Consider the following 220340-nt stretch of genomic DNA (forward strand, 5'->3'; position numbering starts at 1 on the left):
GAGGCGGCGTCGGAACCATGGGCGCACAGGCCGCAACAGAACCAATCAGGGCAAGACGATAGGCGATACGCATGACCACAGGCTAACGCCCCCGAATTCCACGACCAATCACAAGCGCGCGAAGCCGAAAGGGGTTTCCGTGAAAAGGGTTAAGTCCACGCTAACCATTTGCGACAGGTTGCTTTTAAGGAACGGCGTTTTACGTTCCGGCTCCCTTGGACACGGCCTGGTGGCGGAGGGGCGACGCGCCGGACGTGCATGTCCGGAGACCCTCCGTTCGACTCGGAGGCCAGGCCTCCAGCGGAATCCCTGCGCGGAATGTTGACGAAAGGCCGGGGCCTCTCTATACGCACCGCTCCGCCGCAAGGTCCTGTCCGCAGGCTCTTCGCGCATTTGTTTTTGACCGCCCTCACGGGCCTCCAATCTTCGGGACGTCCGACCATGAAGGTCCGCAGCTCGCTCAAGTCGCTCAAGGGTCGCCACCGCGACTGCAAGATCGTTCGCCGCAAGGGCGTGGTCTATGTGATCAACAAGACCGACCCGCGCTTCAAGGCCAAGCAAGGCTAAGAACCGCGTCGGCGCCGGTGTCGGCGCCGCGGTTACGATATTCAAAGGCTGCGGACGATGTCCGCGGCCTTTTTCGTGTCCGGCGTCAGGTCCCGGAATCGAACCCGATTCGTCCCCGAGGCGCATTGGGGCGATTCCCTTCTTGCCCTCTCGCCCCCCGGTCTGCTTGAGAGTGGGGTCACGGTCGCCCGCCGGCCAATTCAAGTTTCGGAGCTTTCCTCATGGCCGACGACGCCCCCGCCTTCGACGCCGCCTCGGACGTCCTGACCGCCACGGCCCAGGGCCGTCTGCGCTCGATCATCGAGCGCCTGGAGCGCCTCGAGGAGGACAAGCAGGCCGTCATGGTCGACATGAAGGAGGTCTTCGCCGAGGCCAAGGGCGAGGGCTATGACGTTAAGGTCCTGCGCAAGGTCCTGCGCCTGCGCAAGCAGGACAAGGCCAAGCGTCAGGAAGAAGAAGCGATCCTGGACCTCTACCTGTCGGCCCTCGGCGAGATCTGAGGGAGGCGGGCCTGAAGCGCACGCCCTTCAAGCCCCCCAGCGACCGCCCTTCACGCTCCGGCAGCCTGAAGGGCGGCGATGCATCCAAACTGCGCTCCAGCGGCTTCTCGCGCTCCAGCAGCCCGAAGGGTGATAGCGCCAGCAAGACTCGCTCAAGTAGCCCGAAGGGCGATAGCGCCCCCAAAAAGAAGCCTTCGCCGAGCCCTTGGGAGCAGCAGAAGGAAGCCGCCAAGCGGTCTGCGCTCAACGCCCTGAAACGCGCCCGCCGCTCGGCAGAGAAGGCGGGCGTTTCGCTGTCCGAGTGGGAGGGCGACTTCCTCGATTCGGTCGGCGAACGCATCCAGACCCACGGCCGCGCCTTCGCCGACCCCGACAAGGGCGCCCCCGGTCAGGCCCTGTCGGCCATGCAAGGCCGCAAGCTCAAGGAAATCACCGCCAAGGCCAAGGGCGAGGAAACCCGCCCCTGGATGCGCAAGGCGAAGCGCGAAGAGTGACCTTTCGGGCGCCGCTCCTGTATCGAGAAGGTCTGAACACCTGATTGCCGGTCTGACGCAATCAACGCCCGCGAGGGCGGACCTTCTTCTTTGAAGGTTCCGTGGCTGACGGCGGTCTCTCAGCTCGGCCGCCGCCTCATTCGAAACCGCTGCGCGGCGGCTCAGCCAGGCGGGGCATCCCTTCCATCGGCGTCAGATATTCCCGCCAGATGTAGTGGGTGCGTTCCCGGATCAGCTCCATCTCGCAACTGGCGGCCATGACTGTACGGATCGTGCCGGGCGACCAATAGCTGTCCACCGCTCCGCATGCCGCCTCCACATAGGCTCGCCACAGCCGTTCGCCCTCACGGATGTTCGCTATCAAGGGCTCGGAATCTCTTTCGCCGTTCTCCCGCAGGACCGCATAGGCGGTGTCCGTGTACAGGCGCAGGGTCTCCTCCAGAGCCCTGACATCGCGCCCGGCGCAAACGTTCTGCTCAAGCGTCGAGCCTGCATTGGCGCAGTCGACCTCTGGCCAATCGTCCTGAACCGTCGCCGAGCTGATCGAAAGCGCACCGAACAAAGCCAACAGCGCCGCCATCGCGATCTCCCTTGAATGAACTAGCCGCCAGATACTGGCATCCGCTGTGGAGGCAGACCATTCGAGAAAATGGGCGCTCCGCCAAGGGGCGACGCTCAGGGCCGCAAGCGACCCATTGCGGAGGTTCGCACCAAGCCTTTCCCAGAAGAAGCACCTCCAGTAGCCTTTGTTAATGAGCGATCCGCGTGCGAGCCAAAATCACTGGGCCCATTATCTTTGCCCTAATGGGCAAGGTCATCCGGTTGTCATGGCCCATTGGAGTCCTGCTCCTGGCGCTGAACCCCATCTTTGTGGCCGTTGAGAACGTTCTGACGTCGAAAGACTTATGGCTTGGGGTATTCCCCTCACTGGTGACTGCCGCAAAGCTCTGGGGGCTTTTCGTGAGCGTGATGATAGCCGCTTCTGGCATCATGTTCTGGCGGGGAGCCAACAAAGCTGGCCACTGATCGAACGTCCATCAGCCACCCCTAACGGACAGTCAGTCTGTCCGCTTTCGCTGCCAGGTCTACTTGCTGCTCCACGGCCGCGCGGAGCCGTTCCTGACCCGCGCCGCCTGTTCGCGCTGGAATCGGCCGCCGCGCGGGGGCTTGGGGCGGGCGGCGATGGCTTTCTGCTTTTCACGCAGGGCGCGCTGGATCGGGGTTTCCGGCGGCGCGGCTTCCGCCGGCGCGGGGGAGGGGGCGTCGTTCTGGTCGCTCATGACCGCAGACTAGCACATCTTCGCGGATGACCCGGGACGAAGGCCGACGTAACCCTGTGCCGCGAATGTGATTCTGCGGGGGCGGCGAATGTCGGCGGTATGGGACGGTTTCAGGCGTTTGGCGGATTTCCGCGGACGGGATCAGCGAGGGCGCTTCTGGCCCTATGCCCTGGTCGTGGCGGTCTTGCTCTATGTCGGCATGGCGGCGGCCATGATCCCGACGATGTCCGGCGTCTTTGAGGAGGCGGCGCGCTACGCCGCCGAGAACCCGGAGCAGGTGACGGTGACGGCGGGGCCCGGCCAGTACTCGGTCCAGATCCACGATCCCGACGCCGCACCGATGCCGGACATGAGCGGGCTGTTCTGGGTCGTGAGACTGGTGTTCGTCGCGGCGGGCATCCTGCTGGCGGCGGCGGTGACGCGGCGGCTGCATGACACAGGGCGCCCCGGCTGGTGGGGCCTGCCGCCTCTGGTGTTTGGCGGGGTCGCCTCCATCCTCTTTCCCTGGGTGATGGAGCGGTTCATGCAATCGGACGAGGCCGCGCTCGGCCCCTTCTTCCTGCTGTTCGCCAACAACCTGCTCTACATGATCAGCCTGATCGGGTTGATCGTCCTGCTGTGTCTGAGAGGAACGCCCGGACCCAACCGTTACGGTCCTGAGCCGGGCTGAGGACTCAGCCCGCTTCCTTCAACTGCTCTTCCAGCCCCTGTTCGCGGACCTTGCGGTACAGGGTCGAGCGGCCGATGCCGAGGCGTCGGGCGATCTCGCTCATGTGGCCGGAATAGACCTCGATGGCGTGCTGGATCAGGTCGCGTTCAATCTCTTCCAGGGTGCGGACGTGGCCGCGCGCGTCGATGATGCGGACCGGGCTGTCGGGCTGGGCCTCGGCACCCGCGTCGTTGACGGGCGTCTCGGCGCGTTCGTGAGAGACGACGGCGCCTGATGTCAGCGGCATGGCGACGCCCGAGATGGCCGGGAAGTCGTGCGGCTGAAGCAGAGGCGAGTCCGCCAGGACCAGGGCGCGATAGACGGCGTTCTCCAGTTGACGAACATTGCCGGGCCAGTCGTAGCCCTGCAGCAGGGCCAGGGTTTCCGACGAACAGCCGGCGACGCGTTTGCCTTCCTCGACGTTGAAGCGGGCGATGAAGTGCTCGACCAGGGCCGGAATGTCCTCGCGCCGCTCGCGCAGGGCCGGGGCTTCGATCGGGAAGACGTTCAGGCGATAGAAGAGGTCCTCGCGGAAAGCGCCTTCCTTGACCTGCTGGGCCGGGTCACGGTTGGTGGCCGAGACGATGCGGACGTCGACCTTGACCGGGCGCTTGCCGCCGACGGGATCGACCTCGCCTTCCTGAAGGGCGCGCAGCAGCTTGACCTGCATGTCCAGCGGCAGTTCGCCGATCTCGTCCAGGAACAGGGTGCCGCCGTTCGCCTCGACGAACTTGCCGGCGTGTTTCTCATGGGCGCCGGTGAAGGCGCCCTTCTCGTGGCCGAACAGGATGGACTCGACCAGATTGGCGGGCAGGGCGCCGCAGTTGACCGCCACGAAGGGCTTGCCCGCCCGATCCGAGGCGCCGTGCAGGGCGCGGGCGATCACCTCTTTACCCACGCCGCTCTCGCCGGTGATCAGCACCGGGATGCCGGACTTGGCGGCGCGCACGCCGAGCGCCTTGACCATGCGCATGGGCTCGCTGTCGCCGACCATGTCGTCGAAGGAGGTTCGACCCGAGACGTGTTTCTTCAGACGGCCGATCTCGGCCGACAGCTGGGTCAGTTGCAGGGCGTTGCGCACTCCGATCAGCAGGCGCTCCGGTCCGACCGGCTTGACGAAGAAATCCTGGGCCCCGGCCTGCATGGCCTTGACCACCGTCTCGATGCCGCCGTTGGCGGTCAGGACGATGACCGGCGTGGGCACGCCCGCCGTGCGGATCTCCGCCAGGGTTTCAAGACCCGACAGGCCCGGCATGACCAGATCCAGCAGCACCACGTCGGCGCCGCCGCCCTTGGTCAGGCGGTCGATCGCCTCGCCCCCGCTTTCGGCGTGGACGACGGCGTAGCCCTCGCGGTCGAGCACCGCCTGAATCAGGCGGCGCTGCGTGGGATCATCGTCGACGACCAGAACGGTTTTGGCCATATGAATACACCCTAAATCATCACCGTAGCGGCCGTCCTCATTGTGCGGGATCGGCTCGTCTCGAAACAAGCCTTAGCAGGCAGGGGGTGAAGATGGGGTTTCGGAGAACTGAGTCAGGGGTTAACGGCGACGGGGGGCGGACATTTCTCTTCCGGCTGGAATCGGGCGGCTCCGCGCGCGGTTGAAAGGTCCGGCCAGAAGGGGGCGCGCGGCATGGTCTGCGGGTCTTTCAGCAGGTCGCGGACGTTCTTGGGGCCCGTGCCGCAGTAGACGAAGCGATAGTCCCCCTGATGCGCCCACACGCCTTCGGCCCCCTGCGCGAACAGGGCGATGCGATAGTTGTCGGCCAGCAGGACTTCGGTCTTCCCGTCGCCGTTCAGGTCGCGGGCGGTCGCCAGGCACTCGGCGGTTTCCAGGCAGCCATAGCGGGGATCGCCGGGCCGTACCGGGGCCACGAAGCCGGCGGGCAGGGCGACGTCTGCAGGCCAGGCGGCGATGCGCGGCGTGCGGGGCGGGACCGTCGCCTGTTCCACGTCATAGCGGGAAGTGGTGGTCCGGGCCTGCCTGGCCAGCCGCGCGATCTCGGCGTCGGATGACCGGACCAGATCGGCCAGAGCCGCTTGTCCGGCCTTGCCCGCTTCGAAGCGCAGGAAGGCGTAGTCGAACGCGGCGGCGCTGACCTCGCCGCGCTTCAGCCGGGCGACCTGATCCGCCACCGACAGGCGTGCCGGATCGAGCAGGGGGCTGAACAGGGCCAGGATGACGCCGACCGTCAGGACGGCGGCGGCGACATTGGTGCGCTCCAGCGGCTTCATCCAGGCGGTCTGTTTCCAGAAGGGCGACAGCGCGGCCCAGCCGTAGCCTGCGGCGTAGACCACCCCGACTGCGGCGCAGGCCGAGGCGATGATCCGGTCCGGCGTCAGGCCGTGCTGGCCGACGCGCAAGGACAGGCCCCAGACAGCGATCAGGATCAGCGGCGTCAGCAGGACGGCGGCGACTCGCACGGCCACGCGCAGCACCACCGGCGGCAGATTGTCTTCGCGACCGTCCTGATAGGCGGTGTTGATCAGGATGATCAGGGCGGCGGCGGCCGACAGCACCAGGGCCGTGGCGCTGCCCGTCTTCCACAGGCCGTCCAGCCCGGTGAAGGGCAGGGCCGCAAGGAAGCCCGCCACCAGCACCGTGATGACCAGCAACAGCCAGGACAGCAGCATCAGGGCCACGGTCCGCACGCCCCGGATCAGTCCGCTGCGCACATCGGTCAGTTGCACCGCGACAGCGAAGACCAGGCAGGTGACGGGGATGGAGAACCACTCTTCGCCGACCAGATCGGACAGGAAGCTGAGGCCGATGACCCGGAAAAGGGCCGCGCCGAGAAACAGCAGCAGCCAGAAAGCCCCGGTGAAGCCCAGCGACAGGCCCAATTGCACCCCGGCCTTCCACGCCGTGTCGAAATAGTCGTCGAAGTCGGCGATCCATCGGCGGCTCGCGACGGCCGGAACGATCAGGTGGTGGGCGATGAACAGGGCGGCGGCGGCGAAGGCGATGACCGGGAATCGGAGATAGGGCGGGTAGAAATGCTCCCGCGTCTGTTGCGCCGCATCATGCCAGCCGAGGAGCATGAGGATCGCCGAGGCGATTACGCCCCACACGACCAGGGCCCTGATCGGCAACCGTCCCACGCCCGCCAGCAGCATGACGGGCGTGAAGGCGCAGGCGAGAATCAGGGCGCCGAACAGCGGCGGGTGGGTGGCCGGCCACATCAGGGCGTCGTGCGAGGACCCGCTGCGGTAGAGTGCATAGAGCAACAGGCCCTGGACCAGGCCGACGCCAAGACGAACGGCGGCCAGTCCCCGAGCCCCGTTCAGAGAGGCGCGGCCGCTGGCGCCGTCATGGCTGTGGTCCGGGGGCGATGCGGTCATGCCTGCTCCTTGGCTCAAGGTCGCATCAGACGACGGATCGCCCTCGATGGGAAGCGCGGCCTTTACAGCGCCTGGAAGCGGAAGTTGCGGAACCGGGCCTCGCCCGTCCCTGCCGCGTAGAGGCCGGGGCGCAGCATCATGAAGCCGCCGCGCACATTGTGGTGGTAGCCCGAGACCTCCATCTGGCGATCGAACTTGGTCCAGGTCTCGCCGTCCATGCTGTGATGGAAGGTGATGATGTGGCGGTCGTTGGTCAGGCGCAGCTTCATGCGGCGTCCGTGCGGATTGTCAGGGCGACCGCGTTCCAGCCCGAACTGGTGGGTGACGAAGCGCTCCTGGTCAAAACCCAACCCCGCGTAGAGGGCGTGGTCATAGAAGACCACCAGACCGGCCGTGCAGCCGGGGTCGATCTCGATGTCGCATTCGATCCTGTACGCCTGATCGCCCTGGATGAAGGTGAGGGGCGAGCAGTCTCGCGGCGATTGCCCCTTGGCCTTGAGGTGCAGGACGCCGTCGCGACGCTGGAACCGTTCGGCTTCTCCCGGCGCGGGATCGTAGAAGCTCCACTGGACCCCGAACTTGTCGCGGCTGAAGTCGTCGGATAGCGCCATGCCGTGCGCGGGCAGGGGCGTTGCCGGCGTCCTGGGAACGGGCAGGGGAAGAGGCTTCGACAGGTCGCCGCCCCGGGCGTGGAACCAGCCGTCGTCGTCCCACTCGACCGGATCAAGCAGGAGCTGGCGCCCCAGGGTCCAGAAGGCGTTTTCATAGCCGTGATAGACCATCCACCAGCGGCCGTCAGGCGCTTCGATCAGGGTGGCGTGGCCGCGCGACCACCACTTTTCGGCGGCCGAGAGGGTGCGGACCAGAGGGTTGCGAGGATGGTCTTCCCAGGGGCCGTGGATCGAGCGCGAGCGGGCAGCGATGACCATGTGGCCGGTCGGCGGCCCCGCAGTCCCCCCGACGGCGGTGATCATGTAGAACCAGTCGCCCCGGCGGATCAGCTTGGGCCCCTCTGGCGAGAAGCTCTCCACGGTCCAGTCGTCGGGATAGCGCCAGGGATCATAGACGTGACGGACCGGACCGGTGGTCGACAGGCCGTCATCGGCCAGTGGAACCATGTCGCCGCCGCTGAGGAAGAGATAGCGCTTGCCGTCCTCGCCGACGATGTGGCCGGGGTCGATATGGTCCGGCAGGTGCAGGTCGATCGGATCGCTCCACGGCCCTTCGATCCGGTCGGCCCATGAGACGTAGCTGGTGCGATAGGTCTCGGTGCGGGCGGGGATGTAGAGGAAGTAGCGGCCGTCATGCTTGCACAGCTCCGGCGCCCAGACCGAGCCGATGTTGCGCGTCAGGGCGGCTGTGATCGGTGTCCAGTTGATCAGGTCGGTTGATCGCCAGATCACCAGCCCCGGCACGGACTCGAACGACGAAAAGGTCATGTAGTAGACGTCGCCGTCCTTCAGGATCGTCGGGTCGGGGCGGTCCCCGGCGATAACCGGGTTCAGGAAGCTTCCGTCGCCGCGATCCGCGCGCCTCTGGCCCTCGACGCCCGGCGCCCAGGTCTGCTCGCTCCAGTCACGACCGAAGGGGGCGATCTGGTCGCGAGACTGGGACAGGGCTGGAGCCGGAAGGCTGGCCGCCGCCGCGCCCGCCGCCAGTCCGCCGAAGAGGCCGCGTCGATGGATGGACCTGGTCATGGCGCTGTTCCCCCGGTGCTTGAAATTCGTATTATGATACCGGTGACAATCCTCGTCCGAGCGGCAGGCGTCCAGAGAAATCTCTGTCGATTTCGGGCGTCCTGTCGCCGCACCCGTTGCGCTGGGGCGGCGGGGTCCCCAAAACCAAGGACATGAACGCGCCCGTCAAGACGACCGACTTTGCCGACGCCCCCTTGTGGGACCTGTCCGACCTCTACGCCTCTCGCGAGGATACGCGCATCAGCGCCGACCTGGATCGGGCCAAGGCCCTGGTGGATCAGATGAACGCCTTCCAGGGCCAGCTGGTCGGCCGACGCGGCGAGGCGGCGGCTCTGGGTCAGGCGCTGGATCAGACGATCGCCCTGTACGAACAGGCGGCGGACGTCATGGGCGGTCTCGGCGCCTACGCCTTCCTCGCGGCCTCGACGGCGCGCGACGATGCGGGCGCGCAAGGGTTCGAGGCCAATATCCGCGAGAAGATGACGGTCATCGCCACCCCGACCGTCTGGCTGACGCTGGAGATCAATCAACTGGACGAGGCCGAGATCGAGGCCGCGCTTTCCGCCCATCCGGCCGCCGCGCGCTGGTCGCCCTGGCTGCGCCGGGTGCGGGCGATGAAGCCGCACGAGCTTTCGACCGAGCTTGAGACCTTCGTCGCCGAGCGAGGCCCCATCCAGGCCCAGTGGCCGCGCCTGTTCGACGAGACCCTGGCCGCGCTGCGGGCCGAGGCTGACGGCGAGACCCTGACCCTGTCCGAAGCCCTGAACCGCCTCAGCGACGCCGACGGCGCCAGGCGCGCCTCCGCCGCCGAGGGTCTGTCGAAAGCCTTCGCCGACAAGGCGGGGACCATGGCCATGGTCATGAACACCGTCGCCGCCGACAAGGCGCTGGAAGACAGATGGCGCGGCTTCAAGCGCCCCGCCGACAGCCGTCACCTGGGCAATGAGGTCGACGGCGAGAGCGTCGACGCCATGGCCGAGGCCGTGGCCGAAGCCTATCCCCGCATCTCGCACCGCTATTACGCGCTCAAGGCCAAGGCCATGGGCAAGACGACGCTGGACCACTGGGACCGCAACGCCCCCATCGAGGCCACGCCGCCGCGCACCTATGACTGGGGGCAGGCCCGCGAGGTGGTGCTGGCTAGCTTCGCCGACCTGGGCGGCGACTTCGCCGAGCGCGCCGGCTGGTTCTTCGACCGACCGTGGATCGACGCGCGGGCGCGGCCGGGCAAGCAGTCGGGCGCCTACGCCCACCCGGTGACGGCGGACCGCCACCCCTATGTCTTCCTGAACTGGATGGGCGAGCGGCGCGACCTGCTGACCCTGGCCCACGAACTGGGTCACGGGGTGCACCAGACCCTGGCGGCGGCGCAGGGCTCGCTGCTGGCCGACACGCCTCTGACCCTGGCCGAGACCGCCTCCATCTTCGCCGAAGGCCTGACCTTCGACCGCCTGCTGGCTGACGCCACGCCCGAGGATCAGCGCGCGCTCCTGGCCGGCCGTATCGAGGACGGGCTGAACACGGTGGTGCGCCAGATCGCCTTCCACCGCTTCGAGACCCGCTTCCACGACGAGCGCGCCGCAGGCGAGGTGTCGGTCGATCGCATCGGCGAGATCTGGATGGAGGAGCTGGGCGCCAGCCTCGGCCCGGCGGTGACGCTGAACCCGGGCTACGAGAACTGGTGGGCCTATGTCAGTCACTTCGTCCACTCGCCCTTCTATGTCTACGCCTACGCCTTCGGCGACCTGCTGGTCGCGGCCCTGATGGAGACGCGCGCCAAGGATCCGGCGGCCTTCACGCCCCTGTATCGCGAGTTGCTGTCGGGCGGCGGAGCGCGGACCTATGTCGAGGCGCTGAAACCCTTTGGCCTGAATCCGCGCGATCCGGCCTTCTGGACCATCGGGACCAAGCGGCTGGAACGCCTGGTCGATCAGTTCGAGGCGCTGGCGGGCTAGGCGCAGAATGTCGTCATGAGCTGCGCGGGCTTGAGCGTCGCGCGCCGACCGCTATAAGAACCGTCGAAATCTCGACTCTTTTCCGGAAGACGCCATGGCCGACCCGCACGCAGACAACGCCGAACACGCCTATGTGCACGGCTCGATGGAAATCTCGGAGCAGGTTTCGACCTGGCATCTGTTCGTCTTCATGGCCAAGTGGGGCTCGCTGCTGACGGCCGCCATCCTGCTGCTGCTGACGGTCTGGTTCGCAGTCGGCGCTGGCTTCCTTGCGGGTCTTGTCAGCGGCGTGGCCCTGTTCGTGATCGGCTTCTTCGCTCTGCGCTCCAAGCCCGCCCACTGAGTTTCGCGCCGCGTTTGCGGCGCTACGACATCGGATCAGCCCGCCGAGCCTTGCAGCCGGCGGGCTTTTCTTTTGTTGCCGTGCGGCGTGACGGCAATATTTTGCCTCCCCTTGTCGGCCTGACGCGATCCTGAGCAAGGAAATTACGATACCGAGGCAATTCTGGCTTTGACGCGCCCTTCCGCTTCGTCCTAACGTCTCAAGGCTGAGGGATAAGGGAGGGATTCGCTTGGCTGTCGCCATCGCCGTGACCCGCGAACGCCGTGAAGGCGAGACGCGCTGCGCCATAACGCCGGAGACGGTGAAGAAGCTGATCGCCCTGGGGGCGACCGTGACGGTCGAGGCCGGGACGGGGCTCGGCTCGTCCATTCCCGACACCGATTACGTCGAGGCCGGGGCGACGGTGAAACCCGACACCCGTGCGGTGCTGGACGGCGCCGACATCCTGCTGAAGGTGCGCGGTCCGACCGCGCAGGAGACCAGCGCCCTGAAACCCGGCGCCATCGTCATCGCCATGCTGGACGCCTATCGCGAGAAGGCTGCGGTCGAGGCGCTGAAGGGTGCGAACGTCACCGCCTTCGCCATGGAATTCGTGCCGCGTATCACCCGCGCCCAGGTCATGGACGTGCTGTCGTCCCAGGCCAATCTGGCCGGCTATCGCGCGGTGATCGAGGCGGCCTACGCCTTCGGCAAGGGCTTCCCGATGATGATGACGGCGGCGGGCACGGTCGCCGCCGCCAAGGTCTTCGTCATGGGCGTGGGCGTGGCGGGGCTTCAGGCCATCGCCACGGCGCGGCGTCTTGGGGCGGTGGTGACCGCCACCGACGTGCGCCCGGCCACCAAGGAACAGGTCGAGTCGCTCGGCGCCAAGTTCTTGGCGGTCGAGGACGAAGAGTTCAAGAACGCCCAGACGGCGGGCGGCTACGCCAAGCCCATGTCGCCGGAATATCAGGCCAAGCAGGCCGTCCTGACCGGCGAACACATCAGGAAGCAGGACATCGTCATCACCACGGCCCTGATCCCCGGCCGCGCGGCGCCCGTGCTGGTCAGCGCCGAACAGGTGGCCTCGATGAAGCCGGGCTCGGTCCTGATCGATCTGGCGGTCGAGGCGGGCGGCAATGTCGAGGGCTCCAAGCCCGGCGAGGTCGTAACCACGGCCAACGGCGTGCAGATCGTCGGCTGGACCAACCTGCCGGGCCGGATCGCCGCCGACGCCAGCGCCCTCTATGCGCGCAACCTGGTCGCCTTCCTCGGGTTGATGATCAAGGACGGCGCCGTGGCGCTGGATCTGGACGACGAAATCCTCAAGGCCGCCGTCGTGACCCACGGCGGGGCCGTGGTGCATGAAGGAGTGAAGGGCTGATGGAACACGTCGATCCCACGGTCTTCCGACTGGCCATCTTCGTGCTGGCGATCTTCGTCGGCTATTACGTGGTGTGGAGCGTGACGCCCGCCCTTCACACGCCGCTGATGGCCGTGACCAACGCCATTTCCAGCGTCATCATCGTCGGCGGCCTGATCGCGGCGGCGGCCATGAGCGCCCAGGCGGGCGGGCCGAACGCCTGGATCGCCAAGGGCGCGGGCGTAGCGGCGGTGACCCTGGCCAGTGTCAACATCTTCGGCGGCTTCATGGTCACGCGACGGATGCTGGCCATGTACAAGAAGAAGGAAAGGCCCAAGGCCTCGTGATCTTCTCGCCTGTCCTGTTCGCCTTCTATGTCTCCTGGGCCGTCACCGGTCTGGGCGTGGCTCTGTGGATCTGGAGTTGGGTGCGGGTGAAGGACCCCATCGGCCGGCTGCGGTTTCAGGACTGCGGCGTGGTGCTGGTCTTCGCCGCCGTGCTGACCCGCATCGTCATCCAGAACCGCGAGATGACCGTCTTTGACTGGGCCATGATATTCCTGGGGCCGCTGTTCATCGCCGCCGCGCTGTGGCGGCTGACCCGCACCCAAGGCCTGACCAAACGTTGAGAGTAACCGTAATGAAGACCACCCTGATTTTCGCCGCCGTCCTGACCGCCGCCGTCGCCGTGTCGGGCGCCGCCTCGGCTCAGAAGACCGAAGAAGTCGGCCAGAATCCCTATAACGGCCTGCACTGGTCGGTGGCCGCGCCGCAGGGCGCCAGCTGGGCGCTGGAATGCCAGTTCGCGCCCGTCACCGTGCGCGGCATCCACTTCAACCGCATCAACCACACGGGCACGGGCCGTATGGCCGGCCGTCTGCCCAGCGATAACGGCAGCTGCCGCGTGACCAAGACGGGCGGCGAGGGCGGTGTCGGCGTCGCCCTGGTCAAGAACGGCGTAGCCACCGCCGCCGGCACCAATGATCCGGCCAAGCCGGCCGTCATCAACGTTTTCTGACACGCTGAAACAACCCTGGGGGAGGGGATCCGATGAACGCATCCATAGCCGCGCTGGCCTATCTGGCCGCGGGGGTCCTGTTCATCCTCTCCCTTCGGGGGCTTTCCAGCCCTGAGACCAGCCGTCGAGGCAATACCCTGGGCATGATCGGCATGGCCCTGGCCGTCGGCGTGACCCTGCTGACGCTGGGCACCACCGGCGCGCTGGACCTGCTGACCCTGGCCCTGATCGGGGGCGGGGTGGTGGTCGGCGGCGGGGCGGGGGCGCTGATCGCCCGGCGCGTGCCGATGACGGCCATGCCGCAACTGGTCGCGGCCTTCCACTCGCTCGTTGGTCTGGCCGCCTGTCTGGTGGCGGTCGGCGCCGTTTATGCGCCCGACGCCTTCGGCATCATGACGGCGGCGGGCGGCATCAAGACCCTGTCCATCGTCGAGCTGAGCCTCGGCGTGGCCATCGGGGCCATCACCTTCACCGGCTCGGTCATCGCCTTCCTGAAGCTTGATGGAAGGATGAGCGGTTCGCCGATCCTGTTGCCGGCGCGGCACCTGATCAACATCGGTTTGGCCCTGGCCCTGGTCTTCCTGATCGGGGTGTTGATCGGCACCGGCGGCACGGCGATCTGGGCTTTCTGGGGGATTTTCGCTCTCAGCCTGATCCTGGGCGCGACCCTGATCATCCCCATCGGCGGGGCGGACATGCCCGTGGTGGTGTCCATGCTGAACTCCTATTCCGGCTGGGCGGCGGCGGCGCTGGGCTTCACGCTGGAGAACATCGCCCTGATCATCACCGGCGCCCTGGTCGGCTCGTCCGGCGCCATCCTCAGCTACATCATGTGCAAGGGCATGAACCGCAGCTTCATCAGCGTCATCCTGGGCGGCTTCGGCGGCGGGGACGCGGCGGCGGCGGGCGGCGGCGTGGTCGAGACGCGTCCCGTCAAGCAGGGCTCTGCCGAGGACGCCGCCTTCATCATGAAGAACGCCTCCAAGGTCATCATCGTCCCCGGCTACGGCATGGCCGTGGCCCAGGCCCAGCACGCCCTGCGTGAAATGGCCGATGTCCTGAAGGAAGAGGGCGTCGAGGTGAAATACGCCATCCATCCCGTCGCGGGCCGGATGCCGGGTCACATGAACGTTCTGCTGGCCGAGGCCAACGTCCCCTATGACGAGGTGTTCGAACTGGAGGACATCAACAGCGAGTTCTCCTCCGCCGACGTGGCCTTCGTCATCGGCGCCAACGACGTCACCAACCCCGCCGCCAAGACCGACCCGCAATCGCCCATCTACGGCATGCCGGTGCTGGACGTGGAGAAGGCGGGCACCGTGCTCTTCATCAAGCGCGGCATGGCGGCGGGCTATGCCGGCGTCGAGAACGAGCTCTTCTTCCGTGACAACACCATGATGCTGTTCGCCGACGCCAAGAAGATGGTCGAGGGGATTGTGAAGGCGCTCTAGGCTGAGCGTGAGAACCCTTCGCGCGCCGGTGCGTTGGCTTGCGACGCTCAACCTGAGCCGTGGAGAGATGATGACCGTGTTCCAAGGACTGAAAACCGTCGCCGTGCTGGGCGCCATGGCCGGACTGGCCGCCTGTGGTCAGGCGGAGAAGGCGGAGGAGAAGGTCACGGCTCCGGCCGAGGCGACGGCGGCCGCGCCTGAGGCTGCTCCTGCGGCGGGCGGCGCAGCGACGATTGATCAGATGTTGGGTGTTCAGGTCGCCTATCTGGAATCCAAGCTGGGTCCCGCCCGCACGGTTCAGGACAAGGAACGGACCTATGAGGTCGGCGACTGCACGGTCCGGGTCAGCGCCGAGGGCGGCGAGGTCGTCGGCTACGCCGTGCCGATGACGCCCGCCTGTTCGACCCAGGCCCTGGCGGCGCTGAAGGATTATGACCTGCCGCAGAAGATCGACCTGACCATGGGCGAGTTCGCCGCCGCACGCGGCAACGCCGACTTCAAGGCCGACTGCCTGACGCTGTGCGGCAATGCGGCCAATCCCTGGATCTATCTGGAAAGCGCCGGTCCGCGCGTTTCGCCGGGCATCCGCGCCTCGGCCGTGATGGTCAGCGACGCCACCATCGACGCCGCCTTCCGCATTCGCGACGCCATCAAGGCGGCCAAGGGCGAGGACTATGTGATCGACACGACCTTCAACTGCAGCGCCGACTTCGACCAGATGGCGGTGCGCGAGCTGAAGAATGTCCGCATCGACGAGATCGAGGTCGGCTACGTCCCCTACGCCGGGTGCTGAGGCGCCGTGCGGCCTGGCGCGCCGGGCCGGCCCTGGCGGCGGCGGCCTCTCTGGCCGCCTGTTCGGCCATGATCCCGGTCAATATCAGCGGCGGTCTGCAGCGGCCGACGGCGAGCTTCGGCCCCGATCCGACGCATCCCCAGAAGGCCTGCCTCGGCGGTCTGGCCGTGCATGAGCTGTCCCACGCCATGATGCGGCCTGTGTGGTCGATCGAGGCGCGTGGTCGCGAGTGCCGGGGCTTGCGCCAGATCGTCTATGGCGAGGCGCCGGACGGGTTCGAGACGACAGTGGAGGCTCTGCCGCTGAAGCCCGGCGTGCGCTACGCCGTCGTCGGCTATGGCGTCTCTGGCGGACCGCTGAGCCGAGTCCCCTGGCGTGGCGGCGGCGACTTCGTCTTCGAGGATGGTCAGTGGCGCTCCGCAGAGGGCCCCGGGCTTGGCGTTGGGCAGGGCGCCTAAGCCTTCCTTTTATGGTTGGGACGCGGCGACGCGGCGTTGAGTCTCGCCGCGAACAGCGCCATCAAGTCCGCCAGATCAGCAGCGGGACGGCCATGACTGAGGAGGGGGAGATCGTGTTCAGTGCGGACGAGATCATCGCCAACCTGTCATTGAGCCCCCATCCCGAGGGCGGGCATTTCCGGCCCATGGCGCGCGATCCCGGGCTGGCGGCCTGCGGGTCGGAGGCGGCGACCGAGTATCGGTTGTTGACGGCGGAGGGCGCGGACGACTGGCGTCCGGTCGAGGCGACCGAAATCTGGGCCTTCTACATGGGGGCGCCGCTGGATTTCGAGATCGCAACGGATCGCGGGGTGAGGTCGTTGGTGCTGGGACCGGATCGGCGACAGGTGGCGGCCCCTGCCGGCGCATGGCGGCGGATGAGCAGTCAGGGCGACTGGACCCTGGCCGCCTGTTCGACGGTGCCGGGACTGGCGATCGATGCGGTGGAGGCGCCCCATGTCTGAACCCAAGACCCAGCCCACGGACGCCTCGGTCGAGGATTTCCTCTCCGCGGCCGAACCGGCCCGACGGCGCGAGGAAGGCCGCATCATTTGCGCCCTGATGCAGGAGGTGACCGGCGAGGCGCCGGTCCTGTGGGGTCCGTCCATCGTCGGTTTCGGGCGCTACGCCAACGTCACCGCCAACGGCAAGAGCGCCGACTGGCCGCGTATGGGCTTTTCCCCGCGCAAGGGCGCGCTGACCCTCTATCTGGCTTCGTCGCCGCAGACCGAGGCCCTGCTGGCGCGGCTGGGGCCGCACACCACCAGCGTCGCCTGTCTCTACATCAAGCGTCTGGACCAGGTGGACCTGGGCGTGTTGCGCGAACTGTGCGTCGCCAGCCGGGACGAGATGAACCGCCGCTATCCCTGAATCGCTTGTTCCGGGTGCGGAGCGGCGTATAGCGGATGCCCATGCGCACCTTCCTGATCGTCGCCGCCGCCGCCCTGTTGTCCGCCTGCGCCACGGCGCCGCTGACGGCCGTTGAAACCCCCGTCGAGACGGTCGACCTGCTGCTGACCTCGGCCACGGTGGTGGATGTCGAGAAGGGGACGACGACCCCCGATCAATTGGTGGCCGTACGCGGCGGCGACATCGTCGCCGTCCTGCCCGAGGGTCAGGCCGGCCGCTATCGCGCGACGCGGACGGCGGACCTGGGCGACCGCTATGTCATGCCGGGCCTGTGGGACATGCACGTCCACTTCGGCGGGGGCGAGGCCCTGATCGAGGAGAACGCCGAGCTGATGCCCCTCTATGTCGTCAACGGCGTGGTCGCGGTGCGCGATGCGGCGGGCGACCTGGCCCAGCAGGTGCTGGACTGGCGCGACGCCCCGCCGACGCCCGACAGCCCGCGCATCTTCACCTCCGGCCCCAAGATCGAGGGAATCGCCCCGGTCTGGAAGGGTGTGATCGAGACCGGCAGCGAGGCCGACGTGGACGCGGCCCTGGACCGGTTGCAGGCTCTGCGGGTCGACTTTGTCAAGATCACCGACAACACCCTGAAGCCCGAGCTCTTCCTCTACGCCGTGCGCGAGGCGAAGAAGCGGGGCATGAAGACCTCGGCCCATATCCCGGCCAGCATCACCGTGCTGGAGGCGGCCGAGGCGGGCCTGTCGTCGATCGAACATCTCGACTATGCCATGAAGGCGGGCTCGAAGGACGAGGCGGCCATCGCCGCCGACTATCTGGCGGGCAAGTACACCTACGCCCAGACCATGCGGCGCTACGCCGACACCTTCGACGTGGAGACGGCGCGGCGGGTCTATGCGCGGCTGCGGGAACTGGGCACGGCGGTGTCGCCGACCCTCTACGGCTCAACCACGCTCGCCAACCTGGATCTGGACGACCATTCGCACGATGATGGCCTGGCCTATGTCGGGCCGGGAATTCGGGCGACCTATGACTGGCGCGTGCAGCGCGCCGCCCAGGCCACGCCGCAGCAGGTGGCCGACCGGCACTTCGTCAAGGAGGTGACGTCCCGCACCCTGCCCATGCTTCGCGATGCGGGCGTGACCATCCTGACGGGCACGGACGCGGGCTTCCTCAACTCGTTCAACTATCCGGGCTTCTCGCTGCACGACGAGCTGGAGTTGTACGTCAAGCTCGGCCTGACGCCGCGCGAGGCGCTGATGGGCTCGGTCGTGGACGGGCCGCGCTTCCTGAACCAGGGCCAGCGTTACGGCGCGGTGGCGGCAGGCAAGTCGGCTGACTTGCTGGTGCTGGAGGCTAACCCACTTGCGGCCGTCAGCGCCACGCGCGACGCCGAGGCGGTGGTGCTGCGCGGCCGTCTGATCGAGGCGGATGAGCTGGAACGGATGCGGGCCGAGATCCGTGCCCGGGTCACGGCGCGCAACGCCCGTTTTACGCCTTCGCCAGCGTCCTGACCCGGAAGGCGACCCAGATCAGCAGCAGGCCGAACAGCACGGCCCAGGCCGCGATCAGCCACAGCAGGCCCAGGGCACCCGCGCCCGGTGCGAAGACCAGAATCAGGCCGAAGACGACCGACAGGGCGCCGGCGACGCCCAGGCTCCATTCGTTGGCTATTTCCTTTCGCAGGCGGATGGCCCCGACGATTTCCAGCACGCCGCGCATGATCGACCAGAAGCCGATCAGATAGACCAGGACCAGGGCCGTCAGGCCCGGCCAGACGAAGGCCAGTCCTCCGGCGACCAGGCTGGCGATCCCGCCGAGCGTCAGCCACCAGCGCGGGGCGATCCCGCCGCCGCGAACCGCCGCGATCAGGGCAAGAATCCCGTCGGCCACGGCGTAAATTCCATAGACCAGGATCAGGCTGACCAGGCTGATGCCCGGCCAGACGAAGGTGGCGACCCCGAAAGCCACCGCGATGATCCCGCGCAACAGCAGCAGCCACCACGAGCGATGCAGGGCGGACTTGACGAGGCCTTCCAGCGAAGGCGCGGCGGTGTGGGACGATGTCATCGGCAGCTCCCCTCGAGCATGACCGGAATGGTCATGCTTCGGCGAACGTTGGATGGGGAATCGGGTTCCCGGCGCGGCGCTTTGATCTGGCCAGGTTTCAGGCCGCCATGCGCCGGTCGTGCGCGGCGGTGGTCGGCGCGGCATGAAATTCGTCCCACAGGGCGTCCTCATCGGAGTAGCGGCTGCTGGCCGAGGCGGAGATGACGTCCACCACCTGTTCTTCCTGACGGTCCCAGATGACGGCCAGGTCGCCCTCGGCCTCGCACGGCACGATCATGTAGCGGTCGGCGAAGGTCTTGCGGGCGGGCTTCTGGACGGTGGGGGTGCGGGCGAAGGCCATGTCGTGATCTCCTGAAGCGATTGCCTCTTGCTGATGTTGGAAGGATGCGACAGCATTGCGTCAGTTTCGGACGTAGTTCTGTGGAGAAGTTTCTTGCGGCACGACAAGGCGGCGATGGTCATTGATCTGGCGCGCGGCATGGCGGCCAGCGCCGAGGGGCTGACGCTGAACGAGATGGCGGGCCAACTGCGGGTCGGGCGGCGCACCGCCGAGCGGATGCGCGACGCCGTCCTGATGCTGTTCCCTCAGGTCGAGGAGATCAGCGATCCGCCGACCAAGCGCTGGCGTATTCGCGGCGGCCTGTCGGCCTTCGAACAGGCCCCGACCGCGACCGAGATGCTGGAGCTGACCAAGGCGGCGGCGGCTTTGCGCGCGGCGGGCGAACCGGCGCGGGCGGCGGCGCTGGAAGGGCTGGAGCGCAAGGTCAAGGCGGCCATGCGCTCGACCACCCTGAACCGGATGGCGCCCGATCTGGAAGCTCTGGTGAGGGCCGAGACCATCGCCGTTCAGGCCGGGCCGCGTCCCACCGCCGACGAGACGGTGCTGGCTGAAATCCGAGGCGCGGTTCTGGCCGAGAGGCCTCTGAGCTTCATCTACGCCCGTCCCGGGGCCGAGGCGCGTAGCCGCGGCGTCGCGCCCTGCGGCCTGATGTTCGGGCGCGCCAACTATCTGGTGGCGGCGGACCGCGAAAGCGGACGCATCCAGACCTTCCGCCTGGACCGCATGAGTTCGGTTGAGGCGGGCGAGGGGACGGCGCGGCCGCCTGCCGACTTCGACCTGGCCGCCTTCGCCAGCCAGTCCTTCGGCATCTATCAGGACGAGATCGAGGAGGTGGTGCTGCGCATCGCCTCTGAGGGCGCGGCCGAGGCGAGGGGCTGGCGTTGGCACCCGACCCAGACCATCGAGGATCAGCCGGACGGTTCGGTCCTGGTGCGCTTCCGTGCCTCGGGGATGCGCGAACTGGCCTGGCACCTGTTCACCTGGGGCGAGCAGGCCACCATCGAGGGGCCGCAGCGGCTGAAGGCGGTCATGGCGGGCGAGCTGGCGGCGGCCGGGCGCGCCCTGTCGCGGGCGCAATCCTGAGCAATCCGTAAGCTGACGCCGCGCCGCTCGCGGCTATGTTCGAGCTGAACCGTATGGAGTCCGTCGTCTTGCGTTTGAAAGCCCTCGCCGCCTCGACCCTTCTGGCCGCCGCTCTTCTAGGGGCCTGCGCCGCCGCGTCCCTGCCGCCGGGGACCTGGGACGCGCGCGCCGCGCCGGTGGTCGAGGTCACGCGCGACGGCGACCGCTGGACCGCTGACTATGTCTTCAACCGTGACGCGTCCGTCTGGGCTTTTATGGATTCGGCCCTGATGACCGACGTGCGTCAGCCCTGGCGCCCGACCCAATGGACGGTCGAGACGCCAGGCGTCGTCATGGAGCGGCGCGGCCACTACGACGTGATCCGCAGCCTGGACGGCGGCCCTGTGCCGCGCCACGTCCGCTTTTCGCTCAAGCCCAAGGCCGTCTATCTGGAGGCGGAATACGGGACCCTGACCTTCTCGGACGGCGCCGTCGCCCTGCCGACGCGCCAGTTCGACGTCTTCGCCCTGCCGTCGGTCGAGGCGGCCGAGGCCATGCCGGCCGACCTGAACGGCGTCGATCTGGAAGGCGGGGCCTCGACCGTGAGCTGGCGGGATACGGCGGGGTCGGTGCTGTTCAACGGCAAGCGGCACGCCAGTCTGACCACGACCGGCGAGCGTTCCTACGTCCTGCTGGGCCAGGCGCGGGTGACGCCGGGCGAGGGGCTGACCACGGTCATCGATCCCAACCTGCCGCCGTGGATCGGCGAGGAGATCCGCAGCTTCGCGCCGCACGTCGGCGACTACTATCTGCGTCGTCTCGGCGCGCCGGGCGTGGGCAGCGAGACCTCGACCGTCATGGTCAGCTGGAACGGTCCGACCGAGCGTCTGTCCAGCATGGGCGGCAGCGTCCTGCCCGGTCTGATCGTCATGAAGTTCGAGGGCGTCGGCGTGCTGAACCCCAGCCGGGAAGTGCTGGAGCGTTCGCGCTGGTTCATCGGCCACGAGAGCGCGCACTTCTGGCTGGGGCAGGCGGTGCGCTATCAGTTCGCCCGCGACGCCTGGATCACCGAGGGCGGGGCCGACTTGATGGCGGTACGGGCGCTGAAGGCGCTGGACCCGGCCTATGACGCCCGCGCTGAACTGCAGACCGAGGTGGACGACTGCGTCGACCTGGCTCGCGGCAAGTCGGTGGCGGAGGCCGGGGACCGGGGCGAGCACCGGGCCTACTACGCCTGCGGCGCCGTCTTCGCCATGGCGGCCGAGGGCGCCCAGAAGCGGCGCGACGGCGGCGACTGGTTCGACTTCCTGCGTCCGGTTCTGGCGGCCAATCGCGAGGACGGCGTCCTCACCCGCGCCGAGTGGCTGGAAGCCCTGAGCCGGGCCTCGGGCGACCCGTCCCTGGCCGCGACCATCGGGCGGATGCTGGATCAGGGCGCGGCCGATCCGGCGGCCGAGATCGCCGACCTGTTCCGCAAGACGGGCGTTCCCCATCGGGTCGAGAACGGCAAGGTCGTGCTGCTCTGATCGCCGTTATTTGATCGGGATCAAGGACCGAAGCCCGCCCCGGGCGTTCTATCGTTCAGGAATGAGAGGAGGTCGCCATGACCTGGTCCAGCCTGATCGTCTATGTCGATGACGAGCCCGACAACACGCAGCGGATCGAGCAGGCCGTCGATCTGGCCAAGGCGCACGGTGCTCACCTGATCGGGGTTTCGGCCTGCGCGCCCGAGACGCCGGTCGCCGACGCCTATGGCGCGGGCATCCTGATGGGCGAGGTGCTGACCGCCCAGCACGAGCGGGCCGAAAGCGCGCTGAAGGGGGCCGAAACGCGCTTTCGCGACATCGCCACCCGCAGCGGCGTCTCTTGTGAATGGCGCGCCGACGTGGGCGACCCGACCGGTTTGCTGGTCAAGCACGCCCGCGCCGCCGACGTCCTGATCGTCGGGCGCGACGCGGCCAACGCCAGCGGCTGGCGGGCGCCGATTCCGTCCGATCTGGCCATGCGAGCGGGGCGCTCTATCCTGATCGCGCCGCCGAACCCGGCGCGCCCGGTCGCCGGTGCGCCGGTGCTGCTGGCCTGGACCGACAGCCGCGAGAGCCGCCTGGCTGCGATCGCCGCTATCCCCCTGCTGCGCGAGGCCGAGAGCGTGCGCGTGCTGGAGCTGTGTGATCCCGAGGACATGGACGGCGCCCGGCTGCGCACCGCCGACGTGGCGGCCTGGCTGCGGCGGCACGGCGTCAAGGCCGAGGCCGACGCCCGCGCCCACGATGACCGCTCGGCGGGGCGGCGTCTGCTGGACTGCGCCGCCGAGATGGAGGCCGGCGTCATCGTCAGCGGCGCCTGGGGTCATGCGCGGATGCGTCAGTGGATCTTCGGCGGCGTGACCCAGACCCTGATCACCGAAAGTCCGGTGGCCTTGCTGCTGGCGCACTGAGACGTCAGGCGAAGGGGTAGGGGCTGACGGACTTGGACCAGTCGTCGACCGTCAGGGCGCGGCCCACCGGCGGGGCGGCGCGTTCGGCGCAGGGGTGGCGCTCGCATAGGCGGCAGGCCGGGCCGATGGGGGTGACCTCGGGCTCTTGCAGGTCCAGACCGCGCGCATAGATCAGCCGGTGGGCGTGCTTCAGCTCGCAGCCCAGGCCGATGGCCAGGTCCTGACCCTCGGTGAAGGCGTCCTGGCCCTGGCGGTCGACGGTGCGGGCCAGGGTGAACCAGCGCGATCCGTCGGGCGTCTCGATGATCTGGGTGACGATGCGGCCCGGCGTGCGGAAGGCCGAGTGCAGTCGCCAGCGCGGGCAGGCGCCGCCGAAGCGCGAGAAGGGGAAGGCGCCGGACGCGTAGCGCTTGGACACGTTCCCTGCCTGATCCACCCGCATCAGGAAGAAGGGCACGCCCCGGGCCGTCGGGCGGGACAGGGTGGTCAGGCGATGCGCCGCCTGTTCGAAGCCGACGCCGAACCGGGCCTGAAGGCGGGCCAGGTCGTAGCCGGTCTCCTCGGCCGTGCGCTGGAAGGCAGCGTAGGGCATCAGCACGGCGGCGGCCAGGGTGTTGGCCAGCGAGGCCTTCAGCAGATTGCGCGTGGGGGCGTCCGGCGCGCCCGCCGCCTCGGTCAGGGCCTGAAGCTCCGGCCCATGCTCCATCAGAACCAACTGGTTGGCGACGGCGAAGGCGCGCGACGACGGCCCCAGGGCGTCGGACAGCAGCAGGCGACCCCGGTGCGGGTCGAAACGGCGGGTCCACTCGACCATGACCTCGGCGGGCAGGGTGCGGGCGGTAAGGCCGTGGCGGGCGAACAGCCGCCCTCGCGCTAGGGCCTCAAAGCCTTCGTCGGGGCCGGGAGCTTCGGCGCGCAGGGCGTCATGCAGGGCCTCGCCCAGCGTATCGAGGTCGGGGAAGTGGTTGTGGCGGGACTGGACGTATTCGCGCACCCATTCCGACGGGCTGTCGGTCGGGGCTGCGCCGCCGCCCGCCTCGACCTCGGCCCGGTCGCGCACGCGACGGTCGGTGAAGGCGCGATAGAGGCGCAGCACGGCGTCGGCGGCGGCGGGCTGATCCTCGGCCAGTTGCATGATCTCGTGACGCGGCACGGCCAGACCCTGAAACAGGGGATCGGCGAAGACCTCGGACAGTTCGGCCTCGGACGCCGGACCGCCGGACTGGCCGAGGTTGCGCAGGTCGACGTCGTAGGTCTCGGCCAGACGCAGCAGCAGCTGGGCCGAGACGGGGCGCTGGTTGCGCTCGATATGGTTCAGATAGGAGGGCGAGACGCCCAGATCTGCCGCCATCGCCGTCTGCGACAGGTCAAGCTCGCGCCGCAGCCGCTTGAGGCGGCCGCCCAGAAACAGCTTGCGGTCAGCGGCGGCGTTCATGGCGCGATCATGTCACATCATGACTTCATGGCAAGTGTCATGATGTGACTGTTTGACTTAAATGATGCGGCTGTCGCTGTGTCAATCATGACGGCGGCGTGTTCAGGTCTTCGGGACGGCGGCTGCGGCCGCGCCTTATCGAGACCGAGACGAACATGACGACCTTCGCCGATCTGGTTCCTTCGCCCGCCGGCCGTTTCGACGGCATTGAGCGCCCCTATTCGCCGGAAGACGTCCTGCGTCTGCGCGGCTCGGTGCCGGTCACCCATACGCTGGCCGAGCGGGGCGCCAACCGCCTGTGGGAGCTGCTGCACAGCGAGCCCTATATCAACGCCCTGGGCGCCGTGACCGGCAATCAGGCGATGCAGATGGTCCGCGCGGGTCTGAAGGCCATCTATCTGTCGGGCTGGCAGGTCGCCGCCGACGCCAATACGGCCAGCGCCATGTACCCGGACCAGTCGCTGTATCCGGCCAACGCCGCGCCGGAACTGTGCCGCCGCATCAACCGCACCCTGCAGCGCGCCGACCAGATCGAGCACGCCGAGGGCGGCGCCAAGCGCGACTGGTTCGCCCCCATCGTCGCCGACGCCGAGGCCGGTTTCGGCGGGCCGCTGAACAGCTTCGAGATCATGAAGGCCTTCATCGAGGCGGGCGCCGCGGGCGTCCACTTCGAAGACCAGCTGGCGTCCGAGAAGAAGTGCGGCCACCTGGGCGGCAAGGTGCTGATCCCGACCCAGGCGCATGAGCGCAACCTGATCGCGGCGCGTCTGGCCGCCGACGTCTGCGGCACGCCGACCCTGACGGTGGCGCGCACCGATGCGGAATCGGCCCAGCTGATCACCTCGGACATCGACGAGCGGGACCACCCCTTCATCGACCGCGAGAACCGCACGCCGGAGGGCTTCTATCGCCTGAAGCCGGGCACGGGTCTGGACCACTGCATCGCGCGCGGCCTGTCCTATGCGAAATACGCCGACCTGCTGTGGTGGGAGACGTCGCACCCCGATCTGGACGATGCGAAGAAGTTCGCCGAGGCCGTTCAGAAAGAGCACCCGGGCAAGCTGATGGCCTACAACTGCTCGCCCTCGTTCAACTGGGAAGCCAAGCTGGACAAGGAAACCATCGCCAAGTTCCAGCGCGAGCTGGGGGCCATGGGCTACAAGTTCCAGTTCGTCACCCTGGCGGGCTTCCACAGCCTGAACAACGGCATGTTCGAACTGGCCAGCGGCTATCGCGATCGCGGCATGGCGGCCTATTCCGAGCTGCAGCAGCGCGAGTTCGCCAATGAGGCCATCGGCTACACCGCCACGCGTCACCAGCGCGAGGTCGGCACCGGCTACTTCGACGACGTGGCCACGGTCATTTCCTCGGGCCAGTCCTCGACCACGGCGCTGAAGGACTCGACCGAAACCGCCCAGTTCCACGCCGCCTGAGTTCCACGCCTGTCAGGAAAGGAAATGACATGGAACCGATGACCCGTCCCCAGGCCATCATCGACTTCTGCCTGGCGCCTCTGGCGCTGGACGGATCGAGCGAGGCCGAACGCGAGGTGCGCCGCCGTCTGGAGCATGTGCTCAAGACCTTCGAGGCCAAGGCGGCCCGGCCGCTCAGCGTGGATTTCTCGTCCATGCCCAGCCAAGTCATCAACGAAGCCGCCCACGGCTACGAGTAGGAGAAGAAGACCCTCAGGCCGCCTGAACAGCGGCCTGAGGCGCGTCCGCCGTCAACTCGGCTACCATGGCCAGCAGGGCTTCGATGCTGAAGGGCTTGGCCAGGTGCCGGTCGGCGCCCGCCTCCATGCCCGCGGCGATATGTTCGGGCAGGGCGTTGGCGGTCAGCATGACGACCGGCGTGCGCGGCATGCCCATGGCCACCTCGTGCAGACGAATCTCGCGGGTGGCGGTCAGGCCGTCCATCACCGGCATCTGCATGTCCATCAGCACCAGATCGAAGGCCGAGGCGCGACAGGCTTCGACCGCCTGGGCGCCGTCCTCGACCGATACGAGCTCGACCGAGGCCTGATCCAGGATCAGCTCGACCACGCGCCGGTTGGTGGGGTGGTCGTCGGCGACGAGGATGCGCAGGCGACGCGCCGCCGAGTCGGACGGGACGTCGCTGGTCGCGACGACGGTCGGCGTCGGCACGACAGGGGCTTCAGCCAGGCGCAGGGGCAGGGTCAGGATAAAGGCGGCCCCGCCGCCCGGCTCGCTCTCGCAACCCAGGCCGCCGCCCATCATGGCGGCCAGCTCGCGGCTGATGGCCAGGCCCAGGCCCGAACCGCCGAAGCGTCGGGTGATGTCGCCGTCGGCCTGTTCGAAGCGGCTGAACAACCGGTCGCGCGTCTGGGCGTCGAAGCCGATGCCGGTGTCCTGAACCACGAAGCGCAGGCCGTGCTGTCCGGCGTCCACCGTCAGGCTGACGAAGCCGGCGGCGGTGAACTTGACGGCGTTGGACACCAGGTTGGTCAGGATCTGCTTCAGGCGTACGGCGTCGCCATGCACCCAGACGCGAGCCTCGGGCGGCACCTCGACGATGAACTGAAGCCCCTTGTCGCGGGCGGCGGCGGCGTAGAGCTGGGCGGCTTCCTCGGTGGCGCGGGCCAGGTCGAAGGGTTCGTCGCTCAGTTCCAGTCGACCGGATTCCACGCGCGCCAGGTCCAGGATGTCGCTGAGCAGGGTCTGCAGGGTGCGGCTGGACGAGTGGATCAGGTCCAGCATCTCGCGCTGCTGTTCGTCCAGATCGGTGCGGGCCAGGGCCTGGGCCACGCCGATGACGCCGTTCAGGGGCGTGCGGATCTCGTGGCTCATATTGGCCAGGAACTGGCTCTTGGCGCGGTTGGCGGAGTCGGCGGCGTCGCGGGCCTCGGCCAGGGCCTGGGCGTCGCGTTTCAGGTCGGTGATGTCGGAGCAGACCGTGACCGTGCCCTTTTCCGCCGTGCGGCGGTCCTGAACCCTCAGCCAGCGGTCTCCGATCTGCTGCTCCATGGCGCCCTGGGGGCGGCGACGGTTGGCCATGCGTTCGGCCATCCAGGCCTGTTCTCGGCCCTTGGCGCAGGGATAGAGGTCGGCCTTCAGCCCGGCCTCGAGGATTTCGCGGAAGGTGACGCCGACCTTGAGCGCGGCGGCCACCTCGGGGTTCACCTCGGCGTAGCGCTGGTTCCAGATCGCCAGGCGGTCGTCGGCGTCATAGAAGCCCAGGCCGTCGGGCATGGCTTCGATCGCCTCGCGGAGTTGACCCAGGGCGCTGTGGCGCGACCACCAGACCATGCCGGTCAGGAAGGCGGCGATGACGACCAGCAGACCGACGCTGGCGCCGATCCAGACGGTCAGGGCCGTCTCGGCGAAGGCGGCCACAGGCAGCAGCACGCCGGGGGTCGGAGTGATGACCACGGCGCTCATGGCCACGAAATGCAGCCAGCAGACGCTGAGCGCGCCCAGGGCCGTGGCGCCGAGCACCCGTTTGAGTCCGCCTCGCCAGGGCAGGAAGGCCATGGCGCCGACCAGGGTCAGGCCTCCAACCACGGCGACGACGACGAGGGGGACGTTCCACGACAGGACGGCGCCGGACAGGCTCAGCGCGGCCATGCCGAGGAAGTGCATGGCGGCGACGCCCAGGCCGCAGGTCAGGGCGGCGGTGATGCGGCCGATGCGGCTCGTTTCGGCCAGGGCCAGGTGCATGGCGATGTAGAAGGCGAAAACGACCACGAGCAGGGAGCCGCCCGTTTCCCAGGCTTCGTAACGCACGGGCACGCCGACGTCATAGGCCTTCATGGCGATGAAGTGGGTGCTCCATACGCCCAGGCCGGCCACCAGGGGGGCGGCGATCAGATAGACACGGCGCGAGCGGCGCGCCACGCCGCGGGCGCGATCGAACAGGGACAGTGCGATCAGAAGGCTGAAGACAGAGACCATGAGGGCGAATGGCAGGATGCGCCAATCGTGTTGCTGAACCAGACAGTTCAGGATCGTATTCACGTCAGAAACCCCTCGGTCTGTCGTCGTGACTGCCGCAAATCGGTGAACAAACTAAGCTAAGCGAAAGAATCCCGACCCCCGGCCGATGACCCCGTGTTTCTGACAGGTTAGGGGCTGTCGCTGAACAATGAGATAACGTCGATCCATATGCCGTACGAGCATTCGCCTTCTCCGGTCGCGCCCACCGCCTCGTCCCGGCTCTGGACCGCCGGCGCCAGCGGCGGGGTGGCCATCCTGGTCATGGCGGTGCTGGCGGTGATGAAGCCGGAACTGGCGGGCTGGCTGGCGGCGGGGGCGGCGGCGGTGGCGGCCGCGACCTGGCTGGTCAACCGCCGGCCGCAGCCCACGGTCAGCATCAGCGACCTGGACGGCGGTGCGACGGCTGACCTGGCGCCCGACGGCGCCCTGCTGGGGGATGTCTTCGAGGCCCTGGGGGATCCCATCCTGATCGTCAGCGGGGGAGAGGCGGACGACATCGCCGGACGACGAATCGCCCTGGCCAACGCCGCCGCGCGGGAGTTGTTTCGCCTGGACGGCGCGGGCGGCGGGCTGCTGGTTTCGGTGATCCGCGACCCCAAGGTTCTGGAGGCGGTGGACGAGGCTCTGTTCGGGGGATTCAGCAGCACGGTGGATTACGTCGGCGGCGGCGCCCAGGAGCGGCACTGGCGAGCCTTCGTACGACCTCTGCCCGAGCGGGACGCCCAACTTTGGGGGGCGGGCGCCCTGGCCCTACTGGCGCTGCGCGATGAAACGGACGCCCGTCGCATGGAGATGATGCGCGTCGACTTCCTGGCTAACGCCAGTCACGAACTGCGCACGCCCCTGGCCTCGCTGTCGGGCTTTATCGAGACGCTGAAGGGCCACGCCAAGGACGACCCCAAGGCGCGCGACAAGTTTCTAGACATCATGGCCATCCAGGCTGATCGCATGGGGCGCCTGGTCGCCGACCTGCTGTCGCTGAGCCGGATCGAGCTGAACGAGCATATCGCGCCCCTGGGGCGGGTTGATCTGGCGCGGGCGGCCTCGGACGTGGTGGACGCCGTCAGCGTCATCTCGCGCGAGCGCGGGGTCACCATCAAGGCCGACCTGGGGCAGGGGGGCGCGACCGTGACCGGCGACCGCGACGAGATCGTTCAGGTCATCCAGAACCTGGTGGACAACGCCCTGAAATACTCCAGCAACGGCGGGATGGTCGAGCTGTCGATTGATCGCGGCCGCACCCTGGACGAGGCCATGGCTGCGCGCATGCCCGAGGGAACCCGCCTGTCGCTGGAAACGCCTGACCGCGAGGCGGGGGTGAAGTACGCCGTCGTCACCGTGCGCGACCATGGCCCCGGCATGGCGCGCGAGCACCTGCCGCGTCTGACCGAACGCTTCTATCGCGTCGAGGGCCAGAAAAGCGGCGAGCGTCAGGGCACCGGCCTGGGTCTGGCCATCGTGCGCCACATCATCATCCGTCACCGCGGCGGGCTGAGCGTGGACAGCGCCCTGGGCCAGGGGGCGATCTTCACCGCCTGCTTCCCCCTGGCCCCCGCTCGAGAGATCGAACCTGTGGGAGGATCGGCTGCGTAACAGAACTGTCACGCAGCCGTCTTATTCCGCTCGCCAATCGCAGGCAGTTTCCCGGCCGAAACGCGCCGGACCCGGCACGTTAATGATTCACGCGTGCACGGACCCGGATGATCTGGATTTTCCTGTTACTGCTGATCGCCTTCTCCGGGCTGGCCTATCTGGGCGGGCGCCGGCTGGCGACGCGCCGCAGCGCGGGCGTTAGAGCCCATTCGCGTCCGGGCCAGCATGGCCTTTACGCCCTGATCTGGGTCGGCATGCCGGCCTTGGTGGTGCTGATCGCCGCCTCGATCTTCTCGGCCCCGCTGGAACGTCAGATGCTGGCCGCCGGCGCGCCTGACAGCGTCACCCAGCTGGAGCCCTTCCGGCGCGAGGCCTTCTTCTCGGACGCGCGCCGTATCGGCGACGGGCTTGAAGCCCAGCAGATCTGGCCCGCCCCCTATGCCGAAGAGCTGCCGGCCGAAGGCCGCCGCGCCCACCGTATTTCGTCGGCCCTGAGCTGGGGCGGCGGTGTCGCGGCCCTGATCGCGGCCGTTCTGGGTGGGGTCTTCGTCTTCATCCGCATCCGTCCCGATTTGCGGGCGCGCAATCGGGTGGAGAGCTGGATCAGCCTGGTCCTGTTCGCCTGTTCGGCGGTGGCGGTGCTGACGACGGTCGGCATCATCTTCTCCCTGGTGTGGGACAGCCTTCGCTTCTTCGCCTCCGTGCCGGTCACCGAGTTCCTGTTCGGGACCAAGTGGAGCCCGCAGATGGCCATCCGCGCCGACCAGATCGGCTCGTCGGGCGCCTTCGGGGCCGTGCCCCTGTTTGCGGGCACCTTCCTGATCATGCTGATCGCCATGCTGGTGGCGGGTCCTATCGGCCTGTTCTCGGCCATCTATCTGTCGGAATACGCCGGGCGTCGCACCCGCGCCGTGGTCAAGCCCATGCTCGAGGTCCTGGCCGGGGTGCCGACCGTGGTCTACGGCTTCTTCGCCGCGCTGACGGTGGGGCCGGCCTTCCGCGTCTTCTTCAACACCATAGGCGGCTGGCTGGCCGGCGGACCGCTGGACGGGGTGGGGCAATACCTGCTGCTGGTGCAGAACCAGATGGCTCTGGTGGCCGGCGCGGTCATGGGCATCATGCTGATCCCCTTCGTCAGCTCGCTGTCCGACGACATCATGAACGCCGTGCCGCAGTCCCTGCGCGACGGTTCCTACGCCATGGGCGCGACCAAGTCCGAGACGGTCAAGAAGGTGCTGCTGCCCGCCGCCCTGCCAGGCATCGCCGGGGCCTTCCTGCTGGCGGTTTCGCGCGCCATCGGCGAGACCATGATCGTGACCATGGCCGCCGGTCTGGCCGCCAAGCTGACGCTGAACCCGCTGGACACGGTCACGACCGTCACGGTGCAGATCGTCACCCTGCTGACCGGGGACCAGGAGTTCAACAGTCCCAAGACCCTGGCCGCCTTCGGTCTGGGCCTGACCCTGTTCGTGGTCACCCTGCTGCTCAACATCGTCGCCATGCGCATCGTGCAAGCCTATCGGGAACAGTATGACTGACGCCGCCCAAAACCCGAGCGCCGTCAGCCCGCGCACCCAGCGCCTGCAAGCGCGCCTGCGCGGCCGCTATGCGCGCGAGACCCGCTTCAAGTGGTATGGCCGCGCGGCCATCGGCTTCGCCCTGGTCTTCCTGGTGATCCTGCTGGGCAGCATCATCATGCAGGGCCGCACGGCCTTCTACAGCCACAGCGTGACCCTGCCGGTTCACATGGACGCGTCGCGCATCGACCGGTCCTATCCGCAGGGCGCCAATTTCGAGCAGATCGTCGCCGAACAGCAACTGCGTCGTCTGGGCGTTCAGGACGACGCCCAGGGCACGAAGGCGGTGGCCATGAAGGCCCTGTTCTCGTCCGAGTTGAAGTTCCAAGCGGCGGGCATGATCGCGCGTCAGCCCAGCCTGCTGGGTCAGACCGTGCCGGTGACCGCCCCTCTGTCCGACAACGCCGACCTCTACCTGAAGGGTGAGATCTCCAGAGCCGTGCCCGAGGATCAGCGCCGCGTCAGCAATGAGCAGATGGCCTGGCTGGACCGGATGAAGGAGTCGGGCGCTGTGCGGGCCCACTTCAACACGACCCTGTTCACCAAGGGCGACTCGACCCAGCCGGAGCTGGCGGGCTTGCTGGGCGCGGTGGTCGGCTCGGCCCTGATGCTGCTGGTCACGGCCCTGATCGCCATCCCGGTCGGCGTCTGCGCCGCCGTCTGGCTGGAGGAATACTCGCCGCGCAACCGCATCACGGCGATCATCGAGGTCAATATCAACAACCTGGCCGCCGTGCCGTCGATTGTTTACGGCCTGCTGGGTCTGGCCCTGTTCATCAACTTCATGCACCTGCCGCGCGCCAGCCCGCTGGTCGGCGGTCTGGTGCTGGCCCTGATGGCCCTGCCGACGGTGATCATCGCCACGCGCTCGTCGCTGAAGGCGGTGCCGCCCTCGATCCGCGAGGCCGCCCTGGCCATGGGCGCCAGCCGCACCCAGACGGTGTTCGGCCACGTCCTGCCCCTGGCCATGCCGGGCGTCATGACGGGTTCGATCATCGCCATGGCCCACGCCTTGGGCGAGACGGCGCCTTTGCTGCTGATCGGCATGATCAGCTTCGTCCCCGGCGTGCCCCACGCCATCGACGAACCGGTCGGCGCCCTGCCTTCGCTGATCTACATCTGGGAGAACGCCTCGGAGCGCGCGTTCCACGAGCGGACCGCCGCCGCCATTCTTGTGCTCCTCGCCTTCATGATCGTCATGAACGCCGCCGCGATCCTGCTGCGTCGGCGCTTCGAACGCCGGTGGTAGTCTTATGATGTCCAAAATCTTCCGCGCCCCCGAGGGTCTGGCCGACGGCGGTTCCGCCGGGGCCGCGACCCTGTCGACCGCCCCGGCCGTGGGCGCCCACGCCTCGGCGCCGTTGGGCCCGATCAAGATCGCCGCGCGCGATGTCAGCGTCTTCTACGGCGAGAAGCAGGCCCTGTTCGGCGTCTCGCTGGACATCCCGGACAAGACCGTCACGGCCTTGATCGGTCCGTCGGGCTGCGGCAAGTCGACCTTCCTGCGGACCATGAACCGCATGAACGACACCATCCCCGGCTGCCGCGTCACCGGCGAGATCGAGATGGACGGCGGCGACATCAACGACCGCAAGATCGACCCCGTGCTGCTGCGCGCCCAGGTCGGCATGGTGTTCCAGAAGCCCAACCCCTTCCCCAAGACGATCTATGAGAACGTCGCCTATGGGCCGAAGATTCACGGCCTGGCCTCGTCCAAGGGCGAGCTGGACGACATCGTCCAGAAGGCGCTGAAGCGGGCCGGCCTGTGGGACGAGGTGGCCGACCGCCTGCACTCGCCGGGCACGGGCCTGTCGGGCGGCCAGCAGCAGCGTCTGGTCATCGCCCGCGCCATCGCAGTCGAACCCGAAGTCATTTTGATGGACGAGCCCTGCTCGGCGCTGGACCCGATCGCCACGGCCAAGATCGAGGAGCTGATCGACGAACTGCGCGAGCGCTACTGCATCGTCATCGTCACCCACTCCATGGCCCAGGCGGCCCGTGTGTCGCAGCGCACGGCCTTCTTCCACATGGGCAAGCTGGTCGAGACCGGCGACACCGAAGAGATCTTCACCAACCCGCGCGAGCGCCGCACGCTCGACTACATCACCGGCCGCTTCGGCTAAGGGCGCGAGCATGAACCAGCATACGGTCAAGGCTTACGGCGACGAACTGAACCAGCTGACGGCGGAAGTCGTCCGCATGGGCGGTCTGGCCGAGGCCCAGGTGGCGGACGCCATCGAATCCGTCGCCCGCCGCGACGTGGCCTTGGCGAAGGCGGTGGTCGAGCGCGACAACCGCCTGGACGCCCTGCACCGCGACATCGAGAAGAAGTCGATCCGCCTGATCGCCCTGCGCCAGCCGGTGGCCTCGGACCTGCGCCGGACGCTGGGCGCCATGAAGCTGGCCTCGGATCTGGAGCGGACCGGCGATCTGGCCAAGAACATCGCCAAGCGGGCGCTGATCCTGGCCGAGGGCGAGCCGATGCAGCCCCTGACCCGTTCGATCGAGCGGATGGGCCGTCTGGTGTCGACCCGTCTGCGCGACGTTCTGGACGCCTATACGGCCTCGGAGGTCGAGCGCGCCCTGTCGGTGTGGAGCACCGACGACGAGGTGGACGAGCACTACAACGCCCTGTTCCGCGAGCTGCTGACCTACATGATGGGCGACCCGCGCACGATCACGGCCTGCACCCATCTGCTGTTCATGGCCAAGAATCTGGAGCGGATCGGCGACCACGCGACCAATATCGCCGAGACCGTCCACTATGAGATCACCGGCGAGGAAATGCTGGGCGAGCGGCCCAAGGCCGTGCCCGGTCCGGGCGAGGAACAGACGCCCACGCCCCATGTCTCGACCCCGCCGTCCGATCCGACGGACGCCTGACTTTACTTCCTGCTGACGACTTCGACCGACCGGAGAGCCTGACGTGCAACCCTATATCCTGGTGATGGAAGACGAGGACGCCCTGGCCACCCTGCTTCAGTACAATCTGGAGAAGGAAGGCTATGACGTGACCGTGGCCGCGGACGGGGAGGAGGGCCTGCTGCAGGTCGACGAGCGTCTGCCGGACCTGGTGCTGCTGGACTGGATGTTGCCCAAGCTGTCGGGCATCGAGGTCTGCCGTCGCCTGCGCGGCCGGGCCGAGACCCGCAACCTGCCGATCATCATGCTGACCGCGCGCGGCGAGGAGACGGACCGCGTGCGCGGCCTGGACACCGGCGCCGACGACTACATGACCAAGCCCTTTTCGATGACCGAGCTGACCGCGCGCATTCGCGCGGTTCTGCGCCGCATCCGTCCGGGTCTGGCCGACGACCGGGTCAACCACGCCGACATCGTCATCGACCGCGTCGCCCACCGCGTTCGTCGCGCGGGCAAGGAAATCCACCTGGGCCCGACCGAATTCCGCCTGCTGGATCACCTGATGAAGCATCCCGGCCGGGTCTTCAGCCGTGAACAGCTTCTGGACGCCGTCTGGGGGTCGGACGTCTATGTCGAGGCCCGCACCGTCGACGTCCACGTCGGCCGTCTGCGCAAGGCCCTGAACGTCGAGGGCACGGTCAACCCGATCCGCACCGTGCGTTCGGCGGGCTATTCGCTGGACCTGAACAACTAGGCTGGATCGTCGGTCGCGGTCGGCGCGTTAAATTTCAGTCATCTGCATCTGCTGCGGCGAGCGCTCGCCTCATGACGACAGGTCATGGGGAGGGGCGCGATGCCGGACGCGATCATTGCAATGCTGGCTTGGGTCGGCGCCGTCGCTGCGGGCGGAGGTCTGGCGGCGATTCTGATGAAGGGGCGCGTGCGGTGGGGATGGCTGATCGCCGCCCTGCTGCTGATGGCGGCCTATGACGCGCTGCTGACGCGCGGCTACGGCCATATTCCCCTGTCGTTCGGCGAATCGAACTGGAACTGGGAAGGCAAGGCGATGGCGGTGGTGCTGTCGCTCGCCGTGGCCAGCCTGCCGGTCATCGGCTGGCGGCGGGCGGGCCTGACGCTGAAACAGGATCGCCGGGGTCTGACGGGGGCTCTGGTCCTGTCGGGCCTGCTGGTCGCCCTGTTCCTGGGACTGGCCCTGTATTTCCCCGGGCAGGGGTTCGATCTCGACAGCCTGGCCTTCCAGTTGACCATGCCGGGTCTGGATGAGGAGCTGTTTTATCGCGGGGTTCTGCTGCTGATGCTGAACGAGGCCTTCGGCAGGCCGGTTCGCATTCTGGGCGCATGGATGGGGTGGGGCGCGGTGTTGTCGTCGCTGGCTTTCGGCCTGACCCATGCCCTGGGCTATTCAGGCGGCGGCTTCACCTTCGAGCCGCTGCTGATGGCCTCGACGGGAGGCGCGGCCCTGCTGCTGGTCTGGCTGCGCGAGAGGACCGGCAGCGTGCTGCTGCCGATCCTCCTGCACAACTACGGCAATGCGATCTTCATGCTGGTCTAGGCGACCGGCTGTTCGATCTCGGCGGGGTCGATCTTGTAGACGGTCGAGCAGTATTCGCAGGTGGCGTGGATCATGCCGTCGTCCTCGACCATGGCGGCGCGGTCCTCGGGCGGGAAGGACTGCATGACCGTGACCAGCCGTTCCTTGGAGCAGCGGCAGACGGCGGCCAGGGGCTGGGCGCCTTCCAGCCGCACGCCGTCCTCGTGGAACAGACGATACAGCAGGGTCTCGGCGCTGACCGTGGGGTCGATCAGTTCGTCGTCGCCCAGGGTGTTGAACAGGGCGCGGGTGCGTTCCCACACCTCCTCGGTCGAGCCGCGCGCCTCGTCGCCGGCGATGACCTGAATCATGGCCCCGCCCGCGCGCCAGCCGGTCCCGGCCTCGGTCGTCGCCTGACCCACGGCCAGACGGACCTTGGTCGGCACCTGTTCGGACTGGGTGAAGTAGTGCTCGGCGCACAGCGACAGGCTCTCGCCCTCGATCGGGGTGATGCCCTGGGTGCGCTCGAAGTCCTCGCCGCGGTCGATGGTCATGATGAAGACCCCCTTGCCCAGCAGGGTCTGGGCGCCGGGGCGAGCGAAGCCCTCGGAGGCCTTGGCCACTTCGTCCGGGTCAAAGCGGCAGAAGCCGCGAAGGGTCCCGGCCGTATCATAGTCGGCGACGACGTAGCGCACCGGACCGTCGCCCTGGGCCTGAACGATCAGGCGGCCTTCGAACTTCAGCGCCGAGCCGACGATGGCGGCCAGGACGCAGGCCTCGCCCAGCAGGGCGGCGACGGGTTCGGGGTAGTCGTGGGCCGACAGGATCTTGTCCACCACCTCGCTGAGCCGCACCAGGCGGCCGCGCACAGGCCAGCCTTCGATCTGGAAGGCGGCGGCGAAGTCGTCGGTCGGGGCGTTGACGGGCTGTGCGGCGGGCGCGTGATCGGTCACGGCGAAAATCCTGAATAGGCGAAACTGTCGGAAGCGGCGCAACATAGGGAGGCGATCCCCGCTTGGTAAGGGGCGGCGGGGCGGGGGCGAGGCTCTTGCAGCTTGGCCATTTACAGCGGAACCTCTTTCGACCCGGTTCGCTCCTGTCCTGACGACGGTTTTCGACAACAAGAGGTTTGAGTGCCCATGGTTCGACAGTTCAACGCCGTGGACGAGGTCCGCAAACACCCCGGCATCACGGCGGGCGTGGTCGCCGTCCTGGCAGGCGTGGGCATCGCCGCCCTGCTGCTGAACCAGCGAACAGGCCCGACGCGCTATGAGCGGCTGCGGGAGCGGGTCGATCCGCGCGGCTGGTTCGACGCCGAGGCCCTGCGTCACCGCTTTGACGACATCGCGCGCGGCGTGCGTCACGGCGCCGAGGACTTGGGCCATCGCGCCGCCGATCTGGGCGGCTATGCGGGCGAGCGGGCGGAGCGGTTCGGCCATGACGCCCGCGCGAAGGCCGAACACTGGCTGCATCGCTCGGGCAAGAAGACCCGCAAGCCGATGAAGCGCTACGCCAAACAGGCGCGCCGTTACGCGGAGGACGCCGGAGACTTTGCCCGTGATCACGCCAGGGAGGGCGGCGCCCTGCTGGCCGTGGCCACCATCGCCGCGGCCATCGGCGCGGCCGCGCTGGAAAGCCGTCGCAAGGGCGGCTTCGGCAAACTGTGACGCTTTTGGAAAATTCGTGCGGAAAAGGGGGCTTTGAGCCCCCTTTTTATTGCTGCAGGTGCGAAGGTGGGTTAGGTGCGGCGCATGACTTCGCCCGTCTTCATCTTCGACTTCGATTCCACCCTGGTGCGCATCGAGACGCTTGAAGCGCTCGCTGACATCGCCCTGTCCGATGCGCCCGACGCGGCGGCGAGGAAGGCCGAGATCGCGACCCTGACCGATCAGGCCATGTCGGGGCAGGTCGACTTCGGCACAGCCCTGCGTCGACGTCTGGATCTGCTGGCCCTCAACCGCGGCCATGTCGAGGCCCTGACGGACCGCATTCTGGATGAGGCCAGCGCCTCGATCCGCCGCAACGTCGACTTCTTCGAGCGCCACGCCGAGCGGGTCTACATCCTGTCAGGCGGCTTCCGCGAGGTGATCGCGCCTCTGGCCGTCCGCCTGGGGATTGCACCCGATCATGTCCTGGCCAACGACCTGATCTATGACGACGAAGGTCGGGTCACGGGCGTAGACGACGCCAACCCCCTGTCACGCGACAACGGCAAGCCCGAGGTCATCAGGGCGCTGAACCTGAGCGGGCCCGTGGTCATGGTCGGCGACGGCTGGACCGACGCCGAGGTCAAGCTGGCGGGCGCCGCCGACCGTTTCTACGCCTTCACCGAGGTGGTCAGCCGCCAGAAGGTGATCGAGGTCGCCGACGCGACCGCCGCCTCTCTGGATGAGGTCCTGTTCGCCGAGGGCGTGGCCGGGCGCTGGTCCTATCCGCGTAACCGCGTCCGCATGCTGTTGCTGGAGAACATCCACCCCGCCGCCGTCGAGCGGCTGGAGGAGGCGGGCTACACTGTCGAGACCATGAAGGGCGCGCTGGACGAAGATGACCTGATCGAGACGATCAAGGGCGTGCACGTCCTGGGCATCCGTTCCAAGACCAATGTCAGCAAGCGGGTGCTGGAGCACGCCGACCGCCTGCTGGCCGTCGCGGCCTTCTGCATCGGCACCAACCAGATCGATCTGGAAGCCGCCGCCGAACATGGCGTGGCCGTGTTCAACGCCCCCTATTCCAATACCCGTTCGGTGGTCGAACTGGCCATCGGCCTGACCATCGTCCTGATGCGCGACGTGGCCGACAAGTCGGCGGCCATGCACCAGGGCCAGTGGAACAAGTCGGCGACCGGTTCGCGCGAGCTGCGCGGCAAGACCCTGGGCATCGTCGGCTATGGCGCCATTGGTTCGCAGCTGTCGGTCCTGGCGGAAAATCTGGGGATGCGGGTCGTCTTCCACGACCTGTCGGAGCGTCTGGCCCTGGGCAACGCCCGGCGGATGCGCTCGCTGGACGCCCTGCTGGCCGAGGCCGACGTGGTCAGCCTCCATGTCGACGGGCGCAAGGACAACACCCTGATCATCGGTGCGGCCCAATTCGCCAAGATGAAGCCGGGCGCCCTGTTCCTGAACCTGTCGCGCGGTCACGTCGTCGACGTCGACGCCCTGGCCGAGGCGGTGAAGTCGGGCCGGATCGCCGGCGCGGCGGTGGACGTCTTCCCCGAGGAGCCGCGCACCAACGCCGACCCCTTCGCCAGCCCCCTGCAGGGGCTGAAGAACGTCATCCTGTCGCCCCATATCGGCGGCTCGACCGAAGAGGCCCAGGAGGCCATCGCCGAGTTCGCCGCCGAGCGCCTGCTGGGCTATCTGAACCGGGGCGACACCACCTTCTGCGTCAACCTGCCGAACGTGCAGCTGGCCGAGGTGTCGCGCGCCCACCGCCTGCTGCACATCCACAGGAACCAGCCGGGCGTTCTGGCCGAGCTGAACCGCGCCCTGTCGTCAGCGGGCCTCAACATCCTGGGGCAGCACCTGAAGACGGACGAGCGCACCGGCTATGTCATCACCGACGTGGATCGCGACTATGATCCCGAGGTGCTGAAGGTCCTGCGTGACCTGCCGGGCACAGTTCGCTTCCGAATGCTTCACTGAACGGCGTTCAGGTTCCCTTGGGGCATCTTGCGCTAACGGCGAAGCAGCGCATCCTCTCGATAACGACCGCATACTGACGGTCGAGGGAGGAACACCGATGTCTCGACTTCTTCGCGGAGCGGCTCTGGCCGCCCTGACTCTGGCCGCCGTCTCGACCGCAAGCGCCGCCGGGGCGCAGAGCTATGATCGACTGGTCGTCTTCGGCGACAGCCTGTCGGACAATGGCAACCTCTATGCCGCGACGGGCGGGATGACCCCGACCTCGCCGCCCTATTATCAGGGCCGGTTCTCCAACGGGCCGGTGTTCACGGAGCTTCTGGGCTTCAACGCGGGGCGCTACGCCGCCGGCGCGCCGGTGACGGGCAGCATCAACTACGCCTTCGGCGGGGCGCGCACCGACAGCGCGGCCTCGCCCCCCGGCATGCGCAACCAACTGCTGGCCTACACCGGCGCGGGCGGCAAGTTCGGTGCGGGGGATCTGGTCAGCATCCTGGGCGGCGCCAACAACATCTTCCAGGCCATTCCGACGGCGGGCGCATCCACAAACCCGCAGGGCGCCATCGCGCCCGTGGCCCAGAGCGCGGCGGCGGACATCAACTTCATCGTCAACAGCGTGGCCACGGCGGGGGCGGAGACGATCCTGGTGACCAACCTGCCGCGTCTCGGCACGACGCCGCAGTTCAATCAGGGGCCGGGCCTGCCGGCCAAGCCCCTGGCGGACTACGCCGGCACGACCTTCAACAGCGCCCTGCAGGCGGGGCTGATGACGGTGGCGGCGGGGCAGGCCAACAGCAACATCATCCTGATGGACCTCTACAAGATCAGCGACACCCTGACGGCCAGCCCGGATCGCTTCGGTCTGACCAACGCCAAGGACGCCTGCTTCAACGGCCTGACCGTCTGCGCCAGCCCTGACAGCTATCTCTATTGGGACGGCGTTCACCCGACAGCGGCGGGCCACCGTCTGATCGCCCGCCTGGCCAGCGACTACCTCTACTACGGCGATCTGAGCAGCCAGACGGCCGTGCTGGGCGAGACGGCCTGGCGTCACCGCGAAGACGCGCTGGACGGTTCGACCGCCAGCCTGTCGGGCCGTGACGCCTGGACGGCGGGCACAGCGATCTCGGTTTCGGCCCTGGCGGACCGGACCAAGACCGACGCGCGCGGCGCCATCGGCGAGGCGACCTCAGACGGCTATGGCGTTCGCATCGCGCTGGAGTCGGGCACCGAGACGATGAGGTTCGGCCTGGCCGGCAGCTATCGCAACGCCGACGTCGATGCGGGCAGCCTCAATGTCGACCTGGATAGCTTTGGTCTGGACATCTATGGCGGCTGGCGCTCTGGCGATCTGTTCGTCAATGCGGCGGCGGGCGTGGCCCAGGACGACTTCAACGACGTCAGCCGCCTGACCTCGCTGGCGCCGATCGTTCATACCGGGTCGACCCGCGGGGTTTCGACCGGGGCGCGTCTGCAAGGCGGAATGTGGTTCGACATGGGGGGGATCGCCCTGTCGCCGCGCGCCGCCGTGGCCTGGATCAACAGCGACGTGGACGGCTTCACCGAACAGGGCGTGGCGGCCCAGTACGCCTATCAGGACCGCTCGGTTCAGGGCGCGACCGCCGAGATCGCCCTGCGCGCCGAGGGCGGCGGCGACCGCTTCCGCTTCTTCGCCGAGGGCGGCTATCGCGACAGTCTCAGCGACGACGGCGACGCGGTCCGCACCGGCATCGCCGGCAATCCGGCGCAAGTCCTGGCGCGTGAGGTCGATGAGCCCTGGGGCGGTCAGTTCCTGGCTTCGGCGGGCATTGAAGGCACGATCATGGAACGTCTGAAGGTCTCCATCGGCTACAAGGGCCGTTTCGGCGATCAGGCCGACAGCCACATGGGCGGGGTGCAGCTGACCCTGCCGCTGTAAAACGTCCGGCAAGAACCGTGGAGGGGGCTGTGCGGCGCAGGTCGTGCGGCCCCTTTCTCGTTCCGGTTCCCGGCGTGCGACGCCTTGTCGCCGCGTGCGCGCCCCATTCGCGTCCCGGTGTGATGGCAAAAGGCGACCAACCCCGGCCGTCGGCGACTGCTTTTCCGCCACCTGCGCTGTCTGTTTCGCGTGACCATGACGGCCCTCCCGCTCGCAGTTCGAGCGCCTGGAGTGCAGTTTCAGTATGCGTTTTCTTCCCCCGGCCGTGAGGCCGTTTGCGATCCGTTTCGGCCAGACCAGCGTCGTCGCCGTCACCGCCGTTCTCGCCATGGCCGGCGCGCCTCTGGGCGCCGCCGGTCCTGCATCGGACAAGGTCGAAGACCTGTCCGCGCCCGCCGCCCCGCCGGTTCGGGCGGTGGCCAAGCCCGCCGGTCCCGTCACCCGCAAGCTTCTGTTCGAGGCCCCGGTGAAGGGCTATCGCATCAACTCGGCCTTCGGCTTGCGCAAGCTGACCATCGAGGCCAAGGCGCGCGCCCACAAGGGTGTGGACATCGCCGCCCCCAAGGGCACCAGCGTCTATACGACCGCCGAGGGGCGCGTGGTGCGCGCCGGCTTCCAGGCCGGGGGCTATGGCAACTTCATCGAGGTCAAGCACCCCAACGGCCTGAGCAGCGTCTATGGCCACCTCAGCCGCATCGACGTGCATACGGGGCAGGAGGTCGCCTCGGGCGAACGGATCGGCCTGGTCGGCTCGACCGGCTATTCCACCGGTCCGCACCTGCATTTCGAGGTGCGTCGCAACGGCGCGCAGGTGAACCCGACCAAGGTTGTCGGCCAGGCCTTCGACGTCAAGGTCAGCGCATGATGCAGGGCTGACCGATCATGACCAATCCGTAATGTAAACCACCCTTTCCATCTCCCCCGTCGCGCCGCTAGGCTCCGCTCAGACGCTTGTGAGAGGAACGGCATGGTCGCGGCGCTGACGCTGGACGGGATCAGCAAGAGATATGGCGGCTTTCAGGCGGTTTCCGACCTGAGCTTCCAGGTCGAGAAGGGCGCCATCTGCGGCTTTCTGGGGCCCAATGGCGCGGGCAAGACCTCGACCCTGCGCATGATCCTGGGGCTGCAGCCCGCCACGTCCGGCCGGATCGAGATCCTGGGCGCCGACGACGGCCGCAAGGTCCGTGATCGGATCGGCTTCCTTCCCGAGGAGCGCGGTCTCTACAAGAAGATGACGCCGGTCGACGCCATCGCCTTCTTCGGCGGCTTGAAGGGCCTGCCCGCGTCCGAAGGTCGCAAGCGCGCCCGCGAGATGCTGACCCAGATGGGGCTGGGCGATGCGCAAAAGAAGAAGATGAAGGACCTGTCCAAGGGCATGGCCCAGAAGGTCCAACTGATCGCCTCGGTGGTGCATCGCCCCGAGTTCGTGATCCTGGACGAGCCGTTTTCCGGCCTCGACCCGATGAACCAGCAGGGGCTGGAGGCCATGATCAGGGCCCTGGCCGCCGATGGCGCGACCGTCCTGTTTTCGACCCATGTCATGCAGCACGCCGAGCGCCTGTGCGACAAGGTGGTGCTTCTGGCGCGCGGCAAGAAGGCCTTTGAGGGCACGGTGGATCAGGCTCGCGCCACCTCGCCGCGCTTCCTTGAGCTTGAGGGCGCGCTGGAGCCCGCCGCTGTATCAGCCTTGCCGGGGGTGTCGAGCGTCGAGGTGCTGCACGATCATGACGGCGCGCGCGTTCTGCGCGCCGGTCTGACCCAGGGCGCGGGCGGGCAGGAGGCGCTGAAGTCCGCCTTCCTGACCGGGCTGGACGTGCGCCGCTTCCAGATCAAGGAGCCGACCCTGCACGACGCCTTCATCGCCCTGACCGGCGATCACCCGGACGAGGATCAGACCGTCGCCCGTGAAACCCTCAAGGCGGAGGTCGCCCGATGAACCGCACGCTTCTGATCGCGCGCCGCGAATTCATGGCCTACGCCAAGACGGTGGGCTTCTGGCTGTCGTTGCTGGCCTTCCCCCTGTTCGCCGCGCTGGGGGGCGTCATTCCCATCATGATGAGCCATGCCGAGCCGACACGTTCGGTGGCCCTGGTGGACGAAGCGCCGGCCGGTTCCGGCCTGGCCGCCGCCGTGAGGCAGTCGCTGGAAAGCGAGCAGGCGCGTGGCGACATCAGCGCCCTGCGCATGGCGGCCATTCCCGAAGCCGGCGTGGCCGGCGGCGACCGGGTGCGGCAGGTCGCCGAGACTGAAGGCTATGAGGCCGGCGTCGCCGCCCTGAAGCGCGAGGCGCCGCGCGCCGGCGCCAAATTCGAGACGCCGAAGCGCAGTCTGACCCTGGTGGCGGCGCCCGCCGAGATCACGGCCGCCGCGCCGGGCGAGGCGCGCGACGCCCTGGCCCGCCGCTACCTGACCGATGATGCGCCGAAAGATCAGAAGCTGAGCGGCGTGGTCTTTCTGACCGAGACAAACGGCCAGCCGGGCGCCCGCGTCTGGACCGCCCGCGCCACCGACGATGCGGTCGAGGACGCCGTTCGCGACGCCCTGAAAGACGTCAACCGGCGTCAGGTCTTCGCCGCCAGCGGCATAGATCCGGCCGTGGTGGCCCAAACCGACCGCTTCCGTCCTGAACTGTCCGTCTTCTCGCCCAAGGCCGCGTCGGGCGGCGAGGTGTCCTTCCGCGACAAGCTGCCGACGGTGGTCGGCCTGGCGGTCGGCTTCATCCTGTGGTCGCTGATCATCACCGGCGCTTCCATCCTGCTGAACAGCGTCATGGAGGAGAAGTCGAACAAGATCCTCGAGGTCCTGCTGTCCTCGGCTTCGGCGACCGAGATCCTGACGGGCAAGGTGCTGGGCGTGGCCCTGCTGACTCTGACCGTCCTGATCGCCTGGGGCGGCCTGGGCGGGGTCGGCATGGTCGCCGCCGCGCCGGACGTAGCCCGCGACATCGGCTCGGTGCTGCTGAGCGACGGTCTGCTGATCTACTTCCTGCTGTTCATGGTCGGCGGCTATCTGATGTATGCGGTCCTGTTCGCCGCCATCGGCGCCTTCTGCGATACGCCGCGTGACGCCCAGACCTTGATGGGGCCGATCATGATGGTGCTGGTCGCACCCCTGCTGGTGATGCAGATGGCCATTCGCACGCCGGACGCGACGGTGGTGAAGGTGATGAGCCTGATCCCGCCCTTCACCCCCTTCGTCATGGCGGCGCGCGCCCCCAGCGGCCCGCCCATGATCGAGATCGTGGGCGCCCTGGTCGGCATGTTCGCCTTCGCCGCCCTGATGATCTGGGTGGCGGGTCGCGCCTTCCGCGCCGGCGCCCTGTCCGACGTCAAGCTGAACTGGAAGAGTTTCCTGGGCGCGGTGCGAGGGCAGGCTTGAGCCTGCCCTCCGGCGTCCTGTCGTCTGAAGGCGTCTAGACGCCGAGGATCCAGCCTTCTTCCCCCTCGACCTGCGCGATCAGGGCGTCATCCGCCGTCTTCGGCGCGGCGAAGGCCATTTGCAGCGTGCCGGCGTCGTCCATCCGGGCAAAGGCCTCGGCGGCGGTGCGGACCTGGGCCTGGGTCTTGTATTCCTTGACGCCTTCGGCGCTGACCTGACGCTTGGCGTCGAACAGGGCGGGCCAGACCTCGACCACGACGGCCGACAGCGGCTCGACGTCGGCTTCGGTCAGTTCACGCCAGCCGGTGTTGAAGGGCCAGACGGCGGCCGAGGCGCCCAGCTGTTCCAGCAGGCGGCGCAGCATGGGCACGCCCAGCAGGGTCAGGCCGCCGACGGCGCCCGCGCCATGCATCTGCCAGACGCTCTTGGGCGGCAGCTTGTCCTTGCGCGCGGCCAGTTCGGTGGCGCGGAACTCGGGGATGTCGGCGCCGGCGCCCTCGGGCGGCTTGGTCGTGGTCAGCCAGCGCTGGGCCTGGCTGGCGGGCGCGCCCCAGAAGGGCCAGGGCTGGTCCGTCATCAGACGGTTCATCTTGGCCGCCACCTGATAGCGGTTGTTGGTGTTGTCGGCCTTGTCGACGATGTTGGCGGCCAGGAACTTGCCCATGGCCTCCCACGGGCGGCCGTCCAGCTTCAGTCGCTCGGCGGTGCCGGCGGGGAAGCCGAAGTCGAAGTCGAAACCGACGAGGACGCGATCGCCGCGCTTGCGGTGTTCGGCCAGCAGGTCGGCGATCAGTTTCTCGCCCTCGGCGCGCGTGGCGACGTTGTGGGTCTCGGTATAGAGGCGGAAGCGCACGTCGCGCTTGGCCACGCCGACCCACAGGGTTTGCTCGCCCAGCTTCTTGCCTTCGGCGGCGGTCCAGTCGGCGATGATGTAGGCGTCGAAGAGACGGGCCACGGCGGGCTCCTGAGAAACACAGTAAACAGTAGAGGCGGGGGTTCTAGCCTTCCGCGAGGGAGGCGGGAAGGGCGATCAGCGCTTCATCAGGGCTTCGACGTGCGACAACCATCGCCGTCCCAGCCGCAAGGCCTCGGACGGCGAGCCTGTCGAAGCCGGCAGGTCGGCGTTCCAAAGGGCCAGTTCGAACTCGGGGCTGCGGGTGTCGCTGAACATCAGACGCAGCACGACCTGCTCGGCCTCGGGCACGACCACGTCCAGATCCTTGCGCAGGGCGCCGCGTCGGGCGCGGGCCACGACATGGCCGTCGACGATGATCTCGCCGCCCTCGACCTCGTCAAAGGCGTAGACCAGTCCCTGAGCGCCGCGTTTCCACAGCACCACCACCTGACCCCCGTCGAAATCCAGACCCGCGGCGCGGCCCTCGGCGGGCGACAGGGCCTCGGTGTCGGCCTTGACCCCCAGCGACTTGAGCAGAGCCCGTTTCAGTCGCCGCTCCGGCTCCATCCACCAGGACAGCATCAGGGCGCCCGTCGTCAGGAAGGCGGCGGTCAGGGCGATCAGCAGGATGACCCTGAACGTCTCGCCCATGGATCAGGCCCCCAGGTCCAGGTCGACCACCACGGGGACGTGGTCGCTGGGTTTTTCCATGTCGCGGGCGTCGCGGTGGGTCTCGACGCCGCGGAACCGGTCCGTCGCCTGTGGCGACAGCAGGGCGTAGTCGATGCGGATGCCGTTGTTCCTCTGCCAGGCGCCGGCCTGATAGTCCCAGAAGGTGTAGGTCCCCTTGGGCTCGTCGCCCAACTCATGGGCGTCAGCCAGGCCGAGCCATTTCATGGCGTTCAGGGCGGCGCGGGTTTCCGGCTGGAACAGGGCGTCGTTGACCCAGTCCTCGGGTTTGGCCGCGTCATCGGGCGTCAGGATGCAGTTGTAGTCGCCGCACAGGGCCAGCGGCTCCTCAAAGGCCAGCAGGTCCCTGGCGTGGTCGTGCAGACGCTGGAACCAGGCCAGCTTGTAGGGAAACTTCTCGGTCCCGACCGGATTGCCGTTGGGCAGGTAGATGGACGCCACGCGCACCGGAACCGGGGCCTCGATCAGGGCCTCAATGTAGCGGGCCTGTTCGTCCGTATCGTCGCCGGGCAGGCCGCGCCGGATATCGGACAGGGGGAACTTCGACAGGATGGCGACGCCGTTATAGGTCTTCTGACCGTGGGTCTCGACGTTGTAGCCCAGGCTCTCGAAGGCCTCGCGCGGGAATTTCTCGTCCACGCATTTGATTTCCTGGAAGCAGACGACGTCGGGGTTGGCCGATTCCAGCCAGGCCAGCACGGTGGGCAGGCGGGCGTTGACCGAGTTCACGTTCCAGGTGGCGATGCGCATGGCCCAAGGCTAAGCCGCGTCGCGTTCGGCGAAAAGAGGTCGCCAGAAACAAAGACGCCGCCGGATCGCTCCGGCGGCGCTTCGTCTGATGATCAGGCGTCGATCAGGCTTCCGGCGTCGCGGCCGGAGGCGTCGTCGTCAGCTTGCAGCCGCCGCCGATCAGCGCGGCCTCGGCGCAGGGGTAGATCTGCTGCACGGCGTGCTCTGCGTTGACACGAGCAATGACGCCTTCGGCGCCGGCGCAGGTGGCTTCGTAGAAGCGGCCGTTGGCATTGTGGCCCATCAGGCGGACCTGCTGGACGTCGCAGCCGGCAGCGTCGGAACCGGCCAGCCAGGACTTCACCGTGGCGGCCTGTTCGGCCGGCGTGGTGAAGGGGCAGGCGGCGTTCTGCATGAGGACCTGCATGCATTCGGTCTTCTGCCAGCCCGCGTCGGCGCGCTCCAGCCAGTAGCCGTCCGCGCCCGCGCAGCCGATTTCATAGACCAGCTTGCCGTCAGACTTGACGCCGGCGACCGTGCCCTGGTCGACCTGGCAGGCGATGCCGGCTTCCTGGGCGTAGGCGGCGAAGAAGGTCAGGGTGTTCTGGTTGGCGGGCAGGGTGCAAACCGTGCCGACATCGGCGGCGGGATCAGCGGCGCGTTTCTTTTCAGCCTGGGAAGCCAGAACCAGGCAGTCCAGGGTTTCCGGCGGCGTCGAGCCCACGACGATGTAGCCGGGGCCGGAAGCGCAGATGGTTTCGTAGAGGCTCACCTGCTCCGCCGTCTTGCCCAGAAGCTTGGCCTCGGTGGCCTGGCACGGGGAGCCTGCAGCGGTGAGGATCGCCTGGGCTTCGGCCAGGACGACGGCCGGATCGGGTTGTGCGGGCTGCTGCTGTTGCTGACGCTGGCGGCCGCGCGAGGGGCGTTCACGGCCAGGGCCGCTGACGCGACCGTGGGTCGCCTCGTCCTGACGCACGCGGTCGTCGCCAAGGTTGTCCTGGGCGCGGGCGGGGCTGAAGGAGAGATCGACGACGATCAGGGCGGCCACTGCGCCAAGCGCGCAGGCGATACGTTTCATGTTCACTGGAATAAGGCTCCTTTGGCTCGGCGAGCGGCGAAATCCATGACCGTCCGGGCCGGGGCGGTCAAGCCAGACAGCAAAGAAGCTGGACCTCGATCGGGCGATCCGCTTAAACCTAGGCCCGTTGCGATTGGAGACGGACTTGGCCGACGGCGCGGTGAACGAAGAGGCGGCGACGACCGCACGCGGCCTGACCTATCCGTCAGGCCCGCCGCCGCAGGCGGGCCAGGCGCGCGAGGTGGCGCCGGGCGTCCTGTGGATGCGTTTGCCTTTGCCGATGACGCTGAACCACATCAATGTCTACGCCCTGGCGGACGGCGACGGCTGGACCGTGGTGGATACCGGGCTGAAGACCAGCGCCTCTCGCGAAGGGTGGGAGGCGGCCTTGGCCGGGCCGCTGGACGGCAAGCCGATCAGGCGAGTGATCTGCACCCATATGCATCCGGACCATATCGGCCTGGCGGGCTGGCTGTGTGCGCGATTCAATGCGCCGTTGCTGATGTCGCGGCTGGAATATGTGACGGCGCGGATGCTGATCGCCGACGAGGGCCGTCCCGCCCCGGACGAGGGCGAGGTCTTCTATCGCGCGGCGGGCTGGAATGATGAACAGATCGCGCGTTGGCGCACGGGCTACGGCGGCTTCGGCAAGGCGGTGGCGGCCATGCCCTCGGCCTATCTGCGGCTTAGTGAAAACGATGTGCTGCGCGTCGGCGACGACGACTGGCGGGTCGTGATCGGGGAAGGCCACAGTCCGGAGCATGTCTGCCTTTGGCGCGAACGCGACGGGGTCTTCCTGGCGGGGGACCAGATCTTGCCGCGAATATCCTCGAACGTCTCGGTCTGGCCGACGGAGCCCGAGGGCGATCCTCTGGGCGAATGGCTGCGCTCCCTGGCGGCGCTGAAGGCGCGCCTGACGGAAGACCTGTTCGTCCTGCCGTCGCACGGTGAGCCCTTTTACGGCGCCACAACACGTCTGGAGGCCCTGATCCGGGGCCACGAAGTGGCGCTGAAACGGCTGGAGCGGACGCTGAGGACGCCCTCGCGCGCCGTGGACGTGTTCTCGGCCCTGTTCGCGCGTCCGGTGGGCGACGAGGTGCTGAGCATGGCGACGGGCGAGGCCATCGCTCATCTGAACTATCTGGCCCGCGAGGGGCGGGCCCGGCGCAGTCGTGACGAGGCGGGCGTCGACTGGTGGACACTGACGGAAGCGAGCCAATGAGCGAACACATCAAGATCGATCTGGACGGCGGCGTCCTGACCGTCGCCTTCAACCGGGCGGACAAGAAGAACGCCATCACCCAGGCCATGTACACGGCCCTGGCCGACGCCACCGAAAAGGCGAAGGTCGATGACGCCGTGCGCGTGATCCTGTTCCGCAGCGAGGGCGACTCCTTCTCGGCGGGCAATGATATCGCCGACTTCATCGCCCTGGGCTCGCAGAGCAGCGGCGATCTGGTCGAGATGGGGGTCTTCCGTTTCCTCAAGGCCCTGGCCGATCTGGACAAGCCCGCCGTGGCGGCGGTGCGCGGTCGCGCCGTGGGCATCGGCCTGACCCTGCTGCTGCATTGCGACATGGTCGTGGTGGCCGAGGACGCCCTGCTGTCGGTTCCTTTCGTCAACCTGGCCCTGGCGCCCGAGGCGGCGTCGTCCCTGTTGCTGCCGGCCACGATCGGCCATCAGCGGGCCTTCGAGCTGTTCGCCCTGGGCGAGGCCATCGACGGCAGGACGGCCCTGGCCTGGGGTCTGGCCAACCGTGCGGTGGCGGCCGATCAGGTCGAAGCGACGGCGCGTCAGCTGGCCGACAAGCTGGCGGGCCGAGCGCCCAATTCGATCCGCAAGACCAAGGCCCTGATGCGCGACGCCGAGACCCTGTGGAGCCTGATGCAACGCGAGGCCCACGCCTTCGGCTCGCAGATGCGCAGCCCCGAGGCGATGGAGGCCTTCATGGCCTTCAGCCAGAAACGCGCCCCGGATTTCACCAAAGCGGGCTGAATTCGCGCAAACGCGATTGATTCGAGGGGGCTGGGGGTCTAGGCGCCGCGCATGAACGCCGTCGCCGCCCCAGTTTCCGTCGAGTCCGCAACCCCGGTCCGCATTCTGCGAGAGCGATCGGGCGATGCGGCGGCCGTGGACGCTCTGGTTCTGGCGGCCTTCGGGCCGGGACGCTTCGCCAAGACGGCGGAGCGGCTGCGCGAGGCGGCGCACCTGGCGGCGGGCTTTTGCGCCTTTGAGGGCGAGCGCCTGATCGGTTCGGTGCGGCTGTGGTCGATCACGGTAGGCGAGGCGCGCTCGGTCTTTCTCGGCCCTATCGCCGTGGACGCCGCCAGCCGTCGCGGCGGTCTGGGCGCGGACCTTGTGCAGGCTTGCATCGAGGAAGCAAAGGCGATGAAGCTGGACGGGGTGCTGCTGGTCGGCGATCCGCCCTATTTCTCGCGCTTCGGCTTCTTGCCCGCGCCGGGGGCTGTCCTGTCGGGGCCGGTGGATCGTCGCCGGGTCATGTGGCTGCCGATCACCGAGGTTGCTCCGGCTGGTCTGGTTTGTCCCGTCGCCTGAGGGCGGACGACGCTTCCTTTGCCGGGCGACGCGCCCCATAGTTCGCATATGACGAACCCTGCGACATCGTCGGGCCTGTCCGGCGTGGCCGAAGCCGCGCGACAGGCGCCGGGGCGCGGCCTGCCGCCCGTGCACCTGTGGCATCCAGAACATTGCGGCGACATTGACATCCTGATCCGCGCCGATGGCGCCTGGCTGCACGAAGGCTCGCCCATCGGCCGGGCCGAGCTGGTGCGGCTGTTCTCCACTGTCCTGCGCAAGGACCCGGACGGCTATCATCTGGTCACGCCCGTCGAGAAGCTGAAGATCCAGGTCGAGGACCTGCCGTTCCGGGCTGTGGCCGTACAGTCGGCGGAAGGGGTTCTGAACTTCACGACCGACATGGGCGATGTGGTCGAGGCGGGGGCGGATCATCCCATCGTGGTCGAGACCGACGCCGTGACTGGCGAACCATCCCCGCGCGTCCATGTGCGAGCTGACCTGTGGGCGCGGATCGTGCGGCCGGTCTTCTATGAACTGGTGGAGCGGGCCGAGGCGGCGGACGGGCGACTGGTGGTGCGATCCGGCGGCGCGGTCTTCGCCTTGGGGAGCGTGGAATGAGCTGCGACAGTCTGAGGAAGCGGCTGGAGGCCCGCCTGGACCCGGTGGCGTCGTGGACGCCTGAACGCACCGCGATCCGCTCCGATTACGACCTGAACCCCGGAACCGCGCGTCCGGCGCGCGAACTGCGGCCCGCCGCCGTTCTGGTGCCGATCATCATGCATGACGACGGCCCGACGGTGCTGATGACGCGCCGTTCGGACAGTCTGGCCAGCCATACCGGCCAGATCGCCTTTCCGGGCGGACGGCTGGACCCCGGAGAGACGGCGGGGCAGGCGGCGCTGCGCGAGGCGTTTGAAGAGGTGGCGCTGGACCCGGGCAAGGTCGAACTGCTGGGGCTGGGCGATCCCTATGAAACCGGGACCGGCTTTCTGGTGACGCCGGTGGTCGGTTGGTTGACCAGGCCTCCGCAAGTGACCCCTTCGCCCGCCGAGGTGGCCGAGGTGTTCGAGGCGCCGTGGGACTTCCTGATGAATCCGGTCAATCACCGCCGGGACTATTATGATCCCGAGGAGGGGCCGCGTCGCTGGTTCTGGGCCATGCCCTATCGCGAGCGCTACATCTGGGGCGCGACGGCGGGCATCCTGAAGGGGCTGTTCGTGCGCCTCTACGGCGACGAGGCGGAGCCCCTGTCGGCGGCGGCCGAGGACGCCGCGTGAGCCATCGGCTGCAAGGACAGGACTGGCCGACGGCCCCGGCGACGCGGGCGGTCATGGCCGCGCTGGCGGCGGCGGGAGGGCTGGATTGTGCGCGCTTCGTCGGCGGCTGCGTGCGCAACGCCCTGATCGGGGCGCCCATCGACGACATCGACATCGCCACGACCCTGACGCCCGAGGCCGTGGTCGCGGCCTTGAAGGCGGCAGGCCTCCGCGCCGTCCCGACTGGCATCGAGCACGGCACGGTGACGGCGATCGCGGAGCATCAGCCCTTCGAGATCACCTCCCTGCGCCGTGACGTCTCGACCGACGGCCGACGCGCCACGGTGGCCTTCACGACCGACTGGGCCGAGGACGCCGGACGGCGCGATTTCCGCTTGAACGCCCTCTACGCCGATGCGGACGGCGTCATCCTGGACCCGACGGAGCGGGGCTATGACGACGCCATGGCGGGACGGATTGTCTTTGTCGGGGAGCCTGAGGGACGCATCCGCGAGGATTACTTACGCATCCTGCGCTTTTATCGCTTCTATGCCTGGTATGGACGCGGCGCGCCCGACGCGGCGGCGGTGGCGGCCTGCGCGGCCCTGGCCGAGGGCGTCGAGCGATTGTCGGCCGAGCGGGTGTCCAAGGAACTGCTCAAGCTGCTGGCCGCGCCTGATCCGCGCCCGGCGGTGCGGCTGATGGCCAAGGCGAGCGTGCTGGAACGCGTGCTGGGACAGCCCGCCGACCTGACGCTGTTCGAGGCGATGGCTGAGCTGAGCGGGGATGCGGTGCAGCGGCTGTCGGCCCTGCTGCCTGATGAGCCGGCGCGGGTGGCCGAGATCGCGCGCGGTCTGCGGCTGTCGAATGCTCAGCGCGATCGGCTGGTCGAGGCGGTCAGCGACGAGGCGAGTACGGCCCTGACCGAGGCGCAGGCGCGGGCGGTCATCTATCGCGACGGGCGACAGGCGTTCGAGGATCGCGTCATGCGGGCCTGGGCGGCGGGAGGCGAGCCGGAAGCGTCGCGGCGTCTGCTGGCGCTGGCGAAGGACTGGGTGCGGCCGACCATGCCGGTCGGCGGGCGCGACCTGGCGCGACTGGGCCTGAAGCCGGGACCGGAGACTGGGCGGGTGCTGCAGGCCTTCGAGGCCGGGTGGATCGCCGACGGCTTCCCCGACCACGGCCACGAAGACCGGCTCAGGGCGCTTCTGCCGCCAGCGTAAAGCGGGTGATGACCGGGCGGTGGTCCGAGCCGGTCTTGCGGCCCAGTTTGCGCTCCAGCAGGGCCAGATCGGGCGAACGCCAGACCTGATCGATGGTCATGCCGACCGCCGAGGGGACGGCCGAGGGCCAGGTGCCGGGCCAGCCAGGGGCGGGGATCAGACCGGCCTCGGCCTGAATCTGACGGCCGATGCGCGCGCTGGAGACGCTGTTGAAGTCGCCCGCCGCGATGACCGGGCCGGTCATGTCGCGTCGAATGGCGGCCAGGGCCGCCGCCTGATTGATCTGCCCCCACTGATACTGGAAGGGCCAGGGCCGGGTCAGGTGCGCGCCGATGATGTTGACGGGACCGAGCGGGGTCTGGGCCACGGCGGCGACCGAGACCAGGCCGTCCGGCCGGTCCGCGATGGCGGTCAGGGGATAGCGCGAAGCGATGGCCGCCCGCGCGGCTCCGCTGGGCCGATCCACGCGGGCGTTCAGCACCCGGTGGGGATAGCCCGCCAGCACGTGATCCATTCGGGCCGAGGGGGCGTCCCCCAGCTCGACCAGCACCACGATGTCGGCGTCGGCGTCCTGAATGGAGCGGGTGATGGCGTCGACGTCGCTGTTCCAGGCCCACAGGTTGGCGGAATAGAGGGTCAGGGCCGGCGCGCCTTCGCGGGGCTGGGCGCCGCCCATCGGCAGCCACTGAGGCCAGACCGCGACAATCAAAAGGGCTGTGACGCCGAGGCTGGCGATCATGGCGGGACGCAGCTTCAGCAAGGCGCAGATCAGGGTCAGAACCAGGGTCGCGGCCAGGGCCGGGGCGACGAACTGGGCCAAGAGGTCGGTCCAGCGGTGACCGATCCCTGACAGGGCCGACAGGGCGACGGCGGCGGGCGCGGCGACGATGCCGAGCGCGGCCAGGTGAACCACGGTCTTCAACGGAGAGATCAAGCGGACTTCCTCGCGGACTGATGCGGCGGACCGCGATCCTGGCCTATCCGACCGGGGCGGCGCGTGTCGAGGCCTGGCGCCCGATGCGGAACCTCGCGCGCAATCGGGCGCGCCAATCCCGGTGATTTCCCGGCCTCGGGATGCGCCGCGTCCTATCAGCACGCCGCAGCGCCGGCTCTGGGCAGACTGATTTTCCAACCCTTGGAGATCATTCGATGAGCGACGACGTCAGCGCGCGGCTGGGCCTGCCCTATCTGGCGGCGGGTCAGCTGCAGAAACACGTCACCCTGAACGAGGCGCTGACGCGTCTGGACGCCCTGATTCAGATGTCGGTGGCGAGCCGCACGACGGAGGCGCAACCGGCCGAACCCGATGACGGCGTCCTGTATATCCTGCCTGCGGGGGCGACAGGCGCGGACTGGGGCCATCACCCGGCGGGCGCTGTGATGCGCGCGGAGGCGGGCGGGTGGTCGGCGGTGCCCATGCCCGAGGGGGCTCTGGCGGTGGTGCTCGACAGCGACGAGGTGCTGGTGCGCCGCGGCTCGGCCTGGTCTGCGGTTTCGACGGGAGAGATCTCGTCTGTTCAGAACCTGACGCGGTTGGGCGTCAACACCGAGGCGGATGCGGTCAACATCGTGGCCGCGCGCCTGAACAAGGCGTTGTGGACGGCGCTGGAGGCCGAAGACGGCGGGGACGGCGATCTGCGCTTCACCTTCAACAAGCAGGGGGCGAACGACGTCTTGTCCCTGCTGTTTCAGAGCGGGTGGAGCGGACGCGCCGAACTGGGTCTGATCGAGGACGACGACCTGAGGCTCAAGGTCAGCGCCGACGGCGATCTGTGGCGTGAAGTCCTGTCCGTGGAGCGCGCCACCGGGCGCGCCTGGTTCGCGCAGGGGGCGACCCGACGCGAGCTTACGGTCCTGACCGGCAACGGCGGTTGGACGCCGCCCGCCTGGGCACGCTGGATCGAGGCCGTCTGCGTGGGCGGCGGCGGCGGCGGCGGGGCTGGAGCCGTGGCGGCGGCCGGCGCAGCGCGTTACGGCGGCGGCGGCGGCGGCGCGGGCGGGATCGCATCGGCCTGCTGGTCTGTCGCGGCCTTGCCGGGCGTCTTGTCCGTGACAATCGGCGGCGGCGGCGCGGGCGGAACGGGCCCTGGCGGCGCCGGAGGCGCGGGCGGCGGCTCCGCCGTGTCGTCGGGCGGCGTTCTTCTGCTGACGGGCGAAGGCGGCAAGGGCGGCGCCGGCGGGGGCGCTTCGGCAGGCGCCGGAGGTGCGGGCGGCGGGGGGCTGCTCCGATCCAACGCCGGCGGCGATTCATCTGTTTCAGCGACGGCCGGGGTCGGACAGGCCCAATCCAGGCCCGATGGGCCGGGTGGCGGTGGAGCCGGAGGCGGCGTCAGTGCGGCCAATGTCGCCTTCAGCGGCGGAAACGGCGGAGACGGCGCTGTTCTGCATCTGCGTGCGTCGGGCGGCCTGGGGCGCGTCACATCCGGCCTGGCAGGGCAGGCCTCGCCCGTTCCGGCCCTGTCCTGGGCTGGCGGCGGCGGCCACGGCGCGGGCGGCGGCGGCGGCGGCGCGGCGACCAGCATCGCCGGAGGCGGCGGGGCCGGTGCGGCGGGCGTGGTCTGGCTAACGGCGATCGGGTGAGCGCCATGACCCGCTATTTCGACCGCCTCTTTGAACCTGAACTGCTGGATGAGGAGGTCTGGGCCGTGCCCGAGCGGCTGAGCCCTGACGACTGCTTCGACCAACTGGGCGGAGACTGGCGCGGACTCGTCGCGCCCCGCGATCCGGAGGATGAGGAATGAAGGACAGGAACCTGGCCGAGGGGCGCTGGCTGTGGCGGCGCCTGTACGTCTTCGTCGCCAGTGCAGCGCTGTGGTGGCTGTTGGCGCGCGCGGTGGGGCGGACGACGCCCGCCGATCTTCCGCGTGTGGCGGACGGCCTGATGGGCCTGATCGCCCTGATGCTGATCCTCTATCTGGTGGCGCCCAGCGCTCAGCAGATGATCGCCCTGCTGGCCAATCTGCGTCTGCGTCTGCGTCTGGCGGCGGAGGGCAGGGCATGAGTTTTCGCCTGTCGCAACGCTCTCATGCGCGTCTGAGGGGCGTTCATCCCGATCTGATCGCCGTGGCGGAGGCGGCGATCCGTCGGACCGAGGTGGACTTCATGGTGACGGAGGGGCTGCGCGATGCGGCGCGTCAGGCGACCCTGGTCAAGGCGGGCGCCAGTCGAACGTTGAACTCGCGCCACCTGACCGGACACGCGATCGACGTGGCCGCCCTGGTCGAGGGGCGGGTGCGCTGGGACTGGCCGCTGTACGGGCGGATCGCCGAGGCCTTCAAGGCGGCGGCGCGCGATCTGGGCGTTCCGCTGACCTGGGGCGGCGACTGGCCCCGGTTGAGGGATGGGCCGCATTTCGAGCTGGATCGGAGGGCCTATCCATGAGGGCGCGCGATCTGATGCGGACGCTGACGCCGTTGGGCTGGCTGGCGGTGGCGGGGGCGGTGGTTCTGCTGCTGGCTGTTGCGGGGCGCGGCCTGGGGCTGAGGTGGGACCCGTTCGATCTGCGGCAAAGGCGGCTGGAGGCGGCCGAAGCGCGGGCGACGCAGGCCGGACGCGACGCTGAAGCCCGGCGTATCGAGGCGGCGGACGGCGCGCAGCAGAGCGCGCGCGTCGAAATTCATCACCGACAGACCCTGGCCGTGGAGCGGGCGACCGTCGCGGCCGTCACCCAGGCGAGGAGCGCCGAGGATGCGAATGAACCCCTGGAGCCTGTGCGGGCTGATCGCCTGCGTGCTCATGACCGTGAACTGTGCCGGCTCGCGCCCGATCTCGACGGTTGCGCCGCCGCGCCTGGTCCTGCCTGAGGCGGCGACACGCCCCTGCGCCCTGGCGACCCTGCCCGAAGCACCCGTCCTGGCGGATCTGGAGGCGGCCTATCTGACGCGCGGGGCTCAGATCGTCGCCTGTGACGGGGCGCGGCGGCTGGCGGTCGAGACCCTGACGGCCGAACGGAGGATGCAGGACCGGTGGGCCGAGGCGGGGGAGGGGCGGAACAAACGGGCCAGACCCGACTGAGAATGCGCTTTTTGCCGGGTGACTCGGCAAAATCTGCCGGTCAAAGCCACCGCTCGGCAAAACCTGCCGCGTGGAAAACGTGGTTTACCAAATCTAACGTATAAAAATCAGTGAGTTGAAAAATGCGAAGGCTGGGCCGCCTCTGGCCCTGTCCTTGCTGAGTGTCTTCCCGAGCAGAAAGCTCCCGGCAGCCAAAATGGCGTCGGACATGTCGAAGACACAAGGATGGCCAAAATGGCTAACAGCATCAACACGAATGCTGGCGCGCTCATCGCGCTGCAAAACCTCAATGCGACCAGCCGTGACCTCAACGTCACGCAAAACCGCGTGAACACAGGCCTGAAGGTTTCCTCGGCCAAGGACAACGGCGCGATCTTCGCGATCGCCACCAATCAGCGCGCTGAAATGGGCGCCCTGGACGCCGTCAAGAATTCCATGCAGCGCGGCCAGTCGATCGTCGACGTGGCCCTGGCCGCCGGCGAGACCGTGGTCAAGGCGCTGGAAGAGCAGAAGAGCCTGGCGGTCGCCATCTCCAACGCCACGGGCGACGCCCTGAAGGCCTACGTCACCGACTACAACGCCCTGGGCGCCGAGATCACCAAGGCCCTGGCCGGCGCCACCTTCGACGGCGTGAACCTGTGGACCGACACCACGGCCGCGGGCGCCACCATCAGCGTCAAGACCGGCACGGGCTCCACCGACAACTTCGTGCTGAAGGGCGGCGCGGCCGCCACGACCGCTACGGCCCCGGCCAGCGCCACCGCCCTGGTCATCTCCGACTACAACGCGCCCAGCGCCGCCGACGTCACGGCCATGCAGGGCCTGACTGGCGTGGTCACGGGCTCCATCACCTCCTTCACGGCTGAGCTGGGCGCCATGGGCACCAAGTCGAAGTCGCTCGAGCGTTCGCTGATCTTCACCAACAAGATCCGGGACGCGGTCGAGGTCGGCATCGGCAACCTGGTCGACGCTGACCTGGCCAAGGAAAGCGCCAAGCTGACCGCCCTGCAAACCAAGCAACAACTCGGCGTTCAGGCGCTGGGCATCGCGAACCAGTCGAGCTCGATCCTGCTCGGCCTGTTCCGCGGCTAAGAATTGGGGGCGGGTTTCCAGAGGCTCGCCTCTCGATAAGCACTCCCCCTGAGCAGAATGCTCGCGGCGCCAGAACGGCGTCGTCCATCTAAAAAGTAAGGACCACCAGTATGGCCAACAGCATCAATACGAACGCCGGCGCGCTCGTCGCCCTGCAAAACCTGAACAACACGAGCCGTGATCTGTCGATCACCCAGAACCGTGTGAACACCGGCATGAAGGTTTCTTCGGCCAAGGACAATGGCGCGATCTTCGCCATCGCCACCAACCAGCGCGCCGAGATGGGCGCCCTGGACGCCGTGAAGCAGTCGATGCAGCGCGGCCAATCGATCGTCGACGTGGCCCTGGCCGCCGGCGAAACCATCACCAAGGCGCTTGAAGAGCAGAAGAGCCTGGCGGTGGCGATTGAATCCTCGGTCGCCGGTTCGGCCGCCGAGACGGCCTACCTGGCTGACTTCAACGCCCTGGGCAATGAAATCACCAAGGCTCTGGGCGGCGCCACCTTCGACGGCGTCAACCTGTATTCGGCCGCAGCCGCCGATGTTCAGGTCAAGACGGGCACGGCCACGGCCGACGTCTTCACCCTGAAGGCCACCGGCGGCGCCACCACCGTCGCCACCGCCGGCGGGGCGATCGTTCGCGCCGGCGCCACGGCCACGGCCGTGGACACGGCGTTGAAGGCCTTCACCGCCGAACTGGGCGCCCTGGGCACCAAGTCCAAGTCGCTGGAACGGTCCCTGACCTTCACCGGCAAGATCCAGGACTCGATCGAGGTCGGCATCGGCAACCTGGTGGACGCCGATCTGGCCAAGGAAAGCGCCAAGCTGACGGCGCTGCAGACCAAACAACAACTCGGCGTTCAGGCGCTGGGCATCGCGAACCAGTCGAGCTCCGTGCTGCTGGGCCTGTTCCGATAAACGAGATTGAAAGCGGGCCTGCGGGCCCGTTTTTGATGAAGGAGACTACCCCGAGCAGAACGCTCACGACGTCAAAATGACGCCGAAAATGTAAAACACAAAGGAACTGCCAAAATGGCTAATAGCATCAATACCAATGCAGGCGCCCTGATTGCTCTGCAAAACCTGAACAACACGAGCCGTGATCTCGCGATCACGCAAAATCGTGTGAATACGGGTCAGAAGGTTTCTTCGGCCAAGGACAATGGCGCCATCTTCGCCATCGCCACCAACCAGCGCGCCGAAATGGGCGCCCTGGACGCTGTGAAGAACTCGATGCAGCGCGGTCAATCCATCGTCGACGTGGCCCTGGCCGCCGGCGAGACCGTGGTCAAGGCCCTGGAAGAGCAGAAGAGCCTGGCGGTCGCGATCTCCAATGCGACCGGCGACGCTCTGAAGGCCTATGTGACCGATTACAACGCCCTGGGCGCTGAAATCACCAAGGCCCTGGCCGGCGCCACCTTCGACGGCGTCAACCTGTTCACGGACACGACGGCTGCGGGCGCGCCCATCAGCGTCAAGACCGGCACCGGCGCGACGGACAGCTTCAACCTGAAGGGCGGCGCTGCGGCGACCACCGCGACCACCGTGGCCAGCGCCACGGCTGTCACCGTGGCCGACTACAACGCGCCGACCGCCGGCGAGAAGACGACGCTGACCGGTCTGACCGGCGTGGTGGACGGGGCCATCAAGGCCTTCACCGCCGAACTGGGCGCCCTGGGCACCAAGTCCAAGTCGCTTGAGCGTTCGCTGACCTTCACCAGCAAGATGCAGGACGCCCTCGAAGTGGGCGTCGGCAACCTGGTGGACGCCGATCTGGCCAAGGAAAGCGCCCGCCTGACCGCCCTGCAGACCAAGCAACAGCTGGGCGTGCAGGCGCTGTCGATCGCGAACCAGTCGAGCTCGGTTCTGCTCGGCCTGTTCCGCTAACCGAATTGAGGGCGGGGCCTCGGCCCCGACCTTGATGAGACCACCCCGAGCAGAATGCTCCCGACCGCCAAAACGGCGTCGGAAATGTCAAAGACAAAGAAGGAAAAGCTAAAATGGCTAACAGCATCAACACCAACGCAGGCGCCCTGGTCGCCCTGCAAAACCTGAACAACACGAGCCGTGATCTCGCGATCACGCAGAACCGTGTGAACACCGGCCAGAAGGTTTCTTCGGCCAAGGACAATGGCGCTATCTTCGCCATCGCCACCAACCAGCGCGCCGAGATGGGCGCCCTGGACGCCGTGAAGCAGTCGATGCAACGCGGTCAATCGATCGTCGACGTGGCCCTGGCCGCCGGCGAAACCATCACCAAGGCGCTTGAAGAGCAGAAGAGCCTGGCGGTGGCGATTGAATCCTCGGTCGCCGGTTCGGCGGCTGAAACGGCCTACCTGGCTGACTTCAACGCCCTCGGCAATGAAATCACCAAGGCTCTGGGCGGCGCCACCTTCGACGGCGTCAACCTGTTCTCGGCGACGACGACTGACGCCGTCTCCGTCAAGACGGGCACGGGCTCTGGCGATGTCTTCACGCTGAAGGCGGCTTCGACCGCCGCTACGGCGGTGGGGACGGCCGGCGGTGCGATCGTTCGCGCCGGCGCCACGGCCGCGGCCGTGGACACCGCGCTGAAGGCCTTCACGGCTGAACTGGGCGCCCTGGGCACCAAGTCCAAGTCGCTGGAGCGCTCGCTCAGCTTCACCAGCAAGATGCAGGACGCCCTTGAAGTGGGTGTCGGCAACCTGGTGGACGCCGACCTGGCCAAGGAAAGCGCCAAGCTGACCGCCCTGCAGACCAAGCAACAGCTGGGCGTGCAGGCGCTGTCGATCGCGAACCAGTCGAGCTCGGTTCTGCTCGGCCTGTTCCGCTAACACGTGGTCGGGGGCGGGTCTTCGGACCCGCCTCCGTTCGCACATCAGGAGACAGGAGGCGCGGCGTCGCCGCGTTAAGGGGAAATGGCAGACAATGTCGCAAGACTGCCGAGCGTGACCCTTGTTCAGCCGGACGCCTATGGTCAGGGCGTCGAGGCGCAGTCGAAGCCGGTGCGGGCCGAACCCGACGCCGGCCGCTATCGGCTGACGATCGAAGAAGGGCCGAACGGCTTTGTTTACAAGACCTTGGATCGCGTCACGGGCGAAGTCATTCGTCAGTTGCCGCGCGAAGAGGTGATGAAGATGAGCGCCAGCCCGGCCTACGGGGCAGGCGGAGTGATCAAGACCAAGGTCTGATCCTCGACAGTAGCTTGGAACCGCAGCGCCGCCGGCTTGCCGGACGGCGCCGCGTTCGTTTCCACGCCGTTAACCATACGCTCAGGAATCAGTCTCATTCTGGGGGCCAGAATTTGAACTGGGGCTAGAAGCCATGTCTAACAGCGTTCTCACCAATGCGTCCGCGCTCATAGCGCTCCAGAACCTCAATTCGACGAATAACAAGCTGGCCGCGACCCAGAGCCGGGTGAACACCGGCCTCAAGGTCCAGGGCGCCAAGGACAACGCCGCCACCTGGGCCATCGCCCAGAACCAGCGGGCGGACACCGGGGCCCTGGAGTCGGTCAAGACCAGTATGAACCGCGCCACGTCGCTGGCTGACGTGTCCCTGGCGGCCGGCGCCCAGATTTCCGACCTGCTGATCGAGTTGCGCGAAAAGGCGACCGCTGCGGCCGACCCTTCGGCGACCGCCGCGTCGCGCAAGGCCTATAACGACGAGTTCCAGTCGCTGTTGAAGTCGCTGGACTCCTTCGCCAAGAACGCGACCTTCGACGGCGAGAACATCCTGAACGGCACGGCCACGACGGCCCTGGACTTCCTGGCCAACGTCGGCGCCACGGAAACCATTTCGATGAACCGTCAGGACCTGTCGCTGAACGGCGTCGGTCTGCAGTTGCCGGCCCGCGCCGCCAACGCCGGCCCGCCCGTGGTGACGGCCCGTCCGGCCGGCCCGCCGCTGCTGGACACGCTGGAGAACGCGCAGGAAGCCTTTACCGCCGTCGTGTCGGCCCTGGATGACGCCAACGCCAAGCTGGCTGAACTCGGCGCCCAGTCCAAGCAGATCGAGAAGCACAACATCTTCGTCGGCAAGCTGATGGACTCGCTGGAAGTCGGCATCGGCAACCTGGTGGACGCCGACATGGCCAAGGAAAGCGCCCGCCTGCAGGCGCTTCAGGTCCAGCAGCAGCTGGGCGCGCAGGCTCTGTCGATCGCCAACCAGGCGCCGCAGATCATCCTGTCCCTGTTCAAGGGCTGATCTATCTGAAGTAACGGGGCGAGCCGTGGCCGAGCAAGATCGGCGGCGGCTTGCGTCGGGTGGGGCGCGGCATCAGGCCATACAGGCTGGCCAGCTTCAGAAACAACCAACGCATATACGACATGGGCTCTTGATCCCCTTGCCTATGGTCGCCCGGTAACGTCGGCCAACCGTCGCCGTTCCGCGTGCAATCTTAAACACTTCGTTACCAGCTTGACGGCAGACTGAACGCAGGAGCGTCGGACTGTGATCAACAACAGCTATCTTCTGGGTTTGTACGGCGGGACCTCGACCTTCACGGGCGGGCTGGGCTCGACGTCCGTGGCTGTGAAGAAGCAGCCGACGGCGCCGTGGGCGACGTCAGTCAAGCCGCAAAGCCAGTCCGACCTGTTGCGCGCCGCGCTCAGCGGGCGACGCCTGGTCAACGAGGACAACGCCGTCCTGGACGTGAAGAACGCCTCGTCCGGCGACTACCGCAAGATCTTCGCCATGTACCAGGGCCTCACCATGCTGGAGGCCGTGGCCGATCGCGCCGGGCAGAAGAACCTGACGGCGCTGGAAAGAAGTCAGCTTTCGAAGCGGATGGACGCCGGACTGGCGGAAATCTCGGCCTACCTGGGCGCCGCCAAGTTCGACGGCGTGCGCATGGTTCAGGGGCAGTCGGAAACCAAGGCCCAGACAGGCGCAGCCGTGCCGCGCGATTCCGCCAAGTATGTCACTGGCGTGGTGCATACGGGCGCGCTGACCGACGAGGTGGCCGCCTTCCAGGGCGACGTGAAGTTCAACATCACCGTCAAGAAGATCGGCGGTGATCAGGTCATCGCCATCGACCTGGCCGAAATGGGCGCCGAGCCGCGCACGCTTCAGTCGGTGACCACCTATATCAACGGCAAGCTGGAGGCGGCTGGCGTCGAGACCCGGATGGGCCGCGAGCAACTGCCGTCGGAGCCCAAGGTCATCAAGTCGGGCGAAACCACCATCACCCTGCCGGCGGGCCCCGACAAATGGGCGCTGAACCTGCAGGGCGTCTCCTACGAGAAGGTCAGCTTCACGCCCGTGACCTCGTCCGACGCCGTCTATGTGGTGCAGGGCGTCGGCAAGAGCGGCGGCCATGAGGTGCTGAAATTCCAGGAAGGCGCGGGCCAGACCAGCGGCGAAGCCTTCTGGGTGGACGGCCAGGTCGGCCTGTCGGGCCTGCCGGAGGGCGTCGAGACTGTGCGCGCCAGCGCCACGGGGCCGGACGGCTCCATGTGGATCGTGGCCGACGTCAGCGCCGGAACCTCGACCCAGCCGATCAAGGGGCAGGGCGACGTGGTTCTGATGAAACTGGATTCGGCGGGCAAGGTGGTGCTCAGTCGCGCCCTGGGCGCCGCGTCCACCGCCAGCGGCTACGCTATCGCCGTGGACGCCGACGGTCGTGTGGCCGTGGCCGGTTCCGTGGTCGGGGCTCTGGTTCCCGGCGCCTCGGGCGCGGACGCCAATGTGGCCGACAGCTTCGTGACCGTCTTTGACGCCAAGGGCGTGGAGCAGTGGACCCAGCGTCGCGGCGCCAAGGCGGCGGATGAGGCCACGGCCGTTTCCTTCGGCGCCGACGGTCGTGTCTATGTGGCCGGGCGCTCCCAGTCCTCCATGCCCGGCGCGCTCGGTTCGGGCGGCTGGGACGGCTATGTCCAGGCCTTCAGCGAAAGCCAGATCCACAGCCTGGCCCCGATCACGGCGACGGCGACCGGGATCAGCCAGTTCGGCACGGCCGGGGACGACAATGTCCAGGCCATGACCACGGACGGCGACAAGCTCTACACCGCCGGGGTCGAGAACGGCCGCATGGTGGTGCGCCAGTTCCAGATCGACGCCACCGGATCGCCGAACCTGTTGTCATCGCGCGACCTGGGTCATGCGAGCGGCGAGGTTTCGGGCATCTCGGTGGTCAATGGCCAGGTGATCCTGGCGGGAACGACGCGCAACGGCGCCCTCGACATCGGCCAGGTCAACACCGCCCATTCCGGCGGCACGGACGCCTTCGTCGCCGTGATCAACAGCGACCTGGGCGCCTCGGTCAACGACCGGCTGACCTATTACGGCGGGGCGGGCGACGACACGGCCGCCGATGTGAAGATCGTCGACGGCAAGGTCTGGCTGACCGGGATCTCCGACCGCACCATCGGGGCCAAGGCCGAGGATCCGACCTCGGGCTATCTGGCGCGTCTCGATCCCGCGACGGGCGCGGTGGAATGGAGCCAGACCTGGACGGGGGCGGATCGCCAGGCGGCGCCGACGACCATCGCCGTGGCCTCGGGCGGGGCCAGCGTGCTGGACAGGCTGGGCCTGCCCCAGGGTGAGATCCCGCAGTCGGATTCCAAGCAGCTGGTGGACGCCACCTCCCTGCGGGCGGGGGATCGTTTCTACGTCACCTCGGGCACGACCGGGCGTTCGGTCGCCGTCACCATCGACGCCAAGGACACCCTGCAGACCCTGGCGCGCAAGATCGAGACCGCCTCGGGCCGCACGCTGAAGGTCACCATCAAGACGGACAAGGACCACGTCACCGGTCTGGACGGCGACACCAAGATCACGGCCGGCGGCGTACAGCGCCTGTCCATCACCTATGCCGACGGGCGGGACGGTGCGGTGCTGCGGGCCGGCGAGGCCGGGCGCGACGCCCTGGCGGGCCTGGGATTGACGCCGGGCTATATCGGACCGAGCACGAGCGAGCTGAAGACCTTCGGCCTGGACCTGCCCAAGACCCTGAGCCTGAAGGACGCCGAGGCGGCCAAGGCGGCGACCAGTACGCTCCAGCTGGCGATCAAGGCGCTGCGCGACGCCTACAAGGCCCTGGACCCCGACAGCAGCAAGCCCAAGGTCACCGGATCGGCGCCGCCCTATCTGAAGGCGCAGCTGGCCAATTATCAGGCGGCGCTGGCTCGACTGACGGGTTGACCCGCCGTCGCGGCGACCTGGGCGTCGATCCGCCTGCGATTCCTCCCCAACCCATTCCGCATGCAGAGCCGCGCGGCCTGCTTTAGGTTGACGCATGCGGCGTCGGCGGGGTTATTGGAGCCATCATTGGCGTCGAGTCCCGCATGGCCCTTCCGAAAGACAATCGCACCGTCCTGATCGTCGGAGGCGGCCTGGCCGTCGTCGCCGCCGTGGCGGCTGCTCTGGTGTTCAGCGGCGGACGCGATGCGCCGACCGAGGCTCCGCCTGCGTCGCAGGGCGGGCTGACGATCGATCTGGCCGAGGCGCCGACGCTGGAACCGGCGCGCGAGCTGCGCTGCTTCGTCGACGGCCAGTTCGTCGGCATGGCCACCCTGGCGGATTGCGCGCGGCGCAACGGCGTCGCCACCAGCGCGCTCGACGTCGGTCTGGATGCCACCGGCGCTCTGGCCGCCGCCCCGACCGCGGCCTTCGCCCCGCCGCCTGAGCTGCCGGCCGAACCGACCGTCGAGATCGCGCCGGTCGATGAAGCGGCGTCGCCGGCCGAACCCGTCCGCCAGCCGTCGAGCTCGACCTCGGCCACGGCCTGCCTGCGTCACACCGGGGCGGAATGGCGTTCGATCGGCGGCGGCATGAGCCTGGGAGCCTGTGTCCAGGCCCTTTACGCTGGAACCTGTGTCCGTCCGGGCGAGGCGCAGTACGGTCGCTGGGGCGATACGACGTTGCGCCTGGTGCCGCGTCGCGTCGAACAGTCAAACGACAACACCCGTTTCCGCACCCTGGCCCAGCAGGACCGCAACTGTCAGTTCCCGGAGCTGGGTCGATGAACCGCAAGATCGTGTCCGTCGCTGCGCTAGGCCTTCTGGGCCTGACCGTCGCCGCCTGCGCCCAGAAGGGCGTCGAAGCGCCGACCGAGGCGGGCGTCTGCTACCACGTGGTTCTGGCCGAGGACGGCAAGTCCGCGCCCCAGATCAACGTCGTGGCCCGCGACCAGCCGCAGATCGAGTTCTGCGCCGCGCGCCTTGAGGAGATGCGTCTGCGCTTCCTCAGCATGGGCGGCAACAACCGCGACATGATCGGCGCCTATCAGGGGCAGTTCATCTTCATCGACCGGGCGGGCGTGAAATTCGGCCGGACCCTGGAGGGGCAACGCTTCTTCGCCTTGGCGCGGACCGGCGACGGCCGTCTGGCCATTCCGGGCGCCATCCAGCGCGAGATCGACGGTCGTCCCGTCGCCGTCGCTCCCAACTAGAATTCCCGCCCGTCAGGGCGTGAACAAAACTGGAACATTCCGTCGATATCCGCTAGGGATCGACGGCAAGAACATAAAAGGACATCGGTCATGGCGGGCAGCGTCAACAAGGTCATCCTCATCGGCAATCTGGGCCGCGACCCGGAAATCCGCACGCTGAACAGCGGCGACCGCGTCGCCAACCTGCGCATCGCCACCTCGGAACAATGGCGCGACAAGGCCACGGGCGAGCGCAAGGAAAAGACCGAATGGCACCAGGTCGTCATCTTCAACGAGAACATCGTCAAGGTGGCCGAGAACTACCTGAAGAAGGGCTCGACGGTTTACATCGAGGGCTCGCTGCAGACCCGCAAATACACCGACGCCCAGGGCGTCGAGAAGTACTCGACCGAGATCGTGCTGCAGCGTTTCAACGGCCAGCTGACCATGCTGGGCGGTCGTAACGACAGCCAGGGCGGCGGCATGGGCGATCGCGGCGGCTACGGCGGCGGCCGCAACGACGACGACTACTCGTCGGGCTTCTCGACCGGCGGCGCCAACAAGCCCTCGGGTCCCAAGGAAAGCTACGACCTGAACGACGACATTCCGTTCTAAGACTGACGTGGGCCGGAGGGCTTACAGTTACCGCGACGACCCGGCCGTGCCGTCCTTTCCGGACGACCGGCCGCTGGTCCTGTTCGACGGCGATTGCGCCCTTTGTTCCCATTCCGCGCGGACCCTGCTGAAGCATGGTCCGCGTTTTCGTCTGGCGCCGACGCAATCGGCGCTGGGCCGGGCCTTGCTGGCTCACTATGAGCTGTCGCCCGATGACCCTTCGACCATGCTGGTGATCGAGGACGGCCGGGCGATCGAACGATCGGACGGGGTGCTGCATCTGGCGGCCTCCCTGCCGTTTCCCTATCGCGCCGCCGTGGCGGCCCGGTTGATCCCGCGCCCGATCCGCGACGCCGCCTATGGCCTGGTCGCGCGCTATCGGCGGCGGTTTCCAGGCCGAGCCTGGTGCGCCATGCCGCCCTCGGGGGCGGACCTCAACGACCGAATTCTGGGATAGACGGATGAGCGACGGGCGACGGGTTCTCGTTCTGGGGGCCAATGGATTCATCGGCTCGCATCTGGCCGCGTCGCTGTCGCGCGAGGGCTGGCGGGTTCGCGCGGGCGCACGACGTCCCGCCGAGGCCGCGCGTCGGGCGCCGACCTTCGACTGGGTCTGCGCCGACTTCGCCAGGCTGACCTCGGTCGAGGCCTGGGCGCCGCTGCTGGACGGGGTGGACGCCGTGATCAACTGCGTCGGCGTCTTGCAGGACGGGGCGGGGGACAGCACCCGACTGGCCCATGTCGAGGGGCCGCGCGCCCTGATCGTCGCCTGCGAGCGGGTCGGGGTCCGGCGCCTGATCCACATTTCGGCGGTGGGCGCGGACGATGCGGCGGGCACGGCCTATGCCCGCACCAAGGCCGAGACCGAGCGCCTGGTCGAGGCCAGCGGGCTGGACTGGCTGACCCTGAGGCCCTCGCTGGTGGTGGACCGCGCGGCCTTCGGCGGGACGGGTCTGATCCGGGCGCTGGCGGCGTTTCCGCTGTTCAGTCCCGTCGTCGGCGGCGATCAGCAGTTCCGGCCCATCGCCCTGGGCGACCTCGGCGCCGCCGTCGTCGCGGCGCTGGAGCCCGGCGCGCCGAGCCGCGAGACCCTCGACATGCCGGGGCCGGAGGCGGTGACCATGACCGAGACTGTCCGCCTGTATCGCGGCTGGCTGGGTCTGCCGCCCGCGCCGGTGCTCCGGATTCCGCGGGTCCTGGCGGCGCCTGCGCTCGTGATCGGCGATCTGCTGGGCCGGCTGGGCTGGTCCTCGCCGATCCGCACCACGGCCATTCGCCAGATGGATCACGATGTGTCCGGTCGGGACAGCGGCTGGGCCGAACGTCTGGGTGTGCAGCCGCGCGGCTTCTCGCGCTTTCTGGCCGAGACGCCGGCCTCGGTTCAGGACGTCTGGCACGCGCGGCTGTGGTTCGTGCGGTCCATCTCCATCCTGACCCTGGGCCTGTTCTGGCTCATCACCGGCCTGATCAGTTTCGGGCCGGGCTGGAGCGGGGCGCTGGCCATCCTGCACGAAGGCGGCTTCGGGCGATGGGCCGGGCCGATCGCCTGGTGGGGCGCGCTGCTGGACGTGGTGCTGGGTCTGGCCCTCTTCGTGCGGCCGTGGACGGCGCGGGTGGCCATCCTGATGTGCCTGTCGACCGTCGGCTATCTGATCGCGGGGACGCTGAGTTTGCCGCACTACTGGGTCGATCCGCTCGGGGCCTGGCTCAAGGTGCTGCCGATGATGGCGCTGTGCCTGTTCGTGGCGGCGACGGACGCGAGGCGTTGATGACCTATCTGATCCTCAAGGTGATCCACATCCTGTCGGGCGCGGTCCTGTTCGGCACCGGGGCGGGCATCGCCTTCTTCATGCTGAGAGCCCACGCCACGAAAGACCCGCGCACTGTCGCCTCGGTTGGGCGGATCGTGGTTCTGGCCGATTTCGTCTTCACCGCCAGCGCCGTGGTGGTTCAGCCGCTCAGCGGTCTGGCCCTGATCCACCTGCAGGGATACGCCCTGACCGAGCCCTGGCTGATGGCGGCCTACGCCCTCTATGTCCTGATCGGCGTCTGCTGGCTGCCGGTGGTCTGGTTCCAGTGGCGGATGGTCCAACTGGCGGAAGGCGCGGTCGCGGAGCGAACGCCCCTGCCGCCCGCCTATCACCGCCTGTTCCGGGCCTGGTTCATCCTGGGCTGGCCGGCCTTTGCAGGCGTGATCGGCATCTATTTCCTGATGGTGGCCAAGCCCGTCTTCTAGGCCGGTCTTCTAGCGCGCGAAGCGGCCCTTGGCGGCGGCGTCGCTGATAGCTTGGCGGACGGCGGCGGTCAGTTCAGGCAGGGACTGCACCTGTTTGACGCCATAGGCCTGCGCTGTGATGTCGACGTTGCCTTTGCGCCAGAAGCCGTCCGGGGCCAGAACGATCAGCTTTCCGCCGCGCGCGTGCAGGCCCATTTCCAGCAGGCTGATGGGGCTTTGCGTGCCCGGCGCGAAATACATGACGATGACGTCGGCGGATTCCAGCGCGGCTAGTTCCCACTCGACCTGACGGCGGAACTCGGGCTCGTCGGCCTCGGGACGCCAGTTCGGGTTCCAGTCGGGACGGCGCGGGTTCAGGATCACGACGTCCATGTCGGTCAAGGCCGCCGTCATCGCCGCCTGCCAGTCCGGCGCGCCGCCCATGTCGATGCTGCCGCCCAGGAAGACGCGCGGGCGGCTGTCGTCGATGGGCAGGGGCTGGGGCGAGACGACGGCCGTCGGCCCCCTGGCGGCCTGCGCCAGCGCGGGCGCGGCGCTGAAAGCAGCGACGGTCATCATCAGGGCGGCCAGGGTGCGGTTCATGTCTGCCTCGGGTTCGCGAAGGGGCGGGGCATAGCATCCCCCCGGGGGAATAGTAGGGCAGGGGCGACGGAAAAGAGCGGTCATCGAACGTGACGGGCCTTTCGCGCCGGCCTGTGGCATCAGGTCACGGTGTCCAGCCAACGTCATTCCCCGCTGAGCCTGCTCGAGATCGCCGCCATCGTTGCGGTGATGCTGATCTGGGGCGTCAACAACGCCGCCGCCAAGATCGCCACCGAGGTCATGCCGCCGCTGATGGTCGGCGCCCTGCGCTTCGCTGTCGCCGCCGCCTGTCTGGTCTGGTTCGTGCGGCCGCCCTTCCCGAACTGGAAGAGCCTGCTGATCATCGCCGTGGTGGGCGGCCCGATCCACTATGGCCTGATCTACCTGGCCTTCTGGCTGGCCCACGACGTCAGTCCGGTGACGGTGGCGACCCAACTGTGGATTCCGCTGACCTCGCTGTTCGCCTTCCTGCTGCTGGGCGAGAGGATCAGCCGGATGGCCACGATCGGTCTGGTCATCGCCTTTGTCGGCGTGGCCTGGATGACGCTGGACCCCCACGCCCTGCAGGACTGGAAGGCGATCGCGGTGGGGGCTCTGGGGGCTTCGGCCTGGGCGCTGACGACGGTGATCGCGCGGCGCACCACTTCCATTCCACCGCTGAAGATGCAGGGGCTGCTGGCCCTGATGGCCTTCCCCGCGTTGAGCGTCGGGTCGCTGGTGTTCGAGACGGGGCAGTGGGAAGCCGCGCAGATCGCGCCGCCCATCGTCTGGGGCACGGTGGTCTGGGCCGGGGTGATCTCGTCGGTGTTCGCGACCAGCCTGGTCTTCTGGCTGGTGCAGCGGCGCGAGGCGGGACGGGTGACGCCCTATCTGTTGGGCTCGCCGCTGGTGTCCATCCTGATCGGCTGGCTGTGGATGGGCGACGTGCTGACGCCGCAGATCCTGACCGGGGTGGCCATCGCCCTGATCGGCGTGGTCACGGTCGCCCTGGGGGAGCGCGGCCTGCGCGCCGGCGCCCCCGCCAAGGTCTGACGCTCGTTACTGTGCGCTGAGGACCGCACAGGCCACGCGGTCGCCCGCGCCGCCGATGGGCTGGCTGTTATGGTCGTCGGGGTTGGCGTGGATCACCAGGGCCGAGCCGTCGGCGTCCCACAGCCACTGGCCGGGGCCGTCCTGGCTGATGCGGGCCTTGGTGGTGAAGAACTCGCCGTGGGCCGAACCGTCGGCGGCGGCGTAGAGGTTGGGCAGGTCGCCGTCGTCCGGGCCTTGCGCGTTCAGCAGGCCGTGCGGGGTCTTGGGATCGGTGTGATTGATGTGGGCGCCCGCCGAGGTGAAGGGGGCGGCGCACTGGCCCGTCGCGTGGATGTGGATGCCGTGCCAGCCGGGCGTCAGGCCCGTGGCTTCGACCTTGATCAGCAGGCCGGTGGCGCCCTGCGTCAGTGTCGCCTTGCCGATTTCGGCGCCCTGACCATTGATGATCGCAGCCTGCCCCGTCTGGCCCGGCGTGGCGCGCGGGATCATGGCGGAATGGTCCATGGCGGCGGCCTGGCCGTGCGCGCCGTGGCCCATGGCGGCATGGTCATGGCTCTGGGCCGAAGCCGCTCCGGCGATCAACGAAGCCGCCGCGACGGCGGTGAGGGTGGCAGCAGTCAGACGCATGGTTTTCCTGTCCTTTTCGGCATGGGGATATCAGCGGCGTTTCTTTGCCACAACGCCCCCCGGATGCTAGAAACCGGAACAGCGGATCACGTTCCGATTCCGGCCATTTAAAGCCCGATTTCCTTGACCGACGACAGCTACGACAACGCCGCACCTTCGGCGCCCGGCGACATCTCCGTCATCACGATCGAAGACGAGCTGAAACGCTCCTACCTCGACTACGCCATGAGCGTGATCGTCAGCCGCGCCCTGCCGGACGCGCGCGACGGTCTGAAGCCGGTTCATCGTCGCATCCTCTATTCGATGCACGACCTGAACATGACGCCCGAGCGCGCCTATTCGAAGTGCGCGCGTGTTGTCGGTGACGTGCTGGGTCGCTTCCACCCGCACGGCGACGCCTCGGTCTACATGGCCCTGGTGCGGATGGCGCAGCCCTTCTCGATGGGGCTGATGCTGGTCGACGGCCAGGGCAACTTCGGCTCGGTCGACGGCGATATGCCGGCCTCCATGCGTTACACCGAGGCCAAGATGGCCCCGGCGGCGGTGGCCCTGCTGACCGATATCGACAAGGACACGGTCGATTTCCAGCCGAACTATGACGAGAAGGAGCTGGAGCCCGTCGTCCTGCCGGCGCGGATTCCGAACCTGCTGGTCAACGGCGCGGGCGGCATCGCCGTCGGTATGGCGACCAACATCCCGCCGCATAACCTGGGCGAAGTCGTCGACGCGGCCGTGGCGCTGCTGGACAACCCCGACATGGGCGACGAGGCCCTGCTGGACATTGTGCCCGGCCCCGACTTCCCCACGGGCGGCGAGATCATGGGCCGCACCGCGCCGCGCAACGCCCTGCGCGACGGACGCGGCTCGGTCATCGTGCGCGGTCGCGCCTCGGTCGAGGAGATCCGCAAGGATCGCGACGCCATCGTCATCACCGAACTGCCCTATCAGGTGAACAAGCAGACCCTGATCGAGCGCATCGCCGAAATGGTGCGCGAGAAGCGTCTGGAAGGCATCGCCGACGTTCGCGACGAGTCCGACCGTCAGGGCATGCGCATCGTCATCGAGCTGAAGCGCGACGCCTCGGGCGACGTCATCCTGAACCAGCTGTTCCGCTATACGGCGCTGCAAAGCTCGTTCGGCGTCAACATGCTGGCGCTGAACCACGGCCGTCCCGAGCAGATGGGCCTGCGAAAGCTGCTGGAGCTCTTCCTCGAGTTCCGCGAGGAAGTGGTCGTCCGGCGCGTCAAGTTCGAGCTGGCCAAGGCCCGCGATCGCGGCCACGTCCTGGTCGGTCTGGCCGTCGCCGTCGCCAATATCGACGAGGTCATCCACATCATCCGTTCGTCGGCCGATCCGGCCGAGGCGCGCGAGCGGCTGCAGGCCAAGGCCTGGCCGGTCGGGGACATGATGGCCCTGGTCGAACTGATCGCCGACCCGCGCACGGTTCTGGTCGACGGCGACAAGATCAGGCTGACCGACGAGCAGGCTCGCGCCATCCTGGCCCTGACCCTGTCGCGTCTGACCGGTCTGGGTCGCGACGACATCTTCGGCGAGGCGCGCGGCCTGGCCGACACCATCCAGGGCCACCTGACCATCCTGTCGGACCGCGCCAACGTCCTGGCCATCATCCGCGAGGACCTGCTGGTGGTGAAGGAGCAGTTCGCCGTGCCGCGTCGCACCCTGATCGGGGAAGGCGACGCCGAGATGGAGGACGAGGACCTGATCCCGCGCGAGGACATGGTCGTCACCGTCACCCACGGCGGCTACGTCAAGCGCGTCGCCCTGAACGCCTATCGGACCCAGCATCGCGGCGGCAAGGGCAAGTCGGGCATGACCATGAAGGACGAGGACGCCATCACCGGCGTCTTCTCGGCCTCGACCCACACCCCGGTCCTGTTCTTCGCCACCAACGGCAAGGCCTACAAGCTGAAGACCTGGCGCCTGCCGCTGGGCAACCCGCAGTCGCGCGGCAAGGCCTTCGTCAACCTGCTGCCCATCGAGCCGGGCGACAGCATCATGAACGTGCTGCCGCTGCCGGAGAACGAGTCCGAGTGGGACAACTACGACATCATGTTCGCCACCAGGTCGGGCGACGTGCGGCGTAACAAGCTCAGCGACTTCGCCACGGTGAACCGCGCGGGCAAGATCGCCATGAAGCTGGAAGACGGCGACCGCATGGTCGGCGTGGCCATCTGCAACGCCGAGGACGACGTTCTGCTGACCACGGCCCTGGGCCGTGCGATCCGCTTCAAGGCCGACGACGTGCGTGTCTTCAAGGGCCGGGATTCGACCGGCGTGCGCGGCATCCGTCTGCAGGACGGCGACGAGGTCATCTCCATGGCCATCCTGGGCCGGGTGGACGCCTTGCCGGAAGAACGCGCCGCCTACGTCAAGCACGCCAACGCCATGCGCAAGGCACTGGCCGGCGCGGACGCTGAAGAAGAGGTCGTCGCGGTCGAGGCGGACGACGAGGATGCGGGCGACGCCGCCCTGTCGGTCGAGCGCATCGCCGAACTGGGCGCGGCCGAGCAGTTCATCCTGACGGTCACGGAAACCGGCTTCGGCAAGCGGTCCTCGGCCTATGAGTATCGCCGCACGGGTCGCGGCGGGCAGGGGCTGACGGCCCACGGCCTGGGCGGTCGCGCTGGCACGCGTCTGGCCGCCGCCTTCCCGGTCGAGGAAAGCGACGACCTGATGCTGGTCACCGACGGCGGCCAGATGATCCGCACCCCGGTCGGCCAGGTCCGCATCGTCGGCCGTTCCAGCCAGGGCGTGACCATCTTCCGCACCGGCAAGGACGAGAAGGTCGTCTCGGTCGAACGCCTGCCCGACTCGGGCGGCGACGATGACGGCGCGGACGAGGCCGCTTCGGAAGAGGGCGGCGAGGGCTGATCGGCTCTCAGGCGGATATGGCCGCGGGCATGGCTGACGTTCTGATGCAGATCGACGGCCGGCCCGTCGGGGCCGCCGACCTGGGCCATTTCGTCCTGTCCAACTACGGCGCCTTCACCTCGATGCAGGTCGAGGACGGCGCTGTGCGGGGGCTGGACCTGCATCTGGCGCGGCTGCAGACGGAAGCGCTCGAACTGTTCGGCGTCGCCGCGCCCGAGACCACGCTGCGGGAACGGATGCGACAGGCTCTGGGCGGACGGGCGGGTCGGTTCAGCCTGCGGGTCAATCTGTTCTCCGACGCCATCAGCCTGCGGGCGCCGGACGCGGTGGTTGAGCCGTGCGTCCTGACGACCCTGTCGCCGCCCGCCGCGCCGTTGACGACGCCGCTGCGGCTCCAGACTCAGGTCTACGCCCGTGAGGTTCCGCATTTGAAGCACGCCGCCACCTTCGGCCTGACCCGGGCGCGGCGTCAGGCGGTGCGGGCCGGGTTCGACGACGCCCTGTTTGTTGATGCAGCCGGACGGATTTCCGAAGGCTCCATCTGGAACATCGGCTTCGTGCAGGGCGAGACAGTGGTCTGGTCCGATGCGCCCATGCTGGCGGGGACGGGGCAGGGCCTGCTGCAACGCGGGATCGAGGGCCTTGGCTTGAGCAGCGTGACGCGTTCCGTCCAGCAGTCCGACCTGGCGGGGTTCGAGGCCGCCTTCATCTGCAACAGCGCCACGCCCGCATGCGCGGTGGCGACCATTGACGATCACGCCTTTCCTGCGGCCGAGGCCGTGACCGCGCGGCTGATCGACGCCTGGCGATCAAACCCGCGTCAGAAAATCTAGGCCGTTGATTTCGCACCTGCTAAACGGATCGAAACGCGGGGAGGCGAAGGCCATGCGCATCGGACTGTATCCGGGGACTTTCGACCCGGTCACGAACGGCCACATGGACATCATCGGGCGGGCCATCAAGCTGGTTGACCGCCTGGTCGTCGGGGTGGCGCAGAATGACGACAAGGGGCCGCTGTTCTCGACCGCCGAGCGCGTCGAGATGCTGAAGACCGAGGTCGCGCGCTTCAACGCCGACATCGAGGTGCGCCCCTTCAGCAGCCTGTTGATGCACTTCGCCGAGGAGGTGGACGCCAATGTCATCGTGCGCGGCCTGCGCGCGGTCGCGGACTTTGAATACGAGTTCCAGATGACGGCGATGAACCAGCGTCTCAACAGCGACATAGAAACCGTGTTCCTGATGGCCGATCCGCGCCATCAGGCCATCGCGTCGCGGCTGGTGAAGGAGATCGCCCGTCTGGACGGCGCGATCGAGAGCTTCGTCAGCCCGGCGGTCGCCGCCCAGGTGCGCGCCAAGGTGCAGCGCTAGATTTCAGGATAGACATGAACCTCAAGATGCTTCTGGCCGCCGCGGCGGTCTCGATGTTTGCGGGCGGCGCGGTCGCTCAGACGGCGGAATGGCGTACGGTCTCGCCGGACAATCTGATGGTGATCGACACCTCCAAGGGCCGCATCCTTGTGGAACTGGAGCCGCGCGCCGCGCCCAACCATGTCGAGCGCGTCCGCACCCTGACCAATCGCGGCTTCTATGACGGGCTCAAGTTCCACCGCGTCATCCGTGACTTCATGGCCCAGACCGGCGATCCCCAGGGCACCGGAGCAGGGGGCAGCGATCTGCCTGATCTGAAGGCCGAGTTCACCTTCCGTCGCGGGCGCGATAGCGGCTTCGTGCCGATCGAGAACAGCGGTCCGGGCGTGCGCGGGATCATGGGCAGTCTGCCGGTCGTGACCCAGCCGGACGCGCAGATGTTCGTCACCGCGGACTTCAAGACGTCGGCCCATGGTCTGTTCTGCCCCGGCGTCGTGGGGATGGCGCGTGGCGGATCACCTGACAGCGCCAATAGTCAGTTCTTCCTGATGAGCGGCCCGAACGACAATCTGAACGGGGGCTACACGGCCTTCGGTCATGTTTTGCAGGGGCAGGACGTGGTGGCGGCGATCAAGATCGGCGCTGACGCCAACGACGGCGCGGTGGGCGACGGCGCGGACGTCATGACCAAGGTTCAGCTGGCTGCGGCGATGCCGGAGGGGCAGCGTCCGACGGTGCGGGTGGCCGTGGCCGGTTCGGCTCCGTTCAACGCGGCGCTCGAGGCTGTACGGGCCGCGCGCGGTTCGCGGTTCAGCATCTGCGACGTCCAGCCGGTGATCCAGGTCACCGGCGGCTAGTCGAGCCTCGGGGAGGGGAGCGAAAGATGCGGATTTCAACAGCCCTGGCGGCGGTAGCGGTCCTGACCTCGGCTGGAGCGGCCTGGGCCCAGGATGTGACGCCGGACGCCGCGCCGGTCTCTGTTGTCTCTGGAACGGAATGGCGGGCGGTGGCGCCTGACAATCTGCTGGTGATCGACACCAGCAAGGGACGCATCATGGTCGAGCTGGCCCCCGAGGTCGCGCCGGGCCATGTCGAGCGCATCCGTTTACTGGCCGGTGGCGGCTTCTATGACGGCCTTCTGTGGCACCGGGTCATCGATCAGTTCATGGCCCAGACCGGCGATCCTCTGGGGACGGGCGAGGGCCAGAGCCCCTGGCCGGATCTGAAGGCCGAGTTCACCTTCCGTCGCGACGGGCAGACGCCGTTTACGGCTGTCGCCGCCCCCGCCGGGGCCGTGCTCGGCTTCCTGCATTCCCTGCCGGTCCAGACCCAGCCCGACGCCTATATGGCCACGACGGCGGATCACAAGGTCCATGCCTGGGGCCTGTATTGCCCCGGCGTCGCCGGCATGGCGCGTGACGAGGCGCCCGACAGCGCCAACAGCCAGTTCTTCCTGATGCGTCAGCCCTATCCCTCGCTGGACAAGCGCTACACCATCTGGGGACGGGTGGTGGCGGGCCTGGACGTGGTGCGCGCCCTGAAGTTCAGCCCCAACCCGGACGGCGTCGTCGCCGAACCGGACCGGATGACGCGTGTGCGCGTGGCCTCGACCCTGGCTGAGGCGGAGCGGCCGACGGTTCAGGTGCTGGATACGGCCTCGCCGCGGTTCCGCGCCCTGGTCGAGGCGGCGCGTCAGGCCAAGGGGGCCGACTTCTCGGTCTGCGACATCGACCTGCCGGTTCAGGTGGCGGGCGCGCCCCTGGCCTGATCGCCGCCCTGGCCTGAGCGGCCCCGACGACGGCGTCGGCGGGGCTTCTGGCGGTCCTCGCGCATCCTTTGCAGCAGCAGGCCCTCGCGCAGGCCCCGGTCGGCGACGCGGACGCGTTCGCACGGCCAGGCGCGCTGCACGGCCTCAAGGATCGCGGCGCCCGCCAGAACCAGATCGGCGCGGTCGGGGCCGATGCAGCTTTCGGCGGCGCGGCCTGCCGGCCCCAGTCGCTTGAGCTTCAGAGCCGCCGCCTCGCAGTCGGCGCGCGTCATCCACAGGCCGTCCACCAGGTCGCGCTGGTAGCGGCGCAGGCCCAGGTGGATGCCCGCCAGACTGGTGATGGCCCCCGAGGTGCCGACCATGTGGACGCGGCCGCTCTGGAACAACTGCCGCACCCGCTCGTCGCTGGGACCGCCACGGGCCAGGGCGGCGCCGACGTCGGCGACCATGGCTTCGTACCAGGCCTCGGCGCCGTCGGCCGGTTCCGGATGACGTTCGGCCAGGGTGACGACGCCCAGGGGCGCCGACATCCAGCCCCTGCTTTCAAAGCCCCGCGCGCCGCGCATCATCCAGGACAACTCGGTCGAGCCGCCGCCGACGTCGATGACCAGAACCGCCTCGGCCCGGGGATCGAACAGGTTGAGGCAGCCGGCGACCGAGAGGCTGGCTTCTTCGGCCGGATCGATGATCTTGAGCTTCAGTCCGGTGCCGCGACGCACCCGTTCGATGAAGGCCGGGCCGTTGTCGGCGGCGCGGCAGGCCTGGGTGGCGACGGCGGTCAGGCGGCCGGCCTCCAGACCCTTGCGGGCCACGCGTTCGGCGCACAGGGCGAGGGCGTCATAGGCCCGGTCCATGGCGCGATCATCCAGCCGCCCGGTGAGCGACAGGCCTTCGCCCAGCCGCACGATGCGGCTGAAGCTGTCCACCACCCGGAACCCGTCGCGCGACGGGCGCGCGATCAGCAGGCGGCAATTATTGGTCCCCAGGTCGAGCGCGCCGTAGAGGGGCGCATCGCGACCGGAAGTCCCTGAATCGCGGGACTTCGTGGGCTGGGACCGCGCGTCGCGCCGTGCAGGCGCGCCAGGGGTCTCCGGCATGGGCCGAGCTTTCATGTGGGCGGTCCGAAGCGGCGCCCGTCCCAGTCAGGTTAGACCGGGCTTTATGTCCAAGCCAAGACATTCTGTCGCGGAGATGAACGGCGCGGATGCATCCCCTTCAACCGTCGGCGCGTAATGATGAGGCATGACCCAGGTTCACACAGCCCGGTTCGGCCTCGGACAGATCGTCCGGCATCGCGACCACGCCTTCCACGGCCTGGTCATGGATGTGGACGCCACCTATGCAGGCCCGGCCGCAGAGACGGGCGCGGTCGCCAGCGACCAGCCCTTCTATCGTATCCTGATCGCCGACACGGAGGGCGGCGTCATCGCCTACGCCGCCGAAGACTCTCTGGTGGCCACCCCCGAGATCGAGCCCCTGTCGCCCGAGGCCGAGCGGGAGTGGTTCACCATCGACGCCCAGGGCCGCCACGCGCCGCGCTCGCAAAGGCTGCAATAGACGTGCGTGACGGCGGGCGGACGCCGCGCTAATCTGCCCGCAACGGCCGTCAGAGCCGAGAGGAGCGTTCCCATGTCCGATTTCGAACACGTCTTTGAAGCCCCGCCCGAGGGCGCCGCCGCTGACTGGACCATCCCCCAGAACTGGGCGGCCTATACCGACGTCGAACACGAGACCTGGAACACCCTCTACGCCCGGCAGATGAAGATCCTGCCCGGCCGCGCCTGCGAGGCCTATATGCGCGGGCTGGACGCCTTGGACCTGAACATGGGCGGCATCCCCGACTTCGAGGTGATGAACCCCAAGCTGCAGGCCCTGACCGGCTGGACCGTGGTCTGCGTGCCGGGACTGGTGCCGGACGACGTCTTCTTCGACCACCTGGCCAATCGCCGCTTCGTCTCGGGCCAGTTCATTCGCAAGCCGGACCAACTGGACTACCTGCAGGAGCCGGACATCTTCCATGACGTCTTCGGCCATGTGCCGATGCTGACCGACCCCGACTTCGCCGCCTATATGGAGGCCTACGGCAAGGGCGGGCAGCGGGCGCAGTCGCTGGGGATGCTCAAGAACCTGGCCCGCCTCTACTGGTACACGGTCGAGTTCGGCCTGATGAAGGAGGCCGACGGCCTGCGGATTTACGGCGCGGGCATCGTCTCCTCGGCGACCGAGAGCGTCTTCAGCCTGGAGGACGCCTCGCCGAACCGTCTGGGCTTCGATCTGGAGCGGGTGATGAAGACCCTCTACCGGATCGACGACTTCCAGCAGGTCTATTTCGTCATCGACAGCATCGAGGCGCTGAAGGCGGTGACGCTGCAGGATTTCGGGCCGATCTATGAGCGACTGCAGGGCGCCGAGGACCTGCCGATCGAGGCCGTCCTGCCGAGCGACACCGTCTATACGCGCGGGACGCAGGCCTATGCATCCAAGGGCGGGCGGTTCGCGGCCTGATGAAGGCTGGCTGAAAAACAGAGTCCAATTCGTCTGAATCGTCTGAAATCTCCTCCCTGGCGCGGCTCGGGAGGGGATGATGGCGCACGGCGAAGGGCAGGCGCGCTGATTGGCGATTGCGGAAGGGCGCGGGTTGAAAAGTCAGACCTTTCTGGCGCGAGTTATGATGCCGGTTCCACTTTCCTCCCCATGAAATGGGGAGGGGGACCGCGGAGCGGTGGAGGGGCCTCCATGTCCAAGCGGCCCCTCCGTCTCGTCGGCTGCGCCGTCGATCCACCTCCCCATTTCATGGGGAGGAGAGGTGAAATCAGACCCGCTGGAACGGATAGAAGTCGGTCCCCAGCCCAAGGATCCCAGTCAGTTCGTCCAGGGCGCCCCGTGTCTCGTCCAGCAGGGCGGGGTCGGCCAGGTCCTGGGCGGTCAGGCTGTCGCGATACCAGCGCGCGCCCCAGACGCTGAGGGCGCCATGCAGTTCGTCGGTCAGGCGCATAGCCGGGTTGGTCGCGGCCAGTTCGTCCTCGGTCAGGACGACGCGCAGACGCAGGCAGGCGGGGCCGCCGCCGTTGCGCATCGACTGGCGCACATCGACATACTCCACGCGACCGATGGGGCCGTTCGAGGCGGCGATCTTTTCGGCGACCGCATGGCTGCGGGCGTTGTCGCGCGTTTCGGTCGGGCAGATCAGGGTCAGGCGGTCCTCGCCCGGAACCTGGATCAGCATGGAGTTGAACAGATAGCTGCTGATGGCGTCGGCCAGCGGCAGATCGGCGGCTGCGACCTCGACGAACTGCGGCTCGAACAGGCCGTCGGCGGCGCGGCGGATCGCGGCCTTGGTCGCGTCCGTGTCCTCGAACGCCAGCTCGTGGAAGAAGAGGGTGTCCAGGGCGCCGACGCAGACCACGTCGTTGTGGAAGGTCCCGCCGTCGATGGCCGCGCGCGACTGCTGGGCCAGAACCGGGCGGCCGGCTTCGTGGCGGCGGACGATGGCCTGGCTGGCCTCGCGCGTCTGGCGGGCGGGGAAGCGACCCTCCCACGGCTCGAAGGCTTCGCGGCCCCAGACCAGCAGATTGACCCCGCGACCGCCGTGAGCAGCGCACAGGCGGACATGGTTGGCGGCGCCCTCGTCGGCCAGATGGGCGACGGCGGGCAGGGCGTCATGGACGGCGAACTTGCTCGCGTCGGGGAAGAGCGCGTCCAGCGCCCGCTTCGTCTGCTGGTGTTCCAGCGAGCGGTGCAGGTTGGTGTGCAGGTTGGCGGGGGTGAAGTGGACGCGGCCGTCGGCGGCGTCAGCGCTGGGCGTCACGGTCGCGGCGTTGGCGGCCCACATGGGCGAGGCCGAGCAGGCGGCGGCGGCGAAGGCCGGCGCGTCGCGCCAGGCCTTGGCCAGCACCGTCTTGTCGTTGCCCGAGAAGCCGAGCGATCGCAGGAAGGGGATGTTGGGCCGTTCGTGCGGCGGCAGGACGAACTGCGGCAGGCCCAGGTCAGCCAGGGTCTTCATCTTGTCGAGGCCCTGCAAGACCGCCGCGCGCGGGTTCGACGCCTCGCCCTTGTTCAGGCTGGAGGCGAGGTTGCCCGGCGACAGGCCCGCATAGGAGTGGGTCGGCCCAATCAGGCCGTCGGCGTTGGCTTCGATGGCAGGCATCATCATGCTCATGAGCCCTCCCCCTCGAGGGGGGAGGGGTGGGTGGGGGTGTTGGCAGGTTGGTTGTCGGTGGAGCGCGGGAGACGCGACTGCGCCTCTTGCGTCATTTCCAGATGCGGTGCGGCTTCACCCCATCCCCCGACCCCTTCCCCCTCGAGGGGAAGGGGGGCTTTGAGGCGGATGGCCTGGGTGATTTCCGAGACGACAGCGTCGAAATCGTCGGGGATGCGGCGGCTGTCGATGCGCAGGACGCGGTAGCCTTCGTCCGCCAGCCAAGCATCACGTTTCATATCGCGCAGGGCGACGTCGGTGAGGTTGTGGACGCCGCCGTCGACCTCGATCACCAGACGGGCGCGCAGACAGGCGAAGTCCGCGACATAGGGGCCGATCGGGGCCTGACGCCGGATGCGGATCGGCAGGCGGCGCAGGCGGTCCCACAGCTTTGCCTCGGTCCAGGTGGGGGCCGAGCGAAGCGAGCGGGCGCGAGCGCGGTCGCGTGGCTTGATACGAGGCGTGATGTCGAAAGATTCGGGACCGGTCATGGCGTCGCCCGGCCAAAGGACGCGCGGAGCCTCTTGCGCATGGGGCGGAATGGGCGTGGACGCACCCCCTCCCAACCCTCCCCCCTCGAGGGGGAGGGCTTTTGTGTGTGGAGAGGGGCGGGGTGTGAGAAAATCAGCGGAGCCCCTTGATCTCGCTTTCGATATTCTTCACCGCGCCGGCCTCGAAGCTGGCGACCGGGTAGGCGCAGTAGTCGGCGGCGTAGTAGGCGCTGGGGCGGTGGTTGCCGGAGGCGCCGAGGCCGCCGAAGGGCATGTCGCCCGCGGCGCCCGTGGTCGGGCGGTTGAAGTTCACCACGCCGGCGCGGATGCGGTTGATGAAGCGGTCCCAGTGCTTGGCGTCATCGCTGACCAGACCGGCGGACAGGCCGTACTTGGTGGCGTTGGCGGCGGCGATGGCGGCGTCGAAGGTCGGGACGCGGATGACCTGCAGGAAGGGGGCGAACATTTCCTCGTCCTCGACCGCGACGCCAGTGACATCGATGATGGCGGGCTTGACGAAGGCTCCCGGCAGGTTGTCGACGGGGCCCGAGGCGCGGATGACCTTTGCGCCCATGTCGATGCGCTGTTGCAGGGCGGCCAGCGCATTGCTGGCGGCCTTTTCGGAGATCAGCGGCCCGGCGTAGGGCTCGGGATCGCTGTCCCAGGGGGCGAAGTTCAGGCGGTCGGACAGGGCCGCCACGGCCTCGACGATGGCGTCGCCCGCCGCGCCTTCCGGCACGATCAGGCGGCGCGCGCAGGAGCAGCGCTGACCCGTGGTGACGAAGGCGGACTGGACCACGATGCCCGCGACGGCTTCGGCGTCGGCGGCGTCCCAGACGACCAGCGGATTGTTGCCGCCCAACTCCAGCGCCAGGATGACGTGCGGGTCATCGGCGAACTTGCGCCGGAAATGCGCGCCCGCTGCGCCCGAGCCGGTGAACATCAGGGCGTCGATGGGCTGGTCCAGCAGGGCCGCGCCGGTCTCGCGTCCGCCCTGCACCATGTTGAACACGCCCTTGGGCAGGTCGGCGGCGTCCAGGCATTCGGCCATCAGCTGGCCGGTCAGGGGCGTCTCCTCGGACGGCTTGAAGACCACGGTGTCGCCCGCCAGCAGGGCCGGGACGATGTGGCCGTTGGGCAGGTGGCCGGGGAAGTTGAACGGGCCGAGCACCGCCGAGACGCCGTGCGGGCGGTGGCGCAGGACGGCGCGACCAAAGGCGGTTTCGCTGCTGCGCTCGCCAGTGCGCTCGTCATAGGCGCGGATCGAGATGTCGACCTTGCCCGCCATCGAGGCGAGTTCGGTCCTGGTTTCCCACAGGGCCTTGCCGGTTTCGCGGCTGATGGCCTCGGCCATTTCGGGCGCGCGCTCTTTCAGGATGGCCTGATAGCGTTTCACCGCGTCGATGCGATCACCTCGCGGGCGGTCGGCCCAGTCGGGGAAGGCGGCGCGGGCGGCCTCGACGGCGGCGCCGACCTGTTCGACGGAGGCGGCTTCACCTTCCCAGACGGTCTCGCCGGTGGCGGGGTTGGTGGAGTTGAAACGGGTCATGGCGGGTACTCGGTTCAGGATTTCACGCGGACGACAGCGCCGTCCTTGATCTTCAGGGCGGCGGCGACGTCGGGGGTCATACGGACCACGTCGCCGTCGATCAGGACGCGGGCGCGGACGGCGCGGAAGGCGGCGACGCTGTCGGTCGAGACGAGGCTGGGCAGTTCGACCTCGACCTCCTTCTCGATACGGGCGGTCAGGACGCGGGCGTCGCGCACGGTGCGGATGTTGTCGCGGCCGCAGGCCACGGTCGGACCGGCGTCGAAGATGTCGACCAGGCCGTTGGGGCGGAAACCTTCGGATTCCAGCAGGGCCATGGCGGGCACGCCCTGGGGGTGGACCTTGCCGATCACGGCGCGGGCCGGTTCAGGCAGAAGGTCGATGTAGATGGGGTGGCGCGGGGCCAGGTCGAGGATGAACTGCTTGTCGGTTGAGCCGCTCATACGGTCGGCGTCGTCGAAGTCCATGGGGAAGAACTTGTGCGCCACATGGTCCCAGAAGGGGCAGTAGCCGTCGGGGGTGAAGACGCCGCGCAACTCAGCCAGGACGTTGTCGGCGAACAGGTCCGGCTGGGCGCCGATCAGCATGTAACGCGACTGGCTGAGCAGGCGCCCGGCGCCGCCCTTGCGGCGGTCGGCCTTGAGGAACAGCGAGCCGACCTCGGTCCAGCCGGTGCATTCGTTCACCAGGACCAGGGTCTGGTGGTTCAGCTTCATGCCCAGCGAAGGCGACTGGACGGTGTTGTTGACCACACGGAACGAGAAGAAGGGTCGCTTCAGCCCCACGGTCGCCTTGACCGAACCGATGCCGTCGATGTCGCCGGTGTCGCCGTCTTCCAGCATCAGGGTGTACCAGGCCTCCTGAGGCGGGACGCGGCCTTCGAAGCTGGCCTGGCTGAGTTCCAGACGCTCGCTCAGGACGTCGGCGTCCTCGGGCAGGCTGGTGAAGCCGGGGCCGGACAGGATGGCCAGTTCGAGCAGGTGATGAAGGTCGGCGGGGCCGGCGGGGCGAACAACGAGCATGCGGTTACATGGTCTCCAGTCGGAGCTGTTTCAGTTTGAGGGCGTCGATCTCGCCCGAGGCGATCTTGCACAGGATGAGCGCGGACAGCTGCGCCCGTTCGACGAAGCTGGCGGGCCAGGCGAACTCTTGATCCGAGTGGATCTCGCCGCCCACGACGCCCAGGGTGTCGACATTGGGCAGGCCCGCGGCGTGCAGGTTGTTGCCCTCGCAGACGCCGCCCGAGGGTTTCCAGGCGATAGTCTGGCCTAGCAGGTCGCCCGCGTCACGCACGGCGTGGAAGAGGGCGGTCTGGCTGGCGTCCATCGGCTTGGGCGCGCGGGTCATGCCGCCGTGCAGGTCCAGGGTCAGGCCGGGGAAGGGGGGCTCGGCGGCGAGGGCGCGCACGGTCTGGTCGATCCAGGCGGCGCTCTGGGCGTCAGGCACGCGGACGTTGAAGCGGATCACGGCGTTGTCGGCGACGACGTTCAGCGGCCCGCCGCCGGCGATTTTGGCCACGTTGACGGTGACGCCCTCGCGCTGGCCGTTCAGGCCGTGCAGGCGGGCGGCGATGATGGCGGCGCCGGCGACGGCGTTGGCGCCCTCGTGGAAGGCGCGGCCCGCGTGGGCGGCCTTGCCGGTGACGATCAGGTGGAAGTTGCCGCTGCCCTTGCGTTCGCCGGCCAGGGTCCCGTCGGACAGGGCCGGTTCATAGGTCAGGCCGACATGGCCGCGCGCGCCCAGTTCCGCCAGCAGGGGGGCCGAGGCGGGCGAGCCGATCTCTTCGTCGGGGCTGAGCAGCACGGTCCAGCCGACGCGGCCCTTGTCCGGGTGGGTTTCGAAGGCTTCGAGCGCGGCCAGCATGACGCTGATCCCGCCCTTCATGTCGGCGATTCCGGGGCCGTTCAGGGCCCCGTCGTCGCGGGTGACGACGGTCTGGAAGGCGCTGTCGGCGGGGAAGACGGTGTCGTAGTGGCCGGTCAGGACGACCTGAAGCGGGGCTTCGGGGCGGGCAGTGATTTTCAGGCAGTCGGCGTAGCTCTCGGCGATCACCGCGCCGCTGTCGGCGACGGTGGTGGAGCCTTGGGTCGGTACGCGCTCGACCGTCGCCGTTTCGAAAGCGGCGCGCGCCGTGGCGTCCAGAACGTCGAGTACCCGCGCCAGGCCTTCGGCGTGGCGGCTGCCTGAGTTGATGTTGGACCAGTCGACGGCGCGCTGGACAATGGCGTCGCCTTGGGCCGCGACGTGATCGAGCACGGCCTGATCTTGAGGTTCGATCCGCATAACGACGACACTAGACGGGGGCAGGACAAAGGTGAAGGCGGGGCGGTTTCTCGCTTACCGGCTTGGGAAAACGGGGGCGCGCGGGATAGGTTTGCCGCCGCAGTCGAGGAGTCGCGCATGAACCGTCGTTTCAGCTTCCCCAACCCGTTCGGACCTGTCGATTCGGGGGCGAGGGCGGAGGCGATGGCTCGCCTCAGCGCGACGGCGTTCTGGCTGTGGGCGGCGGCGGGTCTGCTGCAGGCGGGGCTGGTCTGGTACGCCTCGGACGCCAGCTACGCCGAGTTCCGGGGCGCGACGACGGGTTTCGCGATCGTCTTCGCCCTGATCGCCGCGGGACTGGGTTGGGCGCAATGGCGTCGGCCCAATCGCATCCTGCCGGTCTTCGGCCTGGCCTGGGCCCTGTATGAGCTGAGCTCCACCGGCGTCAGCCTGCTGGTCGGGGCGCCGATGGGCGTGGCGGGCGTGCCGGCCTGGGGCGGGATGATCGCGGCGGCGGCCATGCTGGCCTGCGCGGTTCTGCACGTCGGCGGCCTGCGCGGTGCGGCGGGGCGGGGGCGACTTGCCACGGCGCCGCTTGCCTCTAAGAGGTAGGGTCTGACAGCCGGGGGGCGATGATGAACCAGAATGTGAAATTGTGGCTGCGTGCGGCCAATCCCTTCACGCCGCCGCGCGGCATGGCCGAGGCGCGGAGGGCGGCGCGGGTGGGAGCGGTGGCCTTGGGGATCGAGACGCTGGCGTCTGCGATCTCGAGTATTCGAACCATGGCTGATCCCGGCTACATGCGGGACTTGATGTCGCAGCAGTTCGCGCAGATGCAAATACCGGCCAAGGAACTCGAGTTCCAAATGGCGATATTCGATGCGATGCGACCCATGATGGCGATGCTCAGCCTCGCGGTGGTCGTGCTGATGGCCACGGTCGCTGTGGTGCAATGGCGGCAGATGACACGCAGTATTCCCATCGCCATGCTGCTGTTTGGCGCCTACTCCATCGTGACGACGATCGGTGTGCTGGCGTTCGGGTTCTTTCCGAAAGGCGCAATGGACGGCTGGGCGATGTTTAGTTGGGCGCTCTTCGCTATTCTTTCGCTGCCCGTGATCGCGTCCTATCGAGGCGCGACCGCCCTGGAAAAACTGAAACGGACCTACTGATGACCGTCACCATCTTCCACAATCCGAAATGCTCGACCTCGCGCAAGGCGCTGGAGTTGCTGCAGGAAAAGGGCGTTCAGCCGGTGGTGGTCGAATATCTGAAGACCGGCTGGGATGCGGCGACGCTGGACCGGCTGGCCAGGGAGACGGGCGTCGGTCTGGCGGGGATGCTGCGCAAGCGTGAGGCCAGGACGGGCGAACTGCTGGCGAGCGGGGCCTCGGACGACGTCATCCGCGCGGCCATGATCGCCGAGCCGGTCCTGGTCGAGCGACCCATCGTCCAGAGCGACAAGGGCGCCCGCATCGGACGGCCGGTCGAGAGCATTCTGGACCTTCTATAGGTTGAATACCGAGCTTTAGGCTCAATCCTCCCCCGCTTTGCAGGGGAGGATCGGCATTGGCTTAGCGGCTGCGATTCCGCCGCTGGCCGGGGCGGTCGCCGCCGGGACGGTCGCTTTCGCGGCGCCAGCGAACGGACAGGCTGGCGTCGCCTTCGCCGCCGAACTTGGAGCTGACCGCCAGATTGCGGCGGACCTGCCATTCGACGTTGACCGCCGCCCCGCCTTCGCCGCCGCCGATGATCTCCAGATAGACGTCGTCGGTGATGTAGCGGCCGCCGGCGACCGTCAGGCTGGAGGCCTCGCCGCCGAAGGACAGGCGGTCCAGACCCGCCAGTTCGCGCAGGTTGCCGATCACGTCGAAGCCGCCGCCGCCGGCGAGAGAGGCCACGGCCGAGGCCAGCTGGGCCGCTTCAAAGCCTGACAGTTGCGAGGCGGAACGGCCGAACAGGACCTGAGACAGGATTTCGTCCTGGGGCAGGGAGGGGGTCGAGGTCAGTTCGATCTTGGGCTGGGCCGCGGTGCCGGTGACCTTGATGGCGGCCGTCAGGGCCGGGTCTTCGCGAACAGCCGCCAGGTTCAGACGGATCCGCGCCGGATCGGTCGACAGGGTCACCGAGCCGCTGTCGTCGAAGACGAAGCGCTTGCCCGCGAACTCGTAATCGCCGCGCACGACGTTGGCGGTTCCGGTCAGCAGAGGCTGGGCGATGGTGCCGCGCACGCGGGCGTTGGCCGTCAGCTCGACATTCAGACCGCGTCCGCGCACGTGGATCTCGCGCCCGGTCAGGTTGAGGTTCAGACCGATCTGGGGGCCGCGCGCGCGGGTCTCGGTCTCGACCGGATCGCCGCCGGGGCGGTTGACCTCGACCACATCCATTTTCACCACGCCGTTGGAGCCCGGCAGGTTGGGAGAGATGTTCGCATCGTCGATGTCCAGGTCGCCGCTCAGCTGGATATTGCCGTCAGCGCCCCGCACAGCCGTGATCACGCCGTTGGCGCGGGCTTCCGCGATGTCATTGTCGATGACGCGGAACCGGGTCAGCTCCAGCCGCAGGGTGGAGCCCGAGCCCTGGCGCAGGCCCAGATTGCCGTTGCCGGTCACCGTGCCCTTGGCGCCGTCGGCCGCCTCGAAGCGTTCGATGACGGCCTGGCTGTCGTCGAAGCGGCTGGCCAGGGTCACGCTTTCAAGCCGCAGACCCGTGACGCTGTCGCGGAAGGCACCCTGGGTCAGATCCATCCGACCGTTCAGTCGCGGCTCGTTCAGCGTGCCGGCCAGGGTGGCGCGCGCCGCGACCTGACCGGACAAGGATTGGGCGCCGCCCAGGAACAGGTCCCAGATAGGCTGGATCTGGCCATTGATGGCGATCTGGCCCGACATGTCGCGCGTGCGGGCGACAGCCAGTCGCAGCGGCGCGGCCGAGGCCTCGACCGGCAGGCTGACGTCGGCCGAGGCCTGAACCGCCGTGCCGTCATTGGCCTGGGCCCGGATGCGCAGGACATTGTCGGTCAGATCGGCGCTCAGGGCGCCGTCCACGGCCAGGCCGCGCGGCGCGTCGATGCTGCGCAGCTGTTTCAGATCGACGTTGGCCGAGCCGTTCAGGGTGTCGCCCGAGCCTTGCAACGAAACGCGGCCGGTGATCTGGCCGCGCAGGTCGGGCGCCAGGGAGCCCATTTCGACATTGGTCAGGTCGGCCTGGATGGCGCTGCCCTGCTTGTCCTGACGCAGTTCGCCGGAGAGGACGCCGCCGCCGACGCCGAGATCGACACGGACCACGCGACCGTCGCCGTTCAGGGCGATGATGGCGGGCGCGCGGGTGGTGAAGGCGACCTCGCGCACGCGGCCGCCGCCGCGCAGGGTGACGGACTGGGCGGGCCCCTGACGCGAATATTCGCCCGTGCCGTTGAACTGGATCGGGGTGGCGCCGCCGACATCGGCGGACAGGGTGAAGGGCAGGCGCTCCAGCGTGCCCTGGCCCTTGAGCGACAGGTTGCGAACGACCCAGGTCGAACCGGCGAGGCGGACGTTGCGGCCGGTGACGTCCAGAACGGCGCTCTGATCGCCGCCGCCGTCGGTCAGGCGGACCCGGCCATTGGCCTCGCCGGATGCGAGGAAGGCGCCCTGACGCGCGGTGAAGGTCAGGTCGGCGCTGGAAGGATAGTTGTTGGACAGGGCGACGGCGCCCTGGGCCGTGACGCCGCCGGCGTTGAGGTCCACTTCGGTCAGGCGGATCTGCTTGCCGCCGAGGAAGAAGTTCCCCGAGGCGCGCGCCGGGCCATAGTTGGAGCCCGCGTTGACGACGACCCGGCCGTCCGAAGAGTCCGTCCCCTTGCGGAAGCTGAGGATCAGGTCGGCGTTGGTCAGGACCAGGCCGCCGGCCGCCACCTTGTCGAAGGCGGCGCGCAGGTCGGCGCGAGGCTGGGCCAGGGTGCCGGTCAGGGCGCCGTCGCCGGTCATGGCGCCGTCGATGGCCACGGGGCCGACGCCGAACGGTCCGCGTGCGTCCCAGTCCAGGGCCAGACGCATCTTGCCGCCCTCGATCAGTCCCTTGGCGCCCATGCGGCCGGCGGCGCCGGTCAGTTCGCTGCTGTCGATGGACAGGACGCCGTGGTTCCACGATCCGACGGCCTTGAGACGCGGGGTCTGGCCCAGAAGGCGATCCAGTTCCTCCATGCCGATGGCCATGCCCGAGCCGCGCCCGTCGAAGCTGAGCGTCCACGGCGTGTTTCCGCGCGCCTTGCCCGCCTGGATCGGGCCCTTGAACGAGCCGCGCGCGCCGGGACGGATGCGCGAGATGTCGGTGATGTCGGCCTCGCCGCGGAAGCTGAGGCCGCCGGTGATGCTGCGTCCGCCCGAGCCGGTCAGGGTCAGGGCCTGGCCGCGACCGTCGATCTTCTTCAGCACATAGGCGCCGTCGGTGGTGCGCGAGCCCTGCAGTTGAACCCGCGGTGTCGCGCCCAGAAGCGCGCCGATGACGCCGGCGGTCGAGCCGCCGACCGCGCGGGCGTCGGTGGTGATGTCGAACTGACCCTTGTTCACGGCGATGTCGAGCGGGCCCGAGATGCGGGCGGCGCGGTAGCTGGCCAGGTCGGCGTTCTGGAGACTGGCCGAACCCTGCAGGGTCCAGGTCCTGGCGTCGCCCTTGAAGACGCCGGTGTAGGTGGTCGCTTCGGCCAGGGTGAAACCGACCAGGCGGGTCAGCGACGGCGTGGTGATTGTCAGGTTGACGCCGTCAGGCGCGGTGCGGTCCTTGAGGCGGATCAGGCCGCGCGCTTGGGACTGGATGTTGTCGGCGCTGAGGGTCCAGGCGACGCCCTGGAAGCCCTCGCGGGTCCTGTCCGGCGTGGTGGCGAAACCGAAGCGGGCGGTGCGCCCGATGCGCTCGACGAAGGGGGTCAGCAGGTCCGAGCCCGAGAAGTCGGCGGCGCCGCCGATGCGCGCCCCGTCCTCGCCGTAGCGGCCCTTGACCGACAGGGGGATGAAGTCGCCGGTCTTGACCTCGACGTTGACGATCTCGCCGTTGACCACGGCGACGGCCGAGAAGGGCCTGTCCGGGGAGTAGCCCAGGGCTCCGGCGATGGGGCCGCCCTGGGCCTCGCTGGCGCGCAGGTTGACGCGCAGGTCTTCGGGCTTTTTGCCGATGACGGCCTTGAGCAGAAGATGGTCGCCCTTGCGGTTCAGGCTGAAGGCGTCGACGTTGACCACCTTGTCGCCCTTGCGGGGGATCTCGGCGTCGCCGCTCAGGGTCCAGCGACCATATTCCTTGGAGAAGTCCTCCATCAGTTCGACGTTGGCGCGGAACCTGTCGATGTCGACGGTGATGGCCTGGGGGCCGCCTGGCTCGGTGCGAGGCTCCAGCAGGGGACGACGGATGAGGCGGATCTGGTCGGCGCTGATTTCGCTGGCGTGGAAGCGGCGCATCAGCAGGGGCCAGTAGGACCAGTCTACGCGGACATTGGTCGCCTCCAGCCAGACGCCGTTCTGGTCCGTGACCGTGACGCGCTCCAAGGAGAAGTCGTCGAACAGGTCGCCCTTGAGACCCTCGACGTTGATGCGGCCATAGCGGCTGATCTTCTTGCCCGCGACGAAGCTGGTGATCAGCTCGCGTCCGGAATCCGAGACCAGATACATCCGTCCGCCGATCGCGAGGACGATGGTCAGGGCCAGCAGGACGGCGACCACGACGCCGCTGACGAAGGCGATCAGTTGCAGGCGCGTGCGCTTGCGCTTTTCCGCCCTGGCCGGGGTCTCGGCGGCGGCGTCCGCTTCGGATTCGTGAGGCGGGGGAGTGTCGGTCAAAACGCCTGGCCGATGCTGATGTAGAGCTGGAAGTTGGAATCACCCTCGCGCTTGTTCAGCGGGACGGCGATGTCGGCGCGCACCGGCCCGAACGGCAGCTTGTAGCGAACGCCGACGCCCGCGCCGTAGCGCATGTTGGTGAGGTTGGGCGTTTCCTGGAAGCCGATGGCGCCGGCGTCGACGAAGGCGACGGCCTGGAACTTGGCGCCGATGTCCCGACGGACTTCCAGCGAGGTCTCGAACAGCGACAGGCCGCCGCGCGGGGTGTTGTCGGGCAGGCGCGGGTTGATGCTCTGATAGGAGTAGCCGCGCACCGAGCCGCCGCCGCCGGAATAGAAGAGGCGGTCCGAAGGCACGGTCAGTTCCTCGCCGCCGATGATGGAGCCGATGCGCGCGCGACCGGCCAGAACGGTTTTGGCGCCGTCCTGCAGGGGCAGATAGGCGGTGGCCTGGCCCTCGGTCTTGAGGAACAGGACCGTGTCCTCGCCGGCCACCGCGGTCGGTTGGGCGGAGACGTAGAGACGGAAGCCGCGCGTGGGATCCAGAGGATCGTTCGAACGGTCCATGAAGGCGATGGCGCGACCGGTGACGATGGCCAGGTCCCGGTCGAAGGTGATCGGCGCCTGGGTCACGGGATCGAAGCGGTTCTCGGTGTACTGACCCGCATCGACGCCCAGGCCGTAGGTGAAGAAGGAGGTCTTCCCGATGCGCTGGGACAGGTCGGCGTTCAGCGTGATGGCGCTGCGATCATAGGCGTCGGTCTGTTCATTGACGACGTAGGACGACAGTTTCAGCGTCCGGCCAGGACGACGGAAGTGCGGCAGGGACCATTCGGCGCCGATGCGGCTGTCGATGCTGGCGATCCGGGCTCCGTATTTCAGGGTGTCAGCGCGACCGAACCGGTTGAAGCGGGTCTGGAAGACATCGACGCCCGCTCCTTCGGCCGTGGAATAGGTGGCGCCAGCTTCCAGCAGGCGGCGCGGCCGATCAGAGAGGCCGACGACGACGGGGCGCAAGCCCTCGGGCGTGGTCTGATCCTGGGGCGCCAGCGAGACGTTGACGCCGTCGTAGACGCCCGTGTCCAGCAGACGGCGTTCCAGTTCGGCGACGTCCTCGGGATCATAGCGGTCCCCGGCCGTCCAAGGCGCCAGGCCCGCGACCCAGGCGGGATTGGTCGGGCCGCGCGTCCGGACCTGCAGGCCGTCAAGACGCACCAGTGCGCCCGAGGCGATATTGAAGGTGGGCTGGACCGTGAAGTCGGCGTGATCCACCACCACGCGACGAGGCTCGGCCTTGGCGTCGGCATAGCCCTCGCGGGTCAGTCCCGCCACGACGCGGCCTTCAGCCGCCAGGATGTCGGCGGCGCGACCGGGCTCGCCGGGCCGCAGGGCCAGATCCTTGCGCACGACCTCTTCCGTTACGGCGTCGGGGGCGGGCGCGCTCCAGTTGATCCGGGTGTCGCCCAGGGCGAAGCGCCGGCCCGGGGTGATCGTCACCACGGCGACCGGCGCGTCCTCGCCCTCGACATCGTCCTGGAGGGTCGGTTGATAATAGCCCTCGGAACGCAACAGGGCCTCGGCCGCCTCCATGGCGCCGCGCGCGCGCCGCCGGGCTTCAAAGCGGTTGGCCGGGGCGGCGTCGGCGCGACCGACGGCCTGCTCCAGCTGACGACGCAGTTCGGCGTCCACCTCGCCGCGAATCTGGGCCTTGGGCACATCCGCGAGGACAGGGCCGCAAGCGATCCACAGCGCCAGTCCGCCAAGCAGGGGGGCGGCGAGAGGAAGATGAGGCCTCGACGTCAAACTGGAGCCTTGTTCAGAGCGTGGCGAGCGGCGCGAGGCCGTGATCTCGGCGGAATCAGTAGAACAGCGTATCGCTTTCAGGCTGGACCGTCTGTTCCGAGGTGCGGTTTTCCGGCGGGAGGGCGTCCACCGGCGGCGGGGCGTCGGTGGGGATGGGCGCTTCGGCCACGGCGGGGGCGGCCGAGTCTTCGGCCGCCGGCGCAACCGGCTCTTCGGTCTGGATTTCGACCGCCTCGTAGTCGCTCTCCTGATGCGGTTGGTCGCAGGAAGCGAGGAGGGCGGCGGCGCCGAGGCCGGCCGCCAGCAGCAAACGTTTTACAATCAACTGGTTCATCTGAGTTTCTTCCCCCTGTTGGGGTGGCAAACGCCGTGTGGGGCGCTGGGTTCCTGTCCCCTTGTTGACCGAAGGAAAATGAACCGCAACTGAACCTTTTACGTCACGCGCGGCGATGTGGGCTCGCTCCAGCCGTCCAGGGCCTGATCCAGGGGGCGGACGGGGCGTTCGGCGCTGACCGAAGCGGTCGCGACGGCAAAGCGGGGGGCAGGCGCGGGTTGGATGATTCCGGCCTCGACAAAGGTCCCTCGCGCCCGGTTGTGCGGGTGATCCGCCGCTTCGCCCAGGGTCAGGACCGGGGTGACGCAGGCCTCGGTTCCGGCGAAACGGGCGGCCCAGTCGTCACGGTCGCGCGCGGCGAACAGGGCGGCGAAGCGGGCCTGCAAGGCGGGCCAGTTCTCGCGATCAAACTGCGGCGCCTCATCCGGCGTCAGGCCCAGACCCTGGATGAGGGCGGCGTAGAAGCGCGGTTCCAGCGCCCCCACGGCGACGAAGCCGCCGTCACGACAGGCGTAGCAGCGATAGAAGGGCGCGCCGCCGTCCAGCAGGTTGGCGCCGCGCCGGTCGCTCCAAAGGCCGCGCGCGCGCAGGGCGTGAAACAGGCTGGTCAGCAGGGCGGAGCCGTCGGTCATGGCGGCGTCCACGACGCGCCCGCGTCCGGTGGTCTTGGCCTCCAGCAGGGCCGCCAGAACGCCGCTGACCAACATCATGGCCCCGCCGCCGTAGTCGCCGACCAGGTTCAGGGGCGGGGAAGGGGGGCGGTCGGCCGCGCCCATCGGATGGAGCGCGCCGGACAGGGCGATGTAGTTGATGTCATGGCCGACCTGATCCGCCATCGGTCCGGTCTGGCCCCAACCGGTGACGCGGCCATAGACCAGGCGCGGATTGCGCGCGGCGCAGACCTCGGGGCCGAGGCCCAGGCGCTCCATGACGCCAGGGCGGAAGCCCTCGATCAGGGCGTCGGCGCTTTCGATCAGGGCCAGGACCTTGTCGCGGTCCTCGGGTGATTTCAGGTCGACCGGAACAGCCGTGCGCCCGCGGTGCAGGACTTCGCCGCCGACATCGTCGAACACGGCGGCGGGGGCGTTTCCGCCGCGCGTCAGACGCACCACCTCCGCCCCCATGTCGGCCAGCACCATGCCGGCGAAGGTGACCGGCCCCAGGCCGTCGATTTCGATAATGCGCAGTCCGGCCAGAGGTCCCATGGCGCGAAGCTAAGGCGGAACGGCCGGGCGACGCCAGCCTGTTTCAGGCGACGGGGATAACCAGGGTCCGTACGATTTCCTCACAAAATGCGCATCTACCCGCGCTGCGGCCCTTGACCTCCATCCGCGAATGAACCAGAAACCGCCTCCGCAAACAGGCGCTGCGCCTGTCGGCGGGAAACCAATCCAAGTGGTTGATTTCAAAGAGTGTGCGCCCCTAGCTCAGTTGGTTAGAGCATCTGACTTTTAATCAGAGGGTCCTCGGTTCGAGCCCGAGGGGGCGTACCATCTCCCTTCTCCCCAGTTTAGATATCGGCGCCGAGAGTCTCGGGTCTTGCGGATGCTTGTCGCGCAGGCTGTCTTCGAGGCCCGTCAGCTTGTGGTCCAGCAAGGTGACGTGGCGGGTTTGACGCCGCGCCGGTGCAGTCGTCCGCTGATCCGCCAGGGCGCGACGTGCAAGCCTACGGCTTGGCTTGGGCGGGGGCCTCATGATCTAAGGGGGCATGCGCTTTCTTGCTCTTTCCGTCGTCGCCGCGTCCCTGATCCTGGCTGGCTGTAACGCCGGCGCCTCGGCGCGTGGGGGCGCGGAGCAGGTGGGGGCCGGGTTGGGCGACGCGGTGACGGCGCCTTTGGACGACCTGAACCTGCGCCGTCAGATGATCCCCACCGTCCTGCTGCAGGCCGAGAGCAATCCCTATGATCTGCGCAATCTGAATCACTGTCAGACCATCGCCGCCGAGATCGCGCGGCTGGACGAGGCCCTGGGACCGGACACGGATGCGCCGCCGTCGCAGGACGGCTCCTATGTGAGCGAGCGGGCGGCGGATGCGGCGGCGGGCGCCACGCTGGACGCGGTGCGGGGCGCGGTCACGGACTTCATCCCGGCGCGCAGCTGGGTGCGCCGTCTGAGCGGGGCGGACGCCCACAGCAAGCACGTGCAGTCGGCCATTCAGGCGGGGCTGCGCCGCCGGTCCTTCCTGAAGGGCGTGGGGATGCAGCGCAACTGCGCCCCGCCGGCGGCCCCGGCGGGGTTCGTCCCCCGCCAGACCCGTAATCAGGCCCGCAACTAGGCCTTCAGGTGCCGGGCGCGGAAGTCGCGCCGGAACTGCTCGAACCGGCCTTCGCTGATGGCCTCGCGCATGGCCGCCGTCAGGGCCTGGAAGAAGGCGATGTTGTGCCAGCTGAGCAGCACCTTGCCGAGAATCTCGTCGGCGCGGATCAGGTGGTGCAGGTAGGCCTTTGAATAGTCGTTGGAGGCGGGGCAGGGCACGCCCATGTCCAGCGGGTCCTGATCCTCGGCGAAGCGGGCGTTCTTGATGTTGATCGGCCCGTCCCAGGTCCAGGCCTGGCCGTGGCGCCCGGCGCGGGTCGGCAGGACGCAATCGAACATGTCGACGCCGCGATAAACCGCCTCGACCAGATCGATCGGCTTGCCGACGCCCATCAGGTAGCGGGGGCGGTCTTTCGGCAGGAACTCGGGGGCGAAGTCCAGAACCTCGCACATGGCCTCGTGGCCCTCGCCGACGGCCAGGCCGCCGATGGCGTAGCCGTCGAAGCCGATCTCCTGCAGGCGTTCCGAGGATTCACGGCGCAGGTTCTCATAGGTCGAGCCCTGCTGGATGCCGAACAGGGCCTGGGTGTCGCGCGTGCCGAAGGCGTTTTTCGAGCGCAGCGCCCAGCGGGCCGACAGCTCCATGCCCTGACGGGCGCGCTTTTCCTCGGCGGGCCAGGCGACGCATTCGTCCAGCTGCATGACGATGTCGGAGCCCAGGCGGTCGGCCTGGATCTGGATCGAGCGTTCCGGCGTCAGGACGTGTTTCGACCCGTCGATGTGGCTGGAGAAGGTCACGGCCTCCTCGGTCAGCTTGGAGATGCCGGACAGGCTCATGACCTGGAAGCCGCCGGAGTCCGTCAGGATCGGCTTGTCCCAGCGCATGAAGTTGTGGAGGCCGCCCAGGCGCTCCATCCGCTCCGGTCCGGGACGCAGCATCAGGTGATAGGTGTTGCCCAGGATGATGTCCGCGCCGGTCTGCCTGACCTGATCCACCGTCATCGCCTTGACCGTGGCGGCGGTGCCGACGGGCATGAAGGCCGGGGTGCGGATGTCGCCGCGCGGGGTCTTCAGAACGCCGGTGCGGGCGCGGCCTTCGACAGCGGAAATTTCAAACGGGAAGGGCAACAAAAACTCCGGGGAGAGGCAGGCTAGAGCAGGCTTTCCAGCATTTCGGCGCGCTGCAGGTCCTTGGGGCGGCCGAACAGGCGGCAGGTTTCGATCTGCTCGTTGATCGAGGGCGTGAAGACGGTGAAGTCCTCCAGCGCGATCGGCACGCGGGTCGAGAAGGTGACCGGGACCCAGTCGCCGCCGGCGCGCACGTCCATGTTGGCCATGACGTCCAGGGGCACGGGCGTCGTCAGGATCTGGCCGAAGACCTGGGAGCGGAACAGGCCCTCGCCCGGATCCTCGACCACCTGGCCATGCAGGGCCTCGATCAGGCGACGAGCGTCCCTGGGGCTGGCCATGATGTCTATGTCGGGCGCGCGCCAGTCGCGAAGGCCCCACAAGGTCATGGCGGCGCCGCCGAAGATCCACCACGGATCCTGCATCTCGCTCGCCGCCGAGGCGAGGATGTCCAGAGCGGCGGATAGATCTTCGGGCAGATCGTCGGTCATGCGTCCTTCCTGAACAGCAGGCTTCCGTCGCCATAAGAATAGAAGCGGTAGCCGCTGTCGATGGCGTGGGCGTAGGCGGCGCGCATGGTGTCCAGCCCGGCGAAGGCGCTGACCAGCATGAAGAGGGTTGATTTCGGCAGGTGGAAGTTGGTCATCAGCACGTCGCAGGCGCGGAAGCGGTAGCCGGGCGTGATGAAGATGGCGGTGTCGCCGTGGAAGGGCTGGACCACGCCATCCTCGGTCGTGGCGCTTTCCAGCAGGCGAAGCGAGGTGGTGCCGACGCAGACGATGCGGCCGCCGGCGGCGCGGACGGCGTTCAGGGCGGCGGCGGTCTGTTCCGAGACTTCGCCCCACTCGCTGTGCATCCTGTGGTCGGCGGTGTCGTCGGCCTTGACCGGCAGGAAGGTGCCGGCGCCGACGTGCAGGGTCACGGCGTGCGTGCTGACCCCGCGCGCGCGGATCGCGTCCAGCAGAGCCGGGGTGAAGTGCAGGCCCGCCGTGGGCGCGGCGACCGAGCCGTCATAGGTGGCGAAGACCGTCTGGTAGTCCTTCAGGTCGCGGTCGTCCTCGGGCCGCTTGGCCGCGATATAGGGGGGCAGGGGCATGACCCCGACGTCGCGGATGGCGTCGTCCAGCGCCGGGCCGGCCAGGTCGAACCGCAGGGTGATCAGGCCGTCGTCGTTCTTGGCCTCGATGACAGCGTCGAGGCGGCCCAGTTCGCAGGCGCCGTCAGCCTGTCGCCCGAAGCGCACCCGGTCGCCGACCTTCAGCCGCTTGCCCGGCTTCATGAAGGCGGACCAGACGTCGGGGGCGTCACGGTGATGCAAGGTGGCTTCGACCTCGACGGTCAGGGTCTCGCCCTCGGGGCCGACCCGCTGGCGCACGCCTGACAGGCGGGCGGGAATGACCCGCGTATCGTTGAACACCAGGGCGTCGCCGGGCTGCAGGAAGTCCGGCAGGTCGCGGATGATGCGGTCGTCCAGGGCGCCGTCCCTGACCACCAGCAGGCGCGCGGAATCGCGCGGCTCGGCGGGGCGCAGCGCGATGCAGTCATCGGGCAGGTCGAAGTCGAAATCGGAGGTCAGCATGAAGACGGGCAAAGGCCATGCCCGCGCCGCCGGGTCAAGGCGCACGGCGGTTGGCCTGTCTGTGCGAAGCGACTATCTGATCCGCAGTTCGCATGAAGGAAGACGACATGACCGATCGCTATCTGGACGACCTGAGCGTCGGCGAGAGCTGGACGGGCGAGCCCTTCACCATGACGGAGGACGAGATCGTCGCCTTCGCGACCCAGTTCGACCCCCAGCCCATGCACGTGGACAAGGCGGCGGCCGAGGCGGGGCGGTTCGGCGGTCTGATCGCCAGCGGCTGGCATGTCTGTTCCCGCGTCATGCGCCAGTTCGTGGACGAGGCCTATTTCGGCCAGACGCCGCTGCTGGGCATGAACGTCGACGCCCTGTGGTGGGTGCGGCCGGTGCGGCCCGGCGACACCCTGACGGTCCGGCGCGAGATCATGGACATCCGCCCGTCGAAGAGCCAGCCCGACCGGGGCGTGGTCCGCACCAAGACCTGGGTCACCAATCAGGACGGCGACCTGGCCATGAGCTTCGAGAACCAGATGCAACTGCCGCGGAACGCCGAAGCGCGGCTCTGATCCGCCCGCCGCGGTTGACCGCGCGCGTTCAAGGCTTCAAAGCCCCTTCATGCTTCAGAACCTTGAAACCCTGTCCCGTGAGGCCCGTTCGTGGCCGTTTGAGCAAGCGCGCAATCTGCTGGCCCACGTGCTCAAGAAACGGCTGTCGGACGCGGAGCGCGATGCGGCCAAGCTGCTGATCGACGCGGGCAAGACGGACGAGGCTCTGGCGACCTTCGAGGCGCTGAACCGGCCGGTGATCCTGGAGACGGGTTACGGCCCGTCCGGCCTGCCGCACATGGGCACGTTCGGCGAGGTGGCGCGCACGACCATGGTGCGCAACGCCTTCCGCGCCCTGACCGGCGACCACTGGCGCACGCGCCTGATCGCCTTCTCGGACGACATGGACGGCCTGCGCAAGGTGCCCGAGGGGGTGCCAAACCCGGAGATGCTGCGCGAGGACCTGCACCTGCCGCTGACCAGGGTGCGCGACCCGTTCGGCACGCACGACAGCTTCGGCGCGCACAACAACGCCCGTCTGCGCGCCTTCCTCGACAGCTTTGGCTTTGACTATGAGTTCATGTCCTCGACCGAGACCTATCGGTCGGGTCGGTTCGACGCGACCCTGCTGACCCTGCTGGAACGCTTCGACAAGGTCATGGGCATCATGCTGCCGACCCTGGGCGAAGAGCGCCGCGCCACCTATTCGCCCTTCTTGCCGGTCAGCCCGATCACGGGCCATGTGCTGCAGGTGCCGACGCTGGAGCGTAACGTCGAGCGCGGCACCATCGTCTTCGACGATCCTGCCGGCGGCCGTACCGAGGTGCCCGTCACCGGCGGCCATGTGAAGCTGCAGTGGAAGCCCGACTGGGCCATGCGCTGGACGGCGCTGGACGTCGACTACGAGATGTCGGGCAAGGACCTGATCGAGAGCGTGCGCGAGAGCGGCAAGATCTGTCGCGCTCTGGGCGGCACGCCGCCGGAAGGCTTCAACTACGAGCTCTTCCTCGACGTCGAAGGCAAGAAGATCTCCAAGTCCAAGGGCAACGGCCTGACGATGGAGGAGTGGCTGCGCTACGGCACGCCCGAGAGCCTGAGCTGGTACATGTTCCAATCGCCGAAGTCGGCCAAAAGCCTGCACTTCAACGTCATTCCGCGCGCGACGGACGACTATCTGTCCTTCATCGAGCAGTTCAAGACGCAGGAACCGGCCAAGCAGATCGACAACGCCGTCTGGCACATTCACTCGGGCCAGCCGCCCGAGAGCGCCTCGCCGGTGTCCTTCGCCCTGCTGCTGAACCTGGTGGGGGTGGCCAACGCCTCCAGCAAGGATCAGCTGTGGGCCTATTTCGCCAAATACCTGCCGGACGCCACGCCTGAGAACGAGCCCGTGCTGGATCGGCTGATGGGCTATGCGCTGAACTACTACGAGGACTTCGTGAAGCCCTCGAAGACCTATCGTCTGCCCGACGACAAGGAGAAGGCGGCTCTGCTGGACCTGGCCGGACGTCTGAAGGCCCTGCCGACCGACACGACCGACGGCGAGATCATCCAGGGCGAGGTCTATGCGGTGGGCAAGGCGCACGAGTTCGAGCCGCTGCGGGCCTGGTTCCAGGCGCTCTACGAGGTGCTGCTGGGCGCATCCCAGGGGCCGCGCTTCGGGTCGTTCGCGGCCATCTATGGTCTGTCGCAGACCATCGCCCTGATCGAGGCCGGGGCGAACGGCGAACTGGCCGCCTGATCGAGAATGGAGCCGCCGCGGGAAACCTCGGCGGCTTTTTCTTTGGGCGTATCGGCCTCAAGCAGCGCGAAGGGCGGTAGGCCAACGCCTAGGGGCCTCAAGTAGCGCGAAGCGCGGTAGGCCCTAACAAACATGAACCGAAAATAACGGCGAGGCCGGGGGAGCCTTCAGCTTCGCTGGCGCATTCTCCTCCCCACGACACTCGATGACAGGAGAGAGACATGTCGAAATTCTTCAAGGCGGGTCTGGCCGCCACCGCAATGTTCGCCGCTCTGGGTTCGGCCGCCGTGCCGATGACCGCCAGCGCCATGCCGCAAGCCAACGGCGTCACCAACTGTGACGCGCCGGGCGGCCGTCAGCGCGCCGGCGCCGCCATCGGCGCCGTGCTGGGCGGCCTGGCCGGCAGCCAGGTGTCCAAGAACGAGCGCGCCCTCGGCGCCGTGGTCGGCGCGGGCGCCGGCGCCGCCGCCGGTTCCTACATCGGCTGCAACCAGCAGCGCGCGCGTTCGGCCAACCAGGCGGCGGCCAACTCCTACCGCGCCACCTCGAACCTGCGCATCCGCACGGGTCCGGGCACGAACTATCGTCAGGCAGGCACTCTGTCGGCCGGCCAGCCCTTCACGGCCGTGGGTTCGCAGGGCGAGTGGGTCCAGATCGCCGGCGGCGGCTGGGTGAACGCCCACTACGTCGCGCCGAACTAAGGGCCTGAAAGCCTGATTCAAGGGGCCGTCTCGAAAGGGGCGGCTCCTTTTCTTTGGGCGCTATCGGCCAGTCGGCCTGCTTGAGCGCGGCTTCGTGCGCCGCCGGCCTTGGGCTACTGACTGACCCAGAGAATACGGGCCATCCACAGGATGTCGCGGCGGGGCAGGGCGCGGGGCGGATAGGCGGGGTTGATCGAGACCAGATTCACCTCGGCGACGTTCATGGCGGCGATCTCCTTGGCCAGGGTTTCGCCGCCGGTGGTGCGCACCGCCACCCGGTCGCCGCGTCGGACGTCGGACGCCTCCAGATCCACGATGACGCGGTCGCCGGGGCGATAGAGGGGGGCCATGGAATCCCCGTCGATGGTCAGGCTGATCAGGCTGTCCTTGCGCGTCGGCAGGTCGGTCTGGTCCCAGCCCTCAGCCAGGGGCAGGCCCGCGTCGTCGAAGAAGCCGTCGTCGCCCGCCCTGGCCAGGCCCAGCAGGGGAATGGCGTGGTCCTGCGGCGGGGCGTCGTCGGCCAGGGCCGCGAAGGCACCGAGTGATATACCCGTGGCCTCCAGCACGCGGGTCAGGCTCTCGGTCGAGGGCCAGCGCGGACGGGGCGGTTCACCCGGACCGAAGCGCTTGGAGGGATTGAAGCTGGTGGCGTCCAGGCCTGCCCGGCGCGCCAGGCCCGACGGCGAGGCGCCTTCACGACGCGCCAGGGCGTCGAGGGCCTTCCAGAGCTTGGCGTGGGACAGGGGCATGGCCCCGAAGCTATCGCCAGGCGATAGGAATATCCACCTATTCCGCGTCCTGGCCGATGGCGCGGCGTTCCTGCCAGGCCCAGAAGGTGCCGATGGCGATGGACAGCATGATGCCGTAACCGGTCATGTTGACGACGGTGTAGAAGGCCGAGATCGGCGGGCTCAGATTGAACATCACCATGATGTGGCTGGTCACCGCCAGAAGCTGCAGGGCGCAAGCCCATACGGGCCAGGAGCGCGGCGCCTTCCAGACCATGGCGCTGAAGATGATCAGAACCACGACGTCGATGGCGAAGACGCCCCATTGCACGCCGAAATAGCTGCCCGAGGTCTGGGCCATCAAGGAGGCGAACCAGGCGAACAGATAGGCGCCGGCGCCGATCTTTTCGGGCTCACCGCCCTTGAGAAAGGCGAAGAGGCCGACAAGGACCATGAAGCCTGCGCCGACATAGCCAGCAATGGTTTCCAGCAATGAAAGCCCCCATCGTCATCGTGACAATGAGGGCCAACATACATCAAGATTATGGGGAACCGGAGAGCCGTTCCCCCATATTACGTGGAATTCACGCGACGCGCAGGTGACGGTCCTGACGGGTCATCGGGCGGTTGTCCCACTCATCGGGCTTGTTCAGCGGGCCGGCGGCGTAGACGCCGTAGCCGAGGCGACGGTGATCTTTTTCCAGTTCGGCGTGGCAGGCCACCACGGCGTCGCGGGCGGTGCTGAGGGCGGCGATGGCTTCGATGGCCTTGGCCTGCGACGCGGCGCCGGAAACAGCCGAGATCGAAAGGGCGGCGCGGGCCCCGATCATCGACTGCACAAGAGCGGTGGCGTGGGCGATCGCATCATCCACGGCCTTTTCGGTGGCGTACAGTTCGCCAGCGACGCCAGCGATCACTTCGGTGCGGTCCATGACTCTAACCCCTCGGTTAAGAAATACCTTCGTTTCTTAACGCGTATTAAGGGTGTTTGGTAGAGATTTATTTACCAAGGGTTACGTTCATGCCCTGGTTGTGGTCGCCAACCTTAGATTGTTTCCATGCCATCCATGGCGCCATCCAGCAGGAAGTGGGCGGTCAGGGTCGCGATCGGTTGGCGCCGTTCTTCCTGCCAGGCTTCGGCCACGACGTGGGCGACGCGCCGTCCGGCCTTGTTGATTCGGGCCTGGGCGAAGACGTCGACCGGCTTGCCCGAGCGAAGATAGGCCACCGTGACATTGATCGGGCGGGGCAGGCGCAGGCGCGGATAGGTCAGGGACACTTGCGCGACGGCGGTCATCTCCAGCAGGGCCGCGGTGGAGCCGCCGTGCAGGGCCGGCAGCATCGGGTTGCCGATCAACCTGTCGGCAAAAGGCATGACGACGGTCAGATCGTCGCCGTTCAACTGGGTCTGGAGACCGAGGAAGCGGGCATAGGGCAGATTGTCCAGCAGGGCGGTCATGCGGAAGCTCCGGCTGAGGTTCTGGCGCGCAGATTGGCGCCGGCGCGGTGATCGCCCTCGGCGCTGATGACATAGGCGGACTGGGCGGCGGCGACCGGATCGGCGGGGTCGTCCTCGAAGGCCCAGGCGCGGACGAAGCCGATGCTGCGCGTCAGGCGATAGCAGCGCGCCTCGGCGATCAGATCCCGGCCGGGAATGGCGGCGCGCATATAGTCGACGCGCAGGTCCAGGGTGGCGATCGGCTGATAGGTCTTCAGTCCGACCCAGACCGCCAGCCCGCCGACATGATCCAGCAGGGTGGTGACCAGTCCGCCCGCCAGGACGCCGGTTTCGGGATCGCCGACCAGATCGTCGCGATAGGGAACCCGCAGGCGAACCCGGTCGCCGTCGAGCCCTTCATACCGGAACCCCAGGGCGTGGGTGTGCGCCGCGCCCGAGGCGAGTTGAGGCAGGAGGGTGGTCAGGAACTGATCCGTCATCAAGACGTCCTTTGCTAAGGGCCGTCTGCGGTCGCTCAGATCGCCGCAGCGCCTGCCTTTGGTGGCGCGCGCCGTGAAGGCTGTCCATAGCGCAAAAGCCGCCTCGACGCGTCGGGCGGCTTGACTGGCGGAAGCTGACGTGGCGTCAGGCGGCGGGGCGCTTGCGCGTCGGGGCGGCCTCGATCGCGGCGACGGAGGGGGCGGCCAGGGCGGCGTTCATCGCCATGCGCAGACGTTCCGGCTTGATCGGCTTTTCGACCACTGCGGCCATGCCGACGGCCAGATAGTGTCTGGCGTCGTCGGGATCGGCGTTGGCGGTCAGGGCGATGATGGGAATGTTGCGGCTGTCGCCGGGCAGGGCGCGAATGGCCTGGGTGGCCTGGACGCCGTCCAGACGCGGCATCTTGATGTCCATCAGGATCAGGTCGAATGCGCGGACCTGAACGGCGTCCAGCGCTTCCTGCCCGTCCTCGACGGTTTCGGAGGTGCAGCCGAACATCTCGCAAAGGGCCTGGGCCACGACGCGGTTGGTGGCGTTGTCGTCGGCGATCAGGACGTGCGGTCTGGCCTGCAGGTCCAGTTCGTCAAGACTGGAGACGTTCGACGGCTCGTCCTGTTCGATGACGGCGCGCGGGGCCGAGAGGTCGAAGGCGAAGGTGGCGCCGCGGCCGGTGTTGTTCTCGGCCCAGATTCGTCCGTTCATCTGTTCGATGACGTGGCGGCAGATCGAAAGACCCAGGCCGCCGCCGTCCGCGCCTTCGGCATGGTCGAAAAGGGCGTCCAGGCGGGCGGGGTCGATTCCGGGGCCGTCGTCGCGAACGCGGGCCTCCAGTCGGACGCGATCGCCCACAACCACGGCCTTCAGGCTGGCTTCCACCATCCCGTTGCGGGCGAATTTGAGGGCGTGGCCGATCAGGGTGTTGAAGGTCTGGGTCAGGCGCGGACCGTCGAGATCGGCGGCCAGTTCGGTGTCGCCTTCGTACCCGACCATGAGGGTGACGCCGTCCTGGGTGGCGCGGGGCGTCCACAGGGCCTGAGCATCGTCCATGACGGCGCGCAAGGGGGTCGGCGCGGACGACAGCTCCAGTTCGCCGGCTTCGGCGCGCGCCAGGTCCAGCGCGTCCTGAAGGGTGTCGAGCAGGGTCTCGGCGGAATCGATGATGGTCTGGACGTGAGCCAGGGCGGCGTCGTTCAGCGGTTGACGCAGCAGCAGTTCCGCGACGGCCAGAACGCCGTTCATCGGCGTGCGCAACTCGCCGCTCATCACGCCCATGAAGCGGCTCTTGGCGCGGGCGGCGGCCGCGGCCTGAGCTTCGGCGTCGCTGGCGGCGCGCACCTGTTCGGTCAGGTCGCGGTTCTGCTGGCGTTGAATGTCGTTGACGGCCCGCAGCAGCGCCACCGCCGTGCCCACGCCGCGATAGACGCCGTTGCGCGTGACGATGAAGCCGCGCATCAGGGCGCCGGGGCCGCTCTTCAGGATGATGTCGGAAAAGGCGTCGATCCTGACCCCGGCCTCGACCACGGCGGGCTCGGGATCCATCACGTGAGTGACTTCGCGGGCGCCGTAGAGGCTCTGGCCCAGAGGACCGGCCAGCTTCATCAGGAAGTCGCTGCGTTCGATCAGGCCCAGGGGACGATCGCCGTCGACGACGGGGATGACCAGGGTGTCCGGCTCGCGCTCGAAACGCGCAAAGACCTCGCTCGCCATGGCGGCGGCGGTCACCGGCTCTACGCGCTCGGTCAGCACTTCGATCGTCGGCATACGGCCGGCACTCCAATATGGATTTTTACATTTGGCGCTAACGCTTTGCGAAAGCGTTAAAAGGCCCCCGGGAAAATACGTAGATGACACCGATGGCGCGGCGGCCTCCTTTGCCGCGGTCGCCGGTCTGGCGTATAGGGAGGGCGGACCCTTCTTCTTTCGACCTTTTCTGGATGCGCGCGGCCGTCGGCCGACCGCAGGTTCGTCATGAGCGTTACGTCGCAAGCTTCTGAAACTACGGCCCTTGTTCTGTTCTCGGGCGGGCAGGACAGCGCCACCTGCCTGGCCTGGGCGCTGGAGCGGTATGAGCGCGTCGAGACCATCGGTTTCGACTACGGCCAGCGTCACGCGGTCGAGATGCAGGCGCGCCAGACCGTGCGCGAGCAGATGGTGAACGTCCTGCCGCAATGGGCCGACCGGCTGGGGCCGGATCACGTCGTCGATCTGACCGGCTTCGGGGCCATCGGCGAGACGGCCATGACCACGAACCGGGCCATCGAGGCCGACGCGCGCGGCCTGCCCAACACCTTCGTGCCGGGGCGCAACCTGATCTTTCTGGTCGCGGCGGCGGCCCTGGCGGATCGCCGGGGGCTGGAGGTCCTGGTCGGCGGCATGTGCGAGGCCGACTTCTCGGGCTATCCCGACTGCCGCAACGACACGATCCAGGCCATGAGCCACGCCCTGACCCTGGGGCTGGCCAAGCCGTCGCCGATCGAGACGCCGCTGATGTTCCTGACCAAGGCCGAGACCTGGGCCCTGGCCGAGCGGATCGGCGGGCGGGCGCTGGTCAGCATGATCGTGGAGGCCAGCCACACCTGCTATCTGGGCGACCGGACGCAGCGCCACGACTGGGGCTATGGCTGCGGCACCTGCCCGGCCTGCGAGCTGCGGGCGGCGGGCCACGGCGAATGGGCGGCGCGCGCATGACCTATTCGGCCAAGGAAGTCTTTCTGACGGTGCAGGGCGAGGGCGGTCAGGCCGGGCGGCCCGCCGTCTTCCTGCGCTTTGCCGGCTGCAACCTGTGGAGCGGGTTGGAGCGGGACCGCGCCACGGCCGTCTGCACCTTCTGCGACACGGATTTCGTCGGAACCAACGGCGACGGCGGCGGCAAGTTCAAGACCGCCGACCTGATGGCCGACCATGTCGCCGGGATGTGGCGGGGCCGCGAGGGCGACCCGAAACTGGTGGTCTGCACCGGTGGCGAGCCCTTGATGCAACTGGACGCCCCCCTGATCGAGGCCCTGCACGCGCGCGGGTTCGAGGTCGCCATCGAGAGCAACGGCACTCTGCTGGCACCCGAAGGCATCGACTGGGTCTGTATCAGCCCCAAGGCCGACGCCCCCGTAGTCCAGACCACGGGTCAGGAACTGAAGCTGGTCTTCCCTCAGCCCCTGGCCATGCCCGAGCGGTTCGAGGGCCTCGACTTCGAACGCTTCTGGCTGCAACCCATGGACGGCCCGGACCAGGCCGCCAACACCGCCGCCGCCATCGAATACTGCCTGACCCACCCGCAATGGCGGCTCAGCGTCCAGACGCACAAGTATATCGGGGTGCGGTAGGGGGGCGGGCCTATAGAATGTCGGTTCAGGGTGGTTAGCGAACGCTACGTCGCGGGCGGTGCCGTTCCAAGCAACTGGAGTTCTTCTCCTGATGCGACGATCTCTTCGCCATCAAAGGTTCGCAAGCCGTAGATCGGTTCTCCGGCAGGATCGGACACATGCTTTTCTGCTTGGACCACGAACACTGGTCTCAGAGAGCCGTCCTCATCATGCCAAAGCGCATATTGAGGGAGAGCGACGGGGCAGGGCTTGGCCTCCAAGCCGTCGCTTGTAGTCTGAGAGAAAACAGCATCACCCAGATCGATATCTGCCGCTGACGCTGCCCGACCTAGCAGAAAGCCGCTCGTGGGTAATGGCGGCCACGCGTTGGCTCCAACTTCATTCTGTGCGCGCTTTTTGAGCCAATACCTGAACATGCGATGATCTTCGTCCAGTCTCCCAACGTCCGCAACGGGGGCATCAATCGCTCACGATGGTCGGGAGGATCACGCCTTGGCGGTAGGCCACCTTATCCCGTTTCCATCTACCGCTTGGGCCTGAGGCGTCCAAACTGATTTGATCGCGAATGATCTCACACATGAGCAGTCCGAGACATTCGTGACGGTTGAGGCCTATGTCTCGGTCGCTTTCGACATGAAGCATTAGGCGGCGAGGGTCCGGCCCCCAGTTTCGAACTACGGCGTCATCGCCATAGTATGCGTGGATGATCTTCAGGATATACCGCTCTTCCTCGACGGTTAGAGGAGCAGGCTGTTGGAGCGGAAGTGGAGGGTGAGCCTTCGGCATAGCTTGAGGTTGCCGATGTTCATTAATGTCCGCAATGGGTCGAAAGCAGACTTAGGCCGCCAGCGTCTTCCCTTTCGTCAGGTACGGCTCCACCGCCGCCATCGCCCGCGCGACGTATTCGGCCTTCTCGCCGACGGGGGCGACGTAGTCGATGGCCTCTTCGGCGTCCTGAACCGTCGCCATACGGGCGATCATCCAGGCGGCGAGGTATTGAGAGGCGAGGCAGCCGCCCGCCGTGGCGACATTGCCGTGGGCGACGAAGGGGGCGTCCACGACATTGACGCCGGCCTCGACGACCCAGGGCTTGGTGGTCAGGTCGGTGCAGGCGGGCAGGTCGCCGATCAGGCCTAGCCTGGCCAGCAGCAGGGTTCCCGAGCACTGGGCGCCGATCAGCTGGCGCGACGGGTCCAGTTTCAGCTGTGACAGGAAGGCGGGATCGGCGGCGTAGTCGCGCGTCCTGATCCCGCTGCCGATCAGGACGGCGTCGGCCTCGGTCAGAAACTCCAGCGGCTTCTGGCGCCGGATCGTCACCCCGGCCATGGAGGTGACCTCGGGCGTGGGGCAGGTGATGTGCGCCGCCCAGTCCTGGCTCTTCATCCGGTTCAGGATGCCCGCCGCGATGAAGCTGTCCAGTTCGTTGAAGCCGTCGAGGGTCAGGATGGCGATCTGCATGGCGGGCTCGTCAGGGGGAGGGAGGCTCACCCTAGGCCGGGAACGGCGCGGGCCGACAGGGCCGGTTGGCGCGTGAGCGGCCTTAGCAGGATTTACCCTGGCGCTGGCGTTGTTCGCAGCGGCGCTGTTCGCGTTCCCATTCGCGCTGCTCGCGCTCGCGTTTGGCCCTGGTTTCCTCGTCCGAGGTGGTGACGGCGTCGAAGCCCGCGCCGACGACCGCGCCCGTCGCCTTGGCCGTGCCGCCGACGACCGCCGCGCCGGTCCCGACGACGGCGCCGACGACGCAGCCCTGCAGCAGCAGCGAGCCGCCGAGGACGGCCAGAAGGGCGGTCGCCCGCGTGAAGGACTTGGTCATGTGAAACTCCCGAGGTGCCTATTCTGCGGGACGGAAGTGAACAGAGGCTGACGGCGGGAACGTGACCCGCATCCTTCTGCCGTCATCCCGGGGCCGCGAAGCGGAACCCGGGACCCAGACGGTGGAGGCTTGAAGGGGGCAAGCGACAAGAGCCGCCGCCTGGGTCCCGGATAACGGCTTGCGCCGTTTCCGGGATGACAGAGGGGGGGTTACAGGCTGTCGACCATGACCAGTTCGGCGTCTTCGCTGGCCGTGATGGTGATCGTCGGCTCATCGACGATGCCGGCGCCGTCGCGGGCGTTCAGGGGCGTCCCGTTGACGTCCACCCGGCCCACGGCGGGGACCAGATAGGCGCGACGACCGGCGGCCAGGTCATAGGTCAGGCTCTCGCCCGCCTTCAGCGTCGCCGCCAGAACCTTGGCGTCGGCGTTGATCGACAGGGCCTCGTCCGCCGGATCGCCCGAGGCGACGACGGTGAAGCGGCCCGAGCGGTCGCTCTGGGGGAATTCGCGCTGGCCCCAGGACGGCTGGGCGCCCGGACGGTCGGTTTCGATCCAGATCTGGAACAGGGTGGTCGTCTCGTTCTCGAGGTTGAACTCAGAGTGACGCACGCCCGTGCCCGCGCTCATCACCTGAACGTCGCCCGCGCCGGTGCGGCCCTTGTTGCCCATCGAGTCCTCGTGGGTGATGGCGCCGGTGCGGACATAGGTGATGATCTCCATGTCGGCGTGCGGGTGGGGCGGGAAGCCCGAGCGGGCGCCGATCTCGTCGTCGTTCCAGACGCGTAGACGGCCCCAGCCCATGCGCTTGGGATCATAGTAGTTGGCGAACGAGAAGTGGTGTTTGGCGTTCAGCCAGCCGTGGTTGGCGCCGCCGAGGGTGTTGAAAGGTCTGACGTCGATCATGGTTCGGTCTCCCAGTGGCGCAGCCTATGCCGCGCCGTTCGAGGGCCATATAGGTAACAAATACTGTTGCGAAAAGGGGGCGTCTTTCCTCCCTGTTCGCGGAGCGAATGGGGAGGTGGATCGGCCGCGTTAGCGGGCGAGACGGAGGGGGTGGCGCAGCGAGCGCTATTTGAAACTGTTGATGGCGGCGTCGCCCCCTCCACCACTTCGTGGTCCCCCTCCCCATGAAATGGGGAGGAAAGGCGCAGGGTTTACCCCACCTGCGCCCGGTGGCGCAGCATGGCGTCGGCCAGGACGATGGCGGCCATGGCTTCGACGACCGGGACGCCGCGCAGGGCGACGCAGGGGTCGTGGCGGCCCTTGGTGCGCAGGTCAACCTCGGCGCCGTCGCGGTTGATGGTCTGGCGCAGGGTCAGGATGGAGGAGGTCGGCTTGAACGCCACGCGGGCCGTCAGCGGCTGGCCGGTGGAGATGCCGCCCAGAACCCCGCCGGCCTTGTTCGACAGGAAGACCGGCAGGCTGTCGTCGCCCAGGCGCATTTCGTCGGCGTTGTCCTCGCCCGTCAGTTCGGCGGCGCCGAAGCCCGCGCCGATCTCGACGCCCTTGACCGCATTGATGGACATGAGGCCCGAGGCCAGTTCGGCGTCCAGCTTGGCGTAGAGCGGCGCGCCCCAGCCGGCGGGGACGCCCGTGACTTCCAGCGCCACGACGGCGCCGATGGAGGAGCCGGCCTTCCTCACGCCGTCCAGGTAGGTCTCCCACGCCGGGACGACCTCGGCGGAGGCGGCGAACAGGGCGTTGTCATAGACGGCGTCGAAGTCGATCGCTTCGTCGGCGATGCGGTGCGGACCGAGCTGGACCACGCCCGCGCGGATGCGGATGCTGTCACCGAGGACCTTACGGGCCACGGCGCCCGCCGCCACGCGGCTGGCGGTTTCGCGGGCCGAGGAGCGCCCGCCGCCGCGATGGTCGCGCACGCCGTACTTGGCCTGATAGGCGTAGTCGGCATGGCCGGGGCGGAAGGCGCGGGCGATCTCGCCATAGTCCTTGGAGCGCTGGTCCGTATTCTCGATCATCAGGCTGATCGGCGTGCCGGTGGTGACCGGGCCGTTTCCGTCGTCGAAGACGCCGGACAGGATACGGACCTGGTCGGCTTCCTGCCGCTGGGTGACGAAGCGGCTGCCGCCGGGCTTGCGCAGGTCCAGCAGGGGCTGGATGTCGGCCTCGGTCAGCGGGATCAGCGGCGGGCAGCCGTCGACGACGCAGCCGATGGCCGGGCCGTGGCTTTCGCCCCAGGTGGTGACGCGGAACAGGTGACCGAAGGTGTTGTGCGACATGGGCTTACGCTTAGGCCGCGATGCGCTCCGGCGTCCAGACCCGCGTGAAGCGAAGCAGCAGGTCTTCGGCGGCAGAAGGCAGATCGGCCGAGGCCTCCAGCTTGACGAACAGGTCGCCGGCGGGGCGCTGGCCGCGCGGGGGCAGGCCGAGGCCCTTGAGCCGCAGGCGCACCGGCTCGACCATGTCGGGGACCAGCCAGGACGAGCGCAGGCCGGCATGGGTCATGATCTCGATGCGACCGCCGTCGTCCATCATCCGCTGCGGCACGGCCCAGGTCATGAACAGGTCGCCGCCCAGAACGGACAGACCGTCGGCGGGGCGGATCAGAACGGGCAGCAGCAGATCGCTCGCGTCTGCGCCGCCGCGCTTCAGCCGGATCCTGTCGCCGGTGCGCACGCCGGGCGGGGCGTGGACCAGAAGGGTGCGGGCGCCGACGACCACGCGGATGCAGCCGCCGCTGATGGCCTGCATGGGCGTCAGGCTCAGAAGCGGGGCGGGGGCGGGCGGCTGGACGAAGGGCCTGGCGTAGGCGGGGGCGGGCAGGGCCAGGGTCTGGCCCTGCAGCAGGCGATAGGCGGCGATGACGCGGCGGAAGGTCTCGGCGTCGCCGCCGGGCGCGTCGGGCCGCGCGGCCTTGACCGCCGCGCGGAAGGCCGTGGCCAGGCCGTCGCCGCCGACGGGGCCGGTCAGACCCAGAAGCGACCGGGCCTTGTCGAGGGTGAGAGCGTCCGCGCACATGAAGGACAGCCTCGGTCCAATATGGTCAAGACCGGGTTAACCCTGTCGACTGAAACGAGAATTTCAGTTTATGGTGAAGCTGGCCTCCGCGCCCTAGTCTACAGCTGATGACGTAGGGGAAATGCGGGTGTAGAGAATCGCGCATGACCCAGCCCCTGATCCCGCCCAGCCCGTCTGTTCAGGACTACGCCGCGCAACTGGCGGCCAACGCCGACGAGGCCATGTTCGAACGGACCGAGCCCTATGGCCTGTTCGCCGAGTGGCTGGAGGCGGCCAAGGCGGGGGAGCCGAACGACGCCAACGCCATGACCCTGGCGACCCTGGACGCCGAGGGCGTGCCGGACGCGCGGATCGTCCTGCTGAAGGATGTGGATGCGCGCGGCTTCACCTTCTTCTCCAATCAGGAAAGCGCCAAGGGCGAACAGCTCTGGGCCCATCCGGCGGCGGCCCTGGTGTTCCACTGGAAGAGCCTGCGTCGCCAGGTGCGGGTGCGCGGCGTCGTGGAGCAGGTCAGCGCCGCCGAAGCCGACGCCTATTTCGCCAGCCGGGCCCGCGAGAGCCGCATCGGGGCCTGGGCCTCGGAACAGTCGCGCCCCCTGGACAGCAGGGCGACGCTGGAGGCCCGCGTCAGCGAAAAGACAGCGGGTTTTGACGGGCAGGAGGTGCCGCGTCCCGATCGCTGGACGGGGTGGCGGGTCGTGCCTCAACAGATCGAATTCTGGCGCGACCGGGCCTTCCGTCTGCATGACCGGCTGCGTTTCGAGCGTGAGGGCGAGACCTGGCGGCGGACGCGTCTCTGGCCGTAGGGCGAGGCTAGACGGCGTAGCGCGCCAGGAAGGTGTCTACGGCTTCCTCGGCGATGGCGCGCGGCGTGCGCTCGGCGATGACGTCGTCGCCCGTCACCAGGGGCACGAAGAAGACGGGGTGCTCGACCATGCCCATCAACTGGCCCGCGGCCCAGGAGGGCTTGTCCACCTTCATCTGGCCGGCCTGGGTCATTTCCACCAGCATGCCGATCAGGACCGCGCCGAAGTCGCTGCGGCCGCGTTCGAAGAAGCGCATGGCGATGGCCTCGAAGCGCGGCCGCTCGGCCAGGACCAGTCGAAACACGGAGCGGACGAAGCTGTTGCTCATGAACTCGGCGTAGCCGCCGATGAATTCGTTCAGGCGCTCGCGCGGCGTGCCGGACGTGGTGTGCACCCCGGCCATATGCTTGGCGAAGTCTTCGGAGGCATTGTCGATGACGGCTTCGAACAACACCGCCTTGCTGTCGAAGAAGGCGTAGAGGGTGGCGGTGGATACGCCGGCTTCACGCGCGATCGGCTCCATGCGCGTGCCGGCATAACCCTCGGTTATGAAATGCAATCGCGCCTGACGCACGATCGCGGCGCGTCGGGGGTCGTCTAGGTCGTGGACCAAAACCGTCATCAGCTACGTCACCCGGAAAGAGTATGGATAACGTGCCTTAAATTTGCCTTGATCGCAACAAGTAACGCAGTTCTGCGAGTCGTAATCAACTAATGATGCCAAGCCGCTAGCAGCGGGTGGGCCAGGACGGGCGCGGCCAGGCGAATGACCGCCTGCGGATCTTCCAACCGCACAGCGGCGGTGGCGTCGGCGACGATGAAGTCGGCCTGGGTGCGCGAAGGTTCGGTGTGGCGCTCGTGGCCGGGGCGCACGGTCAGCAGATATTGATGGATGACGGATTCAGCGGTGCGTCCGCGCTCCGCCTGGTCGCGCAACAGGCGCCGGATGAAGCGGATGTCGGCGGGCGTATCGACAAAGACCTTGATGTCGAACAGGGCCGTCAGGGCCGGCGTGCACAGGACATGGGTGCCTTCCAGAATCACCACCTCGGCGGCGGGAATGGGCTCGCCGCCCGGGTCGCGACCGTGATGGAGGAAGGAATAGAGAGGCGCGACGACCGGTCGTCCGGCCTTCAGCTCGGACAGGTGTTCGGCCAGCAGGTCGTGGTCGCGGGCGGCCACGTCGTCGAAGTCGTGGGTGTCGGCGTCGAATCCCGGAACGCTGGCGGCGTCCAGATAATAGGAATCCTCGCGCATCAGGACGGCGACGCCGGGCGGCAGGGCGGCGACCAGGGCCTCGGCCAGGGTGCTCTTGCCCGAGCCGGAGCCCCCGGTGATGGCGATCAGGATGGTCATGGGCGGTCTCCGTGCGTCTGCGCGGCCTTCTAGGCCCGTCAGCAGGCCTTGACCATGTTGCGCGGCGCGGGGGCTGTGGATGCGACAGAATGGAGCGGATTTGTTTCCCTAACGGCGCCGTTGCTTATCGCCGTTCACCTAGATAGCGTCGCTGCAAAGCGCCACACACAGAGGGCGCTGCACGAGGGAATGCGATGCTGGGTTTGATGCAGGACTGGCCGCTGACGGTCGACAAGATTCTCGACCACGCCAAGAATTGGCACCCGAACCGGGAGGTCGTGACGCGATCCGTCGAGGGGCCGATCGAGCGCACCACCTATGGGGCCATCCACGGCCGGGCCAAACGGGTGTCCAATGCGCTGAAGGCCTGGGGCGTGCAGCCGGGCGACCGGATCGCCACCCTGGCCTGGAACACCGGCGACCATATCGAGACCTGGTACGGCATCATGGGCATAGGCGCGGTGTGCCACACCCTGAACCCGCGCCTGTTCCCGGAACAACTGGTCTATATCATCAACCACGCGGGCGACCGGATCATCTTCGTCGACCTGACCTTCGTGCCGCTGCTGGACGCCATCCTGCCGCACTGTCCTTCGGTCGAGCGCGTCGTCATCATGACCGATCCCGACCACATGCCGCAGACCAAGCTGCCGGTGGTCGAATGCTACGAGACCGTGCTGGAGCAGTCGTCCGAGGACGTGGAGTGGGGCGGTTTCGACGAACAGACCGCCTGCGGCCTGTGCTACACCTCGGGCACGACGGGGAACCCCAAGGGCGTCCTCTATTCGCACCGCTCGAACTTCATCCATACCCTGCTGGGCCTGCAGTCGACGGTCCTGGGCGCGACGCCCAAGGAAGTGATCCTGCCGGTGGTGCCCATGTTCCACGCCAACGCCTGGGGCATCGCCTTTGGCGGGCCGGCGGCGGGGTCGAAGCTGGTCATGCCGGGCGCACGCATGGACGGTCCGGCCATCTATGAGCTGCTGGAGACCGAGGGCGTGACCTTCTCGGCCGCCGTGCCGACGGTCTGGCAGGGGCTGCTGAACCACCTGCGCGAGAACAAGCTGAAGCTCTCGACCGTGACCCGCGTGCTGATCGGCGGCGCCGCCGTGCCGGAAAGCATGATCCGCGCCTTCCACGACGAGTTCGGGGTCGAGGTGCTGCAGGGCTGGGGCATGACCGAGACCTCGCCCATCGGCACCCTGTCGAACATGACGCCGGAACTGGCGGCCCTGCCGTTTGAGGATCAGTTGAAGTGGCGGGTCAAGCAGGGCACGCCGCCGCTGGGCGTCGAGCTGAAGCTGAAGAACTACGCCGGTCAGGAAATGCCGCACGACGGTTCGACCTACGGCCGCCTGATGATCAAGGGGCCGACCATCGCCCGCGCCTATTTCCGGGACGAGGGCGGCGAGATCCTGGACACCGAGGGCTTCTTCGACACCGGCGACGTCTCGACCATTGATGATCACGGCTTCATGCAGATCACCGACCGCGCCAAGGACGTCATCAAGTCCGGCGGCGAGTGGATCAGCTCCATCGAGATCGAGAACCTGGCGGTCGGCCATCCCAAGGTCGCCCTGGCCGCCGTCATCGGCGCGGCTCACCCGAAATGGGACGAGCGCCCGGTCTTGCTGATCAAGCTCAAGGACGGCGAGGCCGAGGACAAGCAGGAGCACCTCGACTTCCTGGTCGGCAAGATCGCCAAGTGGTGGATGCCTGACGACGTGGTCTTCCTGGCCGATATTCCCCTGGGCGCGACCGGCAAGATCGACAAGAAGCTGCTGCGCGAGCAGATGAAGGATTACCGCCTGCCGACCGCAGGCTGATCTTTCAGGAGGGCCGCATGGCTGAACCGACCCGGACCCAGGCGCGCGCGGCCGAAATCCGCCTGCGCTGGCTGATGCTGGCGGCGTTTGCAGCGCCCCTGCTGGTGCTGGTCGCTGTCTTCGGGACCCGGTTCGGGCTGTGGGGCGCCGGTTTCGGGCTGGAAGTTCTGACGCTGAAGATCGGCCGCATTCTGGCCTTTGCAGGCCTGGCGGCGGCTCTGGTCGCGGTGCTGATCGCCTTCAAGGACCTGCGGCGACGCGGGGCTTACGCCGCTGTGTCGCTGGTGGCGGCCGGTGCGGCCGTGGCCCTGTTTGCGGTTCAGGGACAGCGGTTCGCCGTTCCAGCCGCCAACGACGTCACGACCGACCCTGCCGAGGCGCCGGCCTTCTCGCGTGCGGTTCTGGCCATGCGCGGGGGGGAAGGCGAGGGCGGCGCTTCTGTCGCCTGTCCGGACCTGGTTTCGGTTCCCCGTCAGGTCGCGCCCGAAACGGCGGCGGCGGCGCTGGAGGCTGCGGGCTTCACCGTTCGCGGCGCCGCGCCCTTCCGCGCCGACGGGGCCAGGGAAGGCTTCTGGTTCGGTCTGACCTATGACGCCGCCATTCGCATCCGTCCCGGCCGCACCGACGTGCGAATCGCCCAGCGCGAAGGCGTCAGGGTCGGCGACGAGGCCTGCCGTCTGGCTCGCGCCGTTACAGCCGGGCTGCAGCCCTAACCGATCAGACGATAGCGCGCGGTCATCGCTGGTTCGTGATCGGCGGAGACGCGTCCCTCCTTCACCAGCTTGATCAGGTGCGACAGCACCGAAAGGCTGGCGGCGGGCCAAAGCCGCTGATCAACGGCGGCGTAGAGGGCCGGGATCATTTCGGCGATGGTCGTGTCGCCGGCGGCCAGTCGCGCCATGACCTGCGCCTCCCGCTCCAGCCGGTGGTCGCGATAGGCTTTCAGAAAGGGCGCGACCTGGGTGATGGCCGGGCCGTGGGTGGGCCAGATGGTCGAGAAGCCGCGCGCCAGAACCCGGTCCAGGCTGTCCATGTAGGCGGCCATGTCGCCGTCGGGCGGGGCGACGACTGTGGTGGACCAGCCCATGACATGATCGCCGCTGAACAGGGCGTTCTCGTCCCTCAGCACGAAGGCCATGTGGTTCGACGCGTGACCGGGCGTGGCCAGGGCCTCGATGGTCCATCCGTCTCCTTCGATCATCTCGCCGCCCGTCAGGATGACGCCGGGCGTGAAGTCGTCGTCGTCGTCCTCGTCCAGGGGGGCTGAGGCGTGGATGGGCCGTGCGGGCGGTTTAGCCGCGAGAATGGGCGCGCCTCCGACCGCCTCGGCGAACGGGCGGGCCAGGGGGGCGTGGTCGCGATGGGTGTGGGTCACCAGAACATGGCTGACGGTTCGCCCTTTCACCGCCCGCAACAGGGCGTGCAGGTGGGCCTCGTCCTCGGGGCCGGGGTCGATCACGGCCACGCCGGCGCCCGGCATGTCGCGTCCGACGATATAGGTCCCTGTGCCGGTGAAGGTGAAAGGCCCGGGATTGTCGGCGATGACCCGTTGAATCAGGGGAGAGACCTGGTCCCGGCGTCCGTAGGTGAAGTCGAACTGGCGAACATAGGGGATCACGACGGCGTCCTCGGCGGCTATGGGCGAGACGCGGCGGCGCCCAGCTTGCTTGGAACGCATCTAGACGCGTTCGGGAGCCGCCGTCGTGACCCGCTTCGCTGTTTTTCCTGCGCCAGGCTCGGCGAAGGCCTCCGTTCGCTAGAGCGGCAGGCGGCTGAGATCGTAGCCGGCGGTCAGGGCCGCGGCGCGCAATTCATCCGCCTCCACGCCGCGCAGTCGCTCCGCCATGGCCCAGGCGGCGGCCGACCGCATGCCCGAGCGGCAGAAGAAGACCGCACGGTCATGCGGTCCCATCGAAGCCATCACGTCGGCCGTCGCCTGGACCGCCTCGGGCGACGGCAGGCCCGTGACGGGCGCCGCGACGAAGCGCGCGCCGGCCGCCTCCGCCGCGCGGGCCAGGTCCGCGTGGCTGGGCTGGCCGGGCTCCTCGTCGTCGGGGCGGTGTGAAACCAGAATGGTCACGCCGGCTTTCACGGCCTGGTCCACGTCTTCCAGACTCAGTTGCCCGGCGGTGCTGATCTGGGGCGAAAGGGGGGCGATGTTCATGGGCGGGCTCACTGGCGCTTGACGCGGATCGAACGGGCGCCGTCGACGCTGAGCAGATAGCTGCCCAGGGCGGCGCGGCGGATGCGCACCGGCACGCCGGCGCGTTCCCTGAAATAGGGCGCGGTGTCGTCGATCTGAAGCCAGGAACTGCCGTCTTCCAGCGCGAACAGCATCTTGCCCGCGCCGATGCGACGGACGCTGGTCAACCGGGTTTCGACCTCTCTCAGTTCCTCGGGCCCGCCTTCCCGGTTGAACGGATTGACGATGTTGATGTCGAAACCAAAGGCCCGGCGACGCGACTCGTCGACCGCCGCGCGGTCCAGAATCACGATGTCGCCCGAGGCCTGGGCGGTCTGTACGGCGCCTACGGCCTGATCGTAGCAGGCGAGTCGGGCCGCATCGGCCGTGATGGCGCGACATTCGGCGATTCGCCTGATGGGACTGTCATCGGCCGTCTGGGCCGCCGCCGCCGGGGCTGCGCCGCTCGCGCCCGCCAGAAGCGCGACGAGGGAAAGGGCGATGAACGACCGAGCAGCCATGACAGACCTCAATGTGAAGATGGGCTGTTTATCGGCGCTGCGACGCCGCACGACAAGGCGAGACCGGTGTTTGGCGTACTGCGGCGCTTGTGTGGCGAGTGTGGCGCGATTGCGACAATAGAGCGACGAGTGTGTCGCGATCGTGTCTTGATGCTGGACTTCCTAACGACGTTCGTGTGGTTTGCAGCGGGGTCTGCAGTCATGCGGGCAACGTTTTGGGGGCGAGGCGTCATTGTGACAAAGGCCACGCCAGTCACGGGAGAATTTCTTTGAGCACCATTAGGTATCGTCGGCGTCTGCTGGCTTCCACGATGATCGGCGGCGTTGCGCTGGCCATCGCTGCTGGTCCGGCCATGGCGCAAGACGCTCCGGCGTCGCAAACCGACGCGTCGCAGGTTGCCGACGTCGTCGTCACCGGCTCGCGTATCGCACGCAAGGACTTCGAGGCTGTCAGCCCGATCACGACCGTCACGGCCGAAACGATTGAACTGACCAGCACCCTGTCGGTCGAAAACCTGCTGAACGACCTGCCTTCGGTCGTCGCCGGCAACATGGCCACCTCGAACAACTCGGGCGGCGAAAGCTTCGCCACCGTCGACCTGCGCGGCCTTGGCCCGAACCGCACCCTGGTTCTGATCAACGGCGAGCGTCTGCCGGCCTCGTCGACCACCGGCGTCGTCGACCTGAACACCATCCCGACCTCGCTGATCAGCCGCGTTGAAGTCGTCACGGGCGGCGCCTCGGCCGTTTACGGCTCGGACGCCATCGCCGGCGTTGTGAACTTCGTCCTGAAGGACAACTTCGAAGGCGCTGAACTGACCGCCACCTATGGTGCGTCGTTCGACGGCCTGCAGCCGGAAGTCTCGCTGGCCGGCCTGTTCGGCGGCAACTTCGCTGACGGCCGCGGCAACCTGACCGCCTACGCCAGCTACTACAGCCGCGAAAAGGTCAGCCAGGGCGAGCTCGACTTCTCGAAGGTCTCGGCCGGCATCGCCTATGACGCCAGCGGTCGCCCGCACGTCGTCGACTCGGCTCAGGAATGGCTGGACGCCACCGCCGGCGGCGGCGGCAACTACTTCTCGGGCGGTTCGGGCACCTCGGCCTGGGGCACGGTGCACAACAACGCCGGCAACCCCTTCGCCAACCTCGGCGCGCTCGTCGGCGCCACCGGCAACAACAACTTCCTCGCCGGCGGCTATGACTCGAACTGCGACGGCGTCGCCAACACGGGCGCCTACAACACGGGCAACCTGTCGTTCGACACCTCGGGCGCTCTGACGCCCTACGCCGGTTCGGGCGCCTGCACCGTGCCGGATCGTGCGGCCGGTTCCTCGCGCTACAGCTTCGCCGCCGACAACTACCTGATCCTGCCGGCCGAACGCTTCAACATCACCACCATCGGTCACTATGACATCACCGACTCGGTGCGCCTGGACGTTCAGCTGAACTACGCCAACACCTGGCAGGAAGTTTCGCTGGCTCCGACGCCCGCCACCGGTCTGACGGTCAACCTGACCCCGGCGATGCAGAACCTGATCCAGACGAAGCACGCTGACCTGTGGGCCGCCCTGCAGAGCCGCGCCAACCCGCTGGCTCCGTTCACCATGGACCGCCGCACCAACGAAGTCGGCGCCCGCTACGGCGTGACCAAGAACAGCTCGCTGGCCATGCTGGCGACCCTGACCGGTGACTTCGGCGACTCGGGTTGGGACTGGAGCCTGACCACCAGCTACGGCAAGAACCAGCTGCAGGACCTGGGCAAGAACAGCGTCAACCGCACGGCCTTCCTGCAAGGTCTGGCCGGCTGTCAGGACCCGACCACGGGCGCCTCGCTGGGCGTCAACGCCCTGCCGGGCTGCGTGCCGCTCGACATCTTCGGTGAAGGCACCCTGACGGCCGAGATGGTGGACTTCCTCACCGTCCCGACCTTCGCCACCACCGACATCGAAGAGTCGCGCATCGCCGGCTTCGTCCGCGGCAACATCATGGAACTGCCGGCCGGTCCTCTGGCCGCCGTCGTCGGTTTCGAATGGCGTGAAAGCCGCGCGGAGTTCCGCGTCGACAACGAACAGCGCACTGGCAACATCTATGGCTTCAACGCCATTCAGGACCAGGGCGGCACCATCAGCGTTTCGGAACTGTACGGCGAACTCTCGCTGCCGCTGGTCCGCGACCTGCCCTTCGCCAAGTACATTGGTCTGGATCTGGGCTATCGCTACTCGGACTACTCGTCCGTCGGCGGCCTGGACACCTACAAGATCGGCCTGGAGTGGGAAGCCCTTGACTGGCTGAAGTTCTGCACGGTCTACAACTCGGCCGTTCGCGCGCCGAGCGTGTTCGAACTGTACCAGAACGGCGACCAAGGCTTCGCCACCTTCATCGACCCCTGCATGATCCAGGGCGGTCAAGCTCCGTCGGCCCAGATCGCCGCCTTCTGCGCCCTGCAGACGCCCGGCATCGACTACTCGACCGGCCTGACGCAGAACAACACGCAGACCGAGGCCTTCGCCTTCGGTAACCCGAACCTGAAGCCGGAATCGGCCAAGACCTTCACCATCGGTGCGGTCTTCCAGCCCGACTTCTTCCCGATCGGCAACCTGCGTGCGACCGTCGACTACTACGACATCGAGATCACGGACATCATCGCCTCGCTCGGCGTCGGTTACTGGATCGAGCAGTGCTATGACTCGCTCAGCCTGACCTCGGCGGCTTGCCAACGCGTTCAACGCGACACGGTCACGGGTCAGATGGACTTCGTGAACACCTCGCGCACGAACGGCGGCTTCTACCGCACCAAGGGCGTCGACACCCAGATCGACTGGTCGCTGAACCTGGAAGACTACGGCCTGCCGGGTCGTCTGCGGGTCAACGAACTGTTCACCTACGTCGATGAGCTGAACTTCGACGGCGATGACTCGGTCGGTTACGGCTACTCGTCGATCGGCGGCGCCAACTTCGACTGGAAGTCGGTTCTGTCGGTTACCTACGACATCGCCGACTGGACCATCTTCGCCCGTTGGAGCCACACGCCTGAGCTGAAGGACCCGGTGTTCACGAACGCGTTCGACGACACCGAGTACAAGATGCCGTCGGCCAGCTACGTCGATCTGTCGGCGCGCTGGAACGTCACCGACGACTTCCAACTGACGGCCTTCATCGGCAACCTGTTCGACGAGCAAGCCCCGCAAACGCCGATCGGCGTTTACAACGGCCAGGCGAACACCGACACCCAGCTCTACTACCCGGGCCTGCTGGGTCGGACCTTCTCGATCTCGGCACGGGCACGGTTCTAAGTTCGAAAGAACGGAAAACCTGGGGGGCGGACCGAAAGGTCCGCCCCCTTTCTTTTGCGCCCAGGATCGGGGGTGAAGCCTTTCCACCAGGACCAGGCCATGAGCTTCGTGAAGGACGCGCGGGCGTCTCGCCCGGCGAACGGCCTGGCGCCTGGTTGGCCGTGAGGAAGGGCTGGTCGTGGCGCGCTCAGGCGTCCTCCCTCGTCAGCGACGTGGGGCGGTTGCGAAGACCCTGGGGCGATGGGGATCGCGAGGCGTCAAGGAGGCCTGCGATCGACGGCTTTCCTGGCGCGCGTCTTCAGGCGGCGGTGTCGCGCGCCGGGACGTCCGGATCATAGTTGAGGATGGGGGCCAGCCAGCGTTCGGCGGTTTCGACGTTCCAGCCCTTGCGGGCCGCGTAGTCCTCGATCTGATCGCGGTCGATCTTGCCGACGCCGAAATAGTGGCTGCCCGGGTGGCCGAAGTAGAGGCCGCTGACCGAGGCCGGGGGCGACATGGCGAAGGATTCCGTCAGCACCATCCCGGCGTTGTTTCCGGCGTCCAGCAGGCGGAACAGCGTCGCCTTTTCCGTGTGGTCGGGCTGGGCCGGATAGCCGGGCGCGGGGCGGATGCCCCGATACTTCTCTTCAATCAGATCCTGAACCGAGGTCTGTTCGTCGGGGACGTAGCCCCACAACTGGGTGCGCACTTCCTTGTGCAGGCGCTCGGCGAAGGCTTCGGCCAGGCGGTCGGCCAGGGCGGTGGCCATGATGGCGGAATAGTCGTCGCCCGCCGCCTTGAACTCGGCGGCCTTTTCCAGTTCGCCGTGACCGGCGGTGACGGCGAAGGCGCCCAGGTAGTCGGCGCCGTCTTCCGCCACGAAGTCGGACAGGCACAGGTTCGGCTTGCCGTTGGATTTCTTGATCTGCTGGCGCAGGCCGTGGAAGCGGGCGGCTTCGACCGAGCGACTCTCGTCGGTCCAGACCACCACGTCGTCGTCACGGGCGTTGGCGGGCCAGAAGCCGACGACGCCCTTGGCCGTGAACCATTTCTCTTCGACGATGCGCTTCAGCATGGCCTGCGCATCGCGGAACAGGTCTTTTGCCGCCTCGCCGACGATTTCGTCTTCAAGGATCAAGGGATAGCGGCCGATCAGCTCCCAGCTGGCGAAGAAGGGCGTCCAGTCGATGTGGTCGGCCAGATCCTGAAGATCCCAGGCCTCATAGGCGCGCACGCCGAGGAAGGACGGCGCCGGAGCCGGGCTTTGCGCCTCATCGGGCCGCCAGCGGTTGTCGCGCGCCTGTTGCAGGCTGGCGCGGGCCTTGACCTCCTGACCGCGGGCGTACTGTTCGCGGATGCGAATGTACTCGTCGCGGGTGGCCGCCTCGTTCTTCGCCTTGTCGGTGGGGGACAGCAGGCCCGACACCACGCCGACGGCGCGGCTGGCGTCGATGACATAGGTGGTCGAGCCCTTGCGATAGCCCGGCTCGATCTTGACCGCCGTGTGGGTGCGGCTGGTCGTGGCCCCGCCGATCAGCAGGGGAATGTCGAAGCCGCGCCGTTCCATCTCGCGGGCGACGAAGACCATCTCGTCCAGCGACGGCGTGATCAGACCCGACAGGCCGATGATGTCGACCTTGTGCTCGACGGCGGCGTCCAGGATCCGGTCGGCCGGGACCATGACGCCCAGATCGATGACCTCGTAGTTGTTACACTGAAGCACGACGCCGACGATGTTCTTGCCGATGTCGTGGACGTCGCCCTTGACCGTGGCCATCAGGATGCGGCCCGCCTGCTCGCGCGGCTTGCCGGCCTTTTCGGCCTCCATGAAGGGTTCCAGCCAGGCGACGGCCTGCTTCATCACGCGGGCGGACTTCACCACCTGCGGCAGGAACATCTTGCCCGAGCCGAACAGGTCGCCGACCACGTTCATCCCGTCCATCAGCGGACCCTCGATGACATGCAGGGGACGTTCGGAGGCCAGGCGGGCCTCTTCGGTGTCTGCCTCGATGAACTCGGTGATGCCGTGGACCAGGGCGTGGGCGATGCGGGCTGCGACGGGCTGCTCGCGCCAGCTCAGGTCGACGACGCGCGCCGCGCCCTTTTCGCCCTTGTAGCGGGGCGCCATGTCCACCAGCCGCTCGGTGTTGGACACGTTTGTCCGCTGCGGCCGGTTCAGGATCACGTCCTCGACCGCTTCTCGCAGCTCGGCGTCGATGTCGTCATAGACGGGCAGGTCGCCCGCGTTGACGATGCCCATGTCCATGCCGGCGTTGATGGCGTGATACAGGAAGACGCTGTGGATGGCCCGGCGCACCGGCTCGTTGCCGCGGAAGCTGAACGAGACGTTGGACACCCCGCCCGAGACGCGGGCGTAGGGCAGGGTGGCCTTGATGACCTTCGTCGCCTCGATGAAGTCGACGGCGTAGTTGTCGTGCTCCTCGATCCCCGTCGCCACGGCGAAGATATTGGGGTCGAAGATGATGTCTTCGGGCGGGAAGCCGACCTCGTTGACCAGGATGTTGTAGGCGCGGGTGCAGATCTCGATCTTGCGCGCGGCGGTGTCGGCCTGACCCACCTCATCGAAGGCCATGACCACGACGGCGGCGCCGTAGCGCAGGCATTTGATCGCGTGCTCGCGGAAGACGGCCTCGCCCTCCTTCATCGAGATCGAGTTGACGATCGGCTTGCCCTGAACGCACTTCAGGCCCGCCTCTATCACCTCCCACTTGGAGCTGTCGATCATCACCGGCACGCGGGCGATGTCGGGCTCTGCGGCGATCAGGTTGAGGAAGGTGCGCATGGCGACGGCGCCGTCCAGCAGGCCTTCGTCCATGTTGATGTCGATGATGGCGGCGCCGGCTTCGACCTGCTGGCGCGCGACGTCGAGGGCGGCGGTGTAATCGCCGTCCACCACCAGCTTACGGAACCTGGCCGAGCCGGTGACATTGGTCCGCTCGCCGACGTTGATGAAGACAGGACGCATCAGGCCACCAGCTCGAACGGTTCCAGCCCCGACAGGCGCATGGCCACCGGGCGTTCGGGAATCTCGCGCGGCTTCAGCGGGGCGACCTCTTCGGCGACGTGCCTGACGTGGTCGGGGGTGGTGCCGCAGCAGCCGCCGACGATGTTGACCAGGCCCGAGGCGGCCCATTCCTCGATGAAGTGGGCGGTTTCGTGCGGCTGCTCGTCGTACTGGCCCATGGCGTTGGGCAGGCCGGCGTTGGGATAGGCGGCGACCAGGGTGTCGGCCACGCGGCTCAGTTCAGCGATGAAGGGCCGCATCAGGTCGGCGCCCAGGGCGCAGTTGAAGCCGACGGCGAAGGGCTTGGCGTGACGCACGCTGTTCCAGAAGGCCTCGGCGGTCTGGCCGCTAAGGGTCCGGCCCGAACGATCGGTGATGGTGCCGGAAATCCAGATGGGCAGGGGAGGCAGCCCCTCGTCCTCAAGGTCCTTGATGGCCTTGATGCAGGCCTTGCAGTTCAGCGTGTCGGTGATGGTTTCGATCAGATAGAGGTCGACGCCGCCCTCGTTCAGGGCCTTCACCTGATGGCGATAGGCCTCATAGACCTCGTCGAACGTCACCAGCCGCGCGCCGGGATCGTTCACGTCCGACGACATGGACAGCATCTTGTTCAGCGGGCCGATGGAGCCGGCGGCGAAGCGCGGCTTGTGCGGCTCTTTGACCGTCCAGCGGTCGGCGGCGGCGCGGGCCAGTCTGGCGCCTTCCAGATTGATGTCCCAGACCGCCTGGGCGTCCAGCTTGTAGTCGTCCTGGGCGATGACGGTGGCCGAAAAGGTGTTGGTCTCGCTGATGTCGGCGCCCGCGGCGTAATACTGGTCGTGCAGGTCGGCGATGATGTCGGGGCGGGTGATGCAGAGGATGTCGTTGTTCCCCTTCATCTGGTCCTTTTCGTCGTAGCCGTTGGCCGCGACGAAGCGGTCGCCGCGGAAGTCGGCTTCCTCCAGCCCGCGCCGCTGGATCATCACGCCCCACGATCCGTCGAGGACCAGGATGCGCTCCCTGGCCGCCGCGTGCAGGGCGGCGATGCGGTCTTGGCGGGTCATCAGCAGGCTCTTGCGAAGCCCTCCCCCTCGAGGGGGGAGGGTTGGGTGGGGGTGTAGGCGCCGGTCATGGCGTTTGCGCGCCGGAGGCTCGGGTTTTGGGGCGAGGCCTCAAGCGCCATGTTCTGAAGACGACGCGCGCTCACCCCATCCCCCGACCCCTTCCCCCTTGAGGGGAAGGGGAGCTGAATTGGGCTAGGCATCGGCTCGCGCCTCACGCACGCCCAGCACCCGGCAGATGGCGTAGACCAGCTCGGCGCGGTTCAGGGTGTAGAAGTGGAAGTCCGAGAAGCCTTCTTCCTGCAGGCGTGCGCAGGTCTCGGCGGCGATGGAGGCGGCCAGCAGCTTGCGGGTCTCGGGGTCGTCATCCAGCCCGTCGAAGTGGGCCGCCAGCCAGCCGGGAATAGAAGCGCCGCAGGCGGCGCTCATCCGGCTCAGGCCCTTGAAGTTGGACACCGGCATGATCCCGGGGATCAGGGGGATGGTCACACCCGCCGCCCGCACCCGGTCGCGGAAACGCAGGAAGGCTTCGATGTCGAAGAAGAACTGGGTCACGGCGCGCGTGGCGCCCGCGTCCACCTTGGCCTTCAGCACCTCGATGTCGTGGTCGATCGACGGGCTTTCCGGGTGCTTCTCGGGATAGGCGCCGACGGTGATGTCGAAGCCGCCGACGCGACTGATGGCTCGAGACAGTTCTGTGGCGTTGGCGTAGCCGTCGGCGCGGGGCGCATAGGCGCCGCCGATGCCGTCTCCACCGGGCGGGTCGCCGCGCAGGGCGACGATGTGATCTACGCCGATGGCCTTGTAGCCCTCGATGACCTCATCGACCTCATCGCGGCTGGCCTCGACGCAGGTCAGGTGGGCGGCGGGACGCAGGGCGGTCTCGCTGATGATCCGCTGGACGGTGCGGTGGGTCCGTTCGCGCGTCGAGCCGCCCGCGCCATAGGTGACGGAGACGAAGGCCGGGTTCAGCGGCTCCAGCCGACGGATGGCGGACCAGAGATTGGCCTCGGCCTCGTCCGACTTGGGCGGGAAGAACTCGAAAGAGACGTTGACGGCGTTGCGATTGGAACCGGCGCGGGCGACCGGGCCCAGCGGCGACAGCAGCAGGGCTCGGGCTTCGGCCAGATTGAGTGCGGCGGGGGAGGGCATCAGGCGGACTTTCGAGCAGGGGCGGCGGCGCGTTCGCCGGTCCAGATGTGGACGGTCAGACCCTCGGTGTCGGGCGGCAGGGCGACGGGGGCGTCGGCGGTCAGGCCCGCGTCGGCCAGCCAGCCCTGGATTTCCTCGTCGGCGAAGCCCAGGCGACGGTGCTGGTGCGCCTCGCGCAGCTGCTCCAGTTGGTGCGGGGCGAAGTCGACGATCAGCAGCTTGCCGCCCGGCATGACCAGACGCGCCGCCTCGGCCACGGCGGCGGCGGGATCGGCCAGGTAGTGCAGGACCTGATGCACGATCACCAGGTCGGCGCTGCCGTGCGGCAGGCGGGTCGAGAAGATGTCGCCGTGACGCAGTTCAACCTTGTCCAGTCCGGCCTTGGCGACATTGGCGCGGGCGATGTTCAGCATGTTCTGCGACAGGTCGAGCCCGACCGACATCTTCGCCTTCTTGCCGAACAGGGTCAGCATCCGGCCCGAGCCGGTGCCCAGGTCGACGACGCGTTCGAACGGACCGGGACCGGCCGCCTGTTCGACGGCGGTCTCGACCGCGCTCTCGCAGACATAGAGGCTGCGCATCTGGTCCCACTGGGGCGCGACCTGTTCGAAGTAGCGGGCGGCGTCGATGGCGCGCTCCTTGCGCACCTCGTCCAGACGGCGATGGTCGGCCTCGCCCTCGGCGTCGTCCAGCAGGTCCAGAACGGTGTCGATCAGGCGGCGCGACAGGGCGTCGTGCGACAGGCGGTAGAAGACCCGCGCCCCGTCCGGGAATCGTTCAATAAGGCCCGCGTCCGCCATCAGCTTCAGGTGACGCGACACGCGCGGCTGGCTCTGGTCCAGAACCCGCGACAGCTCCATGACCGACAGCTCCTCCGCCGCGAGCAGGGACAGCACCCGCAGGCGGGTCGGTTCGCCCGCAGCGCGCAGGGCCTCGACGGTCTGGTCAGCAGTCAGTGTCATAAGGTCGTATAAAGATATCCTTATACGATTATGCAAGCAAAAACTGGCTGCGAATGGGGACTATCGCCCGGTGCGCTGCACGGATCGTTCGCAACGTGGGCAAAGTCGAACAGTGGTCTGCTTTCCTCCCCATGAAATGGGGAGGGGAACCGCGTAGCGGTGGAGGGGCTGGTTGATTGAAGGTCGCCCCTCCGTCACGACGGCTTCGCCGACGCGCCACCTCCCCATTTCATGGGGAGGAGAAGCGATGACTCAGCTCTCGACGGGCGTCTTCAGCGGCTCGCCCGCGAAATGGGCCGACAGGTTCTGGAGCAGCAGCATCAGCATCCCCTGAACCGCCTCGGTCGTGGCGCCGGCGGTGTGGGGCGTCAGGACGGTGTTGGGCACAGCGGCCCAGCGCGCGGCGTCGGTCGGTTCGGTCTCGAAGACGTCGAGGGCGGCCCCGCCCAGCCGCCCGTCGCGCAGGGCGGCGATGACGGCGTTTTCGTCCACCAACTGGCCGCGCGCGACATTGACCAGCAGGCCCGACGGGCCGAGGGCCTCAATCACCTCGGCCGAGATCAGGCCGCGGTTGGTTTCGTCCGCACGACAGGCGACGACCAGGACGTCCGAGGCGCGGGCCAGGTCCAGCAGGCTGTCGGCGCGGGGCCAGGGGGCTTCTTTCGCGCGCGGCGCCCACCACTGGACCTTCATCCGCATGACCTCGGCGCGGCGGGCCACGGCCTCGCCGATGGCGCCCAGGCCGACGACGCCGATGGTCTGCCCGCCCAGTGACGGGGTGATGGTCTTGGACGCGGGGGTCCAACCGCCGGCGCGGAGCTGACGGTCGCCCTCGGCGATCTGACGACGCGCGGCCAGGATCAGGCCGAGGGCGTGATCGGCGACGTCTTCGTGGTTGATGGCGGGGGCGTGGGTGACGGGCAGGCCGCGCGCCCGGCACCACTCCACATCGATGCCGTCATAGCCCGAGGTGAAGCAGGCGATCAGCGACAGGTTGGGCAGGCGCTCGATCAGGTCCTTGTCCAGTTCGAACTCGCCGGCCACGACCAGGACGCGCACGTCGGCGGCGGCCTCGATCGGCGGCCCCTCCCAGAAGCGATAGACGTCATAGGCGCCTTCGAGAAAGACGCTGAGCGGCGCGAGGTGCCGCTGCATGATCAGGATGGCGGGACGCTGGGTCATGGCGTCAGACTAACCCGGTTCCGCCAGAGCGCCAGCGGCCAAAGAAAAACGGCCCCCCGATCGCTCGGAGGGCCGCCTCATTCAGATTAACGCCGGATCAGCGACCGAACTTCTGGTGCTGGATGCGCTTGGGAATAATGCTGTCGGCGCCCAGGCGGCGCATCTTGTCCTGTTCGTAGGCTTCGAAGTTGCCTTCGAACCATTCCACGTGGCCGTCGCCTTCGAAGGCGAGGATGTGGGTGGCCAGACGGTCCAGGAACCAGCGGTCGTGGGAGATGACCACGGCGCAGCCGGCGAACTCCTCCAGAGCCTCTTCGAGGTTCTGCAGGGTTTCGATATCCAGGTCGTTGGTCGGTTCGTCGAGCAGGATCAGGTTGCCGCCGGCGGCCAGGGTCTTGGCCAGGTGGACGCGGTTGCGTTCACCACCGGACAGTTGACCGACCTTCTTCTGCTGATCACCGCCCTTGAAGTTGAAGCTGCCGACATAGGCGCGGCTGTTAATCTCGCGCTTGCCGACCATCATGATGTCGGTGCCGCCCGAGATGGCCTGCCAGATGGTGTCGTCCGGCTTCAGGTCGTCGCGCGACTGGTCGACATAGGCCAGCTTGACGGTCTCGCCGACCTTGATCGAGCCGCCGTCCGGCTGTTCCTGGCCGGTGATCAGCTTGAACATGGTCGACTTGCCGGCGCCGTTGGGGCCGATGACGCCGACGATGCCGTTGGGCGGCAGCTTGAAGGTCAGGTTGTCGAACAGGGTCTTGTCGCCATAGGACTTCTTCAGGCCCTCGACCTCCAGAACCACATTGCCCAGGCGCGGGCCGGGCGGGATCTGGATGACGGCGAAGGACTGGGCGGCGCGGCTGTTTTCCTGCTCGGCGACCATCTTCTCATAGGCGGCCAGACGGGCCTTGGACTTGGCCTGACGGGCCTTGGCACCCGAGCGGACCCATTCCAGTTCGCGGGTGAGGGCGCGCTGGCGGGCTTCCGATTCCGACTGCTCCTGCACGACGCGCTTCTGCTTGGCCTCCAGCCACGAGGAGTAGTTGCCCTCGTGCGGGTGGCCCTTGCCGCGGTCCAGCTCCAGGGTCCACTTGGTGACCTGATCCAGGAAGTAGCGGTCGTGGGTGACCAGGATGACGCAGCCCGGGAAGTTCTCCAGGTGGTGCTGCAGCCAGGCGACGGATTCGGCGTCCAGGTGGTTGGTCGGTTCGTCCATCAGCAGCATGTCGGGCTTGGACAGCAGCAGGCGGGCCAGGGCCACGCGGCGCTTTTCACCGCCCGACAGGTTGGTGACTTCCCAGTCGTCCGGCGGGCAGCGCAGGGCGCCCATGGCCTGGTCGATGCGGCTGTCGATGTCCCAGACGTCGCCGGCGTCGATCTTCTCCTGGAGGGCGGTCATCTCCTCCATCAGCTCGTCGGTGTAGTTTTCGCCCAGTTCGTTGGCGACTTCGTTGAAGCGGTTGACCCACTGCTTCTCTTCGCACCAGGCCTCGACGTTCTGGCGAACGTTCAGGCTGTCGTCGAGCTTGGGCTCCTGCTCCAGATAGCCGCGCTTGACGCCGTCAGCGGCGCGGGCCTCGCCCTGGAACTCGCTGTCCAGGCCGGCCATGATCTTCAGCAGGGTGGACTTACCCGAGCCGTTGACGCCGACGACGCCGATCTTGGCGTCGTTGTAGAAGCTCAGCCAGATGTTCTCGAAGATCTTCTTGCCGCCAGGGAAGGTCTTGGTCAGACCCTGCATCTGGAAAATATATTGCTGCGCCATGAGGTGCGTTTACGCCCTGTCGTCTGATCTGATGGGGAGGTTGACGCGGGATGTAGCCGTCGCGGACCCTTTGGGCAAATCTCTAGACGCAAGGCGGGGCGGTTTGAAGGCGCGCTGCATCCGTTCCGGCCGGTCGCGGCCTCTACCCGGCAGCCCGTTGGGGGCAGGGAGCGGCTTTCATGAGATCATGGGCGAAGGGCGGACTGCTGGCGGTGGTGCTGGTCTGCGGCGCGGGGAAGGCTAGCGCTCAGGATCGAGAAGCCCTCGGTCCGGCTATGGACGCTTTCGCAGGACGGGCGATGCAGCGGCTGGAGGCGGCGCCCGGTCTGGCGTTCGCTGTGGTCGATGAAGAGGGGCTGGTTCACGCGGCGGGCTTTGGAGTCGCGGACGTGGGAACGGGCGCAGCCGTCACGACGGACACGCGATTCTACATCGCCTCGGCCACCAAGGCCTTCACCGCCCTGTCCGTCGCCGCCATGGCCCAGCGAGGCGAGGTCGATCTGGACGCGCCCCTGGCCGACTGGGCGCCGCCGTCCGGCGTGCCGGCCGACATCGCGGGCCGGATCACCCTGACCGACCTGCTGAGCCATCGTTCGGGCGTGGACAATGGGCCCATCGCCTTTCGCCTCGCCTATTCGGGGGACTGGACGCCGGAGGAGCTGTGGCGGCTGACGGCGGAGACGCAGCCGCGCGACACGCCCTATGGCCAGTTCGTCTACGCCAACTCGGGCTACAACCTCGCCACGGTGCTGATGGAGCGTCGATGGGGCCGCGACTGGCGCGAACTGGTCGAGGACGAAGTCCTGACGCCGCTGGGCATGACCGCCACGACCGCCCGCATCGACGAGGCGCGTGCGGCGGGGCTGGTGGTCGCCGCCGGTCATTTCGGACGGATCCCCGGCCAGCCGGAGCGTTCACCCCTGCAGAAGACCGACGCCACCATGCAGTCGGCGGGCGGGCTGATCTCGACCGCGAAGGACATGGCGATCTGGCTGGAGGTCCAGATCAGCGACGGTCGGGTCGGCGGACGTCAGGTGTTTCCGGCGGGTCTGATCGCCTCGACCCATGCATCTCGGGTGGCGCAGGACGCGACCTTTGGCCCCTATGTCCGCAACGGCTATGGCCTGGGTTGGCAGGTCGGGCGCTATGGCGACGATGTGCTGATCCACCACTTCGGCAACTTCTCGGGCTCGCGCGCCCATGTCTCCTTCATGCCCGAGCGCCGTCTGGGCGTGGCGGTCATGGTCAATGAGGACGCCTTCGCCGGGGATCTGGCCGATCTGGTCGCCAACTACGCCTATGACTGGTTCGCGGGTCTGCCCGATATCGAGGCGGTCTATGACGCCAAACTCGACGCCCTGATGATCGAGCGCGACCGCCGCCGCGCAGGCGTCGCCGGCGCCGTGGAAGCGCGGGCGAAACGACCGCGCACCCTGTCGCTGCCGAATGCGGCCTACGTCGGCGACTACGTCAATCCGGCCTATGGAACCCTGACGATCCGCGAGGCGGGCGAGCGCTTGTCGGTCGCCATCGGCGTGCAGCAGGCCCTGGCGGAATACCTGACCGAACCGGAGGGTCTTCGCGTCGAGCTGACGCCGTTCCGGGGCGAGGGCGTCGTGTTCAAACTGGGCGCCGATGGCCGCCCGGCTTCGCTGACCTATCAGGATGCGGTCTTCGCGCGGCGCTAGGGTCTGGCGGGCAGGACCGCCATCAGGGCGCGGGTGAAGCCGACGGGGGCGACCGTCAGGTGGTCCTCGTTTTCCAGCACCGTCGATTGCACGCTGAGGCCCGGATAGGCGCGCGATTTCAGCAGCCTTTCCATGGTGCGCATGTCGCCGACCATGTCCGTCTCATTGGCGTGCCGGGCGGTGGGGCCGGGGCCTTCGAAGGCCCCGACATACATGAAGACCTCGGCGGGCAGGTCGCGATGGGTGCGGGCGTAATCCGCCTCCATCTTCATCATGTGGCGCTTGTCGTACCAGAAGGAGGGGCTGCCCAGGACATAGCCGCTGAACATCGTCGGATCGGTGAACATGATCTGGGCGCCCAGCAGACCGCCGTAGGAGTGGCCCAGCAGGACGCGTCGCGCCGGATCGGTGCGGAACTTCTGCTCCACGAAGGGCAGGGCTTGGGTTTTCAGATAGGTCTGATAGGCCGCGCCGCCGCCGTGAACGGCGTCGCCCGAACTGCGCGGGCCGTTGGGCGTAGGCGTATAGTCGCGGCGACGGCTGTCGGCGCCGCCGTCGCCCTTGGCGTAGGACAGGCCGATCAGGATGAACTCCTCGATCACCGGCCCGTCCAGATTCACCCGCCGGGCGATCTGGCGGATGATGGGGAAGGCGTAGTCCGCATCGGTGACATAGAGGACCGGGTAGCGGCGGTTCGGCTCGGTCTCATAGCTGGCGGGCAGGCTGACGAAGACCTCGTATTCACGACCCGAGACGGGATCGGGCACGCTCCAGACCTGGGTGCCGGTCAGCACATAGGGCGCGCCCTCGGCAGGGCTCACCGTCTGGGCGTCAGCCCTGGGCGAGCAAGCCGGCAGTATGAGAGCGACAGCAAATGACAGCGCCAGGACGGCCGTGCGTGGTGTTTTCATCATCTGCGTCATTCCCCCTGAAAGCTTCACTGCAGGGGAGACTGATGAAGAATGTGGCGATGGTGCGGCGTTATGGCTGAGGTGTTGCCAGAAATACAACTTGAGATTGTCGTTGGGTTGTAGTCCTCTTTTCGTGCGCAATGAGGCGCAACAGGAGGGAAAGTCGATGAGGATTTCGCGTCTTGCGGCCTTGGCCGTGCTGTCGATCGCAGCCGTCTCTGGCGCGGCCAGCGCCCAGCAATGGCCGGGCCGTGGCCCGGTCGAGCAGGGGCATGTGTCGTATCACTACAATCAGGAGTTCGAGCCCCGCATCCTGGTCGCGACTTCGGGTCAGAACTGCGACGGCAGCACCTATCACTACCCCCTGCAGTTGGGGCAGCACATCGAGACCTTCTACTTCGACTGCTGATCGCAGGGGCGCTCGCGCGATCCGCGCGGGCGCCTCAGGCGTAGTTGAAGCTGATCGAGATACGCTGTTCCTCGGCGCGGTTGGCCGGCACCTCGTGGCGCAGCCAGCTTTCCCACATCAGAATCGTGCCGGAGGCGGGCTTCAGATAGACGAACGGCTTCTCGGCCTCGCTCGCCTCGGCGGTCAGGCCGGGGCGGGCCATCATCATGACCAGGCGCGGATCCTCGATCTTCAGCGAGGAAGCGCCGTCGGGCACGTGGATATAGATGGTGCCGGAAATGATGGCGTGGGGGTGGATGTGGCCGGTGTGGCCGCCGCCGGGCATCAGGACGTTGACCCACAGATTATCCAGCCTGGGCTTCCTCGCCAGGTCGAAATGCAGGGCCTTGGCGTAGGCGGCGGCGTGCCTGTCCAGCAGCTTCTTCAGCTCGGCGAATTCAGGGAAACGGTGCGGCAGGTCGTTGATCGAGCCGTAGGAGGTGTAGCCCGGATAGTGGTTGGCCTTGCACCACTCGATCCCGGCTTCGTCCTCCTCGGCCATGACCAGGCAGAGGTCTAGGATTTCCTCGTGCAGTTCGGGCCAGGCGGGCAGGGCAGCCAGCGAGGCGTCATAGACCTGGGTCGGGAAGAGAGAGCGCAGGGACATGGGCTCGCCATAGCGGTTCTTGCGCTGCGAGGCGACCCGTACCGGCCTGTGTCCTGGATCGAAGCAGCGCCCCGAAGGGCTGTCTCATGCGCTTCAGAAGGCCGGTGGCGGAGAGGGTGGGATTCGAACCCACGGTACGCTTCCACGTACGCCGCATTTCGAGTGCGGTACATTCGACCACTCTGCCACCTCTCCGCGGGGCCGATATTCGCTTGGTCGAGCGAGGGGCTTCTCTAGTCAAAGGCGGCGCGGGCCGCAAGCGATTCCAGCGAAGAAATTCGACAAAAGTTTCAGCGCTGTCCGGGCAGGGTCAGGCCGGAGGCAGGACCGCCCAGCGGATCGCCGCCGACGAAGCGGAACAGTTCGGCCGGGCGACCGCCGGTGTCGCTGGAGAACACCCCTGTGGCCTGGACCAGACCGGCGCGTTCAACGCCCCGGCGGAAGTTCTGCTTGTGCAGGGACAGGCCTGCCACGGCCTCGGCCGCCGCCTGCAGGGCGGACAGGGTGAAGGTGTCCGGCGTCAGGTCGAACAGGACCGGGCGGTACTTCAGCTTGCTGCGCAGGCGACCCAGGGCTGTGGCGACGATGCGGCGGTGGTCCGAGGCCATCGGCAGGTCGGGCAGGGCTGGCGGCGCGGCGCGGTCGTGGTCGCGGGCGGATTCGGCGACCAGACCGGCCTCGTAGAGCAGCTCGTAGCGCTCCAGGACCCTTTCCTCGTTCCAGCGGCGTTCCGGCGTCAGGGCGAACAGGGTCTCGGCCCGGCCCAGGCGGCGGGCGTCGCCGTCGGCCCAGGCGCGCAGGGCGGGCGCCAGGGTCGCCATCACGGCGGGCGGCCCGTCGCGCCAGTCCTCCCAGGGGAAGATGTCGAAGACGGGGGTCCAGGCGGCGTCCAGGCCGGGGGCCTCGGGCGCGTCGGCGGTCAGGGCCAGATAGCCGACCGAGACCTCGCGGGCGCGCTCAGGCCCCGGCGTGGCGCGCGGCGAGGCGCGGCCCGCGTCGCCGAAGGTGTAGAGCTGTTCGACGAAGCCGAGCGGAAAGCCGGTCTGCTCGGTGACGAAGGCGCGCAGGGCCAGTTCGAAGGTGCGGTCGCGGGCCGGGTCGAAGGGGCCGAAGGGCAGGGCCGGGGCGCCGTCGGCGGCGTGGGTGGTCAGGACCACGGCCTGACCGGCGCGCAGGGCGATGACCACGGCCGACAGGCCGATCCGCACGCCCTGTTCCTTGCCCTGAAGCGCCCCCGCCTGCGTCATGCAGCCCCTATTCCGTGTGCCAGGCGTCGGCGCCGGGCAGGATGCCGACAGCTTCGGCCAGAACGCGGTAGCGGTCCAGATAGCGTTGCTGCGCCACCGAGGCGGGCAGGGGGTCGATGATCAGGTCGTAGCCGGCGGGCGGGGCGCCGAAGATCTGCAGCGACTCGCGCTTGTTGAAGCCCGCCAACTGGGTGGCCTCATAGAAGGCGCAGGCGCGGTCGGCCTTCTTGATCAGGGTCTTGATCGTCTGCGGGGTCTTGGGCGGCAGCTGGAAGCGGACGTGGATGGCGGCTTCCAGTCGGGCTTCGAAGTCCTTGTAGCCGGCGCCGAGGGCCGACTTGAACGGCGAGATCATGTCGCCGATTACGTATTCCGAGGCGTCGTGCAGCAGGGCGGCCAGGCGCCACTTGGGCTCCAGCCCCGGCCGGATGTGGGCGGCGATCTCCTCGACCACCAGGGAGTGCTGGGCGACCGAGAAGGCGTGCTCGCCGATGGTCTGGCCGTTCCAGCGGGCGACGCGGGCCAGGCCGTGGGCGATGTCCTCGATCTCGATGTCGAAGGGCGAGGGGTCCAGCAGGTCGAGGCGACGGCCCGACAGCATCCGCTGCCAGGCGCGCGGGGGCTTGGGCGTCTTGGGCTTGGGCCTGGGGGCCAGTTCTTCGTGTTCTTCAGCCAAGTTCGGGGTCCTGCGCATGGGGCAGGTGAGGTGACGCATCCCGAACGCCCGATCAAGGGCAAGCGTTGCGATTCGTGGGGGTTAATCCCCGACGTTCAGCGTCACCAGGGCCTTGGCGGCCTCGAACACACGGTTTTCGTTACGATCCTTGCCGCGCACGGTGGCGACGACGATGGGGCCGCCCGAGGGGCCGCGCGCCTCATAGCCGACCACGCGCCAGCCGGTGGTCGAGGACTGGTCGGCGGTCATCAGGAAGGTGGCTCGGACCGCTTCACCCGGCGAACTGGTGCGGATGCGGGCGCCGCCGTCGTTGGCGTCGATGGTCACGGCCTCGTTTCCGGATTCGGCGTCCGAGCGGATCTTGACCTGGCTGTTCCTGTCGTCGGCGCGGATAGTGATGCCGCCGATCCGGATGTTGGCGCGGTCGCCGTCGGCGTCGATACGCATGCCTGGCAGGCGGACAGTCGCCTTGTCGCCCTGGGCGTCGATACGCATGCCCGGCGCGCTGACATGGGCCGTATCCGCAGCGGCGTCGGCGGCGGCTTCCGCCTCGAGAGCGGCGCGTTCGGCGTCGGCGCCCGCCCGTTCGGCGTCGGCTTCGGCCCGGGCGGCGTCAGCTTCGGCGCGATCCGCCTCCGCGCGCGCACGGTCTTCGCTGGCGCGGGCTTGCGCCAGGGCTTCGGGCAGGTCGGCGGACAGGCGCGTTTCGAAGTCCTTCAAGGCGTCATGAACCGAGCGGCCGTTCAGCGACACCAGGTGCAGGGTCACTTCCGAACCCCGCGGGCCGCTGTAGACGCAGGTGTTTCCATCAGCCTGGGCCGAGCCCTTGCGCGTCAGAACGCCTTGGGTCTGCGGGCATTGCAGGGCGTCGACGACCTTGAGCACGCCCGCCGCATCCTTGCCGGACGAGGTCGTGGTGATGCGCACCGCGCCGCCGTTGTCGCAGGCGGCGGTCATGAGCGCGAGCGCGCAGACGGGCCAGAGGAGATGATGCATGGTCGGCTCCTGTTCGGGTCCGATTGTGCGCGCAAGGCGCGGCTATTCCAGTGAAATCGCGGTAATCGACGGCGGCGGCGTCGTGGCCGTCTCAGGAACCGGGCCTGGCGCCTTCGCGACGGTTCAGGAAGGCCAGACGCTCGAACAGATGCACGTCCTGCTCGTTTTTCAGCAGGGCGCCGTGCAGGGGCGGAATCAGCTTGCCCGGCGTCTTCTCGCGCAGGGTTTCGGGCGAGACGTCATCGACCAGCAGCAGCTTGAGCCAGTCCAGCAGTTCCGAGGTCGAGGGCTTCTTCTTCAGACCCGGCGTGTCGCGGATCTCGTAGAAGGTCTTCAGCGCCTCGGACACCAGGCGCGGCTTGATGCCGGGGAAGTGGACCTCGACGATGTCCTGCATGGTCTCGGCGTCGGGGAAGCGGATGTAGTGGAAGAAGCAGCGGCGCAGGAAGGCGTCGGGCAGTTCCTTCTCATTGTTCGACGTGATGACGACGACGGGGCGGACCTCGGCGCGGATCGTCTCGTCGATCTCCTGAACGTAGAACTCCATACGGTCGAGTTCCTGCAGCAGGTCGTTGGGGAACTCGATGTCGGCCTTGTCGATCTCGTCGATCAGCAGGACGGGGCGGACAGGGGCGGTGAAGGCCTCCCACAGCTTGCCCTTCTTCAGGTAGTTGCGGACGTCGTGGACGCGCTCGTCGCCCAGCTGGCTGTCACGAAGGCGCGATACGGCGTCGTATTCATAGAGGCCGTTGTGGGCCTTGGTGGTCGACTTGACGTGCCAGGTGATCAGCGGGGCGTTCAGCGCCCGCGCCAGTTCATAGGCCAGGACCGTCTTGCCGGTGCCGGGCTCGCCCTTGATCAGCAGGGGACGCTCCAGCGCCACCGCGGCGTTGACCGCGACCTTCAGATCGTCGGTGGCGATGTAGTCGGACGTGCCTTCGAACCGGCTCATGAACAGGCTGCTCCAATCGGGGGACAGCAGCAGGTAGCTTATCAAGACGCGCCTGAACAGACTGCGGTCAGGTGATGCGCTTGGCCGAGACGGGGTCGCTGGCGGGGAAGGTTTCCTCGACGCCTTCGTCGATCAGGGCTTCCTGGCGGTTCTCCGCTTCCTTTTCCTTGTCCTTCAGCTGGTCCGGCTTGCCTTCCTCGCGGGGCGCCTTCTTGGCGGGCGGGGTGTTGGGGTCGGCGTCTTCGTGGGCCCTGGTCGGGTGATGTTCGCTCATGCTCGCTCCTCGCTTTCGGGGCCGTAGCCCAGATCTTCGATGTCGTCGTCGGAGAGGCGCCGGGCCTCCCAGTGGGCCGCGCTGGCCTGGGCGCCGCGTTGATTGCGCATCAGTCCGGCGTAGACCAGTTCGATCTCTTCGGGGCTGGAACCGACTTCGCCGTTGGCGTCGGTCTCGCTCAGACGGATCGAATCGACTCCCAGCAGGGCGTCGGCTTCCGCCTCCACGCCGTCCAGGGCCAGGTTGCGTTCGAGATCGGGGTCATCCTCGTCGAAGGCCTCGTCGTCGGCGTCGCCGTCCGTCTGGGTGACGTCCAGAACATCATCGACCTCGTCCAGCGACAGGTCGCCGTCGCCTTCGTCGTCGATGTGGGTCTCGTCATAGACCTCGGCCTGGTCCTGAGCATCGAAATCGGTTTCCGGTCTGCCCATCTGCGCCTCCTTGCTGAAGACGTAACGGCGCAGGCTGGCGCGCCGTTCCTTTGCGGCGTGCGGGACGAAAGCGCACACACGGGGTTTTCCTCAGGGGCAGGGGAAGAGATGGTTAACCACGTCGCTTTACAGTTCTTCAGCCGCCCGCCGTCCAGGTTGCCGGTGCGCCATGGAGATTCCCTTTGCCGCTGAAACTATCGCTCAAGCCCGGCGAAAAATTCGTCCTGAACGGCGCCGTCGTCCAGAATGGCGACCGGCGCGGCGTCCTGGTCCTGCAGAACAAGGCCAGCGTCCTGCGCGAGAAAGACATCATGCAGCCCGAGGACGTCACCACGCCCGCGCGCCGCATCTATTTCCCCGTCATGATGATGTATCTGGACGAGGCCGAGGCGCCGAAATTCTATGACGAGTTCGCCCTGCGCCTGACGGAGTTCATGGGAGCGATCCGCAACCCGGATATCCTGGCGGAATGCGTCGCCTGCTCCAAGCACGTGCTGGCGCGGCAGCACTACAAGGCCCTGATGGGCGCCCGTAAAATCGTCGATTACGAAGACCAAAGGCTCGGCAATGTCGCTTCAAGCGTACAAGACAGCGGCGACGCGGGCTGAATCACCGCGCGAAATGGAATACCGGCTGTTCGGTCAGGTGACGCGCGCCCTGATGCATGCGTCCACCGTCGACAAGGCGGACATCACCACCCGGATCGATGCGATCGACTGGAACCGTCGGCTGTGGTCGACCCTGTCCACCTCGTGCAGCGAGCCGTCCAATGCGATGCCCCAGGCGCTGCGGGCGCAGATCATTTCGCTGGACCTGTTCATCGGTCGTCACAGCTCGGCGGTGATGCGCGGCGACGGCGACTTCGAGACCCTGATCGATATCAACCGCATGGTCATGCAGGGTTTGGCGGGGCCGGCCCAGGCGGCCTGATCACGAAGGCGGGAGCGGCCTTTACGCGGGGGCGTGAGCGGACCTAGCCTGACCTTCCTGTTCAGCAGTCGAAAGGAGGTGGCCAGTGTCTCATTGTCATCCATCGCGAGCGAAGGCCGCGATCTGGACCTCTCGGGAGGCCCGGGCCTGATCCTTCGGGAAGGCAGCGGTCAGGCCGTTCGCGGTCCGACAATGAAGCGCCGCCGGGTTGACCCGGCGGCGCTTTTTTGTGGTCGCTAGAAGAGGGTGCTGAACCAGTTGGCGACGCCGTGGATGATGGCGACGACCGTGGTCCAGACCAGGGTCAGGTAGACGCCACAAATCGCCGTGCCGATTAGGCCCGCGATGATGAAGGCGCCGTCCCTCTGGATGATGGCCAGGCCGAAGACGGCCAGGGTCAGGCCGGGTAGGGCGTCGCCGAAGGGCACCGGCAGGGCCATCATCAGGGCCAGCAGGATGCAGATCACGCCCACCACCACGTCGGCGAATTCGCCGGTCAGGACGGGGATGCGGGGGCGCGTCAGGCGTTCCACCTGACGCAGGCGCGGCAGGATCTTCTGGCTGGCGCTCTGATAGGTGGCGCGGCTGACCGAAGCCTTCATCAGCCAGCGCGGCAGCCAGACCTTGTCGCGCTGCAAGGCCAGTTCGGCGGCGATCAGGATGATGGGAACGGAAAAGACGGCCTTGCCGCCGGGCGGCCAGGGGATCAGGGCCATCAGCGCCAGCATCAGGATGACGGCGCCGAAGCCGCGCTCGCCGAAGGCCGCGACCATTTCCTTCAGAGTCAGCTTGGGATCAGCGCCATGGCCCAGCGATTCCAGAACGTCGGAAAACGTCCGGTCCTCATCCGGCGGCAGGGGCGTGGAAACAAGCGTCATCAGGCGAGACTCGGGGAGCGAAGGTTCGCCAAGTTAGGGGCGGCGCGAACCCTGCGCCATCCCTGACACGCGGGGTGCGGCTTAATGTTTCGTCACGTGCTCGGGTTTGCCCTTGCGCGGGGTATGGGCGAACTCTTCGAGTTGTTTATCGGTCATCGATTCCAGCATGGATTTCGATGCGCCCTTCAGCTTGGATTTCGGCGTCTCGCCGCGTTTGGCGGACAGGGCGGCCCCGGCGGCCTTCTGTTGGGCGGCGGACTTGGCGGGCATGGCGGCTCTCCTGCGTGAGCAAGAAAAACCGCCCGCCCGCCGTGTCGTTCCGTCAGCCCAGAAGCTCGCGGCCGATCAGGAAGCGGCGGATCTCATTGGTGCCGGCGCCGATGTCGTAGAGCTTGGCGTCGCGCACCAGGCGCTCGACCGGCCATTCCCTGGTGTAGCCGGCGCCGCCCAGGGCCTGAACGGCCTCCAGCGACACCTTCACCGCGTTCTCCGAGGCCAGCAGGATGGCGCCTGCCGCGTCATAGCGGGTGGTCTTGCCCTGATCGCAGGCGCGGGCCACGGCGTAGACATAGGCGCGGGCGCTGTTCAGGGCGACATACATGTCGGCGACCTTGGCCTGCATCAGCTGGAAGGAGCCGATGGCCTTGCCGAACTGCTTGCGCTCGCGGACGTAGGGCAGGACCACGTCCAGGGCGGCCTGCATGATGCCCAGGGGGCCGGCCGAGAGGACGGCGCGCTCATAGTCCAGGCCGCTCATCAGCACGCCGGCGCCGCCGCCGACCGGACCCATGACGTTCTCTTCGGGGATCTCGCAGTCCTCGAACACCAGCTCGGCGGTGTCGGAGCCGCGCATGCCCATCTTGTCCAGCTTCTTGGACACGCTGAAGCCCTTCATGCCGCGCTCGACCAGGAAGGCGGTGCAGCCCTTGGACCCCGCCTCGGGGTCGGTCTTGGCGTAAACCACCAGGGTGTCGGCCGAGGGGGCGTTGGTGATCCAGAACTTCGTGCCGTTCAGGACGTAGCGGTCGCCCTTCTTGTCGGCGCGGGTGCGCATGGACATGACGTCGGAGCCGGAGCCGGCCTCGGACATGGCCAGGGAGCCGACATGTTCGCCCGAGATCAGCTTGGGCAGGTACTTGTGCTTCTGCTCGGGCGTGCCCCAGCGACGGATCTGGTTGACGCAGAGGTTGGAGTGGGCGCCGTAGCTGAGGCCGATCGAGGCCGAGGCGCGCGACACTTCCTCCATCGCCACGACGTGTTCGAGGTAGCCGAGGCCGAGGCCGCCGAACTCTTCTTCCACCGTGATGCCGTGCAGGCCCAGCTCGCCCATCTCGGGCCACAGCTCGCGCCTGAACTCATTCTTCTCGTCGATTTCGGCGGCCAGGGGGGCCAGCCGGTCGGCGGCCCAGCGGGCGGTGGTTTCACGAATGGCGTCGGCGTTCTCGCCGAGGCCGAATTCCATGGATTGGGGCGCGAAGGGAATGCTCATGCCGCAAGGCGTAGCATCGCGCACGCGCTTCGCATAGCGGCCTCAGACGACGCGTTTATTGTTCCGCTTGCGCGTCAGGTTCCAGCCGGCTGTGCCGATGAAGATCAGGCCAATGACGGCCAGGAGGCCGCCGATCAACACGGTGCCGTCCGTGGCCTGATGGCCCGCCAGAACGCGACGGAAGGCCGCGACGCCTGCGGCGAAGGCCAGCAGACCGATGCCGCCGATGAAAACGACCGCGCCGGTGTCGTTCAGCACGGGCGCGGCGGCGCGTTTCTCGTGACGTAGAACCTGAATCGTGGCGGGGGCCTCGTCCTCGACCGGGGCGGTCTTGGCGCCAGGCCCCTGAACCGGGGCGGTGAGGAGCAGATCGAGCGGGGCGGCCCGTTCGGGAGCCGTGTCGAACAGGGCGCGCTCGGCTGAACGGCGGCGATAGGGGGCGTCGATGGCCGGCTGGACCCGATCCGGCCAGCCGCTGAGCGCCTCGGCGGCGCGGGCGGGAGCGCCGGCGTTCAGCTGTTCCAGCACGTCGGAACCTTCGAAGCGCTGGACGCCGACCGAGAAGATGAAACTGGCCAGGGCGTCGAACTGATGCTGGTTCAGCGGGATCGCGACACGGCTATTGATCGTCTCGACGACGGGCAGGAGGTCATATTGCAGCAGCAGCTCCGCCTCGGCCTCGGTGATCGTGGCTCCGGGGCGGGCGGACCTGGTGTGGCCGTAGCCGATGACCGCCACGCCGTCGCGCCGACGCACGGTCCGGGGGCGGAAGCCCTCGAAGCTCTTGATCAGAAGCAGGCCCTCGCGGGACACCTTCAGACGCTGGGAGGTTGTTGCGGACACGGATTGACCCAATTCGGAACGGGCGCGCTCGCCCGCAAGGCGAAGCAGCAAGCCGCGTTCCTAAGGCCGTCGTCCCGCTTCAGAGCAGGACGATGGTCGCCAGGCCGAGGAAGATCAGGAAGCCGAAGAAGTCCGTCGTCGCCGTCACGAACACCGCCGAAGACACGGCCGGGTCGAACTTCAGTTTCGACAGGGTGAGCGGCGTCAGCACGCCGACGGTGGCCGCCACCAGCAGGTTCAGGATCATGGCCGCGGCGATGACCGCGCCCAGGCGCCATTCCTGGAACCAGAAGCCCGCCGCCAGACCGATCAGGGGCGCCAGGACCAGGCCGTTGGCCAGACCCACCGTCAGCTCCCGCCAGAAGGTGCGCACGGCGTTGGACGAGGTCAGTTCGCGCGTCGCCAGGGCGCGCACGGTGACGGTCAGGGCCTGGGTGCCGGCGTTGCCGCCGATGGCCGAGACGATCGGCATCAGGACGGCCAGGGCGACGATCTGCTGGATCGTGCCCTCGAAGAAGGCGATGACGCCGGCGCCGAGGACGGCGGTGAACAGGTTGATGCCCAGCCAGGGCACGCGGCCGCGCACGATCTCCAGCACGCCCGAGGAGCGGTCTTCGTCCGAGACGCCGGCCAGGCGCAGGATGTCCTCGCGGTTCTCTTCCTGAATGATGTGGACGATGTCATCGACCGTCAGCTGGCCGACCAGTCGACCGCCGCTGTCTACGACCGGGGCCGAGATCAGGTTGTACTTCTCGAAGATGTAGGCGACCTCTTCCTGGTCGACATCGACGTCGATCTCGTTGACCGGCTCCATCAGCTCGGACAGCGGCGTCTCGCGCGGGGCGCGAAGCAGACGGCTGATGGCTACCCCGCCGACCGGATGGTTCAGCGGATCGACGACATAGATGTCGAAGAAGAGCTCGGGCAGGTCCTCGCCCTGGCGGCGGACGTGGTCGATGGTGTCGCCGACGTTCCAGAACTGCGGCGCGGCCATGACCTCGCGCTGCATCAGGCGCCCGGCGGAATCTTCCGGATAGCCGAGCGAGCTTTCGATCGCGGCGCGATCGACCTCGGGCATGGCGGCCAGCACCTTCTCGCGCTGGTCATCCTCCAGGTCCTCGACCACGGCGGCGGCGTCGTCGGAGTCCAGTTCCTGAAGAGCCTCGGCCAAGGTCAGGTGGGGCACCCGCTCCAGCACTTCCTCGCGGATGCCGTCGTCCAGCTCGGGCAGGGTGTCGGCCAGAAGATCCGGCGGCAGCCACTGGACCACCACGGCGCGGTGCTCGGCCGTCAGGAAGCCCATCAGGTCGGCGACGTCGGCGGGGTGCAGGTCTTCCAGCAGGCCGCGCAGGCGCATGCCGTCGCCGTCGTCGGCGGCGTCCACGACCTTTTCGACGAAGGAGGCCGTCAGGGCGTAGTCCTCGCCGAGGGCGACGTGATCTTCGGTTTCGATTTCGGGAGCAGGGGCCGGGGAGGCTGAATCCGTGTGTGTCACGTGTTGCCTCCCCGAAATGTCAGCCTGGTATAGCCGAGTGTCGCCCTGTCAGATCAGATGGTGCGGTCGAGAAGACTCGAACTTCCACGGGTTGCCCCACAGCGACCTCAACGCTGCGCGTCTACCAATTCCGCCACGACCGCTCGCATCGGAGGGCGGGCAATAGCGGAGAGAGGACGGAAAGAAAAGGGGGTTTTGCGGAAATAGGCGAAGGCGGCGATTTTCCTCACCATTTGCCGTTGTGACACAGCGAAGCAAGCCGCGTCGGGTCGAGAAGGCGGAGCCTTCTGACCGCGGCTCAACATCAAGCCGCGCCGGCCATGAAGTCGTAGATGTCGGCGGTGCGGGTCACCGTGATGGCGATGCGGTCGTCGCGAATCTCGATCTCGCCGCGCGCCACCGGATGGTTGTTGGCCAGGATCCAGACCTCGTCGCGTTCGGAGGCGTCGAGCGGGATCACAGCGCCGCGACCCATGCGCAGCAACTGTTGCATCGGCAGGACCGAACGGCCCAGCACGACCGAAATCTCGACTTCGACGGCTTCGATCTGGCTCAAGACGATACTCACAAACAACGGGAGGCCCTTGCGCCGCCGCGTCGGGAGACACATTGAAGCGTCATGCTTGCCGACCCGTTAAGCCTGACTGAAACATCCCTGATCCGCCCTGACGGCCGCCCGGTCGCATGGGCGGTCTCGACCGGCTATGTCGACTACGAACCCGCTGTCGCCGCCATGGAGGCGCGCGTCGCCGCCATCGCGGCGGGCGAGGCGGAGGAGGTGGTCTGGCTGCTGGAACACCCGCCGCTCTATACGGCGGGGGTCTCGGCCAAGGACGACGACCTCTTGGCGCCGGATCGTTTCCCGGTTCACCAGACGGGACGGGGCGGGCAGTTCACCTATCACGGGCCGGGCCAGCGCGTGGCCTATGTCATGCTGGACCTGAACCGGCGCGGCAAGGACGTGCGCGCCTTCGTCCATGGCCTTGAAGACTGGATCATCGGCGCCCTGGACCGGTTCGGGGTCGAGGCCGGAATGCGCGAGGGCCGTGTCGGCGTCTGGGTCGAGCGCAAGGGCGCGGGCTGGTCCCGCGAGGACAAGATCGCCGCCATCGGCGTCAAGGTGCGCAAGTGGGTCAGCTTCCACGGCATCAGCCTGAACGTGGAACCGGACCTGGACCACTTCGGCGGCATCGTGCCGTGCGGCATCACCGAGCACGGCGTGACCAGCCTGGTCGATCTGGGCGTTCTGGCGACGATGGACGAGGCGGACGGGGCGCTGAAGGCCTCGTTCCAGCGGGTGTTCGGCCCGATTCAGGACGGCGAAGCGCCGCTCTGATCACGAGGTGACGCGCCGTAACGATTGAACGCCTTCTGCCCCGGCAGCAGGGCCAGATCGACGGCGACCAGGATCAGGACGGCGGCGGCGATCCAGTCCAGCGGCGCCTGTGGGCGCGGCCAGGCCATGGCCACGGCCAGCAGTATCGGCCCGCTCCACCACCCTGAACGCCCCCGGTCATGCAGCCGCTGCGACAGGACGCAGGCGCCGCTGTAGAACAGGACCGCCGCGACGAGCCAGCCGGCGAGGTCCCGGGCCGCCAGGGGCGCGAAGAGGTCGAAGGCCGTCCAGAGAGTCAGAAGGGCCAGCGCCCCCATGCTGAAGGCCAGGCGGCCGGTGCGCCCGCTGGACGTCAGGAACAGGTCTGAGAAACGGTGCATCCGGCGTCGGTTCTGCGAAAAATGACGACCTCGCTTAGGGCCCTGACCTGCATGAGTAAACCGGGGCATGGGCGCCCAAGCGCGGCGGTCAATTCGTCGCGGGGCTTTAACGCGGGCCTTTCTTGGGTTTAAACACGGCCAAACTGCGTTTCGACGGCCTCCGGGAGTTCCCTTCATGCAACGTCTGCTCACCGCCTCAGCGGCTGTTCTCGCTCTGGCCTTCGCGGCCGGAAGCGCTTCGGCGCAGAATTTCAGCGATCTTGCGCGCCAGGACCTTCAGGCGACGCACGACGCCCTGAAGGCCAATCACCCCGCCGCCGTGGTGCCGGGCGCCGCCGGCGAAACCTTCCGCGGCTGGATCGACGCCGGCCTGCAGGACGCCCTGTCCAAAGCCGGCCAGGTCAACAGCGGCGAGAGCCATGCCTATCTGCTGCGCTACTACGCCAACGGCTTCCGCGACTCGAACATCGCCACCAGCCCGACCTTCGAAGGGGCCAGCCCCTTCTTCGCCACCGGCTGGCCCGGCGTGGCCACCGCCTGGCGCAATGGCCAGTATGTCGTTTCCTACGTCCAGCCGGGCGTGCGCGGCGCGCCGCCGGTCGGCGCTGTGGTCAAGGCTTGCAATCTTCAGCCGATCGCCGACTTCGCCAAGGCCAAGCTGGACGGCTTCGAAGGCGACCTGACGACCGAAGCCGCCCGCGTCCGCACCGCGCCCTACCTGCTGTGGAACCGTAACAACCCCATGGCCGGCGGCGTGCCCTCGACCTGCGAGTTTCAGGTCGGCCGTCGCACCCGCGACTATACGCTGAGCCCGCAACCGGCGACGCCCGCGAACCTTGAGGCCGCCTATCGCGCCTCGGTCTTCACGCCGGGCGCGACCAAGCTGTCGATCGAGCAGGTCGACGGCCGTCCCTGGGTGCATGTGAACTCGCTGGACGACAGCGCCGGTTGGGACGCCTTCTTCGCCCAGGTCGAGGCGCAAGCCGCCACGCTGCGCGGCGCCCAGGGCCTGGTCATCGACCTGCGCGGCGCCGACGGCGACTCGATCAACGCCACGTCGCGCGGTTATGGCCTGGCAAACCGCATCTGGTCGCCGGAATTCACCGTCAGCCGCCAGCCGGAAGCCGGACAGATCACCTATCGCGCCACCCCGGCCAACCGTCAGTGGTTCGCCGAGACCCTGGCGCGGATGCAGGCCGATCCGCGCTTCGTGCAGGAATCGGCGCCGGTCATCGAACAGACCCAGGCCATCGTCGCTGCGTTCGACGCCGCCCTGGCCGCAGGCCAGCCGACCTTTGTCATGCCGGGTCGTCCGGCCGTGGCCGACGCCGGCGCGGCTAACCCCGTACAGGGCAAGGTCGTGGTTCTGGTCGACGGCGGCTGCACCAACGGCTGCCTGGACACCCTGGACCTGCTGACCCGCCTGCCGAACGTGCAGCTGGCCGGTTCGCCGACCGCCGTGGACTCGATCTTCATCGAGCCGACCGTGCTGCGCCTGCCGTCGAACTATTCGGACCTGAGCTACGGCCACAAGGCCTGGACCACGCGTCAGCGCGGCAACAACCAGGGCCATGTCCCGGCCCAGGGCCTGACCTTCACCGGCAATCCGACCGACGAAGCGGCTGTCCGCACCTGGGTCGGTGGTCTCTTTTAAGAGGCCTACCGCCCTTCGGGCTCATCATGAGTGGGCCTACCGCCCTTCGGGCTACTTGAGGCCATGTTCTAGGGCCTACCGCTCTTTGGGCTACTTGAGGCCATGTTCTAGGGCCAACCGCCCTTTGGGCTACTTGAGGCCCGATTGAGCTAGTGATTGGGGCCGGACGGTGGAAACATCGTCCGGCCCTTCCTATTTTGGGCGCATGACCCAGACCGAAAATCCCGCGCCGCTTCGTTCCCCCACGGGCTTTGATCTGACGCCGCCGAGCGAGAGCCAGCGCGTGGTGCTGGAGGCCGACCTGTCGCCGGAGGAGAAGCGCGTCCTGCTGGCCCACGGCACCGAGGCGCCTTTCTGTGGAACCCTGCTGGGTGAGAAGCGGGCGGGGGTCTTTTGCTGCCGGGAATGCGGCCTGCCGCTGTTCCGCTCGGCCACCAAGTTCGAGAGCGGCACGGGCTGGCCCAGCTTCAGCGTGCCGGTGGACGAAACCCACGTCCGCGCCGTACGCGACGACAGCTACGGCATGGTGCGCGTCGAGACCCGCTGCGCCCGTTGCGACAGCCATCAGGGCCACGTCTTCCCCGACGGTCCGCCGCCGTCGGGCCTGCGCTACTGCATCAACTCGGTCGCCCTCAGCTTCGTGCCGGAAGGCGAAGCTCTGCCTGATCCCCTGGGGCGCGGCGATGGGACCGCCTGACCTTAGCCGCATTTGCCGTTAGGGTAGGGACGAACGGGAGTACGGGCGCATGATGATCGAACTGGCCGCCGCCGCGATGTTGCTGGCGAACATGGACCCCGAGGGCGTGGTCACGACCGCGCCGCGCGGCGAGCAGGCCGTGCCGATCGCCACGGCGGCCATGCTGGCCGCCTCCACGACCGACGCCTCGCCCAGCACGACGGTCCAGAGCGCCGCTCCGCACGGTCTCAGCACGGATGAACAGATCGCCCGCTGGATCGGCGAGCGTACGGCGGAAACCGCCGGGCGCGCTTCGGCCGATCCCTGGGCCGAGGTCGAGCCGCGCAAGATGCACGGCGAGGTCAGCGTCGGATTCGGGACCGGGGATTATGAAAGCTATGCGGCGGCCGTATCCATGCCGCTCGGTGAGAACGGAACGCTGAACCTCAGCGTCAGTCAGACCCGGAACAGCCCCTGGGGCTATGGCTATGGTTCGCCGTGGGGCTATGCCTACGGCCGCCCGTTCGGCCTGATGGAACCCTTCAGCTATGGCGCCCGGGGCTATGCGCCGCTGAGGATGCGCTCCAACGGCAGGGTCGAGGACGTGACGACCAAGTCCGCGGGCGTGTCGCTCCAGCTCGGCGGCGACTGAAGCCACCGCCCGGACTGAGGCGTCTGCGCCACGGCGCGGACGGTTTCGTTCGGGGCGTCCCATCGCCGCATTCCCTTTGGGCGGCGATCTCCCATATGCGTTGGGAGATAGAGGACCAGTATGGATAGTTTGCTTAGTTCGGCCGCCGATTTCATCGCCAGACACCATGTCTGGGCCGGGGTCGTTCTGGGGTTGGTCACATTTTTCGAGTCTCTGGTGGTCATCGGCGCCTTCGTGCCGGCTACGGGCCTGCTGGTCGCGGCGGGCGGACTGGTGGCCGCAGGCGTGCTGGATCCGGTCTCGGTCATCGCCGGCTGCGTGATCGGCGCGGTCATGGGGGACGCCATCTCCTACTGGATCGGCCGCCGGCTGGGCACGGGCGTGTTGCGCCAGCCCATGCTGCTGCCGCACCGTCGCAAGATCGCCTGGACGCGGCTCTACTGCCGTCGCTACGGCGTGGCCTCCATCTTCATCGGCCGCTTCTTCGGCCCGCTGCGCGCCTTCGTGCCGGTCATGGTCGGCGTGCTGCGGATGCGTCAGCGGGTCTTCCAGCTGGCGAACGTCACCTCGGCCTTCGTCTGGGTCCTGGCCATGCTGGCGCCCGGCTATCTGGCGGCCAAGGGCCTGGCGCAACTGGAGTTCATGAGCGAGGCCCACGGCCCGACCCTGATGCTGATCGCCTTTGGCGCGGTCGTGGTGGTCGCCGTGGTCGCCATGCGCTGGCTCAAGGGACGGGCGGCCAGGCGCTCGGCCCTGCTGGCCGCGACGGTCGAGTAGGCCTTCCCGGCCGCATTCAACCGCCGTCATCCTCGGGCTTGACCCGAGGATCGAGCGCAGGGCGCGCTCGCGCGGACGGACAATCCGATCCTCGGGTCAAGCCCGAGGATGACGGCAGGGGATGCTGTGACGTTCAGAGCATGAAAAAAGGCCCGACCGGGATGGTCGGGCCTTCTTCGTTTCAGGACGGAGAACCGTCAGTCGTGGCCGTGGCTGTGGCCATGCGCGTCGGCCTCGGCGGAGGTGGCGCCGGCGCTCCAGGCCTGACCGTCGGCGGTCTGGTGCCAGAAGGGCTGACGCGGGGCCTGACCGACCTCGTTCATCTGGTTGTCGAAGATGCGGCCGTTGATCATGGTGTAGCCGATCTTGACCGTGTTCCGCAGGTTCTCCAGCGGGTTGGCGTCCAGCACGACCAGGTCGGCCAGCTTGCCGGTTTCCAGCGAGCCGATGTCCTTGTCCATGCCGAGCGCCGCGGCGCCGTTCAGGGTGCCGACGCGCAGGGCTTCGTGCGGGGTCATGCCGCCCTGCTCGAACATCCACAGCTCCCAGTGGGCGCCGAGGCCTTCGCGCTGGCCGTGGGCGCCGATCTGCACCGACACGCCTTCGTCGGCCAGGCGCTTGGCCTCGCGGGCGATGGCGATGTGGTTCAGCTCGTCCGGCTGCACATGGACCGGGCGACGGGCGCGGCTGTCCAGAATGCGGCGCGGGACGTACTGCGTCAGGATCGGGTCGTTCCAGACGTCCGTGGCCTGATACCAGTAGTTTTCGCCCCAGTTGCCGCCATAGGCCACGATCAGGGTGGGGGTGTAGGCCACCTTGGTCTGACGCCACAGCTGATGCACGTCGGCATAGAGGCGGGCCAGGGGGATCGAGTGCTCGATCGTGGTGTGGCCGTCCACGACCATGCTCATGTTGTGCTGATACAGCGAGCCGCCCTCGGGCACGACCATCATGCCGAGCTCGCGCCCGGCCTCGATGATCTGCTGGCGCTGGTCGCGGCGGGGCTGGTTGTAGCTCTTGACGCTCCAGGCCCCGATGGCCTGCATCCGGCGCAGGTTGGACAGGGCGTCGTTCAGATCATTGACCTGGGCCGTGAAGGGCGTGTTGGCCCCGTACAGGATGGTGCCGGTCGAGAAGATGCGCGGCGCCACGACGCGTCCGGCCTTGGCCAGCTCGCTGTGGGCGAAGATCTCGCTCGAATCATTGGACGGGTCGTGGATCGTGGTCACGCCGAAGGCGAGGGCGGCGTAGTTGACCCAGGACTGCTGCGGGATGATCTCGTCCGAGCCCATTGAGCCGTGCCAGTGGGCGTCCACCAGACCGGGGATGATGGTCTTGCCGGCCATGTCCATGACGCGGGCGTCGGCTGGAACCGTGACAGAGCTGCGCGGGCCGATGGCCTCGATGCGGTTGCCGTTGATGACGACCACGCCGTCCTCGATGACCTCGTCGCCCTTCATGGTGATCAGGCGGGCGCCGCTCAGGACCACGCGGCCGGTCGGCCGGGCGTAGTCGGCGCTGAAGCCGATCTTGATTCCATGCTCGGCGGGTTTGGGCAGTTCGGCGGGCGCGCCCTCGGCGAAGGCGAAGCTTTCGCTCAGCGGACGCGAGAACAGTTCCGGTCCCATCGACCACTGAAGACGGCTGGAATCACCCGACCAGTGCAGCCACTCGCCGGCGTCGCGGGTGACGCGGGTCTGGGGCAGGGCCTTGGTGTCCGCGCCGACCGTGATGGCGCGGCCGGTCGAGACGAAGGGCGTCACATAGGCGTTGAAGCGCTCGGTCCAGGCCACCCAGTGCTCATCGGGCGAGACCGAGAACTCGGCCGCCCATTCGCTGCTCAGGTGGGTGCGTTCGTCGTCGCCGGACAGGTTGACCGATTTCAGCACGCGCTTGTCGCCGTCGCGGGCCGTCAGGAAGATCCGGTCGTTGCGGGCGCCGAACTGCGGGTTGGAGCCCTCGTCGGTGATCAGGGTCGGCTCGCCGCCGCGTACCGAGGTGCGGTAGACGCCCGGCTCGCGGCTCCACAGGGCGGTGCGCAGGAAACCGTCGCTGGAGGTGCGATAGACGATGGTCTGGCCATCCGGCGAGAACTGCGGCTCCAGGTAGTGGCCCGGATGGGCGCTGATGACGCGGCCTTCGCCGCCGGCGGCGGGAATCACCCGCAGCGTGCCCAGGTCCTGATCGTTCCAGGTCGTGTAGACGATGGAGCGACCGTCGCGGGACCACGACGGATAGAGCTCGAAGTGGTCGCTCTGGCGCGTCAGGCGTCGGGGCGTTCCCGCCACGCCGTTCCTCAGGTCGCGGATCCACAGATTGCCGAGAGCCTCGAACACGACCGTCGACCCATCAGGCGAGGTCTGGGCCCAGCGGACCATCTTCACGTCGAACCGGTCAGGAGCCACCTCGACAGGGAAGCGCACGGCCTCTTGCACGCGGCGGGTGTCGGCGACGTGGAAGGGGATTTCGCTGACGGCCTTGGTGGACACGTCGATGCGGTGGATCTTGCCGCCGGCCCAGAAGACGATCGCGCGGTTGTCCGGGGTCCAGCTGATCGTCGGATAGACGCCGTGGATGGCCCAGGTTTCCTGCAGATCGCGGTCCAGGGCGTCGTGGATCGGAGTCTCGCGGCCCGATTCGAGGTCCATGACGTAGAGGACGGACTTGTACCGGTCGCGCCGGATGAAGGCCAGGGACTTGCCGTCGGGCGAGGGGGTGGGGCGAATCGAGCCGCCGGGGCCGGTGACGAAGGGCGTGACCTCGCCCGTCTCGCGATCCAGGCGCCGGATCACATAGATCTGGGTGTTCGGGTCCTTGGAATAGTCGAACACGCCGCCCGGCGTGGAATCATCGCTGAAGTAGAGGTAGCGGCCGTCGGGCGAGAAGGCGGGCTCGCCCGTATCCTTCTGCTGGGTGCGGCGCTCGGTCAGTTGCACGCCGCTGCCGCCCGCGCGGTGGTACATCCACATCTCGCCCGCGCCCAGCGAGCGCGACGAGGTGAAGTGCTTGCGGCCGACGATGAACTGGCCGTCCGGCGACCAGTCGGGCTGGGTGAGAAGGCGGAAGGTCTCGTTGGACACCTGTCTGGCGTTCGCGCCGTCGCGGTCCATGACCCACAGGTTGTCGCCGCCGCCCCGGTCCGAGGTGAAGGCGATGGAGCGGCCATCCGGCGAATACTTGGGCTGCATGTCCCAGGCCACGCCCGAGGCGATGGCGCGGGCCTCGCCGCCGGCGATCGGCATGACATAGATGTCGCCCAGCAGGTCGAAGACGATTTCGCGACCGTCCGGGCTGACGTCCAGCGACATCCAGGTGCCTTCGGTGACGTCGATGCTTGCGTCGTGCGACGCGCCCGGCGGGTTCTGAACGTCCCACTTCGGCTTGTCCGGCGTCGCGGCGGCGGCCGTCGAATCGTTGGTCGGCGTGTTTTGCGCGAGCGCCGGGAAGGCCACGGCCAGGGCCGCGACAGTGGTCAACAGGCTGCGTTTCATGAGAGCCCCCAATACCCCTACTGATGAGGTCGGAAGGTCTAGCGGGCGCGGTGCGGACTTGACCAGACGTCAGGCGACGAATGGCGCATTTCGTCCGCGTCAGGATAGCGCATCAGATTGTCGGGGAGATTGGCCCCGGCCCTTGCAAATCGTTGATCTGCAAGGGCTGGGATGGTGCCGCCGGGGGGAATCGAACCCACGACCTCAGCCTTACCAAGGATGCGCTCTACCACTGAGCTACGGCGGCCCTCAACGAGGAGAGCGGCCGTATAGCCAACGACTTCGGGGCGGCACAAGCGGAAAATGCATGCTTGATCAAAAACTTTGGTCGGGTTCTGCTGCACAACATGGATAGCTCGCCCAAAGACGCCGTTCCCGCCGCCCCGGTCGTGGAGCTGACACGCGAACAGAAGGCCAAGGCCGAGCGCGCCGTGCGTCTGGCCGCCGCCCTGCGCACCAACCTGAAGCGCCGCAAGGCGCCCACCGCCGCGCCTCGGCCCGCCACGGAACGCAACTGAAAGTCATCGTTCTTGCGCGCACACGGCTCTTTCGCGAGGGCGTAAGGGCTTGCTAGACAAGCAGTTCGCCGGGGCGCTGTGTTTCCGGCTGCGAAAGATTTCATGGACAGCATCGTCATCCACGGCGGCAACCGCCTGAACGGCCAGATCGAAGTCAGCGGCGCCAAGAATTCCGCCATCAAGCTGATGGCGGCCTCGATCCTGACGGATCAGCCCCTGCTGCTGACCAATATGCCGCGCCTGGCGGACACCCGATTCCTGGGCCAGCTGTTGCAGCAGTTCGGCGTCGAGGTGACCGAGCGCAACGGCGCCGACGGACAGGAGACCCTGTTCCATGCGCCGCAACTGACTTCGACCTTCGCCCCCTATGATCTGGTTCGTCAGATGCGGGCCTCGTTCAACGTGCTGGGGCCGCTGCTGGCCCGTTCGGGCGAGGCGAGGGTCTCGCTGCCCGGCGGCTGCACCATTGGCGCGCGTCCGGTCGATCTGCACCTGATGGCCCTGGCGGCCATGGGAGCCGAGATCGAGCTGGAAGAGGGCTATGTCTCCGCTCATGCGCCCAAGGGGCTGCAGGGGGCCGAGATCGAGTTTCCCTTCGTCTCGGTCGGCGCGACCGAACACGCCCTGCTGGCGGCGGTTCTGGCCAACGGGACGACGGTGCTGAAGCGCGCCGCGCGCGAGCCCGAGATCGGCGACCTGGCTCGCTGCCTGATCGCCATGGGCGCGAAAATCGAGGGCCTGGATACCGATGTCCTGACCATCACCGGCGTCTCGTCGCTGTCGGGCGCGACCTGGTCGGTGATTCCCGACCGGATCGAGATGGGCAGCTACGCCCTGGCGGCGGCCATGGCGGGGGGCGAGGTGCGCCTGACCAAGGGGCGCGCCGATCTGATCGCCGCCCTGACCGACAAGATGATCGAGGCGGGCGTCGAGGTCGAAGCGACCGCCGACGGCGTCATCGTGCGCCGCGATCCGGCGCAGCGGCTGAAGGCCGTCAACGTCACGACCGAAATCTATCCGGGTTTCGCCACCGACCTGCAGGCCCAGTTCATGGCCCTGATGACGACCGCCGAGGGCGAGAGCATCATCCACGAGAATATCTTCGAGAACCGCTTCATGCACGCGCCCGAGCTGGCGCGTCTGGGCGCCGACATCTCGGTTCACGCCGGCGAGGCGCGGGTGCGGGGCGTCGAGAAGCTGCACGGCGCGCCGGTCATGGCCACCGACCTGCGGGCCTCGATCAGCCTGGTCATGGCCGGTCTGGTCGCGGATGGCGAAACCACGGTCGGTCGTGTGTATCATCTGGATCGCGGCTTCGAGCGGATGGAAGAAAAGCTGGGAGCCTGCGGCGCCGACGTGCGGCGCGTGAAAGGCGAGGCGGATGAGCACTGAGGTCGAGGCGATCTCTGACACCGAGGCGGCGGCGGAAGCCCTGTCGCCCATGGAGCCCTTGCGCCTGCTGGCCGAGGACGCCGTCGATCTGCAGATCATCTCGGCCGCGCTTCAGGACGCCATCATGCGGCCTGTCGATATTCGTTGGGAAAAGGAAGCCCGGCGTCTGACCATCGTCCTGTCGCGCTTCTGCTGGGAATGCGGCGGCACGCGCGTCATGGCGGCGATGCAGTTCGGCGATGTCGAGGCGGTCAAGAGCCGGCGCCTGCCGCGCCTGCCCGAATCGGCGCTGGAGCTGCTGGCGCTTGATTTCGAGCCGACTGAGGCCCCCGGCGGCCGCGTCATCCTGATGTTCGCGGGCGGCGGGGATCTGCGCATCGACGTGGAGTGCCTGGACGCCGTGCTGACGGACCTGTCGGACCGCTGGCCCGCGCGCGTGGCGCCTACTCATCTGGACGAGGTGCAGTCGTGAGCGGTCCGCACAAGCTGTCGTCGATCGAAGTCGACGCGGCGACCCTTCCGGCCCCGACCGCCGAGATCGAGCATCAGCGCCGCGTCGCCATCTTCGATCTGGTCGAGCAGAACAGTTTTGCGCCGGAAGGCGCCGAGGGCGGTCCCTATGCCCTGCGCCTGTCCTCGCAGGATAACCGGCTGGCCTTCGACATCACCGGGCCGGACTTCGCCCGCACCCACGTCCTGTCGCTGTCGCCGATGAAGACGGTGATCCGTGACTACGCCCTGATCTGCGAGAGCTATTACGAGGCCCTGCGCGGCTCCTCGCCCAGCCAGATCGAGTCGGTCGACATGGGCCGTCGCGGCCTGCACAACGAAGGCGCCGAACTGCTCCGGGGGCGTCTCGAAGGCAAGGTCGAGATCGACAAGGAAACCGCTCGTCGGCTGTTCACGCTGGTTTGCGCCGTCTATCGACGCGGCTGAACTCGACTATTTCGGCGTTTTGGTGCATTAGGCGCCTCCTTCACGGCTCGCGTTCACGCCCGACGCGAGCCTTAAGCCGTTTTTCCGGGCGAGAGAGACCGCATGGCCAAGGAAGAGCTTCTCGAGTTCCCCGGCGTCGTCAGCGAACTGCTGCCGAACGCCACTTTCCGCGTGACGCTGGAAAACGACCACGAGATCATCGCCCACACCGCCGGCAAGATGCGCAAGAACCGCATCCGCGTTCTGGCGGGCGACAAGGTGCTGGTCGAAATGACGCCCTACGACCTGACCAAGGGCCGCATCACCTATCGCTTCAAGTAAGGACGCGCGTGTCGCGTCCTGACCTTTCGGTTCCGAGGCTGGTTCTGGCCTCGTCGAGCCCGCGCCGTATTGAACTGCTGGCGCAGATCGGGGTGGTTCCCGATCATGTTGATCCCGCCGACATCGACGAGACGCCGCTGAAGAACGAGACGCCGTCGCGTCTGGCCGAGCGTCTGGCGCGCGGCAAGGCCGAGGTGGTGGCCGCAAGGTCGCCTGACGCCATCGTCCTGGCCGCCGACACCGTCGTCGCCGTGGGCCGCCGCCTGCTGGAAAAGCCGGCCGATGAGGCCGAGGCCCGTCGCTTCCTTGAACTGCTGTCGGGTCGCAATCACCGCGTCTTCACGGGCGTCGTCGTGATCGCCAACGGTCAGACGACCTGTCGGGTTGTGGACACCCGCGTCTCCTTCAAGACCCTGTCGCCCGAAGAGATCGCGACCTATGTCGCCTCGGGCGAGTGGCGCGGCAAGGCGGGCGGTTACGGCATCCAGGGGGCGGCCGCCGCCTTCGTGCGCCGCATCGTCGGCAGCCACCCGGCCGTCATGGGCCTGCCGTTGTATGAGGCGGCGAATCTGCTTCGGGGCGCCGGCTGGCGGCCCAGGATCGCCTGACATGGCGAACATCGAGGTCTTCCTCGACGAGACGCCGGGCGAGACCCGCGGCGTCATCGCCCGCGACGGCCTCTATACCCATCTGATCCTGCACCGCGACAGCGACCGGCCGGGCGATAGGTTGGGCGCGCGTTGCGTCGGCCGTATCGCGCGTGTCGATCCGGGGCTTCGCGGCGCCTTCGTCGACCTGGGGGCGGGCGAGCCGTTCGGCTTCCTGCCGCTGGGCCAGAACGACAAGCCGGGGGAGGGGGCCAAGATCGAAGTCGAGGTCGTCGCCGAACCGCGCGAGCGCAAGGGGCCGGTGCTGCGCCGCCTCGGCGAGGCGGCCGGCGAGCCGCGTCTGCTGGCGCCGGGACCGGATGTCCGGGCGATTCTGGCGGGGCTGGCGCCGGGTGTCGCGCCCCAGACCGGCGCGGCCGCGATCCGGGCTTCGCTGGAGGCCGAGGAGGACGCCCTGTCCGCCAGTGTCGTTGATCCTTCCTGCGGTCTGGACCTGATGATTCAGCGCACCCGCGCCCTCATCGCCGTCGACATCGATCACGCGCCGGCGCCGGGACGCAATTCCCGCAAGAGCCGCGAGACCGCCAATCGCGAGGGCCTTGTCCACGCCGCCCGACTGCTGACGCTGAAAGGGTGGGGCGGGCTGGTCGTGATCGACCTGATCGGCGCCGGTCTGCACGGCGACACCATGATGAAGGGCGTGCGCGCCGCCTTTTCGGGCGAGCCGCAGGCCGTGTTCGGACCTTTGAGCCGGTTCGGTCTGATGCAATTGTCCCTGCCGTGGCGCAGGACCCCGCTGGACGAGCGTCTGCTGGACGCCGGCGGACGACCGACGGCCGAGGCGCGCGCCATCGCCGTCGTGCGTCAGCTGCGTCTGGCCATGCTGTCCGATCCTGCCGCGCCGCGTTTCATCGCACGCTGCGGTCCGGAAGAGGCGGCCCTCGCCGAGCGGCTGGTTCAGGCGCTCGGGCCGAGAGGCGGTCTGCTGGCCGATCCGGCCATGACCGGCGCCGCCGCCAGAATCGAGGAGGCTTTATAAATGTCGCTCTGCCCCATCTGCCGGCGCCAGGAAGCCGTTCCGGCCTACAAGCCCTTCTGCTCCAAGCGCTGCGCCGACGTTGATCTGCAGCGCTGGTTCACCGGCGGCTACGCCATTCCGGCCGAAGAAGTGGTCGAAGATGAAAAAGATCGCTGAATTGAGTGAATTGGCGTCTGGACAGCCCCTCCGGCCTCGCCTATAGACCCGCCTCTCGCGACGACGTCGTGCGCCTGGATAGCTCAGCTGGTAGAGCAGCGGATTGAAAATCCGCGTGTCGGTGGTTCGAACCCGCCTCCAGGCACCACTTCCCCCTAACAAGCCATGTGTTGTGCGCCCTGGTTCGGTCCGGAAGAGCGTTGCCGTGAAATGGCCTAAATTTCGCCTTGGGAATTGCATTTCCGTAACATCGCGTGATGCGACGGTTTCGTGTCGTCATTATTGCATATATCGCAAATATTTTGCCGATCTCTCTGATTGCTGCAGGTGCGAAGGGGAAAAGAAACTTTGCGCACTTGACGCTACGTGGGGCGTTCGCCAAAGGGACTTAACCGCATTCCTGCTTGCAGGTCGGGGTGACCGGGATATTGTGCCCGGACCTTGGCGGCGGCGCCCGTTTTCGAACGGACGTCGCGGGGGGGCGGCTCCACCGATCCGGCTCGATCCGGGGGTGGCGCAATTTCATTATAGGGACGGCCGACTGACGCGGTCCGTGTCTTGGGTTCCACGTGTCAGACCAAAGCAGGAACTGGCGAACAATGCTCGATAGCAAGAAGACGAATATCCTCCTCGCAATGGCCGGCGCCGCCGTCCTGATGGCGAGCTCGCCGGTTCTGGCGCAAGACGCTGCGGCTCCCGCCGCTGCTCCTGCCGCCGCCGCTGCTCCGGCCGCTCCGGCCGCTGACGCCGCCGCTCCGGCTGCTGACGCCGCTGCCCCCGCCGCTGATCCGACCACGGTCAGCGAGTCGGTCTCGGGCGGCCACGGCGGCGGCATCACCCCGGTCTCCATGTTCATGGAAGCCACCGCAGTCGTTAAGGCCGTCATGATCGGCCTGCTGCTGGCCTCGATCTTCTCCTGGACCCTGCTGCTCATCAAGCTGCTGGAGTTCGGCGCCCTGAACAAGGCCACCGACCGCTTCCTGGAAGCCTTCCGCGGCGCCCGCACCATCGCCGACATGCGCCGCGTGGCCACGTCGGAAGACTTCGACGGCAACCCGCTGGCTGACATGGCCGCCGCCGCCACCGAAGAAATCGAACTGTCGCGTCAAGCTGGCCTGGAAGTGACCGGCGCCCATCGCGACTCGGCCCTGCTGCGCTCGCAGAACGCCGTCGCCGCTGTTCAGGCCGGTCTGGCCAAGCGCCTGTCGGGCGGCCAGCAGTTCCTGGCTTCGGTCGGTTCGTCCGGTCCGTTCATCGGTCTGTTCGGCACCGTTTACGGCATCATGAACTCCTTCATCGGCATCGCCGAGTCCAACACGACCAACCTGGCCGTCGTTGCTCCGGGTATTGCTGAAGCCCTGCTGGCCACCGGTATCGGCCTGTTCGCCGCTATCCCGGCCGTTATCTTCTACAACTACTTCAACACGCGCATCTCGGCCTACGGCACCCGTTCGGACGGCTTCAACGCTGAACTGATCAACGCCATCTCGCGTCAGCTCGACAAGGGAGCATAAGACGGATGGCCGCCAAACTTTCCGGTTCCGGCGGCGGCAAGTACACCGTCGAGGCTAACGCCGAGATCAATGTCACGCCCTTCGTTGACATCATGCTCGTGCTCCTCATCATCTTCATGGTGGCGGCTCCGCTCGCCACCGTGTCGGTGCCGGTGAAACTGCCTCGCGCCGTTGCGCCTCCCGGCAAGAATCCGCCGACGCCTGTCTTCATCTCCATCCAGAACGATGGCGATGTCTGGATTGGCGACATGCAGTCCTCGCCCGGTTCGCTGGGTGACGACCTGCGCGTCCAGATCGGGCGCCGGAACCCTGCCGACGAGCGTATTTTCATTCGTGCAGACCAGCAGACTCGGTATGGCGACTTCATGCAGGTCATGAACGCCCTCCAGGACAACGGTTTCTATAGCGTCGCCCTCGTTGGCGAAGAGCAATAAGGGGGGCGGGCGAATAGCATGACAGCTGAACCTCACGTCCACCGCGATCCGATCCTGGATCCGCCGAAGAAGAAGAAGAAGCTTTCCACCGGCGCCATCGTGGGCATCTCCATCTCGGTGATCGTCCACGCCCTGGCGGGCCTGTACTTGTACAACAACAAGTTCAAGCTGAAGGAAATGACCTACGAGGACGAGGCCGTCGACGTCGAGCTGATGGAGGTTCCCCCTCCGCCGCCGCCGCCGCCGCCGCCGCCGCCTCCGCCGGACACTCCTCCGCCGCCGAAGCTTCAGGTGCGTGAACCGCAGATCAACACCCAGGCGCCTCCGCCTCCGGTGACTCTGCCGATCGAACCGACGAAGAAGGAAGACCGCGTCGAATATACGGGCCCGCCCGTGATCGTCCCCGGACCTCCGCCTCCGCCGGCGCCGCCCCCGCCGCCGAAGCCTTCGGTCATCACCAACCCGAGCTGGTCGCGCCAGGTCTCGCCCGAGTTCCCGGAACGCGCCCAATCGCGCGGCATCGAGTCGGGTTCGGCCAAGGTGAACTGCGCGGTCGCTCCGAACGGCAGCCTTTCGGACTGCCGTCTGGTGGACGAAGATCCCGCCGGCGCCGGTTTCGGCCAAGCGGTTCTTCGGGCGGCTCGTTCGGGTCGTCTGTCGCCCCGGACTGTCGACGGCGCCGCCGTCGGCGCCCGCGTCGAGTTCACGACTCGGTTCCGACTGGACTAAGGATCTCTTCCGAGATCAGGTTGAACGCCCTGGGGGAAACCCCGGGGCGTTTTTCTTTGCGCGGCGTCGAACCGTGTTTGCGCATGGAGCTTGAGGGGAGGCTGTGCATTATGGACCCTGAGCATTTCCGGAGGTCCCGTGTCGCCCAAGTCCATTCTCGCTGCCCTGACGCTTGGTGTCGGTCTCGTGAGCCTCGGCGCCTGCGCCTATAATGAAACCCTGGGCCGCAATCAGTTCCTGATCGTGGACGACAGCGCCCTGATCCAGCAATCGCGCGCGGCATGGGCCGAGACCCTTCGCACGCAGAAGGTGTCGAACAATGCGGCCCAGAACGCGCGTGTGCGCCGCGTCGGCGACCGCATCGTCCAGGCGGCGCGGCTGAGCGATCGTCACTGGGACTATGCGGTGTTCGAGGATGCGACGCCCAACGCCTTCGTCCTGCCGTCTGGCCATATCGGCGTCACGACGGGCCTGCTGAACATGGCGCGCAACGACGATCAACTGGCCACAGTCATCGGCCACGAGGTCGGTCACGTCGTGGCGCGTCACGCCGCCGAGCGATCCTCGACCAACGCCGCCACGGGTCTGGTGCTGGGCGCGGTGCAGAGCCAGGCCGGCGACTATGGTCAGGCGGTTCAGGCCTTTGGCGGCCTGGGCGCGCAACTGGGCGTCCTCTTGCCCTTCTCGCGCAGCCATGAGCTGGAGGCTGATCGTCTCGGCGTCGATTATCTGGCCGCCGCCGGCTACAAGCCCTCCGAGGCCGTCGCCCTGTGGCGGACCATGGCCCAGCAGCGTCAGTCCTCGACCCCGCAGTTCGCCTCGACCCACCCGTCGGATCAGACGCGGATCACGGCTCTGGAGCAGTACATCGCCAGCCGAGGGTGGAACTGACGGGGATAAAAGCGATTTCCCTGCGCCGAGGGTGAAAAGGGTGCTTGCTCCGCCGGGCGAGGCCCGCTAGAGAACCGCCCTCGCGCAGAGATGTGCAGCCTTAGCTCAGTTGGTTAGAGCGCCGGTTTGTGGAGCCGGAGGTCCTCAGTTCAAACCTGAGAGGCTGTACCATTCCCCGATAGAATCGCTTCGGCGACGGTTCGGGAGGTATCGATCAATGTCCGCACCTGCGTGGGACCCCAAGCAATACAATCGCTTTGAAGCCCAGCGCGACCGCGCCGCGCTCGACTTGCTGGTGCGCCTGCCCGAGGATTTCGCGCCGACCGAGATCTGGGACCTGGGTTGCGGCACGGGCCAGCACGCAGCCCTGCTGCAGCGGCGACATCCGTCCGCCCATGTCCACGGGATGGACTCCAGCGCGGCCATGCTGGAGCAGGCCCGCGCCCTGTCGGCTGAGGTCGATTGGTCCGTCGGCGATATCGCGACCTGGGCGCCGGGCCGGCCCGCCGATCTCATTCTGGCTAACGCCTCGCTGCAATGGCTGCCGGATCACGCCGAGCTTTTCGCGCATCTGGCGGGGGCGCTGGCGCCCGGCGGCTTGCTAACGGTGCAGATGCCCATGGCCTGGGAGACGCGTCACCACACGATCATGCGTGAGACGGCGGCTGTTGGCCCATGGGCGGCGGCCCTGGCCGGGGTGGACACCATCGCGCCCCTGTTGCCCGCCGAGGCCTATTACGAGGCCCTGGCGCCCCTGTGCGGCGACATCGACATCTGGGCGACGACCTATCTGCACGTTCTGGCTGGCGAGGATGCGGTGCTGGAATGGATGAAGGGCACGGCGCTGCGGCCCTATCTGACCGCCCTGGATGGCGATCCGCCGGCGCGCGACGCCTTCCTGACCGCGCTGGGGGGGCGGCTGTCGGCGGCCTTCCCTAGACGGGCGGACGGGGCGACTCTTCTACCATTTCCTCGTCTGTTTCTGGTGGCGCAAAGGCGCTGACACGGCGTCGATGCAGGTGCTCGACCGGACATTTCAGCGTCGTCAGCGCGGCCTGGGCGGCGGCGTAGCCTGAGGACACGGCGGGGTCGTAGGCCTTCCAGTCGCGGATATCGACGCCCTCGGGCTTGGGCAGGATCAGCAGGTCGGTGTCGGCCCGCGCCTGCATCAACTCGGCCTCGGTCGACAGGGTGGCCGAGCGCATCAGAACCGAGACGATGGGCGGTCCCTTCTTCCAGGCGCCCGACAGGATCCAGCGCCACCAGGACGGCGGGTCCTCCAGGGCCTTGGGATCGACGCCTCGCGTCTGGGACACGTCCACGCCGACCACCGGGCCGCTGTTCAGGCGGCGCATGACCTCGCTGGGGAAGTTCCGCAGCACGGCGCCGTCCACCAGGACCTGACCGTTCATCACCACGGGCGGCATGACGCCGGGCAGGGAGATGGAGGCGCGCAGGGCGTGGCGCAGCATGCCCTCGCGATGCACCTCGACCTTGCCCGAGGTCAGGTTGGTCGAGACGGCGAAGAAGGGCAGGGGCATGTCCTCGATGTTCACGTCGCCATAGGCGTCCTGCATCAGGCGCGCGACCTTGCGGGCGTGGGTCATGGCGATGATGGGGAAGGCGATGTCCGACAGGGGGTCGGACAGGACAAAGGCCTTGCGGATGCGCTCGTCCAGTTCCTCGTCGGACCAGCCCAGACCCGGACCGGCGGCTATGACGGCGCCCATGGACGATCCACCGACGAAGTCGATCGGCATGCCGGCCTCGCGCAGGGCCCTCAGCGCGCCGATGTGGGCGTAGGCGCGCGCGCCGCCGCCGGACAGGACCACCCCGACCGCCGAGCCGGTGACGATGCGGGCGATGCGCGCCGTGTCGTCGAACAGGCCCTCGACCGCATGGAACCAGCGACCGGGCTTGAAGGCCTCCAGCCAGTCGCGGGTTCGTGTCGGCCGCCCCATGTGCGCCGGACGCAGCAGGATCAGGTCGGTCAGCGGGTGGGCCTCGTCCTCGATCTCGGAGGGCAGGACAGGGGCCTGTGGCCTGCGGTCCGCATCGCCCACCATGAAGACCCGGTCCACCTGACGGGCGCACAGGGCGGCCCAGCCGGGCTGGTCGGATTCGGCGACATAGAGGACGTAGTCGTGGGCGTCCTCGACGCCGGAAAACCATTCGGCGGCGGACGACAGAGCGGTGTGGTCGATGATGCGGCAGGTGAAGCCCTGGGCCTCGACGGCGCGGGCGACGCGCTCGACGAAGCTTCTGATCGGTTGGCTGCGCGCCGAGATGAAACCGAAGACGGTCGGGTCGGAGCCGGTCGAGTTGCGGTCGCGGGCGCGGGTCAGCATGACCTGGCCCAGCTCCGCCATCAGGGCGGGCTCGCCGCGGGCGGCTTCGAAAAAGGCGTCGCGGGGCAGGGCGATGACGTCGCTGTCGCGCAGGGCCACGACATTGGCCATGTGGGTCGTGCCGGCCAGCATGGCCATCTCGCCGACCGGATCGCCGGGCTTGATGACGCCGATGAACTGAGGCCCGCGTCCGTTGTCGTCGCGGAAGACGCCCAGCCGTCCCGCGCGCAGCAGGTAGAGGGTGTCGGCGGGATCTCCCGCCGAGAACAGCCGCTCGCCCCGCGTCAGGGCGAACCAGCTGGCGCGGGTGTTCTTCGTGCCCTCGAAGACGCGCGCCAGGGCGGCTTCCAGCGAGTCGGGCGGCGTGTCGGGACGTTCAGCAGCCATGAGGCAGGTTTAGGCCGGAATCTGTTCGACAGGAAAGCGGACGCTTCCCACCGACGCGGAAGCCACCTAAACCTTGGGGCATGCCCAAGCTGATTTCCGCCGTCGATCGCAACAGTCCTGCTTTCAAAACGCTGGATGCGCACAATCGCGCCCTGCGGGATGAGCTTTACGAGAAGGTGGCCAAGGCCGCGCGCGGGGGCTCCGACGCCAGCCGCGACCGCCATGTGGCGCGGGGCAAGCTGTTGCCGCGCGACCGGGTCGAGCGCCTGCTGGACCCCGGCTCGCCCTTCCTTGAAGTCGGCCAACTGGCCGCCAACGGCATGTATCGGGACGAAGCCCCGGGCGCGGGCATGATCTGCGGCGTCGGCCGGGTCTCGGGTCGCGAGGTCATGATCGTGGCCAACGACCCGACGGTGAAGGGCGGCGCCTACTTCCCCATGACGGTGAAGAAGCACCTGCGCGCGCAGGAGATCGCCGAGCAGAACAACCTGCCCTGCGTCTATCTGGTCGATTCGGGCGGGGCCAATCTGCCGCACCAGGCCGAGGTCTTCCCCGACCGCGATCATTTCGGCCGCATCTTCTTCAACCAGGCGCGGATGAGCGCCCGCTCGATCCCGCAGATCGCCTGCGTCATGGGCTCTTGCACGGCAGGCGGCGCCTATGTGCCCGCCATGTCCGACGAGACGGTGATCGTGCGCAATCAGGGCACCATCTTCCTGGCCGGCCCGCCCCTGGTGAAGGCCGCGACCGGCGAGGTCATCTCGGCCGAGGAGCTGGGCGGCGCCGAAACCCACGGCCGCAAGTCCGGCGTGGTCGACCATGTGGCCGAGAACGACGAGCACGCGCTGGAGATCGTCCGCTCCATCGTCGCCAATCTGAACACCATCAAGCCCCAGCCGCTGGACGTACGCGAGCCGCGCGCCCCTGCCTATGACCCGCAAGAGCTCTACGGCCTCATCCCCGAGGACGTCCGCGCCCCCTATGACGTGCGCGAGGTCATCGCCCGCATCGTCGACGGCTCGGAGCTGGATGAGTTCAAGGCCCTGTACGGCACGTCTCTGGTCTGCGGCTTCGCCCGCATCTGGGGCCAGCCGGTGGCCATCCTGGCCAACAACGGCGTCCTGTTCTCGGAGAGCGCCCAGAAGGGCGCGCACTTCATCGAACTGGCCTGCAAGCGCAAGATTCCGCTGCTCTTCCTGCAGAACATCTCGGGCTTCATGGTCGGCGGCAAGTACGAAGCCGAGGGCATCGCCAAGCACGGCGCCAAGCTGGTGACGGCCGTCGCCAGCGCCGAGGTGCCCAAATTCACCGTCCTGATCGGCGGCAGCTTCGGCGCCGGCAACTACGGCATGTGCGGCCGGGCCTATTCCCCGCGCTTCCTCTTCACCTGGCCTAACAGCCGCATCAGCGTGATGGGCGGCGAGCAGGCGGCCAGCGTCCTGGCCACCGTCCACCGCGACGCGGACACATGGACGCCTGACGAAGCCGAGGCCTTCAAGGCGCCGATCCGTCAGAAGTATGAGGACGAGGGCAACCCCTATTACGCCACGGCCCGCCTGTGGGACGATGGCGTGATCGACCCGGCCCAGACCCGCGACGTTCTGGGCCTGGCCATCAGCGCCAGCCTCAACGCCCCGATCCCGGAGACGACGTTCGGCGTGTTCCGGATGTAACCCGCCCCTGTGCAGGAGATTTCGATATGAAGACGACGTTCGTTCTGACCGCTCTGACCGGGGCCCTGTCGTTGGCTCTGAGCGCCTGCGGTTCTCAGGCTGAAACCGCCTCGTCGGAGAAAGAAGCGCCCGCTGCGGCGCCTCAGCAAGCTGCATCGTCCGAACCGGTGTCTGCGGCAGAGGAAGAAGTCGCTCGCGCGGGACAACCGTCGCAAGCGGTCTTCCCCGTCGGTTATCGCGGCGAATGGGACTACAGCGACGACGGTTGCGCCAAGGACGAAAGCGGCACCCGCTTCGTCATCTCCGCCAACGAGATCAAGGGTTACGAGGACACCTCGAAACTGGTGGCGCTGGAAACCCTCGAAGATGAGGGCGACGCCATTCGCGTGGTGCTGGAGAACCAGTCTTCGGAAGGCGATCACACCCTTGTCCAGATCCTGCGTCTGTCGCCCGTGGCCGGCATTTCGCTGCGTGTCGAGCAGGACGGCAAGACCGTTCGCGCCAACCGCTGCGACCCGGTTTGATCTGACTGGACCTTTTGACCCTCGTTCCCTGTGGGACGAGGACGCGTTTTAGACGTTCCATCGGCGAAGGAGCCGACCATGACCGACCAGAAGCCGACCGAAGAAGACCTGAACGCCCTGGACGTCACCGACGCCGAGGCCGCCGAGATGAACGCCATCGCCCACCCCTTCGTCGCCGATCCGGCGCCGGATGCGGACAATGAGCTGGTCAAGATCGACGCCCTGCCGTCGGGCGTGGTCTTCGTGACCATCAACCGCCCGGAGAAGAAGAACGCCTTCGACGCCGCGACCATCGCCGCCCTTTATGAGGCCTTCGAGACCCTGCAGGGCGCCGACCGGGTGCGCGTGGTCTTCATCCGCGGCGCGGGCGGCACCTTCAGCGCCGGGGCCGATCTGAACTGGATGCGCGACGCCGCCGGCTGGTCCGAGGCCGACAACCGCGACGACGCCATGGGTCTGGCGAAAATGCTCAAGGCCCTGCACGACGTGCCGGCCCTGACGGTGGCCCTGGTCGAGGGCGCGGCCATGGGCGGCGGGGCGGGCATCGTCGCCGCCTGCGACATGGCCGTGGCGGTCGAGGGCGCGCGCTTCGCCTTCTCCGAGGTCAAGCTGGGCCTGATCCCCGCGACCATCGCCCCCTATGTCATCGAGGCCGTCGGCGCGCGTCGCGCCCGCCAGCTGTTCCTGACGGCCAACATCTTCGACGCCGACTACGCCGCCCATGCGGGCCTGATCGACCTGGTCCTGCCGGAAGGCTCGGTGGACGAGTTCATCTCCATGCTGACCGACAGCCTGACCACCTGCGCGCCCGGCGCCATGGGCGAGGCCAAGCGTCTGGTGAACGACGTGGCGGGCGAGGCCATCGACCATCGCCTGCTGGAAGAGACCGCCAAGCGCATCGCCCGCGCCCGCGTCTCCGAAGAAGGCCAGGAAGGCGTCCGCGCCTTCCTCGACAAGCGCGCCCCCAGCTGGGCGCAATAAGACTACTTTCCTCCCCACGCGTGGGGAGGGGGACCACGAAGTGGTGGAGGGGGCGACGCAAACGTCAGCCGTGGAGTCGCCCCCTCCGTCACGTCGCCTTCGGCGCCGCGCCACCTCCCCATTCGCTTTGCGAACAGGGAGGAGCAAGATGGGGCAGACCGCCGGTTATCTCGCAGAGGCAGAGTTCAAGACCGCCATGTTCAAGTCCGTCCTGGTCGCCAATCGCGGCGAGATCGCCTGCCGCGTCTTCCGCACCGCCCGCCGCATGGGCCTGCGCACCATCGCCGTCTATTCCGAAGCCGACGCCCAGGCCCTGCACGTTCGCGAGGCGGACGAGGCGGTGCTGATCGGCCCGGCGGCGGCGCGCGAATCCTATCTGGATGCGGCCAGGGTGCTGGCGGCGGCCAAGGCGACGGGGGCGGAGGCCATCCACCCCGGCTACGGTTTCCTGTCCGAGAACGCCGACTTCGCCGAGGCCGTGGCGGCGGCAGGCATTGTCTGGATCGGCCCCAAGCCGTCCTCGATCCGCGCCATGGGCCTGAAGGACGCGGCCAAGAAGCTGATGATCGAGGCGGGCGTGCCCGTCACCCCCGGCTATCAGGGCGAGGACCAGTCGGTCGAAACCCTGACCGCCGAGGCGAACCGCATCGGTTTCCCGGTCTTGATCAAGGCGGTCGCCGGCGGCGGCGGCAAGGGGATGCGCAAGGTCGACCGCGCCGAAGACTTCGCTGAAAATCTGGCGTCGGCCCAGCGCGAGGGCCAGTCGTCTTTCGGCGATCCGCGCGTCCTGATCGAGAGCTACATCACCCGCCCGCGCCACATCGAGGTGCAGGTCTTCGGCGACAGCCACGGCAATGTCGTCCAACTGCATGAGCGCGACTGCTCGCTGCAACGCCGCCACCAGAAGGTGATCGAAGAGGCCCCGGCGCCCGGCATGGACGCCGCCACGCGCGAGGCCGTCACCGCCGCCGCCGTCCGCGCCGCCAAGGCCGTGAACTATCAGGGCGCGGGCACCATCGAGTTCATCGCCGACGCTTCCGACGGGCTGAAGGCCGACCGCATCTGGTTCATGGAAATGAACACCCGGCTGCAGGTCGAGCATCCTGTGACCGAAAGCATCACCGGCGTCGATCTGGTCGAATGGCAGCTGCGTGTCGCGGCGGGCGAGCCCATTCCGCTGGCGCAGGCCGACATCCCGATGAAGGGCTGGGCCATGGAGGCCCGCCTCTACGCCGAGGACCCCGCCCACGGCTTCCTGCCGTCGATTGGTAAGCTCGACCACTTCGTCATGCCCGATGACATTCGCGTTGATACGGGCGTGGAGCAAGGCGGCGAGGTCAGCCAGTTCTACGACCCGATGATCGCCAAGCTGATCGTCCACGCCGACAGCCGCGAAGCCGCCGCCGCCCGTCTGGCCGACGCCTGCCGCGAGGTCGAGGTCTGGCCCGTCCGCACCAACGCCGGCTTTCTTGCCCGCTGCCTGGACCACCCGCGCTTCGTCGAAGGCGACGTGGACACGGGCTTCATCGCGGCGGAGGAGGGGGCGCTGATCGCGGCCTTTGCTTCGGAAGCGGTCTTGGCAGGAGCCGCTGCTCTGCTCGACGGTCTTGCGCGGGATGACGACCGCGCGTTCTGGGGAAGTGGGTCTTTCGATCCGTGGACGCCGACCCCGGATGGCTTATTCGGGTTCCGCGCCAATAGCTCGTCGGGAGCTAAGGTGCGGGCCTATTCGGCGGAAGGTGCATCGGACTTCGTATTTTCGGCTAGGCCGGATTGGACCTGGAACGTGACCGCGGGGGCTGCCTCGTCGGTCATTGACGTGCAATGGAGCCGTCGTGGCAGGGGGACCACCGTGATGTTCGACGGTCGGACTGCCGCCTCGATCATATCGGCTGAAGATGACGCTGTCGTTTTCCGCGCCGGGGACGTTTCGCGGGTGTCGCTGCGCCGACCAGCAACGGTCGCAGCAGGCGCCGCCTCCGACGGCGGCCTTCGCGCGCCCATGCCGGGCAAGATCGTCGCCGCACCGGCCAAGGCTGGCGATACGGTGACCAAGGGCCAGCCCATTGTGGTGCTGGAGGCCATGAAGATGGAGCACGCTCTGACCGCGCCCTTCGACGGCGTCGTGGCCGAGTTCAACGTCGCCGTCGGCGATCAGGTCGTGGACGGCGCGGTTCTGGCCGTGGTCAAGGCGGGCGAGGCTTCCTAAGTCCCGCCCATGCCCCTTCACATGATCAAACTCTGCGTCGGCGTGTCCGAGGTCGAGACGCTGGAAGCGAACGCCGCGCGTTCCGACTGGCGCATCGTCCACACGCGCATGACGCCCAAGCGCGCGGCCGAGATCGAGGACGGCGGCTCGCTCTACTGGGTGATGAAGGGCTCGGTGACCTGCCGCCAGCGCATCCTCGACATCACCACCATCGGCGAGGGCAAGGCCAGTCGCTGCGAGATCAGGCTGGACAGCCAGGTCATCCGCACCGCGCCCCTGGCCCGGCGACCGTTTCAGGGCTGGCGCTACTTCGACAAGGACGTGCCGCCGGACCTGAGCGTGGCCGAGGCGACGGACCTGCCCGATGATCTGGCGCGCGAGCTGCGCGAACTCGGCGCCTGGTGACCCTTTTGTGGCATTGGGGGTGAGGTGTTGACCTTTGGTCGCGCCCGTGGCCTGTCCCGGCTCCCATGCCCAACGCCCTGTTCAGCTTCAAGACCCGCGAAACCCTGTCCGAGCTGCTGAAGCTGGCCTGGCCGGTCGTGCTGGCGCGTCTGGGCATCATGACCATGGGCCTGACCGACGCCATCGTCGTCGGCCACTACGCCAGCCGCGAGCTGGCCTATCACTCGCTGGCCTGGGCGCCGTCGTCGGTCGTGCTGACCACGGCGGTCGGCCTGATGATGGGGGTGCAGGTCATGACCGCCCGTCTGCTGGGCGAGGGCCGCAAGGACGAGGTCGGCGCGGTCCTGCGTCGCGGCATGGTCTATGCGCTGCAGATCGGCGTCGTCTCCATGATCGCCCTGATGGCGCTGGGGCCGTTCGGCCTGCGTCACATGGGTCTGGAAGACGGGCTGGGCGAGGGCGCTTCGCCGGTGCTGATGATCTTCGCCCTGTCGATGCCCTTCTATCTGGTCTCGGTGGCGGCCCAGTTCTTCCTCGAGGGCCTGCATCGGCCCAAGGCCGGCATGGTCGCCATGTGGGTGGCCAATGCGGTCAACCTGGGCCTGAACCTGCTGCTGGTCCCCGACCTTCTGGGTCTCGGCCTGCACGGCGCACAGGCCTCGGCCTGGGCCACCTTCGGCGCCCGCATGGCGCTGGCGATCTTCCTGGTCATCTTCATCCTGCGCCTGCCCGAGGCGCGGGCCTGGGGCCTCTTCAACAAGCCCAAGCGCGACAAGGTCGTCGAACGCGAGCAGATGAAGGTGGGCTTCGGCGCGGGTTCGTCCAACTTCATCGAGGTCGGGGCCTTCGCCGCCATGACCCTGTTCGCGGGTCAGCTGGGTGCGGCCGAGACCGCCAGCTGGGCGGTCGTCATCAACGTCTCGGCCATCGTCTTCATGGTGCCCATGGGCCTGTCGTCGGCGACGGCGGTTCTGGTGGGCCGCAGCTATGGCGCGGGCGACAAGGCCGGGGTCATGCGCGGCGGTCTGGCGGGCATCGGCGTGGTGACGGTCCTGGCCTTCATCATCGCCGTCGGCCTGTGGCTGACCGCGCCCCTGGTGGTCAGCGCCTACACGAGCGACCCGGCCATCCTGGCCATCGCGGCCCCGGCCCTGGTGCTGGCGACCCTCTTCTTCGTCGCCGACGCCCAGCAGGTGGTCGCCGCCCAGGCCAACCGCGCGGCGGGCGATGTGGTCTGGCCGACGCTGATGCACCTGCTGTCCTATGGAGTCATCATGATCCCCCTGGGCTGGTGGCTGGCGCACCGGATCGGCGTGGACGGTCTGGTCTGGTCGGTCATCGTGGCCAGCCTGATCTCGGGCGCCTTGCTGACCGGGCGCTTCGTGCGGATCGCCAGGCGGTTGCCGGCCTGAGGCGTGACGGCGGGGTGACGCGGGCGTAACGGGCCTCTATATCCGTCTGCTTCCTCCCGCAGACTGGACGACCATGGCCCGCATCCTCATCACCTCGGCGCTGCCCTACATCAACGGCATCAAGCACCTTGGGAATCTGGCCGGGTCCATGTTGCCCGCCGACGTCTGGGCGCGGTTCATGCGCGGGCGCGGCCACGACGTCCTCTATGTCTGCGCCACCGACGAGCACGGCACCCCGGCCGAGCTGGCCGCCGCCGCCGCCGGGCAGGACGTCCGCACCTATTGCGACGAGCAGCATCAGGTCCAGAAGAAGGCCGGTGAGGCCTTCAACCTGTCGTTCGACGTCTTCGGCCGCAGCTCCAACGCCCCGAACACCCGCCTGACCCAGCATTTCGCCAAGGTGCTGGAAGAGCGCGGCCTGATCGAGGAGCGCGTGGACCGGATGATCTATTCGATCGACGACGCCCGCTTCCTGCCCGACCGCTATGTCGAGGGCACCTGCCCGCACTGCGCCTACGAAAAGGCGCGCGGCGACCAGTGCGACAACTGCGGCCGCCTGCTGGACCCTACCGATCTGATCAATCCCTATTCGGCCGTCTCGGGCAGCCGCAATCTGGAGGTCCGCGACACGCGCCACCTCTATCTGCTGCAGACCAGGGTGGCCGACGACGTCCGCGCCTGGGTCGACGCCCGTTCGGAAGGCTGGCAGCCGCTGGCCCGCTCCATCGCCTACAAGCATCTGGACGAGGGTCTGATCGACCGCGGCATCACCCGTGACCTGAAGTGGGGCGTGCCGGTCGTCGGTCCCGACGGCGGTCCGCGTCCGGGCATGGAGGGCAAGGTCTTCTACGTCTGGTTCGACGCCCCCATCGAATACATCGGCGCGACCGAGGAGTGGGCCGACGCCAACGGCGGCGACTGGCGCTCGTGGTGGCGTCTGGACGAGGGCGCCGATGACGTCCGCTACGTCCAGTTCATGGGCAAGGACAATGTGGCCTTCCACACCGTCAGCTTCCCCGCCACCATCCTGGGCTCGGGCGAGCCGTGGAAGACAGTGGACCAGCTCAAGGCCTTCAACTGGCTGAACTGGTATGGCGGCAAGTTCTCGACCAGCATGGGCCGGGGCGTCTTCATGGATCAGGCGCTGGAGCTGCTGCCTGCCGACTACTGGCGCTGGCACCTGACGGCCTATGGCCCGGAGCATTCCGACGCCGCCTTCACCTGGGAGCAGTTCCAGGCGACGACGAACAAGGACCTGGCCGACGTCCTGGGCAACTTCGTCAACCGCATCGTCAAGTTCACGGAATCCAAGTTCGACGGCGTCGTGCCCGAGGGCGGCGAGGCCGGTCCGCTGGAGGCCAAGCTGGCCGCCGACCTCAAGGCCGGTCTGGAGGTCCTGACCGCCGAGTTCGAGGCCATGGAGTTCCGCAAGGCGGCCCAGGCCGCGCGCGCCCTCTGGGTTCTGGGCAACGAATACCTGCAGGAAGCCGCCCCCTGGACGGCGCTGAAGACCGACCGTGATCGCGCCGCCGTGGTGGTGCGCACCGGCCTGTCGCTAGTGGCCCTGTTCGCCCGCGTCACGGCGCCCTTCATGCCCGAGGCGGCGGCCCGCATCGCCGCCACGGTCGGCGCGACCGACCTGTCGTGGCCGGACGCTGACGTTGATCTGCTGAATCTCGTTCCCGTCGGTCAGACCGTCGCCGCCGCCGCTGTCCTGTTCACCAAGATCGAGGACGCCCAGGTGGCCGAATGGACCGAACGCTTCGGCGGCGCCGAGGGCTGAGCCTTCCGAGCACTGGATAAAAGAAAGGCCCGGATCGCTCCGGGCCTTTTTGCTGTGGGTCAGGGGGCGGGCGTCGCTTCCGCCGTGGGCGGCGGGTTCCGCTGTTCCCGCGCGCCGGGCAGGGCGGCGGGGGTAGCCTCCTTGCTGCCGGCGCTGGCGTGTTTCATGTGCTTGGCCTGTTCGTCTGCGCCGATGGCGAGGAAGGCGGGAGCCGAGGCGTTGAACTGGTCGGCGTGGCCGGTGCGCACGATGACCGAGCGCCCGCCGTCCCAGATCATGTGCAGGGCGACATAGAGGACGATGGCCAGGCCGATGTAGGCGATCCAGCGATAGCGGTTCAGCAGCTTGGCGATGAAGCTGGCGGCCAGACCCATCAGGGCGATCGACAGGATCAGGCCGAAGACCATGATCCAGGGGTGGTCATGGCTGGCGCCGGCGACGGCCAGGACGTTGTCTAGGCTCATGGTCAGGTCGGCGATCATGATCTGGATCAGGGCGGCGCCGAAGGTCTTGCGCTTCAGGCCCAGCTCCTCGGGGCTGGGACCGCCGCCGTGTTCGATGGCCATGGCCCGTTCGATCTCGGCCTCGGCCTCGGCCTGGTCGTGGGTGGCCTGTTCGCGCAACTCGCGCCACATCTTCCAGCAGACCCACAACAGCAGGAAACCGCCCGCCAGCAGCAGGCCGACGATGGCCAGCAGCTGAACGGTGATCAGGGCCAGGCCGATACGCATGACGACGGCGGCGGCCAAACCGATCAGGATGGCCTTGCGGCGCTGTTCCTGGGGCAGGGCGGCGGCGGCCAGGCCCACGGCCACGGCGTTGTCGCCGGCCAGGACGAGGTCGATCATCAGGACCTTGCCGAGGGCGGAGGCCTGACTGAGCAGATGGGGGTCTGAGAGGAATTCCATCCGGGTTTCTTAAGCCCCGGGCCGGGCTGCGCCAAGACGCCGCAGCGGCAAAGTCACGCTCCCGCCGACCCGTGTCCCATGAGAGGGGCGGCCGGCGGGAGGGATCAATCAGCCGGCGCGTTGCGCGCGCGCGGCTTCATAGAGGGCGATGGCCGCCGCGTTGGACACGTTCAGGCTTTCGAAGCCGCCGGGCATGGGGATCTTGGCAAGGACGTCGCAGTGTTCGGCCACCAGGCGGCGCACGCCGTCGCCTTCGGAGCCCATGACCAGGACGGTCGGGCGCGAATCGAGGGCTTCCTCCAGGGTCTGTTCGGCGGCGCCGTCCAGGGCCACGGCGCGCCAGCCCATATCGGCCAGCTTCTCCAGGGCGCGACTCAGATTCGTCACCCGGGCGCAGGGCAGGCGCTCGGTGGCGCCGACGGCGGCCTTGGCCAGGGCGCCGGCCAGGGCGGGCGAATGGCGATCCTGCACCACGATCCCCCTGGCCCCGAAGGCCAGGGCCGAGCGGAAGATGGCGCCGACGTTCTGGGTGTCGGTCAGCTGGTCCAGCATGACGATGACGCCCTGGGCGTCCTCGGCGATCTCTTCCAGCGAGACGCCTTCCAGCGGCTGGACCTTGAAGACCATGCCCTGGTGAACCGCACCGGCGGGCAGCATCCGGGCCAGGGCGGTCGAATCGATCACCTCGATTCGGTGGCCGTTCGCCAGATTTTCCCGTTCGATTTCAGCGGCGCGGTCCTCCGTGACCATCAAACGGCCCGTTCCGCGACGGGTCGGATTGGCCAGGGCGGCCAGAACCGGATGGCGGCCCCAGATAAAATTATCCGCATCGGCCTTTCCGCGCGGGGGTTTGGAGGCGGAATCTGCTCCGGAACGACCTGTCGGCGCAGCCGATCGACCCTTCTCCGGGCGGTTTTCTCCGCGCTTGTGGAAAGATTGTTTTTTACCGGGTTTCCGGTCGTTGCGTTCTGAAAATGACGACACTATAAGACGGCCTCCGATTTGGGCCCCAGGGCTTCGGGTCAGGCGCTTCCTCTACTGCAGGCGTCGCCGGACACGAAGGCTTTCGTGACGAAAATGATCGAAAGATCACGACGTTGCGTATCCAGACCGGTTTTGAAAACGCGCGCTGGGGGAATGTCCCGAGTGGCAAAGGGGGCGGACTGTAAATCCGCTGCGAAAGCTTCGAAGGTTCGAGTCCTTCTTCCCCCACCACGCGCGTTTCGAGGCCGAGAGGACGGAAACCCAGAAAAGGAATCGGGTGCGGAAACGCCAACCTCTCACGGGGTTGGGGCAACGCATTCTTCGCGCGGGTATAGCACAATGGTAGTGCAGCAGCCTTCCAAGCTGAGGATGTCGGTTCGATCCCGTCTACCCGCTCCAGATTTTTGAACTGAGCAGAAGCGCCCCTCCGCTTTGGACCCGGGCCACAGGAGTTTGGCCATGGCCAAGGAAAAGTTCGAACGCACGAAGCCGCACTGCAACATCGGCACGATCGGCCACGTTGACCACGGCAAGACGACGCTGACGGCTGCGATCACGATCACGCTGGCGAAGGCCGGCGGCGGCAAGGCGATGAACTACGCCGACATCGACGCTGCGCCGGAAGAAAAGGCCCGCGGCATCACGATCAACACGGCGCACGTGGAATACGAGACGGCCAACCGTCACTACGCGCACGTCGACTGCCCCGGCCACGCCGACTACGTGAAGAACATGATCACGGGCGCGGCTCAGATGGACGGCGCGATCCTGGTCTGCTCGGCCGCTGACGGCCCGATGCCGCAAACGCGCGAGCACATCCTGCTGTCGCGTCAGGTCGGCGTTCCGGCCCTGGTGGTCTTCCTGAACAAGGTCGACATGGTCGACGACGAAGAGCTGCTCGAGCTGGTCGAGATGGAAGTTCGTGAACTTCTGTCGTCCTACCAGTTCCCGGGCGACGACATCCCGGTCGTCAAGGGTTCGGCCCTGGCCGCCGTTGAAGGCCGCGACGCCGCCATCGGCGAAGAAGCCATCCTGAAGCTGATGCAGGCCGTGGACGACTACATCCCGCAGCCGGAACGTCCGGTCGACATGCCCTTCCTGATGCCGGTCGAAGACGTCTTCTCGATCTCGGGTCGTGGTACGGTCGTGACCGGTCGCGTCGAGCGTGGCATCGTCAAGGTCGGTGAAGAAGTCGAGATCGTCGGCATCCGTCCGGTCCAGAAGACGACCTGCACGGGCGTTGAAATGTTCCGCAAGCTGCTGGACCAGGGTCAGGCCGGCGACAACGTGGGCGTGCTGCTGCGCGGCACCAAGCGTGAAGACGTCGAGCGCGGCCAGGTGCTGTGCAAGCCGGGTTCGATCACCCCGCACACCAAGTTCGTGGCCGAGGCCTACATCCTGACCAAGGAAGAGGGCGGCCGTCACACGCCGTTCTTCACGAACTACCGTCCGCAGTTCTACTTCCGCACGACCGACGTGACCGGCATCGTGAAGCTGAAGGAAGGCGTCGAGATGATCATGCCCGGCGACAACGCCGAGCTGGACGTCGAACTGATCACCCCGATCGCCATGGAAGAGAAGCTGCGCTTCGCCATCCGTGAAGGCGGCCGCACCGTCGGCGCCGGCGTCGTGGCCAAGATCGTCGCCTAAGCGATGGATCCGGGTCCTGGGACCCGAACAGTAAGCGTACCGGCCTCAAGCAGCCCGAAAGGGCGGCAGGCCAAGCGTAAAGCGTACAGAGCGGCCCCCGGAGCGATCCGGGGGCCGTTTCTGCATGCGCCGCCATCCTGAAACAGGACCGGCGGCTGAGTTGACCTGGATCAAAACAGGTTCGAAATGCGGGATTAGTTCTTTAAAATCAGCGATATTAACGATCTGAGCGCGATGTCGGCCGCATGGCTTCCTTCATGAAAGGGATGCCCATGACCGAGATCGACTGGCCGCGGCGCGCGGGCCTGTCCGCCGCGCTGGATGAGGCGGCGATCGTGGCGATCACTGATCGGGCGGGCCAGATCCTGTACTGCAATCAGAAGTTCGTCGATGTCAGCGGCTACAGCCGCGAGGAGCTGGTCGGGCAGAACCACAGACTGGTCAATTCCGGCCATCACCCGCGCGACTTCTTTCGAACCCTCTATCGCACGGTCGCCGGAGGCGAGGTCTGGCGCGGCACGATCCAGAACCGCAAGAAGAATGGCGAGCTGTACTGGGTCGACACCACCATCGTGCCGAATCCTGGCGCGGACGGCCGCCCGGAGACCTACACCGCGATCCGCTTCGAGGTGTCCGACCATGTCCGGTCTCTGAAGGCCCTGGAGGTCGCTCAGGAAGAGACGCGGCAGGCGGCGCAGGTGCGCGACCGGTTTTTCGCCAATATCAGCCATGAGGTTCGCACGCCGCTGAACGCGGTGCTGGGGCTGGCCTCGGCTCTGGCGCACACGACCCTGACCGAGCGACAGGCGCAGATGCTGTCCCTGATCACCGGCGCGGGCGGCGCTCTGCGACGGGTGCTGGACGACATGCTGGACCTGTCGAAGATGCAGGCGGGACAGTTTCGCCTGGCGCCCGCGCCGTTCGACCTGCGCGCCGACATCGCCTCGGTCGTGGACATGCGGGCCGCGACGGCCGAACAGCGCGACGTGGCCCTGTCCGTCATGTTTTCCGACACGGCGAGAGGCCGGGTCGTGGGTGATGGCGGGCGCATCACCCAGATCGTATCCAACCTGGTCTCCAATGCGGTGAAGTTCACGCCGTCGGGCCGGATCGAGGTGAGGGTCGATCTGACCGCCGATACGGATGGCGATCATCTGCGGATCGAGGTGGAGGACACGGGGATCGGGTTCGATCCGGAAGCGGCCGCGCGGCTTTTTCAGCCCTTTGTCCAGGCTGACGACACGATTTCACGCGAGTTCGGCGGCACAGGCCTGGGCCTGTCGATCTGCCGGTCCCTGGCGGAACTGATGGGCGGTGAGATCTTCGCCCGGTCAAGGCCGGGAGAGGGCAGCCTGTTCACGGTGATCCTGCCGATCGAGCGGCTTGAAGACAGGTCAGAGACTTCGCTGACGGACGAGGCCGGACCGCCTTCCGAGGGGCTGAGGCTGCTTCTGGTCGAGGACAATCCGGCCAACCAGATGGTGGTCCGATGTCTGCTGGAGCCGCTCGGGTTCGACATCGTGATCGCCGACGACGGTCAGGCCGGTGTGGCGCGGTTCGACGAGGGCGGCTTTGATCTGATCCTGATGGATATGCAGATGCCGGTCATGGACGGTCTGACCGCCATTTCAATCATCAGGCGACATGAGCGTGAGCAGCGTGCGGGCCGCACCCCGATCGTCATGCTGACCGCCAATACGACCGAGGTGCATCATGAGCGTGCCATGCGGGCGGGAGCGGATGCTCTGGTCGCCAAGCCTGTCACCCTGGAAATCCTGCTCGACGGTCTGCGGCAGGGGATGACGGCCGCCGAAAGCGCGCCTCCGGACACGCTGGCGGCCTGAACGTCCGGGGAACCCGATGTCGCGCTCGACGTTGCTGCACGACGTTAAGAAACGGGTAACCATGATGCGGCGCGCGATCAGGCTGGGTTTGTTCATCGGGACCATTATCGGCATGACCGCATGCGCCGCGGCTCCGGGCGCGGACAGCCGTTCCTCGTCGGGCGTCTATGGCTCGATCGGCGCGGGTCGCACCTTCTAGCCAATCAAACGCTGGCGTAGCGGGGCGATCGGCCTTATTGTCGCCGCGCGGACGCCGGTTGTCGCGCCGCGCCGCGGGTCTTTCCCCTTTCGATGTTGACCATCGCTATCGCCGTCGTGCTGCTGCTTGTGGTGCTGAACGGCCTGTTCGCCATGACCGAGCTTGCGGTCGTTTCATCGCGTAAATCCAAGCTGCAAAGCCGCGCCGAGCGCGGGGACCGCGGAGCCCGGGCGGCCCTGAAGCTGTCCGAGGAGCCGACGCAGTTCCTGTCTGCGGTTCAGGTCGGCATCACCCTGATCGGCATTCTGGCGGGCGCCTATGGTCAGGCGAGCATCGCGGGAGAGCTGGACCGTATCCTGGAAACCAGCTTCCCGGCATTCGCGCCCTATTCCGAGATCGCCTCGACGGCCCTGGTGGTCGTGCTGATCACCTATGTCTCGCTGATCGTCGGCGAACTGGTGCCCAAGCGTCTGGCCCTGATCTTCCCCGAGACCATCGCCTCGAAGATGGCGGCGCCGATCTCGACCATGGCCCTGGTGATGAAGCCCTTCGTCCTGCTGCTGACGGCCTCGACCTCGGGCATCCTCAAGGTCCTGGGCGTCAAGGATCGCGACGGGTCGGACGTGACCCAGGAAGAGGTCGAGAGCATCCTGGCCGAGGGCACGTCCGCCGGCCTGATCGAACCCGAAGAACAGGTGATGATCGAGGAGATCCTGCGTCTGGGCGACCGCGCCGTGCGCGTGGCCATGACGCCGCGCCATGAGGTCTTCTGGATCGCCCTGGACGACCCCGAGGAGGTTGTGCGCGAGGAGATCCGCACCTGCCCCTATTCGCGGATCGTGGTGGCGCGCGAGAGCGACATCGATAATCCCCTGGGCGTGGTCCACAAGAAGGACCTGCTGGACGCCCTGCTGACCGACGGCGCCTACGACATCGAGAAGCTGGTGGCCGAACCGGCCTTCATCCCGCAGTCGACCTCGGTGCTGAAGGCGCTGGAGATTCTGAAGGGCTCAAAGGTCCACATGGCCTTCGTCGTTGATGAATACGGCGCCTTCGAAGGCGTGGTCACGGCGACCGACCTGCTGGAAATGATCGCGGGCGATTTCAACGAGAGCCACGACGAACAGGATCTGTCGATCCGCAAGCGCGAGGACGGGTCCTGGGCCGTGGACGGCCAGGCCGATCTGGACGAACTGGGCGACGAACTGGGCGAGGACTTCGGCGAGCACGAGAGCTTCCACACCGTCGCGGGTCTGGTGCTGCACCACCTGTCGCGTCTGCCCCACGAGGGCGAGGTCCTGCAGCTGGGCCGGTTCGAGGTCGAGGTGATCGACATGGATGATCGCCGGATCGACAAGCTGCTGTTCCGGGCGATCATTCCGGGGCAGGGGAACGGCCCGACCGACACGGATTGATCCGGCGACGAGGCATGGGCCGCAAAAGAAAAAGCGCACGTCCGCGACCGGACGTGCGCTTTTTTGCTGCCTGGTCCTGGGCCCTCAGCTCTTGGGCCGTCAGGTCTTGGTCCTGTCGCCCATGTTGCTCCACACCGAGGCGAAGCCGAGGGCGGCCATGAAGACGAGGAAGGCCGAGACAATGGCGGCGATGACGGGAACGACGTCTGCGGGCATGGGGTATCTCCTTTGATCCCAGCAAAGCCCTTTCCAGAGGAGCGCGCCTTGATGGAGATCAAAGGCATGTGGACGGCTCAGGCCGTCGCCTGGGCTTCCCTCAACGACATCTGAACGGCGCCGGACGCCGACAGGCCCGTCACGGCCAGGCGCTGGTCGCACAGGGCCAGCGGCGCGGGGCGGTGGCTGACCAGGACCAGGCCCTGGCCGGTTCGTTGCAGACGCGCGGCCAGGCGTTCCAGCACCCGCGCCTCGGTGACGGCGTCCAGACCTTCGGTCGGCTCGTCCAGCACCAGCCAGGGGGCGGGGCGCAGATAGGCGCGGGCCAGACCCAGACGCCGACGCTCGCCGCCCGACAGCCGCGCGCCGTTCTCGCCGAGGGGGGCGTTCAACCCAGCAGGGGCGGCGCGGACGCGGTCCGCCAGATCGGCGTCGTCTAGCGCGGCCCACAGGGCCTCGTCGTCGGCGCCCGGCAGGGCCAGCTTCAGGTTGTCGCGCACGCTGCCCGCCAGCAGTACGGCCTGTTGCGGCGCATAGGCGAACAGGGCGCGCGCGGCCTCGGGCGAGATGTCGGCGGCATCGACGCCGCCCAGGCTCGCCTCGCCCGGCTGGGGCGCGCGCAGGTGCATCCAGCGCTCGATCAGGGTGGTCTTGCCGGCCCCCGAAGGCCCTGTGATCGCCAGACGTTGCGGCGGGCTCAGCGTCAGCGCGGGGCAAGGCAGGGTGATGATCGGCGCGGTGACGGGCAGGCCGGCAGCCGAGCCGGCTTCCAGCAGTTCGCCCAGGCGCTCCACCGCCGCCTCGACCGCGCCGTTGTGACGGAAGGCCGTCAACAGGGCGCTCGCGCTCTCGACCGTGACGACAGCGGCGAGGATGGCCAGGGCGATCAGGGGCGCAGAGGCGGCTCCGGCCGTGGCCATCACCCCCGCGACAGCCAGGGCCATGGCGGCGGACTGGGTCAGCATGATCCAGCCGCCCGATGCGGTCAGACGTTCGGTCGCGCGCTCCAGCACCGCGCCGCGTTCCGCCAGTCGCTCCACGGCCCAGGGCTTGACGCCATAGGCCTGAAGCTCCGGCGCGGCGGCGGCGAAGGCGGCGAAATCCGTCTTGAGATCGCCCGATGCGGCCTGGACCGCGCGTCCGGCGGGTTCGGCCAGCCAGCGGCCGACCAGGGCGGCGCCCAGGACGCCGAGAGCGCTGGCGGCGGCGATGGCCAGGGCCGTCGTCCAGCCCGTCAGCAGGGCCAGCCCCAGGCCCGCGAGCAGGCCGGCGGAGGCGCCCCAGGGCGCGGACAGGCGCACGAAGCGGTTCTGGATGGCGTCCACGTCCTGCACCATCCGCGACGACGCTTCACCGCCCGCAAGACCCAGGGCGCGGGTCGCGGGGCCGCGAGCGACGGCTTCGAACAGTTGCGGGCGCAAGGCGCCCAGGGCCTTGAGCGCCGCGTCATGGCCGGTGACGCGCTCGGCGTAGCGCGAGCCTGTGCGGACGATGGCGAAGAAACGGATCAGGGCGCTGGGCACCATGAAGTTGAAGCTGTGCGCCACGGCGGCTCCCGCCATCCCGGCCAGGGCCGAGGCGGTGATGAACCAGCCGGACACCCCCAGCAGCAACACGGCGGCGGCCGATACCAGGGCGGCGGTCACGGCGGCGGTCAGCAGGCGCGCGCCTTGCTGACGCTCCTGGGCCCGGATCAGGGCCTTGAGGCGGGCGACGCCGGTCATCTCGGGGGCGCTCACAGCCGCACCACGGCGTCGGCCAGTTCGGCGACGGCCTCGGAATGGGTGGCGATCAGGGTGGTGCGGCCTTCGGCGGCGGCGCGGATGACGGGCAGCAGGGCGGCCTCGGACGCGGCGTCCAGATTGGCGGTCGGCTCGTCCAGCAACAGGATGGGCGCGGGCTTGAGGAAGGCGCGCGCCAGGCCCAGCCGCCGTCGCTCGCCGCCGGACAGACCGCCGCCGCGCTCGTCGATGATGCGGTTCAGGTCGCCGGTGAAGCCCGCGCGGGCGGCGGCCTCCATGAGGCGCGACGACGGCGCGGCGCGCCAGGCCAGGGCGATGTTCTCGGCCAGGGATCCGGGCACGACGACCGGCGCCTGACCGGCGAAGGCGACCCAGGCGGTCAGGTCGGGATGATCCGACAGTCGCACGTCGCCGACCTCGATCTCGCCTTCGGTCAGGGGAGACAGGCCGAGGAAGAGGTGCAACAGGCTGCTCTTGCCCGAACCGCTGGCGCCCAGCAGGGCCACTGTGGCGCCGGGCGCGACGTTCAGATTGAAACCGGTCAGGGCCGGCGCGCCCACCTCATAGGCGATGGCGACGTCGCGGAAGGCGACGGCCGGAGCGCTGGCGGGAACCGACGGGCGCGTCGCTACGGGGGCTGCGTCCTCGGTCAAGGCTCTCAGGCTGGGCACGGCGGCCTCGGCGGCCTGACGGTCGTGATAGGCGGCGGCCAGGCGGCGCATCGGCGCATAGACCTCGGGCGCCAGGGCCAGCAGGAAGAAGGCGCGGGTCAGGCTGAGTTGCTCGGGCGCCGGGAAGGGCAGCAGCTTCAGCAGGTTGAAGCCGCAATAGACGGCGACCAGGGCCACGGCCAGCGCCGAGAAGAACTCCAGAATCGCCGAGGACAGGAAGGCGATCTTCAGCACCTTGCCCGTGCGGCGGGCCAGGTCGTTCGAGGCGCGGGCGATCACCGCCGTCTGCTGCGTCTCGGCCTGGAAGGCCAGGATGGCGGGCAGGGCGCGAATGCGGTCGAGGAAGAGGCCGGACAGCCGTTCCAGCGCCTGGAACTGACGCCGGCTCTCGGCCCCCGCCGCCATGCCGGTCAGGGCCATGCCGATGACGAAGGGCGCCAACGTGAACAGGAAGATGCCGGCGGTGAAGGGACTGACCACGGCGGCGACGGCGATCAGCAGCAGGGGCGTGACGGCGGCGGCCATGCGGGCGGGTGTGAAGCGCGAGACATGGCCGTCCAGCGCCTCGACCCCCTCGACGGTTGCGGTCATGGTCTCGGCGTCCGACAGACGGCCCGAAAAGGCGCCGTTCAGGGTCTGGCGGCGCAGGTCGCCCTTGACGGCGCGGGCGGCGCGGGCGGCTGTCATGGTCGCGACCTGGGTCAGGACGCCGCGCGCCAGCAGGGAGACGATCGCCAGGGCGGCGCCGGGCAGGGCGTGGCTGAACCCTTGCGGCAGGGCTCCGACGGCCAGACCCAGACCCGCCGCGAAGCCGACGGCCGGAACCGCGTCGGCGATCACCAGTCCGCTGGCCAGGGCCATGATCCGCTTGCGGGGGGCAAGCGCCGTCTTCAGCCACTGGGCCGGAGCCGGGGCCGGGGCGGCGTCTGCATCGATGGGCTGGGCCGTCATCGTCTCTCCATGCTCCGTCCGCGCGAACAGACACAAGCCAGCGCGAAGGCGCATTGGGCGAATCGTCCTTGTGACGAAACAGCCTTGGGCGAAACGCCGTCTAGAGCGAGTCGTCCCGTCTGGGCTTTGATCAGGATCAAGGCGCGCCCAAGAGCGTTGCCTTAGGTTATAGTAGAACGCCGGTCGATGGGGGCTGGCGGTCAGGAGCCTGAGCCCATGATCGACCTGGCGGTCGTAGACCTTTCACGCCTTCAGTTCGCACTGACGGCGCTATACCACTTTCTGTTCGTGCCCCTCACACTGGGCCTCTCCTTCATGCTGGTCATCATGGAGAGCATCTATGTGATGACGCGGCGGCCCATCTGGCGGACCATCACCCGCTTCTGGGGCACGCTGTTCGGCATCAACTTCGTTCTGGGCGTGGCCACGGGCCTGACCATGGAATTCCAGTTCGGCATGAACTGGTCCTACTACTCCCACTATGTCGGCGACATCTTCGGCGCCCCGCTGGCCATCGAGGGCCTGATGGCCTTCTTCATGGAAGCGACCTTCGTCGGCCTGATGTTCTTCGGCTGGGACAAGCTGAAGCCGCACGCCCACCTGTTCGTCACCTTCATGGTCGCTCTGGGCACCAACCTGTCGGCCCTGTGGATCCTGGCCGCCAACGGCTGGATGCAGAACCCGGTCGGCGCCGCCTTCAATCCCGACACCATGCGGATGGAAGTCACCGACTTCATGGCGGTGATCTTCAACCCGGTGGCCCAGGCCAAGTTCGTTCACACCGTCTCGGCCGGCTATGTCTGCGCCGCCGTGGTCGTCCTGGGCATCTCGGCCTTCTATCTGCTGAAGGGCAAGCATGTCGGCTTCGCCAAGCGGTCGATGACCGTGGCCGCCGCCTTCGGCCTGCTGTCGTCGCTGTCCGTCGTCGTCCTGGGCGATGAGTCCGGCTACGCCCTGACCGACAACCAGAAGATGAAGCTGGCCGCCCTGGAAGCCATGTGGCGCACCGAGCCGGCGCCCGCCGGTCTGACCGCCTTCGGCCTGCCCAGCCTGGAAGACCGCCACACCCATTTCGAGGTCAAGATCCCCTACGTCCTGGGCCTGATCTCGACCCGCAGCATCGACAAGCCGGTGATCGGCATTCTTGAACTGGTCGCCGTGGCCGAGGACCGCATCGAGCGCGGCGTCGTCGCCTATGACGCCCTGGAGAAGGTCAAGGCCGACCACACCGACATGGCCGCCCGCGCCCAGTTCGAGAGCGTGCGCAACGACCTGGGCTACGGCCTGCTGCTGAAACGCTATGTCGCCGATCCGCGTCAGGCCACGCCCGAGCAGATCAAGCAGGCCGCCTGGGACACCGTGCCCAATGTGCCGCTGATGTTCTGGGTCTTCCGCATCATGGCCGGGATCGGCTTCCTGATGATCGGTCTGTTCGCCACCGCCTTCGTCCTGTGCACCCTGCGCAAGCATGAAACGAAGTGGTTCCTGCGTCTGGCCGTCCTGGCCATTCCCCTGCCGTGGATCGCCATCGAGTCCGGCTGGCTTCTGGCCGAGGTGGGTCGTCAGCCCTGGGCCGTGGAGGGCGTCCTGCCGACCTTCCTCGGCGCCTCGAGCCTCAGCGTGCCGCAACTGTGGACCACGATCATCTGCTTCACCCTGCTCTACGGAGCCCTGGCCGTGGTCGAGGTCGGTTTGATCCTGCGCGCGATCAAGAAGGGGCCGTTCGCCGAACAGGAAGCCCGCGAAGCCGAAGCCAGCACGGAAGGCGAGCCGGCGGTCGCCTGACCCCGGTCGTTGAAGGAAAAGAGAGATGGAACTTCCCCTCGACTACACCACCCTCCGCCTGATCTGGTGGGGACTGCTGGGCGTGCTGCTGATCGGCTTCGCCCTGACGGACGGCTTCGACATGGGCGTCGGCGCCCTGCTGCCCTTCGTCGCGAAAACGGATGAAGAACGCCGCATGGTGATCAACACCATCGGCGCGACCTGGGAAGGCAACCAGGTCTGGTTCATCGTCGGCGGGGCCGCGATCTTCGCCGCCTGGCCGCAGGTCTACGCCGTCAGCTTCTCGGGCTTCTACCTGGCCATGTTCCTGGTCCTGTCGGCCCTGATCCTGCGGCCCGTGTCGTTCAAGTATCGCTCCAAGCGGCCCGAGGCGCGCTGGCGCTCCATGTGGGACTGGGGCCTGTTCGTCGGCAGCTTCGTCCCGGCCCTGGTGTTCGGCGTGGCGGTCGGCAACGTCCTGATGGGCGCGCCCTTCCGTCTGGATAGCGATCTGCGCAGCTTCTACGAAGGCAGTCTGCTGGGACTGTTCACCCCCTTCACCCTGGTCTGCGGCCTGCTGTCCGTCTCCATGCTGGTGCTGCACGGCGCGGCCTGGCTGTCGGTCAAGGGCGAGGAAGGCGTGGTGCTGAAACGCGCCCGCGCCATCGGCACCGTCGCTGGTCTGGCCAGCCTGGTCCTGTTCGCGATCGGCGGCGCCATGGTGGCCTTCGGCGACATGGGCTTCCGCATCACCGGCGCGGTCGATACGGGCGGCGTGTCCAACCCGCTGCGCACGGCGGTCGAGGCCGCGCCTGGCGCCTGGCTGGACAACTACGGTCGCTATCCGTGGATGATCATCGCCCCGGTCCTGGGCTTCGCCGGCGCCGTGATCGGCCTGCTGGGCATGTGGCGCAAGTCGGCGGCCATGGCCTTCGGCGGCTCCTCGGCCTCGGCGGTGGGGATCATCTCGACGGTCGGCCTGTCGATGTTCCCCTTCATCCTGCCCAGCTCGATCAACGCCCAGTCCAGCCTGACGGTCTGGAACGCCTCGTCCAGCCACACGACCCTGTTCATCATGCTGATCGTGACGGTCGTCTTCATGCCGATCGTCCTGTTCTACACCGCCTGGGTCTACAAGGTGCTGTGGGGCCGCTCGAGCACGGCGGCGCTGAAGACCAACCCCGACCTCTACTGATCCCGCGAAAGGAGATCATCTCATGTGGTATTTCGCCTGGATCCTGGGCCTCGGCCTGGCGGTGGCCTTCGGCGTTCTGAACGGCCTCTGGCACGAGTTCCGCCTGTTCGACGAAGGGGACGAGGGTCACTCCGAGCCCTGACCTTTTCTGTCAACGAAATCAGCCTCTCCGGCCTCGGTCGGAGAGGCTTTTTTGTGCGCATTTCCAGAGGCTTGCGCTGGATCAAGGCGCGTCGGCGGCGGGCGTGGGACTGTGCTTTCGACATCGAAGCCGGGCCTCCTCTGATCCGGCGATTGTCGGGGATTGACACCGATGAAGACCGCCGCCGCCCTTCTGGCCGCCGCCAGCGTTCTGACCCTGGCGGGCGCCGCCTCGGCCCAGAACGCCGCGCCCGAACCCGTCGGCAAGGGTTCGCTGATCGTCACCGCCCGCATGACCGGCGTCCTGCCGCAGGCCGACGACGCCATCGTCACCGCCGCGGGCGCCGACAGCGGCCTGAAGGTCGATGTGGGCGACGACTGGATGCCGACCCTGGGCTTCACCTACTTCGTCGCCGACCACTGGGCCGTCGAGGCCATCCTGGGCGCCACCCGGCGTGAGGTCCGCGCCAAAGGCGGGGCGACCGATGTGGCGGTGCACGAAACCTGGGTCCTGCCGCCGGTGGTGACCCTGCAATACCGCCCGACGCCGAATGCGACGATCAGCCCTTATGTCGGCGCCGGCGTCAGCTACATGGCCTTCTTCGAGGGTAAGGATAAGAACGGCTTCGAGGTCGATCTGGACAACGGTTTCGGCGTGGCCCTGCAGGCCGGGGCCGACTGGAACCTGTCGGGGCCGTGGACCCTGAACCTCGACGCCAAGAAGATCTGGTTCGACACGGACGCCAGGATCAACGGCGGCGCGCTGAAGAGCAGCGTCAGTCTGGATCCGTGGGTCGTGTCGGTGGGCGTCGGCCGGAAGTTCTAGGACTTCCGCGTCGATGCGGGGCGGGGGTGCGGGACGTCAGCCCGCGCCCCCTTCGCCCGTTTGCTTTCAGGCGACGCCTTCGATCATCCTTTCGGCTCAGGCGGCGCCTTCGCCCAGCGCCTTCAACGCCTCGGGATCGGGCAGGGCCACCTCATTGTTCGGCAGCAGCTGGATCAGGCCCGAGGTCTTGAACTGGGTGAAGACCCGACTGACCGTCTCGATGGTCAGGCCCAGGTAGTCGGCGATGTCGAGGCGGGTCATGGGCAGGTGGACGCGGCCCTCGGCGCCGCCCAGTTGCACCTGCCGCGCCGACAGACGGGTCAGGAAGCTGGCGATGCGCTCACGCGCCGTCTTGCGGCCCAGCAGGACGATCTGTTCCTGCGCCGCCATCAGCTCGTCGCCCGCCATGGCCACCAGACGGTGCTCCAGCGCGGGCAGGGCGTTCAGCAACTGATCGAAGTCGCCGCGCCGGAAGCGGCAGGCGCTGAGCGGCGTCAGGGCCTCGGCCGTGAAGCTGGACGGACCGCGTCCGCCCAACCCCAGAAAGTCGCCCTGGAACAGGAAACCGGTGATCTGGCGACGCCCGTCGGGCAGCAGGCGATACAGTTTCACCGCGCCCTCGACGACGTTGAAGACGAAGGGGTTGGGGTCGCCCTCATGGAACAGGGCCTGTCCCGGCTGTGCGGACACTGTCTCGCTGGCGCAGGCCATGCTCTGCAGCTCGTGGCCCTTCAGGTCGGCGCACACGCCCAGCGGCCGCGCCCCGCAGGTCGCGCAGGGGTGGACGTCCTCCAGACGGACTTCCGAGGTTTCGGCCAGGGCGGCGTTGCAGGCGGTCATGGTCGGCTCCAGCATTGCGCTGCAGCCTAGCTGAACGCGGATCGCTTTCGAAGTGGGCAGGCTGTCCTAGGCGGCGTCTTCGGCGTAGCGCAGCTTGGCGCCTAATCGGTGCGCCAGGGCGGTCAGCTCGACGGCCAGGCTTTGCCGCACCAGAGGCCGCACGCCCATTTCCCGCACCACGAAGGGACCGGCCCACAGGGTCTCGCCGTATTCCAGATCCGGCTGTCGCCACCAGCTGACGAAGCCCAGCACCCCGCCGCGCTGGCTGCGGGCGCTCAGAATGCCGCGGCTGTCCGGCGCCGCGCGCCAGTCGCGCAGGAAAGTCCGCCACTGATCGGCGCCCAGATCGGGTCGCCACATCCGGGCCAGGGCGAACTCGGCCGGGGCCTCCGCCTCGGTCAGGGGAACGACATCCAGGCGCGGCGCGTCTGGCATGAGGCGGGACTGGATCATGCGGCCATTTCACGCGCCGGGGACCAGGCCGCCTTGATCTGTGTCAAGGTGAACCCGGCAAGCTCGCCGCAGGTTCTCAAGCCAAGGAGTTCCGATGATGACCACAGCCGCATCCAGCGTGATCCCCATCCACGGCGCGGCGGTGGCCGCGATCCTGAAGCTGCTGGACGGCCAGAGGCTGATGACCCTGGCGACCAATCGCGCCGACGGGCGGCCTCAGGCCAGCACCCTGGGCTATCTCAACGACGGGCTGAACCTCTATTTCGTCACGGCGCGCAACAGCGAGAAGCTGCGCAACATCACGGCCGACCCGCGCGTGGGCGTCGCCATACGCGGCGTGGTGGGGGAAGGGGAGGCGGTCGGCGTCTCTATCGACGGCCAAGCCGAGGAAGTGACAGACGGCGACGAGGTCCAGCGCCTGAACGATCTGATCATCAAGCGCTCGCCGGAAATCAGTCCCTGGGCGCCCGGCGCCGACTCGGTGGCGGTGGTGAAGGTGATTCCCGATCAGGTCGAGGCCGTGGCTGTGATCGACGGCCGCAGCCGCGCCCAGACCTTCTCGATCGGCGATCCCGACCGTGTCGTGCACGGCGTCAGCTACGAGCCCAGCGCCGTGGCGCGGCTGTTCTGAACAAAGCTGCGCATCTATCGGCGGTTATCGCGAAACGCCCCTTGAAATGCCCTCGGCCCTCAGGCATATGCGCCCCTCTGGCGAGGTTAGCGCCGTCGAGCTTGCTCACGGCGCATTGATCTTTGTCCGGGACACTAGGAGTGTAGCTCAGCTGGTAGAGCATCGGTCTCCAAAACCGAGGGTCGTGGGTTCGAGTCCCTCCGCTCCTGCCATTCCCCCTGTCGCAGTCGCTTGGGAGTTCCCATGTGAGGCGACAGGTTCCAGAGGTTGAAGAGACGTCATATGGCCAAGGCGAAGACCCCCGGCGGTCGCCGCACCGTGGGAAACCAGACCGCAGCCGCCGCATCCGGCGCCGCCACGGTCGCCGTTGACGCGCCTGCACCCAAGAAGAAGACGTCGCCTGCCCAGTTCTTCAGCCAGGTTCGCGCTGAAGCCCGCAAGATCGTCTGGCCCAGCCGCAAGGAGACCTGGATCACCTCGGTGATGGTCTTCATCATGGTGCTGATCGCTGCGGCCTTCTTCTGGATCGTCGATACGGGGCTGGGCTTCGCGTCCCGCCTCATTCTCGGCCTCGGCCAATAAAGGAGACGCGCACATGAGCGATGCAGCGCCCAAGCCGGCGGCCAATCCCCGCCACAAATGGTATATCGTCAACGCCTACTCGAACTTCGAAAAGAAGGTCGCGGAACAACTGCGCGAGCAGGCGAAGCAGCAAGGCCTTGAAGACGCCTTCTCCGAAATCCTGGTTCCGACCGAGGAAGTCGTCGAGATCCGTCGCGGCCGCAAGGTGAACTCGGAACGCAAATTCTTCCCCGGCTACGTGCTGGTGAAGATGGAGATGACCGACAACGCCTACCACCTGGTCAAGAACACGCCGAAGGTCACGGGCTTCCTGGGCGCCGCGGGCGGCACCAAGCCCCTGCCGGTCTCGGAACGTGAAGTCCAGAACATCATCGGCGCCGTGGAAGAGGGCGTCGAGCGTCCGAAGCCCACGATCCGCTTCGACATCGGCGAGACCGTCAAGGTCACCGACGGTCCGTTCGCCAGCTTCGACGGCCAGGTCGAGAGCGTCGACGAAGAGAACGCCCGCCTGCGCGTGGCCGTGTCGATCTTCGGTCGTCCGACCCCGGTGGATCTGGAATACAATCAGGTCGAGAAGACCGCGGGCTGATCGGCCTGCCATTCTAGCCTTTGCAGCGGCGGCCCTCCGGGCCGCCGTTTTGCGTTCGGCGGCGACGTCTGGGCCTGCGCCTCGCGCATAATCCCGGGCGCCAACGCTAAGGAAAGCTTGGGATTGAGAGATTCCACGGCCCGTCTTCCAGCCTGGTTCGCGGACCGGCCTAGACTGCGACCGTTTGGCTTCGCGTTGCGGCTCAGCAGGAAGATTTCAGACGATTCAGACGAATTGGACTCTGTTTTTCCCTTTCCCACCAGGAGAGGGGCGGCAACTGCCCCCATTTGCCTTCTCGGCCGGGTCCTGATACACGCGCGCCTTCGCTGGACGGCCCTCGAGTCGCCCGGCGGCAAATCCGTGGGAGGCAGCCATGCCAGACCACGGCTCACCGGCCCCTTCGTCTCTGTCGGGGTCATCCATAGGAGAGACCAATGGCCAAGAAGATTCTCGGCTATATCAAACTGCAAGTTGCGGCCGGTTCGGCCACGCCTTCGCCCCCGATCGGCCCGGCGCTGGGTCAGCGCGGCGTCAACATCATGGGCTTCTGCAAGGAGTTCAACGCGCGCACCGAGAAGGTCGCCAAGGGCACCCCGCTGCCGACCGTCATCACGGTCTATCAGGACAAGTCCTTCACCTTCATCACCAAGACCCCGCCGGCCACCTACTACCTGAAGCAGGCCGCCGGCATTAAGTCGGGCGCCAAGCTCGTCGGTCGCGAGATCGCCGGCAAGGTCACGCAGGCGCAAGTCCGCGAGATCGCTGAAGCGAAGATGAAAGACCTGAACGCCAACGACATCGACGCTGCCATGCGCATCATCGAAGGCTCGGCTCGCGCGATCGGCATCCAAGTGGTGGAGGGCTAATCCATGGCCAAGCAAACCAAGGCTCATAAAGCCCGTACCGGCGTCACGCAGGACCTCCTGCCGTTCGCCGACGCCATCAAGCTGGTGAAGGAAAACGCCAAGGCCAAGTTCGACGAGTCGATGGAAATCGCCGTCAACCTGGGCGTCGACCCGCGTCACGCCGACCAGCAGGTCCGCGGCGTGGTCAACCTGCCGTCGGGCACCGGCCGCGACGTCCGCGTCGCCGTCTTCGCCAAGGACGCCAAGGCTGACGAAGCCCGCGCCGCCGGCGCTGAATACGTCGGCGCCGAGGATCTGTACGAGCAGATCAACGGTGGTCTGATGGACTTCGACCGCGTCATCGCCTCGCCCGACATGATGGCCCTGGTCGGCCGTCTGGGTAAGGTGCTGGGTCCGCGCGGCCTGATGCCGAACCCCAAGGTCGGCACCGTGACCCCGAACGTCGCCCAGGCCGTCAAGGACGCCAAGGGCGGCGCCGTGGAGTTCCGCGTCGAGAAGGCCGGTATCGCTCACGGCGGCATCGGCAAGGTCTCCTTCACGCAGGAAGCCCTGGAAGCCAACGTCAAGGCTTACCTGGACGCGCTGAACCGCGCCAAGCCGTCGGGCGCCAAGGGCACCTATGTGAAGCGCATCACCCTGTCGTCGACGATGGGCCCGGGCTTCAAGGTCGATCCGGCTTCGCTGGCCTGATCTCAAGCCTCGCGCTGAAATGACGAAGACCCCGGAGAGCGATCTCCGGGGTCTTTTTCTATGGGGCCTACCGCGCTTCGCGCTACTTGAGGCCTTTCTTTGGGACCTACCGCGCTTCGCGCTACTTGAGGCCTTCCTTTGGGGCCTATCGCGCTTCGCGCTAGTTGAGGCCCGCCGGCGTCTCAGTAGCCGACCGTGAAGCGCTGGCGGCTGTGCTTCGGCGTCTCGATCTCGTCGGCCATGGCGATGGCGTAGTCGGGGAAGGAGATGACGCTGCGGCCGTCGGTCGTGACCAGCAGGCTGTCGCCGCCCAGGCGGAACCGGCCCGTCCGCTCGCCGCCGTCGAAGAGGGCCGAGGGGGACAGGAAGGTCCAGTCCAGATCGCCTTCCTGACGCAGGCGATCCAGGAAGCGACCGCCCGCCGAGGCTTCGGCCTTGTAGGCTTCCGGGAAGTCCGGGGTGTCGATGACCTTCAGACCTGGCGCGGCCTCCAGGCTGCCGGCTCCGCCGACAACCAGATAGCGCGGCGCGCCCGCCGCCTTGACCGCTCCGATCAGGGTTTCGGGGTTGGTGTCGACGAACATAATGGCGCTGACCACGGCGTCCGCGCCCTGCAGCAGGGCGGGCAGGGTGGCGGCGTTGTTGGCGTCGCCGCTGACGGCGGTGATGCCTGCGCCGGTCGGGATGCGAGCCGGATTGCGGGCCACGCCCGTCACCTGATGGCCGCGACGGGCCAGTTCCTTGACGATTTCCGATCCGGCGCGGCCGCTGGCGCCGAGGACTGTGATGTTCATGGGGAGGGCTCCATAGGTTACCAATGGAGACCAGGTGTGATATTGGAAGTGGCCATGCAAGAAGGCACTGAAATCTCATCTGGTCACCCGGCGGAAACCGTCCCGGCGCTCTGGCGCGGCGACGTCTATGCGGCCAACTGCCCGACGCGCTTGCTGCTGGACCGGATCGCGGACAAGTGGACGGTGCTGTTGCTGACCACATTGGCGGATGAGCCGATGCGCTTTAACGCCCTGAAACGCCGCATCGAGGGCGTGTCGCAGAAGATGCTTAGTCAGACCCTGCGCCAGATGGAGCGCGACGGACTGGCGACCCGGTCGGTAGAGGCCACGGTTCCCGTATCCGTCACCTATGCGATCACGCCCCTGGGGCTGACCCTGGTCGCGGCGCTTCAGCCGGTGATCGATTGGGCCGAAACACGCATGCCGCAAGTCGCCGCGGCGCAGGCCGCCTACGACGCGCGCGGATCATGAATCGTTTCGCGAAATCGAATTCCGTGTTCGGACGACTTGACGAAGGGGAGCGGAATCCGGTCTTGGGGCGCTGTCGCCTCGCGCGGCCCATTTGCGGAGACGATCGATGCTGAGCTGGTTCCAGGCGTTGCTGCCCAAGGAAGACAATTTCTTCCGCCTGTTCGACGCCCACGCCGCCACCCTGGTGAAGGGCGCGGAGGCCCTGCGCGGCATGCTGGACGGCGGCGAGGCCACGCCCGGCTGGTGCCAGAAGATCGTCGATCACGAACATGAGGCCGACGAGGTCGCGCGCGAAGTCCTGTTCGCCGTGCGCCGCAGCTTCATCACCCCGTTTGACCGCTCGGACATTCGCGGCCTGACCAACTCGCTGGACGACACCATCGACCAGATGCAGAAGACGGCCAAGGTCGTCACCCTGTACGAGGTGCGCGACTTCGCCCCCAAGATGCGCGAACTGGCCGACATCGCCGTCCAGTGCGGCGCCTTGACGGCCGAGGCGGTGGCCCTGCTGCCGGCCATGCGCAAGAACCACGACCGTCTGAACGAACTGACCGAACAGATCGCCCGTCTGGAGAGCCAGAGCGACACCCTCTACGACGAGGGCATGAAGGCCCTCTATGAGCTGCACCGCCACGACATGACCGGCGGCAACACCCTGGGCTTCATCATCGGCGGCGAGATCTATGATCACCTCGAGAAGGTCATCGACCGGTTCGAGGACGTCGCGAACCGCATCAACGGCGTTCTGGTCGAGCACCTGTAGGGCCCGATGGATCACGCCCTCCTGATCCTGGTCTTCCTGATCGGCGTCGCCCTGCTGTTCGATTTCCTGAACGGCCTGCACGACGCAGCCAATTCGATCGCCACCATCGTCGCGACGCGCGTCCTGCCGCCGATCTATGCGGTCGGCTGGGCCGCCTTCTTCAACTTCATCGCCTTCCTCTTCTTCGGTCTGCACGTGGCCGACACGATCGGGCGGGGGATCATCTCGCCCGACGTGATTTCGGATCAGGTGATCTTCGGCGCCCTGATGGGGGCGATCAGCTGGAACGTCATCACCTGGATCGCCGGCATTCCGTCGTCCAGTTCGCACGCCCTCGTCGGCGGCCTGCTGGGCGCGGGCATCGCCAAGGCGGGAACCAGCGCCGTGGTGATCGCGGGCGTGCTGAAGACGGTGGGCGCCATCTTCATGTCGCCGGCCATCGGCTTCCTGCTGGCCCTGTTGCTGGTGCTGATCGTGTCCTGGCTGTTCGCCAAGGCCAATCCCGCCTTCGCGGATCGCATCTTTAGGGGGCTGCAGTTCGTCTCGGCCTCGGCCTATTCTCTGGGCCATGGCGGCAATGACGCGCAGAAGACCATGGGGATCATCGCCATCCTGCTCTACTCGCGCGGGATGCTGGGCGGCGAGTTCCACGTGCCTTTCTGGGTGGTCATCACCTGTCAGGCGGCCATCGCCCTGGGCACCCTGTTCGGCGGCTGGAAGATCGTCCACACCATGGGGTCGCGCATCACGCGCCTTTCGCCCCAGCAGGGCTTCTGCGCCGAGACGGGCGGCGCCATCACCCTGTTTGCGGCCACCAGCATGGGCATTCCGGTCTCGACCACCCACACCATCACCGGCGCCATCGTCGGCGTGGGCGCGGCCAAGCGGGTCTCGGCCGTGCGCTGGAGCGTGGCGCGCAGCATCGTCACCGCCTGGTTCATCACCATGCCCGCCGCCGCCGCCATCGGCGCGATCTTCTACTTCGTCGGCGGCCTGTTCCTGACGTAATGGCTGGTTCGGTTCGTACGGAAACCTCTGAAGCCCGACAGGTCGCCGCCTTGCCCTGGCGGCGCGGCGATGCGGGCGTGGAGGTGATGATGATCACATCACGCGAGACCCGGCGCTGGGTCATCCCCAAGGGCGGCCGCATGGTCGGCAAGACCGATCCCCAGGCGGCGGCTCAGGAAGCCTATGAAGAGGCGGGCGTGCAGGGCGAGACCCTGGACGCTGTCCTCGGCCATTTCCGTTACGACAAGCGGCTGAAAACCGGGGCCGTCCAGGCTTGCGTCGTGGCCGTCTATCCTCTGGAAGTCCTGATCCAGCTGGGGGCCTGGCCCGAGGATCAGCAGCGCCAGCGGCGCTGGATGTCCCAGGCTGAAGCGGCCGAAGCGGTGCATGAAGCCGATCTGGCTGATTTGATCCGCCGATTCCGTCCGCATGGAGAAGCGTAGCTGTTTGCAGTTGCGCCGAACATTGATTTCTGAACCTATGCCTCCTCCTTGGAGGGCTCATGTCCAGACTTAACCTGATCATCGCTGTTTCGGTCGCCCTGTGGGCGGGGGCCGCCCATGCTCAGGATGCAGTCCCGTCTCGCCCGTCGGCGGACGCGACCCGGGCGGCGCAGGACGATCCGCGTCCCGCCCTGGCCGAGCGGCTGGTTCGGTTGACGCTGAGGGGCATGGACAAGTTCACCCAGGAGGCGATCACCGGGGAACTGGAGGCCGCCGGCGATTCCATGCCGGAGGACCAGCGGCGCTGGCTTCGCCGCCATACGCCCTCAATCGTCGAGACCAACCTGCGTCCGATGATCGCCATCATCACCCAGGAATACGCCGCGCGTTTCTCCGAGGCCGAGCTGAATGCCCTGATCGCCCTCTATGAGGGGCCGATGGGTCAGGATATCGCACGCAAGCAGATGGAACTGGGCGGGGCGCTGGGGGAGGCGATGCAGAAGTTCCAGATCGATTTCCTGACTGAACTGATGACCAAGTTCTGCGGTGAATTCGATTGCGAGGGGCAGGCGCCCAAGGGCGCGCCCTCGGCAAAAGCGCCGCCCCGTTGATTTCCTCGCCCAGCCGTGTATAGAGCCCGCTTCTCGTCAGGGCCTCGGCCTTGGCGGATCCTGTCCGAGAACTTCGGGACGCGGGGGCCGCCTGCGTCATAATCGTCAGAGAGCCTTCTGACGCCGTGGGGAGATGGGGATGCAAAGACCTTTCATCCAGCCGTTTTCGGCCGGATAGGCCTGCTTCCTTCGGACAATAAGACCGGCCTGAACGCTGTGCAGCGATGCATGGCGCTTAAGCCAATCCGTCGTCGGGAATTAGCCCGGCGGCGAATACCAAAACTGGAGACCGCAATGGACCGCGCACAAAAAGCCGAGTCGATCGAATCGCTGAAAAGCGTGTTCGCCGACGCGGGCGCCGTGGTCGTGACCCACAACCTGGGTCTGACCGTTGCGGAGATGGAAGACCTGCGTGGTCGCCTTCGTAAAGAAGGCGGCGCGTTCAAGGTGGTGAAGAACCGTCTGGCGCTGAAGGCGCTGGGCGTCGAGGAAGGCTCGGCCTACCACGATCTGTTCAAGGGTCCGGTGGGCATCGCCTACGCCGCTGATCCGGTCACCGCTGCGAAGGTCGCGGCTGAATTCGCCAAGGGCAATGACAAGTTCAAGCTCGTCGGCGGTTTCATGGGCGACAAGGTGCTGGACGCTGCTGGCGTCGACGCCCTGTCCAAGCTGCCGTCGCTGGACCAACTGCGTGGCAAGCTGATCGGCCTGCTGCAAGCCCCGGCGACCAAGGTTGCTGGCGTCCTGCAAGCACCCGCCGGCCAACTGGCTCGCGTCTTCAACGCGTACGCGACCAAAGACGCCGCCTAAGCCTCGTCATCTCTGCATATCTCTCTGAACCTCATCCTACCGAAGGAAGACTAAAATGGCTGATCTCGCCAAGATCGTTGAAGAACTGTCGGCTCTGACCGTCCTGGAAGCCGCTGAACTGTCGAAGCTGCTGGAAGACAAGTGGGGCGTCTCGGCCGCCGCTCCGGTCGCCGTCGCCGCTGTCGCCGGCGCCGCTGCTCCCGCTGAAGCCGGCGAAGAGCAAACCGAGTTCACCGTTGTCCTGGTTGACGGCGGCGACAAGAAGATCAACGTGATCAAGGAAGTCCGCGGCGTCCGCACCGACCTGGGTCTGAAGGAAGCCAAGGACCTGGTCGAAGGCGCTCCGCAGAACGTCGTCGAGAACGTCTCGAAGCAAGTCGCTGAAGAGCTGAAGAAGAAGCTCGAAGAAGCCGGCGCCAAGATCCAGATCAAGTAAGATCGGATTTTGCGCTTCGGCCTTCGGGCCGAGGCTCAGACTTCAAGGAACGGGTCGGAGGGAAACCTCCGGCCCGTTTTCTTTTGGACGCGACTGGCGAGGCGGCCGGGCCGGAACCATCTGTGCAGCCTCACACAAGGATACGCCCCTATGAAGATCCTGATGGTCCTGACCTCGCATGACCAACTCGGCGACACCGGTTACAAGACCGGCTTCTGGTTGGAAGAGTTCGCCGCCCCCTATTACGCCTTGAAGGATGCGGGGGCCGAGATCGTCATCGCCTCGCCAAAAGGCGGGCAACCGCCGCTGGACCCCAAGAGCGACGCCGAGGACGCCCAGAGCGGAGACACCCGCCGCTTCAAGGCGGACGCCGAGGCGCAGGCTGCACTGGCGAGCACGCAACGGCTGGCCGACGTCAGGGGCGAGGATTTCGACGCGGTCTTCTATCCCGGCGGTCACGGACCGCTGTGGGACCTGGCCAATGACCCCGTCTCTATCGGTCTGATCGAAGCCTTCGCCGCTGCGGGCAAGCCGACCGGCTTCGTCTGTCATGCGCCGGGCGTGCTGAAGGACGTGAAGGGGGCGGATGGTCAGCCCTTGGTGAAGGGGCGGGCGGTGACGGGTTTCACCAACAGCGAGGAAGCCGCCGTGGGCCTGACCGAGGTCGTGCCCTTCCTGGTCGAGGACATGCTGACGGCGAACGGCGGGCGCTACAGCAAGGGCGCGGACTGGGCCTCCTATGTCCTGACGGACGGGGCGTTGGTGACGGGGCAGAACCCGGCCTCATCGCGCGAGACGGCGGATGCGCTGCTGAAGTTGCTGAAGGCCTAGATGCAAAAACGGCCCGGGATCGCTCCCGGGCCGCTTCTTTGTTCATCGCGCCTTAGCGACGGCGCGGACTGAGGATGTCGCCGATCCGGTCGGGCGTGCCGGGGATGCGCTCCAGACGCGGGTAGCGCAGGCCGTCGTGGTAGTCGAAGGCCACGGTGCGGTAGCGGTCGCCGTTCTTGAGCAGCAGGCTGATCGGCTTGTCCGTGCCCTTGGCGGCGGTGACGGCGTCGCGCAGGACCTCGGCCGAGGCGGCGCGGTCGTTGACGGCGACCAGTTCCCAGCCCGGACCGATGTCGGCCTCGAAGGCGCGGCCGCCCCAGCGGATGCCGGTCAGCTTGTTCGACGAGGACAGGGTGAAGCCGAGGGAATACTGGAAGTCCCTGTCCCAACCCGACTGGATGCGTTTTTCGCCGGCGGTCAGGCTGTCGGTGTAGGTCAGGCGGTAGCCGCCGCGCGCCAGACCGTCCAGCGGCGCCTTGGCGTCCGGGCCGCTGGCGTCCAGGCGGGTGCGCAGGAAGCCGGCCCAGTCGTGCGGATGGACGGCGTTCAGGGCCGCGACCACGTCGTCAAAGGTATAGCCGCGCGGCGCATACGAACCGTCGTCGCCGCCGAAGAAGCCCTTGGCGAAGTCGTCCAGCGACTTCCTGTCGCCCGTGGCCTCGCGGATCAGTGTGTCGGCGTCCAGCCAGATCAGCAGGCTTTCGCGGTAGTAGTCGCCGGTCCCGCGCATCCACGACGCATAGGGATTGCTGGTGCGGTAGCCGAGCAGGTTGTGGTTGTTGACGTCCTGCAGCGGTCGCCATTCACGGCCCGGCTGGTTGTCATAGAAGGCGGCGTTCTCGGCCATGGTGACCAGGATGTCGTCCTTGGACGCCAGGCCCGAGCGGGCGGTCAGCACGTCGCCCCAGTATTCCGTCTGGCCCTCATAGACCCACAGCAGGGTGTTCTGGGTCGGGATGTTGTGGTTGGCGGTCAGCTCGTCGGCGGGGCGCTGGCGCTTGCCGTTCCAGGCGTGGACGAACTCGTGCGGGAGCAGGCCGACCGCCCCCATGTTCTTGCCCCAGTTGGTGAAGAAGTCGGTGGGGACCGAGTTCTCGGACGAGCGGTGATGCTCCAGCCCGATGCCGCCCATCCTGGACGTGGCGGCGACCAGGAAGTCGTAGCGGTCATAGGGGCGGGCGCCGAACAGGCGGTCGGTTTGGGTCACCAGGTTCTCGAACCAGGCGATCTGTTCCGGAGTCGGGGCGATGTTCTTGGCTTCATCGGCGACGATGTTCAGGTGAACGGCCTCGCCCCTGGGGTCGATCTCGATGCGCTGGAAGTGGGCGCCGCCGAACAGGGGGCTGTCGATCAGGGTGTAGAGGTCGGTGGGCCGGAAGGTCGCCACGCCGTTCTCATAGCGCTCGGTATCCAGGGCCACGCCGTATTTCCAGCCCTCGGGCAGGCGGATCGACGGGGCGAAGGTGATGCCGGTCGAGCGGTAGCCGGCCGGATAGAGCAGGGCCTTCTCCCACTGCAGGTTGACCATTTCCGGGGTCATGACGACGCGCCAGGTCGCGTTGTCGGGCTGGGTCAGCCACTGGAACTCGACCACGATCTCGCTGACGCCCTGCGGCACGTCGATGTGGAAGGCGTTGGGGTCGATGGTGTCGCGCAGCCAGTCGATGCGGGCGCCGCCGCCCGTCACGGTCACGCCCGAGATCAGCTGGATCGGGCCGGTGGCGGCGTGGTTGCCCGGCAGGAACTTGGGATAGAGCAGGACCAGAGGCCCGGCCGTGACCGGGATGGTCTGGCGGACGCGGACGATCTTGCGCTCCACGTCGGTGGCGTCGACCTCATATTTGATGACGCCGGGATAGGTTTCGGCCGTCGGGGCCGGGATGGGCGGCAGGGCGCGCGGCAGACCCAGCGGCGTGTTCTGGGGCGTCGGCGCGGCCGGCGCCTGCGGGCCGGTCCAGGCCTGCGGGGCGTGAGCCAGGGCGGTCGAGGCGACCGAGGTCAGCAACAGGGCGAGGGCGGCGGCGGGCAGGCGTCGGGTCATCGGGTATCCAGAACTCAGAGGTAATCAGGCGTAAGGCTTGGCAGGCGTCGTCAGCGACGGCGAGGCGACAGGATGTCGCCCAGCCGGTCCGGCGTTCCCTCGATCCGCTCCAGGTGCGGGTAGCGCAGGCCGTCGTGGTAGTCGAAGCGGACGGTCTTGAAGACGTCGCCGTTCTTGAGGATTAACTCGATCGGCTCGGACGCGCCCTTGGCGGCGGTGACGGCTTCCTTGAGCGCGTCGGGCGAGGCGGCGCGGCCGCCGACGGCGACCACTTCCCAGCCCGCGGTCAGGCCCTGCTCGAAGGCCGGGCCGCCCCACAGGACCGAGGTGATCTTGTTCGACCCGTTCATCATGAAGCCGAGCGAATAGGTGAAGTCGTTGCGGCCCAGCTCTTTATACAGGGCGCCCATGTAGCCGGACGGCTCCTCCTTGAAGACCAGGCGGTAGCCGCCGCGCTCGATGCCGTCCAGCGGACCGCGCGAGTTGGGGCCGACCGCGTCAAGACGCTCGCGCAGGAAGGCGGGCCAGTTGTTCGCCTGCACCCCGTTCAGCGTCGAGGTGACGGTGTCGAAGGTGTAGGGGGCCGGGTTCCAGTCGCCGTCCTCGACGCCGAAGAAGGCCTTGGCGAAGTCGTCCAGCGACTTCTTGCCGCCCGTCTGCTCGCGGATCAGGGTGTCGGCGTCCAGCCAGATCAGCGAGCCCTCGCGATAGTAGTCCTCGCTGCGCTGATAGGAGCCCCAGGGCTGGGGCCGGCGCTGGCTGATGATGGGATCGTTGGTCGTGTCCTGCATGGCGCGCCACTGGCGGCCGGGGATGTTCTGGAAGCTGGCGGCGGTCATGGCCAGGACGTCCAGCGCCTGTTGCTTGCTCATCAGGCCGGCGCGGGCGGTCAGGACCAGACCCCAGTACTGCGTCTGGCCCTCATAGACCCAGAGCAGGGAGTTCTGCAGCGGCTCGTTGAGATTGGGCGTCATCTGGTCGGCGGGGCGGCGCCACTTGCCGTTCCAACTGTGGGTGTATTCGTGACCCAGCAGGTCGCGGTCGGCCAGGGTGCCTTCGCGGTCGGTGAAATACTTGGGATCGACGCTGTTCTCGGACGAGCGTTGGTGCTCCAGACCGATGCCGCCCAGCTTGTCCGTCACGGCGACCAGGAAGTCGTAGTGGTTGAAGTGACGGGCGCCGAACAGGCGGTCGGCTTGCTGGACCAGGTTGCGGTGCAGCTGGATATGCTCGTCGGTGGCTTCCAGCATCCTGGCGGTGTCGGCCACGACGTTGAGGCGTACGGGCGAGCGGCCGCCGGGATCGAGATCGATCTGGCGATAATGCTGACCGGCGAAGACGGGGCTGTCGGCCAGATGGTCGAGGGTGATGGGGGCGAAGGTCGCCAGGCCGTTCTCGAAGCTGACGGTGTCGAGACCGGCGCCGTAGTTCCAGCCTGCGGGCAGTTTCAGCGTCGGCTTGAAGGTGATCTGGCGCGAATAATAGCCCGCCGGATAGAGCAGGGCCTTCTCCCACTGGATGTTCAGCATCTCGGGGGTGACGACGACGCGGCCCTGATTGCCCTCGATCGGGGTCAGCCACTGGAAGGCGACCTCGATCTGACTGACGCCGGCGGGGACCTCGATCTGATAGGCCCAGGGCTGGACCGTATTGCGCACCCATTCCAGCCGCTGGCCATTGGCGGTGAAGGTCAGGCCGCCGACGTTGGCGACGGGACCGGCGGGGCTGTGGTTGCCCGGCAGCCATTGCGGATAGAGCAGGACCATCGGCCCGGCCTGGGTCACGGGAATAGTCTGGCGCACCTGGATCAGGCGACGGTCGATGTCGGTGGCGTCCACGTCCAGGCTGATGACGCCTGGATAGGCTTCGTCCTTGGCGGCCGGGATCGGCGCCAGGGCCACGGGCAGGGCGGGCGTCCCGACCTGGGCCAGGGCGGCGCCGGCGCTGAACAGCAGGGCGGAGGCGCAGGCGGTGACAAGCAGGCGGGCGGCGGGACGCATCATCTGAGGAACTTTCCGGCAAGGCGGCGTGGACGCCGCAGATCACTGCGCGTCGAGACTATGGTCAAGCCCGACGTGGGCGGATGAATTCGCCGTCATGTTCGGCCCGCCAGAGAGGGAGCGGATTTCATCGGCTACGGTTGCGTACTAGCCTGACGATGGCATCACAAGGCGAGGCGGATCACATGGACGGGAAGTGGATTTTGGCGAGCGCCGTCGCGGCTCTGGTGATGGCGGCGTCGTCGCCGACGCGCGCAGCCCAGATGGAGGCGCCTAATCGCCCTCTCCACGAACCCGTGATCGAGACCGGCGACATTGAGCGCTTCTATGCGCTTTACGACAGCACCGCCGGGCGGCCGACCGCAGAGCAGCTTCAGGCCTATCTGGATGAGGGCTCCTCCGGTCTGACGCACCTGGCGAAGGTGCGTCGGGTGACGGGGGCGAGGATGGCGGACGCCATGGCCGCCCGGCCTGAAATCTATGTCGAGGCGCGGGCCTGCGCCGATCACCTGCCGCGCGCCCGTGCGCGGGTCGCGGAGGGGCTGGCTCGTTTCATTGACCAGTATCCCGAGGCGCGGTTTCCCTCGGCGACCTTCGTGATCGGTCGCGGCCGCCCGGTCGCGGTCGGCAGTCCGGTGGACGGCATCCAGGTGGGGCTGGAAGCGCTCTGCGCCACCGACTTCATCAATCCCGATATCGAGGACCGGTTCGTGGGGGTCCTGATCCACGAGTATGTTCACACCCAGCAGGCGCCGGAGCTCACGGAAAAGGAGCAGTACACGGTGCTGGAAGTGTCGCTGGCCGAAGGCGTCGCGGAGTTCGTGACCGAGCTGATGATCGGCGCGCCGGCCTATGCCTATCTCGCGCCGCAGACCCGGGGACGCGAACTCGAGATCGAGACCGCCTTCGTCGCCGACCAGGACAAGACCGACCTGTCGGCCTGGGTCTATAATTCAACCCCTGAGAAGCCGGGCGATCTCGGCTACTGGGTCGGTTACCGGATCGCCAAGGCCTACTACCGCAACGCCCCGGACAAGGACGAGGCGCTGCGGCGGATATTGCAGCTCACGGACGTCAAGGCCTTCGTGGCCGAAAGCGGATGGCGGCCCGGCATGGACCTGAGTTAGTCCGCCGGGTTCACTTCCAGCAGTTCGACGGTGAAGCGCAGCACGGAGTTGGCGGGGATCTCGGTTCCCATCCAGCGCGAGCCATAGGCCAGGTCGGCGGGGATGACGAACTCATAGGTTTCGCCGGTGCGCATCAGGGCGACGCCCTCGGTCCAGCCCTTGATGACGCGGTTCAGCGGGAAGCTGGCCGGCTCGTTGCGCGAATAGGAGCTGTCGAACTCGCGCCCGTCGATGAAGGTCCCGCGATAGTGGACCTTGACCGTGTCGGTCGCGGTCGGCTGGACGCCATTGGGCCTGGCCTTGCCCACGCGGCGATACTGCAGGCCGGAGGTCGTGGTGGTCCAGCCGCGCTGCTGGCCGTTCCACATCAGGTAGGCGGCCTGGCCCACCTCCCAGTTCTCCTGGGTGGCGGGTCCTTGCGGGACGACCTGGGCGATCGTGGCGGGCGCCGTGGCGCAGGCCGACAGGGTCAGGGCGAGGGCGGTCGCGGCGAGCGCGGGCAGGGTGATGCGGTTCATACCGCTAGGCTTATCACGCCGATCGAAACTGTCACCTGTCTGCGTAGGGGCCTTTATTTCGCCGGAGATCAGCGTATATATGCGCCTCCCGCAGATTCCATGAATCCCGCGCGAAAGCGCCGAGGCCCGGTTTGTCGCCCTCCGACCGGTGCGCAGGCGTCGCTCCTTTCCCAAGGAGCGGGCATATCAGGCGCCCTGATCCCGTAGCGGATCGAGGGTGGGCGCCACGAGAACTTTCGGTCACGGATCGCCGGTCGGCGCGCCGTGGCTGCTGCATTGACGTCGGGTCTTCATTCCTTTGTGGGGTGGGCTCGCGATTGGGAAAACAGAATGGCAAACTCCACTGACGGTCTCGCCCTGGGTAAGATCGCCTCCGCCACCTCGTTCACCGGAAAGAAGCGCATTCGTCACTCGTTCGGGCGTATCCCCGAAGCGGTGAAGATGCCGAACCTCATCGAGGTTCAGCGCGCTTCCTACGAGCAGTTCCTGCAGCGCGAAGTGCGCAGCGGCCTGCGCAAGGACCAGGGCATCGAGGCGGTCTTCAAGTCGGTCTTCCCGATCAAGGATTTCAACGAGCGCGCCGTCCTGGAGTACGTCTCCTACGAGTTCGAGGACCCCAAGTACGACGTCGAGGAGTGCATCCAGCGCGACATGACCTTCGCGGCTCCGCTGAAGGTCAAGCTGCGCCTGATCGTCTTTGAGACCGAGGAAGAAACGGGCGCCCGTTCGGTCAAGGACATCAAGGAGCAGGACGTCTACATGGGCGATATCCCGCTCATGACGGACAAGGGCACCTTCATCGTCAACGGCACCGAGCGCGTGATCGTCTCGCAGATGCACCGTTCGCCGGGCGTCTTCTTCGACCACGACAAGGGCAAGACCCACAGCTCGGGCAAGCTGCTGTTCGCCGCCCGCGTCATTCCCTATCGCGGTTCGTGGCTGGACTTCGAGTTCGACGCCAAGGACATCGTCTATGTCCGTATCGACCGTCGTCGTAAACTGCCGGCCTCCAGCTTCCTGATGGCCCTGGGCATGGACGGCGAGGAAATCCTCAAGACCTTCTACGAGACCGTGCCCTACGAGAAGCGCGGCGAAGGCTGGGTCACGCCTTACAAGCCGGAACGCTGGCGCGGCGTGAAGCCGGAGTTCGACCTGGTCGACGCCGACACCGGCGAAGTGGTCGCCCAGGCCGGTCAGAAGATCAGCGCCCGCGCCGCCAAGAAGCTGGCTGACGGCGGCCTGGTGTCGCTGTCGCTGGCCGCTGACGCCCTGCTGACCAAGTATCTGGCCGCCGACGCCGTCAACTACGAAACCGGCGAGATCTACGCCGAGGCCGGCGACGAGCTGGACGCCGAAGCTATCGCTCTGCTGGAAGAGCACGGCTTCACCACCATCGACGTGCTGGACATCGACCACGTCACGGTCGGCGCCTACATGCGCAACACCCTGCGCATCGACAAGAACACGGGTCGCGAAGACGCCCTGTTCGACATCTATCGCGTCATGCGTCCGGGCGAGCCGCCGACCCCGGAAGCCGCCGAAGCCATGTTCAACTCGCTGTTCTTCGACAGCGAGCGTTACGACCTGTCGGCCGTCGGTCGCGTGAAGATGAACATGCGTCTGGAAACCCCCGAGGTTTCGGACGAAATCCGCGTCCTGCAAAAGGACGACGTGCTGAAGGTGCTGCAGATCCTGGTCGGCCTGAAGGACGGCCGCGGCGAGATCGACGACATCGACAACCTGGGCAACCGTCGCGTGCGTTCGGTCGGCGAACTGCTGGAAAACCAGTACCGCGTCGGTCTGCTGCGTATGGAACGCGCCATCAAGGAGCGCATGTCCTCGGTCGATATCGACACGGTCATGCCGCACGACCTGATCAACGCCAAACCGGCTGCCGCCGCTGTGCGTGAATTCTTCGGCTCGTCGCAGCTGTCGCAGTTCATGGACCAAACCAACCCGCTGTCGGAAATCACCCACAAGCGTCGCCTTTCGGCGCTTGGCCCGGGCGGTCTGACCCGTGAGCGCGCCGGCTTTGAAGTCCGCGACGTTCACCCGACGCACTACGGCCGCATCTGCCCGATCGAAACGCCGGAAGGCCCGAACATCGGTCTGATCAACTCGCTGGCCACCCACGCCCGCGTCAACAAGTACGGCTTCATCGAGAGCCCCTACCGTCGCGTGAAGGACGGCAAGGCCACAGACGAGGTGGTCTACATCTCGGCCATGGAAGAGGCGAAGCACGTTATCGCCCAGTCCAACATCGAGCTGAAGGCGGGCGAGATCGTCGAGGACCTGGTCCCCGGCCGGATCAACGGTGAATCCCAACTGCTGACCAAGGCCGACGTCGACATGATGGACGTGTCGCCGAAGCAGGTCGTCTCGGTCGCCGCGGCTCTGATCCCGTTCCTGGAAAACGACGACGCCAACCGCGCACTGATGGGCGCCAACATGCAACGTCAGGCCGTGCCGCTGGTGCAGTCCGACGCGCCGCTGGTCGGCACAGGCATGGAAGCGGTCGTGGCCGTGGACTCCGGCGCTGTCGTGATCGCCCGTCGTGACGGCGTGGTCGAGCAGATCGACGGCACCCGTATCGTTCTGCGCGCCACGGGCGACGTGGACGCCGGTCGTTCGGGCGTCGATATCTACCGCCTGTCGAAGTTCCAGCGTTCCAACCAGTCGACCTGCATCAACCAGCGCCCGATCGTGCGCGTGGGCGATGAAGTGAAGGCCGGCGACGTGATCGCCGACGGTCCGTCGACGGACCTGGGCGAACTGGCTCTGGGCCGTAACGTCCTGGTCGCCTACATGCCCTGGAACGGCTACAACTTCGAAGACTCCATCCTGATCTCCGAGCGCATCGTGCGCGACGACATCTTCACCTCCATCCACCTCGAGGAATTCGAAGTGATGGCGCGTGATACGAAGCTCGGGCCGGAAGAAATCACCCGCGATATCCCCAACGTCGGCGAGGAGGCCCTGCGCAACCTCGATGAAGCGGGCATCGTGGCCATCGGCGCCGAAGTCCAGCCGGGCGACATCCTGTGCGGCAAGGTCACGCCGAAGGGCGAAAGCCCGATGACGCCGGAAGAGAAGCTGCTGCGCGCCATCTTCGGCGAGAAGGCTTCGGACGTCCGCGACACCTCGCTGCGTCTGCCGCCCGGCGTCGCCGGTACGGTCGTCGACGTGCGCGTCTTCAACCGTCACGGCGTCGACAAGGATGAACGCGCTGTCGCCATCGAACGCGCTGAAATCGAACGCCTCGGCAAGGACCGCGACGATGAGCTCAAGATCCTTGAGCGCAACGTCTATGGCCGCCTGAAGCCGCTGCTGCTCGGCAAGGACGCCGTCTCGGGCCCGAAGGGCATGGGCCGCGGCGAAGTGACCGAAGAGAAGCTGGCCGAAGTGTCCAAGGGCCTGTGGTGGCAGGTCGCCCTCGACGACGAGAAGGCGATGGGCGAGCTCGAGGCCATGAAGAAGCAGTTCGAGGACGCCCGTAAGGCCCTCGACCGTCGCTTCGAAGACAAGGTCGAGAAGCTGCAGCGCGGCGACGAACTGCCGCCGGGCGTCATGAAGATGGTCAAGGTCTTCGTGGCCGTGAAGCGCAAGCTTCAGCCGGGCGACAAGATGGCCGGCCGTCACGGCAACAAGGGCGTCATCTCCAAGATCCTGCCGATCGAGGACATGCCGCACCTGGACGACGGCACCCACGTCGACATCGTTCTGAACCCGCTGGGCGTGCCTTCGCGCATGAACATCGGTCAGATCTTCGAAACCCACCTGGGTTGGGCTGCTGCGGGCCTCGGCAAGCAGATCAAGGGCCTGCTCGACAACTGGATGGACGGCGGTCTGCGCGAGGCCCTGGTCACGCGTCTGACCGAGATCTACGGCGCCGACACGCCTCTGCCGGAATCGGACGAGGACCTGATCGAGCTGGCGCAGAACCTGGCCAAGGGCGTGCCCTTCGCGACCCCGGTCTTCGACGGCGCGCACATCTCGGACATCGAGGACCTGCTGGAAACGGCCGGCCTGGACCGTTCGGGCCAGTCCATCCTGTTCGACGGTCAGACGGGCGAGCAGTTCAAGCGTCCGGTCACGGTCGGCTATGTGTACATGCTGAAGCTGCACCACCTGGTCGACGACAAGATCCACGCCCGCTCCATCGGCCCGTACTCGCTCGTCACCCAGCAGCCGCTGGGCGGTAAGGCGCAGTTCGGCGGTCAGCGCTTCGGGGAAATGGAGGTCTGGGCTCTGGAAGCCTATGGCGCCGCCTACACCCTGCAGGAAATGCTGACGGTGAAGTCCGACGACGTGGCCGGCCGCACCAAGGTCTACGAGGCGATCGTCCGCGGCGACGACAGCTTCGAAGCCGGCATTCCCGAGAGCTTCAACGTGCTCATCAAGGAAATGCGCTCGCTGGGCCTGAACGTGGAGCTGGAGAACAGCTGATCGGAAACAAAGCCCTCTCCCGCCTGGCGGGGGAGGGCGGTCCGACCGCCTCTCCTCTCTGAATGAATTTTCGCGGGGCATTCCCGCAGAAGGAAAAAAGATGAACCAGGAAGTCCTGAACATCTTCAACCCGGTCCCGGTCACGCCGACCTTCGACCAGATCAAGATCGCCCTGGCCTCGCCGGAGAAGATCCGTTCGTGGTCGTTCGGCGAGATCAAGAAGCCGGAAACCATCAACTACCGCACGTTCAAGCCCGAGCGTGACGGCCTGTTCTGCGCCCGTATCTTTGGCCCGACCAAGGACTACGAATGCCTGTGCGGCAAGTACAAGCGCATGAAGTACAAGGGCATCATCTGCGAGAAGTGCGGCGTTGAAGTCACGCTGGCTCGCGTTCGCCGCGAGCGCATGGGTCACATCGACCTGGCCGCTCCGGTCGCCCACATCTGGTTCCTGAAGTCGCTGCCGTCGCGCATCTCGCTGATGCTGGACATGGCGCTGAAGGACGTCGAGCGCGTCCTCTACTTCGAAAACTACATCGTCACCGAGCCGGGCCTGACCCCGCTGAAGCAGAACCAGCTGCTGACGGAAGACGAGTTCTACCGCTACCAGGAAGAATACGGCGACGACGGCTTCACGGCTGAAATCGGCGCCGAGGCCGTCCGCAACCTGCTGATGGGCATCGACCTGAACGCCGAGGCTGAAAAGCACCGCGCCGAACTGGCCGACAACCCGTCGGAAATGAAGGCCAAGAAGGCGTCCAAGCGCCTGAAGCTGATCGAGGCCTTCCTGGAGTCGGGCAACAAGCCCGAGTGGATGATCCTGACGATCGTCCCGGTCATTCCGCCGGAACTGCGCCCGCTGGTGCCGCTGGACGGCGGCCGCTTCGCGACCTCGGACCTGAACGACCTCTATCGCCGGGTCATCAACCGTAACAACCGACTGAAGCGCCTGATCGAACTGCGCGCGCCGGACATCATCATCCGCAACGAAAAGCGGATGCTGCAGGAGTCCGTCGACGCCCTGTTCGACAACGGCCGTCGCGGTCGCGTCATCACGGGCGCCAACAAGCGTCCGCTGAAGTCGCTGGCCGACATGCTGAAGGGCAAGCAGGGTCGCTTCCGTCAGAACCTGCTGGGCAAGCGCGTCGACTACTCGGGCCGTTCGGTCATCACCGTGGGCCCCGAGCTGAAGCTGCACGAGTGCGGCCTGCCCAAGAAGATGGCGCTCGAGCTGTTCAAGCCGTTCATCTATGCGCGTCTGGACGCCAAGGGCCTGTCGGGCACCGTCAAGCAGTCCAAGCGCATGGTCGAGCGCGAGCAGCCGCAGGTCTGGGACATCCTGGAAGAAGTGATCCGGGAACACCCGGTGATGCTGAACCGCGCGCCGACGCTGCACCGTCTGGGCATCCAGGCGTTCGAGCCCAAGCTGATCGAGGGCAAGGCCATCCGCCTGCACCCGCTGGTCTGCACCGCCTTCAACGCCGACTTCGACGGCGACCAGATGGCCGTTCACGTCCCGCTGAGCCTCGAGGCCCAGCTGGAAGCGCGCGTCCTGATGATGTCGACGAACAACATCCTGTCGCCCGCCAACGGCAAGCCGATCATCGTGCCGTCGCAGGACATCGTCCTGGGCCTGTACTACCTGTCGCTGGTCAAGGACGGCCAGCCGGGCGAAGGCAAGCTGTTCGCCAACATGGGTGAAATCGACGCCGCCCTGGACGCCCAGGTCGTCAAGCTGCACACCAAGATCAAGGCCCGCTGGACCGAGATGAACGCCGCGGGCGAAGAGATCACCAAGGTGATCGACACGACCCCGGGCCGGATGAAGCTGGGCGCCCTGCTGCCGCTGAACCCGAACATCGGCTACCGCCTGCTCGAGAAGAATCTGACCAAGAAGGAAATCGGTAACCTGATCGATCAGGTCTATCGTCACTGCGGTCAGAAGGCGACGGTCATCTTCGCCGACCAGATGATGCAGCTGGGCTTCCGCGAAGCCGCCAAGGCCGGCATCTCGGTGGGCAAGGACGACATCGTCATTCCCGCCAAGAAGGAAGCCCTGGTCAACGAGACCCGCACCCAGGTCGAAGAGTACGAGCAGCAGTATGCTGACGGCCTCATCACCAAGGGCGAGAAGTACAACAAGGTCGTCGACGCCTGGGCCAAGGCCACGGACAAGATCGCCGACGAGATGATGGGCGAAATCGCCCAGCCTCGCGTCCTGATCGCGGGCCAGGAGCCGGACATCAACTCCGTCTTCATGATGGCCAACTCCGGCGCCCGTGGTTCGCAGGCCCAGATGAAGCAACTGGGCGGCATGCGCGGCCTGATGGCCAAGCCTTCGGGCGAGATCATCGAGACGCCGATCATCTCGAACTTCAAGGAAGGCCTGACCGTCCTTGAGTACTTCAACTCCACCCACGGCGCCCGCAAGGGTCTGGCCGACACCGCGCTGAAGACCGCCAACTCGGGTTACCTGACCCGCCGTCTGGTGGACGTCGCCCAGGACTCGATCGTCACCGAGGAAGACTGCGGCTCGACCCGCGGCATCACCCTGCGCGCCGTGGTTGAAGGCGGCGACGTTCTGGTCTCGCTGGGTCAACGCGTCCTGGGTCGCTATGCGGCCGAGGACATCAAGGAGCCGGGCACCGACAACGTCATCTTCCCCGCCGACACCTATCTGCAGGAAGAAGAAGTCGAAGCCATCGATGCGGCCGGCGTCCAGTCGATCAAGGTCCGCTCGGCCCTGACCTGTGAAGCCGAAGCCGGCATCTGCGGCATGTGCTACGGTCGTGACCTGGCGCGCGGCACCAACGTCAACATCGGCGAAGCGGTCGGCGTCATCGCCGCCCAGTCGATCGGCGAGCCGGGCACCCAGCTGACCATGCGTACCTTCCACATCGGCGGTACGGCCCAGGTGGCGGAAACCTCGTTCTACGAAGCGACCAACGCCGGTAAGGCCAAGATCGTCGGCCCGACGGTCGTCGCGGCGCACGGCGACCTGGTGGCCCTGAGCCGCAACGTCGTCGTCACCGTGGTGGTGGACGGCAAGGACCGCGAGACGCACAAGGTCCCGTACGGCGCCCGTCTGCGCGTCAAGGAAGGCGCGGACATCGCCAAGGGTCAGCGTCTGGCGGAGTGGGACCCCTACACCACCCCGATCCTGACCGAAGTCGGCGGCGTGATCCGCTTCGAGGACCTGGTCGACGGCCTGTCCGTTCGCGAAGAAACCGACGAAGCGACGGGCATCGCCCAGCGCGTGGTTTCCGACTGGCGCGCCAGCCCCCGCGGTTCGGACCTGCGTCCGGCCATGGGCGTCACGGCGGGCGACACCTACGCCAAGCTGGCCTCGGGCTCCGACGCCCGTTACCTGCTGCCCGTGGGCGCCATCCTGTCCGTGTCGAACGGCGATGAGGTCAAGCCGGGCGAGATCATCGCCCGTATCCCGACCGAAGGCGCCAAGACCCGCGACATCACCGGCGGTCTGCCGCGCGTCGCCGAACTGTTCGAAGCCCGTCGTCCGAAGGACTGCGCCGTCATCGCCGAAATGGATGGCCGCGTTGAGTTCGGTCGCGACTACAAGAACAAGCGTCGCATCAAGATCACCCCGGAAGTGGACGCCGACGGCAACCAGGCCGAGGCGGTCGAATTCCTGATCCCGAAGGGCAAGCACATCTCCGTCCACGACGGCGATCTGATCCAGAAGGGCGACTACATCATCGACGGCAACCCGGATCCGCACGACCTGCTGCGCATCCAGGGCGTCGAGGCGCTGGCCGAGTATCTGGTGAACGAAGTGCAGGAGGTCTACCGACTGCAGGGCGTGCCGATCAACGACAAGCACATCGAAGTCATCGTCCGTCAGATGCTGCAGAAGGTTGAGGTCATCGACTCCGGCGAAACCACCCTGATCCGTGGCGACACGGTCGAGGTGGCCGAGGCGGCCTTCGAGAACGCCAAGGTCGAGAAGCGCGGCGGTCGTCTGGCTGTCACGCAGCCGGTCCTGTTGGGCATCACCAAGGCCAGCTTGCAAACCCGCAGCTTCATCTCGGCGGCGTCCTTCCAGGAAACCACGCGCGTCCTCACCGAGGCTTCGGTCCACGGCAAGAAGGACCTGCTGGAAGGCCTGAAGGAAAACGTCATCGTCGGCCGTCTGATCCCGGCGGGCACGGGCGCCTATCTGCGCTCGCTGCAGAAGCTGGCGAACGAGCGCGACGCGGAGCTGACCCAGGCCCGCGAAGACGCCATCGAGCCGCTGCCGGCCGACCTGGCCCTGGAACTGGAGCAGCCGGAAGGCTGATCCGTTTCGGAAACCGAGACTGAAGAGGGCGGCGCCGGCGACGGCGCCGCTCTTTTCTTTATTGGGCCTACCGCCCTTCGGGCTGCTTGATGTCCAGAACTCTTGTGGGGAGGGGGACCGCGTAGCGGTGGAGGGGGCGGCGCAGGCTGCTGACGTTGAGTCGCCCCCTCCGTCACGTCGTCTTCGGCGCCGCGCCACCTCCCCATTCGCTCCGCGAACAGGGAGGAAAGACTAGCTCGCCAGACCTAGCGCGGGTCGGGCAGCTTGTTGCTGTCCTGCTGGACATTGGTGGTGGCGCCCTGGCGCATGGATGGGTCGAGGTGGGCGCCGGCGCAGCCCGCGCCGAAGTTCGAGCCGGGGCATTCCTGTGGCGGCATGACGCCGACGCCGCCGGCCAAGGGGCGCCGCTGAGCCTCATAGCGTTGCATCTCGCGGGCGCCTTCGCGGGCGAAGCGGGCGTCGCGCTGGGCGTTGCCGCTGCCGGTGATGGTGCGCCGCTCGGCGCCTTCGGCGGCGCGGGCGTTGAAGCGCTCCTCGCAGATGGCGCGTTCACCCTGCGTGAGCACGCGGTCGGCGGGGCAGCCGGCCGGTGAGAGGCGAAGGGCACGGGCGTTTCGGCCGCCCTGGCCTTCGGGCGTGAAACGCCAGGCGTCGGTGATCTCGCCGGTCCCCGTCGCCGGCGCGCCGCCGGGCGGCGGCGCCGCCATACGAGGGGCGGGAGGCGAGGGGCGGCCGCTGGCGGCTTCTTCCTCGTCCTTGTCCCCGGTCAGGCGCCGTTGAGGCAGGGCGGGGGCAGGGGCAGGCGGACTGGGCGCGTGCGCCATCGCGACGGGCGGCGTCGGGGCCGGCTCTGGCGCGGCGACCGGCGCCGGGGGCGCGACCGGAGTCGGGGTTGGCGTCGGGGCCGGAACCGGAGCGGGGATGCGGGCGGGGGCCGGGGCGACAGCCGCCGCCGGAGCGGGCGCAGGAACCGGGACGGCCGGCGCAGAGGGCGACGGCCTGGCGGGGGCGGGAGTCGTCTGCGGCGTCGGCGCGAGCGCGGACTCGGATTGCGTCGCCTCGACAGGAACCGGGGCCGGCGTCTGCGGATCGACGGGACGGAGCGGCTCGGGGCGAGGCGGCATGCGCCATTGCGGCGGCGGCGGAGGCTCGATCTCGAGCTGGATGATCGGGGGCAGGGCGCGGGGCGGGGCGCGATCCTCGTCCGCCGCCAGCAGGATCATGGACCCCAGGACGGCGACATGGAGCGCAAGCGAGGCGGCCGCCATCAATCCGCCGCGCAATCCGCGACGGGAGTGTCGGGCCGAGGGTCGGTTCAGCACGGCGACGGTCATGACGGTTTCCGCATCTTCGATGATGATGCAAGGACAAGCGTGGCGATATAGGGGCGTGTTTCGACGGGTCGTGCAACGGTGTTTCGCCGGGCGGTCGCCGTTCCGGCTGGGCTGAATCACTTGACGCCTTCACCCATCCCGCGTAAACGGCGCGCACTTTCGAGAGGTGGGCGGTTCGCCGTCCATTGAGATCGTGACAATTGAACGGACGGGCTGTGCCCGCCGGAACGCCCAAAGCGCGCGTTCCGGCTTTTTCGTTTGGCTGTTCCCGCTCGCTCGAGAACAACACCCGGGCGCCGCTTCGGCGAGGTCCAAAAGAAGGCTCATGAGGCGCCCCGGCCGACAGGCACACGCCTCCATATCGAAAAGAGACTAATCGTATGCCTACGATCAACCAGCTGATCCGCAAGCCGCGCAAGCCCAAGCCCACCCGTAACAAGGTCCCGGCTCTGGAAGGCTCGCCCCAGCGTCGCGGCGTTTGCACCCGCGTCTACACCACGACCCCGAAAAAGCCGAACTCGGCTCTGCGTAAGGTCGCCAAGGTCCGTCTGGCCAAGAACGGCTACGAAGCCGTTTGCTACATCCCCGGCGAAGGCCACAACCTGCAGGAGCACTCGGTCGTGCTGATCCGCGGCGGCCGCGTGAAGGACTTGCCCGGCGTTCGCTACCACATCCTGCGCGGCGTGCTCGATACGCAAGGCGTCAAGGACCGCAAGCAGCGTCGTTCGCACTACGGCGCCAAGCGTCCGAAGTAAGCGAAATCGTCTCAGGCCTGCTGGTCTGGACCCTCAGAGATTTTCCCGGCGTCAGCCGGGCACTGCAAGGAATAATCCATGTCGCGTCGTCACCGCGCCCAGAAGCGTGAAGTTCTGCCGGATCCCAAGTTCGGGGACCTGGTGGTCACCAAGTTCATGAACTACGTCATGTACGAAGGTAAGAAGGCCGTCGCCGAAAACATCGTCTACGGCGCCTTCGACATCCTGGCTGACAAGAAGAAGGAGCAGACCGCGGTCGAGACCTTCCATAACGCTCTCGACAACGTCGCCCCCTCGGTCGAAGTCCGTTCGCGTCGCGTCGGCGGCGCCACCTATCAGGTGCCGGTCGAAGTCCGTCCGGACCGTCGTCGCGCCCTGGCCATCCGTTGGCTGGTCAACGCCGCTCGCAAACGCGGCGAAAACACCATGACGGAAAAGCTGGCGGCTGAGCTGCTGGACGCCGCCAACAACCGCGGCACCGCGGTCAAGAAGCGTGAAGACACCCACAAGATGGCCGAGGCGAACCGCGCCTTCAGCCACTACCGCTGGTAAGCGTCTTAAAACCGTCCCCCTTTGCATCTATGGGGACGGCGGCGTTCTAAGACGATCCGGCGCGGGCGTTCAGACTGAACCGCCCGCGCCGTCATATCCGACACCCATGGGCGCTCGCCGCGTCCGCGAAGCAGCCCGAAGGCAACTCCAATGCCCCGCACACATAAAATCGAAGACTACCGCAACTTCGGCATCATGGCCCACATCGACGCGGGCAAGACGACGACGACCGAGCGGATCCTGTTCTACACCGGCCGTAACCACAAGATGGGCGAGACCCACGACGGCGCGTCCACCATGGACTGGATGGACCAGGAACAGGAACGCGGCATCACCATCACGTCGGCCGCGACGACCGCCTTCTGGAAGGGCAAGCGTCTCAACATCATCGACACCCCCGGCCACGTGGACTTCACCATTGAAGTCGAGCGTTCGCTGCGCGTCCTCGACGGCGCCGTGACGGTGCTGGACGGCAACGCCGGCGTCGAACCGCAGACCGAGACCGTCTGGCGTCAGGCCGACAAGTACAAGGTTCCGCGCATCGTCTTCGTCAACAAGATGGACAAGATCGGCGCTGACTTCGCTGCTTCGGTGCAGTCGATCCGCGACCGTCTGGGCGCCAAGGCCGTGCCGATCCAGCTGCCGATCGGCGCCGAGAACCTGCTGAAGGGCGTCGTCGACCTGGTCGAGATGAAGGCCTACGTCTGGGAAACCGACACCGTCGGCGCCGACGCCGACATCCGCGACATCCCGGCCGACATGGCTGACGAAGCCGCTGCGGCTCGCCAGTACCTGATCGACAACGCCGTCGAACTCGACGACGACGCCATGGAAGCCTACCTGGGCGGCGAAGAGCCCTCGGTCGAAGTGCTGAAGAAGTGCATCCGCAAGGCTGTTCTGACCGGCGCCTTCTACCCGATCCTCGGCGGCTCGGCCTTCAAGAACAAGGGCGTCCAGCCCCTGCTCGACGCCGTCATCGACTACCTGCCGTCGCCGACCGACATTCCGGCCACGCCGGGCATCGACTTCCGCACGGAAGAGCCGATCACCCGCAAGGCTTCGGACGACGAGCCCCTGTCGGTTCTGGCGTTCAAGATCATGGACGACCCCTTCGTCGGCTCGCTGACCTTCTGCCGCCTGTACTCGGGCAAGATGGAAACCGGCATGTCGCTGCTGAACTCGTCGCGTGACAAGAAAGAGCGCGTCGGCCGCATGCTGCAGATGCACTCGAACAACCGCGAGGACATCAAGGAAGCCTACGCCGGCGACATCGTCGCCCTGGCTGGCCTGAAGGAAACCCGCACGGGCGACACCCTGTGCGACCCGATCAAGTCGCCCATCATCCTCGAGAAGATGGAATTCCCGGCGCCGGTGATCGAGATCTCGGTCGAGCCCAAGACCAAGGCCGACCAGGAGAAGCTGGGCGTGGCCCTGGCCAAGCTGGCTTCGGAAGACCCCTCCTTCACCGTCTCGACCGACCACGAGTCGGGCCAGACGATCCTGAAGGGCATGGGCGAGCTTCACCTGGACATCAAGGTCGACATCCTGAAGCGCACCTACAAGGTGGAAGCCAACATCGGCGCGCCGCAGGTGGCCTACCGTGAATCGCTGGGCCGCAAGGTCGACATCGACTACACGCACAAGAAGCAGACCGGCGGTACGGGTCAGTTCGCCCGCGTCATGATCACCTTCGAACCCGGTGAACCCGGTTCGGGCTTCGTCTTCGAGAACGCCATCGTCGGCGGCGCTGTGCCCAAGGAATACATCCCGGGCGTCGAGAAGGGTCTGGAATCGGCCAAGGAAAACGGTCTTCTGGCCGGCTTCCCCATGATCGACTTCAAGGCCACCCTGACGGACGGCAAGTTCCACGACGTCGACTCCAGCGTTCTGGCCTTCGAAATCGCTTCGCGCGCCGCCTTCCGTGAACTGAAGGAAAAGGGTTCGCCCAAGCTGCTCGAGCCGATCATGGCGGTGGAAGTCGTGACCCCCGAGGAATACCTCGGCTCGGTCATCGGCGACCTGAACGGCCGTCGTGGCATGATCCAGGGCCAAGACATGCGCGGCAACGCCATCGTCATCAACGCCTTCGTGCCGCTGGCGAACATGTTCGGCTACGTGAACACCCTGCGGGGCATGTCGCAGGGCCGCGCCCAGTTCACCATGCAGTACGATCACTATGAGCCGGTGCCGCAACACGTCGCCGACGAAGTGATCAAGAAGTACTCCGCCTAAGTCCGTTTCGACGGACCACTTGAAAACGGGGCGGTTTGACCACAAATCGCCCCGTCTATCCCCAAACCTTAATTGGACCCCCGGTTCGGGGACCCTCCAGGAGCTAGAGAATGGCCAAGGAAAAGTTCGAACGCACGAAGCCGCACTGCAACATCGGCACGATCGGCCACGTTGACCACGGCAAGACGACGCTGACGGCTGCGATCACGATCACGCTGGCGAAGGCCGGCGGCGGCAAGGCGATGAACTACGCCGACATCGACGCCGCGCCGGAAGAAAAGGCCCGCGGCATCACGATCAACACGGCGCACGTGGAATACGAGACGGCCAACCGTCACTACGCGCACGTCGACTGCCCCGGCCACGCCGACTACGTGAAGAACATGATCACGGGCGCGGCTCAGATGGACGGCGCGATCCTGGTCTGCTCGGCCGCTGACGGCCCGATGCCGCAAACGCGCGAGCACATCCTGCTGTCGCGTCAGGTCGGCGTTCCGGCCCTGGTGGTCTTCCTGAACAAGGTCGACATGGTCGACGACGAAGAGCTGCTCGAGCTGGTCGAGATGGAAGTGCGTGAACTTCTGTCGTCCTACCAGTTCCCGGGCGACGACATCCCGGTCGTCAAGGGCTCGGCCCTGGCCGCCGTCGAAGGCCGCGACGCCGCCATCGGCGAAGAAGCCATCCTGAAGCTGATGCAGGCCGTC

The 220340-nt window shown here is 67.5% G+C and carries 218 protein-coding genes and 9 tRNA genes (2 of these 227 cut by a window edge); 143 read left to right on the forward strand and 84 right to left on the reverse strand.

The annotated features are described in order from the left end of the window. A protein-coding gene (locus ACZ5XO_RS04620) for a lytic murein transglycosylase (protein ID WP_464164143.1) crosses the window boundary here: on the reverse strand, positions 1–73 show its 5' portion. The gene continues 1214 nt to the left of window position 1, outside the view; the window shows 73 of its 1287 coding nt (coding positions 1–73); its start codon is at positions 71–73; its stop codon lies off the left edge, out of view. A 368-nt stretch (positions 74–441) separates the two neighbouring features. Between ACZ5XO_RS04620 and ykgO the strand changes: the two genes are divergently transcribed. The 3 genes from ykgO (at position 442) to ACZ5XO_RS04635 (ending at position 1561) form a co-directional block, all read left to right on the forward strand. After that, positions 442–567: a type B 50S ribosomal protein L36 gene (gene ykgO, locus ACZ5XO_RS04625; protein WP_006274063.1), complete on the forward strand. Its 126-nt coding sequence runs from the start codon at positions 442–444 to the stop codon at positions 565–567. A gap of 221 nt (positions 568–788) precedes the next feature. Continuing rightward, entirely contained in the window at positions 789–1067 is a 279-nt protein-coding gene (gene gapR / locus ACZ5XO_RS04630) for a nucleoid-associated protein GapR (RefSeq protein ID WP_105562911.1), read from the forward strand. A gap of 251 nt (positions 1068–1318) precedes the next feature. After that, on the forward strand, positions 1319–1561 hold the full coding sequence (locus tag ACZ5XO_RS04635) for a hypothetical protein (RefSeq protein WP_464164855.1): 243 nt from the start codon (positions 1319–1321) through the stop codon (positions 1559–1561). 136 nt (positions 1562–1697) lie between these two features. On the opposite strand, the gene ACZ5XO_RS04640 is transcribed toward ACZ5XO_RS04635, so the two are convergent. Together ACZ5XO_RS04640 and ACZ5XO_RS04645 are read right to left on the reverse strand one after the other, a co-directional pair. Beyond that, positions 1698–2141 carry a lysozyme inhibitor LprI family protein gene (locus ACZ5XO_RS04640; RefSeq protein ID WP_464164144.1) on the reverse strand — a complete coding sequence of 148 codons (444 nt, stop codon included), beginning with the start codon at positions 2139–2141 and terminating at the stop codon, positions 1698–1700. Between the two features lie 505 nt (positions 2142–2646). Then, entirely contained in the window at positions 2647–2841 is a 195-nt protein-coding gene (locus ACZ5XO_RS04645) for a hypothetical protein (protein ID WP_464164145.1), read from the reverse strand. Positions 2842–2929: 88 nt separating this feature from the next. Here ACZ5XO_RS04645 and ACZ5XO_RS04650 point away from each other — a divergent pair, with 88 nt between their 5' ends. Next, the gene (locus tag ACZ5XO_RS04650; RefSeq protein WP_464164146.1) at positions 2930–3511 is read left to right on the forward strand and encodes a DUF805 domain-containing protein; all 582 of its coding nucleotides are present in this window, start codon (positions 2930–2932) and stop codon (positions 3509–3511) included. Positions 3512–3515: 4 nt separating this feature from the next. On the opposite strand, the gene ACZ5XO_RS04655 is transcribed toward ACZ5XO_RS04650, so the two are convergent. The 3 genes from ACZ5XO_RS04655 to ACZ5XO_RS04665 all read right to left on the reverse strand — a co-directional run bounded on the left by ACZ5XO_RS04655 (position 3516) and on the right by ACZ5XO_RS04665 (position 8592). Beyond that, positions 3516–4973, reverse strand: coding sequence for a sigma-54-dependent transcriptional regulator (locus ACZ5XO_RS04655; protein ID WP_464164147.1), 1458 nt, complete (start codon positions 4971–4973; stop codon positions 3516–3518). Between the two features lie 113 nt (positions 4974–5086). Further along, positions 5087–6895, reverse strand: coding sequence for a DUF4153 domain-containing protein (locus tag ACZ5XO_RS04660; RefSeq protein ID WP_464164148.1), 1809 nt, complete (start codon positions 6893–6895; stop codon positions 5087–5089). 62 nt (positions 6896–6957) lie between these two features. Continuing rightward, the gene (locus ACZ5XO_RS04665; RefSeq protein ID WP_464164149.1) at positions 6958–8592 is read right to left on the reverse strand and encodes a family 43 glycosylhydrolase; all 1635 of its coding nucleotides are present in this window, start codon (positions 8590–8592) and stop codon (positions 6958–6960) included. Positions 8593–8744: 152 nt separating this feature from the next. On the opposite strand from ACZ5XO_RS04665, the gene ACZ5XO_RS04670 reads away from it, so the two are divergent. From ACZ5XO_RS04670 to ACZ5XO_RS04725, 12 genes are all read left to right on the forward strand, one after another. Beyond that, positions 8745–10547 carry a M3 family oligoendopeptidase gene (locus tag ACZ5XO_RS04670; protein ID WP_464164150.1) on the forward strand — a complete coding sequence of 601 codons (1803 nt, stop codon included), beginning with the start codon at positions 8745–8747 and terminating at the stop codon, positions 10545–10547. Between the two features lie 94 nt (positions 10548–10641). Then, complete coding sequence (locus tag ACZ5XO_RS04675) at positions 10642–10890, forward strand: aa3-type cytochrome c oxidase subunit IV (RefSeq protein WP_464164151.1); 249 nt, start codon at positions 10642–10644, stop codon at positions 10888–10890. A 229-nt stretch (positions 10891–11119) separates the two neighbouring features. Then, the gene (locus ACZ5XO_RS04680; protein WP_464164152.1) at positions 11120–12253 is read left to right on the forward strand and encodes a Re/Si-specific NAD(P)(+) transhydrogenase subunit alpha; all 1134 of its coding nucleotides are present in this window, start codon (positions 11120–11122) and stop codon (positions 12251–12253) included. Further along, positions 12253–12579, forward strand: coding sequence for an NAD(P) transhydrogenase subunit alpha part 2 (locus ACZ5XO_RS04685; RefSeq protein ID WP_207822775.1), 327 nt, complete (start codon positions 12253–12255; stop codon positions 12577–12579). The genes ACZ5XO_RS04680 and ACZ5XO_RS04685 overlap by 1 nt, the downstream gene beginning before the upstream one ends. After that, positions 12576–12860, forward strand: a complete 285-nt coding sequence (locus ACZ5XO_RS04690; protein ID WP_464164153.1) for a hypothetical protein — start codon at positions 12576–12578, stop codon at positions 12858–12860. The genes ACZ5XO_RS04685 and ACZ5XO_RS04690 overlap by 4 nt, the downstream gene beginning before the upstream one ends. Before the next feature lie 11 nt (positions 12861–12871). Further along, on the forward strand, positions 12872–13249 hold the full coding sequence (locus ACZ5XO_RS04695) for a hypothetical protein (protein ID WP_464164154.1): 378 nt from the start codon (positions 12872–12874) through the stop codon (positions 13247–13249). A 32-nt stretch (positions 13250–13281) separates the two neighbouring features. Next, positions 13282–14700 (forward strand): NAD(P)(+) transhydrogenase (Re/Si-specific) subunit beta, encoded by a 1419-nt coding sequence (locus ACZ5XO_RS04700; protein WP_464164155.1) that lies wholly within the window; start codon positions 13282–13284, stop codon positions 14698–14700. 70 nt (positions 14701–14770) lie between these two features. Continuing rightward, positions 14771–15493 carry a hypothetical protein gene (locus tag ACZ5XO_RS04705; RefSeq protein ID WP_464164156.1) on the forward strand — a complete coding sequence of 241 codons (723 nt, stop codon included), beginning with the start codon at positions 14771–14773 and terminating at the stop codon, positions 15491–15493. Then, positions 15487–15951, forward strand: a complete 465-nt coding sequence (locus ACZ5XO_RS04710) for a hypothetical protein (RefSeq protein WP_464164157.1) — start codon at positions 15487–15489, stop codon at positions 15949–15951. The genes ACZ5XO_RS04705 and ACZ5XO_RS04710 overlap by 7 nt, the downstream gene beginning before the upstream one ends. Positions 15952–16043: 92 nt before the next feature. Beyond that, entirely contained in the window at positions 16044–16454 is a 411-nt protein-coding gene (locus ACZ5XO_RS04715) for a cupin domain-containing protein (RefSeq protein WP_464164158.1), read from the forward strand. Then, on the forward strand, positions 16447–16860 hold the full coding sequence (locus ACZ5XO_RS04720) for a DUF1801 domain-containing protein (protein WP_464164159.1): 414 nt from the start codon (positions 16447–16449) through the stop codon (positions 16858–16860). Before ACZ5XO_RS04715 ends, ACZ5XO_RS04720 begins: the two co-directional genes overlap by 8 nt. A 35-nt stretch (positions 16861–16895) precedes the next feature. Continuing rightward, positions 16896–18371 (forward strand): amidohydrolase family protein, encoded by a 1476-nt coding sequence (locus tag ACZ5XO_RS04725; protein WP_464164160.1) that lies wholly within the window; start codon positions 16896–16898, stop codon positions 18369–18371. Here ACZ5XO_RS04725 and ACZ5XO_RS04730 read toward each other — a convergent pair. Together ACZ5XO_RS04730 and ACZ5XO_RS04735 are read right to left on the reverse strand one after the other, a co-directional pair. Next, positions 18349–18927: an HdeD family acid-resistance protein gene (locus ACZ5XO_RS04730; protein ID WP_464164161.1), complete on the reverse strand. Its 579-nt coding sequence runs from the start codon at positions 18925–18927 to the stop codon at positions 18349–18351. The genes ACZ5XO_RS04725 and ACZ5XO_RS04730 overlap by 23 nt on opposite strands. Positions 18928–19024: 97 nt before the next feature. Further along, positions 19025–19267: a hypothetical protein gene (locus tag ACZ5XO_RS04735; RefSeq protein ID WP_464164162.1), complete on the reverse strand. Its 243-nt coding sequence runs from the start codon at positions 19265–19267 to the stop codon at positions 19025–19027. Positions 19268–19360: 93 nt separating this feature from the next. On the opposite strand from ACZ5XO_RS04735, the gene ACZ5XO_RS04740 reads away from it, so the two are divergent. From ACZ5XO_RS04740 to ACZ5XO_RS04750, 3 genes are all read left to right on the forward strand, one after another. Further along, positions 19361–20350 carry a WYL domain-containing protein gene (locus ACZ5XO_RS04740; protein WP_464164163.1) on the forward strand — a complete coding sequence of 330 codons (990 nt, stop codon included), beginning with the start codon at positions 19361–19363 and terminating at the stop codon, positions 20348–20350. Between the two features lie 68 nt (positions 20351–20418). Continuing rightward, a complete protein-coding gene (locus ACZ5XO_RS04745; RefSeq protein ID WP_464164164.1) occupies positions 20419–21855 on the forward strand; it encodes a hypothetical protein in 1437 nt (478 codons plus the stop codon). Positions 21856–21932: 77 nt separating this feature from the next. After that, positions 21933–22766 (forward strand): universal stress protein, encoded by an 834-nt coding sequence (locus tag ACZ5XO_RS04750; protein ID WP_464164165.1) that lies wholly within the window; start codon positions 21933–21935, stop codon positions 22764–22766. Positions 22767–22770: 4 nt separating this feature from the next. On the opposite strand, the gene ACZ5XO_RS04755 is transcribed toward ACZ5XO_RS04750, so the two are convergent. Next, positions 22771–24201, reverse strand: a complete 1431-nt coding sequence (locus ACZ5XO_RS04755; RefSeq protein WP_464164166.1) for a helix-turn-helix domain-containing protein — start codon at positions 24199–24201, stop codon at positions 22771–22773. Positions 24202–24356: 155 nt separating this feature from the next. Between ACZ5XO_RS04755 and aceA the strand changes: the two genes are divergently transcribed. After that, positions 24357–25634, forward strand: coding sequence for an isocitrate lyase (gene aceA, locus ACZ5XO_RS04760; protein WP_296174860.1), 1278 nt, complete (start codon positions 24357–24359; stop codon positions 25632–25634). Positions 25635–25663: 29 nt separating this feature from the next. Next, positions 25664–25873 carry a hypothetical protein gene (locus ACZ5XO_RS04765; RefSeq protein WP_464164167.1) on the forward strand — a complete coding sequence of 70 codons (210 nt, stop codon included), beginning with the start codon at positions 25664–25666 and terminating at the stop codon, positions 25871–25873. A 13-nt stretch (positions 25874–25886) separates the two neighbouring features. Here ACZ5XO_RS04765 and ACZ5XO_RS04770 read toward each other — a convergent pair whose 3' ends face one another. Continuing rightward, positions 25887–28175, reverse strand: a complete 2289-nt coding sequence (locus ACZ5XO_RS04770; protein WP_464164168.1) for an ATP-binding protein — start codon at positions 28173–28175, stop codon at positions 25887–25889. 147 nt (positions 28176–28322) lie between these two features. Here ACZ5XO_RS04770 and ACZ5XO_RS04775 point away from each other — a divergent pair, with 147 nt between their 5' ends. From ACZ5XO_RS04775 to ACZ5XO_RS04805, 7 genes are all read left to right on the forward strand, one after another. Then, positions 28323–29747 carry a sensor histidine kinase gene (locus tag ACZ5XO_RS04775; RefSeq protein WP_464164169.1) on the forward strand — a complete coding sequence of 475 codons (1425 nt, stop codon included), beginning with the start codon at positions 28323–28325 and terminating at the stop codon, positions 29745–29747. A 107-nt stretch (positions 29748–29854) separates the two neighbouring features. Then, positions 29855–31285, forward strand: coding sequence for a phosphate ABC transporter permease subunit PstC (pstC, locus tag ACZ5XO_RS04780; RefSeq protein ID WP_464164170.1), 1431 nt, complete (start codon positions 29855–29857; stop codon positions 31283–31285). Further along, positions 31278–32573 carry a phosphate ABC transporter permease PstA gene (gene pstA, locus ACZ5XO_RS04785; RefSeq protein WP_464164171.1) on the forward strand — a complete coding sequence of 432 codons (1296 nt, stop codon included), beginning with the start codon at positions 31278–31280 and terminating at the stop codon, positions 32571–32573. The genes pstC and pstA overlap by 8 nt, the downstream gene beginning before the upstream one ends. Before the next feature lie 4 nt (positions 32574–32577). After that, positions 32578–33447 carry a phosphate ABC transporter ATP-binding protein PstB gene (pstB, locus tag ACZ5XO_RS04790; protein WP_464164172.1) on the forward strand — a complete coding sequence of 290 codons (870 nt, stop codon included), beginning with the start codon at positions 32578–32580 and terminating at the stop codon, positions 33445–33447. Between the two features lie 10 nt (positions 33448–33457). Continuing rightward, complete coding sequence (gene phoU / locus ACZ5XO_RS04795) at positions 33458–34207, forward strand: phosphate signaling complex protein PhoU (RefSeq protein ID WP_464164173.1); 750 nt, start codon at positions 33458–33460, stop codon at positions 34205–34207. A gap of 43 nt (positions 34208–34250) precedes the next feature. Next, positions 34251–34940 (forward strand): phosphate regulon transcriptional regulator PhoB, encoded by a 690-nt coding sequence (phoB, locus tag ACZ5XO_RS04800; RefSeq protein ID WP_207822733.1) that lies wholly within the window; start codon positions 34251–34253, stop codon positions 34938–34940. Positions 34941–35039: 99 nt separating this feature from the next. Continuing rightward, positions 35040–35759, forward strand: coding sequence for a CPBP family intramembrane glutamic endopeptidase, BDIM_20840 family (locus tag ACZ5XO_RS04805; protein WP_464164174.1), 720 nt, complete (start codon positions 35040–35042; stop codon positions 35757–35759). Here ACZ5XO_RS04805 and ACZ5XO_RS04810 read toward each other — a convergent pair. Continuing rightward, positions 35756–36691, reverse strand: a complete 936-nt coding sequence (locus ACZ5XO_RS04810; RefSeq protein ID WP_464164175.1) for an Hsp33 family molecular chaperone — start codon at positions 36689–36691, stop codon at positions 35756–35758. The two genes, ACZ5XO_RS04805 and ACZ5XO_RS04810, sit on opposite strands and share 4 nt — an antisense overlap. Positions 36692–36877: 186 nt before the next feature. Between ACZ5XO_RS04810 and ACZ5XO_RS04815 the strand changes: the two genes are divergently transcribed. The 6 genes from ACZ5XO_RS04815 (at position 36878) to ACZ5XO_RS04840 (ending at position 44672) form a co-directional block, all read left to right on the forward strand. Next, positions 36878–37405, forward strand: coding sequence for a hypothetical protein (locus ACZ5XO_RS04815; protein WP_464164856.1), 528 nt, complete (start codon positions 36878–36880; stop codon positions 37403–37405). Positions 37406–37489: 84 nt separating this feature from the next. Beyond that, the gene (gene serA, locus ACZ5XO_RS04820) at positions 37490–39379 is read left to right on the forward strand and encodes a phosphoglycerate dehydrogenase (RefSeq protein WP_464164176.1); all 1890 of its coding nucleotides are present in this window, start codon (positions 37490–37492) and stop codon (positions 39377–39379) included. A 97-nt stretch (positions 39380–39476) separates the two neighbouring features. Then, entirely contained in the window at positions 39477–41294 is a 1818-nt protein-coding gene (locus ACZ5XO_RS04825) for an autotransporter domain-containing protein (protein WP_464164177.1), read from the forward strand. A gap of 244 nt (positions 41295–41538) precedes the next feature. Next, positions 41539–42159: a M23 family metallopeptidase gene (locus tag ACZ5XO_RS04830; protein ID WP_464164178.1), complete on the forward strand. Its 621-nt coding sequence runs from the start codon at positions 41539–41541 to the stop codon at positions 42157–42159. Between the two features lie 102 nt (positions 42160–42261). Beyond that, the gene (locus tag ACZ5XO_RS04835; RefSeq protein WP_464164179.1) at positions 42262–43230 is read left to right on the forward strand and encodes an ABC transporter ATP-binding protein; all 969 of its coding nucleotides are present in this window, start codon (positions 42262–42264) and stop codon (positions 43228–43230) included. Continuing rightward, positions 43227–44672, forward strand: coding sequence for an ABC transporter permease (locus ACZ5XO_RS04840; protein ID WP_464164180.1), 1446 nt, complete (start codon positions 43227–43229; stop codon positions 44670–44672). Before ACZ5XO_RS04835 ends, ACZ5XO_RS04840 begins: the two co-directional genes overlap by 4 nt. A gap of 34 nt (positions 44673–44706) precedes the next feature. Here ACZ5XO_RS04840 and ACZ5XO_RS04845 read toward each other — a convergent pair whose 3' ends face one another. The 4 genes from ACZ5XO_RS04845 to ACZ5XO_RS04860 form a co-directional block, all read right to left on the reverse strand. After that, positions 44707–45627 carry a cobalamin biosynthesis protein CbiG gene (locus ACZ5XO_RS04845; protein WP_464164181.1) on the reverse strand — a complete coding sequence of 307 codons (921 nt, stop codon included), beginning with the start codon at positions 45625–45627 and terminating at the stop codon, positions 44707–44709. Positions 45628–45702: 75 nt separating this feature from the next. Then, positions 45703–46218 (reverse strand): hypothetical protein, encoded by a 516-nt coding sequence (locus tag ACZ5XO_RS04850; RefSeq protein WP_464164182.1) that lies wholly within the window; start codon positions 46216–46218, stop codon positions 45703–45705. Positions 46219–46221: 3 nt separating this feature from the next. Beyond that, complete coding sequence (gene xth / locus ACZ5XO_RS04855; protein ID WP_464164183.1) at positions 46222–47007, reverse strand: exodeoxyribonuclease III; 786 nt, start codon at positions 47005–47007, stop codon at positions 46222–46224. A gap of 103 nt (positions 47008–47110) precedes the next feature. After that, the gene (locus tag ACZ5XO_RS04860) at positions 47111–48064 is read right to left on the reverse strand and encodes a hypothetical protein (RefSeq protein WP_464164857.1); all 954 of its coding nucleotides are present in this window, start codon (positions 48062–48064) and stop codon (positions 47111–47113) included. 145 nt (positions 48065–48209) lie between these two features. Here ACZ5XO_RS04860 and ACZ5XO_RS04865 point away from each other — a divergent pair, with 145 nt between their 5' ends. The 6 genes from ACZ5XO_RS04865 to ACZ5XO_RS04890 are packed head-to-tail and all read left to right on the forward strand — an operon-like array spanning position 48210 to position 53081. Next, positions 48210–49286 carry an MBL fold metallo-hydrolase gene (locus tag ACZ5XO_RS04865; protein WP_464164184.1) on the forward strand — a complete coding sequence of 359 codons (1077 nt, stop codon included), beginning with the start codon at positions 48210–48212 and terminating at the stop codon, positions 49284–49286. Then, a complete protein-coding gene (locus tag ACZ5XO_RS04870; protein WP_464164185.1) occupies positions 49283–50059 on the forward strand; it encodes an enoyl-CoA hydratase in 777 nt (258 codons plus the stop codon). The genes ACZ5XO_RS04865 and ACZ5XO_RS04870 overlap by 4 nt, the downstream gene beginning before the upstream one ends. Before the next feature lie 51 nt (positions 50060–50110). Beyond that, positions 50111–50620 carry a GNAT family N-acetyltransferase gene (locus ACZ5XO_RS04875; protein WP_464164186.1) on the forward strand — a complete coding sequence of 170 codons (510 nt, stop codon included), beginning with the start codon at positions 50111–50113 and terminating at the stop codon, positions 50618–50620. A gap of 48 nt (positions 50621–50668) precedes the next feature. After that, the gene (locus ACZ5XO_RS04880) at positions 50669–51220 is read left to right on the forward strand and encodes a DUF1285 domain-containing protein (RefSeq protein WP_464164187.1); all 552 of its coding nucleotides are present in this window, start codon (positions 50669–50671) and stop codon (positions 51218–51220) included. Beyond that, positions 51217–51879 carry a CoA pyrophosphatase gene (locus ACZ5XO_RS04885; RefSeq protein WP_464164188.1) on the forward strand — a complete coding sequence of 221 codons (663 nt, stop codon included), beginning with the start codon at positions 51217–51219 and terminating at the stop codon, positions 51877–51879. The genes ACZ5XO_RS04880 and ACZ5XO_RS04885 overlap by 4 nt, the downstream gene beginning before the upstream one ends. Next, entirely contained in the window at positions 51876–53081 is a 1206-nt protein-coding gene (locus ACZ5XO_RS04890) for a CCA tRNA nucleotidyltransferase (protein WP_464164189.1), read from the forward strand. Before ACZ5XO_RS04885 ends, ACZ5XO_RS04890 begins: the two co-directional genes overlap by 4 nt. On the opposite strand, the gene ACZ5XO_RS04895 is transcribed toward ACZ5XO_RS04890, so the two are convergent. Then, entirely contained in the window at positions 53056–54015 is a 960-nt protein-coding gene (locus ACZ5XO_RS04895; protein WP_464164190.1) for an endonuclease/exonuclease/phosphatase family protein, read from the reverse strand. The genes ACZ5XO_RS04890 and ACZ5XO_RS04895 overlap by 26 nt on opposite strands. A gap of 215 nt (positions 54016–54230) precedes the next feature. On the opposite strand from ACZ5XO_RS04895, the gene ACZ5XO_RS04900 reads away from it, so the two are divergent. From ACZ5XO_RS04900 to ACZ5XO_RS04990, 19 genes are all read left to right on the forward strand, one after another. Then, positions 54231–55661, forward strand: a complete 1431-nt coding sequence (locus ACZ5XO_RS04900) for a DUF2793 domain-containing protein (protein WP_464164191.1) — start codon at positions 54231–54233, stop codon at positions 55659–55661. 5 nt (positions 55662–55666) lie between these two features. Continuing rightward, a complete protein-coding gene (locus ACZ5XO_RS04905; protein WP_464164192.1) occupies positions 55667–55822 on the forward strand; it encodes a hypothetical protein in 156 nt (51 codons plus the stop codon). Further along, on the forward strand, positions 55819–56082 hold the full coding sequence (locus ACZ5XO_RS04910) for a hypothetical protein (RefSeq protein ID WP_464164193.1): 264 nt from the start codon (positions 55819–55821) through the stop codon (positions 56080–56082). The genes ACZ5XO_RS04905 and ACZ5XO_RS04910 overlap by 4 nt, the downstream gene beginning before the upstream one ends. Next, positions 56079–56462, forward strand: a complete 384-nt coding sequence (locus tag ACZ5XO_RS04915; protein ID WP_464164194.1) for a M15 family metallopeptidase — start codon at positions 56079–56081, stop codon at positions 56460–56462. Before ACZ5XO_RS04910 ends, ACZ5XO_RS04915 begins: the two co-directional genes overlap by 4 nt. Beyond that, positions 56459–56884 carry a hypothetical protein gene (locus ACZ5XO_RS04920; RefSeq protein ID WP_464164195.1) on the forward strand — a complete coding sequence of 142 codons (426 nt, stop codon included), beginning with the start codon at positions 56459–56461 and terminating at the stop codon, positions 56882–56884. The genes ACZ5XO_RS04915 and ACZ5XO_RS04920 overlap by 4 nt, the downstream gene beginning before the upstream one ends. Continuing rightward, positions 56817–57095, forward strand: coding sequence for a hypothetical protein (locus ACZ5XO_RS04925; RefSeq protein ID WP_464164196.1), 279 nt, complete (start codon positions 56817–56819; stop codon positions 57093–57095). Before ACZ5XO_RS04920 ends, ACZ5XO_RS04925 begins: the two co-directional genes overlap by 68 nt. 234 nt (positions 57096–57329) lie before the next feature. Beyond that, positions 57330–58187: a flagellin N-terminal helical domain-containing protein gene (locus ACZ5XO_RS04930; RefSeq protein ID WP_464164197.1), complete on the forward strand. Its 858-nt coding sequence runs from the start codon at positions 57330–57332 to the stop codon at positions 58185–58187. 110 nt (positions 58188–58297) lie between these two features. After that, positions 58298–59104: a flagellin gene (locus ACZ5XO_RS04935; RefSeq protein ID WP_464164198.1), complete on the forward strand. Its 807-nt coding sequence runs from the start codon at positions 58298–58300 to the stop codon at positions 59102–59104. A gap of 114 nt (positions 59105–59218) precedes the next feature. Next, positions 59219–60073 carry a flagellin gene (locus tag ACZ5XO_RS04940; RefSeq protein WP_464164199.1) on the forward strand — a complete coding sequence of 285 codons (855 nt, stop codon included), beginning with the start codon at positions 59219–59221 and terminating at the stop codon, positions 60071–60073. A 113-nt stretch (positions 60074–60186) separates the two neighbouring features. Next, positions 60187–60999 carry a flagellin gene (locus tag ACZ5XO_RS04945; RefSeq protein WP_464164200.1) on the forward strand — a complete coding sequence of 271 codons (813 nt, stop codon included), beginning with the start codon at positions 60187–60189 and terminating at the stop codon, positions 60997–60999. 114 nt (positions 61000–61113) lie between these two features. Next, positions 61114–61356: a flagellar protein FlaG gene (locus ACZ5XO_RS04950; RefSeq protein WP_464164201.1), complete on the forward strand. Its 243-nt coding sequence runs from the start codon at positions 61114–61116 to the stop codon at positions 61354–61356. A gap of 133 nt (positions 61357–61489) precedes the next feature. Continuing rightward, positions 61490–62371 (forward strand): flagellin, encoded by an 882-nt coding sequence (locus ACZ5XO_RS04955; RefSeq protein ID WP_464164202.1) that lies wholly within the window; start codon positions 61490–61492, stop codon positions 62369–62371. Positions 62372–62617: 246 nt separating this feature from the next. Continuing rightward, positions 62618–65308, forward strand: coding sequence for an NHL repeat-containing protein (locus tag ACZ5XO_RS04960; RefSeq protein ID WP_464164203.1), 2691 nt, complete (start codon positions 62618–62620; stop codon positions 65306–65308). A 143-nt stretch (positions 65309–65451) separates the two neighbouring features. Then, the gene (locus tag ACZ5XO_RS04965; RefSeq protein WP_464164204.1) at positions 65452–66132 is read left to right on the forward strand and encodes a hypothetical protein; all 681 of its coding nucleotides are present in this window, start codon (positions 65452–65454) and stop codon (positions 66130–66132) included. Continuing rightward, positions 66129–66557, forward strand: a complete 429-nt coding sequence (locus ACZ5XO_RS04970) for a hypothetical protein (protein WP_464164205.1) — start codon at positions 66129–66131, stop codon at positions 66555–66557. The genes ACZ5XO_RS04965 and ACZ5XO_RS04970 overlap by 4 nt, the downstream gene beginning before the upstream one ends. A 90-nt stretch (positions 66558–66647) precedes the next feature. After that, complete coding sequence (ssb, locus tag ACZ5XO_RS04975; RefSeq protein WP_312784398.1) at positions 66648–67151, forward strand: single-stranded DNA-binding protein; 504 nt, start codon at positions 66648–66650, stop codon at positions 67149–67151. Between the two features lie 46 nt (positions 67152–67197). Next, positions 67198–67608 (forward strand): thiol-disulfide oxidoreductase DCC family protein, encoded by a 411-nt coding sequence (locus tag ACZ5XO_RS04980; protein ID WP_464164206.1) that lies wholly within the window; start codon positions 67198–67200, stop codon positions 67606–67608. 4 nt (positions 67609–67612) lie between these two features. Further along, entirely contained in the window at positions 67613–68920 is a 1308-nt protein-coding gene (locus tag ACZ5XO_RS04985) for an SDR family oxidoreductase (protein WP_464164207.1), read from the forward strand. Then, complete coding sequence (locus ACZ5XO_RS04990) at positions 68920–69387, forward strand: DUF2269 family protein (protein ID WP_464164208.1); 468 nt, start codon at positions 68920–68922, stop codon at positions 69385–69387. The genes ACZ5XO_RS04985 and ACZ5XO_RS04990 overlap by 1 nt, the downstream gene beginning before the upstream one ends. 9 nt (positions 69388–69396) lie before the next feature. Here the strand turns inward: ACZ5XO_RS04990 and ACZ5XO_RS04995 are convergent, their stop codons facing one another. Then, positions 69397–69969 carry a nucleoside 2-deoxyribosyltransferase domain-containing protein gene (locus ACZ5XO_RS04995; RefSeq protein WP_464164209.1) on the reverse strand — a complete coding sequence of 191 codons (573 nt, stop codon included), beginning with the start codon at positions 69967–69969 and terminating at the stop codon, positions 69397–69399. A gap of 189 nt (positions 69970–70158) precedes the next feature. On the opposite strand from ACZ5XO_RS04995, the gene ACZ5XO_RS05000 reads away from it, so the two are divergent. Further along, complete coding sequence (locus ACZ5XO_RS05000) at positions 70159–71001, forward strand: DMT family transporter (protein ID WP_464164858.1); 843 nt, start codon at positions 70159–70161, stop codon at positions 70999–71001. 6 nt (positions 71002–71007) lie between these two features. Here ACZ5XO_RS05000 and ACZ5XO_RS05005 read toward each other — a convergent pair whose 3' ends face one another. Then, positions 71008–71538 carry a superoxide dismutase family protein gene (locus ACZ5XO_RS05005; RefSeq protein ID WP_464164859.1) on the reverse strand — a complete coding sequence of 177 codons (531 nt, stop codon included), beginning with the start codon at positions 71536–71538 and terminating at the stop codon, positions 71008–71010. A 213-nt stretch (positions 71539–71751) separates the two neighbouring features. On the opposite strand from ACZ5XO_RS05005, the gene gyrA reads away from it, so the two are divergent. The 5 genes from gyrA to ACZ5XO_RS05030 are packed head-to-tail and all read left to right on the forward strand — an operon-like array spanning position 71752 to position 77656. Next, positions 71752–74520, forward strand: a complete 2769-nt coding sequence (gyrA, locus tag ACZ5XO_RS05010) for a DNA gyrase subunit A (RefSeq protein ID WP_464164210.1) — start codon at positions 71752–71754, stop codon at positions 74518–74520. Positions 74521–74549: 29 nt separating this feature from the next. Beyond that, a complete protein-coding gene (locus ACZ5XO_RS05015; protein ID WP_464164211.1) occupies positions 74550–75353 on the forward strand; it encodes an aminotransferase class IV family protein in 804 nt (267 codons plus the stop codon). A gap of 52 nt (positions 75354–75405) precedes the next feature. After that, positions 75406–75888 (forward strand): pantetheine-phosphate adenylyltransferase, encoded by a 483-nt coding sequence (coaD, locus tag ACZ5XO_RS05020; RefSeq protein ID WP_207822191.1) that lies wholly within the window; start codon positions 75406–75408, stop codon positions 75886–75888. Between the two features lie 14 nt (positions 75889–75902). Then, positions 75903–76745: a peptidylprolyl isomerase gene (locus ACZ5XO_RS05025; RefSeq protein WP_464164212.1), complete on the forward strand. Its 843-nt coding sequence runs from the start codon at positions 75903–75905 to the stop codon at positions 76743–76745. A gap of 26 nt (positions 76746–76771) precedes the next feature. Continuing rightward, on the forward strand, positions 76772–77656 hold the full coding sequence (locus tag ACZ5XO_RS05030; RefSeq protein WP_464164213.1) for a peptidylprolyl isomerase: 885 nt from the start codon (positions 76772–76774) through the stop codon (positions 77654–77656). Here ACZ5XO_RS05030 and ACZ5XO_RS05035 read toward each other — a convergent pair. Beyond that, positions 77629–78753: a Ppx/GppA phosphatase family protein gene (locus ACZ5XO_RS05035; RefSeq protein WP_464164214.1), complete on the reverse strand. Its 1125-nt coding sequence runs from the start codon at positions 78751–78753 to the stop codon at positions 77629–77631. The two genes, ACZ5XO_RS05030 and ACZ5XO_RS05035, sit on opposite strands and share 28 nt — an antisense overlap. A gap of 145 nt (positions 78754–78898) precedes the next feature. On the opposite strand from ACZ5XO_RS05035, the gene hspQ reads away from it, so the two are divergent. Both hspQ and phhA read left to right on the forward strand, forming a co-directional pair. Further along, on the forward strand, positions 78899–79213 hold the full coding sequence (gene hspQ / locus ACZ5XO_RS05040; RefSeq protein WP_464164215.1) for a heat shock protein HspQ: 315 nt from the start codon (positions 78899–78901) through the stop codon (positions 79211–79213). 72 nt (positions 79214–79285) lie between these two features. Then, positions 79286–80161 (forward strand): phenylalanine 4-monooxygenase, encoded by an 876-nt coding sequence (phhA, locus tag ACZ5XO_RS05045; RefSeq protein ID WP_464164216.1) that lies wholly within the window; start codon positions 79286–79288, stop codon positions 80159–80161. A 307-nt stretch (positions 80162–80468) separates the two neighbouring features. On the opposite strand, the gene astB is transcribed toward phhA, so the two are convergent. The 5 genes from astB to ACZ5XO_RS05070 form a co-directional block, all read right to left on the reverse strand. Further along, complete coding sequence (astB, locus tag ACZ5XO_RS05050) at positions 80469–81806, reverse strand: N-succinylarginine dihydrolase (RefSeq protein WP_464164860.1); 1338 nt, start codon at positions 81804–81806, stop codon at positions 80469–80471. 5 nt (positions 81807–81811) lie between these two features. Next, positions 81812–82345: an endonuclease domain-containing protein gene (locus tag ACZ5XO_RS05055; RefSeq protein ID WP_464164217.1), complete on the reverse strand. Its 534-nt coding sequence runs from the start codon at positions 82343–82345 to the stop codon at positions 81812–81814. 133 nt (positions 82346–82478) lie between these two features. Next, positions 82479–83894: a succinylglutamate-semialdehyde dehydrogenase gene (gene astD, locus ACZ5XO_RS05060; protein WP_464164218.1), complete on the reverse strand. Its 1416-nt coding sequence runs from the start codon at positions 83892–83894 to the stop codon at positions 82479–82481. 14 nt (positions 83895–83908) lie between these two features. After that, complete coding sequence (locus ACZ5XO_RS05065; RefSeq protein WP_464164219.1) at positions 83909–84916, reverse strand: arginine N-succinyltransferase; 1008 nt, start codon at positions 84914–84916, stop codon at positions 83909–83911. A gap of 4 nt (positions 84917–84920) precedes the next feature. After that, positions 84921–86177, reverse strand: a complete 1257-nt coding sequence (locus ACZ5XO_RS05070; RefSeq protein WP_464164220.1) for a hydrolase — start codon at positions 86175–86177, stop codon at positions 84921–84923. A 117-nt stretch (positions 86178–86294) separates the two neighbouring features. Between ACZ5XO_RS05070 and ACZ5XO_RS05075 the strand changes: the two genes are divergently transcribed. Genes ACZ5XO_RS05075 through arsC form a run of 3 tightly spaced genes read left to right on the forward strand, consistent with a single transcriptional unit; the run spans position 86295 to position 87669 of the window. Next, positions 86295–86768 (forward strand): hypothetical protein, encoded by a 474-nt coding sequence (locus ACZ5XO_RS05075; protein ID WP_464164221.1) that lies wholly within the window; start codon positions 86295–86297, stop codon positions 86766–86768. A 23-nt stretch (positions 86769–86791) separates the two neighbouring features. Beyond that, positions 86792–87328 (forward strand): hypothetical protein, encoded by a 537-nt coding sequence (locus tag ACZ5XO_RS05080; RefSeq protein WP_464164222.1) that lies wholly within the window; start codon positions 86792–86794, stop codon positions 87326–87328. Then, positions 87328–87669: an arsenate reductase (glutaredoxin) gene (gene arsC / locus ACZ5XO_RS05085; RefSeq protein WP_464164223.1), complete on the forward strand. Its 342-nt coding sequence runs from the start codon at positions 87328–87330 to the stop codon at positions 87667–87669. Before ACZ5XO_RS05080 ends, arsC begins: the two co-directional genes overlap by 1 nt. A gap of 61 nt (positions 87670–87730) precedes the next feature. On the opposite strand, the gene ACZ5XO_RS05090 is transcribed toward arsC, so the two are convergent. The 4 genes from ACZ5XO_RS05090 to ACZ5XO_RS05105 form a co-directional block, all read right to left on the reverse strand. Further along, positions 87731–91963 (reverse strand): translocation/assembly module TamB domain-containing protein, encoded by a 4233-nt coding sequence (locus ACZ5XO_RS05090; RefSeq protein ID WP_464164224.1) that lies wholly within the window; start codon positions 91961–91963, stop codon positions 87731–87733. Then, positions 91960–93729: an autotransporter assembly complex protein TamA gene (locus ACZ5XO_RS05095; RefSeq protein WP_464164861.1), complete on the reverse strand. Its 1770-nt coding sequence runs from the start codon at positions 93727–93729 to the stop codon at positions 91960–91962. The genes ACZ5XO_RS05090 and ACZ5XO_RS05095 overlap by 4 nt, the downstream gene beginning before the upstream one ends. Before the next feature lie 91 nt (positions 93730–93820). After that, on the reverse strand, positions 93821–94099 hold the full coding sequence (locus tag ACZ5XO_RS05100) for a hypothetical protein (RefSeq protein ID WP_464164225.1): 279 nt from the start codon (positions 94097–94099) through the stop codon (positions 93821–93823). A gap of 98 nt (positions 94100–94197) precedes the next feature. Beyond that, positions 94198–95304 carry a CaiB/BaiF CoA transferase family protein gene (locus tag ACZ5XO_RS05105; protein ID WP_464164226.1) on the reverse strand — a complete coding sequence of 369 codons (1107 nt, stop codon included), beginning with the start codon at positions 95302–95304 and terminating at the stop codon, positions 94198–94200. 211 nt (positions 95305–95515) lie between these two features. On the opposite strand from ACZ5XO_RS05105, the gene ACZ5XO_RS05110 reads away from it, so the two are divergent. Beyond that, positions 95516–95592 (forward strand) — tRNA-Lys (locus tag ACZ5XO_RS05110). A gap of 215 nt (positions 95593–95807) precedes the next feature. Continuing rightward, positions 95808–96374: a hypothetical protein gene (locus ACZ5XO_RS05115; protein WP_464164227.1), complete on the forward strand. Its 567-nt coding sequence runs from the start codon at positions 95808–95810 to the stop codon at positions 96372–96374. Here ACZ5XO_RS05115 and tgt read toward each other — a convergent pair. Genes tgt through queA form a run of 3 tightly spaced genes read right to left on the reverse strand, consistent with a single transcriptional unit; the run spans position 96371 to position 99062 of the window. Next, positions 96371–97486, reverse strand: coding sequence for a tRNA guanosine(34) transglycosylase Tgt (gene tgt / locus ACZ5XO_RS05120; protein ID WP_464164228.1), 1116 nt, complete (start codon positions 97484–97486; stop codon positions 96371–96373). The two genes, ACZ5XO_RS05115 and tgt, sit on opposite strands and share 4 nt — an antisense overlap. 20 nt (positions 97487–97506) lie before the next feature. Then, positions 97507–97974, reverse strand: a complete 468-nt coding sequence (locus ACZ5XO_RS05125) for a hypothetical protein (RefSeq protein ID WP_464164229.1) — start codon at positions 97972–97974, stop codon at positions 97507–97509. Beyond that, entirely contained in the window at positions 97971–99062 is a 1092-nt protein-coding gene (queA, locus tag ACZ5XO_RS05130) for a tRNA preQ1(34) S-adenosylmethionine ribosyltransferase-isomerase QueA (protein WP_464164230.1), read from the reverse strand. Before queA ends, ACZ5XO_RS05125 begins: the two co-directional genes overlap by 4 nt. Before the next feature lie 107 nt (positions 99063–99169). On the opposite strand from queA, the gene ACZ5XO_RS05135 reads away from it, so the two are divergent. From ACZ5XO_RS05135 to ACZ5XO_RS05145, 3 genes are all read left to right on the forward strand, one after another. Beyond that, the gene (locus ACZ5XO_RS05135; protein ID WP_464164231.1) at positions 99170–99628 is read left to right on the forward strand and encodes a MaoC family dehydratase; all 459 of its coding nucleotides are present in this window, start codon (positions 99170–99172) and stop codon (positions 99626–99628) included. A gap of 49 nt (positions 99629–99677) precedes the next feature. Then, positions 99678–101348 carry a lysine--tRNA ligase gene (locus tag ACZ5XO_RS05140; RefSeq protein WP_464164232.1) on the forward strand — a complete coding sequence of 557 codons (1671 nt, stop codon included), beginning with the start codon at positions 99678–99680 and terminating at the stop codon, positions 101346–101348. Between the two features lie 221 nt (positions 101349–101569). Continuing rightward, the gene (locus ACZ5XO_RS05145) at positions 101570–102049 is read left to right on the forward strand and encodes an SH3 domain-containing protein (protein WP_464164233.1); all 480 of its coding nucleotides are present in this window, start codon (positions 101570–101572) and stop codon (positions 102047–102049) included. Positions 102050–102162: 113 nt separating this feature from the next. On the opposite strand, the gene ACZ5XO_RS05150 is transcribed toward ACZ5XO_RS05145, so the two are convergent. From ACZ5XO_RS05150 to ACZ5XO_RS05175, 6 genes are all read right to left on the reverse strand, one after another. After that, entirely contained in the window at positions 102163–102798 is a 636-nt protein-coding gene (locus tag ACZ5XO_RS05150) for a S24 family peptidase (RefSeq protein WP_464164234.1), read from the reverse strand. Between the two features lie 37 nt (positions 102799–102835). After that, a complete protein-coding gene (locus ACZ5XO_RS05155) occupies positions 102836–103270 on the reverse strand; it encodes a hypothetical protein (protein WP_464164235.1) in 435 nt (144 codons plus the stop codon). Positions 103271–103361: 91 nt separating this feature from the next. Further along, on the reverse strand, positions 103362–103709 hold the full coding sequence (locus tag ACZ5XO_RS05160; protein WP_464164236.1) for a hypothetical protein: 348 nt from the start codon (positions 103707–103709) through the stop codon (positions 103362–103364). Between the two features lie 113 nt (positions 103710–103822). After that, positions 103823–104236 (reverse strand): PaaI family thioesterase, encoded by a 414-nt coding sequence (locus ACZ5XO_RS05165; protein WP_464164237.1) that lies wholly within the window; start codon positions 104234–104236, stop codon positions 103823–103825. Then, the gene (locus tag ACZ5XO_RS05170; protein ID WP_464164238.1) at positions 104233–104715 is read right to left on the reverse strand and encodes a PaaI family thioesterase; all 483 of its coding nucleotides are present in this window, start codon (positions 104713–104715) and stop codon (positions 104233–104235) included. The genes ACZ5XO_RS05165 and ACZ5XO_RS05170 overlap by 4 nt, the downstream gene beginning before the upstream one ends. A 145-nt stretch (positions 104716–104860) precedes the next feature. Then, positions 104861–106477, reverse strand: coding sequence for a response regulator (locus tag ACZ5XO_RS05175; protein ID WP_464164239.1), 1617 nt, complete (start codon positions 106475–106477; stop codon positions 104861–104863). Between the two features lie 207 nt (positions 106478–106684). Here ACZ5XO_RS05175 and queC point away from each other — a divergent pair, with 207 nt between their 5' ends. Then, a complete protein-coding gene (gene queC / locus ACZ5XO_RS05180) occupies positions 106685–107404 on the forward strand; it encodes a 7-cyano-7-deazaguanine synthase QueC (RefSeq protein WP_464164240.1) in 720 nt (239 codons plus the stop codon). Continuing rightward, entirely contained in the window at positions 107401–108036 is a 636-nt protein-coding gene (gene queE / locus ACZ5XO_RS05185; protein WP_464164241.1) for a 7-carboxy-7-deazaguanine synthase, read from the forward strand. The genes queC and queE overlap by 4 nt, the downstream gene beginning before the upstream one ends. An 837-nt stretch (positions 108037–108873) precedes the next feature. Here the strand turns inward: queE and ACZ5XO_RS05190 are convergent. From ACZ5XO_RS05190 to ACZ5XO_RS05210, 5 genes are all read right to left on the reverse strand, one after another. After that, complete coding sequence (locus tag ACZ5XO_RS05190; protein WP_464164242.1) at positions 108874–109494, reverse strand: DJ-1/PfpI family protein; 621 nt, start codon at positions 109492–109494, stop codon at positions 108874–108876. 82 nt (positions 109495–109576) lie between these two features. Then, positions 109577–109849 (reverse strand): hypothetical protein, encoded by a 273-nt coding sequence (locus tag ACZ5XO_RS05195; protein WP_464164243.1) that lies wholly within the window; start codon positions 109847–109849, stop codon positions 109577–109579. Positions 109850–110058: 209 nt separating this feature from the next. Next, positions 110059–110754, reverse strand: a complete 696-nt coding sequence (locus ACZ5XO_RS05200; RefSeq protein WP_464164244.1) for a pirin family protein — start codon at positions 110752–110754, stop codon at positions 110059–110061. Between the two features lie 251 nt (positions 110755–111005). Further along, the gene (gene aroC, locus ACZ5XO_RS05205) at positions 111006–112091 is read right to left on the reverse strand and encodes a chorismate synthase (RefSeq protein WP_464164245.1); all 1086 of its coding nucleotides are present in this window, start codon (positions 112089–112091) and stop codon (positions 111006–111008) included. A gap of 10 nt (positions 112092–112101) precedes the next feature. After that, complete coding sequence (locus ACZ5XO_RS05210; RefSeq protein WP_464164246.1) at positions 112102–112830, reverse strand: DnaJ C-terminal domain-containing protein; 729 nt, start codon at positions 112828–112830, stop codon at positions 112102–112104. A 143-nt stretch (positions 112831–112973) separates the two neighbouring features. On the opposite strand from ACZ5XO_RS05210, the gene pdxH reads away from it, so the two are divergent. Continuing rightward, positions 112974–113636, forward strand: coding sequence for a pyridoxamine 5'-phosphate oxidase (pdxH, locus tag ACZ5XO_RS05215; protein ID WP_464164247.1), 663 nt, complete (start codon positions 112974–112976; stop codon positions 113634–113636). A 7-nt stretch (positions 113637–113643) separates the two neighbouring features. On the opposite strand, the gene ACZ5XO_RS05220 is transcribed toward pdxH, so the two are convergent. Both ACZ5XO_RS05220 and udk read right to left on the reverse strand, forming a co-directional pair. Beyond that, positions 113644–114258, reverse strand: coding sequence for a TetR/AcrR family transcriptional regulator (locus ACZ5XO_RS05220; RefSeq protein ID WP_464164248.1), 615 nt, complete (start codon positions 114256–114258; stop codon positions 113644–113646). An 89-nt stretch (positions 114259–114347) separates the two neighbouring features. Further along, positions 114348–114992, reverse strand: coding sequence for a uridine kinase (gene udk / locus ACZ5XO_RS05225; protein WP_464164249.1), 645 nt, complete (start codon positions 114990–114992; stop codon positions 114348–114350). A 194-nt stretch (positions 114993–115186) separates the two neighbouring features. On the opposite strand from udk, the gene ACZ5XO_RS05230 reads away from it, so the two are divergent. Both ACZ5XO_RS05230 and ACZ5XO_RS05235 read left to right on the forward strand, forming a co-directional pair. Then, entirely contained in the window at positions 115187–116818 is a 1632-nt protein-coding gene (locus ACZ5XO_RS05230) for a long-chain-fatty-acid--CoA ligase (protein ID WP_464164250.1), read from the forward strand. A gap of 17 nt (positions 116819–116835) precedes the next feature. Next, the gene (locus tag ACZ5XO_RS05235) at positions 116836–117531 is read left to right on the forward strand and encodes a DUF1499 domain-containing protein (RefSeq protein ID WP_464164251.1); all 696 of its coding nucleotides are present in this window, start codon (positions 116836–116838) and stop codon (positions 117529–117531) included. Here ACZ5XO_RS05235 and ACZ5XO_RS05240 read toward each other — a convergent pair. The 3 genes from ACZ5XO_RS05240 to ACZ5XO_RS05250 all read right to left on the reverse strand — a co-directional run bounded on the left by ACZ5XO_RS05240 (position 117528) and on the right by ACZ5XO_RS05250 (position 119521). Further along, positions 117528–118436 carry an MBL fold metallo-hydrolase gene (locus ACZ5XO_RS05240; RefSeq protein WP_464164862.1) on the reverse strand — a complete coding sequence of 303 codons (909 nt, stop codon included), beginning with the start codon at positions 118434–118436 and terminating at the stop codon, positions 117528–117530. The genes ACZ5XO_RS05235 and ACZ5XO_RS05240 overlap by 4 nt on opposite strands. 138 nt (positions 118437–118574) lie before the next feature. After that, positions 118575–118982 (reverse strand): protein tyrosine phosphatase family protein, encoded by a 408-nt coding sequence (locus ACZ5XO_RS05245; protein WP_464164252.1) that lies wholly within the window; start codon positions 118980–118982, stop codon positions 118575–118577. Positions 118983–118990: 8 nt separating this feature from the next. Further along, positions 118991–119521: a hypothetical protein gene (locus ACZ5XO_RS05250; protein ID WP_464164253.1), complete on the reverse strand. Its 531-nt coding sequence runs from the start codon at positions 119519–119521 to the stop codon at positions 118991–118993. Between the two features lie 269 nt (positions 119522–119790). Here ACZ5XO_RS05250 and ACZ5XO_RS05255 point away from each other — a divergent pair, with 269 nt between their 5' ends. After that, complete coding sequence (locus tag ACZ5XO_RS05255; RefSeq protein ID WP_464164254.1) at positions 119791–122814, forward strand: TonB-dependent receptor plug domain-containing protein; 3024 nt, start codon at positions 119791–119793, stop codon at positions 122812–122814. A 298-nt stretch (positions 122815–123112) separates the two neighbouring features. On the opposite strand, the gene metH is transcribed toward ACZ5XO_RS05255, so the two are convergent. From metH to ettA, 6 genes are all read right to left on the reverse strand, one after another. After that, positions 123113–125779 (reverse strand): methionine synthase, encoded by a 2667-nt coding sequence (gene metH, locus ACZ5XO_RS05260; RefSeq protein ID WP_464164255.1) that lies wholly within the window; start codon positions 125777–125779, stop codon positions 123113–123115. Next, entirely contained in the window at positions 125779–126861 is a 1083-nt protein-coding gene (locus ACZ5XO_RS05265; RefSeq protein ID WP_464164256.1) for a homocysteine S-methyltransferase family protein, read from the reverse strand. Before ACZ5XO_RS05265 ends, metH begins: the two co-directional genes overlap by 1 nt. Positions 126862–127053: 192 nt before the next feature. Continuing rightward, positions 127054–128010 carry a methylenetetrahydrofolate reductase [NAD(P)H] gene (gene metF, locus ACZ5XO_RS05270; protein ID WP_464164257.1) on the reverse strand — a complete coding sequence of 319 codons (957 nt, stop codon included), beginning with the start codon at positions 128008–128010 and terminating at the stop codon, positions 127054–127056. Continuing rightward, the gene (locus tag ACZ5XO_RS05275) at positions 128010–128972 is read right to left on the reverse strand and encodes an ArsR/SmtB family transcription factor (RefSeq protein ID WP_464164258.1); all 963 of its coding nucleotides are present in this window, start codon (positions 128970–128972) and stop codon (positions 128010–128012) included. Before ACZ5XO_RS05275 ends, metF begins: the two co-directional genes overlap by 1 nt. 252 nt (positions 128973–129224) lie before the next feature. Next, a complete protein-coding gene (locus ACZ5XO_RS05280; protein ID WP_464164259.1) occupies positions 129225–130154 on the reverse strand; it encodes a 2-hydroxyacid dehydrogenase in 930 nt (309 codons plus the stop codon). A 97-nt stretch (positions 130155–130251) separates the two neighbouring features. Beyond that, positions 130252–131919, reverse strand: coding sequence for an energy-dependent translational throttle protein EttA (gene ettA, locus ACZ5XO_RS05285; RefSeq protein ID WP_464164260.1), 1668 nt, complete (start codon positions 131917–131919; stop codon positions 130252–130254). A 179-nt stretch (positions 131920–132098) separates the two neighbouring features. Between ettA and ACZ5XO_RS05290 the strand changes: the two genes are divergently transcribed. Then, positions 132099–133607: a serine hydrolase gene (locus tag ACZ5XO_RS05290; protein WP_464164261.1), complete on the forward strand. Its 1509-nt coding sequence runs from the start codon at positions 132099–132101 to the stop codon at positions 133605–133607. Here the strand turns inward: ACZ5XO_RS05290 and ACZ5XO_RS05295 are convergent. Beyond that, entirely contained in the window at positions 133604–134428 is an 825-nt protein-coding gene (locus ACZ5XO_RS05295; protein ID WP_464164262.1) for an alpha/beta hydrolase, read from the reverse strand. The genes ACZ5XO_RS05290 and ACZ5XO_RS05295 overlap by 4 nt on opposite strands. A 256-nt stretch (positions 134429–134684) precedes the next feature. Here ACZ5XO_RS05295 and ACZ5XO_RS05300 point away from each other — a divergent pair, with 256 nt between their 5' ends. Then, on the forward strand, positions 134685–134927 hold the full coding sequence (locus tag ACZ5XO_RS05300) for a hypothetical protein (RefSeq protein ID WP_464164263.1): 243 nt from the start codon (positions 134685–134687) through the stop codon (positions 134925–134927). A 34-nt stretch (positions 134928–134961) separates the two neighbouring features. Here ACZ5XO_RS05300 and ACZ5XO_RS05305 read toward each other — a convergent pair whose 3' ends face one another. From ACZ5XO_RS05305 to ACZ5XO_RS05340, 8 genes are all read right to left on the reverse strand, one after another. Then, complete coding sequence (locus ACZ5XO_RS05305; RefSeq protein ID WP_464164264.1) at positions 134962–135573, reverse strand: TIGR02466 family protein; 612 nt, start codon at positions 135571–135573, stop codon at positions 134962–134964. 105 nt (positions 135574–135678) lie between these two features. Next, positions 135679–135768 (reverse strand) — tRNA-Ser (locus tag ACZ5XO_RS05310). A gap of 95 nt (positions 135769–135863) precedes the next feature. After that, positions 135864–136820, reverse strand: coding sequence for an NUDIX hydrolase (locus tag ACZ5XO_RS05315; RefSeq protein ID WP_464164265.1), 957 nt, complete (start codon positions 136818–136820; stop codon positions 135864–135866). Positions 136821–136827: 7 nt separating this feature from the next. Then, on the reverse strand, positions 136828–137421 hold the full coding sequence (locus ACZ5XO_RS05320; RefSeq protein ID WP_464164864.1) for a YfbR-like 5'-deoxynucleotidase: 594 nt from the start codon (positions 137419–137421) through the stop codon (positions 136828–136830). A 156-nt stretch (positions 137422–137577) separates the two neighbouring features. Next, positions 137578–138492, reverse strand: a complete 915-nt coding sequence (locus tag ACZ5XO_RS05325; RefSeq protein WP_464164266.1) for a methyltransferase type 11 — start codon at positions 138490–138492, stop codon at positions 137578–137580. A gap of 91 nt (positions 138493–138583) precedes the next feature. After that, positions 138584–139444 (reverse strand): AAA family ATPase, encoded by an 861-nt coding sequence (locus ACZ5XO_RS05330; RefSeq protein ID WP_464164267.1) that lies wholly within the window; start codon positions 139442–139444, stop codon positions 138584–138586. A 67-nt stretch (positions 139445–139511) separates the two neighbouring features. Further along, the gene (locus ACZ5XO_RS05335) at positions 139512–139718 is read right to left on the reverse strand and encodes a hypothetical protein (protein WP_464164268.1); all 207 of its coding nucleotides are present in this window, start codon (positions 139716–139718) and stop codon (positions 139512–139514) included. After that, complete coding sequence (locus tag ACZ5XO_RS05340) at positions 139715–140227, reverse strand: hypothetical protein (RefSeq protein ID WP_464164269.1); 513 nt, start codon at positions 140225–140227, stop codon at positions 139715–139717. Before ACZ5XO_RS05340 ends, ACZ5XO_RS05335 begins: the two co-directional genes overlap by 4 nt. Positions 140228–140331: 104 nt before the next feature. On the opposite strand from ACZ5XO_RS05340, the gene flbT reads away from it, so the two are divergent. Both flbT and flaF read left to right on the forward strand, forming a co-directional pair. Further along, positions 140332–140757: a flagellar biosynthesis repressor FlbT gene (flbT, locus tag ACZ5XO_RS05345; protein WP_464164270.1), complete on the forward strand. Its 426-nt coding sequence runs from the start codon at positions 140332–140334 to the stop codon at positions 140755–140757. After that, on the forward strand, positions 140717–141079 hold the full coding sequence (gene flaF, locus ACZ5XO_RS05350) for a flagellar biosynthesis regulator FlaF (RefSeq protein ID WP_464164271.1): 363 nt from the start codon (positions 140717–140719) through the stop codon (positions 141077–141079). The genes flbT and flaF overlap by 41 nt, the downstream gene beginning before the upstream one ends. 236 nt (positions 141080–141315) lie before the next feature. Here the strand turns inward: flaF and ACZ5XO_RS05355 are convergent, their stop codons facing one another. From ACZ5XO_RS05355 to ACZ5XO_RS05385, 7 genes are all read right to left on the reverse strand, one after another. After that, positions 141316–141957, reverse strand: coding sequence for an exopolysaccharide biosynthesis protein (locus ACZ5XO_RS05355; protein WP_464164272.1), 642 nt, complete (start codon positions 141955–141957; stop codon positions 141316–141318). Between the two features lie 81 nt (positions 141958–142038). After that, positions 142039–142227, reverse strand: a complete 189-nt coding sequence (locus tag ACZ5XO_RS05360; protein WP_464164273.1) for a DUF3008 family protein — start codon at positions 142225–142227, stop codon at positions 142039–142041. 52 nt (positions 142228–142279) lie between these two features. Next, complete coding sequence (locus ACZ5XO_RS05365; RefSeq protein ID WP_464164274.1) at positions 142280–143446, reverse strand: isovaleryl-CoA dehydrogenase; 1167 nt, start codon at positions 143444–143446, stop codon at positions 142280–142282. Between the two features lie 42 nt (positions 143447–143488). Next, positions 143489–144340 (reverse strand): lysozyme, encoded by an 852-nt coding sequence (locus ACZ5XO_RS05370; RefSeq protein ID WP_464164275.1) that lies wholly within the window; start codon positions 144338–144340, stop codon positions 143489–143491. A 28-nt stretch (positions 144341–144368) separates the two neighbouring features. Continuing rightward, positions 144369–145784 (reverse strand): magnesium transporter, encoded by a 1416-nt coding sequence (mgtE, locus tag ACZ5XO_RS05375; protein ID WP_464164276.1) that lies wholly within the window; start codon positions 145782–145784, stop codon positions 144369–144371. Positions 145785–145842: 58 nt separating this feature from the next. After that, positions 145843–145927 (reverse strand) — tRNA-Leu (locus ACZ5XO_RS05380). Positions 145928–146088: 161 nt separating this feature from the next. Further along, complete coding sequence (locus ACZ5XO_RS05385) at positions 146089–146394, reverse strand: FliM/FliN family flagellar motor switch protein (RefSeq protein WP_464164277.1); 306 nt, start codon at positions 146392–146394, stop codon at positions 146089–146091. Between the two features lie 9 nt (positions 146395–146403). Here ACZ5XO_RS05385 and lipB point away from each other — a divergent pair, with 9 nt between their 5' ends. Next, complete coding sequence (gene lipB / locus ACZ5XO_RS05390) at positions 146404–147120, forward strand: lipoyl(octanoyl) transferase LipB (RefSeq protein WP_464164278.1); 717 nt, start codon at positions 146404–146406, stop codon at positions 147118–147120. On the opposite strand, the gene ACZ5XO_RS05395 is transcribed toward lipB, so the two are convergent. Beyond that, the gene (locus ACZ5XO_RS05395; RefSeq protein WP_464164279.1) at positions 147096–147500 is read right to left on the reverse strand and encodes a DUF805 domain-containing protein; all 405 of its coding nucleotides are present in this window, start codon (positions 147498–147500) and stop codon (positions 147096–147098) included. The two genes, lipB and ACZ5XO_RS05395, sit on opposite strands and share 25 nt — an antisense overlap. A 175-nt stretch (positions 147501–147675) precedes the next feature. On the opposite strand from ACZ5XO_RS05395, the gene ACZ5XO_RS05400 reads away from it, so the two are divergent. From ACZ5XO_RS05400 to ACZ5XO_RS05415, 4 genes are all read left to right on the forward strand, one after another. Beyond that, the gene (locus ACZ5XO_RS05400; RefSeq protein ID WP_464164280.1) at positions 147676–149154 is read left to right on the forward strand and encodes a hypothetical protein; all 1479 of its coding nucleotides are present in this window, start codon (positions 147676–147678) and stop codon (positions 149152–149154) included. A gap of 205 nt (positions 149155–149359) precedes the next feature. Then, entirely contained in the window at positions 149360–149851 is a 492-nt protein-coding gene (gene msrB, locus ACZ5XO_RS05405) for a peptide-methionine (R)-S-oxide reductase MsrB (protein ID WP_464164281.1), read from the forward strand. Between the two features lie 49 nt (positions 149852–149900). Next, the gene (locus tag ACZ5XO_RS05410; protein ID WP_464164282.1) at positions 149901–150482 is read left to right on the forward strand and encodes a hypothetical protein; all 582 of its coding nucleotides are present in this window, start codon (positions 149901–149903) and stop codon (positions 150480–150482) included. Positions 150483–150602: 120 nt separating this feature from the next. Further along, entirely contained in the window at positions 150603–151259 is a 657-nt protein-coding gene (locus tag ACZ5XO_RS05415) for a DedA family protein (RefSeq protein ID WP_464164283.1), read from the forward strand. Positions 151260–151456: 197 nt separating this feature from the next. Here the strand turns inward: ACZ5XO_RS05415 and ACZ5XO_RS05420 are convergent, their stop codons facing one another. Next, positions 151457–154750: an amidohydrolase family protein gene (locus ACZ5XO_RS05420; protein WP_464164284.1), complete on the reverse strand. Its 3294-nt coding sequence runs from the start codon at positions 154748–154750 to the stop codon at positions 151457–151459. A 172-nt stretch (positions 154751–154922) separates the two neighbouring features. Then, a tRNA-Thr gene (locus tag ACZ5XO_RS05425) sits at positions 154923–154997 on the reverse strand. 64 nt (positions 154998–155061) lie between these two features. Here ACZ5XO_RS05425 and ACZ5XO_RS05430 point away from each other — a divergent pair. The 15 genes from ACZ5XO_RS05430 (at position 155062) to ACZ5XO_RS05500 (ending at position 164291) form a co-directional block, all read left to right on the forward strand. Beyond that, positions 155062–155268, forward strand: coding sequence for a hypothetical protein (locus tag ACZ5XO_RS05430; RefSeq protein ID WP_464164285.1), 207 nt, complete (start codon positions 155062–155064; stop codon positions 155266–155268). 102 nt (positions 155269–155370) lie between these two features. Then, positions 155371–156660, forward strand: coding sequence for a UDP-N-acetylglucosamine 1-carboxyvinyltransferase (murA, locus tag ACZ5XO_RS05435; protein WP_464164286.1), 1290 nt, complete (start codon positions 155371–155373; stop codon positions 156658–156660). Further along, entirely contained in the window at positions 156650–157132 is a 483-nt protein-coding gene (locus tag ACZ5XO_RS05440; RefSeq protein WP_464164287.1) for a DUF2948 family protein, read from the forward strand. The genes murA and ACZ5XO_RS05440 overlap by 11 nt, the downstream gene beginning before the upstream one ends. Then, positions 157129–157596 carry a UPF0262 family protein gene (locus ACZ5XO_RS05445; protein WP_464164288.1) on the forward strand — a complete coding sequence of 156 codons (468 nt, stop codon included), beginning with the start codon at positions 157129–157131 and terminating at the stop codon, positions 157594–157596. The genes ACZ5XO_RS05440 and ACZ5XO_RS05445 overlap by 4 nt, the downstream gene beginning before the upstream one ends. A gap of 102 nt (positions 157597–157698) precedes the next feature. Further along, a complete protein-coding gene (infA, locus tag ACZ5XO_RS05450) occupies positions 157699–157917 on the forward strand; it encodes a translation initiation factor IF-1 (RefSeq protein WP_003164348.1) in 219 nt (72 codons plus the stop codon). Between the two features lie 8 nt (positions 157918–157925). Further along, positions 157926–158525, forward strand: coding sequence for a Maf family protein (locus ACZ5XO_RS05455; protein ID WP_464164289.1), 600 nt, complete (start codon positions 157926–157928; stop codon positions 158523–158525). 1 nt (position 158526) lies between these two features. Further along, the gene (locus ACZ5XO_RS05460) at positions 158527–159564 is read left to right on the forward strand and encodes a ribonuclease E/G (RefSeq protein ID WP_464164290.1); all 1038 of its coding nucleotides are present in this window, start codon (positions 158527–158529) and stop codon (positions 159562–159564) included. After that, positions 159565–159720: a DNA gyrase inhibitor YacG gene (locus tag ACZ5XO_RS05465; RefSeq protein ID WP_464164291.1), complete on the forward strand. Its 156-nt coding sequence runs from the start codon at positions 159565–159567 to the stop codon at positions 159718–159720. Between the two features lie 72 nt (positions 159721–159792). After that, positions 159793–159868 (forward strand) — tRNA-Phe (locus ACZ5XO_RS05470). A gap of 451 nt (positions 159869–160319) precedes the next feature. Further along, entirely contained in the window at positions 160320–161234 is a 915-nt protein-coding gene (locus tag ACZ5XO_RS05475) for a MotA/TolQ/ExbB proton channel family protein (protein WP_207826277.1), read from the forward strand. A 5-nt stretch (positions 161235–161239) separates the two neighbouring features. Next, complete coding sequence (locus tag ACZ5XO_RS05480; protein ID WP_207826279.1) at positions 161240–161668, forward strand: ExbD/TolR family protein; 429 nt, start codon at positions 161240–161242, stop codon at positions 161666–161668. Positions 161669–161686: 18 nt separating this feature from the next. Next, positions 161687–162397, forward strand: a complete 711-nt coding sequence (locus tag ACZ5XO_RS05485) for an energy transducer TonB (RefSeq protein ID WP_464164292.1) — start codon at positions 161687–161689, stop codon at positions 162395–162397. 186 nt (positions 162398–162583) lie between these two features. Next, entirely contained in the window at positions 162584–163288 is a 705-nt protein-coding gene (locus ACZ5XO_RS05490) for a M48 family metallopeptidase (protein ID WP_464164293.1), read from the forward strand. A 94-nt stretch (positions 163289–163382) separates the two neighbouring features. Continuing rightward, positions 163383–163459, forward strand: a tRNA-His gene (locus ACZ5XO_RS05495). 46 nt (positions 163460–163505) lie between these two features. Continuing rightward, positions 163506–164291, forward strand: a complete 786-nt coding sequence (locus ACZ5XO_RS05500; RefSeq protein WP_464164294.1) for a methyltransferase domain-containing protein — start codon at positions 163506–163508, stop codon at positions 164289–164291. Here the strand turns inward: ACZ5XO_RS05500 and ACZ5XO_RS05505 are convergent. Then, entirely contained in the window at positions 164224–166023 is a 1800-nt protein-coding gene (locus ACZ5XO_RS05505; protein WP_464164295.1) for a patatin-like phospholipase family protein, read from the reverse strand. The two genes, ACZ5XO_RS05500 and ACZ5XO_RS05505, sit on opposite strands and share 68 nt — an antisense overlap. 80 nt (positions 166024–166103) lie before the next feature. On the opposite strand from ACZ5XO_RS05505, the gene ACZ5XO_RS05510 reads away from it, so the two are divergent. The 7 genes from ACZ5XO_RS05510 to metG all read left to right on the forward strand — a co-directional run bounded on the left by ACZ5XO_RS05510 (position 166104) and on the right by metG (position 175010). Further along, the gene (locus ACZ5XO_RS05510; protein WP_464164296.1) at positions 166104–167696 is read left to right on the forward strand and encodes a carboxyl transferase domain-containing protein; all 1593 of its coding nucleotides are present in this window, start codon (positions 166104–166106) and stop codon (positions 167694–167696) included. A 26-nt stretch (positions 167697–167722) separates the two neighbouring features. Continuing rightward, positions 167723–168220, forward strand: a complete 498-nt coding sequence (locus tag ACZ5XO_RS05515; protein WP_464164297.1) for a hypothetical protein — start codon at positions 167723–167725, stop codon at positions 168218–168220. 78 nt (positions 168221–168298) lie between these two features. Next, the gene (locus ACZ5XO_RS05520; protein WP_464164298.1) at positions 168299–169201 is read left to right on the forward strand and encodes an enoyl-CoA hydratase-related protein; all 903 of its coding nucleotides are present in this window, start codon (positions 168299–168301) and stop codon (positions 169199–169201) included. A 196-nt stretch (positions 169202–169397) separates the two neighbouring features. Next, positions 169398–171410 carry an acetyl/propionyl/methylcrotonyl-CoA carboxylase subunit alpha gene (locus tag ACZ5XO_RS05525; protein ID WP_464164865.1) on the forward strand — a complete coding sequence of 671 codons (2013 nt, stop codon included), beginning with the start codon at positions 169398–169400 and terminating at the stop codon, positions 171408–171410. 9 nt (positions 171411–171419) lie between these two features. Beyond that, positions 171420–171815 carry a DUF1489 family protein gene (locus tag ACZ5XO_RS05530; protein ID WP_464164299.1) on the forward strand — a complete coding sequence of 132 codons (396 nt, stop codon included), beginning with the start codon at positions 171420–171422 and terminating at the stop codon, positions 171813–171815. Between the two features lie 65 nt (positions 171816–171880). Continuing rightward, entirely contained in the window at positions 171881–173227 is a 1347-nt protein-coding gene (locus ACZ5XO_RS05535) for an MATE family efflux transporter (RefSeq protein WP_464164300.1), read from the forward strand. A gap of 73 nt (positions 173228–173300) precedes the next feature. Further along, positions 173301–175010, forward strand: a complete 1710-nt coding sequence (gene metG / locus ACZ5XO_RS05540; RefSeq protein ID WP_464164301.1) for a methionine--tRNA ligase — start codon at positions 173301–173303, stop codon at positions 175008–175010. A 59-nt stretch (positions 175011–175069) separates the two neighbouring features. Here metG and ACZ5XO_RS05545 read toward each other — a convergent pair whose 3' ends face one another. Further along, entirely contained in the window at positions 175070–175918 is an 849-nt protein-coding gene (locus ACZ5XO_RS05545) for a TerC family protein (RefSeq protein WP_464164302.1), read from the reverse strand. 108 nt (positions 175919–176026) lie between these two features. Next, positions 176027–176902 carry a 23S rRNA (guanosine(2251)-2'-O)-methyltransferase RlmB gene (rlmB, locus tag ACZ5XO_RS05550; protein ID WP_464164303.1) on the reverse strand — a complete coding sequence of 292 codons (876 nt, stop codon included), beginning with the start codon at positions 176900–176902 and terminating at the stop codon, positions 176027–176029. A gap of 147 nt (positions 176903–177049) precedes the next feature. Here rlmB and ACZ5XO_RS05555 point away from each other — a divergent pair. The 6 genes from ACZ5XO_RS05555 to ACZ5XO_RS05580 all read left to right on the forward strand — a co-directional run bounded on the left by ACZ5XO_RS05555 (position 177050) and on the right by ACZ5XO_RS05580 (position 182010). Beyond that, a tRNA-Tyr gene (locus ACZ5XO_RS05555) sits at positions 177050–177133 on the forward strand. A gap of 94 nt (positions 177134–177227) precedes the next feature. Further along, positions 177228–177301: transfer RNA gene (locus ACZ5XO_RS05560), tRNA-Gly, on the forward strand. A gap of 60 nt (positions 177302–177361) precedes the next feature. Then, complete coding sequence (gene tuf, locus ACZ5XO_RS05565) at positions 177362–178552, forward strand: elongation factor Tu (RefSeq protein WP_464164304.1); 1191 nt, start codon at positions 177362–177364, stop codon at positions 178550–178552. A gap of 272 nt (positions 178553–178824) precedes the next feature. Then, complete coding sequence (locus ACZ5XO_RS05570) at positions 178825–180396, forward strand: PAS domain-containing hybrid sensor histidine kinase/response regulator (RefSeq protein WP_464164305.1); 1572 nt, start codon at positions 178825–178827, stop codon at positions 180394–180396. Between the two features lie 16 nt (positions 180397–180412). Then, on the forward strand, positions 180413–180595 hold the full coding sequence (locus ACZ5XO_RS05575) for a hypothetical protein (protein ID WP_464164306.1): 183 nt from the start codon (positions 180413–180415) through the stop codon (positions 180593–180595). Positions 180596–180687: 92 nt separating this feature from the next. Next, a complete protein-coding gene (locus ACZ5XO_RS05580; protein ID WP_464164307.1) occupies positions 180688–182010 on the forward strand; it encodes a hemolysin family protein in 1323 nt (440 codons plus the stop codon). A 293-nt stretch (positions 182011–182303) separates the two neighbouring features. Here ACZ5XO_RS05580 and ACZ5XO_RS05585 read toward each other — a convergent pair whose 3' ends face one another. Next, the gene (locus ACZ5XO_RS05585; protein ID WP_464164308.1) at positions 182304–183950 is read right to left on the reverse strand and encodes an amino acid ABC transporter ATP-binding/permease protein; all 1647 of its coding nucleotides are present in this window, start codon (positions 183948–183950) and stop codon (positions 182304–182306) included. An 11-nt stretch (positions 183951–183961) separates the two neighbouring features. Continuing rightward, positions 183962–185590 (reverse strand): thiol reductant ABC exporter subunit CydD, encoded by a 1629-nt coding sequence (gene cydD, locus ACZ5XO_RS05590; protein ID WP_464164309.1) that lies wholly within the window; start codon positions 185588–185590, stop codon positions 183962–183964. Between the two features lie 219 nt (positions 185591–185809). Here cydD and ACZ5XO_RS05595 point away from each other — a divergent pair, with 219 nt between their 5' ends. From ACZ5XO_RS05595 to ACZ5XO_RS05610, 4 genes are all read left to right on the forward strand, one after another. After that, the gene (locus ACZ5XO_RS05595; RefSeq protein WP_464164867.1) at positions 185810–187375 is read left to right on the forward strand and encodes a cytochrome ubiquinol oxidase subunit I; all 1566 of its coding nucleotides are present in this window, start codon (positions 185810–185812) and stop codon (positions 187373–187375) included. Between the two features lie 25 nt (positions 187376–187400). Then, complete coding sequence (gene cydB, locus ACZ5XO_RS05600) at positions 187401–188549, forward strand: cytochrome d ubiquinol oxidase subunit II (protein ID WP_464164310.1); 1149 nt, start codon at positions 187401–187403, stop codon at positions 188547–188549. 22 nt (positions 188550–188571) lie between these two features. Beyond that, the gene (cydX, locus tag ACZ5XO_RS05605) at positions 188572–188691 is read left to right on the forward strand and encodes a cytochrome bd-I oxidase subunit CydX (RefSeq protein WP_024355286.1); all 120 of its coding nucleotides are present in this window, start codon (positions 188572–188574) and stop codon (positions 188689–188691) included. Between the two features lie 171 nt (positions 188692–188862). After that, complete coding sequence (locus ACZ5XO_RS05610; RefSeq protein ID WP_464164311.1) at positions 188863–189516, forward strand: OmpW/AlkL family protein; 654 nt, start codon at positions 188863–188865, stop codon at positions 189514–189516. 96 nt (positions 189517–189612) lie between these two features. Here the strand turns inward: ACZ5XO_RS05610 and ACZ5XO_RS05615 are convergent, their stop codons facing one another. Beyond that, positions 189613–190356 (reverse strand): Crp/Fnr family transcriptional regulator, encoded by a 744-nt coding sequence (locus tag ACZ5XO_RS05615; protein ID WP_464164312.1) that lies wholly within the window; start codon positions 190354–190356, stop codon positions 189613–189615. 66 nt (positions 190357–190422) lie between these two features. Further along, positions 190423–190809: a hypothetical protein gene (locus ACZ5XO_RS05620; protein WP_464164313.1), complete on the reverse strand. Its 387-nt coding sequence runs from the start codon at positions 190807–190809 to the stop codon at positions 190423–190425. A gap of 97 nt (positions 190810–190906) precedes the next feature. On the opposite strand from ACZ5XO_RS05620, the gene ACZ5XO_RS05625 reads away from it, so the two are divergent. The 6 genes from ACZ5XO_RS05625 (at position 190907) to rplA (ending at position 194167) form a co-directional block, all read left to right on the forward strand. Continuing rightward, entirely contained in the window at positions 190907–191440 is a 534-nt protein-coding gene (locus ACZ5XO_RS05625) for a pyridoxamine 5'-phosphate oxidase family protein (RefSeq protein ID WP_464164314.1), read from the forward strand. Between the two features lie 136 nt (positions 191441–191576). After that, positions 191577–191652, forward strand: a tRNA-Trp gene (locus tag ACZ5XO_RS05630). A 70-nt stretch (positions 191653–191722) separates the two neighbouring features. Continuing rightward, entirely contained in the window at positions 191723–192022 is a 300-nt protein-coding gene (secE, locus tag ACZ5XO_RS05635) for a preprotein translocase subunit SecE (RefSeq protein ID WP_464164315.1), read from the forward strand. A gap of 13 nt (positions 192023–192035) precedes the next feature. Continuing rightward, positions 192036–192611 carry a transcription termination/antitermination protein NusG gene (nusG, locus tag ACZ5XO_RS05640; RefSeq protein WP_464164316.1) on the forward strand — a complete coding sequence of 192 codons (576 nt, stop codon included), beginning with the start codon at positions 192036–192038 and terminating at the stop codon, positions 192609–192611. Between the two features lie 434 nt (positions 192612–193045). Then, a complete protein-coding gene (gene rplK, locus ACZ5XO_RS05645; protein WP_464164317.1) occupies positions 193046–193477 on the forward strand; it encodes a 50S ribosomal protein L11 in 432 nt (143 codons plus the stop codon). A gap of 3 nt (positions 193478–193480) precedes the next feature. Further along, complete coding sequence (rplA, locus tag ACZ5XO_RS05650; RefSeq protein WP_464164318.1) at positions 193481–194167, forward strand: 50S ribosomal protein L1; 687 nt, start codon at positions 193481–193483, stop codon at positions 194165–194167. Between the two features lie 182 nt (positions 194168–194349). Here rplA and ACZ5XO_RS05655 read toward each other — a convergent pair whose 3' ends face one another. Continuing rightward, positions 194350–194961, reverse strand: a complete 612-nt coding sequence (locus ACZ5XO_RS05655) for an NAD(P)-dependent oxidoreductase (RefSeq protein WP_464164319.1) — start codon at positions 194959–194961, stop codon at positions 194350–194352. Positions 194962–195015: 54 nt separating this feature from the next. Here ACZ5XO_RS05655 and ACZ5XO_RS05660 point away from each other — a divergent pair, with 54 nt between their 5' ends. The 8 genes from ACZ5XO_RS05660 (at position 195016) to ACZ5XO_RS05695 (ending at position 200334) form a co-directional block, all read left to right on the forward strand. Then, the gene (locus tag ACZ5XO_RS05660; protein WP_464164320.1) at positions 195016–195432 is read left to right on the forward strand and encodes a winged helix-turn-helix transcriptional regulator; all 417 of its coding nucleotides are present in this window, start codon (positions 195016–195018) and stop codon (positions 195430–195432) included. A 106-nt stretch (positions 195433–195538) separates the two neighbouring features. Further along, a complete protein-coding gene (locus ACZ5XO_RS05665; protein ID WP_464164321.1) occupies positions 195539–196195 on the forward strand; it encodes a DUF47 domain-containing protein in 657 nt (218 codons plus the stop codon). A gap of 6 nt (positions 196196–196201) precedes the next feature. Next, positions 196202–197203 (forward strand): inorganic phosphate transporter, encoded by a 1002-nt coding sequence (locus tag ACZ5XO_RS05670; protein WP_296175409.1) that lies wholly within the window; start codon positions 196202–196204, stop codon positions 197201–197203. Positions 197204–197292: 89 nt separating this feature from the next. Continuing rightward, positions 197293–197646, forward strand: coding sequence for an NUDIX hydrolase (locus ACZ5XO_RS05675; RefSeq protein WP_464164322.1), 354 nt, complete (start codon positions 197293–197295; stop codon positions 197644–197646). Positions 197647–197705: 59 nt separating this feature from the next. Beyond that, entirely contained in the window at positions 197706–198257 is a 552-nt protein-coding gene (locus ACZ5XO_RS05680; RefSeq protein WP_464164323.1) for a DUF2059 domain-containing protein, read from the forward strand. Between the two features lie 294 nt (positions 198258–198551). Beyond that, positions 198552–199067, forward strand: coding sequence for a 50S ribosomal protein L10 (gene rplJ / locus ACZ5XO_RS05685; RefSeq protein WP_312785385.1), 516 nt, complete (start codon positions 198552–198554; stop codon positions 199065–199067). A 55-nt stretch (positions 199068–199122) separates the two neighbouring features. Continuing rightward, positions 199123–199503 (forward strand): 50S ribosomal protein L7/L12, encoded by a 381-nt coding sequence (gene rplL / locus ACZ5XO_RS05690; RefSeq protein WP_464164324.1) that lies wholly within the window; start codon positions 199123–199125, stop codon positions 199501–199503. A gap of 150 nt (positions 199504–199653) precedes the next feature. Continuing rightward, a complete protein-coding gene (locus ACZ5XO_RS05695) occupies positions 199654–200334 on the forward strand; it encodes a type 1 glutamine amidotransferase domain-containing protein (protein ID WP_464164325.1) in 681 nt (226 codons plus the stop codon). 52 nt (positions 200335–200386) lie between these two features. Here ACZ5XO_RS05695 and ACZ5XO_RS05700 read toward each other — a convergent pair whose 3' ends face one another. Together ACZ5XO_RS05700 and ACZ5XO_RS05705 are read right to left on the reverse strand one after the other, a co-directional pair. After that, entirely contained in the window at positions 200387–202375 is a 1989-nt protein-coding gene (locus ACZ5XO_RS05700) for a M61 family metallopeptidase (RefSeq protein ID WP_464164326.1), read from the reverse strand. 50 nt (positions 202376–202425) lie between these two features. Then, positions 202426–204375: a M61 family metallopeptidase gene (locus ACZ5XO_RS05705; RefSeq protein WP_464164868.1), complete on the reverse strand. Its 1950-nt coding sequence runs from the start codon at positions 204373–204375 to the stop codon at positions 202426–202428. Between the two features lie 185 nt (positions 204376–204560). Here ACZ5XO_RS05705 and ACZ5XO_RS05710 point away from each other — a divergent pair, with 185 nt between their 5' ends. Further along, positions 204561–205502 carry a DUF2268 domain-containing putative Zn-dependent protease gene (locus ACZ5XO_RS05710; RefSeq protein WP_464164327.1) on the forward strand — a complete coding sequence of 314 codons (942 nt, stop codon included), beginning with the start codon at positions 204561–204563 and terminating at the stop codon, positions 205500–205502. On the opposite strand, the gene ACZ5XO_RS05715 is transcribed toward ACZ5XO_RS05710, so the two are convergent. Continuing rightward, positions 205499–206020, reverse strand: coding sequence for an FKBP-type peptidyl-prolyl cis-trans isomerase (locus tag ACZ5XO_RS05715; RefSeq protein WP_464164328.1), 522 nt, complete (start codon positions 206018–206020; stop codon positions 205499–205501). The genes ACZ5XO_RS05710 and ACZ5XO_RS05715 overlap by 4 nt on opposite strands. A gap of 330 nt (positions 206021–206350) precedes the next feature. Here ACZ5XO_RS05715 and rpoB point away from each other — a divergent pair, with 330 nt between their 5' ends. Further along, the gene (gene rpoB, locus ACZ5XO_RS05720) at positions 206351–210466 is read left to right on the forward strand and encodes a DNA-directed RNA polymerase subunit beta (RefSeq protein ID WP_464164329.1); all 4116 of its coding nucleotides are present in this window, start codon (positions 206351–206353) and stop codon (positions 210464–210466) included. Positions 210467–210566: 100 nt separating this feature from the next. Next, positions 210567–214763 (forward strand): DNA-directed RNA polymerase subunit beta', encoded by a 4197-nt coding sequence (gene rpoC, locus ACZ5XO_RS05725; protein ID WP_464164330.1) that lies wholly within the window; start codon positions 210567–210569, stop codon positions 214761–214763. Positions 214764–215008: 245 nt separating this feature from the next. Here the strand turns inward: rpoC and ACZ5XO_RS05730 are convergent, their stop codons facing one another. Further along, positions 215009–216097 carry a hypothetical protein gene (locus tag ACZ5XO_RS05730; RefSeq protein ID WP_464164331.1) on the reverse strand — a complete coding sequence of 363 codons (1089 nt, stop codon included), beginning with the start codon at positions 216095–216097 and terminating at the stop codon, positions 215009–215011. A 380-nt stretch (positions 216098–216477) separates the two neighbouring features. Here ACZ5XO_RS05730 and rpsL point away from each other — a divergent pair, with 380 nt between their 5' ends. The 4 genes from rpsL to tuf (ACZ5XO_RS05750) all read left to right on the forward strand — a co-directional run. After that, a complete protein-coding gene (gene rpsL / locus ACZ5XO_RS05735) occupies positions 216478–216852 on the forward strand; it encodes a 30S ribosomal protein S12 (protein WP_008260482.1) in 375 nt (124 codons plus the stop codon). 78 nt (positions 216853–216930) lie between these two features. Next, entirely contained in the window at positions 216931–217404 is a 474-nt protein-coding gene (gene rpsG, locus ACZ5XO_RS05740) for a 30S ribosomal protein S7 (protein WP_464164332.1), read from the forward strand. Positions 217405–217554: 150 nt separating this feature from the next. Then, a complete protein-coding gene (gene fusA, locus ACZ5XO_RS05745) occupies positions 217555–219636 on the forward strand; it encodes an elongation factor G (protein WP_464164333.1) in 2082 nt (693 codons plus the stop codon). Positions 219637–219746: 110 nt separating this feature from the next. Then, positions 219747–220340: the start of an elongation factor Tu gene (tuf, locus tag ACZ5XO_RS05750; protein WP_464164304.1), read on the forward strand. Its footprint extends 597 nt past the window's final position; only the first 594 of its 1191 coding nucleotides appear in the window; its start codon is at positions 219747–219749; its stop codon lies off the right edge, out of view.

The sequence above is a fragment of the Brevundimonas sp. T2-11 genome, from assembly GCF_055397675.1.

Coding starts and splice junctions, on each gene's coding strand:
- ykgO (WP_006274063.1), top strand. CDS start 442: ATGAAGGTCCGCAGCTCGCTCAAGTCGCTCAAGGGTCGCCACCGCGAC.
- gapR (WP_105562911.1), top strand. CDS start 789: ATGGCCGACGACGCCCCCGCCTTCGACGCCGCCTCGGACGTCCTGACC.
- ACZ5XO_RS04640 (WP_464164144.1), bottom strand. CDS start 2,141: ATGGCGGCGCTGTTGGCTTTGTTCGGTGCGCTTTCGATCAGCTCGGCG.
- ACZ5XO_RS04645 (WP_464164145.1), bottom strand. CDS start 2,841: ATGAGCGACCAGAACGACGCCCCCTCCCCCGCGCCGGCGGAAGCCGCG.
- ACZ5XO_RS04650 (WP_464164146.1), top strand. CDS start 2,930: ATGTCGGCGGTATGGGACGGTTTCAGGCGTTTGGCGGATTTCCGCGGA.
- ACZ5XO_RS04655 (WP_464164147.1), bottom strand. CDS start 4,973: ATGGCCAAAACCGTTCTGGTCGTCGACGATGATCCCACGCAGCGCCGC.
- ACZ5XO_RS04660 (WP_464164148.1), bottom strand. CDS start 6,895: ATGACCGCATCGCCCCCGGACCACAGCCATGACGGCGCCAGCGGCCGC.
- ACZ5XO_RS04665 (WP_464164149.1), bottom strand. CDS start 8,592: ATGACCAGGTCCATCCATCGACGCGGCCTCTTCGGCGGACTGGCGGCG.
- ACZ5XO_RS04670 (WP_464164150.1), top strand. CDS start 8,745: ATGAACGCGCCCGTCAAGACGACCGACTTTGCCGACGCCCCCTTGTGG.
- ACZ5XO_RS04675 (WP_464164151.1), top strand. CDS start 10,642: ATGGCCGACCCGCACGCAGACAACGCCGAACACGCCTATGTGCACGGC.
- ACZ5XO_RS04685 (WP_207822775.1), top strand. CDS start 12,253: ATGGAACACGTCGATCCCACGGTCTTCCGACTGGCCATCTTCGTGCTG.
- ACZ5XO_RS04695 (WP_464164154.1), top strand. CDS start 12,872: ATGAAGACCACCCTGATTTTCGCCGCCGTCCTGACCGCCGCCGTCGCC.
- ACZ5XO_RS04700 (WP_464164155.1), top strand. CDS start 13,282: ATGAACGCATCCATAGCCGCGCTGGCCTATCTGGCCGCGGGGGTCCTG.
- ACZ5XO_RS04705 (WP_464164156.1), top strand. CDS start 14,771: ATGACCGTGTTCCAAGGACTGAAAACCGTCGCCGTGCTGGGCGCCATG.
- ACZ5XO_RS04715 (WP_464164158.1), top strand. CDS start 16,044: ATGACTGAGGAGGGGGAGATCGTGTTCAGTGCGGACGAGATCATCGCC.
- ACZ5XO_RS04720 (WP_464164159.1), top strand. CDS start 16,447: ATGTCTGAACCCAAGACCCAGCCCACGGACGCCTCGGTCGAGGATTTC.
- ACZ5XO_RS04725 (WP_464164160.1), top strand. CDS start 16,896: ATGCCCATGCGCACCTTCCTGATCGTCGCCGCCGCCGCCCTGTTGTCC.
- ACZ5XO_RS04730 (WP_464164161.1), bottom strand. CDS start 18,927: ATGACATCGTCCCACACCGCCGCGCCTTCGCTGGAAGGCCTCGTCAAG.
- ACZ5XO_RS04735 (WP_464164162.1), bottom strand. CDS start 19,267: ATGGCCTTCGCCCGCACCCCCACCGTCCAGAAGCCCGCCCGCAAGACC.
- ACZ5XO_RS04750 (WP_464164165.1), top strand. CDS start 21,933: ATGACCTGGTCCAGCCTGATCGTCTATGTCGATGACGAGCCCGACAAC.
- ACZ5XO_RS04755 (WP_464164166.1), bottom strand. CDS start 24,201: ATGAACGCCGCCGCTGACCGCAAGCTGTTTCTGGGCGGCCGCCTCAAG.
- aceA (WP_296174860.1), top strand. CDS start 24,357: ATGACGACCTTCGCCGATCTGGTTCCTTCGCCCGCCGGCCGTTTCGAC.
- ACZ5XO_RS04765 (WP_464164167.1), top strand. CDS start 25,664: ATGGAACCGATGACCCGTCCCCAGGCCATCATCGACTTCTGCCTGGCG.
- ACZ5XO_RS04775 (WP_464164169.1), top strand. CDS start 28,323: ATGCCGTACGAGCATTCGCCTTCTCCGGTCGCGCCCACCGCCTCGTCC.
- pstC (WP_464164170.1), top strand. CDS start 29,855: ATGATCTGGATTTTCCTGTTACTGCTGATCGCCTTCTCCGGGCTGGCC.
- pstA (WP_464164171.1), top strand. CDS start 31,278: ATGACTGACGCCGCCCAAAACCCGAGCGCCGTCAGCCCGCGCACCCAG.
- pstB (WP_464164172.1), top strand. CDS start 32,578: ATGATGTCCAAAATCTTCCGCGCCCCCGAGGGTCTGGCCGACGGCGGT.
- phoU (WP_464164173.1), top strand. CDS start 33,458: ATGAACCAGCATACGGTCAAGGCTTACGGCGACGAACTGAACCAGCTG.
- ACZ5XO_RS04805 (WP_464164174.1), top strand. CDS start 35,040: ATGCCGGACGCGATCATTGCAATGCTGGCTTGGGTCGGCGCCGTCGCT.
- ACZ5XO_RS04815 (WP_464164856.1), top strand. CDS start 36,878: ATGGTTCGACAGTTCAACGCCGTGGACGAGGTCCGCAAACACCCCGGC.
- serA (WP_464164176.1), top strand. CDS start 37,490: ATGACTTCGCCCGTCTTCATCTTCGACTTCGATTCCACCCTGGTGCGC.
- ACZ5XO_RS04825 (WP_464164177.1), top strand. CDS start 39,477: ATGTCTCGACTTCTTCGCGGAGCGGCTCTGGCCGCCCTGACTCTGGCC.
- ACZ5XO_RS04830 (WP_464164178.1), top strand. CDS start 41,539: ATGCGTTTTCTTCCCCCGGCCGTGAGGCCGTTTGCGATCCGTTTCGGC.
- ACZ5XO_RS04835 (WP_464164179.1), top strand. CDS start 42,262: ATGGTCGCGGCGCTGACGCTGGACGGGATCAGCAAGAGATATGGCGGC.
- ACZ5XO_RS04840 (WP_464164180.1), top strand. CDS start 43,227: ATGAACCGCACGCTTCTGATCGCGCGCCGCGAATTCATGGCCTACGCC.
- ACZ5XO_RS04850 (WP_464164182.1), bottom strand. CDS start 46,218: ATGGGCGAGACGTTCAGGGTCATCCTGCTGATCGCCCTGACCGCCGCC.
- xth (WP_464164183.1), bottom strand. CDS start 47,007: ATGCGCATCGCCACCTGGAACGTGAACTCGGTCAACGCCCGCCTGCCC.
- ACZ5XO_RS04860 (WP_464164857.1), bottom strand. CDS start 48,064: ATGAAACGTATCGCCTGCGCGCTTGGCGCAGTGGCCGCCCTGATCGTC.
- ACZ5XO_RS04870 (WP_464164185.1), top strand. CDS start 49,283: ATGAGCGAACACATCAAGATCGATCTGGACGGCGGCGTCCTGACCGTC.
- ACZ5XO_RS04875 (WP_464164186.1), top strand. CDS start 50,111: ATGAACGCCGTCGCCGCCCCAGTTTCCGTCGAGTCCGCAACCCCGGTC.
- ACZ5XO_RS04880 (WP_464164187.1), top strand. CDS start 50,669: ATGACGAACCCTGCGACATCGTCGGGCCTGTCCGGCGTGGCCGAAGCC.
- ACZ5XO_RS04885 (WP_464164188.1), top strand. CDS start 51,217: ATGAGCTGCGACAGTCTGAGGAAGCGGCTGGAGGCCCGCCTGGACCCG.
- ACZ5XO_RS04900 (WP_464164191.1), top strand. CDS start 54,231: ATGAGCGACGACGTCAGCGCGCGGCTGGGCCTGCCCTATCTGGCGGCG.
- ACZ5XO_RS04905 (WP_464164192.1), top strand. CDS start 55,667: ATGACCCGCTATTTCGACCGCCTCTTTGAACCTGAACTGCTGGATGAG.
- ACZ5XO_RS04910 (WP_464164193.1), top strand. CDS start 55,819: ATGAAGGACAGGAACCTGGCCGAGGGGCGCTGGCTGTGGCGGCGCCTG.
- ACZ5XO_RS04915 (WP_464164194.1), top strand. CDS start 56,079: ATGAGTTTTCGCCTGTCGCAACGCTCTCATGCGCGTCTGAGGGGCGTT.
- ACZ5XO_RS04920 (WP_464164195.1), top strand. CDS start 56,459: ATGAGGGCGCGCGATCTGATGCGGACGCTGACGCCGTTGGGCTGGCTG.
- ACZ5XO_RS04925 (WP_464164196.1), top strand. CDS start 56,817: ATGACCGTGAACTGTGCCGGCTCGCGCCCGATCTCGACGGTTGCGCCG.
- ACZ5XO_RS04930 (WP_464164197.1), top strand. CDS start 57,330: ATGGCTAACAGCATCAACACGAATGCTGGCGCGCTCATCGCGCTGCAA.
- ACZ5XO_RS04935 (WP_464164198.1), top strand. CDS start 58,298: ATGGCCAACAGCATCAATACGAACGCCGGCGCGCTCGTCGCCCTGCAA.
- ACZ5XO_RS04940 (WP_464164199.1), top strand. CDS start 59,219: ATGGCTAATAGCATCAATACCAATGCAGGCGCCCTGATTGCTCTGCAA.
- ACZ5XO_RS04945 (WP_464164200.1), top strand. CDS start 60,187: ATGGCTAACAGCATCAACACCAACGCAGGCGCCCTGGTCGCCCTGCAA.
- ACZ5XO_RS04955 (WP_464164202.1), top strand. CDS start 61,490: ATGTCTAACAGCGTTCTCACCAATGCGTCCGCGCTCATAGCGCTCCAG.
- ACZ5XO_RS04965 (WP_464164204.1), top strand. CDS start 65,452: ATGGCCCTTCCGAAAGACAATCGCACCGTCCTGATCGTCGGAGGCGGC.
- ACZ5XO_RS04970 (WP_464164205.1), top strand. CDS start 66,129: ATGAACCGCAAGATCGTGTCCGTCGCTGCGCTAGGCCTTCTGGGCCTG.
- ssb (WP_312784398.1), top strand. CDS start 66,648: ATGGCGGGCAGCGTCAACAAGGTCATCCTCATCGGCAATCTGGGCCGC.
- ACZ5XO_RS04985 (WP_464164207.1), top strand. CDS start 67,613: ATGAGCGACGGGCGACGGGTTCTCGTTCTGGGGGCCAATGGATTCATC.
- ACZ5XO_RS04990 (WP_464164208.1), top strand. CDS start 68,920: ATGACCTATCTGATCCTCAAGGTGATCCACATCCTGTCGGGCGCGGTC.
- ACZ5XO_RS04995 (WP_464164209.1), bottom strand. CDS start 69,969: ATGAACCGCACCCTGGCCGCCCTGATGATGACCGTCGCTGCTTTCAGC.
- ACZ5XO_RS05000 (WP_464164858.1), top strand. CDS start 70,159: ATGCTGATCTGGGGCGTCAACAACGCCGCCGCCAAGATCGCCACCGAG.
- ACZ5XO_RS05005 (WP_464164859.1), bottom strand. CDS start 71,538: ATGGGCCACGGCGCGCACGGCCAGGCCGCCGCCATGGACCATTCCGCC.
- ACZ5XO_RS05015 (WP_464164211.1), top strand. CDS start 74,550: ATGGCTGACGTTCTGATGCAGATCGACGGCCGGCCCGTCGGGGCCGCC.
- coaD (WP_207822191.1), top strand. CDS start 75,406: ATGCGCATCGGACTGTATCCGGGGACTTTCGACCCGGTCACGAACGGC.
- ACZ5XO_RS05025 (WP_464164212.1), top strand. CDS start 75,903: ATGAACCTCAAGATGCTTCTGGCCGCCGCGGCGGTCTCGATGTTTGCG.
- ACZ5XO_RS05030 (WP_464164213.1), top strand. CDS start 76,772: ATGCGGATTTCAACAGCCCTGGCGGCGGTAGCGGTCCTGACCTCGGCT.
- ACZ5XO_RS05035 (WP_464164214.1), bottom strand. CDS start 78,753: ATGCCGGAGACCCCTGGCGCGCCTGCACGGCGCGACGCGCGGTCCCAG.
- hspQ (WP_464164215.1), top strand. CDS start 78,899: ATGACCCAGGTTCACACAGCCCGGTTCGGCCTCGGACAGATCGTCCGG.
- phhA (WP_464164216.1), top strand. CDS start 79,286: ATGTCCGATTTCGAACACGTCTTTGAAGCCCCGCCCGAGGGCGCCGCC.
- astB (WP_464164860.1), bottom strand. CDS start 81,806: ATGATGCCTGCCATCGAAGCCAACGCCGACGGCCTGATTGGGCCGACC.
- ACZ5XO_RS05055 (WP_464164217.1), bottom strand. CDS start 82,345: ATGACCGGTCCCGAATCTTTCGACATCACGCCTCGTATCAAGCCACGC.
- astD (WP_464164218.1), bottom strand. CDS start 83,894: ATGACCCGTTTCAACTCCACCAACCCCGCCACCGGCGAGACCGTCTGG.
- ACZ5XO_RS05065 (WP_464164219.1), bottom strand. CDS start 84,916: ATGCTCGTTGTTCGCCCCGCCGGCCCCGCCGACCTTCATCACCTGCTC.
- ACZ5XO_RS05070 (WP_464164220.1), bottom strand. CDS start 86,177: ATGCGGATCGAACCTCAAGATCAGGCCGTGCTCGATCACGTCGCGGCC.
- ACZ5XO_RS05075 (WP_464164221.1), top strand. CDS start 86,295: ATGAACCGTCGTTTCAGCTTCCCCAACCCGTTCGGACCTGTCGATTCG.
- ACZ5XO_RS05080 (WP_464164222.1), top strand. CDS start 86,792: ATGAACCAGAATGTGAAATTGTGGCTGCGTGCGGCCAATCCCTTCACG.
- arsC (WP_464164223.1), top strand. CDS start 87,328: ATGACCGTCACCATCTTCCACAATCCGAAATGCTCGACCTCGCGCAAG.
- ACZ5XO_RS05100 (WP_464164225.1), bottom strand. CDS start 94,099: ATGAACCAGTTGATTGTAAAACGTTTGCTGCTGGCGGCCGGCCTCGGC.
- ACZ5XO_RS05105 (WP_464164226.1), bottom strand. CDS start 95,304: ATGGGACCTCTGGCCGGACTGCGCATTATCGAAATCGACGGCCTGGGG.
- ACZ5XO_RS05115 (WP_464164227.1), top strand. CDS start 95,808: ATGCGCTTTCTTGCTCTTTCCGTCGTCGCCGCGTCCCTGATCCTGGCT.
- ACZ5XO_RS05125 (WP_464164229.1), bottom strand. CDS start 97,974: ATGACCGACGATCTGCCCGAAGATCTATCCGCCGCTCTGGACATCCTC.
- queA (WP_464164230.1), bottom strand. CDS start 99,062: ATGCTGACCTCCGATTTCGACTTCGACCTGCCCGATGACTGCATCGCG.
- ACZ5XO_RS05135 (WP_464164231.1), top strand. CDS start 99,170: ATGACCGATCGCTATCTGGACGACCTGAGCGTCGGCGAGAGCTGGACG.
- ACZ5XO_RS05140 (WP_464164232.1), top strand. CDS start 99,678: ATGCTTCAGAACCTTGAAACCCTGTCCCGTGAGGCCCGTTCGTGGCCG.
- ACZ5XO_RS05145 (WP_464164233.1), top strand. CDS start 101,570: ATGTCGAAATTCTTCAAGGCGGGTCTGGCCGCCACCGCAATGTTCGCC.
- ACZ5XO_RS05150 (WP_464164234.1), bottom strand. CDS start 102,798: ATGCCCCTGTCCCACGCCAAGCTCTGGAAGGCCCTCGACGCCCTGGCG.
- ACZ5XO_RS05160 (WP_464164236.1), bottom strand. CDS start 103,709: ATGGACCGCACCGAAGTGATCGCTGGCGTCGCTGGCGAACTGTACGCC.
- ACZ5XO_RS05165 (WP_464164237.1), bottom strand. CDS start 104,236: ATGACCGCCCTGCTGGACAATCTGCCCTATGCCCGCTTCCTCGGTCTC.
- ACZ5XO_RS05170 (WP_464164238.1), bottom strand. CDS start 104,715: ATGACGGATCAGTTCCTGACCACCCTCCTGCCTCAACTCGCCTCGGGC.
- ACZ5XO_RS05175 (WP_464164239.1), bottom strand. CDS start 106,477: ATGCCGACGATCGAAGTGCTGACCGAGCGCGTAGAGCCGGTGACCGCC.
- queC (WP_464164240.1), top strand. CDS start 106,685: ATGAGCGTTACGTCGCAAGCTTCTGAAACTACGGCCCTTGTTCTGTTC.
- queE (WP_464164241.1), top strand. CDS start 107,401: ATGACCTATTCGGCCAAGGAAGTCTTTCTGACGGTGCAGGGCGAGGGC.
- ACZ5XO_RS05190 (WP_464164242.1), bottom strand. CDS start 109,494: ATGCAGATCGCCATCCTGACCCTCGACGGCTTCAACGAACTGGACAGC.
- ACZ5XO_RS05195 (WP_464164243.1), bottom strand. CDS start 109,849: ATGACCAAGTCCTTCACGCGGGCGACCGCCCTTCTGGCCGTCCTCGGC.
- ACZ5XO_RS05200 (WP_464164244.1), bottom strand. CDS start 110,754: ATGATCGACGTCAGACCTTTCAACACCCTCGGCGGCGCCAACCACGGC.
- aroC (WP_464164245.1), bottom strand. CDS start 112,091: ATGTCGCACAACACCTTCGGTCACCTGTTCCGCGTCACCACCTGGGGC.
- ACZ5XO_RS05210 (WP_464164246.1), bottom strand. CDS start 112,830: ATGTGCGCGGACGCTCTCACCCTCGACAAGGCCCGGTCGCTTCTGGGT.
- pdxH (WP_464164247.1), top strand. CDS start 112,974: ATGACCCAGCCCCTGATCCCGCCCAGCCCGTCTGTTCAGGACTACGCC.
- ACZ5XO_RS05220 (WP_464164248.1), bottom strand. CDS start 114,258: ATGACGGTTTTGGTCCACGACCTAGACGACCCCCGACGCGCCGCGATC.
- udk (WP_464164249.1), bottom strand. CDS start 114,992: ATGACCATCCTGATCGCCATCACCGGGGGCTCCGGCTCGGGCAAGAGC.
- ACZ5XO_RS05230 (WP_464164250.1), top strand. CDS start 115,187: ATGCTGGGTTTGATGCAGGACTGGCCGCTGACGGTCGACAAGATTCTC.
- ACZ5XO_RS05235 (WP_464164251.1), top strand. CDS start 116,836: ATGGCTGAACCGACCCGGACCCAGGCGCGCGCGGCCGAAATCCGCCTG.
- ACZ5XO_RS05245 (WP_464164252.1), bottom strand. CDS start 118,982: ATGAACATCGCCCCCCTTTCGCCCCAGATCAGCACCGCCGGGCAACTG.
- ACZ5XO_RS05250 (WP_464164253.1), bottom strand. CDS start 119,521: ATGGCTGCTCGGTCGTTCATCGCCCTTTCCCTCGTCGCGCTTCTGGCG.
- metH (WP_464164255.1), bottom strand. CDS start 125,779: ATGCGTCCTGTCTTCATCAACGTCGGCGAGCGGACCAATGTCACCGGC.
- ACZ5XO_RS05265 (WP_464164256.1), bottom strand. CDS start 126,861: ATGACCCGCCAAGACCGCATCGCCGCCCTGCACGCGGCGGCCAGGGAG.
- metF (WP_464164257.1), bottom strand. CDS start 128,010: ATGCCCTCCCCCGCCGCACTCAATCTGGCCGAAGCCCGAGCCCTGCTG.
- ACZ5XO_RS05275 (WP_464164258.1), bottom strand. CDS start 128,972: ATGACACTGACTGCTGACCAGACCGTCGAGGCCCTGCGCGCTGCGGGC.
- ACZ5XO_RS05280 (WP_464164259.1), bottom strand. CDS start 130,154: ATGACCCAGCGTCCCGCCATCCTGATCATGCAGCGGCACCTCGCGCCG.
- ettA (WP_464164260.1), bottom strand. CDS start 131,919: ATGGCGCAGCAATATATTTTCCAGATGCAGGGTCTGACCAAGACCTTC.
- ACZ5XO_RS05290 (WP_464164261.1), top strand. CDS start 132,099: ATGAGATCATGGGCGAAGGGCGGACTGCTGGCGGTGGTGCTGGTCTGC.
- ACZ5XO_RS05300 (WP_464164263.1), top strand. CDS start 134,685: ATGAGGATTTCGCGTCTTGCGGCCTTGGCCGTGCTGTCGATCGCAGCC.
- ACZ5XO_RS05305 (WP_464164264.1), bottom strand. CDS start 135,573: ATGTCCCTGCGCTCTCTCTTCCCGACCCAGGTCTATGACGCCTCGCTG.
- ACZ5XO_RS05315 (WP_464164265.1), bottom strand. CDS start 136,820: ATGACGCAGGCGGGGGCGCTTCAGGGCAAGGAACAGGGCGTGCGGATC.
- ACZ5XO_RS05320 (WP_464164864.1), bottom strand. CDS start 137,421: ATGCTGTCGGGCCGTCGCCTCGACCTGCTGGACCCCTCGCCCTTCGAC.
- ACZ5XO_RS05325 (WP_464164266.1), bottom strand. CDS start 138,492: ATGCATCATCTCCTCTGGCCCGTCTGCGCGCTCGCGCTCATGACCGCC.
- ACZ5XO_RS05330 (WP_464164267.1), bottom strand. CDS start 139,444: ATGAGCCGGTTCGAAGGCACGTCCGACTACATCGCCACCGACGATCTG.
- ACZ5XO_RS05335 (WP_464164268.1), bottom strand. CDS start 139,718: ATGAGCGAACATCACCCGACCAGGGCCCACGAAGACGCCGACCCCAAC.
- flaF (WP_464164271.1), top strand. CDS start 140,717: ATGTCGCTTCAAGCGTACAAGACAGCGGCGACGCGGGCTGAATCACCG.
- ACZ5XO_RS05355 (WP_464164272.1), bottom strand. CDS start 141,957: ATGACGCTTGTTTCCACGCCCCTGCCGCCGGATGAGGACCGGACGTTT.
- ACZ5XO_RS05360 (WP_464164273.1), bottom strand. CDS start 142,227: ATGCCCGCCAAGTCCGCCGCCCAACAGAAGGCCGCCGGGGCCGCCCTG.
- ACZ5XO_RS05365 (WP_464164274.1), bottom strand. CDS start 143,446: ATGAGCATTCCCTTCGCGCCCCAATCCATGGAATTCGGCCTCGGCGAG.
- ACZ5XO_RS05385 (WP_464164277.1), bottom strand. CDS start 146,394: ATGTGTCTCCCGACGCGGCGGCGCAAGGGCCTCCCGTTGTTTGTGAGT.
- lipB (WP_464164278.1), top strand. CDS start 146,404: ATGCTTGCCGACCCGTTAAGCCTGACTGAAACATCCCTGATCCGCCCT.
- ACZ5XO_RS05395 (WP_464164279.1), bottom strand. CDS start 147,500: ATGCACCGTTTCTCAGACCTGTTCCTGACGTCCAGCGGGCGCACCGGC.
- ACZ5XO_RS05400 (WP_464164280.1), top strand. CDS start 147,676: ATGCAACGTCTGCTCACCGCCTCAGCGGCTGTTCTCGCTCTGGCCTTC.
- msrB (WP_464164281.1), top strand. CDS start 149,360: ATGACCCAGACCGAAAATCCCGCGCCGCTTCGTTCCCCCACGGGCTTT.
- ACZ5XO_RS05410 (WP_464164282.1), top strand. CDS start 149,901: ATGATGATCGAACTGGCCGCCGCCGCGATGTTGCTGGCGAACATGGAC.
- ACZ5XO_RS05415 (WP_464164283.1), top strand. CDS start 150,603: ATGGATAGTTTGCTTAGTTCGGCCGCCGATTTCATCGCCAGACACCAT.
- ACZ5XO_RS05420 (WP_464164284.1), bottom strand. CDS start 154,750: ATGAAACGCAGCCTGTTGACCACTGTCGCGGCCCTGGCCGTGGCCTTC.
- murA (WP_464164286.1), top strand. CDS start 155,371: ATGGACAGCATCGTCATCCACGGCGGCAACCGCCTGAACGGCCAGATC.
- ACZ5XO_RS05440 (WP_464164287.1), top strand. CDS start 156,650: ATGAGCACTGAGGTCGAGGCGATCTCTGACACCGAGGCGGCGGCGGAA.
- infA (WP_003164348.1), top strand. CDS start 157,699: ATGGCCAAGGAAGAGCTTCTCGAGTTCCCCGGCGTCGTCAGCGAACTG.
- ACZ5XO_RS05460 (WP_464164290.1), top strand. CDS start 158,527: ATGGCGAACATCGAGGTCTTCCTCGACGAGACGCCGGGCGAGACCCGC.
- ACZ5XO_RS05465 (WP_464164291.1), top strand. CDS start 159,565: ATGTCGCTCTGCCCCATCTGCCGGCGCCAGGAAGCCGTTCCGGCCTAC.
- ACZ5XO_RS05475 (WP_207826277.1), top strand. CDS start 160,320: ATGCTCGATAGCAAGAAGACGAATATCCTCCTCGCAATGGCCGGCGCC.
- ACZ5XO_RS05480 (WP_207826279.1), top strand. CDS start 161,240: ATGGCCGCCAAACTTTCCGGTTCCGGCGGCGGCAAGTACACCGTCGAG.
- ACZ5XO_RS05485 (WP_464164292.1), top strand. CDS start 161,687: ATGACAGCTGAACCTCACGTCCACCGCGATCCGATCCTGGATCCGCCG.
- ACZ5XO_RS05500 (WP_464164294.1), top strand. CDS start 163,506: ATGTCCGCACCTGCGTGGGACCCCAAGCAATACAATCGCTTTGAAGCC.
- ACZ5XO_RS05505 (WP_464164295.1), bottom strand. CDS start 166,023: ATGGCTGCTGAACGTCCCGACACGCCGCCCGACTCGCTGGAAGCCGCC.
- ACZ5XO_RS05510 (WP_464164296.1), top strand. CDS start 166,104: ATGCCCAAGCTGATTTCCGCCGTCGATCGCAACAGTCCTGCTTTCAAA.
- ACZ5XO_RS05515 (WP_464164297.1), top strand. CDS start 167,723: ATGAAGACGACGTTCGTTCTGACCGCTCTGACCGGGGCCCTGTCGTTG.
- ACZ5XO_RS05520 (WP_464164298.1), top strand. CDS start 168,299: ATGACCGACCAGAAGCCGACCGAAGAAGACCTGAACGCCCTGGACGTC.
- ACZ5XO_RS05525 (WP_464164865.1), top strand. CDS start 169,398: ATGTTCAAGTCCGTCCTGGTCGCCAATCGCGGCGAGATCGCCTGCCGC.
- ACZ5XO_RS05530 (WP_464164299.1), top strand. CDS start 171,420: ATGCCCCTTCACATGATCAAACTCTGCGTCGGCGTGTCCGAGGTCGAG.
- ACZ5XO_RS05535 (WP_464164300.1), top strand. CDS start 171,881: ATGCCCAACGCCCTGTTCAGCTTCAAGACCCGCGAAACCCTGTCCGAG.
- metG (WP_464164301.1), top strand. CDS start 173,301: ATGGCCCGCATCCTCATCACCTCGGCGCTGCCCTACATCAACGGCATC.
- ACZ5XO_RS05545 (WP_464164302.1), bottom strand. CDS start 175,918: ATGGAATTCCTCTCAGACCCCCATCTGCTCAGTCAGGCCTCCGCCCTC.
- tuf (WP_464164304.1), top strand. CDS start 177,362: ATGGCCAAGGAAAAGTTCGAACGCACGAAGCCGCACTGCAACATCGGC.
- ACZ5XO_RS05570 (WP_464164305.1), top strand. CDS start 178,825: ATGACCGAGATCGACTGGCCGCGGCGCGCGGGCCTGTCCGCCGCGCTG.
- ACZ5XO_RS05575 (WP_464164306.1), top strand. CDS start 180,413: ATGTCGCGCTCGACGTTGCTGCACGACGTTAAGAAACGGGTAACCATG.
- ACZ5XO_RS05580 (WP_464164307.1), top strand. CDS start 180,688: ATGTTGACCATCGCTATCGCCGTCGTGCTGCTGCTTGTGGTGCTGAAC.
- ACZ5XO_RS05585 (WP_464164308.1), bottom strand. CDS start 183,950: ATGACCGGCGTCGCCCGCCTCAAGGCCCTGATCCGGGCCCAGGAGCGT.
- cydD (WP_464164309.1), bottom strand. CDS start 185,590: ATGACGGCCCAGCCCATCGATGCAGACGCCGCCCCGGCCCCGGCTCCG.
- cydB (WP_464164310.1), top strand. CDS start 187,401: ATGGAACTTCCCCTCGACTACACCACCCTCCGCCTGATCTGGTGGGGA.
- cydX (WP_024355286.1), top strand. CDS start 188,572: ATGTGGTATTTCGCCTGGATCCTGGGCCTCGGCCTGGCGGTGGCCTTC.
- ACZ5XO_RS05610 (WP_464164311.1), top strand. CDS start 188,863: ATGAAGACCGCCGCCGCCCTTCTGGCCGCCGCCAGCGTTCTGACCCTG.
- ACZ5XO_RS05615 (WP_464164312.1), bottom strand. CDS start 190,356: ATGACCGCCTGCAACGCCGCCCTGGCCGAAACCTCGGAAGTCCGTCTG.
- ACZ5XO_RS05620 (WP_464164313.1), bottom strand. CDS start 190,809: ATGATCCAGTCCCGCCTCATGCCAGACGCGCCGCGCCTGGATGTCGTT.
- ACZ5XO_RS05625 (WP_464164314.1), top strand. CDS start 190,907: ATGACCACAGCCGCATCCAGCGTGATCCCCATCCACGGCGCGGCGGTG.
- secE (WP_464164315.1), top strand. CDS start 191,723: ATGGCCAAGGCGAAGACCCCCGGCGGTCGCCGCACCGTGGGAAACCAG.
- nusG (WP_464164316.1), top strand. CDS start 192,036: ATGAGCGATGCAGCGCCCAAGCCGGCGGCCAATCCCCGCCACAAATGG.
- rplK (WP_464164317.1), top strand. CDS start 193,046: ATGGCCAAGAAGATTCTCGGCTATATCAAACTGCAAGTTGCGGCCGGT.
- rplA (WP_464164318.1), top strand. CDS start 193,481: ATGGCCAAGCAAACCAAGGCTCATAAAGCCCGTACCGGCGTCACGCAG.
- ACZ5XO_RS05655 (WP_464164319.1), bottom strand. CDS start 194,961: ATGAACATCACAGTCCTCGGCGCCAGCGGCCGCGCCGGATCGGAAATC.
- ACZ5XO_RS05660 (WP_464164320.1), top strand. CDS start 195,016: ATGCAAGAAGGCACTGAAATCTCATCTGGTCACCCGGCGGAAACCGTC.
- ACZ5XO_RS05665 (WP_464164321.1), top strand. CDS start 195,539: ATGCTGAGCTGGTTCCAGGCGTTGCTGCCCAAGGAAGACAATTTCTTC.
- ACZ5XO_RS05670 (WP_296175409.1), top strand. CDS start 196,202: ATGGATCACGCCCTCCTGATCCTGGTCTTCCTGATCGGCGTCGCCCTG.
- ACZ5XO_RS05675 (WP_464164322.1), top strand. CDS start 197,293: ATGATCACATCACGCGAGACCCGGCGCTGGGTCATCCCCAAGGGCGGC.
- ACZ5XO_RS05680 (WP_464164323.1), top strand. CDS start 197,706: ATGTCCAGACTTAACCTGATCATCGCTGTTTCGGTCGCCCTGTGGGCG.
- rplJ (WP_312785385.1), top strand. CDS start 198,552: ATGGACCGCGCACAAAAAGCCGAGTCGATCGAATCGCTGAAAAGCGTG.
- rplL (WP_464164324.1), top strand. CDS start 199,123: ATGGCTGATCTCGCCAAGATCGTTGAAGAACTGTCGGCTCTGACCGTC.
- ACZ5XO_RS05695 (WP_464164325.1), top strand. CDS start 199,654: ATGAAGATCCTGATGGTCCTGACCTCGCATGACCAACTCGGCGACACC.
- ACZ5XO_RS05700 (WP_464164326.1), bottom strand. CDS start 202,375: ATGACCCGACGCCTGCCCGCCGCCGCCCTCGCCCTGTTGCTGACCTCG.
- ACZ5XO_RS05705 (WP_464164868.1), bottom strand. CDS start 204,375: ATGCGTCCCGCCGCCCGCCTGCTTGTCACCGCCTGCGCCTCCGCCCTG.
- ACZ5XO_RS05710 (WP_464164327.1), top strand. CDS start 204,561: ATGGACGGGAAGTGGATTTTGGCGAGCGCCGTCGCGGCTCTGGTGATG.
- ACZ5XO_RS05715 (WP_464164328.1), bottom strand. CDS start 206,020: ATGAACCGCATCACCCTGCCCGCGCTCGCCGCGACCGCCCTCGCCCTG.
- rpoB (WP_464164329.1), top strand. CDS start 206,351: ATGGCAAACTCCACTGACGGTCTCGCCCTGGGTAAGATCGCCTCCGCC.
- rpoC (WP_464164330.1), top strand. CDS start 210,567: ATGAACCAGGAAGTCCTGAACATCTTCAACCCGGTCCCGGTCACGCCG.
- ACZ5XO_RS05730 (WP_464164331.1), bottom strand. CDS start 216,097: ATGACCGTCGCCGTGCTGAACCGACCCTCGGCCCGACACTCCCGTCGC.
- rpsL (WP_008260482.1), top strand. CDS start 216,478: ATGCCTACGATCAACCAGCTGATCCGCAAGCCGCGCAAGCCCAAGCCC.
- rpsG (WP_464164332.1), top strand. CDS start 216,931: ATGTCGCGTCGTCACCGCGCCCAGAAGCGTGAAGTTCTGCCGGATCCC.
- fusA (WP_464164333.1), top strand. CDS start 217,555: ATGCCCCGCACACATAAAATCGAAGACTACCGCAACTTCGGCATCATG.